Genomic DNA, 230686 nt, shown 5'->3' on the forward strand with positions numbered 1-230686 from the left:
TTATGAGCGGTTCTGGACCCATGAAGAAATGGTGTCCTCCCGGCCACTGGATACGCATATCTATCGGCTACGCAACAAGCTGGGGCTTACTGCTGACAGGGGTTGGCAGCTGTTGACGATCTATGGGTATGGGTATCGGTTGGAGAGTGTGGCGGCGGCTTCTTCTCATGGATAAAAACCACGATGTTCCACGTGGAGCATTTTGCAGAAGATGATTTCCACGCAATAAAAAAGGCCAACGCTATGCGTTGGCCTTTTTTATTTTGGGCGTCGTACCTGGATCAGAAATCCAGGTTAGACACTGCCAGGGCATTGCTCTCGATGAAGTCACGGCGAGGTTCGACCGCATCACCCATCAGGGTGTTGAAGATCTGGTCTGCGCCAATGGCGTCCTCGATGGTTACGCGCAGCATACGACGCTGGGCTGGGTCCATGGTGGTTTCCCACAGCTGATCCGGGTTCATTTCGCCCAGACCTTTGTATCGCTGGATCGTGTGGCGCTTGGTACTTTCCGCCATCAGCCAGTCCAGGGCTTCCTTGAACTCCTTGACCGCTTTCTTACGCTCGCCACGCTGAATATAAGCACCGTCGTCCAGCAGGGTGCTCAGTTGCGCGCCGAGGGTCACAACGGTCTTGTAGTCGTTGCTGCCGAAGAAGTCGCGGTTGAAGGTGACGTAGTTCGACAAGCCGTGGGAGATCAATTCGACCTCTGGCAGCCAGACGTTACGTTCACGGTCTTCACGCAGGCTGGCTTTGTACACCAGGCCGGATTTTTCGACAGTACGCAGGCGTACTTCATACTGGGCCAGCCATTCCTGCATGTGTGCGTGGTCGCCCAACTGCTCCAGGCTTACGGACGGCAGGTAGATGAAGTGCTCGGTTAATTCCTGTGGGTACAGGCGCGACAGGCGCTTGAGTGTCTTCATCACCATACGGAAGTCGTTAACCAGACGCTCCAGCGCCTCACCGGAGATCCCCGGGGCTTCGTCGTTCAAGTGCAGGCTGGCATCTTCCAGGGCCGACTGCGTCATGTACTCTTCCATGGCGTCGTCGTCTTTGATGTACTGTTCTTGCTTGCCTTTCTTCACTTTGTACAACGGCGGCTGGGCGATATAGATGTAGCCACGCTCGATCAGCTCCGGCAACTGACGGAAGAAGAATGTCAGCAGCAGGGTACGGATGTGCGAACCGTCGACGTCAGCATCGGTCATGATGATGATGTTGTGATAGCGCAGCTTGTCGATGTTGTACTCGTCTCGGCCAATACCGCAGCCCAGTGCCGTGATCAAGGTGCCGACTTCCTGGGAGGAAATCATCTTGTCGAAACGAGCCTTCTCCACGTTGAGGATCTTACCCTTCAACGGCAGGATGGCCTGGGTGCGACGGTTACGACCCTGCTTGGCGGAACCGCCAGCAGAGTCACCTTCCACCAGGTACAGTTCGGAGAGGGCAGGGTCCTTCTCCTGGCAGTCAGCCAGTTTGCCTGGCAAGCCGGCAATATCCAGCGCACCTTTACGGCGGGTCATCTCACGGGCTTTACGCGCCGCTTCACGGGCACGTGCGGCATCGATCATCTTGCCGACAACCAGCTTGGCTTCGTTCGGGTTTTCCAGCAGGAAGTCGGAGAAGTACTTACCCATCTCTTGTTCAACCGCAGTTTTCACTTCGGAAGACACCAGCTTGTCTTTGGTCTGGGAGCTGAACTTAGGGTCCGGCACTTTCACCGAGATGATTGCGGTTAGGCCTTCACGGGCATCGTCACCGGTGGTGGCGACCTTATGCTTCTTCGCCAGGCCTTCGGCTTCGATGTAGGTGTTCAGGTTACGCGTCAGCGCCGAACGGAAACCCACCAAGTGAGTACCACCGTCACGCTGTGGAATGTTGTTGGTGAAGCACAACAGGTTCTCGTTGAAGCTGTCGTTCCATTGCAGGGCGATTTCAACGCCGATGCCGTCTTCACGCTGGATGTTGAAGTGGAACACCTGGTTGACCGCAGTCTTGTTGGTGTTCAGGTATTCAACGAACGCACGCAAGCCGCCTTCGTATTTGAACAGCTCTTCCTTGCCGCTGCGCTCATCCTTGAGGACGATGCCGACACCGGAGTTGAGGAAGGACAATTCACGAATCCGCTTGGCCAGGATGTCCCAGCTGAAGTGGATGTTCTTGAAGGTATCAGCCGATGGCTTGAAATGGATCTGGGTACCGGTGCTTTCACTGTCACCAACGATTTTCATCGGCTCCTGTGGCACACCGTGGACGTAGGTCTGCTCCCAGATCTTGCCACTGCGGCGAACGGTCAGGATCAGCTCTTCGGACAGAGCATTCACCACCGACACGCCCACACCGTGCAAACCACCGGATACTTTGTAGGAGTTGTCGTCGAACTTACCGCCGGCGTGGAGCACGGTCATGATGACCTCTGCCGCCGAAACACCTTCTTCTTTGTGCACATCTACCGGGATGCCGCGACCGTTGTCGCGCACAGTAATGGATTCGTCCGGATGGATGATGATGCTGATGTCGTCGCAGTGACCGGCCAAAGCTTCGTCGATGGAGTTGTCGACCACCTCGAACACCATGTGGTGCAGACCGCTACCGTCATCAGTGTCGCCAATGTACATACCGGGACGTTTGCGTACGGCATCCAAACCTTTCAGCACTTTAATGCTGGTCGAGTCGTACGTGTTTTCTTCGCTCATGCCTTCACTCCCGATGGTCGTGGGTCTGGGTGATACGGCCTTGTTCCACGTGGAACAAAGCGACTGGCGTTTCCGTCTGCCAGCCTTCCCTCAATAATTCGTGGTCTACACAGGTGATAAACACCTGGCAGCGTAAGTCTTCCAACAAGCGGCATAACGCACGGCGGTGTTGCTCGTCGAGTTCAGACGGCAAGTCATCCACCAGATAAATACACTGACCACGTCGGGCTTGGCTAACCAGATGCCCCTGGGCGATCCGCAGTGCACACACCACCAACTTCTGCTGGCCGCGGGACAAGATATCCGCAGCATTATGTGCGCCTAATCTAAGACGCAAATCTGCCCGTTGGGGTCCGGCCTGGGTATGGCCAATTTGCTGATCCCGCTGCAGGGACGTTGCGAGCACTGCACTCAGCTCACGGTCTTTGTCCCAGCCACGGTAGTAACTCAGCGTCAGCCCCTCGAGATCCAACAACTCACTCAAGGTCTGCTCAAAGACTGGTTTCAAGGCTTTGATATAGGCGCGGCGGTATTCATCTATTTCATCGCTGGCCAGGCACAATTCCCGGTCCCAGGCCGCTTGCGAAGCGGCGTCAAGTGTACCATGCCGCAGCCATGAGTTCCGCTGCCGCAGGGCCTTCTGCAGGCGCTGCCACGTGGCCATGAATCGCGGTTCCACGTGGAACACTCCCCAGTCGAGAAACTGCCTGCGGATCTTTGGCGCGCCTTCCAACAAGCGGAAGCTGTCAGGATTGATCAGTTGCAACGGCAGGATCTCTGCCAGTTGCGCAGCACTGCGAGCGTTTTGCCCGTCGATGCGAATCTGGAACTCACCGCCGCGATCACGAGAAATCCCCAGGCTGCTGTGCCCACCTTCTGCCAGTTCGACTTGGCCAAATACCGTGCAGGCCAGTTGTTCGTACTGAATCACCGGCAACAAGCGGGCACTGCGAAAGGAACGGGCAAGCCCTAGCAAGTGGATGGCTTCCAGCACGCTGGTTTTGCCACTGCCGTTGGCGCCGTGGAGGATATTGATGCGGGGGGAGGGGGAGAAGGTCACCGGGTGCAAATTGCGCACCGCGGTGACCGAGACGCGACTAAGGGACATCTAGCTTCTGCTGGGCATGATTACAGGCGCATCGGCATAACAACGTAAGCCGAGTCGTCATTATCGGATTCCTGCACCAGGGCGCTGCTGTTGGAGTCGGACAGGATCAGGCGAACCTGTTCGGTGGTCATCACACCCAGCACGTCCAGCAAGTAGCTCACGTTGAAGCCGATTTCCAAAGTGCCGCCGTTGTAATCGACGCCCACTTCCTCTTCCGCTTCTTCCTGCTCCGGGTTATTGGCCTGGATTTTCAACTGACCGTTGGCCAGTTGCAGACGAATGCCCCGGTACTTCTCGTTGGACAGGATCGCAGTACGGCTGAACGCTTCACGCAGGGCCTGGCGATCACCGATCACCAGCTTGTCGCCGCCTTTAGGCAGAACGCGCTCGTAATCCGGGAACTTGCCGTCGACCAGCTTGGAGGTGAAGGTGAACTCGCCGGTGGTCGCGCGGATATGGTGCTGACCCAGCACGATGCTGACATTGCCATCCGGCTCGGTGAGCAGGCGCGCCAGTTCGAGAATACCCTTACGCGGCACGATCACCTGGTGACGGTCAGGTTGACCGATATCGGCGCGCATCGAGCACATCGCCAGACGGTGACCGTCAGTGGCCACGGCGCGAATGATGCCTTCCGACACCTCCAGCAGCATGCCGTTGAGGTAGTAACGTACGTCCTGCTGGGCCATGGCGAAGCTGGTGCGCTCAATCAGACGGCGCAGTTTGCTTTGCTCCAGGCTGCAGGTCAGTGAGCCTGGGCCTTCTTCCACAGTCGGGAAATCATTGGCCGGCAAAGTAGACAGCGTGAAACGACTGCGACCCGCCTTGACCACCAACTTCTGCTCATCAACCTTGATGTCGATCAGCGCGTCGTTCGGCAGGCTTTTGCAGATGTCCATCAGCTTGCGCGCGGGTACTGTAATCTCGCCAGGTTCAGCGGGTTCTTCCAGTTGCACGCGACCGACCAGCTCGACTTCCAGGTCGGTACCGGTCAGGGACAATTGCTGGCCTTCGACCACCAGCAATACGTTGGAGAGCACCGGCAAGGTCTGTCGGCGCTCGACGACGCCTGCGACCAGTTGCAGGGGTTTCAACAGGGCTTCGCGTTGAATGGTGAAATGCATGGTCTAGTCCCTTGCCTTAATAAGCTGCGCTGGTGTCATCAAGTAGTCAGTGTACGCAGCAGGTTCTTGTAGTCCTCGCGAATATCCGCGTCGGATTCCTTAAGTTCGTTGATCTTGCGGCACGCGTGCAAGACCGTGGTGTGGTCGCGGCCGCCAAACACGTCTCCGATTTCCGGCAGGCTATGGTTGGTCAACTCCTTGGAGAGTGCCATGGCCACCTGACGAGGACGAGCCACCGAGCGCGAACGGCGCTTGGACAGCAAGTCGGAAATCTTGATCTTGTAGTACTCGGCCACCGTGCGCTGGATGTTATCCACACTCACCAGTTTGTCCTGCAATGCCAGCAAGTCTTTCAGGGATTCGCGAATCAGCTCGATGGTGATGTCCCGGCCCATGAAGTGAGAGTGCGCGATGACACGCTTGAGCGCACCTTCCAGCTCACGCACGTTGGAACGGATGCGTTGGGCGATGAAAAACGCGGCGTCGTGGGGCAGATCGACTTTCGCCTGATCGGCCTTTTTCATCAGGATCGCTACGCGGGTTTCCAGCTCCGGCGGCTCTACCGCAACGGTAAGGCCCCAACCAAAGCGCGACTTCAAGCGTTCTTCCAGGCCTTCGATTTCCTTCGGGTAACGGTCACTGGTCAGGATGACCTGTTGGCCGCCTTCGAGCAGGGCGTTGAAGGTGTGGAAAAACTCTTCCTGGGAACGCTCCTTGCGCGCGAAGAATTGAATGTCATCGATCAGCAATGCATCAACGGAGCGGTAGAACCGCTTGAACTCGTTGATCGCATTGAGCTGCAGGGCCTTGACCATATCTGCCACGAAACGCTCCGAGTGCAGGTACACAACCTTGGCATTCGGGTTCTTCTTTAATAGGTGGTTACCCACAGCGTGCATCAAGTGGGTCTTACCCAAGCCAACGCCGCCATAAAGGAAGAGCGGGTTGTAACCATGCTTGGGGTTATCGGCGACCTGCCAGGCGGCCGCGCGGGCCAGCTGGTTGGATTTACCTTCGACGAAGTTCTCAAAGGTGAACGTGCGGTTCAGGTAGCTGGTGTGCTTGAGCGCACCTTCGACCTGCACCGTGCGCTGCTCGGCGCGGACCGGAGCCTGCTGGGAACTGGCACCCGCCATCGGATCGAAGCTGTCGCGGGACGGCTCTTCATTGATAGGCGCGTTGTTCTGCGACGAGGATTTCGAAGGCGTCTGGGCAACCGGCGCTGGCGAGTTATTAACAGGCGCCACAGGGGCTTGAGCCTGCGAGGCACTGGCTGCGAGCGGAGCATTCGGTGCAGCACGGGGCGCCGAGCTGCGTTTACTGCCTATTAATAAGGAGAGCACGGGCGCAAGGCCATTGCCGTGTTCATCGAGCAATTCGAGAACGCGGCTCAGGTACTTCTCGTTGACCCAGTCGAGAACAAAACGATTGGGCGCATAGATACGCAACTCGTCGCCTTCGGCTTCGACCTGTAGCGGGCGGATCCAGGTGTTGAATTGCTGGGCAGGCAGCTCATCGCGCAAAAGCTCCACGCACTGCTGCCAAAGTTCCACTGACACGGATATCCCCTAAGTTGAAAGCCGGTGAGGCAAAAACAGCCGCCATTGTAGCGGCCAGCAGCCCACTTATCCACATGTAGGTTGCTCACAGGCCAGCCAAAATCAATGCCTTAACTGCAAAAAATGCGACAGATGGTCTGTGCATAAGCTCTGTGGATAAGCGGGCCTGAGCTCGTTGTACAAGTGGGGTCGAAAGTCTGTGGGTAACTGACCTGTGGATAACATGCCATTCCACACACAGCTTATCCGACAGCGCAGCACAGGCAGAGCACCGCTTCTCCCCCATGTTGTCATTCTCTGTACAGCACGTGGAATATGGCCTTAAGGCAGTTATCCACAGAGGATGGCCTGCCTAGCTTTTATAAGCTTTACAGAAAAGCTTTAAATAACTTCCTTCTTTATTTTTATATCTATGGCATTGCTCATGGAAGCAGAACGGAAAGAAAAGGTCTGGAGGCCCGTAAAGATCTAATTGAAGGAAAAGCTGGTTGGAAATTGACCTAGAGGCTTGCTTTCTCTAGAATCGCCGGTCTCTTAAAACGGGGGCCATTCCGGCCCGTTGTGGACGAACCAGGTAACAACGCCATGAAACGTACTTTCCAACCAAGCACCATCAAACGCGCCCGTACCCACGGCTTCCGTGCTCGCATGGCTACCAAGAACGGCCGTGCTGTCCTGTCGCGTCGCCGCGCCAAAGGTCGTGCGCGTCTGGCAGTTTGATAATCCGGTACTGGTGGTGAGTCAGGACTTCAGTCGGGAAAAGCGTCTGCTAACTCCCCGGCACTTCAAGGCAGTCTTTGACTCCCCCACCGGCAAGGTTCCGGGGAAAAATCTCCTGCTCCTTGCGCGTAACAACGATCTTGATCACCCCCGTCTCGGGTTGGTGATCGGCAAGAAGAGCGTAAAGCTCTCCGTTGAGCGCAATCGCCTCAAGCGTCTGATGCGCGAATCGTTTCGCCTCCACCAGGACACTCTGGTTGGTTGGGATATTGTTATCGTCGCGCGCAAAGGCTTGGGGGATGTAGAAAACCCCGAATTGATTCAGCATTTCGGCAAGCTCTGGAAACGTCTGGCGCGTACCAACAAACCAGCACCAGCAGTCAGCACCGAAACTGTAGGGGTAGACAGCACCGATGCGTAAACTGGCACTCGTTCCGATCCAGTTTTATCGCTATGCCATTAGTCCTCTGATGGCCAGCCACTGTCGTTTCTACCCCAGTTGTTCCTGCTACGCGTTAGAGGCCATAGAAAATCATGGTCTTCTGCGCGGTGGCTGGCTGACCTTTCGTCGTTTAGGTCGCTGTCATCCGTGGAATCCCGGTGGTTATGACCCGGTTCCACCTATCCCTACCTCCCGTTCTTCTTCGATGGCCGAGTAATCATGGATATTAAACGCACGATCCTGATCGTCGCCCTGGCAATCGTGTCCTACGTCATGGTCCTTAAGTGGAACCAGGACTATGGCCAGGCTGCCCTGCCGACTCAGAATGTTGCTGCCAATGCTGTTCCAGCGGGGCTTCCCGATACAGTAAGTGGCACCAATACTGCCGCCAGTGATGACATTCCACGGGCAGCGGGCGAAACAAAAGCACCTGCCGAAGTTGCAGTTGCCGCAAGCACCGACCTCATCCAGATCAAGACGGATGTGTTGGACCTGGCTATCGACCCGCAAGGTGGCGATGTTGCCAAGCTGACACTTCCGCTGTATCCGCGTCGTCAGGATCACCCGGAAATCCCATTCCAGTTGTTCGATAACGGTGGCGAACGTGTTTACCAGGCACAAAGTGGCCTGATCGGCACCAACGGCCCTGATGCGAGTGCAACCGGTCGTCCGATTTTCTCTGCGGAGAAGAAGAGCTATCAACTGGCAGATGGCCAAGACCAACTGGTCGTGGACTTGAAGTTCAGCAAGGACGGCGTCAACTACATCAAGCGCTTCACACTCAAGCGCGGCCTGTACGACATCGTTGTCACCTATCTGATCGACAACCAGAGCGCCCAGCCTTGGACCGGCGCAATGTTTGCGCAGCTCAAGCGTGACGCCAGTTCCGATCCATCGTCCAGCACTGCGACGGGTACCGCGACTTACCTGGGCGCTGCCCTGTGGACAAGTTCGGAGCCGTACAAAAAAGTATCCATGAAAGACATGGATAAAGTGGCCGAAGACAAAACCAAGGCGCCGATCACCTATAACGTGAACGGTGGCTGGGTAGCCTGGCTGCAACACTACTTTGTGACCGCGTGGATTCCTCAGCCCGGCCAGAACAATGCAGTACTGGCGCGCAAGGACAGCAAAGGCAACTACATCATCGGCTACACCGGCCCGGCGTTGACCGTGGCTCCAGGTGCCAAGGCTGAAACCAGCGCTACCCTGTACGCCGGCCCGAAAAGCCAGGCGGTGCTGAAAGAGTTGTCCCCAGGTCTGGAACTGACTGTGGACTACGGCATCCTGTGGTTCATTGCCCAGCCGATCTTCTGGCTGCTGCAACATATCCACAGCATCGTCGGTAACTGGGGCTGGTCGATCATCTTCCTGACCATGCTGATCAAGGGGATCTTCTTCCCACTGTCGGCCGCCAGCTACAAGTCGATGGCGCGTATGCGTGCCGTGGCGCCTAAACTGGCCGCGCTGAAAGAACAACATGGCGATGACCGGCAGAAAATGTCGCAGGCCATGATGGAGCTGTACAAGAAAGAGAAGATCAACCCGCTGGGTGGATGCTTGCCGATTCTGGTACAGATGCCGGTATTCCTGTCGCTGTACTGGGTACTCCTGGAAAGCGTGGAAATGCGCCAGGCACCGTTCATGCTGTGGATAACTGACCTGTCGATCAAAGACCCGTTCTTTATCCTGCCGATCATCATGGGCGCGACCATGTTTATCCAGCAGCGCCTGAACCCGACGCCGCCGGATCCGATGCAGGCCAAGGTGATGAAAATGATGCCAATCATCTTCACCTTCTTCTTCCTGTGGTTCCCGGCTGGCCTGGTTCTGTACTGGGTGGTCAACAACGTGTTGTCGATCTCTCAACAGTGGTACATCACACGTAAAATCGAAGCGGCTACCAAAAAAGCCGAGGCGTAATTTACTCTGTGGATAACCACTCAAGACGCCCCCTAGTGGGGCGTTTTGCTTTCCGTCACTTTTATTCTGGAACCTGCTGATGAGCGCTCCTCGTGAAACCATCGCTGCTGTCGCTACCGCTCAAGGTCGCGGCGGTGTCGGTATCGTTCGTATTTCCGGACCGCTCGCCGGGATTGCCGCGAAGGCCATCAGCGGGCGTGAGTTGAAGCCGCGCTATGCCCATTACGGCCCCTTCCTCGGCTCTGGTGAGGAAGTATTGGACGAAGGCCTGGCCCTGTATTTCCCGGGACCCAACTCTTTCACGGGTGAAGACGTACTGGAATTGCAGGGGCACGGCGGCCCGATCGTTCTGGATATGTTGCTGCAACGCTGCCTGCAGTTGGGTTGCCGCCTGGCTCGCCCGGGTGAGTTCAGTGAGCGGGCATTCCTCAACGACAAGCTCGACCTGGCACAGGCCGAGGCGATTGCCGATTTGATCGAGGCCAGTTCTGCGCAAGCTGCACGCAATGCGCTGCGCTCTCTGCAGGGCGCTTTCTCCCTGCGTGTGCATAACTTGACCGAACAGTTGATCAGCCTGCGCATCTACGTCGAGGCGGCGATTGATTTTCCTGAAGAGGAAATCGACTTCCTTGCCGATGGCCATGTATTGGCGATGCTGGATAAGGTCCGTGATGAGTTATCCACAGTCCTGCGGGAAGCCGGGCAAGGCGCGTTGCTGCGAGACGGGATGACCGTCGTGATCGCTGGGCGTCCCAATGCCGGCAAATCCAGCCTGCTCAATGCGCTGGCGGGGCGTGAAGCAGCCATTGTCACCGAGATCGCCGGCACCACCCGGGATATCCTGCGCGAACATATCCACATCGATGGCATGCCGTTGCACGTCGTCGACACCGCCGGTTTACGCGATACCGATGACCAGGTGGAAAAGATCGGCGTGGAACGCGCGCTCAAAGCCATCGGCGAAGCGGACCGGGTACTGCTGGTGGTGGACGCCACCGCGCCGGAGGCTGTGGATCCTTTTGCATTGTGGCCGGAATTCCTCGAGCAACGGCCGGACCCGGCCAAAGTCACCTTGATTCGTAACAAAGCCGACCTGACGGGTGAAGCCATTGCGATGGAAACCAGCGCTGATGGCCACGTCACTATCAGCCTGAGCGCCAAGTCTGCGGGGGAGGGCCTGGAATTGCTGCGTGAGCATCTCAAGGCCTGCATGGGTTACGAGCAGACGTCGGAAAGCAGCTTCAGTGCGCGCCGCAGGCACCTGGAGGCGCTGCGCCATGCAAGCGCGGCATTGGAGCACGGCCGGGCGCAGTTGACCTTGGCGGGGGCGGGGGAGCTGCTGGCTGAGGATCTTCGCCAGGCGCAGCAGCTGTTGGGAGAAATCACCGGCGCATTCAGCTCCGATGATTTGTTGGGACGGATCTTCTCCAGCTTCTGTATCGGCAAGTAGCAGCAGGCTTGCCAGCGATAGCGGCCTGAAGAGCATTTTGATTCTTCAGGCCATCATCCATCACCAGTTGTACGAAACAGTCCCAAGCAGTGTACGACTGTCACCCCAGTAGCAGCGGCCCGCGTCGTTGCAGCCAGAAACATACTCCTTGTCGAACAGGTTCTTGGCGTTCACGTCCACTGACCAGTGCTTGTCGATCTGATAGCCGACGGCTGCGTCCACCAGAGTGACGCTCCCAGCATCCAGCTTTCCGTACAGGCTTGGCTGGGTGTAAGAAAACGTACTGTCGAAATAGCGCACACCGCCGCCCAGGGACAAGCCCTTGAGTTGGCCATCGAGGAAGCGGTACTTGCCCCACATCGAGGCCTGGTTGCGCGGAACCCCCGTCATCTGATGCCCCTCGACCAGCGAGGTAGCCGAGTCCTTGATAATACGAGCGTCAGTGTAGGTGTAGGCTGCGGTCACATTCAGGTTGGGCGTGATGTTGCTGTTCACCTCGACCTCAGCACCTTTAGCCCGGCTTTCGCCCACCTGGCGGTAGCTGTTGGTGGTGGCGTCGAGGTAGGTGTCATCTTCCTTGCGCAAGTCATACACCGACAAGGTCATCGCTGTATCCCAGCCGACCGGTTCGTACTTCACACCCACTTCGTACTGACTGCTGGTGATCGGCTTCAACGGTGAACCGGCGTTGGAGATCTGCTGTACAGGCACAAATGCGGTGGAGTAGCTGACGTACGGCGTCAGGCCGTTGTCGAACTGGTACATCACCCCGCCCTGGTAGGTAAACTTGCGGTCTTCGGAGCCGGTATTGCTGGCCTTGTTGACCTTGTCGCGGAAATCACTGTCGACCCAGTCCTGGCGGCCACCCAGCAGGAACAACCAGTGGTCATACTTGCTCTGGATTTGTGCATAAACACCCTTCATCTGCTGCTCGAGCAAGGTGTTTTGCACAGCCACCGGGGTAAGCGGCTCACGCAGGTACACGGGGTTATACACATTGATGGTGCCGGCGAAGCCTGCGTCCCAATCCTGGTTGAACGAGGTGCGGTCATAACTGGCGCCGAACAGCACCGTATTTTCCAGGTCCCCGACCTGGAATTTGCCTTCCAACTGGTTATCCAGGGAGTAGACCATCGATTTGTTGTAGCGGTCGTAGGCCGTCATGTTCAGTTGGGTGCCGAAACCGCCATTGTTCAATGTGCCCGGCCAGGTTTCATGACGGTTGATGCGCGATTGCATGTACCGCGAGTTCTGGCGGAACTGCCACTCATCATTGAAGCTGTGGCTGAATTCGTAGCCGCTGCTCCAGGCTTCACGTTCGAACGTATTCCAGTCCGGGTCGCCGAGCATGGTGTGCTTGGACAGCTTTCCGTTCGGATTTGTAAGCAAGGTCCCCGCGGCGGGTAGGCCGAGTTCGAGATTGGTGTGGTCCTTTTGGTAATTGGCCAACAGAGTGAGCGTGTTGAAGTCGTCGAAATTCAGGGTCAATGAAGGCGCGATGTACAGGCGATCATCAGGAACATGGTCAGTCTGCGTATCAGACTTGCGGCCGAGCATCACCACCCGGCCAAGGATATTGCCGCTATCGTTGAGTGGACCAGAGATATCCACACCCAACTGACGCCGATTATTCGAGCCATAACCGAGCTGCACTTCACCCTGCGGCGTGGCAGTCGGATGTTTGCTCACCAGGTTCACTAAGCCGCCAGGCGCGTTTTCACCGTATAGCAGGGAAGAGGGCCCACGGAAGATTTCGACCCGCTCCAGGCCATAAGGCTCACTGGTGGTGTCGTACCGATTGCCTTGTACGCGCAGGCCATCTCGCAGCAGGCCGTAGCCGTAATCCGTGGCATTGAAACCGCGGATGAAGAACAAGTCACCCGCGAGACCGTCGCCAGCAGCAAAGGGTGGCGCGAAAATACCTGGCACGTAGCCCAATACTTCAGTCAGGGTCTGCGACTTCTGGTCCTTGATGCGCTGGCCGGTGACGACCGATACCGAACGCGGTGTTTCCGACAGAGGTGTGCTGGTCTTGGTACCGATACGGCTGTTTTGCGCTTTGTAGCCCACATCCCCGGCAATCTCCTGATTGAACCCAGCCTGTTGATAAGTGCTGACCGTGGTGGGCGCGAGCGTGAGTTGCCCTGTAGGAATGGCCTGCAGGACATAGCTGCCAGGCGCCTGGACCAGCGCTTGTAACCCCGAGTTCTGCAGCAACAATGCAAAGCCTTGCTCAACCGAATAGTCACCTTCCAGCCCGGTTGTATTCAAGCGCGCGGTTTGCTGGGGCGAGAAAGACAGAATCACATTCGCCCTGGCGGCAAATTGGCTCAAGGCATTGTCCAGGGGACCGGCCGCAATGACGTAATGCTGCACCGCGCTGGCGGCCAGGGCGTCACTGGATAGCAAAACACCGGCTGTGACTGCCGTGCCGAGCAGCAGGCTGCACGTCATACCGTGGTAGGAAAGTCGCTGGCGGAGCTTGGTGCGAAGGCGCATAGGTGGGTAAGCCCTGAAGGTGGCGTCGTGATTACCTTTAGGGCCGTGCCAGGTAAAAAAAAGATAACCCCTTGTGAGGATATTTTTTCCGATCAGGCGATTCGCTCCACCGAAACCCAATAGCGAGTGAAGTATTTCACCTGAATGGGCAAGGTTGCCTGCAGATTCGCCAGTACCGCATCGGTGGAGTCGAGGCGGAAAGTCCCGGAAACACGTAGGTGTGCACTAGCCAAGTCGCATTTCAGGACGCCGGGACGGTAGCGGGCAAGGTCTTCGATCACATCTCCGAGGCGAGCATCCAATACGATCAGCTGGCCATCGACCCAGGCAGCCTGGGACCCGCTATACGTGTGGCCAAGCCCTATGTTTTGACGATCAAAGTCAGCGCTTTCACCGGTACCGAGCAGTCGAGCATGGTTGGGCCGGTCACCAGGGGACACACTCACGCGATCCTTCAGAACACCGACACGCGTGGAATCTGGCAGCTGGCGCACTGTAAACCGAGTACCCAGTGCCTGGACTCGGCCTTGGCGGGTTTCGACATAAAAGGGCGTGTGCCCGCCCAACTTGCCGGTGTGGATAAGTACTTCACCTTCACGCAGCCGGATCAAACGTTGGCGCCCGTCGAATATCACGTCAATCGCGGTGCTGGTATTCAGATCAATCCGCGTGCCGTCAGCCAATGCGATACGCCGGCGTTCACCCACAGACGTCCGGTAGTCGGCCCATACATTGCCCAGGGAGGTGTGTTGCTGGACATTCCAGCCCAGGCACCCGGTACCGCCCATTACCAGCATCCACTTCAATACCTGACGACGTTGTTGCGTGGCCGACAATGCCCGGCGGGTGAAATCCTGGGGCAGGGCGCCGAGACTGCGCTGCAATTGCTCCATCTGGTTCCACGCCGCCTGATGGGACGGATCGCCGCTGAGCCATTGTTGCCAGGCAAGGCGTTCAGCAGCCGTAGGCGTTTGGGATTGAAACTGTACATACCAGTGAGCAGCGGCCTCGAAGGTCTTGCGATCGGGGGCGGCCATTACAGGCTGGCCATGATCAGCGAGCATTCAGTCAATGCACGGATCATGTGCTTCTTCACCGTGGTCAGCGACACCTGCAGTTGATCGGCGATCTGTTGATAAGTCAGCCCCTCGATCTGCGACAACAGGAAGATCCGTCGCGCTCGCTCACCGAGTCCGGACAGGGCTTTATCCACAGCCACCAGCGTCTCGATGATGATGGCTTTGTCTTCTTCATTGATGGCCGTGGCTTCAGGCCGTTCGGCCAAGGTTTGCTTGTAGGCCTGTTCGATGGCATGCCGGCGATAACGGTCAATCACCAGGCCCCTGGCGATGGTCGCCAGGTAGTCACGCGGTTCAACGATCTGCGCCGCATGCCGCCCACCCAGAATGCGCACGAACGTATCGTGCGCCACATCGGCTGCATCGCAGGCGTTATGCAACTTACCTTTGAGCCACCCGTGCAACCAGGAGTGGTGCTGCTCGTAGATGTTCTGAACCGCAGCCGTGTGTGAAGAAGGGGACATAGGGCATGACAAGCTAAGTTAATGATAATCGCTATTATTAACTGCCTGGCTGTTTTCTCACAATAGATCTCTTTTTGACGTGCTCACCCCCGAATAGAAAGATTCGGTTGGCTTCGTCGTGGGCGAAATTCACACGATTGCACGGATTTCTGTGGATTAAGCCCTGTGAATAACCGCCCGTGGGCCCAGTTGATAACAGGGCTCGAAACCTGAGTAAAAACCCATCTGTGGATAACCACCTGTTTAATCCACAGGCTTAAAGCACTTATCCAAGGGCCTCATTGGCACATGGCCACAGACTTTTGAATCGCTGTACACATTGTAAATAAAGGCCTGTAGAGATCTATCCACAGAAACGGTGCCCAGTAGAAATAAACATAAAAACAAAGATTTAATAAATTTCTCTCTTTTAATTTCTATTGTCTGTGATTCATCCACAGCTGGTTAAATTTTGTGCAAAGGGTTCTTTAGGAAGGGCGAAGTCCCTATACTTGCCGCCAAAGCTCCAAAACCCTTTCAACAAACAATTCCTGATTACCTACATAAGCAGGCACGAGGTGCGTGGTGGATTTCCCTTCCCGTTTTGAAGTGATCGTCCTCGGCGGCGGTCATGCCGGTACCGAGGCAGCACTGGCGTCAGCACGCATGGGCGTAAAAACCCTGTTGCTGACGCATAACGTGGAAACCCTCGGCGCCATGAGTTGCAACCCCGCCATTGGTGGGATCGGCAAAAGCCATCTGGTCAAGGAAATCGACGCCCTTGGTGGCGTGATGGCCGAGGCTACCGACAAGGGTGGTATTCAATTTCGCGTGCTCAACAGCCGCAAAGGCCCGGCCGTGCGTGCCACTCGGGCCCAGGCAGACCGCATCCTGTACAAAGCCGCGGTCCGCGAAACCCTGGAAAACCAGCCCAACCTGTGGATATTTCAACAAGCCGCCGATGACTTGATCGTCGAACAGGACGTGGTTCGCGGTGTTGTCACCCAAATGGGCCTGCGTTTCTTCGCAGAATCCGTGGTGTTGACCACCGGTACGTTCCTCGGCGGACTTATCCACATCGGCATGCAGAACTATTCGGGTGGCCGCGCCGGTGATCCGCCGTCGATTGCCCTGGCAAAACGCCTGCGCGAATTGCAGCTGCGCGTCGGTCGCCTGAAAACCGGGACCCCACCGCGTATCGACGGGCGTTCCGTGGATTTCTCGGTGATGACTGAACAAGCTGGCGATACACCGATTCCGGTAATGTCGTTCATGGGTTCCAAGGAGCAACACCCCAAACAGGTGAGCTGCTGGATTACCCATACCAATGCGCGCACTCACGAAATCATTGCCGCGAACCTCGACCGTTCGCCGATGTACTCCGGGGTGATCGAAGGTATTGGCCCACGTTACTGCCCGTCGATCGAAGACAAGATCCACCGCTTTGCCGACAAGGAAAGCCATCAGGTGTTCATCGAGCCCGAAGGCCTGACTACCCATGAGCTGTACCCGAACGGGATTTCCACTTCCCTGCCGTTCGATGTGCAAATCCAGATCGTGCAATCGATTCGCGGCATGGAAAACGCACACATCGTGCGTCCGGGCTACGCCATCGAATACGACTACTTCGACCCGCGTGATTTGAAGTACAGCCTGGAAACCAAGGTTATCGGCGGTCTGTTCTTCGCTGGGCAAATCAACGGCACCACCGGCTACGAAGAAGCCGGCGCCCAGGGTTTGCTGGCCGGGACCAACGCCGCATTGCGTGCACAAGGCAAAGACAGCTGGTGCCCGCGTCGCGATGAAGCGTATATCGGCGTGTTGGTCGACGACCTGATTACCCTGGGAACCCAGGAACCGTATCGGATGTTCACTTCCCGAGCGGAATACCGCCTGATCCTGCGGGAAGACAACGCCGACCTGCGCCTGACCGAAAAAGGCCGTGAACTGGGGCTGGTCGACGATGCGCGCTGGGCGGCCTTCTGCAAAAAACGCGAAAGCATCGAGCTTGAAGAGCAGCGCCTGAAAAGTACCTGGGTTCGCCCCGGGACCGAGCAGGGCGACGCGATTGCGGAAAAATTCGGCACGCCGCTGACTCATGAATACAACCTGCTGAACCTGCTGTCCCGTCCGGAAATCGACTACGCCGGTCTGGTCGAAGTGACCGGCGGCGGCGCCGATGATCCACAGGTTGCCGAGCAGGTCGAAATCAAGACCAAGTACGCCGGTTACATTGACCGCCAGCAGGACGAGATCGCTCGTCTGCGCGCCAGTGAAGACACCAGGCTGCCTGTGGATATCGACTACACCGGTATTTCCGGATTGTCGAAAGAAATCCAAAGCAAGCTGGGGATAACTCGCCCCGAGACCCTCGGCCAGGCTTCACGTATCCCGGGCGTCACCCCTGCAGCTATTTCGCTGTTGATGATTCATTTGAAAAAACGCGGCGCGGGCCGTCAGTTGGAGCAAAGCGCTTGAGTTCGTTGGTCACCTCGCAACACGCCGAAGAGTTATCCACAGGTGCGCGCCAATTGGGCGTGGACTTGACCGAGGCCCAGCACGATTTGCTGCTGGGTTACCTGGCCCTGTTGATCAAATGGAACAAGGCTTACAACCTGACGGCTGTGCGTGATCCCGACGAAATGGTTTCCCGTCACTTGCTCGACAGTCTGAGCGTGATGCCGTTTATCGAAAACGGTCGTTGGCTCGATGTCGGCAGTGGTGGCGGTATGCCTGGCATCCCACTGGCTATCCTGTTTCCTGAATCGCAAGTGACCTGCCTGGACAGCAACGGCAAGAAAACCCGCTTCCTGACCCAGGTCAAGCTCGAACTCAAGCTGGATAACCTGCAAGTTATCCACAGTCGCGTCGAAGCCTTCACGCCTGAACTGCCGTTCAACGGAATTGTTTCCCGGGCGTTCAGCAGCATGGAGAACTTCAGCAACTGGACCCGTCACCTGGGCGACCGCGACACCCGCTGGCTGGCAATGAAGGGCGTCCATCCAAGCGATGAGCTGTTAGCATTGCCGGCAGACTTCCACCTCGATAGCGAACATGCCTTGGCCGTACCCGGTTGCCAAGGCCAACGCCATCTGCTGATACTGCGCCGCACGGCATGATTGGGAACACAAGCAAGAATGGCTAAGGTATTCGCGATAGCGAACCAGAAAGGTGGCGTGGGCAAAACCACCACCTGCATCAACCTCGCAGCATCCCTGGTCGCCACCAAGCGCCGGGTGCTGTTGATCGATCTCGATCCACAGGGCAACGCCACCATGGGTAGCGGTGTGGATAAACACGGCTTGGAAAACTCGGTCTACGACTTGCTGATTGGCGAGTGCGACCTGGCCCAGGCCATGCACTACTCCGAGCATGGCGGTTATCAACTGCTGCCGGCCAACCGCGATTTGACTGCGGCGGAAGTGGTGCTGCTGGAAATGCAGATGAAGGAAAGCCGTCTGCGCAGCGCGTTGGCACCGATCCGCGAGAACTACGACTACATTTTGATCGACTGCCCACCGTCGCTGTCGATGCTCACGCTTAACGCATTGGTGGCTGCCGATGGGGTGATTATCCCCATGCAGTGCGAGTACTACGCGCTGGAAGGGTTGAGCGACCTTGTGGATAACATCAAGCGTATCGCCGAGCTGCTCAACCCGAACCTGCAGATCGAAGGCCTGCTGCGGACCATGTTCGATCCGCGCCTGAGCCTGATGAACGATGTGTCGGCGCAGCTCAAGGAACACTTTGGCGACCAGCTGTACGACACCGTGATTCCACGCAACATCCGCCTGGCCGAAGCGCCAAGCTATGGCATGCCCGCGCTGGCGTACGACAAATCATCCCGTGGCGCCATTGCCTACCTGGCATTGGCCGGCGAGATGGTTCGTCGTCAACGCCGCAACTCACGCACCGCTGCAGCCCAGCCAACTTAAGGAATCCCCATGGCCGTCAAGAAACGAGGTCTCGGACGTGGACTGGATGCACTGCTGAGTGGTCCGACCGTCACATCGCTTGAAGAACAAGCGGTGCAGGCTGACGAACGCGAGCTGCAGCACTTGCCCCTGGACCTGATCCAGCGCGGCAAATACCAGCCACGCCGGGACATGGACCCCCAGGCCCTGGAAGAACTGGCCAATTCGATCAAGGCCCAGGGCGTGATGCAGCCGATTGTGGTGCGCCCGATCGGCGGCGGCCGCTTTGAAATCATCGCCGGTGAACGCCGCTGGCGCGCCAGCCAGCAGGCGGGCAAGGACACCATCCCGGCGATGGTGCGCGATGTACCGGATGAAACCGCCATCGCCATGGCGTTGATCGAGAATATCCAGCGTGAAGACCTCAATCCCATCGAGGAAGCGATCGCCTTGCAGCGTTTGCAGCAGGAATTCCAGCTGACCCAGCAACAGGTCGCCGAGGCCGTGGGTAAATCCCGTGTCACCGTGTCCAACTTGCTGCGCCTGATCGCGCTGCCGGAAGTCATCAAGACCATGTTGTCCCATGGCGACCTCGAGATGGGCCACGCCCGTGCTTTGCTCGGGTTGCCGGAAAATCAACAGGTTGAAGGGGCGCGACACGTTGTCGCACGAGGGCTCACCGTTCGTCAGACCGAGGCCCTGGTTCGCCAGTGGCTCAGCGGCAAACCTGCACCGGTCGAAACGGCCAAACCTGATCCGGATATCGCGCGTCTCGAGCAGCGCCTGGCCGAGCGCCTGGGCTCTGCGGTACAAATTCGCCACGGCAAGAAAGGCAAAGGGCAATTGGTCATCGGATATAACTCCCTTGATGAGCTTCAGGGCGTCCTTGCCCACATCCGCTGAAACATTTGCTTATGTAGCGCGTGATCGGAAATCACTACCCGGCAGTTGAATAGGGGCAGAACCGCCCCTATACTCTGCGCGCATTTTGTCGGCACAAATTATGCCAAGTTATTGATTTCCGGCAGCCGACTATTGAGGAGCAAGAGTGATGGAAACCCGCACGCCAAACACGTTGCCCTTCCATCGCTTGGCTGTTTTTCCGGTTTTATTGGCTCAATTTGTCATCTTGCTGATCGCCGCATTGGCGCTTTGGTACTGGCATGGAGTCGTAGCCGGATATTCAGGACTCTGCGGAGGCCTGATAGCCTTGCTGCCCAATATGTATTTTGCTCACAGGGCCTTTCGGTTTTCCGGCGCCCGAGCAGCCCAGGCTATCGTCCGGTCTTTTTATGCTGGCGAGGCGGGGAAACTGATTTTGACGGCAGTGCTGTTTGCACTGACCTTTGCAGGTGTGAAGCCATTGGCGCCGCTGGCTGTATTCGGCGTCTTCGTGTTGACCCAACTGGTCAGCTGGTTCGCTCCCCTGCTGATGAAAACAAGACTTTCGAAACCTTAGGGCGTTTGAGGCAACCATGGCAGAAACAACCGCTTCGGGCTATATCCAGCACCACTTGCAGAACCTGACCTTCGGTCAGCTTCCCAACGGCGGCTGGGGCTTTGCCCACTCCGCAGCAGAAGCCAAAGAAATGGGCTTCTGGGCTTTCCACCTGGATACTCTGGGCTGGTCGGTCGCTTTGGGTCTGATCTTCGTCCTGATTTTCCGCATGGCGGCAAAGAAGGCGACTTCCGGTCAGCCAGGTGCTTTGCAGAACTTCGTTGAAGTACTGGTCGAATTCGTCGATGGCAGCGTGAAAGACAGCTTCCATGGCCGTAGCCCGGTGATTGCACCGTTGGCACTGACCATCTTCGTCTGGGTGTTCCTGATGAACGCCGTCGACCTGATCCCGGTTGACTGGATCCCTCAGTTGGCCATGGCGATTTCCGGCGACCCGCACATTCCATTCCGTGCCGTATCGACCACTGACCCGAACGCTACCCTGGGCATGGCCCTGTCGGTATTTGCGTTGATCATTTTCTACAGCATCAAGATCAAGGGCATCGGCGGCTTCATCGGCGAACTGACCCTGCACCCGTTCGGCAGCAAGAACATCTTCGTTCAAGCCCTGCTGATCCCGGTGAACTTCCTGCTGGAATTCGTCACCCTGATCGCCAAGCCGATCTCCCTGGCCCTGCGACTGTTCGGCAACATGTATGCCGGCGAGCTGGTGTTCATTCTGATCGCTGTGATGTTCGGCAGCGGCCTGCTCTGGCTTAGCGGCCTGGGCATTGTTCTGCAGTGGGCGTGGGCTGTGTTCCACATCCTGATCATCACCCTGCAGGCCTTCATCTTCATGATGCTGACCATCGTCTACCTGTCGATGGCGCACGAAGAGAACCATTAAGGCCAGTCTCGACTAGTCTGATGTCCTTCCCGGTGAAACGGGAAGGTGGCCCACCAGGGCTATGAAACGATTTGTTTTACCGCTTTAAAATCTAAAAAACCTAAACCATACGACGTAAAAGTCGGGAGGAAAGATGGAAACTGTAGTTGGTCTAACCGCTATCGCTGTTGCACTGTTGATCGGCCTGGGCGCCCTGGGTACTGCCATTGGTTTCGGCCTGCTGGGCGGCAAGTTCCTGGAAGGCGCAGCGCGTCAGCCAGAAATGGTTCCAATGCTGCAAGTTAAAATGTTCATCGTTGCCGGCCTGCTCGACGCCGTGACCATGATCGGCGTTGGTATCGCTCTGTTCTTCACCTTCGCGAACCCCTTCGTTGGTCAACTCGCCGGTTAATCACTCGTTTTTCGAGTGATTGGTGTGTTGTGCAACGAATGAGCGAGGTATTGGCGTGAACATTAATGCAACCATTATTGGTCAGTCCTTAGCGTTCTTGATTTTTGTCGTTTTCTGCATGAAGTTCGTATGGCCTCCGGTCATCGCGGCTTTGCACGAACGTCAAAAGAAGATCGCGGATGGACTGGACGCTGCCGCACGAGCAGCTCGCGACCTGGAGTTGGCCCAAGATAAAGCGGGTCAGCAACTGCGCGAAGCGAAAGCTCAAGCAGCCGAAATCATTGAGCAAGCCAAGAAACGCGGTAACCAGATTGTTGAAGAGGCTGTTGAAAAAGCCCGTATCGACGCTGACCGTGTGAAGGTTCAGGCTCAAGCCGAGATCGAGCAGGAACTGAACGGTGTCAAAGATGCGCTGCGTGCCCAACTGGGTGCTCTGGCCGTCGGCGGTGCTGAGAAGATCCTGGGTGCCACAATCGATCAAAACGCGCACGCGGAGCTGGTTAACAAACTGGCTGCTGAAATTTAAGCGAGGGCGATCATGGCAGAATTGACCACGTTGGCCCGACCTTACGCTAAGGCAGCCTTCGAGCACGCCCAGGCCCACCAGCAGCTGGCCTCTTGGTCAGCCATGCTCGGCCTGGCTGCAGCAGTGTCGCAAGACGGCACCATGCAGCGCGTGCTCAAGGCCCCGCGACTGACGAGCGCAGACAAGGCCGCCACTTTTATTGAAGTGTGCGGCGACAAGTTTGATGTGAAAGTGCAGAACTTCATCAATGTCATCGCCGAAAACGACCGTCTCCTGCTTTTGCCGGAGATTGCCGCTCTGTTCGACCTGTACAAGGCCGAGCAAGAGAAATCGATAGACGTTGAAGTGACCAGTGCTTTTGCATTGAACCAAGAACAGCAAGACAAACTCGCCAAGGTTCTCAGTGCACGACTCGACCGGGAAGTGCGCCTGCAAGTTGCGGAAGACCCATCCCTTATTGGGGGTGTTGTCATTCGCGCCGGCGACCTGGTTATCGATGGCTCGATTCGCGGCAAACTCGCGAATCTTGCCGAAGCATTGAAATCTTGAGTTTGAAGGGGCAGCAGAGCAATGCAGCAACTCAATCCTTCCGAAATAAGTGAAATTATCAAGGGCCGCATCGACAAGCTCGATGTGACCTCCCAAGCCCGTAACGAAGGCACTGTCGTCAGCGTATCTGACGGCATCGTGCGGATTCACGGTCTGGCCGACGTTATGTACGGCGAGATGATCGAGTTTCCGGGCGGCGTCTACGGTATGGCCCTCAACCTGGAGCAAGACTCCGTAGGTGCCGTTGTATTGGGCGCGTACACCAGTCTGGCTGAAGGCATGAGCGCCAAGTGCACTGGCCGCATCCTGGAGGTTCCGGTTGGTAAGGAATTGCTGGGTCGCGTAGTCGACGCACTGGGTAACCCTGTTGACGGTAAAGGTCCACTGGGCAACACCGAGACCGACGCGGTCGAGAAAGTTGCTCCAGGCGTGATCTGGCGTAAGTCGGTAGACCAGCCTGTACAGACTGGCTACAAGGCTGTCGATGCCATGATCCCAGTCGGCCGTGGCCAGCGTGAGCTGATCATCGGTGACCGTCAGATCGGTAAAACCGCTCTGGCGATCGACGCGATCATCAACCAGAAGAACAGCGGCATTTTCTGCGTCTACGTAGCGATCGGTCAGAAGCAATCGACCATCGCCAACGTCGTTCGCAAGCTGGAAGAAAACGGCGCCCTGGCCAACACGATCATCGTGGCTGCCAGTGCTTCGGAATCTCCTGCGCTGCAATTCCTGGCACCGTACTCCGGTTGCACCATGGGTGAATTCTTCCGCGACCGCGGTGAAGACGCGCTGATCGTTTATGACGATCTGTCCAAGCAAGCAGTGGCTTACCGCCAGATTTCCCTGCTGCTGCGTCGTCCACCAGGCCGTGAAGCCTACCCAGGCGACGTGTTCTATCTCCACTCCCGTCTGCTGGAGCGCGCATCCCGCGTTTCGGAAGAGTACGTAGAGAAGTTCACCAACGGCGCAGTGACCGGCAAAACCGGTTCCCTGACCGCACTGCCGATCATCGAAACCCAGGCTGGCGACGTTTCCGCGTTCGTTCCGACCAACGTGATTTCCATCACCGACGGTCAGATCTTCCTGGAATCGGCCATGTTCAACTCGGGCATCCGCCCTGCAGTGAACGCCGGTGTTTCGGTATCCCGTGTGGGTGGTGCCGCTCAGACCAAGATCATCAAGAAGCTCTCCGGTGGTATCCGTACCGCTCTGGCTCAGTACCGTGAACTGGCCGCATTCGCCCAGTTCGCTTCTGACCTGGACGAAGCGACCCGTAAGCAACTTGAGCATGGTCAGCGCGTTACCGAGCTGATGAAGCAGAAGCAATACGCCCCAATGTCGATCGCTGACATGGCGTTGTCGCTGTATGCCGCTGAGCGTGGGTTCCTGACCGACGTTGAAATCGCCAAGGTCGGCAGCTTTGAACAAGCGCTGATTGCTTACTTCAACCGCGATCACGCCGAATTGATGGCGAAGATCAACGTGAAGGGTGACTTCAATGACGATATCGACGCTGGCATGAAAGCCGGTATCGAGAAGTTCAAGGCCACCCAAACCTGGTAAGCCGCAGCGGGAGCCGCAAGGCTCCCGCTTGCTAACCTGATAGGTGTTACATGGCAGGCGCAAAAGAGATTCGCAGTAAGATTGCGAGCATCAAAAGCACGCAAAAAATTACCAGCGCCATGGAAAAAGTGGCGGTCAGCAAAATGCGCAAGGCACAAATGCGCATGGCTGCTAGCCGTCCTTATGCGGAGCGTATCCGCCAGGTAATTGGGCATCTGGCCAACGCCAACCCGGAATACCGCCACCCTTTCATGATCGAACGCGCCGTCAAGCGTGTGGGTTATGTGGTAGTGAGCAGTGACCGTGGTTTGTGCGGTGGTTTGAATACCAACCTGTTCAAGGCCCTGGTCAAGGACATGGCGGTAAACCGCGAAAACGGCGTCGAGATCGATCTGTGTGTTGTTGGTAGCAAGGGTGCGGCCTTTTTCCGCAACTTCGGCGGTAACGTCGTTGCAGCTATCAGCCACCTGGGTGAAGAGCCGTCGATCAATGATTTGATCGGCAGTGTGAAGGTGATGCTGGATGCGTACCTGGAAGGCCGGATTGACCGCCTCTCCGTGGTATCCAACAAGTTCATCAACACCATGACCCAGCAGCCAACCGTGGAGCAATTGATTCCACTGGTGGCGACTCCGGATCAGGAACTCAAGCACCACTGGGACTACCTCTACGAACCAGACGCCAAAGAGCTGCTTGACGGCTTGATGGTGCGCTACGTGGAGTCGCAGGTGTACCAGGCGGTGGTCGAGAACAACGCAGCTGAACAAGCGGCGCGGATGATCGCGATGAAAAACGCTACCGATAACGCCGGTGATCTGATCAGCGATTTGCAGCTGATCTACAACAAGGCGCGTCAGGCTGCGATCACCCAAGAGATCTCGGAAATCGTCGGCGGCGCTGCCGCGGTTTAACGGTTCAAATATTCAGAGGATCCAGCTATGAGTAGCGGACGTATCGTTCAAATCATCGGCGCCGTTATCGACGTGGAATTTCCACGCGACAGCGTACCGAGCATCTACAACGCGCTGAAAGTACAAGGCGCGGAAACTACTCTGGAAGTTCAGCAGCAGCTGGGCGACGGCGTAGTTCGTACCATTGCGATGGGTTCCACCGAAGGCTTGAAGCGCGGTCTGGACGTTATCGACTCCGGCGCTGCCATCTCCGTACCGGTCGGTAAAGCGACCCTGGGCCGGATCATGGACGTACTGGGCAACCCGATTGACGAAGCTGGCCCGATCGACACTGAAGAGCGCTGGGGCATTCACCGTCCAGCACCTTCGTTCGCGGAACAAGCTGGCGGCAACGACCTGCTGGAAACCGGCATCAAGGTTATCGACCTGGTTTGCCCGTTCGCCAAGGGCGGTAAAGTCGGTCTGTTCGGTGGTGCCGGTGTAGGCAAGACCGTAAACATGATGGAACTGATCCGTAACATCGCCATCGAGCACAGCGGTTATTCCGTGTTCGCCGGTGTGGGTGAGCGTACTCGTGAGGGTAACGACTTCTACCACGAGATGAAGGACTCCAACGTTCTGGACAAAGTGGCACTGGTCTACGGTCAGATGAACGAGCCGCCGGGAAACCGTCTGCGCGTGGCACTGACTGGCCTGACCATGGCCGAGAAGTTCCGTGACGAAGGTAACGACGTTCTGCTGTTCGTCGACAACATCTACCGTTACACCCTGGCCGGTACTGAAGTATCCGCACTGCTGGGCCGTATGCCTTCCGCAGTAGGTTACCAGCCGACCCTGGCTGAAGAGATGGGCGTTCTGCAGGAACGTATCACTTCGACCAAGGAAGGTTCGATCACTTCGATCCAAGCGGTATACGTACCTGCGGATGACTTGACCGACCCATCGCCTGCGACCACCTTCGCCCACTTGGACGCCACCGTCGTTCTGTCCCGTGACATCGCTTCCCTGGGTATCTACCCAGCGGTCGATCCACTCGACTCGACTTCGCGCCAGCTGGACCCGAACGTGATCGGCCAGGAGCACTACGACACCGCTCGCGGCGTTCAGTACGTGCTGCAGCGTTACAAAGAACTGAAGGACATCATTGCGATCCTGGGTATGGACGAGCTGTCGGAAGCCGACAAGCAGTTGGTAAACCGTGCTCGTAAGATCCAGCGCTTCTTGTCGCAGCCGTTCTTCGTGGCTGAAGTCTTCACCGGTGCTTCGGGTAAATACGTTTCCCTGAAAGACACCATTGCTGGCTTCAAAGGCATCCTCAACGGTGACTACGACCACCTGCCAGAACAAGCGTTCTACATGGTCGGCGGCATCGAAGAAGCGATCGAGAAAGCCAAGAAACTGTAATCCAGGCGCCCGGAAACGGGCGCTCATCAGGTTGAGGCAATCAGATGGCTATGACAGTCCATTGCGATATCGTCAGCGCGGAAGGGGAAATCTTCTCCGGTCTGGTAGAAATGGTGATTGCACACGGCGAACTCGGTGACCTGGGTATTGCCATGGGCCACGCGCCATTGATCACCAGCTTGAAGCCAGGTCCGATCACTCTGACCAAGCAAGGCGGGGAAAAGGAGGTGTTTTACATCTCCGGTGGTTTCCTTGAGGTTCAGCCGAACATGGTCAAGGTACTTGCCGACACCGTGCAACGTGCTGGCGACCTGGATGAAGCCTCCGCTCAGGAAGCCGTCAAGGCTGCCGAGAAGGCCCTGAACGAAAAGGGTGCGGACTTCGACTACAGCGCTGCTGCTGTACGTCTGGCCGAGGCTGCAGCTCAGCTGCGCACGCTCCAGCAGATCCGCAAGAAGTAAGCGGCGAAGCCGTGACGCTTATGCGCGATTGATTAAAAAGGGTAGCCTCGGCTACCCTTTTTCTTTTTTAGCAAAACACATCTTTGGTCTGAAGCCGGACCGCCCAGGATTGGTAGCCATTCATGTCTCTTGAAATCGTCATTCTCGCCGCAGGCCAGGGCACCCGCATGCGTTCGGCCTTGCCCAAGGTGCTGCACCCGGTCGCGGGCAATTCCATGCTTGGGCATGTTATCCACAGCGCTCGTCAATTGGACCCACAACGTATCCACGTGGTGATCGGCCACGGTGCTGATGTGGTGCGCGAGCGCCTGGCGGCGGATGACCTGAATTTCGTATTACAGGACAAACAACTGGGCACCGGCCACGCCACCGCGCAAGCTGTGCCGTTCATTACCGCTGACACCGTGCTGATCCTCTACGGTGACGTGCCGCTGATCGAAGTGGAAACCCTGCAACGCCTGCTCAAGCATGTGGCGCCCGGCCAGATGGGCCTGCTCACCGTTGAGCTGGATGACCCCACCGGTTACGGGCGCATCGTGCGTGGTGCCGACGGCAAGGTCGCGGCGATCGTCGAGCACAAGGACGCCAGTGAAGCCCAGCGGGCTATCACCGAAGGCAACACCGGCATCCTTGCGGTGCCTGCCAATAAGCTCGCCGACTGGATGAGCCGCCTGTCCAACAACAACGCCCAGGGCGAGTACTACCTCACCGACGTGATCGAGATGGCCGTGAGTGATGGCCTGCTGGTCGCCACCGAACAGCCCCACGACCCGATGGAAGTGCAGGGCGCCAATGATCGCAAGCAGCTTGCAGAGCTCGAACGTCACTACCAACTGCGTGAAGGCCGCCGCCTGATGGCCCAGGGCGTGACCCTGCGCGACCCTGCGCGTTTTGACGTCCGCGGTGAGGTCACCGTGGGCCGCGATGTGCTGATCGACATCAACGTGATCCTTGAAGGCCGCGTGATCATCGAAGACGACGTGGTCATTGGCCCGAACTGCGTGATCAAGGACAGCACCCTGCGCAAGGGCGTGGTGATCAAGGCTAACAGCCATATCGACGGCGCCGTAATGGGCGAGGGCAGCGATGCCGGTCCGTTTGCGCGGTTGCGTCCGGGCACTGTGATGGGCGCCAGGGCGCACGTCGGCAATTTCGTCGAACTGAAAAACGCGCAAATGGGCGACGACGCAAAGGCCGGTCACCTGGCTTATCTGGGGGATGCGGTGATCGGTGCGCGCAGCAACATCGGCGCTGGCGCGATCACCTGCAACTACGACGGTGCCAACAAGTACCAGACCACCATTGGCGAGGACGTATTCATCGGCTCGAATAATTCGCTGATTGCACCTGTGACGATCGGCGATGGTTCGAACACTGCCGCGGGCTCAACCATCAACCAGGATGTGGATAAGTCCCAACTGGCCGTGGCCCGTGCACGCCAACGTAACATCGACGGCTGGAAACGCCCGGTCAAAATCAAAAAGACCTGAGTTATCCACAGCCTCATCAGCAGCGCTATCCAAATGTGGGAGGGGCTTGCCCCCGATGGCGGATTTTCAGTCAATGTTTCAGTCGACTGATCTACTGCAATCGGGGGCAAGCCCCCTCCCACATTTGTGTGTGTTGCTTGAAAAATCTGTTTCCGACGCTTGACGATATCTTCCCAATAGGTTTTGATTGCCTTCGTTATCTTTCGAAACGAAACTTATAATCACCATGTCGAAACGAAATACACCCCAACGACGCCACAACATCCTGACCTTGCTCAACGAACAGGGCGAAGTCAGCGTGGACGAACTGGCCAAGCGTTTCGAAACCTCGGAAGTCACTATCCGCAAGGACTTGGCCGCGCTCGAAAGTAACGGCCTGTTGCTGCGTCGTTATGGTGGCGCGATCACCATGCCTCAGGAACTGGTCGGCGACCCCGCCCAACCGGTCTCGGCCTACAAACGTGCGATCGCCCGTGCTGCGGTGATGCGTTTGCGTGAACACGCCCGCATCATCATCGACAGCGGCAGCACCACCGCCGCCATGATCCCGGAACTGGGCCACCAGCCCGGCCTGGTGGTCATGACCAACTCCCTGCACGTGGCCAGCGCCTTGAGCGAACTGGAACACGAACCGGTGCTGTTGATGACCGGCGGCACCTGGGACCCGCATTCGGACTCGTTCCAGGGCCAGGTCGCCGAGCAGGTGTTGCGTTCCTACGACTTTGATCAACTGTTCATCGGCGCCGACGGTATCGATCTGCAGCGTGGCACCACCACCTTCAACGAATTACTGGGCCTGAGCCGTGTGATGGCCGAGGTCGCCCGTGAAGTGGTGGTGATGGTCGAATCCGACAAGATCGGCCGCAAGATTCCCAACCTGGAACTGCCCTGGAGCAGCGTCCATACCCTTATTACCGATGATCGCCTGCCGCTTGAGGCCCGCGACCAGATCCAAGCCCGCGGCATTACGCTGATATGCGCGGCAATCATCTAGGAGAAGCACCATGTGTGGAATTGTTGGCGCAGTCGCCGAACGTAACGTAACGGCCATCCTGCTTGAAGGCCTCAAGCGCCTGGAATACCGCGGCTACGACAGCGCGGGCGTGGCCGTCTTCACCAACGCGGGCAAGCTTGAGCGCATGCGCCGCCCAGGCAAGGTCAGCGAGTTGGAGCAGGCGTTGGCCGGCGAGCCGCTGGTAGGTCGCCTGGGGATTGCCCACACCCGCTGGGCTACCCACGGCGCACCGTGCGAGCGTAATGCCCACCCGCACTTCTCCGGTGACTTGGCGGTGGTGCACAACGGCATCATCGAAAACCACGAAGTGCTGCGCGAACAACTCAAGAGCATGGGCTACGTGTTCACCTCGGACACCGACACCGAAGTCATCGCCCACCTGCTCAACCACAAGCTCAAGGACCACAGCGACCTGACCACCGCCCTCAAGGCCACGGTCAAGGAACTGCACGGCGCCTACGGTCTGGCCGTGGTCAGCGCCAGCCAACCGGACCGCGTGGTTGCCGCCCGCAGTGGCAGCCCGCTGGTGATCGGCCTGGGCCTGGGAGAGAACTTCCTCGCCTCCGACCAACTGGCCCTGCGCCAGGTGACCGACCGCTTCATGTACCTGGAGGAGGGCGATATTGCTGACATTCGCCGTGAAAGCGTGGCGATCTGGGACGTGAACGGTAATTCCGTCGAACGCGAAGCCGTGCAATATCGCGACGGTGCCGAGGCCGCCGACAAAGGCGAGTTCCGCCACTTCATGCTCAAGGAAATCCACGAACAGCCATCCGTGGTGCAACGCACCCTGGAAGGCCGCCTTGGCGACAAGCAAGTGCTGGTCAATGCCTTCGGCCCGCAAGCCGCCGAGCTGTTCGCCAAAGTGCGCAATGTGCAGATTGTCGCCTGTGGCACCAGCTACCACGCCGGCATGGTTGCCCGTTACTGGCTGGAAGAACTGGCCGGCATCCCGTGCCAGGTCGAAGTCGCCAGCGAGTTCCGCTACCGCAAGGTAGTGGTGCAGCCCGACACCCTGTTCGTGACCATTTCCCAGTCCGGCGAAACCGCCGACACCCTGGCCGCGCTGCGCAACGCCAAGGAACTGGGCTTCCTCGCCAGCCTGGCGATCTGCAACGTCAGCATCAGCTCCCTGGTACGTGAGTCCGACCTGACCCTGCTGACCCAGGCCGGTCGCGAAATCGGTGTGGCCTCCACCAAAGCGTTCACCACCCAGTTGGTTGGCCTGTTGCTGCTGACCCTGTCCCTGGGCCAGGTTCGCGGCACCTTGGCTGCTGGCGTCGAAGCCACCCTGGTGGAAGAACTGCGCCGCCTGCCGACCCGCCTGGGCGAAGCCTTGGCCATGGACAGCACCGTGGAAAAAGTCGCCGAGTTGTTTGCCGACAAGAACCATACTCTGTTCCTCGGCCGTGGCGCGCAGTACCCGGTGGCGATGGAAGGCTCGCTGAAACTCAAGGAAATTTCGTACATCCACGCCGAAGCCTACCCGGCCGGTGAGCTCAAGCACGGCCCGTTGGCCCTGGTGGACGACGACATGCCGGTGGTCACCGTAGCGCCGAACAACGAACTGCTGGAGAAGCTCAAGTCCAACCTGCAGGAAGTCCGCGCCCGTGGCGGCCAACTGATCGTGTTCGCCGACGAAAAAGCCGGCATGACCAACGGCGAAGGCACCCACGTCATCAACATGCCGCACATCCACGACACCCTGTCGCCGATCCTCTACACCATCCCCTTGCAGCTGCTGTCGTACTACGTCGCTGTGCTCAAAGGCACCGACGTCGACCAGCCGCGCAACCTGGCGAAGTCGGTGACGGTGGAGTAATTCGCTTCACCCTGGAGGCTCGCCCTGGTTTTTGACAAAATATTTTGACACTAGACAAAAAATTCTGACACCAGACAAGATATTTTGACACAATGCCTAAAGCCCCTGATTTCAGGGGCTTTTTCTTTTTATGTCCTCCACCGTATGTCCGATTTTGGGTTGTGATCTTGCTAGAGGCGTAGTCTGTTACAGGACTTAGACTTATTCACAGCGCTGATATTTTCCTAGGACTTTTTGTGCACATTCCATTTTTGAGGATATGTGGAGGCCGCAGAAGGCATGGGAGGTTGGCTTGCGTGGTCGTAGCTTCAAGACGCAGTCCGATATTGATCGGCATATCGAAAAAGGCTTTGGGCAAGGCAGTCACGAGCTTTATTTGCCGTGGTTGCGTGTGCAAGACGTTCCATCACATGGTCGGTCGCGCAAGGTTCATGGAGTAAAAGTTGATCGGCTTCATCACCTACTGTCTGATCTTGAATACGGGTATTTGCTCGTAGCCGAGTTTTCCTCTGAGGTGGTGGATATTCGGGAGCAATTTCCCATCCTTCCGCAATCGGCGGTTCAGTCGATTGCCCATGCTTTGAATATTCGCTATCCCGTTTATCCAGGCACCAAAGTGCCTTTCGTGATGACGACGGATTTTCTGCTGACCATCAAGCAGCCAGATGGAAGCACGCGCTTAGCGGCTCGTACGCTCAAATACACCGAGTCGCTTAAGGCAGACAAAGGACTTGAACGCACCCTGGAAAAGTTTGAGATCGAACGAGCCTATTGGTCCGGTCAAGGGGTGGACTGGAACATCGTTACCGAGAAAGACCTCCCTGCCACTCTGATCCAGAACCTTGACTGGTTACGTAAATCAGCGACCCTCCAACGACATCTTCAGCAACGTCCACTGATCGAGTCGTTTCTAGAGGAGATCACTCGTGTGCGTGAGTATCCATGGCCACTTGACCGTGTGTTGCGCCATATAGCGGGCGCATTGTTCATCCCCTACACCGACACCAAGGCCATGTTCATGCATCTGGTTTGGCACAAAAACATCCTCTTGGAGCTGGCAGCGGAACGGCTTTCAATGAAGAGCTCGTTGCCTCAAATCGAAGTCGTATGGCCCTCCAGCGATAATGGCCACGAACTGAAGGTCGGTTGATATGGCATATCTCGGTAAGAATGATGTCCTTGAGGCAGTAACCGAACCCAAGCTATTGAAGGGTTTAGTGAGGGTTCTATGGGTTGATAAGCGCAGCGATCAGACTGTGCTGATGACGATTGAACGCTCACCTAAGCGGCCATGGATCATGCAGCTATCTGAGCTGAAAAGCTGGTTAAGCTCAGGCGATATCAAGTTTTTATCGGTTACTCCTCCAACCTACATGTTGAAGGCGGAGGAAGACCTTTCTGATAAAGAGAAGGCATTCCGGGATAACAACTGGGCCCGTATTCAATCGCTTGTCGACACTGACCCTCCAGACGCTATTTTCCAGCCAGATGCTCTTGGTCAAATGGTCGCTGATCAGGCGCGCAAACTTGGGCTGCCGAACAAATCGTTGTATCGCTTGCTGTACCGATATTGGATGGGGGGGCAAGTACGTAACTCATTGCTTCCAGATAGGGTTAACGCGGGAGGGCCAGGCAAACCTAAAAACTACCCAAACGGCCTTAAACCGGGACGTTCGACGATGTTTCAGGGGGTCAAATCCCCTACTCAATCGAAGGTACTGAGTGATACGGATAAAAACTGTATCAAGACTGGGTTTGCATTATTTGCCAAGGGATCTGTAGGGACCATCGCAGATGCTTACGTCAAAATGCTTCGGCGTTTTTATACGATTAAACCGATGCTGGGTGACGCAGGGGACGATGCGCCTTTGCTTCCTGCCAGCGAGCTACCCACGGCCAGACAGTTTGCCTACTGGGGTAACAAAGCTTTCGATGACATTGCAGTTCTGAGAGGTCGCAGTGGTGAGCGCAATTGGCAAAAAGACCATCGCCCGCTGAGCGGTACTGTTCGGGAGAACCTGCGTGGGCCAGGCCATTTATTTGAAATCGACGCCACCATTGCAGATGTCTATCTCGTCAGTCGTTACAACAGAAATTGGATTATTGGCCGTCCAGTTGTTTACGTCGTTATCGATACTTTTTCGGGAATGATCGTAGGAGTATTTGTTGGCTTGGAGGGACCAAGCTGGAATGGTGCCCGACAAGCGCTTTACAACGCGTTTACCTCAAAAGTGGAGTTCTGTGCTGCCAACGGCGTTGAAATTGAAGATGCCGATTGGCCTTGTCATCACCTACCGCACGAAGTTTTCGCGGATCGTGGTGAGATGCTTGGACAAGCTGCTGAGGGGCTTGCCTCCGGCTTGCGTATTAATTTGGGTATCGCGCCTCCCTATCGTCCAGATTGGAAAGCGATCGTGGAAAGCTCATTCAAAGTGCTGAATACCACGACGCAAATTCACTGGATTCCAGGAGCTGTGCGCAAGCGAATTCTAGAGAGGGGTGAGCGTGACTACCGACTCGATGCCACGCTGAATCTAGCCGAATTTACGAAGATCGTCATTGAGGGAATCCTTCACTACAACAGCCAGAATCGACAGCCAGCTCGACTCGATAAAGAGATGATTGCTGATCAGGTCGAGCCAACCCCTATGGGAATATGGGACTGGGCGCTCAAGAATGATCGAATCGAGGCCAATACTCAGACGGAAGAGCTGATTTATCTGCACTTACTACCTCGAGATAATGGCTCAATTCAGAAAGGTGGGATTAAGTTCAAGGGGATGTTTTACGTCTGCGACTGGGCTATTGAACAGAACTGGTTTGCACGTGCTCGGCATCGTGGTGTCAGCAGGATTGTCTGTTGGTATGACCCAAATAGTACTCAACATATCTGGATTCAAGGCCCAGACAGGCACTTCATTCGTTGTGATCTCCGAAACTCTGAGGTGCGTTATCACGGCGTCCGGTTCGAGGAAGTAATCGACATGTTGGAGGTTCTCAAACAAGAGTCTCCTGAGAGCAAATACAGCAAACTGGCGAGTCGTGTCGCGCTGGACGCAACAATTTCGGACGTTGTGTCGAATGCTGTGAAGGAGAAAAAATTGACGATGGAGCCGGGCTCTAAATCGCAGAAGCTCGGTGATATTCGAACCAACAGGTCCCACGAACGCATGCAGGAGCGCTCGGAGTCAGTAACGCCTGAAGACTTGAGAGCCGCCAGTTCAAATCAGAATACCCAAGCCTCGAACACTGGGGTTGGCGTCGCTGAAAATTACGCAGGCACCCGTGGTGCTGAGGTAATTGATCTGCTCAGTCGGTTCCGCCCGGGAGGTAGCAAATGAATCGGAGTGTCCAGAATTTCGCGAAGTACCATGAGTCTCCTGTTCTGGAGTTTCAAGGTAATCCGTTGATTGAGGCGTTACCTCCAATCCTTTCCGAGAGTGACGCTGCATCGCTGATCTCGCATTTTCCTCCGGTGGTCGACGAAGAGCGACAGCACGACAAGTCGGTCAGGCTCCATTGCATTGATCGCCTGCGTACCGTTGTTCAGCCACTTCCGATCCATCTTGAGCTCGAATCAGCATTTTCTTCGCTGCTGCGAAGTGGATATGTAGGGCGCAACCCAATGTCTACAGCCACTGTTAGACACTTGCACTCGCTGTCAGCACCAGGCGGTTCAGACGGTTTTCGTTCAACGGCAACCACCTTCAGTCTTGTAGGGTTGAGCGGAATCGGGAAATCCACCGCTCTTGAGTCAATTCTTCGGCTGTATCCGCAAACGATCGTTCATCAGCGCTATGAAGGGCGTTTTTTTGTGCAGACGCAGATCACTTGGTTGAAGCTGGACTGCCCGTTTGATGGATCGCTTAGCGGTTTATGCCGTGCTTTTTTCCGCGCTGTTGACCAGGCGATAGGCCAAGATCGGTATGCGAACAGCTATCGTGCGCGGAATGGATTGCCTGACCTCATCCAGCGCATGGAGCAGGTTGCGAGTACCTACTTTGTCGGTGCCCTATTGATCGATGAAATTCAGCACCTACGTTCCGCGCGTACTGGCGGTAAAGACAACATGCTCAATTTCTTCGTAAACCTGATCAACTCCATTGGCATACCGGTCGTCTTCATCGGCACCAATTCGATGATTAGCCTCTTCTCTGATGTTCTGCGAAACGCGAGACGAGGATGTGGTCTCGGTGTAACCGAGTTTCAGCGATTCGAAAAAGATGATCCGGTTTGGAGAATGTTGATTGAGTCGCTATGGGAGTATCAGTGGTGTCGTGAGATCAGCCCACTGACCGATGAGTTGTTTGATGTGCTTTATGACTTGACTCAGGGGGTCACCGACTTTTTAGTGAAACTGCTGATTCTTGGGCAGCGCTTTGCGATCCAGAGCGGGGAGGAGCGCCTGACCTCCAGCACGTTCAGGCGCGTTTCTGACACCAAAATGCAAATACTCAAGCCGGCACTTTCGGCTTTGCGCAGCCGAGATCCCCGGCAGCTAGGCCGCTTTGAAGACTTGTTACCGATTGATGATCAGCTTCAAGGAATGATGACTCTCAACGCGAACGAGGTACTTGATCGGCTGGCATTATTGCGAAGTATTACGCCTGTTCCTCGCATGGATGCTCCCTCAGAAAAAGTTTCAAGCACACCGAAAACCAAACCAGCTGGGGTGGACTCTTCAAGGTCATCAACGAAATCAGCTGTGATCGCGCAGGCTGAAGACCCGTTGCAAAAGTTAAGAGAGGAAGGCTGGTTGAACACTGACGTGTTCGAATTCTCTGCTCTGCATCGAAAGGTGTAGTCCGTGAGGTTGAAATGGATCATGAGTTTCATTTCTTTCCTGCTGCCTGTCCCGATGAAACGCTGCATAGCCTTTTATCGAGGTACGTTCGCCTCTCTGGATTAGGATCTTGGGCTGCTGTGTTCAACGCAGCCCAAGGTGATGGGAGCTTCGCACGTGACCTTCCATTTCCGTGCCATTTGATTGACCTGGTGCAAGCGTTGCCATCGGGCGCAAGCTTCGGCATTGATTCAATCATTGCCAGGCATACGCTACTGCCATACTTCCAACCTTTCCTAACCGAGCACCAGTTCGCCCACGCTCAGTTTCAAATGGCCTATCGGGGAGGGAATGGTCTTAAGACCAAACTCGGAATCATCGCCAGCCGTATAGAAACAACGTCTAGAACGCGGTTTTGCCCAACCTGCTTGATAACAGATGTCTGTGACTACGGTACGGCGTATTGGCATCGCGTACACCAATTGCCTGGCGTGTGGATCTGTCCCCATTGCCAGACGCCTCTTTCGGTAGTCGATCATCGCTGGCTATCTAGAGGGCCTAGGAAACTTTACTTACCGCAGGATGAGGATATCCAAGCGCACGCACACTCTTTACTCCTCAACGGCAGTCAGAGAGGCAATCTACTTACCGTTGCCCGAAACTCTCTGCGTCTACTTGAAGCCAATGCCCCACCTCGGTCAGCCACGCTGATTCGACAAGCATTTTTGAAGGCGGTCATTGAACGAGGATTTGCTTTACCATCCGGTCGGCTATGCCTTGGTCAATTAGCGGATTATTTGCGTAGGTACTTTCAAACGCTCCCTACAAATGGAGAGTTCTTGGTTTTGAGAGGTGAGTTGGATGGCCGTCCCGCGAGTTGGGTAACCAAGATTTTGCGCAAGCCAAGGGGAACGCACCATCCCCTCAAATATTTGATGCTTGCGAGTGCTCTCGATTTTGACCTTTCCGGCATTCTACGTGCCAACGAAGTGCCGTCATGCATCCCTCCACGGGGTGTAGAAAATGCACCGCACATTGAGGAGCTGCACGCGAACATCACTACAGAATCGGCACAACAATCGGTTCCTAGCAAGCATGTTTCAAAGCAAGCTGAACAGGCTGTTTGGGAGGGAGCTATTACAGGCGCTGAAGCTAAGGAAATAGCGCGTACAGCAAGGTTATCAGCAGCAACAGTTTACCGGTCGATTAGAGCTGTTTCCGGAGGCCCCGAGAGGTGGAAACAGCTGAAGTTCTTGAAGATCCGCGCTAAGAGACGTGAACGTTTTTCGCGTCATTACCTGACCTTATTTGCGCACGAATGCCAAGATTACATTTGGTTGTACCGCAACGACCTGCGATGGCTCAAAGCTCATCTAGGTAAGACTGATGCTCACAAGGGAAACCGAAAACCAAGCAGTCCATTCGCAGAGTTGGATACGCTTCTAGCAGTAAAAATTATCGAGTGCGCACTTTCAATTCGAGCGCTACCAGGTAAACCAGTACGTGTCTGTAAAACCCGGATCGGCCGTGAGCTCGATGCTTTATCTCGTTTTGAGAAACAGCTGAATCGACTCCCGCTTTGTGCCGATGCATTGGCCTCAGTGTGTGAAAGTACTGAAGATTTTCGTCGCCGCCGTTTGGTCTGGGCAACTGAAAATCTAAAACGAACTGGTAGGCCAGTCACGCGCTCTGCGATATACCGATCAGCCTCTATCAGACCGCCAGGTAACTGTTAGCAACGGAGAACCGCTCAGGTTATATCTTGAGCCAAATATTGCTGTATGTCCTTTACGACATTGCGAGCGGTTCGAGTTACCCCAATCAATGTTGCGGAGGCCAAGCCAGTCCAGTCGCCGTAGCCAACTAGCCAAAGCCGAGGTTGGATTAATGAGCGATTGTCGTGAACGTCAACCTGCCCCTTTGAGTTGACGACGCCGAGCCCGCGCAGGTGGTTCAAGGAGGGAGCGAAACCGGTGCACCAGATAATGGCGTCAATCGCAGTCTCATCTCCATTTCTCCAGACAACACCGTTTGGCGTAAAGAACTCAAACGGTCGTACAGCGTTCAAAACGCCACGTTCACGTGCTTCTTTCACCGACGGCACCATGACGATGTCACCCAATCCGCCGGTTGGTTGGGGCACATCACGTCCGTCCTGAGAGGCTTTCAGGCGCTCAGTGGCACGCTCAAAAAGCACACGACCATCTACGTCATCAGGCAAAAACTTTGGAGCATCCAGGGTCACCCAAGTGGCATCCGCCACCTTGGATACTTCTGCATAGATCTGGGCACCTGAGTTACCACCGCCGATAACTAGTACCCGTTTACCTTGAAACGACTCTGCGCAACGGTAGTGTGCTGAGTGAATCTGTTGACCTTGATATAGCTCGTTTTTCGGGAAATGGGGAATGAGGGGGTTGCTCCAAGACCCGGTCGCGCTGATTACGACTTTGGCATCCCAATGCTGATTTTTTGAGTGGACCCGCAGACCGAAACTCATAGGCTCAACGTTCGTGACCTCTACGGGACGCACGATAGGAAACCCGTATCTGCTTTCGTACTGAGCCAAGTAATCAACAACATGATCTCGACCGGGATTGCCATCAGTCACTGGTGGCATCGGCCACCCTGCGATTGAACTCCAGGCAGACGGAGAGAACAGCTGCAATGAGTCCCATCCGTGACGCCACGCACCGCCGGCGCCTTGTTCTGCATCTAACAGAACGAACGATAGACCGGTGCGTTTGAGGAAGTAAGCCGTTGTCAGCGCAGCCTGACCTGCTCCGATGACCACCACATCCAGCAGTGTGTTTTGAGTGTCCATTAACTACTCCCTTCGGCTAAGACAAAGCTCTCAAAGTCGCTCGATGTAAGAGACGTGCGAAGGTTTTTGGATTGCTCGCGGTCGCAGCTGCTGTACTAACTCAACAGCTCGGGTACGCGAGATCCCTCTGTCGATCATGAGTTTTGCGGCGACCAGCCCTGTGCGTCCCGACCCACCTTTGCAATGAATCGCAATGGCTTGGTTTGCTTCCAGAAGCTCCGACAAAGCAGGGAGAGCCTTCTGCCACTTGGCCTCAAATTCAGCGTCGGGAGCCTCATCGTCCTCAATCGGTAACTGGAACCAAGCGAGTCCAGCTGCCTGGACTTGCTGACCTAACTCACCGACTCCGTTGTGAGTGAGTTCGGTGTCGGCCATCAGACTGACAATGGCTCTGGCGCCTGCGTTTTTCAGAGTGCCGAGCGCTCGCTGAAGCGGTTCATTCTGAGTACCCGGACACGGGGTAAAGATGAGAGTGCCCGTACCATCTGGCATTGCTAGGATCGAGAAAGGGTGAGACATGATGAGATCCTTAGATGGAGCGCTGATTCACTCGTTTCGACAGCTCTTCGGCCGACTCTTTGCGTTCCGAGTAACGGTCTACCAGGTAGTCCTGACGGTCACGCAATAGCAGGGTGAACTTCATCAGCTCCTCCATCACGTCGACCAGGCGATCGTAGTAAGACGAAGGCTTCATACGTCCATCCTCGTCAAACTCGGTGAACGCCTTGGGCACTGATGACTGATTGGGGATTGTCACCATGCGCATCCAACGTCCTAGAACCCGTAGTTGGTTCACTACATTGAAAGACTGAGACCCGCCACAAACCTGCATGACTGCTAAGGTTTTACCTTGGGTTGGACGTACTGCGCCCATCGCCAATGGTACCCAGTCGATCTGAGCTTTAAAGACGGCGCTCATCGACCCATGACGCTCAGGAGAACACCACACCTGTCCTTCCGACCACTGCATTAGCTTGCGGAGTTCTGCGACTTTGGGGTGGGTATCCGGAGCATCATCAGGTAGTGGTAATCCTGATGGGTTGAAGATTCGTGTTTCCGCACCGAAGTGCTCCAGCAATCGCGCGGCTTCCTGAGTAACCAAACGGCTGAACGAACGCTCGCGGGTTGAACCGTAGATTAGAAGAATTCGGGGTTTATGCGTGGACAGCTCACAAGGAGTGAGCCGTTCCATGCTTGGGACGTCGATGAGATCCGCTTCGATGTTTGGGAAATGGTCTTTCATAGTTACTCCTGGCCCCTGCGACGCTTAGCTCACAACGTGCCGATGCGAGTTAGCTCAGCTTTGAGATCTGCTTCGCTCAACGTAGCGATAGGCAACGAAATGAAGGCGTTTACCCGCTCCTGGATTTTGATCAGGGTTTGCTGGAATGCCGCCTCGATCTGCGCTTCCGATCCCGTAGCTTCGGATGGATCAGCCAACCCCCAGTGAGCCTTGAGCGCCGGGCCGAAGAAAATCGGGCAGGCTTCGCCGGCAGCCCGATCGCAGACGGTGATCACGATCTCTGGTGGCGCCCCTTCAAAGGCATCGGATGCTTTACTGCTAAGGCCTTCAGTAGGGATACCAGCAGCTTTGAGCGTTTGAATCGCTCGCTTGTTTACCCGGCCACTTGGGAAGCTCCCGGAACTGACGGCTTCCATTCCTTCAGGAGCAAGGTGATTGAACACCGCCTCGGACAAGATGCTCCTGCAGCTGTTGTGGGTGCACATGAATAGGACTTTCATTGTGATCTCCTGGAATTAAAAGCTGAGGCGCAAAGCCAAGGCGCTCAGGGTGGCAATGAGGATTGGATCAGCCGCATACGGTCTGATTGACTCGACGATCATCCATTTCACAGAGCTGCTTAGTTTCTGTGTCCAGCCACTGTCGGTTGGCATCGACGACACCTTTAAGCACTTCGGTGACCCAGCTAGGTAGGTCAGGGTGGAGTCGGTAGTAAACCCATTGGCCTTGGCGCCGATCCGCCAGTAACCCAGAGGATCTCAGCAACGCGAGGTGTCGAGATATTTTGGGTTGGCTCTGCCCAAGAGCCACGGTCAGTTCGCATACACAGAGTTCGCCCTCGCGGGCGATGAGTAGCGTTATTTTGGTTCGAGTGGCATCTGCCAAGCTTTTAAACAGGACGGTGGGGGTGATGAGCTCGCTCATGTTCACTTCTCCCGCATATGGAAAATCGAATATATGATAATTCGAATATGCGGTAAAGCGAATGTGCTGGGTGGTTAGGTGCGTCACCCTTCAGTGAAGAAGGGCAGGCTGAGGATCGCTTGTCGGAATCGCTAAATTTCCCCATGCAAGAGAAGGGAATGCAGGCCTAGAAAGGTGGCTAGTTAACTTTTTTGCTTGGTGTAGGATCGTCCTCCGAGAGACATTTGGTACCCAGGAGGGCCCTCCCATTGGCGAGTGACGTTTGCTTTGGCCAATTCTTTTTCAGCATCTATTCCTTCGCTCACCATTTTTTCCACATCCCATTCGAAGTAGCTAATGAGTGCGTTCCAAGCTTGATTAGGCAAAGACGACAGTTGAACCAAGCTCGTAATATTGGGAGTTAATTTCAGACGGTGCATTTCTGATAGCGCTGAAATAATTCTGCGCAAACGGAAGTGCCAAACTGATTCAAAATTAGTTTCGAGCTGCTCGGATACCAGTGGGAATAGGCTATTTCGTTGAGGGACGCAAGCTATTCTCTTCGGTAGCAATGCAAGCATGTTTCCAAGATTAACACGGATCTGCGTTTTGCTAATTTTATAAAGCTCATTAACACCACTTTTAATGATGTCTGCGTATTCGCTATCGAATTTGTGGGTTTTAGATTCTTCTGTTAGCGCAGCATTTGCTTTTTTTGAGAGCACCCCTAAAAGCCATTTTTTATCGTTTGCTGTAAGCCAAAGGGTTGTTTGGTACGTATGTTTCCATAAGTAATCTAAGGTTGCTCCCGGGCGTGCTTCTATGATGTTGTTAACTTTTAGGCGATGAAGTGCTTTGGTATTGTCAGGGCCTGTTTTGCTTTGTGGCTTTCTGGATTTTGTTCCAGTAAATAGTATTAGCTCTTCCGCAATTCTTTGTTCGAATGTCTTCACGTCCCCAAATAAATGGAGGGAAATGATGAGGTGTCGAGTGATTGGCATATCTAGCTGATCATTAACGGTGGTGGTCCTTATCCACTGATGGTACTTTCCTGACGCGTACGCATTATCAATTCTCGACAAAAAATCATGACCAAATTTTGATTGGATACTTTCGAACATTTTCGTCGTCGCCATCAGGTTTCCACGAGCAAACCCATTTTTCTTCGCTTGTCGACGATAGCATGCGGCTAATACTCCAGACGGAACAGCCGGCAAGTCACTATCCAGAAGGTCTTTTGCAAACTGTGCAAAATTTTGCTCGATTTTCAGAACTTTCGAAGGAGAGTGTGAGCCTAATGGTCTCCAGCCACATACGCAGGAGTTGGTTAACATAGGTAATAACTTGTTATCTCGGTAAAACGGATGAGTGCAAGTTGGACAGGCCTGCAATAAAGTCTCACCGTGTCTCCAGCAAGCTGTTACGCCCGGAATGTGATGAGATCGGTGCCAGTACGAATGCCCCGTCTCAATAAGGTCGGATTGGACGCAGGAAAGGCAAATTTTAGCCATGCTATGAAAACTGACCTCTCTACGAGGAAGTCTGGATACGAGCGAAGTGCTATTGCCCTCATGGTTGACTTTAGGAATTCCTAAAAATGGCTTGTAAGCAGAAAGAATTGTGTTGCATGCAAGCAACTCATTTAAATTGTCGCTCCTATCGCCAGGAAGCTTCTCTGCAAGGTCTTCGATTCGTTTAGGAATAATTTTTATGGAAAAGGGATCGGCACCAAAAAGGTCTTGAAAAGTCTCACGCTCAGTTCTATTTCCCGAAAGTAAATGATACCGGGTAACTCGTGAGTGAAGGGTCTCGTCGGGCATGGACATTGGGAAGAACAGAATTTTTTGAGACATTCGTAAGACTTTAGGTGATGGTCACTTTTTTCTCAGACTTTACAGGTCTAGAGACGGTGCGATTTTTCGGGAGAAGGACAGCTTTTGCTATTTCAGCAGCATTTGCTTGGCAGATATTCGTCACGGCTAAGGTCTTTCAGGCCGCAGCGTTGTTCGGTGGCATTCGCGAAGCGACGTAACATTTCGATCGCCCCATCACGTGCTTCTTTCGACAAATCAAATGCCAGGTTGCGAGCTTCACTCACCAAATCCGAGCGAATACTCTCATAGAGGGTCGCGCCTTCTGGCGTCACGGTGATCGCCAAGGCGCGGCCGTCAGTTGCGTCGGGTACACGGCGAACGAGCCCTTGTTTGGCAAGTGAATCAACCAGCCGGCTGGCGTTGCTCTTATCGAGAAAAAGCTCGCTGGCCAACGATTGAACGCGAACAGGCCCAGCCTTTATCACATGCTCAAGCGCGTAGCATTGAGTGACGGATAGACCTTCGCAGCAGCTCCGATCTCTGTCTCGAAACTGGTACACGCGAACCAAATGACTCAGCGCTTCATAGAGCTGTTCGGCATCTTGGTCGATCTGATCATTCTTTGGCATAGCACTCGGCTCGCAATTCCGGGAAAACGCTAATACCACCTTAGCAGTCATAGCGACACATATTTTTGGGCATAACGGTCCGAAAAATTGTTCCAAAATATTGGTTGCGGCTCGCAACGTATTTTGCGATTGTGAATTAGACACAAGGTTCACGGACCTTTCAAAGGCGGTTCCGGTAATGCTTGGAGGTACATGGATGTTGGTAGAAGCGCTTAGGACGAAAACTGGCTCCCGGTTACGGAACCTATGGAGCAGCGTTTCCATTCCTCTCCCTGTCGCGATGCTACTGGGTGCAATACTGATCCCCCTTCTTGCCGGCACAAGCAGCGGTGACGTATTCCAATCGCTGAGCAAAGGATTCGGAAACAATCTCGGCTATTTCGCTATCGTGATCCTGAGCGCGTTTTTCATTGCTGGCTGGATCTCGACGCAGGGAAGCGCTTCCTTCGGAAAATTCGGTATCTCTCTGTCACCCCTGCTGGGTGCTGGGATGGTATGCCCCGATACAGCTTATGCCTCTCTTGCTCCCATTGCGGGGCAACACAGGAAGTACATTGCGATCGGCTGCTACTCGGGGTTCAAGCTTCTGATGCCCGCTGGCCCGCTGATAATTGGGATTGGGTTAGGGGCTAACACTCATGATCCGCAGTTTCTGTATCTAGGGCTGTTGCTCACAGTCGTCACATGGGCTACCGGGACGATCTGGACCTACTGGACGACCCGCACGGACTTTCCATCCTCCCGTGGATCGACTGACCCAATAGCGCCTCAGGACTCGGTTCTTAAGGTAATGCTGCCTTTGGCTGTGTTTTTCGTGCTCCTGATTGCCGGGTATGCCATTCCCAAGAACCAGCATTCCGTAATTGAGTTCTTCACTACTCCCGCCGGGGCGCTGATCGCCACATCGCTGTTGATCGCGGTTAGCTGCAAACCTGGTGAGGTTCAAGATTTACTGTCCAAAGCGATGCGTAGAACCAGCTCGTTATTGTTCACCATTGGTTGTGCGTCTGCTCTGGGCCAAGCCCTCGGTATGGTGCTGCCTAAGGACCTGATTCAGCACGCATTTAGCGCGTCGGGCAGCACCACGCATATTTTGGTTGGGGTGTTTCTTCTGGCTGGGGTGTTCAAAACACTGAATGGTTCTTCACTAGCGACCTTTGCTGCCATTCCTCCTGTTCTCTCGCCGATCCTGGCGTCCAGCGGAGTGGATTTGATGAGCGTCACGTTCGCCGTGTGCCTGGGATCCTTCGTCGCCATTCTCCCTAACGACAGCTATTACTGGCTGGTCAAATCGGACGCTTTCCCCGAATACAGCACCGGCAGGTATATGCGCTTGGTGACTGCCGGTTCAGTTCTACAAGCATTGATAGGTCTGGCAGTTCTTCTGCTGATCTCGCTTTAACTTCGAATTCCTACAAAACCATCAGTGACTCCAGTCACCGAATCGTCGTGCCTGAGCTCAAGGAGAAAGAGAATGAAGTACCTGGTCGCCAGTACATTCGAAGGGGGGTATCAACCGCTCAACGCGATATCTGCAACCACAGCTCTACTCGATGCAGATATCGAAGCGCAGCTGATCGATATCTACGTTGAGGGGCTTTCCCTGGAGAGATTCAGCGACGCAGATTTGGTCTTCATCTGCGTACCGCTTTTTGACTCTCTGACTGCGGGAACGCAGCTGGCCAAGCAGCTTAAAGAGGCGAAGCCCTCCCAGAAAATTTGCTTCTTCGGTCAATACGCGACCATCAATGCAAAAAGCCTGGCCTCCAAATACGGTGACTATGCGATCGCCGGCGAGTGGGAAAAACCCATTGTCAGCTTGGCTAAACACCTGAGTGGCGAACAGGAACAAGATCTGCGCGGAGTGATCGATCGGGCTCGCGGCCTTTCCAGTGAGATTGTGGTGCCTCAGTTGATCCGTGACGGGTTCCGCCTGCCGCGCAGGGACTTGGCACCGCCTCTACACAAATACCCGCAACCTCAGCTGGAGAAGCTGCTCGGCGAAAAGAAAGTTGTGGGTGGAGTCGAAGGGTCACGCGGATGTCACCACAAGTGTTCCTACTGTTCCGTGTATGCAGCCTACGACGGCAAGGTGCTTTTGGTCTCCGACGATCTTGTAGAGCGCGACGTGGCGAACCTCGTCGCACAGGGAATGACTCACCTCACCTTCACGGATGCCGATTTTTTTAATGCCAAGAAGCACGGTTTGAAAATCATCCGGACTCTGCATTCGCAATTCCCCGACCTCACGTACGACTTCACCACTCGCGTGGATCATATTCTGGAGAACAAAGACGCCATCAAGGAAATGGGGCAGCTAGGGCTTGCTTTCATCACAACCGCGTTGGAGTTCCCCAAGCAGGAAGTTCTCGACCAGGTCTTTAAGGAAATGAACGTGCCAATGATCGAGGAGGCATTGGCGTTTCTGAAGGAGGCCGGCGTCAAGGTTAACCCGACCTTCATCACGTTCAACCCTTGGGTGAGCCTTGAGGACATGGCCGAGCTGCACGATTTCATTGCTCGCAACGAGCTGGAGAACATCGTCGACCCTATCCAGTTTGAGACTCGGCTGCATCTCTATAAAGGCTCACCGTTGCTTAACAACGACACGGTGAAGGAGTTGCAGTTGGAGGAGCACGAATTTCACTTCGACTGGCAGCATTCGGACTCTCGCCTGGACAAGCTCTTCATGGACTCGGTCACACCGCCGGAAGAGGGTGTGTTCAAACGCTGCTGCCTGAAATGCTAAGGAGATAAAAGATGTCGTCACTTACTTTGTTGCAGGCAGCTCTCAGGCTGGCCAACCAAACTGATGGTCTTCAGGTGCCGGGCCATATTGCTTGGCGTGCGCATAACGAGTTATTAAACAGAACGCTGAAGGATCGCAAGGACACACTTTTCATTTGCTCTGCGAACCGAAATGAAGAGCTCGCCACCCAGTTAGGACTGGGTCAGGGCAAAGCGTTCAGCCCGAACGTGCACGATGCCGACGCGACTTTGTTCGCGAACATTTATTGGGAAGGCTTCAACGCTGAGCCCGAGTTTGGCCGAATCGCGCAATCGCTCTATGAGCGACTGCAACGTCATGGCCGACTGTTATTCCCGGCGATTCTGTCTGATGAGGAAGCCGTTTCTCTCCGTGCCTTTACTGTGGAAGGTTTGGAGTGCAAGAACGCGCTAACTGAGTCTGCTATTGCCGAGCAGCTCTGCGAGGCGGGCTTCCATGGCATCACCTATGAGCTCGCATCCGAGGTGCCTGTCTCCATTCAGGACGGCATTGAGTTCCGACTGTTCACCTTGAGCGCGTACAAGGGTAAGGCCGGCGTGTGCCTCGACCAAGGACATGCCGTTATCTACAAAGGCCCCTGGAAACATACCGTCGACGACGACGGCCATACCTACCAGCGTGGCGTCCGTACAGCGGTGTGCGAGAAGACCTTTAATCTGCTGATGTCCGCGCCTTACCAAAGCCATTTCATCCCAGTGCGTTGCTATGTCGAGCCAGCCTTGGACAAGAGCGGCTTCTTCGACTGCAACACGCCTTCAGTTCGAGATCCCAAGGTCACCAAAGGGCTTGTACCCATCGCAGGCTCTGACGAGGAATCGTGCTGCGCTGATGGCACTTCGTGCTGCTAAACGGGAGATGTGAGTAATGACTTCTGCAATTGAAAACACAATCATCGCCGACTACACCGAGGCGTTGAGCAATGGCAACGTGGTCCTTGAATCGCAGCTGACTGAGAGCTGCTGCAGCGACGCTTATGGTGCCCAGTACCTGAAGAACATTCCAAAGCGAATCATCGAGGCCAACTTCGGGTGCGGTAACCCGACCAAGTATGTGCGTGAGGGTGATGTCGTCTTGGACTTAGGGTCAGGGGCTGGTCTGAATTGCTACGTAGCTGCCCAAATCGCCGGCAGTAAGGGTGCGGTCTTTGGTATCGACATCAACCCAAGCATGTTGCAGATCGCTCGTGAAGAAGCGAATGCGTTTCAGAAGGGAACAGATAGCGCACCTTTGCGTTTCTACAAGGCCTCCGCGAGCAACTTGAAAATCGATCAGGAACTGGCCGAGGAACGCCTGCGTACGGAGCCTTGTGCTGATTGGGCATCGTGGAAAAACTTCGAGCAGTTCATCAGCGATAGCTCCCAGTCCAAGCCTCTTATCGACAGCCAGTCTGTCGATCTGGTGATCTCGAACTGCGTGATCAATCTGGTTGGTGAGACCGAAAAGCAGAATGTTTTCGCCGAAATTTATCGGGTACTGAAACCAGGTGGCCGTTTTGCAATTTCTGACAACGTCTCAGATATCGCCATTCCTGACGAATTGAAACGAGACAGCAAGCTGTGGTCGGCCTGCTACTCAGGCGTACTTCAGGAGCAGGAGTTCTACAAGCAGCTTCAGGAAGTAGGTCTCGCGGGAATAAAGATTGAGGCCCGGAACGACGCCTCAACCAAGCGAATTGGCTCTGTCCGGTTCTACTCCGTCACTGTCACTGGTACTAAGCCTGAAGTTCAGACTGGGAAGTCCGTGACGGTGATCTACCGAGGGCCTGGGCTTGAACTAACCGGCGATAGCGGCAGGCTTTACAAGCGCGGTGTACCCACGGATTTGGCCTCTCAGGATGCCTACCTTTCCGCAGACGACGCATTGTATGTCGTGGAGGGAAGTCAGCCCGTCAAGCCCAAGTCCTGCTGCTCGTAACAGCAGCTGCGGCTACGAGCCAGCTCAGTAGCCGCTCCCCTCAAATCCCTTGTCATAGAGCCTATCTAATGAGTACTTCACGGAAGATCTTGGCTGAGTTTCTCGGTACAGCAGTTCTGCTGTGCACCGTAGTTGGTTCTGGAATCATGGGCCAGCGCCTGGCAAACGGTAACGATGCGCTAGCGCTTCTGGCCAATGCGCTGGCAACCGGCGCGAGCCTGTATGTGCTGATCGTGTGCTTCTCCACTTTCTCCGGTGCGCACTTCAACCCGGTGGTCTCTGTAGTCGACTATTTGCGCGGAGGACTGAGCAGTAAGCAACTGGGCCCCTACGTGGCGGCTCAAACAACGGGTGCAATCTTCGGAGTATTCGCTGCGCATTTCATGTTCGAGCTGCCTGTGGTCGAGTTCTCCCATCACGTTCGCACCGGGCCGTCACAGTGGTTCAGTGAGTACTTGGCAACGTCGGGGTTGGTGCTGACAATTCTGCTGTGCGATAAATATCACAAAGCAAAAGTGCCTCAGGTGGTTGCCGCGTATGTTGTCGCAGCCTACTGGTTCACGTCCTCCACGAGTTTTGCGAATCCAGCTGTGACCATTGCTCGTGGGTTCACCGATACATTCTCGGGAATACGCATTTCAGATGCAGCGCCATTCATTATTTCGCAGTTTTTTGGTGGGCTAACTGCGCTATTCCTGGCGAAGGTTCTTGGGGGGAAAGAAGTGGTCGTGGATATCCCGCAGCCAGGCCGGCAGGAGCAGAAGCTCCCTATACAGTGATCGAACCTCGCTTCGATTCGCGGATGTGATGAATCTTTTCAAGATGGTGCTATACGAATCTAACTCGTTATTCTTATCTCGGTTGATGCCTTGCATGGTTCAGCCCAGACCAGCCACGGTTCATTACGGGGAACAGCAAGGAAAAACATGAATTACAACGTGAGGGTTGCAACACCCGCCGATGCCTTTGCCATCCAGGCTATCTATGCGCCTATGGTTTTGGACTCCGTCATCTCGTTTGAGCTGGCACCACCGACAGTCGACGAGATGGCGGAGCGAATTGCAGTAACACTGCGGACGTACCCTTATCTGGTAGCAGAGATGGGCGGCAAGGTCGTTGGATACGCTTACGCAAGCCAGCATCGAGCCAGGGAAGCCTATCGCTGGTCAGTAGATGTCACCGTCTATATCGATCCAGCCTTACACCGAAAAGGGATTGGTCGTGCGCTTTATCAGAGGCTTTTACCACTCCTTGAGAAACAGGGTTTTCATGCGGCCTATGCCGGCATCGCCTTACCCAATGCGGGGAGCATAGGTATCCATGAGGCGCTCGGCTTTACCCATATCGGTACTTACCCTGAGGTTGGGTACAAACACGGCCAATGGCATAGCGTGGGTTACTGGCGCAAACCACTTGGTACGCTGACGCCGCCAACAGAAATCATCCCCTTCAGCGACTTAAAGGGAGAGTAGAGAAGCAAGGTGGGATATGACCCTGTTGCTATTCGTCGGCATCGGAACCAGGTAATCAGTTGCGAGCTATGCTGATACACGGTTCTCGCTCAAGTCGGATTACAGATCGGCCGGAGGAACGAATGAATTTGGCAGGGCTTACCTCACTGCTTTCCGCAGGCGAGAAGATAAACGGGTGCCCACTCGCTGACGCCGATGCCGTGGCGCTCGCCACCCTACATTTTCCTTCCCGTGCCTATTGTCTTGTTGCTGATTGGGCAATATTGGATATCGAAGTATCAACGCGTCAGCGAAAAGCCATTACTGACAGGGGGCTAACCCCTGCTCTGGTTTACGCTTTGACCGTTATCCAAGATAGTAAAGGTCGTTTTCCACCTGGTGATTGGGTAAGAACCACGTTGGCTGTTTCTTTCACTCATGGGTGCCTGTTTGAGACGAAGAATACGATTTATGTATTGATGGGGTCCGGTCGAAGGTTGCGCACAGATCTCGATATCGCACTTAGCATGTGTTGAGTCGTTGGAAATACGAGTGCTCATATTCAGCTGGCTTCTCTGCACATGTGCTCGTTTGGTAGGACGAGCTGGAGCGAGTAGGAATTTAAACCTGAATTCAAATTGGTCAAAAAACGGCCAAAAACCTCCGTCTTAGGCCTACCTCAGATTAACTAATAAATTTTCCTATATTTTTATATTTAACAGATAGTTACGTATATTTTGATGGGCGCCTATATCTAGATTGCAAGTCCTCTTGGCGATAACGTTTCCCCTGTAGCCATTTTTTTAGAGGTTCCAGGCAAATGAATCCCGTCCTGTTTGTAATTGACAAGGCACTCTCTGCTGATCCGTTGACGCTAGCGTTGTGCTGTATCTTGCTTCTGAGTGCTGGTCTGCTGGTGCATGCATGGAGGTCGAAATGAGCAAAATCGAAGTGCGACGTCCTGTATCTGAATGGGCCAAACTGCCTGTCGATTGGATACGTACAGGCGGACTCGTCAGCTTTGCGGATGAGTCCTATTCGGTAAAATCGATGTGGTTGAAGGAAGACAAGTCAGCAAGAAACGTATGCATTTCTTCGCTCAAGCTTTACCTGGCGCTGTGCTGCCGAGCTGATTTCATCACTGGGAACGCGAGCGTGACGTATGAGGAGCTGATTCGGCTCACGGGCTTGTCTCGGCCAACCATTGCGAAAGCGTTGACGCGACTAGAAACAGAAGGGCTTATTCAGCGAAAAGCGCAGGCCCTTAGAAAGGGGTCTAGCATTCTGATTTGCGGCTGGCTTGAAAGTAAAAGCTGGGCGAAGATCCCGAAACGCTGGCTTTATGATGGTTCGTTTGGCTCCAAGATTCTCATGCTCACTGAGTTCAACTTCAGCAGAGCGTCGTTGTCGGCATTAAAGGTGTACATCGCCTTGCTTGCGTACAGGGACTCAAATCGTGGTGGTATCGCTATGCTTTCCTACGATCGGTTAGCGCTGATTACCGGGGTCAAAAGGCACCACATCGCGGACGCAATCACTCGACTCTACGATCTGCGAATGATTTCTTTCAGGCAGGGTGATTTTTCGGAAGCATCAGATTTTTCTCGAACGAACCGCTATTTAGTTCGTGGATTAGGTGTCCGTTGGACTAAGGCAGACGAATTTGAGATGCCTCAAAGCTCGGCTCATAAAAATCGTCCTGGTGCCGCTGACATTGCGGCAGCTAATAGTTTTGTATCAACCTCACCCAAGGTTATGTAGTGCTAAGGGCTAGTTCTCGTTTAAAGCTAAGCCTCTCGAACGGCGAAAGGGGGAAGTGTCATTGCTTTCGGGAGTTGTACCAGTACCAAGCACTGGTGCTTTGCTCTGGTAACGGCATTGTAAAGTAGCCGTCTCTGTTGCTCGTCATTTCCACGAATTGCCGCAGGCCAGAGCACAATCACTAAATCAAATTCTCTGTTTTTTGCTCCATGAACGGTTAGCGCTCGAATGCCGGGCCCATCTCGTGAGCTTAGACGTCGTTGATTTGAAAATGAGTGCCGTATTGTGTCCTCCATTTCTTCTCGAAGGACATGAGTCCTTCCCTTAGTCCGCCGCTGTTTCTCTAGCCAACGCACGAAGTCTTGAGCAATAGGTGCAGGTTTTTCCGCCATCAAGGCGAACGCTTCCGCCAATGTGGCTTGGTCCGGCAAAGCCAGATCCTTAATGAATGCGTCGGCAAGCTTACTCTCTGACTCTTCCAGAATTATGTTGTAGGGCCCGTTTCCTCTGCCTGTTGTTCGGGTGGCGACCCACGTGAGGATGTCGTGGGCAAATTGCCCCATTGTTGGGGTGATAATTGCGACCCGTTTCCCCCCTCTATTCCAACCAATGCCATTAGAAACGTAAGAAGCGGCGAGAGCTGGTGTGGGGGTGTGGAAAATCTTAAAGAGCCCATTTGATGCTGGAGCCTGTGCTGATCGGATAGCACCGGCGGCGGCAAGGAGATTTTGATCTGAGGTGCGCCTTGGCTGCTGAAGAAGTGCGTCGTGGCCAACAGCAGTTAGCCAATCGCAGGCTGGGTTAGGACGTAGCTCCTCGATGAGGCATTGAAATTCATCTGCAGCAATTAGCAGGTCAACATGCGCAGCCATTGCCTGCACTATCCGCAGTCGATTTGGCGTGAGATCTTGTGCTTCATCCACGACTACAATGGGATATGTCGCGGCGATCCAGCTGACAACGATATCGTGAGACAGGAGGTCCGCGGCGACCTGGCAGACAGCCTCATAATCATTCACTCTTGGATGCCCCATTCCCAATTGTGTGATCAGTGCTTGCCATCTACTGACGATTCGCCAAGCGAATCCATCGATTGTTGTGCACTCGTACTGCCGACGTAGAAGGTCGACATCGCCCAATCGATCGTCCAAACGCCTCCGCGATCCATGCATAAACGTCAACGCCAAGACTTTTTGAAACGCCTGTAGAGGCTGTCTTTCCAATCTCGCGGCTAGGTTTGCCATTAACTGATGAGTCTTTCCACAACCTGCCGCGCCGGAAAAAGATTGAATTGTCATGGTTGGAATACCCAGACACCGTCTGGGTCGGCGGCGAAATGGGCGCTAGCAGTTCCCGCGCACGCCATAGCCAAACAGCTGAACAACTCTGCTGCTCTGGCGCGACAGAGAGGTGAGTTAACTATTGCGTCTGCCACCGACTCATAGCAGATCACGTCCACTTTCTTATTTTTTAAATGGGCGACGACGTCAGATACAGTCGAGGGAGCAACCTCCGTCAACTCCGTAAGCCTCCCGACAACTTGGTCTCCATCCGCAGCCAGAATCCAGCCGATGGCGTCTTCGATCATTTCGTCGTCTGCCCAGCGTATTATTGATGAGGGAGCAGTGGGCTCTGCCAGAAGGTTCGTGATGTAGCGTTTACCGTCTCTGTCACCGTCCACCAGACAGCAGACTTTGTGATGGGTAGCTGATAGCAACTGGAACGTCTCTACCACTTTGGCATCCTCAGTGGGAACGACTCCGACCTCCAGCCCAAACATAGATGGCATGCTCGTGGACCAACCCTCGGTCAACATCAACGGCCGCAGCACCGTTTTCAGTAATTGGAAATCAGCACGGCCTTCAGGCACCAATACACACGGGTGCATTAAAGCCGACAGGACATCCACACGACTTTGTTGAAAAAACTTCCTCTTCCAGTTCTGAGCATCTGGTAGCAACGGCTCCGCCAAAAAAGGAAGGGCCGAGAGATGGCCGTCAATATTTCGCAGAATCAATACAGAGGTAGGATCCGATACCGCTGCAATCAATGGCGAATGCGTAGTTATGAAGGTCTGGGTTGAAAGCGCTTGCACTCGTTGCACCAACTGCTGCTGTCCTGCTGGGGGCAAATGAAGCTCAGGCTCCTCCAGGGCCATTAGAAATCCCTCACCCGCTGCTGCACGTCCTCGACCTAGTTCCAGAAGTAGTAACAAACCTTGTAGAGACACCAAACCGCTTCCTTGTCTGGCGGCGGGCACGCCCAGTCCTCCGACGACAGCGAAATGTGCAGCGACAGAGTCGAGAAGCGATCGGCTATCAGTGCTCGTCACCCGCAGTTGAACAAGAGGCGCATTCGGTATGCATCTCGCTAATTCAGCGTTGACGTTCTGGATCAGTGGTGAAATTCGATCGTCGTTCTCGATCGGGGCTTCCGGGCTTCTGAGCCGATCACGCTCAGCTAAAATGGCCTCGGACGGTTGGGCTGCGGCTGCTTGTAGCGTGCGCCGGAACAGCTCACTCCCCCATGAAAAAACTTTGTCCCAGGTTCGGCTCGCTCGTACGAGATAAAACCCAATTTCTTTTATCAATCGTGGAGGAACGCCTACAGGCGAGTCCTCGGCAAAGGGATCCATCGGATTATCGTGATCGTAGAAGTAACGAACCACCTCGACGGACAGTGAGTCGCGGTCAAAATAAGCTTGAGCGCCAATTTGGGAGCATAGCTTCGATGCTTCTTCTGTGCGAACTGCGCTGATCGTACCGTTGGCTTCGTTCAGCCATTTAGGCACGCCTCTACCGTCTCTAAACCAATCGGTATTCTGATAAGGGTCTTCCGAAGGAAAATCTGTGATTGTGGCTACAAGCTTTATTCTGTCGGCAGGCTGGGGATCTGAACCGTAAAAGTCATGTTCGGTGAGCTCCCTGATCATCCGCTCCCTCCCTAGAAGAAGCGTCAACGCCTCTATCACCGTAGTTTTGCCGGTGTTGTTAGCTCCGATCAGCACAGGATGGTCTTTAAAGTGAACGCTTCCTTCACGGATACCGCGAAAATTTTGGATATCCAAGATCGCTACTCTCATCACATTTCCTTTGGACTGAACGAGCTAACAGAGAAAATTTCCTTTCCGGCAGTCGAGCCATGCCGACCCCCGGAGTAGTCAATATAGGAGAGATTCGGAATAGCCCTGCCCGCAGTTGGTGATCATTTTGGGGGAAGGTGTTTGAATCGATTTCACGGACGTAACGTTTGCCGGTCACCTCGGCTCTGAAATGAGCTTGTGGATGTTTGCTTATTCAGAGAGGACGAACGGACTGGATAATTTAACTGTATGAATGTACAGTTATATGGCAATCTCGACTACGCTCACTAGGTAGACAAGGACTCCCTTCAGCGCTTGAACCCGTCGAGATAAGCCCTGAAGTTTGTTGGGTAAGGTGTTATTTTCAGTGATTCCATATTGATGCTATCGGAACGGAATTCGACCCATGATTACACTGAAAACCGCCATCATTCACAGTTTCAAAAAACTGGCGAAGACGAGCTTTATCTCTGATGTGGTGAAAAAGGATGTGGTGCTCAACACCGAAAATCCGGCGTTACAATTTCTGGTGAATGGGATTCACGGTCTCATCGGGAAAGAAGGTAACAGTGTGGTCTACGGTCAGTTCGCCAATGATGAACGGCAAGGTCCATTTCCGAGACGTTTTACCGAATTCGTAGCCACCCAGGATGATGAGGATCAATTCATCGATCTGACCCACTTGGCTATGGATCAATTGGTCGAACAGGCCGGTCTTCAGGTGCTGTCGACTGGTGGGCATATCCTGTGTGCTCAGTACTCTTCTGGAGCTTCCAACTTTTTCCTTGTCGCTAGCATGAAGGAGCGTGGTGGAATTCAGTTGGACGAAAACTATGTGCCTAAAGAGATTCAGGAAGTAGACCTGAACAAAGTTCAGCAAGCCGCCAGGATCAATCTGGGTAGCTTTGTGGCCATTCAGGCTATGGCTACTGCAACGCCACAAACGGTGGAAAGTGAGGCAGTAGAGGAGGCCGACTCAACCTATCTATGCTTCATTAGCCGCGGCCGCGACAGTCAGGCATCTGACTACTTCATCTCCGCACTGGGTTGTGCAAAGGGAGTGGCTTCGGGCCGTGCTACAAAAAACGCCATCGATAACGTAGCCAAGTTCTTTCGCGACAAAAAGTCGTTAAAAAGCTTTGGCTACAGGGCTAAAGAGGCGGTCATCAAGTATCTTGAAACGCAGTTGGCAGCAGGCAAGTCAGCACGATTGGATTCCATTGTTCACGCCGCCGTCGCTCATGTTCCTGCTGACCTGGTTGATGAAATCGCAGGCTTGAAAGATTATTTGAACAGTGAAAAAAATAAGGTTCCTGACGACTTTACGGTCAACGCTAAAACACTGAAGGAGAAGACTCGGATCAAAGGAGATGCTTCCAATTGGTCATTGCAGTTCGAACGCGGAGCGCTTGGAAAGGATCCCGCCGCAGATGTCTATTACGATGAAGGTCGGAAGAAGTTGACCCTGTCCAACATGACGACCGAGCTGATTGATGTGATCGAGAAAGAACTGCTGGCAAGGAGCGGCTGAGAATGTTCTCTCATGTGGTAGCTCTCTACCGTGCCCTTGGAGCGCCCACCATTCACGACGGGGTCGTCAGTTACGAGGGAGCGCCAACGACCGGGATCATTAGCGCATTACGAATGTGTGATGAGTTACCGGCTGCCTATGGAAAGTTTGAGCATCTTTCTGAAGAGGCAGACTCTCTTGAAATTGAATTTCGCTTGCCATCGAATGAGTCGGGCCATTTTTACAGCAGTCTGGCCGAGTTTGTCGCGCGAAATGGTTCGTTGGGCAAGGGACAATTTCCGAGCAATGTTTACATTACTGAGCTTCGCTGGGCAGACAGCGATGATATTGAACCCCCGGAGATCAAGTCTCTCAGGCGCGTCTGTCGGTTAATTGAGTTGCTTGCGCTACTAGCGATCGGCGTTGACAGAGACAGTAGCCCGGACGGATATAACCTTTTTTTTGCCTTACCACCTGACGGGGCCAAGCCCCCGAGGACATTTCTGCTCCCTACTCAGGTCGATGTCAAAGTGCTCGATTATGAACTTAACCACTTGAGCTTGTTGGAAGAAATTCTTAATCGAAAAAATGAAAATAAAGCTCACCTCTCTGAACGCAAGCTGATGATTCGGATGGCCGTCGCGAGCGTCATCGAGAAGTTCGAAAGCGAGCCGAATTTGCTTCTGGTGATTGTGCGGGAGTGGCGAGAGGTCTTGGCCACTTACCGCGCCAACCTCCAAACGTATGTCTATAGCTTCTCGTTTGAGCGGGTTCGTCGTGAAGTGGCCCAGGCTGAAATCGACTATGGCACCAAGCTGAGTGGAGTGTTGGGTGACATTGCCGGCAAGATGCTCGCCCTCCCGATATCGTTAGCCGGTTTGGTAGCGCTGGAGAAAACCACCTCAAAGTTCGAAGGTTTTATCCTTGTCCTCGGCCTGGCTGTGGTCTCGGTGGTTCTGCTTGCGATCTTGCACAATCAAATGCTGCAAACGGAGCGCCTGCTTCATAGCTTCAATGTCATCTTCGATGATTTCAAAGACAAGATAAAAACCTACCCACCAAAGCTTCAACGCCTGCTTAGGATCACCATCGATCAGGTGGACAAGCAGGGCCTGACACTGACCAGAACCTTTCGGCTGCTGAAGGGGCTGTCCTTGATACCAATTCTTGGAGCTTTAGTGTTGGCAATGATCAAGTACTGGGACGGCATCGTTTGGCTTTTGAAGACTATTCGCGTTGTCTGAACCAGTAAGGTCTCGGATCCCGGAATGCCTCTGTATGGATCATCAAGGGGTCGCTAACGATTCGCCGGTTCACTCACGGTGAGAGCCGCTCGTCGCAATACTCGGCATAGGTTGACCCAATAATCGGTTATCCAATGACGTAATCTGCTGAGCGCGAGAGCATACAGATGCGTCTTCTCTATTCACGAAATGAGAGCCGGACCATCATGAATGAAAGCGAGCGCTGGACAGTCAAGTGCCAAGATGCCGGGGACGGTAGCGGTAATGTCATCGTCGATTTACCTCCAGAGCTGCTTGCCAAGCTCGGGTTGGAAGTCGGGGACGATCTGACAATCACAACAACGAAGTATGCAATCGTGTTAAGGCCTACCCGTGGCACAGCATCACTGTTCACCGTGTTTGCTGGAGTCCTGCGTGATGATGCTTATCATGCCTACCGTATCCGTCTTGAGGCGTCTCTTCATATCCCCTCGGATGCTTCAGATCAGGATATTCACGAGATTATCGAAGCGGGATTTCCAGCCAGCCTGATAAGCGCGCTTGGCGAGTCAGGAGCCATAAGTGCTGAAGAGCGCGACAGAATCATTCCGCTCAAAACACTGAAATCAAAATTGGCCAGTAATCAACGGTTAACTTTGAGCGAGAGCGATCGACTTTTTCGCGTCGCACACATTAACGCCATGGCAGAGGCGCTCTTCGGGGACGCTGAGAAAGCCAAACACTGGCTTTCAACACCAAAAGCCCGTTTTTCGGGCTCCAGTCCATATGCGATGCTATCTACGACTCAAGGTACACATCGGGTCGAGGAAATGCTGATTCAGGCAACTGAAGGCATGTCATTTTGAGGCGGTTGCAGCTTACCAAACACCATCACAATGTGATTACTCGTTGGGTGGGCCCACAGTGTCAAAATATATTGTTGAAAATCATGGTTGGTTTAGTCAGATTGACTGGTAACTGTCAAAATACTCAATCAGCCGGCGCACGCTGTTGAGCCGTTTGCCCCAGCGTTTACTCAGCTGTAGGTGTCAAAATATTTTGTTCAGCACCACGCCCGGGTCTCCAGGTCCCCGCGAAAGGACGCGCCTTCGATGAACCCCCCCTCGCAAATCCACGAGCGTTTGCACAACCGCCGATTCACCGTCGCCAATAACACCCACGGGCTATCCGGCGCGGGAACGGTGTTTCATTACCTTGTTGAGGGAGATGCCATTTCCAGTACCTACCAAGGCGGTCGCATCCGCCTGGGTACGCAGGTCGGCCGCGTCACAGGCCCGGACGCTATCGAGCTGCTGTATCAGTGCCTGACGCTGGAAGGTGAGCTGCTGGCCGGCTGGTCGCGGGGCATCATCGGTATCGATGCTGCCGGGCGTACCACGCTGAGTTTCGTGTGGGGTTGGTTGTCGGGGGCGACGGGAGGTGGGGAGTCGAATTACGTGGAGCTGGTTGTATAGGTCAAAAAGAATCAGAAAAAAAATCAGAAAAATGTTTAGCAGATAGTTGTATAAAAATTTGGATTTATCCCGCTACTATTGGACCTTAAAGGAAAAAAGATTCGAAAAAAAATCGGAAAATGGTGAGGAAAATGACGCAGAAGTTCATGTCCGGAAATCACTGGTTGGAACCTGTCTGGCCATCGCCGGGTTTCCCTGCCTCGATTTTACGTACGGCAGAGACGCTATCGTTTCGTGCCGGAAAACTCACGGGTTTGCTCCCCGAAAACACCGCTATTCGCATCGGCGGCCTGATGCGGATCACCAATAGTTACTACAGCAACCTGATTGAAGGCCAATTCACCGAGCCTGCTACGTTATCTACGCGAGTACCCAGGCGTGACTCCAAACAACTGCGTGAGCTGGCCGAAAGTCACATCGGCGTTCAGGCGTTACTGGAGCGAACAGTACGTCGGCCGAAATCATTTGACGCGCCTTGGAGCGTGTTCTTTGCGCCTGAATTCATTTCTGTCATTCATCGCCGCCTTTTTACAGGTGCCAGCGACGACGACTTGCGGCTGAGTGATGGGCGCTTAATGGTGCCGGGTCAATTGCGTGATAGTGCACAACGCAATGTCTTGGTGGGTGATCATGCAGCGCCTGCCTGGGAATCCGTCGCCCCCATGCTCACCCGCCTTCAACAGGTATATGGGGGGCAACCTGATCTGACGTCGCGAATTCTCAGCGCTCTTGCTTATCACCATCGTCTTGCGTTTATTCACCCATTTGAAGATGGCAATGGCCGAGTCGTGCGCATTATTACGCACTTGCAGTTGATGCGCCTTGGGCTAGCGTCCCCACTTTGGTCACTTTCTCGGGGGCTGGCACGAAAACAGGATGAGTACTATGGACGCTTGCGTGCAGCGGATCAGCCGCGTCGCGGTGATCTCGACGGTCGTGGTCAGCTGACTCAAGGTGGGTTGTTCGAATTTGTAGAGTTCATGCTGCAAGTCTGCATTGATCAGATGGAGTATGTAGAACAAGCGATGGGCCTGGTAAGTCTGCGTCAGCGGCTTGAGAGAGTGATTGGGCTTGAGGAGCGATTCATTGGGGCTGGAGTGAAGCCGGAAATGGCCAAGGCCATCCATATCCTGCTAACTCAAGGTGAGATTGCCCGAGCGGACTTCAAAATCTTTTCTGGGCTGCATGATCGCGTAGCAAGTGATCAGCTTAAAAAGTTAATTGATTTGGGCGTGGTTGAAGCGCCATCTGCCAAGTCACGCTCGATTTTTCCCGGCCTACCCGTATGGTTCGCGCAGATGATATTCCCTGATCTTCATCGGCGCTTTTACTGAGCCAGGGGTCAGAGGCGGCTTATCACGGTACAAACTCCACCCTCAACCCCCGACTCGCACTGCGTCCCTGATCATCACTGACCCGCAACCGATACTCCCCCGACTTGCCCGGCCGCCAGTTCAATGTGGCTTGCGGCGGGCCCTGGCCGATCAAGGTTTGATCAGCAAACCAGTACAGCGTCGCCGCATCGCTGGCCGCATTCGCGTTCAATGGGATGCTTTCCTGGGGTTGGGACAGGCGCAACTGATAACTCACTTGAGTCAGCGGTGAGCGGATCTGTGGGGCTTCGCTCTGGTCGCTGATGCGGTTGGGCTGGCAGTTTTTCATCACGTTGGGTGGCGTGCGGCGGGGCAGGCCGGCGGCGCGGTACAGGCGTTGGATGTCGCTGGGCCAGAATTCGAAGACTTCCTCGCGGGTGTATTGCGCTTCGAACGGCGGGCACGCGGCCTTGCCGGTGCGGGTGTCGATCAGTACCGGGCGGTGCAGGTTGGACACGCGAATCGGCGAGATACCGGGGATGTACCAGGTCTTGCGGGTTTGCGGGCACCAGCGGTTGGGCAACTCGCCCGAGGCGGCGCAGACGTCGATGCGCACCAGGCCGGCGGGTGGTTTGTCGGCCTTGATCACGACGTTGGGCAAGGCCAGGGGCAGGGCGTCGGCGATACGGAAGAACAGCGGCGCGGCGGTCTTGGCACCGATAAACGCCGGGTTGGGGCGACCATCGAAGTTGCCCACCCACACCACCAGCACGTAAGGGCCGACCAGGCCCGCGCTCCACGCATCATGGAACCCCCAGGACGTGCCGGTTTTCCAGGCGGTGCGCCAGTGCCGCGCGGGCAGGCCATCCGGTCGCGGGTTGCGGCGCAGCATGTCGCGCACCATGAAGGCCGCCTGCGGGGTGAGGAGTTGCGGGCCGGTAGCCTGGGGCTGCTCCTGCAGATAGCGCAACGGCCGCAGATGGCCGTCGCCCGCCAGCATCACGTACAGCCTCGCCAGTTCCTCGGGGGTCATCTCACCGCCACCGAGGGCCAGGGCCAAGCCGTAATGGCTTTCACCGCGCAGGCCCTTGACCCCGGCGCGTTGCAGCAACCCATACAACGACGGCGACTTCACCTGGCTGGCCAGCCACACCGCCGGGATATTCCGGCTACGGATCAATGCATCCCGTGCGGTCAGCGGCCCGACAAAACTGCCGTCGAAATTTTCCGGCTGGAAGTAGCCGAAGTTACTGGGCAAATCCTTGAGGATACTCATGGGGTGGATCACCCCTTGATCCAGCGCCAGCCCGTAGAGAAACGGCTTGAGGGTCGACCCCGGCGAGCGGCGTGATAACACGCCGTTGACCTGGCCGTGGATGCCTGTGGATAAGTAATCCGCCGAGCCCACCAGCGCCTTGACGCTCTGGTCGCGGCTGTCGATCAGGATGGCCGTGGCATTTTCCACACCGGTGCTGCGCCGCTCGGCGATAAAGCCGCTGATCAGGCGTTCGAGCAGTTGCTGCAAGGGCAGGTTGAGGGTGCTGTTGAGTTCGTTGCCGGGCTGGGATGCCAACAGCTGCTCGCTCAGATGCGGCGCCAGGAAGGGGATCTGCTGGCGATTGCGGGCTTCCAGGGGCAGCTCGAGCAAACTGGCGTTACGCGGGTCTTGTGGATATGTTTCGCGCCAGTCATTCATCAAGCGCAGTCGCGCGTTTTGCAGTGACGGCCCGAAGCGTGCGCGCCGCCCCGGCTGCTGGGGAATCACCGCCAGCGCCAAGGCTTCGGACAACGACAACTGCGCCGCTGCCTTGCCGAAGTAGATGCGACTGGCCGCTTCGGCGCCTTCGATATTGCCGCCCATGGGCGCCAGGTTCAGGTACGCCTCAAGAATGTCGTGCTTGCTGTAGCGCGCCTCCAGCCACAGGGCCAAGGCCATCTGCTGCAATTTGCCGGGTACCTGGCGGGTGTTGAGATCCCACAGGCGTCGTGCCAGTTGCATGCTCAAGGTCGAGCCGCCCTGGCGTTGGCCGCCGCTGTAGGTGGCCAGGGCCGCGCGCAGCAACGCCGGGGGATTGATCCCCGGGTGCCAATGGAAATTGCGGTCTTCCTTAAGCAGCAAGGCCTCCACCAGTGACGGCGAGATGCGCTCCAGCGGCAGCCATAAGCGGTATTGGCCGTCATCCGCCAGGGTCATGCGCAGCAGCGAACCGTCATCGGCCAGCACCACCCGTGACGACGTCACAGCCTGTTCCAGCGGAGCGTGGGGCCATAGCCGCAGCCCCGCCAGCACCAGCGCCGCTGCCAGCAGCGGCGCCAGGCGTTTAAGGCTTGGTAATTTCAAGCTGGCCTACTTTGCCGCGCCCTTGCAGGGTGGTTTCGTACATGCCTTCGGCGTAGGCCGGTGGTGTATTGAACGTGCCGGCGTTGGTGGCGCGCACGCGATAGACGAAGGTGCCTACGTCGCGCAGTGCCGTGCCGTACAACACCACCCGATCATCACGCACATCCACATAGTCCGGCTGCCAGTTGCTCAGCTCGGTTTCGCCGATGGGCGCTTGCCAGGCATCGGCTTCTTGTTCGCTTTCTTCTACGTATTCGGACGCTTCGCCTTCACTGTCCTCGCTGCTGGCGGCTTCCGGCTCCGGCGGCAAGTTATACACAGGCTCGACGCCACCGGGCAGCAGGTCGACCACGGCCACTTGCTGCACCTGGTCACGGTCGGTGGCACGCAGGCGCAAGCGCACCAGGAACTCATCGCCCACCGCCACTGTGCTCACCGGCTCGCCTTTGAGGTCGAGGTATTCGTGGATGATCTCCAGCCCGTTGTTGATCGGCTTGAGCTTGGCACCCTTGTCGAAACCGGCTTCGCTGAGCATGTAGAACGCCGCCGGGCCGTCGGATTTTTCCATCAGCAGTTTTTGCGTGGCGCCCGGTACCGCCGCGCGGGGTGGCTGGCCGGCCATTTCCAGCAGTTGTTGCTGCTTGTCGCCCAGCCAGGCAGTGGCCTTGAGGGTCATATCGCTTTGCGCGCGCTGGCCGTAGTTGTCCAAGGCACGCAGCAACAGCGCTGCCGACAGCGAGTTGTAGCGCTGTTCGTTGAGGCGCTTGCCGAGTTTATCCAGCAGGGCGGTAGGAACATCGTCCAGCAACTCGGGGAAATGGCGAGCGAGCAGATGCAGGTGCTCGGCATCGTGGACCAGCGGGTCGTAATACAGGCCGTCGCTGTCCCACTTATCCACAAGCGAACGCCAAGGGATCTTGCGGAACACGGTGTCGGCATGGCGATCCTGCTTGAGCAGTTTGTAGCTGGCCGCCAGGTACGCGGCGCCCAGGTCGTTCTGCCAGCTGTCCTTGAAGTAGCTCTCGTAACGCTCGCGGATATCGCTCAAGGCGCCGCTCACCAGAATGCCCTGACGACTCAGCAGGTAACTGGCGTAGGCGCGGTTGCGCAATTCCGACAGGCCTTCGCTCGGGCCGTTGGCCAGGTCCGTCAGATAGCTGTTGGCGCGCACCAGCAGGTCTTCCGGCACCGGCAGCCCGCGCTCCTTGGCTTCGATCAGGAAATCGGTGGCATACAGGCTGGCGTAGGGCGCCACATCCGGGTTGGCGGCCCACAAACCAAAGCCGCCGGCCTGGTTCTGGCGCTGGCGCAACATACGCACCGCGCTGCTGAAGGCCTGTTCTGCCTCGGGTGCGGTGCCGCCCCAGATCAACGCCGGCATGGCCTTGGACACCAGTTGCTCGGTGCAGGCATAGCCGTAGTCATCCAGGTAATGCTTGAGGCCGTTGGCCCATACCAGCGGCGAGGCCGCCACACCCAGTTGCACATCGCGCAACTGGCTGAACAGTTCGCGGGTGGGCTTGAGCTCTTTGCTGGCGCTGTCGAAACGACCCAGGCTCAGGGCCACGCGATGCTCGCTCAGAGGGCGAATCGAAGTGGTTTCCGCCACCTGGATCCGCTTGCCATCCGGCAACACGGCGACAAAGCGCAAATCCGCCGAACCGAGGGTTTCGCCGACCTTGATCTTGAACTCGGCGGTGCCCTCCTTGCGCGGTTGCAGGGACAAGGTGCTGGCTTTGTCGCCCTGCACCACCAGGCCGGCGCTGGTCTGCACTTCAAACTTCACGTTCGCCGCCGCCTCGAGGTTGCTGAATACCCCGGCGCTGACGTTGAACACATCACCCGGCGCCACGAAAGCCGGCACGTTCGGCGTGATGACAATCGGGCCACGGACCTCGGTATTGGCCTCGCTGACGCCCACGCTGTCGGCGTCCACAGCCACCGCGAACAGGTGCAGCTTGCCGTTGAAGCTGTCCGGCACCTGGTAATGCAGCACGGTTTCACCGGCGGGCAAGTCCACCAGCCCGGACCACCAGGCCACTGGCGGCTGATGTTTACGCTTGAACGGGTTGAGGTGGTTGGCCAGGGCGCCTTCCGTATCGCCACCGGGCGCCGCCCCACTGAGCAGGCGGCTGAATTCCGGCAGGATCAGGTCCAGGATCTGACTGGTGCCGACTTCCAGCGCCCGCTTCTGGAAGAAGAAACCCAGCGGGTCGGGCGTCTGGTAGCGCGCTACCTGCAAGATGCCTTCGTCCACTGCATACACCACCGCGCGGCCTGGGCGGTCGGCGTTGACCTTGATGTCGAGGGTTTGCCCCGGCTCTATTTTCGCCGGGCCCTCGACCTTCAACGCCATGCGCCGCGCATCCAGGTTGATGCTGAACGGCACCACCCCGTAGGACAGCGGGCTCATGTAGACCTCGGACGAGCCGATGTCGCGCACAAACTGCACGTTGACGTAGGCATTGCCCTCAAGCCCTGCAGGCACGCGGATATGTTGCACGCTGTTGGTACTGTCGGCCTTGAACCACTGCTGGGTGTAGACCTTGTCCCGCTCAATGGTGATCAGCCCCGCACCGGTGTAAGGCGCGCGGATGCTGATCGCGATCTCATCGCCGGTGGCGTAGCTGCGTTTATCCAGGCGCAGTTGCAGCTCGGCATTGCGCTCCAGGGAGCGCGAGGTGTTGCCGCGTCCGGCCACGCTGTAGTCGATCTGGTTGAGCAGGTTGCCGTTGGCGTCCTTCACTTGCAGGGTGAAATCGCCAGGGGTGGCGGTGTTCAGGGCCTGCCTGGCGCCGTCCTTGGTCATCACCAGCGGAGAGGCCGGTTGGCTGATGTTCTTGATGCGCGACTCGTACTTGTAGGTGCCGTTGGACTGTTTCACCAGTACCGACACGTAGCGGTGCTCGACCACTTCGCTGGTCAGGCCATCCACCGCCAGCGGGGTGAGGTCTGGCGCGACGGCCAGCCATTGCACCTGGCGCGGGGCGTCCTTGGCGACGTACGACAGCGAGTCCTGACTTTTCACACCCACTAGGTAGGGCGCGGACGACACCAGCAAGGCACTTTGCGCCGCCACGTTACGGCCCCCTTCGGCCTCGAAGACCTGGGTCATCACTTGCAAGCGATAGGTGCTGTTGGCGAAGCGTTGCAGGTTGAGGTCGAGTACGGCCTGGCCGTTGTCGTCGACGGTGGTTTCGGCCAGGTCTTCGGTGCTGGCCTCTTCCAGGGAATCGTTGAGGCGGAAACGGTAGTCGGGGTAACGCTCGAATGCCGCGAGCGTCGGGCTCAGGGACATCTTCGCAGTGACGCGACGGCCGGCCGCCGGGGCGCCGAACAGGTGCATCGCGGTGACCTTGGCCACCACCTGGTCCGGTGGAATCCAGCCCTGTACCGGGGTGTCGTGCAGGCTCAGGCTGACCTTCATGCGGTCCGGTTCGAAATCGCGGACCTTGAAGCTGACACTGCCGAGGTCGGTGCGGGTCTGTTTCTGGCCAATCAACTGCAAGGTCGCGGTGTAGTCACCGGCGGGGGCGACTTCGCTGCTGGGGAAATCAAAGGTTTCAAAACCGATGGCGGACAGCTTCAGCGGCTGGCGAATCACTTCAAGGCCGCGCGGGTCGGTGATCTGCAGCTCCACGGGCAGGCCTTGCAGGGCACCTTTCCAGTTGCCGCTGCGCACGATCATGCCCAGGTGCGCGGTCTCGCCAGGGCGGTAGAGGCCACGGTCGGTGAACAGGTAGGCGCTGAGGCGATCAATCGCACCGTCTTCTTCCAAACCGCCTACGTCGAAGCGCGACAAATCCAGCTGCTGGGACTGACGGGCGATCGGCAGGAACGACTGGTCATTGCCGCGGGTGACCACATACATCAGCGGCGTTTTCTCACGGCGCAGTTCATCCAGCTTGGCGAAATGCACGTGGCCTTCGCCGTCGGTGTGGCCGCTGCTCACGGGCAGACCGTTGCGGCCAATGATGTCGACCTGGGCGTCGGACACCGGCGAACCGTTGCCGATGGATTGCACATACACGTCATGGCTGCCATCGCTGGAGCGCTTGGCGATGATGCCGAGGTCGGTGACCACGATAAAGCGCAGGTCAGAGGTGGTGCTGCGCGAATAGTCGAACGTGCGCTCCGCCGGCTCATCCTGAGGGCTGAGCTTGAGCACGAAAATGCCGCGACGGCCTCCGTTGGCGGTGAGGTAGTGGCTCAGATCGACGTTGTCATACACGGTTTTCGCCGGGTCCGAGGACGACAGCGCAATATCCAGGGACTGGCGTTCAACCATGCGGTCGAAGTACTCATTGCCGAAATTGGGCCGGGCAAAGCTGCCGCTGCTCTGGTCCACCAGGTGCTGCAATTGGTTGGGCAGCAAGCGCGCGATTTCCACATGGGCGCCAGGTACACCACGGGCCATGAAACCCAGGCGTTTTTCGCCATTGAGGCTGAGCAACGCGCCGTCGGACAGGAACTGCAAGGTGCGCGGATAAGCCGGCATGCTGATCAGCGAGGCCGTCGGGTTTTTCGCCAGGTAGCCACCGATGGCTTCCAGGTTGGCGGGCACGCGCACATACAGCGCACGGCCGGCCGGGGCCTTGAACTTGAAGGCATGCAGGGTATTCAGTGGTTCGACGCTGGGCACGTGGGTCAGCGTGACCTTGGTACTGCGGGCCAGCAGGGCATCGTCGATGTCGTTGCTGTTATAGGGACGGGTGTCGTCCTGGGCCTTTTCCGGCAACAGCCAGGCCTGGACCTTACCGGCAATGGTCTCATCGGCCACGGCACTGGAGCTGCTGAACATCAGCACCGGCTCAGGCTCGCCGCGCTCGTTATCCACAAAGCTCACTTCGGCGCCGGTAAAGGTCAGGCGATAGCGGCCGGGCACGGTGACTTCCGCCACCAGCGGCGCGGTGCTGGCGTTGCCGCCGTCGCGGGCCTTGATGCCTTCATCCAGCTTGGCGCTGACCGGTGTGCTTTCCAGCGGTGTGGCCAGGGCGGCGGAGCGTACGTAGGCGTTCAGCCTGGTCTCGTCGAAGCTGATGTCCGGGCGGTTGGGCAACTGGGCGTCGCGGTAGGCCAGGCCTTTGCCGAGAGTGACCGAAACGCGCTTGCGCAGGCTGTCTTCATCGACCGGGTGGGAAAAATGGAAGGTCGCCACCAGTTGTTTCAGCGTCGGGTTCGACGGGTCTTGATACAACTCGTTGTGTGCCAGGGTGGCGCGGAACGGCTGGGTGGAGAACTGGCTGCTGTACTGGCTGAGCAGTACGCCATCGGCCAGCAAACCTTTCCTGGCCAGATCAAGGGTGTAACCCGCTTCGATGGGCCAGTCTTTCTCCGGTACGAACAGCAGCGTGCGGTCATCGGACCAACGCCAGGTACCGGCCACGCCAGGTTTGAGGGTGATGCCTTCGGTGACCGGCTTGCCAATGGCGGCCAGCGGGGCCACTGATTCGGCAAAACGCACCTGTAAGTTATCCACAACCGGCGGTTGCTGGGTGTAGTCCGTCAGGTTGGGTTTGTGCAGCGAATAGCCCACGGTGTGGGGCTGCGGCAGGTTGGAGTACCAGTGCCAGCCATAGAAGCCAGCGGCCGCCAGCAGCACCAGGCCCAATACGCCGGCACCGGCCTGGCGCGGATAAGCGCGGGCTTTGTTACCCAGGTTCGCCAGGCCACGGCCGATGGCGCGCAGCCACAGCGGCGGATGCCATTGGCCGAAAACGGCCCCCACCACAGTCAAAAACACACCGACAACACGACGGCTGATGGCTTTGAGCGAATCGAACATGGTGAGCATCCCTGGCTAAGTGCGGCGTATCTTACACGCGTCTTTGATACAAAAGATGACACCGATACGCCGCACGGCGGGGATGTTTACCGAGTCAGCTGCGCACGAATGCCAACAGCAGCGCGTAATCATTGGCGTCGGCAGCGCGAAGCGCCTGGATGTAGCGTTGGCGAACTTCGTTCACGATCACCAGGTTACCGCGCCCCCAGGAGAAGGGAGCAAGACCACATTGCCTCAGCAGGCAATCGGTCATGAGGCGAGCATGTCTACCGTTGCCATTGGGGAAAGCGTGTAGCCACACAAGTCGATGATGAAAGCGCACGGCAATCTCTTCTGGCGGGAATACGTTGTGCTCCAGCCAGTAAGCCACGTTGTCGAGCAATTGACGCAAGTTGACGACAATCTGTGTCCAGTCACAGCCAATGTTTTTATCTGATTTTCGGAAAGTACCGGCCCACTTCCAAGTGTCGTCGAACATTTTCACGTGGAGTTCGCGGCAGAAATGATCATTCAGCACATCCAGCTTTTTTTGCCGAGCTACCCAACGCGAGGCTTTGAGGATGTTTTGCGCCTCCCATTCATCCAATTCGCCTTGGGTGGCGATGTGTCTCGGTTTCAGCCCAGCGACTTCGTCCGGATCGAGCGGGGTTTGACCTGGTTTAAGTTCCAGTTCTATTGCCATAGGCGTGTCCATGGACCGTCGAGCAATTCTTTGCGACGTTCATCAATCTGACGTTCGATGAAGGCATCAGAAGGACGTTGATCTTCGAGGCTCATGGAATGAGCGACGCCTAGGATTTCTTGCTTGGCCATGAGTTCGGCGCGGTCTTGGATGACTTCATGCAGGGGCTTTTTGGGGACCAGGCCGTACACGAGTTCACAGTCCAGTGCTGCCGCGAGCTTTCTTAGCTGTGCAAGCGAAATGCGATCCTCAGCTTCGGAGCGCTCGGACTTGGTCAAGGTCACTGAAGACACGCCCGCCATTTCGGCCTGGGCTCTTAATGAGCGACCCAACGATTCTCTGATAGAACGCAACCATCCGCCTGGCGGAACGGGTGCGCCTTTAACGGTGTTAAAGGGTTCAATAGCGCGTTCTACTTGAGAAAGGCGCAGCTTGTAGAGGTTGGAAGTACCCATGGTGAATGACCTTTGTAAGCCTATAGGCTATCAATATTGAAATAAATATTAGCCTATAGGCATACAGTAATCACAAAAAATAAGCCTATAAGCTAACAAAATACAGGATTCTGTTTGCCTATAGGCTTACAAAGCAATTCAATTTGTTAGCTTTCAAGAAGTTCAGGTCCACCAGTAGCGCACGAGGTGGAAGAAAATCGGCGCCGCAAAACACACCGAATCCAGGCGATCCAGCATCCCGCCGTGCCCTTCGATCATATGCCCCCAATCCTTCACCCCCCGGTCGCGCTTGATTGCCGACATGACGATGCCGCCGGCGAAGCCGAGCAGGTTGATCAGCAAGGCGATCAGGAACGACTGCCACGGGTTGAACGGCGTGGTCCACCACAGCGCCGCACCGATCAGGGATGACAACAGAATCCCGCCGACAAAGCCTTCCACGGTCTTCGATGGCGACAGGTTGGGCGCGATCTTGTGTTTGCCGAACAGCTTGCCGCACACGTACTGCAGCACGTCCGAGAGTTGCACCACGATCACCAGGTAGGCGATCAGCAGCAGGTTGCGGCCTTCGTAGCCGGGGATGTCGAGGGTCAGCAGGGCGGGCACGAACGACACGCAGAATACCGCGATCATCAGGCCCCATTGCACCTTGGAGGCGCGTTCGAGGAAGTGCGTGCTGTCGCCGCCGAGGGAGGCGAGGATCGGCAGCAGCAGGAACACGTACACCGGGATAAAGATCGAGAACAACCCGTACCAGTCCGAGTAGATCAGCAGGTATTGCAGCGGCAATGCCAGGTAGAACGCGGCCACCAGGGCCGGGTAGTCGCTGCGCCGGGTGGGCGTGAGGGTCAGGAATTCGCGCAGGGCGTAGAACGACACTGCGTAGAACAGCAGGATCACCGCACCGGTACCGAGCCAGAAGGCGATACCGATGACCACCACCATCACCCACCAGGCGTTGATGCGGGCGTTGAGGTTGTCGATCACCGCATTGGGGGTGCCACGGGTGCGCAGTTTGAGGATCAGGCCGATCAGCGAGGCGAGCACCAGGATCGCACCGATACCGCCGAATAACATCAGGGTTTGGCTATCCATCTCAGGAATGCTCCGGGGCGAGGGCGAGCAGCGCGTCGCGGGTTCGGGCAAGGAACGCGGCTTTGTCTTCGCCTTCTTCCAATTGCAAGGGGGCGCCGAAGCTGGTTGTGCACAGCAAAGGCAACGGCAGCACGCGGCCCTTGGGCATGACCCGGTTGAGGTTGGCGATCCACACCGGGATCAATTCGGCCTGTGGGTAACTTTTGGCCAGATGGTAGATGCCGCTTTTGAACGGCAGCAAGCCGTCCTCCAGGTTGCGCGTGCCCTCGGGAAAGATGATCAGCGAGTCGCCGCCTTCCAGCGCCGCGAGCATGGGCTGCAGGGGGTTATCCACAGGGTCCTTGCGCTCGCGGTCGATCAGCACGCCATTGAACACGCGGTTGATAATGTAGCGGCGCAGGGCGCTTTTGTTCCAGTAATCGCTGCCGGCCACCGGGCGCGTGAATTTGCGCAGGTTCTGCGGCAGTGAGGCCCACAGCAGTACGAAGTCGCCGTGGCTGCTGTGGTTGGCGAAATAGATACGTTGCACCGGCACTGGCGCGCAACCCAGCCACAGGCTGCGGGCGCCGGTGACCGTGCGGGCCATGGAGGTAATCAGCGTGGCGACCACGGGTTCGAACATGGGAATTCCTTATGCGGCGAAAGGCAGCCAGGGGCTGGCGAGGATCACGGCGAGGGTCAGCAGCGCTTGCGCGCCCAGCAGCCAGGCTTGTTTGCGCAGCAATTTGAGGGCGCCGCGACGGCGCTCGGTCCAGGGCCGGCCGGCCCGCTTGGGCGATTGCAGGCCAAGGGTCTGCAGGGTTTGATCGAGGTCCGCCGTGCGCTCTATGTCGCGGGCCAGCAGGGCGAACAGGTCGGCATCAAAGGCCACCCGCAGCGCCCAGTACTTTTGCAGCAGCCCCAGGATAATCATCCACAGGCTGAGCAGCAGGCAGATGCTTGAAACACTCGCCATCAGCAACTGGGCCAGGCCGAATAACACCCCGGCCACGGTCAGGCCTGTGGATAACTGATCCAGTGAACGGCCACGGCGCAGCAGGCTGGCGACCACCTGGAGTTCCATATCAGCGGGCATGAGGCAAACCCTCCAACGCTTGACGATGAGCGGGATGCAGGACCACATGGGCCCGCGCTGTACGAATAATAGCCAGCGCTTGGTCCACCGTGGCAGCGCGCCCACTGTGCAGCAGCCAGGCGGCGATGGCGGTGGCGCTGCGTGAGTAGCCAAGGGCGCAGCACACCAGCACCGGGCCGCTTGCACGCAGGCGCTCGATGGCCTCGGCGGCTTGCTGGCAGTCGGCGGGTGTCGGGGCGATCAGGTCCAGCACCGGGATGCTTTGATACGCGCGGCCCTGTGGATTAATCGGCAATTCGGCACAGAGGTCGACGATGGCGCTGAATGAATTCTGCTCTTTCGCACTGGGAATCCGACCAAGCCACACGTTATCCACAATCAGGTCCGGCTGTGGATGTTTGCGTGTCCACAGGCGCGAATTTATCCACGCACCGGCCAGGTAGGGGGCATACAGCCAGCGCGCCGCGGGTGTGAGCCGGCCATCGCTGCGTTTCTGAAAGCCCGACGCGCCGAGCACCAGGTAATTCGCCTTGATCAAGCCCAGGGACACCGCCGGCCAGAGCAGCCATAACCAGGCGCCGCCCAGGGAAAACGCCAGAATCGCCAGTGCCAAGGCTCCCAGGCCGTAGCGCAGGCCCACGCGCCAGCGCTTCGAATCCCGGGTCAGCCGTGCATTCAGCAAGGGGCTGGGGTGTTCCACCGGCCACAGCCACACGCATATCCAGCCGGCGAGGGCGCCTGTGGGTAAGTCGATAAAGTGATGTTGATAAGTGGTCAGCACCGAAATACCGATCAAGGCGAACCAGCCATGCACCAGCCAGCGCCATAACCCTTGGGTGTGGCGCTGATACATGACCCACAGGATCACCAGCAGCGCGATATGCAGCGAGGGCGCCTGGTTGAACGGTTTGTCGAAACCCGCCAGCACGGCAAACAGCCAGCCGAACACACCATCCAGCTCCGGCCGCTCGAAGGTGAAGCGCAGCGGCCAGATCAGGAAGCAACTCACGGCGATGACCTGCGCGCTGAGCAGGCGCAGCGCGTGTTGCTTCAGCTCATGGCGGCTGTTGGGCAGCAGCAGGGAGAACCCGTAAAGCAGGTCGATGGACCAATAGGGCACGATGGTCCAGGCCCAGAACGGCATATGGGTTTCCCAGCCGAACACCAGGGTGCCGACATCGCTGCGCTGGCTGGTGACCCAGGTGGCGAAGCCGTAGGTGCTGAAAAACAGCGGCGCCAACAGCAGCAGCCACAGCACCGCTGGTTTCAATAGACCGGGTTCGCGCATGGTCAGATCTTCTGGGCCAGGGACACGGTAAAGATGCCCCACTCATCCACACGTTGGGTGATCTTGCGAAAGCCCGCGGCTTCTACCAGTTGGTCCATTTCCGCCTGGCTGCGACGGCGCATCACCCAGGCCTGGCCCTGGCGATGGCTGGTCAGTGCGCGGGCGATCAGTTCCAGTTGCGGGTGCCATGGCTGGCCGGTGTAGACCAGGTAACCGCCGGGCTCCACGGCTTCGGCCAGGCCGGCCAACGAACCGCCGACCATGGCGTTATCGGCAAACAATTCATACAGCCCGGACACCACCGCCAGCGTCGGCTTGGGTTGCAGTGCCGCCAAATCCAAGCGATCAAACGCATCGCCTTTGACGAACTGCGCGACGTCTCCCAGGCCCTTCTCACGAATCAGCGCGCCACCATCGCGCACGTTGATGTCGCTGTAGTCGCGCAGCAGGATCGATTCCGGCAGCGGCGACACGCCCTGCAAGGCTTCAAGAATGTAGCGCCCGTGGCCGGCGGCGATGTCGACGATGCGCACTTCGCGCTGTTCATCCCTCAGCTTGGCCATGGCCAGGCGCAGCAGTTCCTCGACGTTCAGCTTGCGCTGGCGAATACCGCGCCAGCCGATGGAGTTGAGGTAGTTGGTGTCGATCATGCGGCCCAGCCTGCCTTTGCCGGTGGGCGTGTTGCGGTACACGTAGTCCAGGGTGCTGCCGGAGTCGAAGCCGGTGTCGAAGCCCAGCTTGACGCCGTCCGACAGGTTCTTGCCCAGGCCCATGCTGGCGCGGGTCAGGCGCCAGTACAGGTCGCGCAGGGAATTGCGCGGCAAGGGCGCAGCGAGGGATTCGGATTCGGCGCAGGTGGCACCCAGTTTGTCGGCGTCCAGCAGGGACGCACGGTCCAGCGGGTGTGCGAAGTTCTGCAGGATAAAGCGCCTGGCGCTGCTCACGGCCACCGCGCGGTCACGCTCGCCGAGGGTGTCGTGGAAAAAACCGGGGAGGATATGCAGTTCTTTTTTCAGGCTGCCAAGGCGGTCGAAAAATTGCTGCTGGGGTTTGCGGTGCACCACAAAATCGGCGCCCGAGACCAGCAGTTGGGTCGGCACCTGGATCGCCTGGGCATCGGCGACAACCCGGTCGGCGGCTTCGTACAGGCCCAGCAGCACGTTCACCGAGATGGCCTTGGTGATCAACGGGTCGCTGTCGTAGGACGCCACGCGCTCCGGGTCATGGCTGAGGAACTTGGCCTTGACGTAGCTGTTGACGAAGAAGTTGCCGCGAAACCTGCGCATGAGCGCCAGGCCCGGCCGGGCAAAGGGCACGTACAGCTTGACCTTGAACGCCGGGGACGCCAGCACCAGGGCGCGGATTTTCGGCGCGTAGTCATGCACCCAGGTGGCTGCGATCACTGCGCCGACACTTTGGGCAATCACGGCACAGTCTTCTTCCTCGATGCCATAGGTGGCGCCGATATGGTCGCGGAAGGTCTGCACATCACGGGCGCTGGTGGCGAAGCTCGGGCTGTCGCCGCGTTCGCCGGGCGATTGGCCGTGACCGCGGGAGTCCCAGGCGAAGAAGTCGAACTGCGACAAGTCCAGTTCATCCACCAGGTGCGCGATACGCCCCGAGTGCTCATGGCCGCGATGGAACAGCAGGATCGCCTTGCGCGGCTCGCCGTCCGCCGGCGCGCTGGCCGGCCAGTGCCGGTAGAAAAGCTCGACGCCGTCATGGGTACTGAAGGTGTGCTCTTGCTGTTCGCGCATTGCAAAATCCTTATGCTGAAGGGGAGATAGATTGTTCTTCTTTCAAACCCTGGCGCACCCGGTTGACCAGGGTGTAGGCGAGCAGGGCGGCAACCAGCCACATCACCGTGTCGACCCAACCGGCGCCGAGCCAGCCGAGCGCCACACCCGTGGCCAGCACGCCGAGGACAAACGCGCGGTCACTCTTGCCCATCGGTCCGTCATAGCGTCGTGAGGCGCCGACCATCGGCCCCAGCACCCCGGCGTATTCGCTGAACACCGCCAGCAGCGCCACCAGCAGCACCGGCACCAGGCTCACGCCGGGGATCAGCGCGAAGGGCAGGATCAACGCACTGTCGGCAATCACGTCGCACAATTCATTGAGGTAGGCACCCAGGCGCGACTGCTGGCCGAACTCCCGGGCGAGCATGCCGTCGATGGCGTTGAGGGCCATGCGCAGGATCATCCACAGCGGGATCAGCGCAAACAGCCACAGGTGTTGGGCGAAGCTGGCGATCAACAGGCCGACCAGCAGGGAAATAACCCCGGCCAGCACGGTGATCTGGTTGGCCGTGGTGCCATTGTCATAGAGGCGCTGCACGAGTGGGCGCAGCAGGTTCTGAAACCGCGGTTTGAGCTGATAGATCGAAATCATGGGGGTGACGCTTCCTTGTCCGAGAGCCCGCGAAAAACTGCCTGGAGTGTGCCGATTATTCATGGCCTATACCAGTGATGGCGCGTGTTTATGGGGGTTTAGTCACGATCTGGAAAGCACTGAGGGACAAATGTGGGAGGGGGCTTGCCCCGATGGCGGTCTACCTGTTGATGCATATGCCGGCTGACCCACCGCCATCGGGAACAAGCCCCCTTCCACAGGAGATTTTTGCCATGTTCAAAAACCCTGTTTAACGAACAAAAATTTCACGCCACGTGTTATATCGTAACGAATTGTGTACAAGCGGGCGTGAGTGGATGCAAGTGGATCTAGAGGCGGACGGCGCTTCGGTTGAAGGCCTGCCGCGTTTTCAGCAAGGGCTGTTCCATGCCCGCCGATTGCGGCAAGCCGGTATCAGCCTGACAGTACTGGCCGTAGTCGGTTGGGTGCAGGCGTTGTTTGTCGCGCTGTTTGCACCGTTGTCGATCTGGCCGGTGGTGTTGATCAACTGCGCATCGGCCCTGCTGGTGCTGGTGGCAGGGCTGCAGTCGGCGTGGTGGGTGGCCGATTGGCGGGCCCAGGCGCTGGAAGGGCCGGCAATCGAATTACCCGTTGAAGAAACGGGCCGCTACGCACGCCTTGTGGAGCGCTTTGGCCGGCAGATCGGCGCCCCTGTCTTGTGGCTGGGCGGCTGGTCGCTGCTGGCGCTGGTCAGCATCATCGAATTCTGGAACCTGGGCCTGCCCTCGGCGCCTGTCGGCCAAGCGGCCAGCGTGGGGGCTGCGTTGGCCTTGGCCCTGGCGTTTGGCTTGTTGGTGTTCGAACGGCGCCTGGCTCAGGAAACCACGGCCCAGTGGCCGGAAGCCGCGCAACTGGCGCAGTTGAGTCGGGTGGCGATTATCTGCCTGGTGGTCAGTGCCATTTGCCTGCTGTTTGCCGGGGCCGAGTGGGTCTGGCCGTTGCGCCTGGCGGTGCTGGTCGGGCTGCTGCCGGCGCTGGTGGCGCTGGAGTTTCTATTAAGAGGCCTGCTGTCGCTGTTCAGCCCGCGTCAGCCGCGCCTTGAACCACGGTTGATGGCGCAAAGCTTCATCGCCGGGTTGCTGCGCTGGCCGCCACAACCGCTGCTGGCGTTGCAGCACGAATTACACAACCGTTTCGGCATCGACCTTCGCCAGATCTGGGCGTTTACCTACATGCGCCGGGCGTTTTTGCCGGTGCTGCTGGTGGTGCTGGCGGTCGGCTGGGCGCTGACCGGCGTGCATGAAGTGCCCCTGCAAGGCCGTGGGATTTATGAGCGCTTTGGCAAACCCGTCGAGGTGTTCGGACCAGGCCTGCATACTGGCTTGCCGTGGCCCCTGGGCCGCGTGATCAACGTGGAGAACGGCGTGGTGCATGAGTTGGCCACCAGCGTCAGCGAGGCCGCCGCACCGGAGTTGGCGCCTGCCGAAGGCCCGGCACCGCTGGTTGCCAATCGGCTGTGGGATGCCAGCCATGTGAATGACAAATCCCAGGTGATCGCCAGCAGCAGCGGCGACAAGCAGAGCTTCCAGATCGTCAATATGGATGTGCGCTTCGTTTACCGCATCGGCCTCACCGACCAGGCCGCACTCGCCGCCACCTATAACAGCGCGGATGTGCCGACCCTGATCCGCAGCACCGCCAGCCGCATCCTGGTGCACGATTTTGCCTCGCGTACCCTCGACGAATTGCTCGGCGAACAACGCACGCGCCTGGCCGACGAAATCGGCCGCGCCGTGCAGGCGGATTTGCAGACACTCGACAGCGGTGTGGAAATCCTCGCCACTGTCGTGGAAGCCATCCACCCACCGGCCGGCGCCGCCAATGCCTACCACGGCGTGCAAGCCGCGCAGATCGGCGCCCAGGCCCTGATCTCCCGCGAGCGCGGCGCCGCCAGCGAACACACCAACCAGGCCTTGCTGCAAGCCAGCACCGCCCGCGACCAGGCCTTGGCCACCGCCCGCGAAGTGAATGCCGGTGCCCAAGCGGCCGACCTGCGCTTTACCGCCGAACAAAAGGCCTACGCCGCGGCCGGTCGGGCCTTTGTGCTGGAACAGTACCTGGGCCAACTCAGCCTGGGTCTGGCCCACGCCAAGCTGCTTATTCTGGATCACCGCCTGGGCGCCGATGGCGCGCCGACGATTGATCTGCGTTCTTTTACTTTTCCGGCCGACCCTTCGCTGCCGCGTAAAGCCGTTCAATAAGGAGTCTGTCTGTTGAGCGCTCATTCTCACGATCATGGTCACCACCACGGCCACCATCACCATCATCACGGTGATGAACAGGCGGCGGGTCCTTTCCCTTGGCGGCGTATGGCCTGGGCGGTGTTGCTGGTGCTGTTCGCGGTGGCGGCGGCGAGCCTGGTGCAGGTGCGCTCCGGCGAGGCCACGGTGATTACCCGCTTCGGCAACCCGTCGCGGGTGTTGCTGGAACCGGGCCTGGGCTGGCGTTGGCCGGCGCCGTTCGAGGCGGCGATCCCGGTGGACTTGCGCCTGCGCACCACCTCCAGCGGCTTGCAGGATGTGGGCACGCGCGACGGCCTGCGGATTATCGTGCAGGCCTATGTGGCGTGGCAGGTGCAGGGCGATGCCGACAATGTGCAGCGCTTTATGCGCGCCGTGCAGAACCAGCCGGATGAGGCGGCGCGGCAGATCCGCACCTTCGTCGGCTCGGCGCTGGAAACCACGGCGGCCAGCTTTGACCTTTCGAGCTTGATCAACACTGAGGCCAGCCAGGTGCGCATTGCCGATTTCGAGGCGCAGCTGCGCCAGCAGATTGATCAACAATTGCTCACCACCTATGGCGTGCGCGTGGCGCAGGTGGGGATCGAGCGCCTGACGTTGCCGTCGGTCACACTCACCGCCACCGTCGACCGCATGCGTGCCGAGCGCGAAACCATCGCCACCGAACGCACGGCCGTGGGCAAGCGCGAGGCCGCGCAGATTCGCTCTGCGGCTGAGCGTGACGCGCGCATCGTGCAGGCCGATGCCACGGTGAAAGCCGCCGACATCGAAGCCCAGTCACGGGTCGAAGCCGCGCAGATTTATGGGCGTGCCTACGCCGGCAATCCGCAGCTGTATAACTTGCTGCGTTCCCTGGATACCTTGGGCACGGTCGTGACCCCCGGCACCAAAATCATCCTGCGCACCGACGCCGCGCCCTTTCGCGCGTTGGTGGACGGGCCCAAGGACGTTCAGCCATGACCGAGCGTGACAGCCCGGACAGCCCCTGGATCCAGGCCGGGCGCCTGACGTTCCTGGCGTTGTACGCGGTGACGGTGTTGGCCGCATTGGCATGGGCGTTTTCCAATGTGCGGCAGATCGACCCGCAGAACCGTGCGGTGGTGCTGCACTTCGGCGCCCTCGACCGCATCCAGAATGCCGGGCTGCTGCTGGCCTGGCCGCAGCCGTTCGAGCAGGTGGTGTTATTGCCGGCGGCCGACCGGGTGATCGAGCGTCGGGTGGAGAACCTGTTACGTTCCGATGCGGCGGTGCAGGCTGATCGTGTGGCCAGTTTCGCCACGCCCTTGAGCGATGCCCTGGCCGGCTCCGGCTACCTGCTGACCGGCGATGCCGGAGTGGTGCAGCTGGATGTGCGGGTGTTCTACAAGGTCACCGAACCCTACGCCTTTGTGTTGCAGGGCGCGCATGTGCTGCCCGCCCTGGATCGCCTGGTGACCCGCAGCGCCGTGGTCCTGACGGCGGCGCGCGATCTGGACACGATCCTGGTGGCGCGCCCCGAATTGATCGGTACCGACAACGGCGCCGCCGAGCGTCGCGAGCGGCTGCGGGGTGACTTGGTGCAAGGCGTCAACAAGCGCCTGGCCGAGTTGGCCGCCACCGGTCTGGGGCTGGGCATCGAGGTGACGCGGGTCGATGTGCAATCGAGCCTGCCGGGCCCGGCGGTGAACGCATTCAACGCCGTACTCACCGCCAGTCAACAAGCCGACAAAGCCGTGGCAAACGCCCGGACCGAAGCGGAAAAACTCACCCAGAGCGCCAACCAGCAGGCCGACCGCCTGGTGCAGGTCGCCCACGCCCAGGCCAGTGAACGCCTGGCCAATGCCCAGGCGCAAACGGCCACGGTCGCCAGCCTGGCCCAGGTCAAAGACCCGGGCTTGCTGTTGCGCCTGTACCGCGAGCGTATGCCGAAGATTCTCGGCCAGGCCGGTTCGGTGACCACGGTCGATCCTAAAGACGACTCCCGCTTGATCATCCAGGGAGCCGAACAATGAGCGCACCCATGCTGACCTCCGCCGAGCAGCGCAGCGCTGCCCGGCAATTGACCCTGGCCATGCTCGCCCTTGGCTTGCTGATGCTGGGGCTGGTATGGCGCTGGCTGGCGCCGGACCAGACGGGCGTCAGCCAGTTGCTGCTCGGTGTGGCCTCGTTGCTGGTGGCGGTGCCGGTGATGCGCTCGGCCTGGTACAGCCTGCGTTTTCCCAGCCTGCATGGCATTACCGACCAACTGATCGCCCTGGCGATGCTCGGCGCCTGGGCCACCGGCGATCTGCTGACCGCCGCGCTGCTGCCGATCATCATGATCTTCGGCCACGTATTGGAAGAGCGCAGCGTGATCGGCTCCCAGGAGGCGATTCATGCCCTGGGTAAACTGACCCGCAGCCATGCGCGGCGGGTGCAGGTCGACGGCAGCATCATCGAAGTGGATAACGGCACGCTGAGCACCGGCGATATCGTCGAGGTGCGTGCCGGTGATCGGGTGCCCGCCGATGGCGTGGTGCTGTCGGGCCAGGCGAGCCTGGACACGGCGCCGATCACCGGTGAGTCGGTGCCGTTGGAAGCCAGTGTGGGTGTGCAGGTGTTTGGCGGGGCGATCAACCTCGATGGCCTGTTGCGCCTGCAAGTGACGCGCACCGGCAACGAGTCGACCCTGGGCAAAGTCATCGCGCTGATGCAAAACGCCGAACGTTCCAAGCCGCCGATCACGCGGCTGCTGGAGCGTTACGCGGGCAGCTATATGGTGTTGGTGTTGCTGCTGGCGGCAGTGACCTGGTTTGTGACCAATGACGCCCAGGCGATGCTCGCGGTGCTGGTGGCGGCGTGCCCATGCGCCCTGGTGCTGTCGGCACCGGCGACGGCGATTGCCGGGATCGCCGTGGCGGCCCGGCATGGGATCCTGATTCGCAGCTCGGCGTTCCTCGAGGAGTTGGCGGACCTGACCTCGCTGGTGGTGGACAAGACCGGCACCCTGACTTTTGGCACCCTGCGTTTGCAGTCCATCGAGACCTCGTCGACCGACCGCCAGGCGCTGCTCAACCTTGCGGCCAGCCTCGGTTCGGCCAGTAGCCACCCGGTCAGCCGTGCGTTGGCGGGGTTGGCGACTCAGGCGCAAATGCTGGCGCTCACGGATATTCGCGAGCGCCAGGGCTTGGGCGTTGTGGCACAGACCGAGCAGGGCGAAGCGGCGTTGGGCCGTCCCGAGTTGTTCGAGCAATTGGGTATTGTCACGACGACGGTGCCGAACCATGACGGCCCGATTGCCGGGCTGGCCCTGAACGGGCAGTTCCTGGCCTGGCTGCTGCTGGCCGACAGCGTCAAGCCGGAGGCGCGCCAGGCCCTGCAAGAGTTGCGGGATTTGGGCCTGGGTCGTCAACTGCTGCTCACTGGCGACCGTCAAAGCGTGGCCGACAGCCTGGCGCTGGACGTGGGCATCAGCGATGTCGAAGCCCAGGCGTTGCCGGAAGACAAGCTCAACCGCGTGCTTGGGGAAATCGGCAGCGGCTTCCGGCCCATGGTGGTCGGTGATGGGATCAACGATTCCCTGGCGCTCAAGGCTGGCGTGGTTGGGGTGGCCATGGGCGCGGGTGGGGCGGACATTGCGCTGGCCTCGGCGGATGTGGTGTTGATCGGCAGCGACCTACGGCGCCTGGGCACCTGTGTGCGCTTGAGTCGCCAGTGCCGGCGTACGTTGCAGGTCAACGTGGTCATCGGCCTGGGCTGGACCTTGGCCATCGTGGTGTTTGCCGCCTTTGGCTGGTTGGGTGCTGCGGGGGCGATGATTGCGGCGGTGTTGCATAACCTCAGCACCTTGCTGGTACTGGGCAATGCCGGGCGTTTGCTGCGGTTTCAGGAGCCGCTGTCGAAGCTTGAGGATTAATTTCAGAAATATTTGCATACGGCTGTAACGCCGATAAGGGGCCTCACTCTAGTGCTGTGTCGAGACTGGGCAATCCGTTCAGACCGACGCCACTACCGATCACGAGGAATATGAGAATGAAGATTAAATCCGCTGCTGCTGGTGCTGCCCTGGCGATGGCCGCCGCCACCATGTTTGCTGGTGTTGCGACCCAGGTACAAGCCGCCGATGCGCAAGTGCATTGCTACGGCGTGACGTCCTGCAAAGGCATGAACGACTGCAAAACCGCTGAAAACGCCTGCAAAGGCCAGGCGGTGTGCAAGGGCCACGGCTTCAAGGCCATGACCAAGGCCGCCTGTGACGCAGCGGGCGGCAAAGTCGGCGAATAACCGGCAAACGAGTGCAACCGCAGTGGCAGTCCCCACCGCTGCGGACACTTTGCCCAGGAGCGAGTCATGTCCGCGTCCCTTCCAAGTCTGGGTTACGGCCTGGGTTTACGCAGTGAGTACTACCAGCAGATCCTTGAACAAGCGCCGGCCGTGGATTGGTTCGAAGTGATCTCCGAGAACTATCTGGTGCAGGGCGGTAAAGCCTTGTACTACCTGGATGCGATAGCCGAGCGTTACCCGTTGGTGATGCACGGTGTGTCCCTGTCCATCGGCGGCCCCCACCCCGTCGACATGGACTACCTGAAACACCTCAAGCAGCTCGCGGAGCGTATCCAGCCCGCGTGGATTTCCGATCATTTGTGCTGGAGCCGTGGCAGCGCGCACCAGTTGCATGACCTGCTGCCCCTGCCTTACACCGAAGAAAGCCTCTACTACGTAGCTGCTCGCGTTCGCCAAGTGCAGGATGTGTTGCAGCGCCCGCTGGTGCTGGAAAACGTATCCAGTTATGTGCGTGCCAAGGCGGATGAATTCACCGAATGGGAATTCCTCAATGCCCTGGCCCACCTGTCGGGCTGCCAGTTGCTGCTCGACGTTAACAATGTGTATGTCAGTGCGCGCAACCATGGCTTCGATGCCTGGACCTTTATCCGCAACCTGCCGCCCGACAGCATCCGCCAGCTGCATCTGGCCGGGCATATGGATTACGGCGACTACGTGGTCGATACCCACGACCATCCGGTGTGCGACCCGGTGTGGGCGTTGTATCAACAGACCCTGGAGCATTTGGGGCCGGTCTCGACGCTGTTGGAGCGCGATGACCATTTCCCGCCGTTCGAAGCGCTGCTCACCGAGCTGGAAAAGGCCCGGAAGCTGGGCGCCGCAGCCTTGGCCCGGAGGTCGTTATGCGCCTGACCGACTGGCAGTTGGCCTTTGAACAGCACTTGTCAGCGCAGACGCCTGATGCCAACAGTGGCTTTGCCGCCACGTTATTGGGCGGACCGACGCTGGATGTAGACACTGGCCTGGCGATCTATCACAACGCTTATCTGGCACGGCTGCAGGAGGTGTTGCGGCACGACTTCAGCGCCATCCGGTATTGGCTGGGGGATGATGAGTTTGCGCTGCTGACGCAAGCCTATGTGCGTCGTTATCCGTCGGCCCACTACAGCCTGCGCTGGTTGGGCGAGCGGTTTCCGGCGTTTATCCACGAGCACCTGGTAGCCGAGCAAAGTGCGCCGCTGGTTGAACTGGCCCAGTTGGAGTGGGCCTTCACCCTGGCGTTCGATGCGCCGCAGGGTGAGCCGCTGACCCAGGATGATATGGCGGTGCTGCCGCCCGAGGATTGGCCCGGTTTGCAGGTCTCCCTGACACCATCCGTACAGCAGCGGCTTTGCCACCTCAACACCGTGGCCATCTGGCGTGCCAGCAAGGATGGCGCGGATTTCCCCGACAGCCACACCTTGGACTTCGCACAGATCTGCCTGGTATGGCGCGATCAGAATGTGTGCCGTTATCGAAGCCTGGGACCGGCCGAGGCGTTTGCGCTGGCGGGGATGGTGACGACCGGTTGGCGCTTCGCAGAACTGTGTGCGCAACTGGCAGTCACTTATGGAGAGGGTGCACCACTGCAAGCGGTGACATGGCTGAAACAGTGGATCCAGGACGGTTTGCTCCAGCGCCGGGCCCCATAGAAGAACGCTATCAAATCGATAGCCTCCTACTTTTTCTCGGGATGGTCTACCCTCATTCCAGACGTCTGAAACAAGGGGGGACTACTCATGCTCGCGCAACTTCCACCGGCCTTACAGAATCTTCAGCTGCCGCTGCGTCTTCGACTCTGGGATGGCCATGAATTCAACTTGGGCCCCGAGCCCAGTGTGACCATCGTGGTGAAGGACCCCACGGTCGTGCCCAAACTGTCCCATCCAACGCTCGACTCATTGGGCGAAGCCTTCGTCGAGGGCAAACTGGAGCTGGAAGGTTCCATCAGCGAAGTGATCCGGGTCTGTGATGAGTTGAGTCATGCCTTGGTCGAGGACGACGGCGCGAGTCTGCCGGTGCGCTCGATCCACGACAAGGCCACCGACGCCGCGGCTATTTCCTACCATTACGACCTGTCCAACGCGTTCTACCAGCTATGGCTGGACCAGGACATGGCGTACTCCTGCGGTTATTTCGAAACCGGCAGCGAATCCATCGACCAGGCCCAGCAAGACAAATTCCGCCACCTGTGTCGCAAGTTGCGCTTGCAGCCAGGCGAGTACCTGCTCGACGTAGGCTGTGGCTGGGGCGGCCTGGCACGTTTCGCAGCGCGTGAGTTCGGGGTGAAAGTGTTTGGTATCACCCTGAGCAAGGAACAGCTGGCATTGGCCAAGGAGCGGGTGAAAGCCGAGGGCCTGGAAGACCAGATCGACCTGCAACTGCTCGACTACCGCGATCTGCCCCAGGATGGTCGTTTCGATAAAGTGGTGAGCGTAGGCATGTTCGAACACGTCGGCCACGCCAACCTGGCGCAATACTGCAAGACCCTGTTTGGTGCCGTGCGCGAAGGCGGCCTGGTGATGAACCACGGCATTACCGCCAAGCACACCGACGGCCGGCCTGTTGGCCGTGGCGCCGGGGAGTTTATCGAGCGTTATGTGTTCCCCAACGGCGAACTACCCCATTTGGCGATGATGACCGCCGAGATCAGCGAAGTCGGGCTGGAAGTGGTCGACGTCGAAAGCCTGCGCCTGCATTACGCGCGCACCCTGGACCATTGGAGCGAGCGCCTGGAAGACAACCTGGAAGCGGCGGCGAAGCTGGTGCCGGAGCAGGCGTTACGCATCTGGCGGCTGTACCTGGCCGGGTGTGCCTATGCGTTTGCGCGGGGCTGGATCAACCTGCACCAGATCCTCGCGGTGAAGCCTCACGCGGATGGCAGCCATGAACTGCCGTGGACGCGGGAAGACATCTATCGCTGAGCTGATGTTCCAGAAAAGTGGAGATCCAACTGTGGGAGGGGGCTTGCTCCCTCCCACATTTTTTACCGCATTGGCCGTTAGAGAATCGGTGAGATCAAGCGCGCCACCCGCATGCCCAGTTGCTGCAGGCGGCGGGTCTCGCGGCTTTCTTCCTGGCTCACTTCATGGGCCTGGGCGAAGTCGTCCAGCAGCATCTGTTCCACCTGCTTGGCGAAGGCTTCGTCGACCGTCAGCAACATCACTTCGAAATTCAGCCGGAATGAACGGTTGTCCATGTTCGCACTGCCGATGGCGCTGATCTCGTTGTCCACCAGCACCACCTTCTGATGCAAAAAACCCGGCGTATAGCGGAACACCCGGACACCGGCGCGCACCGCTTCGATCGCATACAGGCTGGACGCGGCGTACACGATGCGGTGGTCGGGCCGCGATGGCAGCAACAGGCGCACGTCCACGCCCCGCAGGACCGCCAGGCGCAGGGCGGCGAACACCGCTTCGTCGGGGATGAAATATGGGCTGGTGATCCACACCCGCTCGGTGGCCGCATGGATGGCCTCGACGAAAAACAGCGAACAGGTTTCATACGGATCGGCCGGGCCGCTGGCGAGCAATTGGCAGAGCACGCCGTCTTCGGGGTAGGCGTCCGGCAGAATCAGCGGCGGCAGCTCGCGCGCGGCCCAGAACCAGTCCTCGGCAAACGACTCCTGCAAACACGCCACCACCGGGCCGGTGACTTGCACATGGGTATCGCGCCATGGTGCCAATGGCGGTTTTTTGCCCAGGTATTCATCGCCCACATTGTGCCCACCGACAAACCCGGTGACACCGTCCACCACCACGATCTTGCGGTGGTTGCGGAAGTTGACCTGGAAACGATTGAGCCAACCGCTGCGGGTGGCGAATGCCTTGACCTGCACCCCGGCGTCGCGCAGCGATTGCACGTACTGATGGGGCAGGGCGTGGCTGCCGATGCGGTCGTACAGCACGTAGATGCCCACGCCTTGGGCGGCCTTTTCCTTCAACAGCGCCTGTAACTGACGGCCGAGTTCATCGTCATGAATGATGAAGAACTGAAACAGCACGGCGGTTTTGGCACTGCGAATGGCGTCGAAGATTGCACTGAACGTGGCCTCGCCGTTGATCAGCAAGCGCACTTCATTGTTTGCCAGGCACGGCATGCGCCCCAGCTTGGGCATGGCGCGTAACGAGGCGTAGGCGCTGGAGTTGCGCGCAGCGAGAGCCTCCTCGACCCAGGGGCGCCAGTTCAGCTCGGTGATCGCGGTGTGCATTTCCTGGTTGGCCTGGCGACGGGCCTGGATATACGCGTCGAAGGTGCTGCGGCCAAAGATCAGGTAGGGGATCAGGGTGAGATAGGGCATGAACATCAGTGACAGGGCCCAGGCGATCGAGCCTTGGGCGGTCCTGACGGTCAGCACCGCGTGGATCGCGGCGAGAGTCCCGAGAAAGTGCAGCGTGGCGATGAAGTAGGCGAGCAGGTGCGGGCCAAAGAAATCCATGGACGACGGTACTCCAGGCAATCCAATGCCTAACAGACCATGAACGGCTGCGAATGTCGCTATTTTATTTGGCGTGCAACACTGGCACTTTTGCGGCGTCTAACGCCCACAATTGCCCAGGAGTTACCCGATGAATGCTCGTCTGCTTGGTTTGGCCATGGTTATTGGTTTGTCGTTGCCGCTGGCAGCGCAGGCGCAGATGCTGGCGCCGGGCTTGTGGGAATTGACCACCAGCAACATGAAAGTCGATAACCAGGACCTGCCGGACCTGTCGCTGATCCTCGGTCAGCTCAAGCAACAGATGACCCCCGAACAGCGCGCCATGCTGGAAAAGCAAGGCATCACCATGGCCGGCAAAGGCGTGCAGGTGTGCCTCACCCCGGCACAAGTCGCCTCTGATTCAATCCCCCTGACCGACCCGCAATCGGGCTGCAAACAGGAAGTGACCGACAAGACCGGTAACCAGTGGAAATTCCGTTTCAGTTGCCCGAAAGCCCAGGGCACCGGCGTCGCTACCTTCCAGAGCCAGAAAGAATTCACCACCACCGTCAACGGCACCTTCAATGCCACCGGCGTTCAGCAGAAGGGCAGCCTGGACACCCACGCCCAATGGCTGGGCAACGATTGCGGTACGGTCAAGCCTCGCGCTTAACCTGTAGGAGCGAGCTTGCTCGCGAAAAACCGGAGAGCGCCACCGGGTGTCAGGTCCCCTGCGTTATCGTTAACGCTCTTCGCGAGCAAGCTCGCGCCTACCTTAGGAAATGCAGCGGTAAACCCTGGCAGCTGTCGACCACCTGGCCGTTGTGCCAGGCCAGGTGGCCGGAGACCAGGGTGGTACTCACGCTGTGGCGAAAGCTGCGTTCGGCGAACGGTGTCCAGCCGCAGCGGGCAAGAATCGGCTCATCCCTGACCGGCTTTCCCTCGGGCTCCGGTTTGATCAGCACCAGGTCGGCCCAATACCCTTCGCGCAGGTAACCCCGGTCGGGGATGGCAAACAGGTCGGCGACACGGTGGCTGGTCTTGGCCACCAGGGTGGCCAGGGGCAGCAGCCCATCGGCGACCAATTCCAACAACGCCGGCAGCGCGTGTTGCACCAGGGGCAGACCCGAAGGCGCTTCACGATACCCCAACTGTTTTTGCGCCCAGGTATGCGGCGCATGGTCAGTGCCAATCACATCCAGACGATCACTCAGCAAGGCCAGGCGCAGGGCGTCGCGGTCGGCGCGGGTCTTGATCGCCGGGTTACATTTGATCTGGTGGCCGAGGCGGTGATAGTCACGGTCATCGAACAGCAGGTGATGCACGCAGACCTCAGCAGTAATGCGTTTTTGTGCGAGGGGTTTGTCTTCGAACAATGCCAACTCGCGGGCGCTGGTCAGGTGCAGTACATGCAGGCGCGTGCCGTGACGCTTGGCCAGTTCCACCGCGAAGGAGGATGAGCGATAGCAGGCTTCGGCATCGCGGATCAGCGGGTGGGCGACGGCGGGGATCCTGTCACCAAAGCGTTCACGCATGCGCTGCTCGTTGGCTTGGATGCTCGGCGTGTGTTCGCAGTGGGCCAGCAGAATGGTCGGCACTTCGGCAAACAGCCGTTCCAGGATCCGTGGGTCGTCCACCAGCATATTGCCGGTGGAGGCACCCATGAATACTTTGACCCCGGCCACTTCGCGCGGGTCGAGGGCGGCGACGGTGTCGAGGTTGTCGTTGCTGACCCCGAAGTGAAAGCCGTAGTTGGCCACCGAGTGCAGGGCCGCGCGGCGCTTTTTATCGGCCAGGGCTTCCAGGTTCAGCGTGGCCGGGTTGGTGTTGGGCATGTCCATGACGCTGGTGATGCCGCCGGCTACCGCTGCACGGGACTCGCTGTAGAAGCTGCCCTTGTCCGGCGCGCCGGGGTCGCGAAAGTGCACCTGGTCGTCAATCATGCCCGGCAGCAACCACTGGCCTTGGGCGTCGATGGACACGGGCGCGGCGTTCCCGCCGATGCTGCTGGCGATCTTTTCGATACGGCCATTGGCGACCAGCACGTCGGCGTCGAATTCCTCGCCTTCGTTCACCAGGCGGGCGTTGCGGATCAGCAGGCGGCTCATGGCTTAGAACTCGTTTTGCAGGGCTTTGTAACCGCGCACCAGGTCGACGTTGGTACGTGCCACGTCTTCGGAAAACTCCGAGGCACTGACACTCACCGGCGGGAATTGCGACAGGTCGGTATTCGGCCCGATGCGGGTGGTGGAGGGCACGTAGAAGGCGGCGGGCAAATCACGGCCGTCGACCACCGAGTTATGGCGCACCACGCAGCCATCGCCGACGGCGCAGTTGAACAGCACGCTGTTGAAACCGATAAACACCCGGTCGCCGACGGTGCAGGGGCCGTGGACGATGGAGCGGTGGGCGATGGATGTAAATTCGCCTATCGTCACCGCCGCGCCGGACTTGGAGTGGATGACCACGCCGTCCTGGATGTTGGAATTCGCGCCGATGGTGATCGGGTCCATGGCGCCGCCGGCGTCGACTTCGTCGGCGCGGATCACGGCGTAGGGGCCGACAAACACGTTCTCGCCGATGATGACCTTGCCGCAGATGATCGCGGTCTTGTCGACGTAGGCCGATTCGGCAATCACCGGCAGATCGCCGGAAGGGTTCTTGCGGATCATGCAACTGGCTCCGTCATGATGTGAACGTAAGCGCCGTCGATGGCGTTGTAGAAACAGGTGTGGCGGCCGGTGTGGCAGGCCGGGCCTTGCTGGTCGACGATCAGCAGTACCGCGTCGCCGTCACAATCCAGGCGCGCTTCCACCAACTGTTGCCAGTGGCCGGAGCTTTCGCCTTTGCGCCACAGCTGTCGGCGCGAGCGCGACCAATAGCAGACCTGCCCGGTAGCCAGTGTTTCGTTGAGGGCCTGGCGATTCATCCAGGCCAGCATCAGCACTTCGCCGCTGCCGTGTTGCTGGGCGATGGCGGCGATCAGGCCATCGCTGTTCCACGGCAGGGCGTCGAGCACGGCGGCGAGTGGAAAGCGGCTGCCGACGGCAGCCCCTTCCAGTTCGAGCATGCTCAGGGTCACGGCCTGCTCAACGCTGCGCACAGGGTGTTGAGGTTGTACTCGAACAGCCCGGTGAAGGTGCTCGCCGGGCCTTCGGCAGCCAGGGCGTCGGAGTACAGCGTGCCGCCAATCTGCGCGCCGCTTTCATCGGCGATCTGCTTGAGCAGGCGCGAGTCCTTGATGTTTTCCATGAACACCGCCTTGACCTTGTCCTTGCGGATCTGGGTGATCAGCGCGGCAACTTCGGCGGCCGAAGGTTCACGTTCGGTGGACAGGCCTTGTGGCGCCAGGAACTGGATGCCATAGGCCTGGCCCAGGTAACCGAAGGCGTCATGGGAGGTGACGATGCGACGGTTACCCGGTGGCAGCGCGCCGAACTTGGTCTTGGCTTCGGCCAGCAGGCGGTAGATTTCTTTCAGGTAGGCCTGGCTGTTGCGCAGGTAGTCGGCCTTGTTGGCCGGGTCGGCGGCCACCAGTGCCTTGGTGATGTTGTTCACATAGATTTCGGCGTTGGCCAGGTTGTGCCAGGCGTGCGGGTCGGGGATGGTATCGCCGTCTTCCTCCATGGTGTGGGAGATCACACCTTTGCTGGCGGTGACCACCGTGGCCTTGGTTTCGGTGCTGGTCACCAGGCGGTCCAGCCACGGCTCGAAGCCCAGGCCGTTCTTGATGATCAGCTTGGCCTTGAGCAGCGCCTTGGCGTCGTCCGGGGTTGGCTCGTAGGTATGGGCATCGGCGTCGGGGCCGACCATGTTGCTGATCTGGATGTGATCGCCACCGATCTGGTGGGTGATGTCATCGAGAATACTGAAGCTGGTAACCACCTGGAGTTTGTCGGCGGCCTGGGCCATCGACAACGGCAGCAGCAGACTGAACAGCACGAGTAGAGCGCGCATCGGGAAACACCTCATTGGGATGTAAGCAAAGGCGGGCGGCGCAGCAAGCCGTGCACCGGACCGAAGACCACGGACAGCAGGTACCCGCCGCCAGCCACCAGCACAATCGCCGGGCCGCTGGGCAGCGAGAAGTAGAACGACAGCAACAAACCCAACCACACCGACAGGCATCCCAGCACCGCCGATACCGCGATCAACACCGGCAGGCGCCGGCTCCAGAAGCGTGAAGCGATGGCCGGCAACATCATCAAACCCACCACCATCAAGGCGCCGATGGCCTGGAAGCCAATCACCAGGTTCAGGACCACCAGGGTCAGGAACAAGCCGTGGGCCAGGGGGCCAAGGCGGCTGACGGTTTGCAGGAACAGCGGGTCGAGGGTGTCCAGCAGCAGCGGTTTGTAGATCAGCGCCATGGCGATCAGGCTGAACCCGGAGACCCAGAGCATGCCGGTCAGGGTGGTTTCGTCGACGGCCAGGGCAGAGCCGAACAGCAGGTGCAGCAAATCCAGGCGCTTGCCGGCAAGGCCCAGGATCAACACGCCGGCGGCGAGGGAGATGGGGTAGATGGCCGCCAGGCTGGCGTCTTCGCGCAGGCCGGTGCGGCGGGTGATCCACGCCGACAGGCCGGCCATGCCCAGGCCAGCGCCCAGGCCGCCGATGGTCAACGCGGGCAGGCTCAAGCCCGCGAACCAGAAGCCCAGTGCGGCGCCGGGCAATATGCCGTGGGCGACGGCGTCACCGATCAGGCTCATACGGCGCAGGATCAGAAATACGCCGAGCGGGGCGGTGCTGCAGGCGAGCACCAGCCCGCCGATCAGGGCGCGACGCATGAAGACGAAGTCGAGGAAGGGCGTCCACAGATGGGCGGCGAAGTGCATCAGGCCACCTGCATGTGCGGCTGCGGGCGGATCAACTCTTTGCTGGGGCCGAATACACAGCCACTGCTTTTGATTTGCACCACTTGTTGGGTGTGTTGGCGTACGGAGGCCAAGTCATGGCACACCACCACCAACGTTCGGCCTTCGGCGTGCCAGGCGTGGATATGGCTCCAGCACAGGGCCTGGCCTTCTTCGTCCAGAGCGGCATGGGGCTCGTCAAGCAGTAACACTGGCGACTCGGCAAGGCTCATGCGAGCGAGCAATGCGCGTTGTAGTTGGCCGCCTGACAACGCCATCAATGGGCGCTGTTCCAGGCCACTGAGGCACCATTCTTCCAGCACCTTCTGCAGGCGCTGGCTGCGTTGTTGCGGGGTGAGCCGCGTGCCCCAGAAACCGGCGGCGACCAGTTCTTGCAGGCTGATGGGGAACTGACGATCAAGGTGCTGTTGCTGGGGCAGGAACGACAGGCCACCTCGGCGTGGAACATCCACGGTCACTTTGCCCGCCAACGGTTTTTGCAGGCCGGCGATGACTTTGAGCAGGCTGCTTTTGCCGCAGCCATTGGGGCCGATCACGCCGGTGAGGCTGCCTTTTTCCAGGGTGAAATCCACGGCGGGTGTCAGCGGTTGGCCAGGGGCGCCCCAGCGCAAAGCAGTGCAGGTGATCATGCAGGGTTTCTCGTCCAGCGGCTTTCAGCCACGGCATCGTGCGCGTGCAGGCTTTCGGCGTGGATCACTTTGAGGTGGAAGGCTTTGACCGCATCCGAGCGTTTCAAGGCGAGGTTAAGGCGGCGGGCGGCGTCTTCGCAGAACATCAGGTTCTGCCCGTTGGCCAAGGCAAAGGCTTGTTCGTCCGCGCGTTTTACGGCGGTTTGTACGGCGGTGCCGAGGGCGGCTTCGGCAGCGTTGATCAGCTCCGTCAGCGCCAGATGCTCGCCTTGCAGGTGCACGTGCAGCTGCGCGCTGCTGCGCTGGCTGTGGGGCGTGGCGACGATACCGTTAGCGCTGCCGAGCCAGGTCAGCACGTCTTCATGCTGCAACGGCGTGTTGCCGAAGTCTTGGAGAAATTGCTGCTGAATCAACTGCCTGGCGAGGGCGGCGGAACAGGGGCAGGTTGAAGAATAGGTAACGTCAATTTTTAGTTCCACGTGGAACATCTGGTTTTCCAGGCGCGCTTCGATGCTCACCGGGTAGCCCTTCCAGCCGGCCAATGGGCTGACCAGCGCCGGGCGTTTCAGCAGCAAATTCGTGTGCAGACGCAGGTAGGCGTTCTTAGATAAATCTTCATGACTGTCGAGAAACCGCTGCAGTACATTGCGCAGAAGTGCAGGCGTAACGGGCTGCTGTTCGAGCATCTCCAGTGCCAGGTACAGGCGTGACATATGAATGCCACGAGCGGTGCCATCGTCCAGGCTGACGCCGGCATCGGCGCTGGCGCTCAGGCGTTGGCCGTCAATGAGGATCGGCAGGGCGATGCCGCACATGCCCACCCAGTCGAGTGGTAAGGCTTGGCGTGAAGCCTGCGCGGCAATATCCGGCAGAGTCAGCGCATTCATAAGCAGGTCCATCGTTGGAAATAATTCGACATGTTATAGTATAACAATAGAGTCGACGATGAATTTTCTGCCCCGGCCTTTTTTCACTCATGTGGAGTACGGACACTCCTCCATTTGCGGTATTTGTCATGTACAGACGTCAGCTCCTCAACCTGCTCCTGGCCAGCCCTTTGTTTGCTTTGCCGTTCGCCGCCCACGCGACCCAGATCCGCAATGCACGCCTATGGCGTTCGGACGACAAGCTGCGCCTGGTGTTCGACCTTAGCGGCCCAGTGCAATACAAGACCTTCTCCCTGACTGCTCCGGAACGCCTGATCATCGACCTGAGCGGCGCGGGTCTCAGTGGTGACTTTTCTCAACTTGAGCTGAAGAACAGCGGGATCACCTCGATTCGCTCGGGGCATTTCGGCAAGGCGGATACGCGCATCGTGCTCGACCTGGCCGCGCCGATGCAGCTCAACAGCTTTGTATTGCCGCCTCAGGACGGGCAGGGCCATCGCCTGGTGCTGGACCTGACCAGCGCCACCCGTGCACCGCGTCAAATCGCGGCTGAGGCGGTGCCCTTGGTGGCCGCGGTGAACAAGGCGCACCCCAAGCGCGACATTATCGTGGTGGTCGACCCCGGCCACGGCGGCAAAGACCCCGGCGCTGTCGGGTCCAAGGGCCAGCGCGAAAAAGACGTGGTGTTGTCTATCGCCCAACTGCTGGCCAAGCGTTTGAAGCGCGAAAAGGGTTTTGACGTGAAACTGGTGCGTAACGACGACTTCTTTGTGCCGCTGCGCAAGCGCGTGGACATCGCCCGTCAGCACAAGGCCGATATGTTCATCTCGGTGCATGCCGATGCCGCGCCACGGCTCACTGCCTCGGGCGCCTCGGTGTATGCGCTGTCGGAGGGCGGCGCGACCTCGGCCACGGCGCGCTTTATGGCCCAGCGTGAAAACGGCGCGGATTTGCTGGGCGCCACCACGTTGCTCAATCTCAAGGATAAGGACCCGATGCTGGCCGGGGTGATTCTTGATATGTCGATGAACGCCACCATCGCCTCCAGCCTGCAACTGGGCAGCTCGGTGCTGGGGAGCCTGCAAAGCATCACCAGCCTGCATCAGAAGCGTGTGGAACAGGCGGGGTTCGCGGTGCTCAAGTCACCGGATGTGCCGTCGATCCTGGTGGAGACCGGGTTTATCTCCAATGCCCAGGACGCCCAGCGCCTGGTGACGGCGCGCCATCAACAGGCGGTTGCGGATGGCTTGTTCGAAGGCCTGAAAAATTACTTCCAGAAGAACCCGCCGATGAACAGCTACATGGCCTGGGTTCAGGAACAGAAGAATGCCCAGGCCTAACAGCCGGTAATTCGGCTGCACGTGAATTTGGCAGTGGCGCCCCCGGAGCTGGAAAACCGGTTGATCGTGGTCCAACCCACCCGCCGCGTGTAGCCGACCCATGCCTCTCCATCCGACGCCAAACCGGTAAAGAACGTCAGTTGCCCGTAGCGGCTGTTGGTTTGTGCCCAATAACGTTTCCCGATCACCTCGAAACCGCGCAGATACGTGGTGGTGCCCACCGTCGCTACGCTGTAGGCATTGCCTAGCGGGTCCACACAGGCCAACAGATTGGCGCTGCGCGTGCACTTGGCCAGCAAGCTTGGCGCTTGGGCGCAGGCAGGCCCTGCGACTGCCAGTAACAGGGCGCACACCAGGTATTTCATAGGGTGTCTCGGGCTGGGAAGTGTTCAAGCATTGCGCCCTTCGTCGTAACGAGCAAGGGGGATTGGCTTATTTGCATTGTTATACTATAACATAAAGGCACAGCCTGGCCCGTGAACCGATCCCCATGACCGAACAAGACCTGCTGGCCCAACCGCCCGCCGACTACATGAATGAAGCCCAGCAGGGCTTTTTCCGCGAACTGTTGCTGACTCAGCGCCATGAACTGCAAGCGCGCATCGAGGGCGAATTCCTGGTGCTGCGCGAGCAGGAGCCCAACAGCGACCCGGCCGATGTGGGCAGCGCCGAAGAACAGCGCCAGTGGCAACTGCGCCTGCTGGAGCGGGAAAAGAAGCTCCTCGACAAAATCGACGACGCCCTCGAACTGCTGGCCCGCGGCGAATACGGCTGGTGCCGCGAAACGGGCGAGCCCATCGGCCTGCAACGCCTGCTGCTGCGCCCCACCGCCACCCTGTGTATCGAAGCCAAAGAACGTGAAGAGCTGCGGGAACGCCATAAACGGGCGATTTGACCGGCCAACCCTGATGAGGATTACCTGATGCCCAATCGTCTCCCCGTTACCGTGTTGTCCGGCTTTCTCGGCGCCGGTAAAAGCACGCTGCTCAACTACGTCCTGCGCAACCGCGAAAACCTGCGCGTGGCGGTGATCGTCAACGACATGAGCGAAATCAACATCGACGGCAGCGAGGTGCAGCGTGACGTCACCCTCAACCGTTCCGAAGAAAAACTGGTGGAGATGAGCAACGGCTGTATCTGCTGCACCTTGCGTGAAGACTTGCTCGAAGAAGTCGGAAAACTCGCCAAGGAAGGTCGCTTCAATTACCTGCTGATCGAATCCACCGGGATCTCCGAGCCGTTGCCGGTGGCTGAAACCTTCACCTTCCGTGATGAAAACGAGCAAAGCCTGGCCGATATCGCGCGCCTGGACACCATGGTCACCGTGGTCGACGGCATGAACTTCCTGCTCGACTACCAGGCTGCCGAAAGCCTCGCCTCACGGGGCGAAACCCTGGGAGAGGAGGACGAACGCTCGATCACCGACCTGTTGATCGAGCAGATCGAATTCGCCGACGTGATCCTGATCAGCAAGATCGACCTGATCAGCCGCTGTGAGCGCGAAGAGCTGATGGCGATCCTTGAACGTCTCAACGCCCAGGCGGAAATCATCCCGATGGTCATGGGCGAAGTGCCGCTGCACAAGATCCTCAACACCGGCCGCTTCGACTTCGAACGCGCCGCGCAGGCGCCGGGCTGGTTGCAGGAGTTGCGGGGTGAACACGTGCCGGAAACCGAAGAGTACGGCATCGCTTCCACGGCCTATCGCGCACGTCGCCCCTTCCACCCGCAACGCTTCTTCGACTTTATCGACCGGCCTTGGGTCAACGGCAAATTGCTGCGTTCCAAGGGCTTTTTCTGGCTGGCCAGCAAGCACCAGGATGCGGGTAGTTGGTCCCAGGCCGGTGGCTTGATGCGCCACGGGTTTGCCGGACGCTGGTGGCGCTTTGTGCCAAAAAGCCAATGGCCCCAGGACGAAGAAAGCGTCGCCGCCATCATGGGCAACTGGCAGCTCAGTACCGGCGACTGCCGTCAGGAACTGGTGTTTATCGGACAAAACATCGACTTCGCGCGGATGCGTGCCGAGTTGGACGCGTGCTTGCTCACCGATGAAGAACTGGCCCTGGGTGTCGAAGGTTGGCGCCTGCTGGCTGATCCGTTTGGTCCCTGGTATGAAGAGGCCGCCTGATGCTGGCACCGCTTATCCCCTTGCGCCCGGTGGTGCGCCAGACCTGTGGTGAAACCCCGCTGGCGCTGTCCGATATTCTCGAAGACGGCGTGAACCTGGCGCTGTGGCAGCGCCAATTGCCGTTGCATATCGCCGAGTTCGGCGCCTTGCTGGTGGCGCTCAATGAACCGTTGGCCGAGTCCTTGGTGATCGAACTCAACAACGAAGACGCCGAGCCGAACCTGTGCGGTCTGGCGTCCAGCTGCCGCGATCTTGAAGGCTACGAAGGTTTTATCGCCGATGTGTCGTGGCTGGTCAGCGCCTTTGCGTGCCTGCTCGGCGCCAAGCGCATCGGTGTGCGCCTGCGGCTGCTGGATAAAGCCATGTGCCCGCGTTTCCACGTTGACCATGTGCCGGTACGGCTGATCACCACCTATGCCGGCATCGGTAGCCAGTGGTTGCGCGAAGGGGTGATGGACCGACGCAAGCTCAGCCAACCGGACGCCGAACCGCGCCAGCGCATCGAACAGATCCAGTGCGGTGAAGTGGCCCTGCTCAAAGGCACCAAATGGCACGGCAACGAAAACCACGGCCTCATCCATCGCTCCCCGGCGTTGAAAGCGAATGAGCGCCGATTGATTCTGACGCTGGATTGGCTCGCGTAACCGCGTAGGATCAAACCCTCTACACGGTCCGAACGATGGCACCCATGCTGCAGAACATTCCCACCCACGTGATTGCCGGGCCCTTGGGCGCCGGCAAGACCAGCCTGATCAAGCACCTGCTTGCCCAACGTCCGGCCAACGAGCGCTGGGCGGTGTTGATCAACGAGTTCGGCCAGATCGGCCTGGACGCTGCATTGCTGACCCTGGATGACGATGGCATTGCCCTGGGTGAAGTCGCCGGTGGCTGCCTTTGTTGTGTGAATGGCGCACCGTTCCAAGTAGGCCTGGGCCGGTTGCTGCGTAAGGCCAAGCCGGATCGGTTGTTTATCGAACCCTCGGGCCTGGGGCATCCTGCGCAGTTGCTCAAGCAGTTGCGCGAAGCGCCGTGGCAGCAGGTGCTGGCGGTTCAGCCCTGTGTGTTGGTACTGGATGCCCAGGCGCTGGCAGCGGGCAAACCCTTGCCGCCAGCGCAGCAGGAAGCGTTGGCCAGTTCCGGGCTGTTGGTGTTGAACAAGGATGAGGGGTTGGATGCTGCGCAACGCGAGGCCGTCGAACGACAGCTACCCGATCGGAACATTTATTGGACGCAGCAGGCGTACGTGCCACTCGGCAAACTGCCAGGCTTGAATGCGCAGGCTGAAGCGGCTGTGGATAACTTCGTGGTGCCCAAGGGGCTGGCTCAATTGCCGGCTATCTGGAGTGATCCGAGCGTGCCGATTTGCCTGAGCCAGGCCCAGGAGGGCGGTTGGAGTATCGGTTGGCGCTGGCACCCGAGCCAGCAATTCGATTCCGAGCGTTTGCATCTGTGGCTGACATCCCTTGAGTGGCGCCGCGCCAAACTGGTTATCCACAGCCGTGATGGGTGGATCTCGGCCAACGCTGTGGATAACAGCCGGTTCGCCTGGCAACCCAGCGAATGGCGTCGCGACTCACGTATCGAACTGATCTTCAGCGCACCACAGGACGTGGCCGCGTTGCAGATCGCACTGGCCGCCTGCCGTTACTGACGGTTCTTGGTGGCGTGGTCCTGGCGCCATTGGCTCAGCTCGATCACATTGGCGCTGGGCAGTGCTTCCTTGACCTCGAACGGGTAGGGCGCCAGTTCGATCTGCGCACTGTGGGCGCCGAATTGCGTGATGGTCCCGCTGTGACGGGTCTCGCCCGTGACGGTGAACTCGAAATTGTAGATACGCGCCAGACGCCGCCGACCGTTGGCATCCTTCACAAAACCGATGCGCTTCAACGCCACGGCGCCGTCGAGCAATTCGATATCGAGCTTGGCGCAATGCTGCTTGACCCGCGCCAACGCCCGCTCTCGCAGGCCGTGGTTGTGCCATACCCAGGCGGCGCCGGTCGCCAGCAGCATCAACACGAAGATGTTTCCCAGGGTCAGCATGCGAAAAACTCCAACAAAGTGAGAGCAGCTTAACTGTGTCGTCGGTCTGTCGTACAGGCTGCGTTTAGTCGCATACTGCGCGGCCAGAATTTCAATGGCTTTACGGAAATCTCCTGCATGAAACGCACACCTCATCTGCTTGCTATCCAGTCTCATGTGGTCTTTGGCCACGCCGGAAACAGCGCCGCCGTGTTCCCCATGCAGCGGGTCGGGGTGAACGTCTGGCCGCTGAACACGGTGCAGTTCTCCAACCATACCCAGTATGGTCAGTGGGCGGGCGAAGTGCTGGCGCCGCAGCAGATTCCTGCGCTGGTGGAAGGCATTGCCGCCATCGGCGAGCTGGGCAACTGCGATGCGATCCTGTCTGGCTACCTGGGCAGCGCGGATCAGGGCCGCGCGATTCTTACCGGTGTGGCGCGCATCAAGGCCGTCAACCCCAAGGCCCTGTACCTGTGCGACCCGGTGATGGGCCATCCGGAAAAGGGCTGCATCGTGCCGCAGGACGTCAGCGATTTCCTGCTGGATGAAGCGGCGGCCATGGCCGACTTCCTGTGCCCCAACCAACTGGAACTGGACAGCTTTGCCGGGCGCAAGCCGCAATCGCTGTTCGACTGCCTGGGCATGGCCAAGGCATTGCTGGCCCGTGGCCCGAAGGCGGTGCTGGTCAAGCACCTGGATTACCCGGGCAAGTTGCCGGATGGTTTCGAGATGCTGCTGGTAACTGCCGAGGGCAGCTGGCACCTGCGTCGGCCGCTGCTGGCGTTCCCGCGCCAGCCGGTGGGCGTGGGCGACCTGACGTCGGGGCTGTTCCTGGCGCGGGTGTTGCTGGGCGACAGCCTGTTGGCGGCTTTTGAGTTCACGGCCGCGGCGGTGCACGAAGTGCTGCTGGAAACCCAGGCCTGCGCCAGTTACGAGCTGGAACTGGTCCGCGCCCAGGACCGCATTGCCCATCCTCGCGTACGTTTCGAGGCGACGCCGATCAGCCTGTAAGTACACAGAACCCAATGTGGGAGGGGGCAAACCTCCCACATTTTTTGGTTGGACTTACAGCGCGTCAGCCTTGATTTCCTGGTAGCGCTTCTCAAGCTCCTGGCGGATCTGCCGGCGCTGCTGGGCCTGCACGAACCGGCGCTTGTCTTCACTGTTATGGGGTTGCAGCGGTGGCACGGCAGCGGGTTTACGCTGGTCGTCCACGGCCACCATGGTGAAGAAGCAGCTGTTGGTATGACGCACCGAGCGCTCGCGGATGTTCTCGGTCACCACCTTGATGCCCACTTCCATCGACGTATTGCCGGTGTAGTTGACCGACGCAAGGAATGTCACCAGCTCGCCGACATGGATCGGTTCGCGAAAAATCACCTGATCCACCGACAGCGTCACCACATAGCGACCGGCATAACGGCTCGCGCAGGCGTAGGCCACTTCATCGAGGTACTTGAGCAAGGTGCCGCCGTGGACATTGCCTGAGAAGTTGGCCATGTCAGGGGTCATCAATACCGTCATCGACAGCTGGGCGTTTCCGGGTTCCATAGCACACTCACGGGTTGTAGGCATTGGTTGGGTGGCACCTCTGCGGGTGCTGGGATCTTTGCAGCGCCATCCCTTACGGGACGCCGGTGGGCGGCTTGCCGTCACGCGTTCACCGATCTGTTTCCATATATTGCACCGGCTTTCCGGCGGAAGTCGCGGTGTTAACCTTCAAAAGCCCATCTCAGGGCATTTCTTACGATAAAGGCAGACTTTTCCTTCCGCATTTTGCGATTTTTCAAAGGCGCGTGCGGAAGTGGGAAAAGCGCCAGTACCCTCAAGGAGCCCCTCGCCATGCACGCCATCAGCTTTATCCAGGACTTGGCTGTGATCATGCTGGTGGCAGGGGTGGTCACCGTCCTGTTTCACCGCCTCAAGCAACCCGTGGTGCTGGGGTACATCGTCGCCGGCTTCATCATTGGCCCGCACACCCCGCCGTTCGGACTGATCCACGACGAAGACACCATCAAGACCCTCGCCGAACTGGGGGTGATCTTCCTGATGTTCTGCCTGGGCCTGGAGTTCAGCCTGCGCAAGCTGTTCAAGGTGGGGGCCACGGCGTTTATCGCGGCCTTCCTGGAAATCATCCTGATGATCTGGATCGGCTACGAGATTGGCCGCTGGTTCGACTGGAACACCATGGACTCGCTGTTCCTCGGCGCGATCCTGGCGATTTCCTCCACTACCATCATCGTGAAGGCACTCAATGACCTGAAGATGAAAAACCAGCGCTTCGCCCAACTTATTTTTGGCGTGCTGATTGTGGAAGACATCCTCGGCATCGGCATCATCGCCTTGCTCTCGAGCATCGCCGTCAGCGGTACGGTGAGCTCCGGCGAGGTGTTCTCCACGGTCGGCAAGCTCTCGCTGTTCATGATTGTCGCGTTGGTCATCGGTATTTTGCTGGTGCCGCGCCTGTTGGCCTACGTGGCCAAATTCGAAAGCAACGAAATGCTGCTGATCACCGTACTGGGCCTGTGTTTCGGTTTCTGCCTGCTGGTGGTCAAGCTGGAGTACAGCATGGTGCTGGGGGCGTTTCTGATCGGCGCGATCATGGCCGAATCCCGGCAATTGGTTAAGATCGAGCGCCTGATCGAGCCGGTTCGCGACATGTTCAGCGCGATCTTCTTCGTGGCGATCGGCTTGATGATCGACCCGCAGATCCTCCTGCAATACGCCTGGCCGATCGCGGTGATCACCGTGGCCGTGGTGCTGGGCAAGATGCTGTCCTGCGGCCTGGGTGCCTTTATCGCCGGCAATGATGGTCGTACCTCACTGCGGGTAGGCATGGGGCTGTCACAAATTGGCGAGTTTTCCTTCATTATCGCCGCGCTGGGCATGACCTTGCAGGTGACCAGCGACTTCCTGTATCCGGTGGCGGTGGCCGTTTCGGCGATCACTACGCTGCTCACGCCGTACCTGATTCGCGGCGCCGACCCTTTGTCATTGAAGATCGCCGCCGTGATGCCCAAGCGTATGAGCCGGGTGTTTGGCATGTACGGCGAATGGTTACGCAGTATTCAGCCGCAAGGCGAGGGCGCCATGCTGGCGTCGATGATCCGCAAGATCATCCTGCAGGTGGGCGTGAACCTGGCGCTGGTGATCGCGATTTTCTTCGCCGGAAGCTTTTTCGCGGTGCGCATTGGTGGGTACCTGGAAGGTTGGATCAGTGATCCAAGCTGGCAGAAGGCGTTGATCTGGGGTGGGGCATTGCTGTTGTCGCTGCCGTTCCTGATTGCGGCGTACCGCAAGCTTAAGGCGCTGTCGATGTTGCTGGCGGAGATGAGCGTGAAGCCGGAAATGGCCGGGCGACATACCCAGCGTGTGCGACGGGTGATTGCGGAGCTGATCCCGATTTTGTCGCTGCTGGTGATCTTTGTGCTATTGGCAGCCTTGTCGGCCAGTATTCTGCCGACCAACAAGTTGCTGGTGCTGATTGCCGTGGTCACGGCGGCGGTGGCGGCCGTGCTCTGGCGATGGTTCATCCGTGTGCATACGCGGATGCAGGTCGCCTTGCTGGAGACGCTGGATAACCATAAGGATACGCCGGAGCACTAGTGGGGGCCGCTACGCGGCCCGGCGCGGGACAAGCCCGCTCACCACCGCAAGCCCGTTCGCCACGGGGGTCAGGTCTCAGCTTTCCAGCCAGACGTCCCGCGCCCAGTGCCACACCGATTCCCAGGTCTCTTCGGTGATGAGTTCTTCTTCGCCGGACCACAGCACCACGGTGCCGTCTTCTTCGACGCAGTAGTAATCGTCACCGTCTTGGCAGATCGGGATCATGCTGCGGTCAACACCGGCATCCCAGGCGTTGGCAGCCACGTCCGGCAGGTAGGTGTGGGATTGCGGGTCGGTGACGGTCACCGGCTCCAGGCTGCCGTACACCACATCGCTGACGGTCAGCAGGAATTCACGAAAGACAAACGGGATGTCGATGAACAGCTGTTCCTCGATTTCCACCAATTGATCTTCGTCAGGCAACTCCAGAGGAACCGGAACCGGTTCATTGGCTTCACGCAATTGTTCGATGATTTCTTCCACGGCCGGGATCCTCTTGCTGATGGCGCGGTTTATAGGGGCGTTTTATACAGTAGCTCGCCATAAGTGCAACCGTGAAATAGAAAACCCCGGACAGGTCCGGGGTTTTGTTACGGCTTGCTCAAGCGCGTGGGTATCAGCCGTTCTGGCGGATACCGGCGACCAGCCATGGCTGGTTGTCGCCTTGGGCACGTTCCATGTTCCAGCTTTCGCTGAACACTTCACCCTGGTCGAAACGCGAAGTCTTCGACACGCCACTGAAGGTCAACGTTGCGATGGTCTTGTCGGCGCGATCATCCACACCTTCCAGTTGCACGTGCAGGTCGTCGATATAGGTCGACTGGAAGCCGTCGCCCAGGTCGGCGCGTTCGCGCTTGAGGAACTCCAGCAGTTGCGGGGTCACGAACTCGGAGATCTTGTCCATTTCGTTGGCGTCCCAGTGCTGCTGCAGGGACTGGAAGTGGCTGCGGGCCGCTTCGACGAAACGCTCTTCGTTGAACCACGCCGGTGCGTTGATCACCGGGCGGGCTGCGGCAGGCGCTGCCGAACCACCGAAGATCGAACCCATGGCTGGCTTCTGCTCGAACACTTCACGCTGCATCGGCGCGCCGGCCGGAGCCATTTGCTCCTGCTGCTTGCGGCGACGGGCGGCGATGAAACGGAAGACCAGGAAGGCGATGACCGCCATGATCAGGATGTCGAAGATCTGCATGCCCTGGAAGCCGCCGCCCATGAACATGGAAGCGAGCAGGCCACCGGCCGCGATACCGGCCAGAGGGCCCAACCAGCGCGAAGCACCGCCGGCCTTGGCAGCGGCGCCGGCAGCCCCGGCTGCGCCTGCGGTAGCGGCAGCACCGCCGGCACCGGCGGATGGAGCCATTTGGCTGGTCTGGTGAGTCGGCGCCGCGCCCGAGCTTTTGCCGCCACCGAAGCGTTTGGCGTTGGCGTCGAGGCTCATCGTCAGGCCGATGCACAACGCCATGGCGATGCTAAGAAAACGTTTCATAAAGGGAATTCCCATTTGTGGATTGCACGCGCGCCATGTTGCACAGGTGTAGTGACAGTGGCTAGCGACATAATGTTTCGGGCTTTTGCGTAAGACCGAATCAGAATGGTCTGTAGGACGTATTACAGATATTGGCCCGCGCTCGTTAAAAACAAGGGCGGGCCAATAACCTTCATGTTGGCAAATGTTTCAGACCGCTTCGAGCTTCGCGTAGCCCATCATCAGCCATTTGCTGCCTTCGGCGAAGTTCACCTGCACCCGTGCCTGGGCTCCGGCGCCTTCGAAGTTGAGGATCACGCCTTCGCCGAAGATCGCATGCCTGACCTGCTGGCCCAGGCTGAATGGGGTTTCCGGAATCTCGGAACCGGCGAACATGTTGCTGGAGTTCTGCTGCTGGCCCCCGCCGAACGGGCGGCTGACGCTGTTGGACAGGCGCACTTCCTGGATCAGTCCCTTCGGCACTTCACGTACGAAGCGCGATACCTTGTTGTAGGTCTCGCTGCCGTACAGGCGTCGGGTCTCGGCGTAGGTCATCACCAGGTTCTGCATTGCGCGGGTGATGCCCACATAGGCCAGGCGGCGTTCCTCTTCAAGACGGCCGGGCTCTTCCAGGCTCATCTTGTGGGGGAACAGGCCTTCTTCCATGCCCACCAGGAACACATACGGAAACTCCAGGCCCTTGGCGCTGTGCAAGGTCATCAACTGGATGCTGTCTTCATGCTCATCGGCCTGAGTATCGCCGGCCTCCAGGGACGCATGGCCGAGGAAGGCGGCGAGCGGAGTCAGCTCTTCGTCTTCCTCGGTGTTTTCGAACGCGCGGGCGGCGCTGACCAGTTCCTCGAGGTTTTCTACCCGGGCCTGGCCTTTCTCGCCTTTTTCCGCTTCGTGATAGGCAATCAGCCCGGATTGCTCGATCACCGTCTGGGTCATCAGGTGCAGGGGCATTTCCGAACACTTGGCCGCGAGGTTCTCGATCAACTCGACAAACACCCCCAGCGCCCCGGCAGCACGCCCCGTCAGGCCTTTATTGGCAATGAGCAGGCGCATGGACTCCCACATCGACACATCGGCATGGCGCGCGTGGTCGCGAATCGCCTCGACGGTTTTCTCGCCGATGCCACGGGCCGGGATATTGATCACCCGCTCCAGTGCCGCGTCGTTGCCACGGCCTTCGAGCAAACGCAGGTATGCCATGGCGTTCTTGATTTCCGCACGCTCGAAGAAGCGCTGGCCGCCATAAATGCGGTACGGGATGCGCTCGCGCAGCAAGGCTTCTTCCAGCACCCGCGATTGGGCGTTGGAACGGTACAGAATCGCAATATCGCTACGGGCAAGGCCGGTTTTCAGCGCGCTTTCGATGGTTTCCACCACGTAGCGCGCTTCATCGTGCTCGTTGAACGCGGCATACAGGTTGATCGCCTCGCCTTCGCCGCCGTCGGTCCACAGCTCTTTGCCCAGGCGCCCGGTGTTGTTGGCGATCAAGGCGTTGGCGGCCTTGAGGATGCCGGCGGTGGAGCGGTAGTTCTGCTCCAGGCGGATGGTGACCGCGTCCGGGAAGTCCTCGGAATACTGGTAGATGTTCTCGATTTTCGCGCCACGCCAGCCGTAGATCGACTGGTCGTCGTCGCCCACCACCATCAGGCTGTCGCCGCCCTTGGCCAGCAGACGCAACCAGGCGTACTGCACGGCGTTGGTGTCCTGGAACTCGTCCACCAGAATGTGACGGAAGCGTTTCTGGTAATGGGCCAGCAAACCCGGATTGTCGCGCCACAGGTCGAGGGCGCGCAGCAGCAGCTCGGAGAAGTCGATAACGCCAGCGCGGGCGCAGGCCGCCTCGTAGGCTTCATAAATGCTGCGCATGGTGGCCAGGAACAAATCGCCGCTGGCCTGGATGTGCTGCGGGCGCAGGCCTTCGTCTTTCTGGCCGTTGATAAACCACTGGGCCTGGCGCGCCGGCCAGCGCTGCTCGTCGAGGCCCAGCTCACGGATCACGCGCTTGACCAGGCGTTGCTGGTCATCGCTGTCGAGGATCTGGAAGGTCTGGGCCAGGCCCGCTTCCTGCCAGTGTGCCCGCAACAGGCGGTGCGCCAGGCCGTGGAAGGTGCCCACCCACATACCGGCCGGGCTGATGCCCATCAACTGCTCGATGCGGTGGCGCATCTCGGCAGCGGCCTTGTTGGTGAAAGTCACCGACAGGATCGAATGCGGGGACGCGTTCTCGACCTGGATCAACCAGGCGATACGGTGCACCAGCACTCGGGTTTTACCGGAGCCAGCACCGGCCAGGACCAACTGACGGCCAACGGGGGCCGCTACGGCCTGGCGTTGGGCATCGTTGAGGGAGTTCAGCAAAAGAGAGAGATCATCGCGCATCGGCGCATTCTATGGGCCTAAGGGGGCTCGGGCAAATCCCAATGCCGGGTGGTCGACGCAAAACGTCTCGCGTGGTCCCGGCCGGGCAAACATTCTGGCAGGGCTGATGACCGGTAAGTCATGGGCCACAGCCCGCGCCGTGCCTCGCTCAAGGGGTCTGGCCCCAAGGTTTGCGGCTGTTCACAGGGTGACTTTTATGATCTGGAGCAGTTTGGCCCAAGCGCTTGCTTGTGTATGCTCCGTCGACGTTTCGGGCTCACCATTATAAGAACACTGCCTATGACTCTCAGCACCGACCTGCTCGGCCCCTCGGCGGCGCCCGCGCAGGTTATCCGCAAACATTACGCTACCGAGATGGCGGTCGAGCGCACACGCCTGCTCTATCAGGGCTCGTTGCTGCCCACCTTATTAATGCTGGTCAACGGCCTGGTCTGCGCCTGGCTGCTGTGGAACCCCAGGCAATACCTGCTGGACAGCGTCTGGCTGGTGTGGCTGCTGGCCCTGGTGGCGATGCGTGTGATCCAGGTGGCGGCCTTTGATTCGGCCATGCCCAGCCGTCAGGCCCAACCCATCTGGCGGCGCATGTTCATGCTGGGTTCGGCGGTCAGCGGACTGACCCTGGCCACCGCAGCCATCGCCCTGGTGCCGGTGGACAGCTTCATGCAGCAGGCCTGGGTGTTCGGCCTGATCGGTGCGGCGACGCTGTCGGCCAGCGTCGCCTATGCAGTGAGCTTTCCGGCGTTCCTGTCCTTTGCCTTGCCGTGCCTGGTGCCGGCGATTGTCTATCTGTTCTGGAATGGCGCCCCGCAGCAACAGGGCTGGGGTGTGCTCGGCCTGATCCTGCTGGCGTCCCTGAGCGTGGTGGCGTGGCAGGTCAACCGCCTGATCCAGCGCGGGCTGCTGCGGCGTTTCCAGAACCAGGCATTGATCGAGCATCTGCAGCAGGCGCAGCAGCGCAGCGAGCAGCTGAATCAGGATCTGGTGCGCGAAGTCGAGCAGCGGCGTCAGGTTGAGCAGGAACTACGTGAGGCGCAGATCGGCCTGCAGGACCGCGTGGCACAACGCAGCCAGGAACTGGACGCCGCCAGCCTGGCCCTGAATAAAAGCGAGGCGCGCCTGGCCATGGCCCTGCAAGCCAGTGAGCTGGGCCTGTGGGACTGGAACCTGCAAACCGATGAGGTTCATCACACCCAGCTCAAAGAGCTGTTCGGCCTCGAGCCCGAGTACGTCACGGCCATGCTCGGCCACCTCAAGCCGCGCCTGCACCCCGACGACCTGCCGCTGCTCAAGCGGGCGCTGGTGGAGCACCTTAAAGGGCGCACTGAGGATTACCAGGTGGAATACCGCGTGCGCCATGGCGATGGCCACTGGGTGTGGATCGAAGACCGCGGTCGCGCCGTGGAGCGTGCACTCAGCGGGCGAGTGATTCGAATGCTCGGCACACGCCGCGACGTCAGCGCCGGCAAAGCCCTGGAGGAGCAACAGCGACTGGCCTCGACCGTGTTCGAGGCGGCCAGCGAAGGCATTGTGATCCTTGATCCGGACTACAAATTAATCGCCGTCAATCAGGCTTTCAGCCGTGTCACTGGCTTTGAGATCGATGACATGCTCGGTCGCAACGTCGTCGAGCTGCCCAGCAGTCGTGATGCGCGGCGCCACTTCCCGGTGATCCGCCAAGCGCTGCTCACGCATGGGACCTGGCAGGGCGAGTTGGTAGAAACGCGTAAGAATGGCGAACTGTACCCGCAATGGCTGCAACTGAACGTGGTGCGCGATGTTCGCGGAAAAGTCAGTCATATCGTGGGCTTCTTCGCCGATCTATCGGCGCGGCGCGAATCCGAGGAGCGCATGCGCTACCTCACCCACTACGATGAGTTGACCGGCCTGGCCAACCGCTCGCTGTTCCGCGAACGGCTGCGCGAGGCCCATCAGCGTGTACGCCAGGGCGGGCGCAGCCTGGCGTTGCTGCATATCAACCTCGACCGCTTCAAGTTGCTCAATGACAGCCTGGGCCATGAAGTGGCCGACCAGTTGCTGCAAAAAATGGCCCGTCGGTTGATCAATGCCTTGCCCGAGGCTGACACCATCGCGCGTTTGTCCGGCGATGAGTTCGCCGTGTTGTTCGACGCCTACGGCAACCTGTCGAGCCTGGCGCGGGTGGCCACACGGCTACTGGCCAAACTGCGGGTGCCGGTGACGGTGGAAGGGCATGAGTTGGTGGTGAGTGCGTCGATGGGTATCAGCCTGTTGCCGGATAACGCGCGGGAAATTTCCGCGCTGGTCAGTCAATCGAACATGGCCATGCAGCACGCCAAGCACTTGGGCGGCAATAACTTCCAGTTCTACACCGACAGCCTGCAAGCCAGCACCCTGGAGCGTTTGCAGCTGGAAAACCATCTGCGCAAAGCCATCGATGAGCGCCAGCTCACGGTGTTCTACCAGCCGAAACTGTGTCTGGCCACCGGCAAGCTGAACGCTGCCGAAGCGTTGATCCGCTGGGAACATCCGCAATGGGGCATGGTGCCGCCAGGCGACTTTATCGGCCTGGCCGAAGAAACGGGCCTGATCGTACCGCTGGGCGAATTCGTGCTGCGCGAGGCCTGCTGGCAAGCCTGTGAGTGGCAGCGCCAGGGGCTGGCACCGATCCGCGTGTCGGTGAACCTCTCGGTGCACCAGTTGCGCCAGGGCAAGCTGGTCAGTCTGGTGCGCCAGGTACTGGAAGAAACCGGCCTGGACCCGCAATACCTCGAACTGGAACTGACCGAGAGCCAGTTGCTCGACAGTGTTGAACACATCATCGCGACCTTCCAGCAACTGCGCGACCTCGGCGTGAAGCTGGCCATCGACGACTTTGGCACCGGCTATTCATCCCTCAGTTACCTCAAGCGTATCCCTGTGGATTACGTAAAGATCGACCAGACCTTTATCCGCGGCCTCGGTCAGGGGCGGGAAGACGCCGCCATTACCCGAGCGATCATTGCGATGGCGCACGGACTGGCGCTCAAAGTGGTGGCCGAAGGCGTGGAAGATCAGCAGCAGCTGGATTTCCTGCGTACAGAACGATGCGATGAGGTGCAGGGCTACCTGATCAGTCGGCCGATGGAGGCCGAAGGGCTGGCAGATTTGTTACGCAACAATGCAGATTTTCCCTGAAGACAGTCCGCACGCCCCTATGGCTACAAGGCAGCTGCCCGCTGATTCAAAGGGCATCAGGGCGATTTAGTGATGCATCGGGCGGGCAAAACGGCAATTCTTGTAGTATAACTACAAGCTTGCTACATCCCTGGCCCTGCCAATAACAAGAGTCCTGCCCTTTGAACCTGTTGCAACATATCGCCCAGTCGCGCCACCTGTTACGCAAATCGGAACTCAAGGTTGCCGATCACGTGCTGCTTGACCCTGCGGCCGTGATGCACAGTTCCATGGCCGACCTTGCCCACAGCGTGGGCATCAGCGAGCCGACTATCGTGCGCTTCTGCCGCGCCATCGGTTGCTCCGGGTTCCAGGACTTGAAGCTCAAGCTGGCCCAGAGCCTGGCCGCCGGCGCGAGCTTCGGCCAGTTTGCGATTCACGAAGACGATTCCGTCGCCGACTACAGCCTGAAAATCTTCGACACCACCTTGCACACGCTCATGGAGGTGCGCGAGAAGCTTGACCCGGTAGAGCTGCAAAAGGCCGTGACCGCCATGTCCCAGGCCCAGCGTGTGGAGTTCTATGGTTTCGGCGCGTCCGGTGCGGTGGCGGCAGACGCCCAGCACAAATTTTTCCGCCTGCTGCTGACCGCAGCGGCCTACAGCGACCCGCACATGCAGGCGATGTCGGCGGTGACCTTGAAGCCGACCGACGTGGCGATCTGCATTTCCCAGTCGGGCCGCTCCAAAGACCTGCTGATCACCGCCAACCTGGTGCGTGAAAGCGGTGCGACATTGATTACCTTGTGCCCGAGCCAGACGCCGTTGGCGGAGCTGTCCACGGTCAACCTGGCGATCGATGTGCACGAAGACACCGAGATCTACACCCCGCTGACGTCGCGTATCGCTCACCTGGTGGTGATCGACGTGCTGGCGATGGGCGTTGCCATGGCGCGGGGCCCGAGCCTGGTCAACCACCTCAAGAGCGTCAAGCGCAGCTTGCGCAGCCTGCGGTTGTCGCCCAAGTCCGTCAAAGCCCTCGACGACTGATCCAAGGTTGCAGGGGTTCCAAATGTGGGAGGGGGCTTGCTCCCGATAGCGGTGGGTCAGTCACCAGATACATTGACTGTCTCACTGCCATCGGGGGCAAGCCCCCTCCCACATTTGCATCTTCTGTGTGCCCACAATCTTCATCAGGCTGTCATCGCCCCGTCATCCCCCAAGGCCATCCTGAACTCCCGTACTCGCATTGGGAGACTCCAAATGGCCCGGCCCTACGAAGACAGCAACAGCTCCGTCAAGACCCGTCGTCAACAGGAAGACCAGCGCCGCATGGCGTTCCGTCGCGCAATCGAAGACCGCTGCGACCAGCGCCAGCTGCAGCAGAGCATCAGTGACTACCCGGAACTCCACTGGCAGGCACCCGCGGCTGCCCAGCGAAACGTTCAGCCAACGCGCTGATCTGCACCCGTTCGCTGCGGATAAAGCCCAGGAACGCATGGGCCACCGGTGACAGGCGCTTGGCCTTGGCCTGCACCAGGCACCAGCTGCGGTACAGCGGCAGTTCTTCCACCGGCAGCTCCTTGAGCCCGCCGGTGGCCAGTTCCATATTGACCGCATGGCGCGTCAGCAAGGCCACGCCCAGGCCGGCGCATACGCATTCACGTTGCGCCTCGGCCGAGGCCACTTCCACCGTCTGGGTGAAGTGCACGCGTTTCTCCTTGAAATACTCCTCGCAGGCCAGTCGCGTGCCCGAGCCCGGTTCGCGCAGCAACAGCGTGTAGGGTTCCAGGTCCTGCAAACGCAACGGCCCTTGCAGGCTCAAGGGGTGATCAGGTGGCGCCACGGCCACGATCGGATTGTTGAGGAACGGCAGGAATTCCAGGCCCATGTCCTGGGGCACCATGGACATGATCACCAGGTCGTCGCGGTTGTCGGAGAGGCGGCGGATCACCTGGGCGCGGTTGACCACGGTCAGGTGCAGTTGCACCTCGGGATGCTGGCGTTTGAACGCGGCAAACAGGTGCGGCACGAAGTACTTGGCGCTGGATTCAATCGCGAGCTTTAGCTGGCCCTGCAACGAACCCTGCATGTCCGACAGCTGCATATCGAGGTTTTCCAGGCGCCCGAAAATATCCCGGCTGGCCCGTTGCAGGGCTTCGGCAGCCTCGGTCATGTAGAGCTTCTTGCCGACATAATCGAACAGCGGCTGGCCGACCAGCTCTTCGAGCTGGCGAATTTGCAGGCTCACGGCCGGTTGGGTGAGAGACATTTCCTCGGCCGCGCGGCTGTAAGAGCGCAAGTCGCACACTTCATTGAAGATCTGCAATTGACGCAATGTCATACGCATCAGTGACTTACGCATTATTTAAATCCTCTCGCCCCAGGTCGACCGGCCAACTATAAGTCTTTACTTATGAGCGACCCAATAATTATTGATTTTTGTTAATCCCTCCACGGGCTTAGTGTGTGGCTGCGACTGGCTTGAAACATTTAGTCACGCGCCGACCCGGCTCCAGCGGGTCGAAGAACGCAGCAATCGGCTCAAGGGAATTTCCAAGTGATAAAAAAGATCCTGATCGCCAACCGTGGTGAAATTGCCGTACGAATCGTGCGTGCCTGCGCCGAGATGGGCATTCGCTCGGTCGCGGTTTACTCGGACGCCGACCGCCATGCGTTGCACGTCAAGCGTGCCGACGAAGCCCACAGCATTGGCGCCGAGCCGCTGGCCGGCTACCTGAACCCGCGCAAGCTGGTGAACCTGGCGGTGGAAACCGGTTGCGATGCGCTGCACCCCGGCTACGGCTTCCTGTCGGAAAACGCCGAGTTGGCAGACATCTGCGCCGAACGGGGAATCAAATTCATCGGCCCTTCGGCTGAAGTGATTCGCCGCATGGGCGACAAGACCGAAGCCCGCCGCAGCATGATCAAGGCCGGTGTGCCGGTCACGCCCGGCACCGAAGGCAACGTCGCCGACATCACCGAGGCCCTCACCGAAGGCGACCGCATTGGTTACCCGGTGATGCTCAAGGCCACCTCCGGTGGTGGCGGTCGCGGTATCCGCCGTTGCAACAGCCGTGAAGAACTCGAACAAGCCTTCCCCCGCGTGATCTCCGAAGCTACCAAGGCGTTCGGTTCGGCGGAAGTGTTCCTGGAAAAATGCATCGTCAATCCCAAGCACATCGAGGCGCAGATCCTCGGTGACAGCTTCGGCAACGTGGTGCATCTGTTCGAGCGCGACTGTTCGATCCAGCGCCGTAACCAGAAGCTCATCGAAATCGCCCCGAGCCCGCAGCTCACCCCGGAACAGCGCGCCTACATCGGCGACCTGTCGGTGCGCGCGGCCAAGGCCGTGGGCTACGAGAACGCCGGCACCGTGGAGTTCCTGCTCGCCGAGGGCGAGGTGTACTTCATGGAGATGAACACCCGGGTGCAGGTGGAGCACACCATCACCGAAGAAATCACCGGGATCGACATTGTCCGCGAGCAGATCCGAATCGCCTCGGGCCTGCCGTTGTCGGTCAAACAGGAAGACATCCAGCACCGTGGCTTTGCGTTGCAGTTCCGCATCAACGCCGAAGACCCGAAGAACAACTTCCTCCCAAGCTTCGGCAAGATCACCCGTTACTACGCGCCCGGCGGCCCCGGCGTGCGTACCGACACGGCGATCTACACCGGCTACACCATCCCGCCGTTCTACGACTCCATGTGCCTGAAGCTGGTGGTCTGGGCGTTGACCTGGGAAGAAGCCATGGACCGCGGCCTGCGTGCCCTGGACGACATGCGCCTGCAAGGCGTGAAGACCACGGCCGCCTACTACCAGGAAATCCTGCGTAACCCGGAATTCCGCAGCGGCCAGTTCAACACCAGTTTTGTGGAAAGCCACCCTGAGCTGACCAACTACTCGATCAAGCGCAAACCCGAAGAGCTGGCCCTGGCCATCGCCGCCGCCATCGCCGCCCACGCAGGCCTGTGAGGAACATTCCAATGACTAAAAAAATCTTCGTAACCGACACCATCCTGCGCGACGCCCACCAATCGTTGCTGGCGACCCGCATGCGCACCGACGACATGCTGCCGATCTGCGACAAGCTCGATAAAGTCGGCTACTGGTCCCTGGAAGTCTGGGGCGGCGCGACCTTCGACGCCTGCGTACGCTTCCTCAAGGAAGACCCGTGGGAGCGCCTGCGCAAACTGCGTGCCGCGTTGCCTAACACGCGCCTGCAAATGCTCCTGCGCGGCCAGAACCTGCTGGGCTACCGCCATTACAGCGACGACGTGGTCAAGGCCTTCGTGGCCAAGGCTGCCGTCAACGGTATCGACGTATTCCGCATCTTCGACGCCATGAACGACGTGCGTAACCTGCGTGTGGCCATCGAAGCGGTCAAAGCCGCCGGCAAGCATGCCCAGGGCACCATCGCCTACACCACCAGCCCGGTGCACACCGTCGAGGCCTTCGTGGCCCAGGCCAAGCAGCTGGAATCCATGGGGTGCGACTCGATCGCGATCAAGGACATGGCCGGCCTGCTGACGCCGTACGCCACCGGTGAACTGGTCAAGGCGCTGAAAGCCGAGCAGAGCCTGCCGATCTTTATCCACTCCCACGACACCGCCGGTTTGGCCGCGATGTGCCAACTCAAGGCGATCGAAAACGGTGCCGATCATATCGACACCGCGATCTCCAGCTTCGCCTGGGGCACCAGCCACCCGGGCACCGAGTCTATGGTCGCCGCCCTTAAAGGCAGCGAATTCGATACCGGTCTCGACCTGGAGCTGCTGCAAGAGATCGGCCTGTACTTCTATGCCGTGCGCAAGAAGTACCACCAGTTCGAAAGCGAATTCACCGCCGTCGACACCCGTGTGCAAGTCAACCAGGTGCCGGGCGGGATGATTTCCAACCTGGCCAACCAGTTGAAAGAGCAGGGCGCTCTGAACCGCATGAGCGAAGTGCTGGCTGAAATTCCACGCGTGCGTGAAGACCTCGGCTTCCCGCCGCTGGTGACCCCGACTTCGCAGATCGTCGGCACCCAGGCGTTCTTCAACGTGCTGGCCGGTGAGCGCTACAAGACCATCACCAACGAAGTGAAGCTGTACCTGCAAGGCGGCTACGGCAAGGCGCCGGGCACGGTGAACGAGAAGTTGCGTCGCCAGGCCATCGGCAGCGAAGAAGTGATCGACGTGCGCCCGGCCGACCTGCTCAAGCCGGAGATGACCAAGCTGCGCGGCGAAATCGGCGCACTGGCCAAGTCCGAAGAAGACGTGCTGACCTACGCCATGTTCCCGGACATCGGGCGCAAGTTCCTCGAAGAACGCGACGCCGGCACCCTGACGCCTGAGGTGCTGCTGCCTATCCCTGAAGCCGGCGGCGTGGCCCGTGCCGGTGGTGAAGGCGTGCCGACCGAGTTCGTCATCGACGTGCACGGCGAAAGCTACCGTGTGGACATCACCGGTGTCGGTGTGAAAGCCGAAGGCAAGCGCCATTTCTACCTGTCCATCGATGGCATGCCGGAAGAAGTGGTGTTCGAACCGCTCAACGAATTCGTCGGCGGTGGCGGCAGCAAGCGCAAGCAGGCCAGCGAGCCGGGGCATGTCAGCACGGCGATGCCAGGCAATATCGTCGATGTGCTGGTCAAGGAAGGCGATGTGGTCAAGGCCGGCCAGGCCGTGCTGATCACCGAAGCGATGAAGATGGAAACCGAAGTGCAGGCTGCGATTGCCGGCAAGGTGACCGCCGTTCACGTGGCCAAAGGCGACCGGGTGAACCCTGGCGAAATCCTGATTGAAATCGAAGGCTGATCCAGCCTTCGACACTACCGTTTAATCCTCGGGGGGGCAGGTGCCCCCCTTTTTTTTGCCGATTTTTTAATGGTCAGCGGAGGGTGCGGCGCTCTGCTTGCGCTTGAAGCCGACAAAAATACCCTCAGGTTTGTAGAGCAGTTCAGGTTCCAGGGTGGTCAGGTTGCTGGTAACGGCGCTGAATGTTCCCTTGATGGATGCCGCATCCGCGATACGTAGCTGGCGCGTGAGCAGTGCTTCACTTTCCGGCTGTACATCAAGTTTCAGGGTGGCGTTATCCAGCGTTAACGTATTGCCGACTTTCAGCGTGGAGTGGGCTTGGTCCGCGCCCACTTTGAACGCCATGGTCGATCCTGGTTTGAGGTGCAGATCCTTCCTGATCCGGGTCCGTGGTGTATTTTCAGGATCGAGCAGCAGAGTACCCCCGACATTAAGGGAGTCGACGGTGCCGCCGGAATAGCTGCCGCCCGCATCAATATCCAGGGTCCCCTTGATAACGCTGCGGTTGGTCAAGGCAGCATCGCCGTACACCGTGCCGTGCCGACTGTCGTGCAGTGCACCGGTCAGTTCCCAGGCGCCCTTGCCGACCCACAGGTGTTGCATTCGGGTCGCACCTTCGAACGTGCCGCCTTTGGCGTCATCGAGAACCACCTGGTTGGTACCGCTGCCGCCATCGACTTCGCCTTTGAAGCGGCTGCCATTTTTGACAACCAACAGGTCGTCACCGCCGCCCATGTCCAGGGCGACTCCATTGCCACCTGCAATCAGGCCATGGTTGATCACCTCATCGGCCTTTTCTCCCTTCAGGGCCACACCCGTGCCGGATTGGGCCGTGATGCTTCCTCGATTCTCCAGCCAGACAGAGGTAAGCCCGGAGCTGCTCAGGCCATGACCCGGTGAATTGATGTGCACGTCCGGGCTGTTGACGATGTCGACGGCTTTGATGATGTGTGACTTCTCAAGGTTGGACGGGGTTTGGGTGAGGCCGGCGATCTCGTCGATATTCATCCCGTCGCGGCGCGGGGAGTTAGGCGTGGTGATGACTTTGACAATATTGGTGTCGAGCTGGCCATTTGAGGCCTGGCGGGCGGCGTGCCCGAACGAGCGCGGAGTGGTTGGAGGCGCGGTGTGTGGCTCGGGTGCTGCGGCGGGCGGAGTGGCAGCCTCGGCGAAGGCGTTGGCGCTTTGTGCGAAAAGTGCACCAAGGGGAGGGAAAAACGAAAGTGTCGATATCATGATTTCCGGCCTCTTTTGTATAGGAGACCGGAGTGTAGCCAGCAGAAAGTGGTGCTTAATGTCAGCCTTCAATACCCGCGTGAGTGTGAAGGTTCTTCCGTTTCTGTATTAAAACGCGCTTTGCCATTGGCCCATTAGTCCATGGTTGCGGCTGTTGTCGCCCACTTCGGCGGTGTACGCGATGCTCAGGGTCTGGTGCTCCGAAAGACGCATGTCCAGCCCCGTGCGCAAGGCCAGATTATCTCGGTCCAGCGAGGTACCGCCGATGCTGAACGCGCTGTTGAAGTCCTCGCGGGTTTCCCTGGCAAAGGATTGGCGTACGCGGCTGTTGGTGTCGCCATACAAGTGTTTCCAATGGGCGCTCAGGTGCGGCTTGAGGGTGATCCGGTCGGCCACTGCGATGTCGCGGCTCAAGCGCAGGCCGAAGGTGCTGCTGAGGTTTTGCTGGGTTTGGGTGCCCACGTTCAACGCGCTATGGCCACCTTTCTCGGAGAAGCGGTCACGGTGATACCGCTGGAAGCCGATTCCGGCAAACGGTTCGGCATGCAAGCCGTCGGTGACGAACCGATGGCCCAGTTCGGCGAATGCGTTCTGGCTCTGGGCCTTGTACTTGCCCGTGAGGCGTTCGCGGTAATCGATGAAGTCGAAGTCCACACTGCGCGTGTTCTGCCCGGAATGGCTGCTGTACAGCGCGCCCAGGCGTAAAGCCCATGGACCGTCCTGGCGCACCGCATAGGCGCCCAGGTGCCAGCTGTCCACTTCACCGTTGAAATGCCGGGCGCTCAGGTCGCTGCCAGACTTGCCGCCCACCACGCCGACCCGCCAGGCGTCATCGATTGCTCCATCTGCACCCAGCAACAGGCCCTGGCTGCTTTGTTTCAAGCCGGCGCTGCCGTGTTGGGCATCGAGGGCACCGCTGCTGGCCAGGCCTTGGAGCCAGACACGGCCGTCCTCACCGGTGTGGTTATCCAATTGGCGTATGGCTGTCAGCAGGCTGGCGTGCAAGCGTTTCATGCTGTTTTGAGTGGCCGTGCCCAGGTTGGCGTTCTGGCTGCCGGCCAATTGCTCCAGCAGCGTACCCAAGCGACCTGGCTCCAGGCTGCTCAAGTACCGCCCGTAGTTTTCAAGCTGGTACTTTTCCCAGTCACTCAACTCCTCCGATGCCAGCGCGGCATCCATTGCGGAGTCCAGCACGCGGGCAACGCTCAGGCCGTTACGACTGTTGGCTCGGTCGATGAAATAGAAATCTTCGGGGGTGGGAGTGGCCGGGTCGAAATGAGTTTTCTGGTGATGTTTCGCAATCTGTTCGAACCACTCGCTGTCGGGTTCCATGTCGTCACGGGCCTGTGCGTACTGAGCACAGGTGGCCCCCAGCGCGAGCGTGATGGCGAGTACGAGTTGTTTCTGAATGAGTGGCATGTAAACCCACCTCCTGATGTATGAGGCGGGGAATTTAGCGGGGCACCCGGGGGATAACTGTCAGGCCAAGCACCGCGTGTTTGCGGGAGATGTCTCTAGTCCGATGCGATAAAAGTTCAGCTCGATTGGCGCAGTAAGCCTGAGGGCGATAGTGACTTCAATGACCTCACTCTCGCCTCGCATATCCCTTGCCATAGTGCCGCTCCATGCGTGCCTGGATCAGTTCCAGGCCGAGGGACATCACCCAGTAAATGATCGCAGCGGTGGTGAGCATCTCGATATAACGGTAGCTGGAGCGCCCGTAGGATTGCGCCAGGAACATCACTTCCCACACGCCCATCACCGAGATCAGCGACGAGTCCTTGAGCATGGAGATGAACTGGTTGGTCGCCGGCGGGACGATGGTGCGCATGGCCTGGGGCAGGGTGACGTGCCAGAAGATCGCACTGTCGCGCATGCCCAGGGCCAATGCGGCTTCCCGTTGCCCCTGAGGGACGCCCAGGATGCCGGCGCGGAAGATCTCGCTCAGGTACGCGCCGTAGTTCAGCGACAGCGCGATGATCCCCGCGACGATGGCGCCCGGCACCAGGCCCAGCTGCGGCAGGCCCAGATAGATCAGCAGGATCTGGATCAGCAACGGCGTGCCACGGAAAAACGACGCGTAGAAGCTGGCGATACCAAAGGCCACGGCACTTTTGGACAAGCGCCCGAGCGCGGTGACGAAGCCTAGCACCGACGAGGCGGCAATCGAACACAGGCACAGGAACAGCGTCAGCGCTGCGCCTTGCAGGAAGCCATTGGGGGCCAGGTGCAGGCCGACCAGGTTGGGCAGCTTGTCGAGAATGATCGAGAACTTCAGGTCAAAGCTCAGGAAGAAACTGGCAAACAGGGCGAACAGCGCCGCCCAGGTCAGGTAAAGCCGCGTGCGAAAGCCCAGCAGGGCGCGCGCAGGTTTTGGGGGAACACTCATTGGCTGATATCGGCACCGATCCATTTTTGCGACAGTTTGCTCAGGGTGCCGTCCTGTTTCAACTGGGCAAACACCTCACGCACCTTGGCGTCCCACTGGGCGTCGCCTTTTTCGATGGCCACCGAGTTGGGTTCGGCATACAGCGCTGCGCCGGCGAGTTTGAAGCGTTTGTCCTGGTCCAGGCGCGGTTGGGCCGTGACCAGGTTGGTCAGGATCGCATCCAGGCGCACTCCTGCGCCCAGGCCGAGGTCCTGGAAGGCGACGTTATCGGTGTCGTACGGGGCGATCTGCACGTTCTCGAACGGGTACTGCAACTGGGTGTCCTCGGCGCCTTCGATCACCAGGTTCTTGTTCAGGTAGCTCTCGTAGCTGGAGGCGCTGGTGAGGCCGACTTTCTTGCCGCTCAGGTCCTTGGCGCCGTGGATGCTGTCATCCTTGGCATTGACCACGATCACGGCAGGGGAGGCGTAATACTCCACCGGGAAGTCGAAGACTTCGGCGCGGGCCTTGCTCGGGGTCATCGAGCAGATGCAGATGTCATAGCGCCCGCTCCAGCGGCCGGCGGCGATCACGTCCCACGACGGCGTTTCCAGGCGTAGTTTCACACCGAGCTTTTGCGCGACAGCCTTGGCCACATCGACATCGAAGCCGTCGAGCTGGTTTTGCTCGTTGAGGAACGAGAACGGCGGGTAGCTTTCCATCAGCACGCCCACCAGTTCTTTTTTCTTCTCAACCCGGTCCAGGGTCGCGCCGCCAAAGGCTTGGGTGGAGGCAGCAAGCATCGTCAGGCCCAAGGCCAATAGCGGTTTAAGTTTCAAGGAGGCACCTGAATAAAAAAGAGGTTGTTATGAACCGAACGGAACGTATTAAATAGTTATAAGAACGACTCTCATAGTGAGTTATTTTCATAAGCTTATGAGTAAAAAGCATATGGGCGCAGTAAGCACAGTAATTCTGGACGGCGGCATGGGCCGTGAACTGCAACGCCGCGGTGCGCCCTTCAGGCAGCCGGAGTGGTCGGCGCTGGCATTGAGCGAAGCACCGCAGGCGGTGGAGGCGGTGCATGCGGCCTATATCGACAGTGGCGCCAACGTGATTACCAGCAACAGCTATGCGGTGGTGCCGTTCCATATCGGCGAGGCGCGCTTTGCTGCCGAAGGCCAGGCCCTGGCGGCGCTGGCGGGTGAATTGGCCAGACGGGCGGTGCAGGCTTCGGGCAAGGCCGCGCGCGTGGCCGGCTCGTTGCCGCCGCTGTTTGGTTCGTATCGGCCTGATCTGTTCGAGCCGCAGCGCGTATCTGAGCTGTTGACGCCACTGGTGCAGGGCCTGGCACCCCATGTCGATCTGTGGCTGGCGGAGACCCAGAGCTCAATCGTCGAAGCGCGGGCGATTCATGCGGGCCTGCCGAAGGATGGCAAGCCGTTCTGGCTGTCGTTTACCTTGAAAGACGAAGACACCGACGAAGTACCGCGCCTGCGTTCCGGCGAACCGGTGGCGGACGCGGCCGAAGCGGCGGCGCAGTTGGGTGTGCAAGTGTTACTGTTCAATTGCAGCCAGCCGGAAGTAATCGGCGCGGCGATCGATGCCGCACGCCAAACCTTCGAACGGTTGGGCGTGGCGATTCAGATCGGTGCCTACGCCAACGCCTTCCCGCCACAGCCCAAGGAAGCCACGGCCAACGACGGCCTGGACCCCTTGCGCGAGGATCTCGACCCACCGGGCTACCTGCAGTGGGCGGCGGACTGGAAAAAGCGCGGTGCCAGCCACTTGGGCGGGTGCTGCGGGATCGGGCCGGAGCACATTGCGGTGCTGGCCCAGAAGCTGGGGTAAGCCTTAAAGCGCCTGGCGGCGACACTCCGCCAGGCCCTTCAACTGCCCGGAACCTGCCTGGTTCGCCTCCGACAACCACACCTCAAACCCCGCACCCACCGTCGGCCATTCCGAATCCAGGATCGAATACCACGCCGTATCGCGGTTCTGCCCCTTCACCACCATATGCTGGCGGAACACCCCTTCAAAACTGAACCCCAACCGCTCAGCCGCATACTTGGAGCGGGCATTGCCGTTGTTGCACTTCCACTCCAGGCGGCGGTAGCCCTGTTCGAACGCGTATTTGGCCAAGAGATACACCGCTTCGGTGCTTTTGGGTGAGCGCTGCATCGGCGCGCCGAAGGTGACATGGCCGATTTCGATACGGCCCTGGGCCGGGACGATGGACATCAGGCTGAGGATGCCCTGCACCTGGCCGGACGCACGGTCGACCACGCTGAAGAAATACGGGTCGCTGTTCGCCGCATGGTTGTTCAACCACGCATCAAACGCGGCGCGCTCGGCAAACGGGCCGTAAGGCAGGTAATCCCACAACTTGGGGTCGGCACCGGGGCCTTCGAGGGCTTGCCACAATTGAGCGGCGTGGCGGGCCGGGTCGAGTTTTTCCAGGCGGATAAAGCGCCCTTCAAGCAGTTGCGCGGTGGGCGCCGGGGCGCCCTTCCAGTCGGCGAGAGAAGTGGACATGCTGCGCTCCTTAAAGACCTTTGCGAAATTGAATGAAGCCAGGGCGTTCGGCGATGCGCTCGTAGAGCTGGATCGCGGTGGTGTTGGTCTCGTGGGTCAGCCAGTGCACCTTGCAACAGCCGTCGGCCTTGGCAGTGGCGTAGACGAACTCGATCAGTTTACGGCCGACACCGGTGCCGCGCTGGACCGGGTCCACCAGCAGGTCCTGCAGGTAGCAGGAGTTCTCGATGCTCCAGTTGGAACGATGGTAGATGAAGTTGACCATGCCCACCGCCTTGCCATCCTGCCAGGCCAGCGCGGAGTGGGTCGGCTCATGGGCATCGATCAGACGCTGCCAGGTGCTTTGGCTGACGGCGTCCGGCAGTTCGGTGTTGTAGAACGTCAAGTACGCCTGCCACAGCGGCAGCCAGGCGGCGTGGTCGGTTGCGGTGACCGGGCGGATCTCGATCTGGCTCATTCTGAAACTCCTTGGGGAATAAAGCGCGCGAGGGTCTGGTCGCGTATATCGGCGCTGGCGGCCAGGCCGTCGCGCACGCCGGCGATGTCCGCCGCGCTGCGGTTCTGGCTGAGTTTGCGTTTGCCGATCAGGCGTTCGATCGGCAGGCTGAAGCCGACGATGGCCTTGAGCATGCCGTCAATGTAATCAGCCGGGGCGTCGCTGACTTTCCAGGGCTGGGCGCGATTGCCCTCGTGGCGGTCAGTGAGGGCGCTGACCACGCCTAGCAGGCGCTCGGCATCGGTAAACACCTCGGCCTTGCCATAGGCATGCACCGCGATGTAATTCCAGGTGGGCACCACTTTGCCGTGCTCAGCCTTGGCCGGGTAAAACCCCGGGCTGACATAGGCCTCGGCGCCGGCAAAGATCACCAAAGCCTCGCTGCCGTCTTGCAGGTCTTGCCACTGCCGATTGGCCTTGGCCAGGTGCCCGTACAGCGTGCCGTTGGGGCCTTCGTCGGGATTGAGCAGCAGCGGCAAGTGGCTGGCCTGCAGGCCTTGCTTGCCAAAGGTGACCAACTGCGCCAGGCGTGTGTGCTGGATCAGTTGCTGTATTTCGGGCAAGTCGTCGAGGGCAAAAGCGCGTGGTGTGTACATGAATATTTTCCTTGGCGAATGCCTGCATCCTAGGCAGGCTAATGGTTCGTTGTAAGAGCCATCTTCGGCCAATTTCATAGGTCCAATATGATGTCGCCCATTTCGCCGCCGCTGTCCTTCAACCCTGCCGGTATCGAGCTGGATCGTCGCCAAGGCTTGACGCGCCAGCTTTATGCAGCCCTGCGTCAGCGCGTGCTGGATGGGCGCCTGGCCAGCGGTACGCGCCTGCCCGCCAGCCGTGACCTGGCCGCTGCGCTGTTGATTTCCCGCAACAGCGTCGTGCGCGCCTACGATCAGTTGTACGCCGAGGGGTTTGTCGAAGGCCGTGTGGGTGATGGCACCTATGTCGCCCAATTGCCCACGGCAAAAAAACTATCCACAAAAGTATCCACAGGCTTATCAACAAGGTTATCCCCAGCCTTATCCACAAAGTGGATGGATTTGCCGCAAGATCTCGACGGCGAAGTTATCCACAGGCCGGCCTTGGGGCGCGTGCAAAGTAACCATTTGCCACAGCCGCCGTCGGGGCCGCCCAAGGCATTTCGCGTGGGCGTGCCAGCCTTCGATCTGTTCCCTTTCGAGGTCTGGGCCAAGCTCAACGGGGCGTTCTGGCGCAAGCCGGACCTGGCGCAGCTGTGCTATGGCGACCCGGCGGGTGACAGCCGCCTGCGCGGCCTGATCGCCGCTTACCTGCGCAGCTCACGGGGCATGCAATGTACGGCTGAGCAAATAGTGATCACCAGCGGTGCACAACAGGCAATCAGCCTTTGTGCACAGCTGCTGGTAGAGCCAGGCGATGGGGTAGCGGTGGAAAACCCGGGCTATCGGGCCGCCGGGCATGCGTTCGCACTGGCCGGTGCCAACCTGCAGGGCGTGCCGGTGGACAGCGACGGCATCGATTGCCAGGTCCTGAATACCTTGGGTGATTGCCGCCTGGCCTATGTCACGCCCTCCCACCAATATCCGCTGGGCGTGGTGATGAGCCTGGCGCGGCGCCTGGAGTTGCTGGCCTGGGCCGAGCGCACCGGCGGTTGGATCGTGGAGGACGACTATGACGGCGAATACCGCTACAGCGGCGCCCCCCTGGCGCCGCTGGCCGCGCTGGACCGCAGCGGCCGCGTGCTGTACGTCGGTACCTTCGGCAAAGTCGCATTCCCGGCCTTGCGCCTGGGCTATCTGGTATTGCCGCCAGGCCTGGTTGATGCTTTCTCACGGCGCCGTGCGGTGGATATGCGCCACTCGGAAGTCAGTACCCAGGCGGTGATGGCCGAGTTTATGGCGGCCGGGCACTTCCAGCGGCATATCCGCCGGATGCGGCGCGCGGCATTGAGCCGGCGCAATGCCTTGCTCGCCGGGTGGCCGCGTGGTCTGCCGGGGGTGGGCGAGTTGCCCGTTATCGCCGCAGGGCTGCACATGACCGTGCGCGTGGACAGCCTGGCCCGCGAGCAACAGCTGCTTGAGCAGGCCCGTGCCGTGGGCGTCGAAGTCAATGGTTTAAGCAGTTACTGGCTGGCGCACTCCACCACTCCGGCAGACCAGCGCGCCGGCCTGGTGCTGGGGTTTGCCGCCGTACCCGAGACGGCCGTTGCCGAGGCCCTGGCAACGTTGCGCAGGGCCTGGCAGCACGATTGACGGTCAGGCCTGGAAAAACAACGAGCGGGCCAGGATCGGGCTGATTTCACTGCGATAAATCGCGATCTGGTCACGGTTGCTCAAGCCCGTGCGGTGCACAGCACCCCCCAGCTTCTGCTGGTCGCGGGTCTTGAGGTGGCCGGCGGTGTAGTGCTCCAGCGCCGCCTGGGGAGACTCATAGTGAAAGTGCGCATACCAGAGCACCGCATGGGTCTGGTGATCACGCACCTCGTATTCGTCCAGGTAGTTTTTGCCGGGGCCCTTGAGCCGCCGCCGCGTGACCACTTTGGCGATTTTCACCAGGCCTTGGCTGTGCAGCCACTCCACCCGTGCCGCCGTGGGTGGTTGTTGTTTGGTCATGCTGATGCGGGTGCTTGTGCCCAGTTCGTATAGCCGTTGTGCGGCGTCATTGAGCCGGCGGTTCAGGGCGGCGGCGGGCGGACGGTCGCTTTCCGTGAGGTTGAGCCGGGTGAGCGCCTCTTCGATCGTGGCCATTGCGTGTTCAAGGCGTGCGGCGTACTGGTGGAACATCTCTTCGATTTCCACCGGAATACGCCCGGCTTTCTTCGCGTGGTCCAGGGTGCGCACGGTGGCGGCGGGCTCTTCATCCAGCAGGCTCTGGGCGGCGTCGATGCTGCTACCCAGGTCGATCACCTGGGGCTCACGCGGGCTTGAGGGTGCGCTCTGGCGTTCGACCCAGACCCCAGGGGTTTTTTCGTGAAAGGTCGCGATGAGTTTGCCCGTCACTGGGGCCTTGACGTCCACCAGGCCGCTTTCGGCTTCACGGGGCTCGCCCACCACCACCCCGTTAAAGCGTGTCTTGATGACTTTGCGCTTGGGTGTCGGGGGGGCTTTTGATGGGCCAGGCTTGGGCTCCAGGGCTTTTCGTTGCCTGATCAAGAGCGCCAGTTCATGCACCGCCTGTTGGTTGAATTCATCGATGCGTTGGCGCAGGTGTTCCAGGGGTTCTCGCTGCACCTGTTCCGGGTGTTCGGCGTGCAGGTCCAGCAGGCGTTGGTCGACAATCGCGAACTGGTCGACCAGGCTGTTGAGCACGTCAATACGCTCGTGCAGGTCGCTGATGCTGGTTTCCACCAGGGTCTCGATCCACGTTTGCACCGTGAGATCGGCGGTATCCACGATGTCATTGAGTTGTACCCGGGCGTCGGTGAAGGCCTCCCCGCTGCCTTCGCCAATACACAGGTAGCGGCTGAGGGTGAGTTGCATGGCCTTGAGGTCGTGCAGCTTGAAGTCGGGCAGGGCCTGCACGCTGGTGTGGATGACCTTGGCACCCTCTATGCCCAGGCTTTCCAATTGGCGATAGCGCGATTGCGCATACTCCATGCGGTTGATCATATCCAGGTTCAGCTTCGCCATCGTCTGTGCGATCTCGTTACGCTGCTTGATGTCCAGGGCGGTGACGGCTTCCATGTCTTCCACCGACACCAGCAACTTGTCGCGAAAGACCGGCAAGCGTTCCGAGATGGCCGAGCGGGTCAGCAGCAGTTGTTTGTTCAGGTAGTCGATCATCGAACTCTGGTAGTTGGGTACCGAATCGATGACATTCAGCGAACGTAACTGGCGAATGGGCACGTCATAGTCGGCCAGGCGGCTGTCGACCTTGTCGAGGAACGCCTGGCGCTGGCGATCGGAGGAGGGCCCGGGCACCGGGTCTATCGCGGCGTGGGCCTGGGCGACTTCAGCTTGCCCGCGCCGTTCGTCAGCATCGAATTGGTTGAGTTTCTGCCGGAGGTCGGTGATCCGCGAAGGTGCCTTGCCGCGAGCCGATTGCCGGCGATTCCTGAAACCGGCACCGCGCAGGCGCAGGCGAGTGTCGACAAACCATTGCCCGGCCAGGTTGCTCACCAGCAGCGGGCCGACGTGAGTGGGGCGGCCCGGATCGACGATCATGACATTGTCGTTTTCATCCACCGCCACCTCGAACCAGCGTGCGCCCACCGGCGCGTACCATTTATCGGCAAGCGCACAGAGATGCAGGTGCGGCCCTGTTTCCTTGACGGCTTCCCCCAGCCCGTCGGGCCTGGCCACTTTGAAGCGATCCAACGTGGCCCCCAGGCTTGTCGGAGAGCGTTGGAGTGCGCCGCTGTTGTACAGCGGGCCTTGATGGCGAGCGGGCGGTTCGGCGTCGGGCAAGTCGGGGCGGCGCATCACGGGGATCCGGCGCTCCGGCGGCAGTCTGGTTTCAGGCGCTTGGGTCGGGGTGGCTTCATGTTTCGGCAACGTGGCCTTGGGCGTCTTTCGCAGCGGCGGATGGCGCAGGGCGACGTGCAGCACCAGGGCCATGCCCAGGTTGAGCAGCAGATCCACCTGGGCTGTCCAGGACACCTGCCCGTCAGGCTCCGGCTCCGCCTGGGCGGTCGCCTGCAGGTCGTCCATGATTTGCCAGATCCAGGCCGCGATGCCCACGGTGCGGCCCATGAATGGCAACGCCGCGCTGAAAATCAGCCAGCCGGCTTCTCGATAGCTTGCCCAGCGTTTCTGGGCGTTGGACACCGATTGCCGCGTCGCCAATTCAACCATCGCGTTGGCGTTGTCCCTGAACAGCGTCGCCAGGCTGTCGTTGCCCATCACTTCGTCGCTCAAGGCCAGGGGGCCGCTCATTTGCACCACCACTTGCGGCTCCACCAACCCGCGCACCACGGTCCACGGCGAAGGTAATGCGGCAGGGAAGACATACTGCTCGTAGTTGAAGCGCACATCTTCGGCCAGCCAGGCCAGTACCGAGTCGCGCAGGGTGCGGTGATGCTTGATGGCGTACAACAGGTTTTGCCGTGACGGGTACTGGATCAGCACCGGCTCCAGCAGTGGGCGGTACAACAGGCACGGGCCTTGGGTGTGGTCGCGGGGGCCGATCACAAACATATTCGCCACCCCATCCTGCGCCTGGCTGGTGCGCAGGGTTGGAATGAACGCCAGGCGCCGGATGACGATCTCTTGCCCCTCGACCTGCCGTTCATGGACGTGTGCCTGCACCGCGGCAGCGATATAGCGATAACCGCGATCATCGATGCCGTGCAGGCCCTGGATCTTCCACTGCAAGGCCAGCAATGGCAGTTGCACCCGCAAGTGCGAGGTGTAGAGGGTTTGCCGGCGCCTTGATTGAACGGGGTCGTCGAGCAAGGTGTGTTTGATCAGCGTCGGGTAGCGTTCACCGATGTCGAGGGTTTCGATCACGTCCTTGAGGTAGTTGTACGTCAGCCATTGCGGCCCCTCGCCGCCGTTGTAGTGCACGCTGGGCGTACCGGTGGGCAGCCCGGTGAGGTTTTCCAGGGCCAGGTCGATCAGGCTGCGCCGGGTGATGTCAGTGGTTCCGGGCAGCACGAAGGTGCCCCAGACCACCGGGCTCTCGATGCTGATCTCTATCTTGTCCAGGTTCAGGCTCGCGCCATTTGCATGGGCCTTGATCCGGTTTTGCAGTTGCTGCCTGGCGTAGTCGCGGATCGGCGGGATACCGTCCTGGAAAGACTGCCCGTGGTTGTGGGTATGCAGTTCGGCCAGCTCGATCACATAACGGCTGTAGGTCGATACGTCCAGGTCCGAGGCATTGGCAAGCCAGTCGGGAAGTTGCTCGTGGATCTGGCGGATGCTCGACAATGAGTGATCGCTCAAGTCTTCAATCACCGGCAGGATGCGCGCGACGGCCTGGCCGGTGACGGCAGCCGTGGCGGGGGCTTCAAGGTCGGCGGAGCCAATTGATCCGATGGCCTGCAATTGCAGGGCGATCAGGTTGCACGCCAGGCTGTCGAAAAAATCCCCGGCGGGTTCGTACAATCGCCATTGCACGGTTACCTCCCCCTCCGCTTGAGTCAGTGCCGCGGGCAAGGCTTCGCCGAGCTTTTGCAGTGACTCGAATTTCTCGTAGCCGTTGATCAGCGAATACGTCAGGACCCGCTGGCGTTGCTCATGTACCCCGATCAGCACCGCGATATCCGACAGGCCGACGTGAGTGGAGCGGTTGTTTTTAAGGCCATCTATATCGATCAGGTAAGCGTGTGTCTGGAATGTGTCGAAGTTCCGACGCTTGGCCCGGTCCGGAAAGTGGAACAACGTCCTGGCCATGGCGCAATCGTGTTCATCCCAGCCGTCCTGCGCGGTGACGTTCCACACGTTGCGCAGGGAATGGGAGAGTGTTTGCCAGCGTGGGCCCGCCAGGCCGTTGGAAGCGTTCCAGTAGTCAAGTTGCTGCTCCTGGAAGGCGGTAAAGATCAGCGCCGCCAGCTCATTGATCAGCCGCGCAATGGCATCGATCTGCACCGGCAGGTGCACGGCGGGCTTGGCCTCGGGCTCCAGGGTGAGGAAGTGTTCGCCGTCGATATAGATCACCGGCTCGGGCGCCAGGGCCTGGTTGGCCAGCACCGAGGTCAGCGATTGCGCGGTGGCGGGTGCGGATTGGATGACATCGCCAACGATGCGCCAGCGCGGCGTGATGACCATGGCCAGGTCAGGGTCGATAGCGAGTGTCGGGTATTGCTCCATGAGGGACGAACGCAACAGGTTGGCGGCAACGTCGCGGATCGACGGGCCGACGCTCAGTTGCGTCAGCAGCTCATAGCTGCTGGGCGGGCGATTGTTGCTAGGGGGTGAATCGTTGGGCATCTGCAGCTCCTTGGCCTGGGTCGGCATGAAGAGCTGCAAGGTAATTGGCGCTGCGGCCGGGCGGTCGGTAGATAAGTCATCATGGCCGGGAAGCGCACTTCCCGGCCACATTTGCTCAGGTCCCGGACTTGATCCTGGACCAGGCGCGGGTCCTGGCGCGTTCGGCGTCACGTCCCAGGGGTTTCAAGGTATAGAGCGTGGCCATCGCGGCTTCGGTGGGGTACAGGTTGGGATTGTTGCGGATCGCCGGGTCCACCTGCCCGGTAGCGTCTTTGTTGGGATTGGGGTAGCCGACAAAATCACTGATCGGCGCAATAACGTGCGGTTGCAGCAGGTAGTTGATGAAGGTGTAGGCGTCCTGGGGGTTCTTCGCGCCCTTGGGAATGGCGAGCATGTCGAACCAGATCGGCGCGCCTTCCTTGGGCAGGCGCATGTCTACGATCACGCCGTTCCTGGCCTCCTTGGCGCGGTTGGCGGCCTGGGAGAAGCTGCCGGAGTAGCCGACGGCGACGCAGATGTCGCCGTTGGCGATATCGGCCATGTACTTGGAGGAGTGGAAGTAGGTGATGTACGGGCGGATCTTCAGCAGCAAGGCTTCGGCTTTTTCATAGTCCTTGGGGTTGTTGCTGTTGGGGTCCAGGCCCAGGTGCTGCAAGGCCAGGGGCAGGATCTCCGAGGGTGAATCCAGCAGTGCCACGCCGCATTGCTTGAGCTTGCTGATGTTCTCCTCCTTGAAGATCAGGTCCCAGCTGTCCACCGGTGCATCTGCGCCCAGCGCGGCCTTGACCTTGTCGGGATTGAAACCAATCAGGATGGTGCCGTACATGTAGGGCACGGCGAATTTGTTGCCCGGGTCGTTGGCCTCGATCAGCTTCATCAACTTGGGATCGAGGTGGTTCCAGTTCGGCAACTGGCTGCGGTCCAGGGCCTGGAACACACCGGCCTCGATCTGTTTGGCCAGGAACACGTTGGACGGCACCACCACGTCATAGCCGGAATTACCGGTGAGTAGCTTGGCTTCCAGGGCTTCGTTGGTGTCGAAGATGTCGTAGACCAGTTTGATCGACGGGTTTTGGGCCTTGAAGTCTTCCAGGGCCTTGGGGGTGATGTAGTCGAACCAGTTGTAGACCCGCAGGTTTTTTTCTTCAGCGTGCGCGGCGGTGCTTAATACGGCGGCGCAGAGCACAAGCGACTTGAACAGATTCATTCGACTGCCCCTTCAAAACCTTCGAGAACGTTGACGGCATTGATGCCGATTTCTTCCACCGCGTAACCGCCTTCCATCACGAACAGCGTCGGCTTGCCCAGGCGGGCGATACGCTTGCCCATGGCCAGGTAGTCGGGGCTGTCGAGCTTGAACTGCGAGATGGGGTCGTCCTTGAACGTATCGACGCCCAGGGACACCACAATGACGTCGGCGCCGTAGCCCTCAATCGCCTGGCAAGCCTGTTCCAGTGCGGCGCTCCAGGTGTCCCAGCCCGAACCGGCCGGCAACGGATAGTTAAAGTTGAAACCCTCTCCGGCCCCGTCGCCCCGCTCATCGGCATAGCCGAGAAAAAACGGAAACTCGGCTTCCGGGTGCCCGTGGATCGAGGTAAAGAGCACGTCACTGCGCTCATAGAAAATCGATTGGGTGCCGTTACCGTGGTGGTAATCCACGTCGAGGATCGCAACCTTCCTGTGGCCGTGATCGAGAAATGCCTGGGCGGCGATGGCGGCGTTATTGAGGTAGCAATAACCGCCCATCAAGTCGCTGGCGGCGTGGTGTCCCGGTGGCCGGCACAGCGCGAAGGCACTGTGGGCGCCTTGCTGGATCGCCCGTTGCGCGGTCAGCGCCACCTGCGCCGCACTGTAGGCTGCCTGCCAGGTGCCGGCGGTAATCGGCGCGCCGCCGTCGAAGCTGTAGTAACCCAACTGGCCGTGCAGGCTGGTGGGCATGACGGCGCGCAGGGTGCGGGCGGGCCAAGTATAGGGCAGCAGGTCGCCGTCCTGGCCGAACTCGAGCCAACGGGCCCAGACACCTTTGAAAAAATCCAGGTACTCGCGGCTGTGGATGCGCTGCAAGGGGGCCAGGCCAAAGTCCTGCGGGGCTTGCACCGGGCCGAGCTGGCGGTCCTTGACCCGCTGCAGCACATGGTCGGCGCGGGCGGGCATTTCGAAGCAGGGCATCAATTGCCCGTCCATCAATTCACAACGGCCGTGGTGCAGATGATGATCGTCCGAATAGATCGTCAGCATTGTTGTTCTCCGCAGGCTGCTTGGGATGCCTTGCAGTGTTGCGGCGTGGGCAGGTTTGGAGAACGGCAGGAGCGGCCAAAAGGGGATAAATATGGCCAAAGCCTGTGTCCGTTATTCGCCCCATGTGGGGGCATGCGACTCAAGCGCGGAACTGACTCGGTGCCACGCCGCTCCAGCGTACGAAGGCGTGCCTGAAACTTGCGGTTTCACTGAAGCCCAACTGCTCGGCGATGCGATAGATCGGCAGTTGGTCCTCGCCCAGCAACTGCTTGGCCCGCTCGAAGCGTAACTCGTCCAGCAGTTCCTGATAGCTGCAACCCAGGTCATGCAGATGCCGGCGCAAGGTGCGCGGCGAACAGTTCATCTGCCCGGCCAGGCCATCGATGCCGGGGGCGGCGTTCAATTGGGCGGCCAGCAATTGGCGTACCCGGCCGAGCCAGGCCTGGCGCCCGGTGAATTCGGTGTTCTGTTTGCGGCAGCGCTCGGCCATGGCGCGGTGGGTGATGGGGTCGGCCAGCGGCAACGGCTGGTCGAGCCAGCGCCGGTCGAAAGCGAAGGCATTGGCGCTGGCAGCGAAGGCAAGAGGGCAATCGAAGTGCTCGGCATAGCGTGCGCGATAGTCGGGGGCGCGGTGTTCGAAACGCGCACCGAGCAACGGCAGGGCATGGCCCAGCAGATCGTCACAGATGACCTTCAACGACACCAGGCAGAACTCGACATTGAAGGTGGCCAGCGCCGGGTTTTCCCGATACCCGTCGGCGGTGAACCAGATGCGCTGGCCGTCGTCTTCCAGGCTCAGCTCGAAAAGTGTTCCCAACAGCGCCGGATAGCGCAGGGCCAGGCGCAAAGCGTCACCGAAGGTGGCACTGGTCAGCAGCGCGTAGCCGAGCATGCCGTAGGATGACACGTGCATGCGCCGGCCCAACTCCAGGCCGATATCGCGGCGCAGGGCCACGGCATTGGCACACACGCGCATCTCCTGGTTGGTGGTGATGCGCGTGTCGGCGCGGTTCAGGTCGGCGCCGCAGATACCGCTGCCGGCCAGCAGCACGTCGCGGCTCACGCCCTCGGCCCTGAAGGTGTCGAGTACCAGGGAGACGGCGTTGAGCGTAGTCAGGTGCGAGTGCAGCATGGGGGAGTCCTGCCAGGGTTTGACCAGAGGCAGCAAGGAGTGTGCCGTCTACTTGTGGTCAAAAAATAGCCGTTTGGCCGCCTCCAGGCTGATCTCGCTGCGGTAATAGTCGATTTGCTGCTGCTCGTTCAGGCCTTTGACCGAGTCGGCCGCCGAGCCTTGTCGATATTCATGGGTGGTTTTCAACCGTGCGCTGAGGTAGGCCTTGGCAGGCGTCCAGTCGGTCGAATAATGAAAGTGCGCGTACCAGAGCACTTGATGGGTCGCGCGCTCGGTGATGATGTATTCGTCCAGGTAATCCGGAGTGCTGCTTTTGAGCCGGCGACGCCTCACGGATTTCTTGATGACGATCTCGTCGCGCTGGCTCAGCCATTCGACGCCTTTGGTGGTTGGGGGCTGCTGCTTGATCATGCGTACCATGTTTTCGGACGCGCGCCGGTACAGGTCCTGCGCCGCGTCGTTGAGTTGCTTGCCAAGGGCGGTTGCCGATTGGGTTTGATCGGCTGTGATGGTGCTGTCGGCCAGGGCCTGCTCGATGTGCCGGCTGGTTTCTTCCAGCAGCAACGCGTGACGGTGGTACAGGTATTCGATGCCGACGGCGGTGCGCCCGGCTTGGCGGGTTTGCTCGATGGCCCGTTGCTTGAACGTGGGCAAACCGTCCAGCAGCGTGCGGCCCTGTCCGAGGCTGGACTGAAGCTCGGGCACCGCCTGCTCGGTGTGTGCAGGGCTCAGCCGTTGCACCCAGACGTTGGGGCTTTTTTCATGGAAGGTGGCAATGACCTGCCGGGTCAGCGGTGACTTGATATCCACCAGGTCGGTTTCAAGGCCGACCGCCGTCAGGCGTGGCTCGCCGATCATCACGCCGTTGTAACGGGTATGGATGAATTTCTTCAAGGGCTTGGGGGGCGTCGGTGGAGGGGTGGGCCGATTGCGCAGGATGTCCCGCTCAGCATGCAGCTGGGACAGATGGGTCAAGGCCTGCCTGGAGAAATCCTTGACCTGTTTGCGCAGGCGTTCCAGCGGGGAGAGGTGGGTCAGGCTGGAAAACTCCTGGGAGAAGTCCTCCAGGCGCTCGTCAAGGACCTTGAATTGTTCGATCAGGCTGCTCAGGGATTCAATGCGTTCGTCCAGCCGCGCCTCGCTGCGTTCGTTGAGGGTGTCGCGCAGGGCCTGGACCGACAGATCGGCGTTGTCGACAATCTCATTGAGGTTGGCCCAGGCCTGGGGTGCACGGGTCGCGCTGTCCTCCGGCAGGCACAACCTGCGCGCCAGGGTTATCTGCAGGGCCTTGAGGTCGATACTGGTGTAGGCCGGCAGTTTTTTCCTGGCGCTCTGGATCAACTGCACGCCCTCCTTGGCCAGGGCCTTGAGTTGAGTGAAGCGCGCATGGGTGTAGTCCAGGCGCGTGATCATGTCTTCACTCATCTCGGTCATTTGTCGCGCGTCTTCGACGTACCGCGCCGGGTGCCGGGTGTCGGGGTGTTCGAGCTGGTCAAGCACGACCCTGAGCTGGGGGGTGAAGGTGGTCTGGGCCTCCCTGATCGCGGCTTCGGTAAGCTCCAGTTGCGCTCTTATATAACCCAGGGCTTTTTGCTGATAGTCGGGGACCGGGGTGAACACACTCAGGGTCTTGAGGTGTTGCAGGGCCGCTTCGTAATCCGCGCTTTGCTGGTCGAGCGTGTCCATGTAGTGCTGGCGTTTGACTTCGGCAGCGTTACCGGCGACGTCGGCCATGGCCTGGCGGGCCTGTTGCAGTGCTCTTTGTGCGGTCTTCTTGGCGTTTTCGAAGGCCTCGAGCTTGGCCCGTACTTCGGCGGCCTTGAGGGTCGCTTCCGCTTCGGCTTTGTTGAGCATGCGCTTGGGGCCGCCGCCGCGCAGGCGCAGGCGGGTGTCGACGAACCATTGGCCGGCGGCGTTGTGAATCAGCGGCGGTCCGGTTCGATCCGGCTGCCGAGGGTCGATGATGACCACGTTGCCCTCGTCGTCCGCGCTCACTTCAAACCAGCGCTCGCCGACCTGTGCGTAGAGACGCTCGGCGACGCGGGTCAGGTGGCGGGTGGGCCCCGGGCGGGTGTCGACGCTGCTCGCTGCGCCAGGCTGGCTGACTTTGAAACGGTCCAGCACCCGCCCCAGGGTGGCGGGCGACCGATTGAGCGCGCCGCTGGTATGCAGCAGTGGAGTGTGGCCCGCTGGGCTTTCATTGCCGGCGATGGCGCCCAGCTGTTTGATCTCGACACGCTGCCCTGCCGAGGGCTCGGTCGGCCTGGATTCCCGCTCGGGCCGAGCGCCGCGGGGACGCAGGCGCGTGCTGATATGCAGGGTAATCGCCATCGACAGGTTCAGCAGCACGTCGGTGAAAGTGGTCCATTGGACCGCGGTGTCATCCTGCTCCGTGGCCCCGACAAACTGTTGCAACTGATCGACGACCTGCCAGATCCATAGGCCTGTCGCCACGCTGGGGCTGGTAAAGGGCAGCGCGGCATTGAGGAGCGTCCAGCCGGTTTGCTTGAGGGTCGCCCAGCGGTTTTCGGTATTGGAGGTCGACTGGCGGTCGGCCAGCTTGACCAGGGCCTGGGCGTTGGCTTCAAACAGCCCGGCGAGCAGGTCACCCTTGAGTGGGTCTTTGCCCAGGCCGATAGGGCCGCTCATGGTTTCCAGCGTCGAGGCGTCCACCAGAAAATCGGCGACGGCCCAGGGGGAAGGCAATGCTCCCGGGAACACATAGTTGGCGTAAGCATCGCGCGCGCTGTCCGGCAACCAGGCCAGCACCGAACGGCGCAGGTCGGGGGACTGGGCAATGGCGTACATCAGGTTGGCCGGGGACGGATATTGCACCAGGGCCGGGGTGAACAGAGGTCGATAGAGCAGGCAGGGGCCGGCGGCGGGATCTTGCGGGCCGATGACGTACATGTTTTCGACCTCATCGGCAGTGGCGTCGTCCCGCCGTTGCGGGATGAACGCCAGAGGCCGCATGACGATGGTCTGCCCGTCTACTGTGTGATCCGAGGCATCGGCTTGCATCAGGGTGGCGACGTATCGATAGCCGCGGTCATCGATGCCATCCTGTTGCTGAATCTTGCCTTGCAGGGCCAGTAACGGCAGCTGGATGCGCAGGTGCTGGATGTAGAGGTTCTTTCGCGATGAGGCCTCGCGGGGCATTTCCAGCAGCTTGCTTTTGATCAGCGCCGGGTAGTTCTGGCCGATGTCCACCCGGGAAACGAGGCTCTCGATGTACTCGACGGTCAGCCAGTCCGGCAGATTTTGGCCGTTATGCAGCTGCAAGGTCTTGTTGCCGACCGGGATGGCGATCAGGTTGTGCAGCGCCAGTTCGGCGAGGTTGAAGGTGGTGGTCTCGGTCATGCCGGGCACCGTGAAAGTCCCCCACACCACCGGCTGCTGGACTTTCAGGGTGAGCGTATCCAAGGCCAGGGCACCGGCTTGCGGGTGGTCCTTGAGGATTTCCGCCTTGAGATGATTGAGCGCGTACTGCTCGATGGGCGGGATATCGTCCTGATACGACTTGCCGCCGGTGCTGCTGTTCAGGGACGCGAGGTCCTTGAGATGCCGCGCATAGAAGTTCAGGTCGGACGTCGACGCCTCCTGCAGCCAGCCCGGCAGCGCCTGCTGATACCACTCGCGGCCGGGGCCGGGGCCGGTGGCCAACTCGGTGGCACCGGGTGGCGGAGCCGTGTCCGGGTGGCGCAGGTCGGAGAAGTCCAGGCTGCCGATAGCCTCGACCTGCAAGGCAATCAGGCTGCAGGCCTGGTGATCGAAAAAATTGCCGTCAGGTTCGAACAGGCGCCATTGCAACTGTGTGCGGGGCGCCGAGGTGTCCAGGCGAGCGGGCAGGCTCCGGCCCAGCTGTTCCAGGGACGCGAACTTCTCATAGCCCTTGAGCAGCGAGTGGGTGAGGATGACGTCTCGTCCGGCCTGCTTGCCGATCAGAACCGACAGCGCGAGCCGGTTGAGGTGGGTCACCTGCGCGCCGTCGACCTGATCGATGTCGAGCAGGTAGGCGTGGCTGGTGTATGGGTCGTCGAGCCGTCGCACATCGTAGGTGGGCGCGTGAAACAACTGGCGCGCCATGGCGCAGTCACTTTCGTTCCAGCCCGGTGCCTGCCGGACATTCCACACCCCGCGCAATGAGTTGGACAGCTGATGCCAATGGGGGCCGCTGCCGTTGCTTTTGTTCCAGAACGCCAGCTGTTGCTCCTGCCAGGCCGCCAGCATGACGGGGGCCAGGGTATTGAGCAGATGGGCGATGTCACCGATGCGCACCGGCAAATGGGTTGGCGGCTCGGTGAGCGGTTGCTGGGTCAGGAAGTGTTCGCCTTCGATGTACAGGGTCGGTTCGCCGAGCACGGCCTGATCGGTCAGGCTGTCGCTCAGTGTGCCGTAGGCGGTGGTAGTGGCGCAGGCCTGTTCGTCGATGATGTCCCAGCCGGGGGTGCCGATCAGGCAGATATCGGGGTCGATTGCCAGTGTGGGGTAGCGGGCCTGCAGCGCCTGGCGCAACAACACCGCCGCCACTTCCCTGAACGACGGGCCTGTTAACAGTTGGGTGAGCAATTCCAGTGGCTGTTGTGAAGCGATTGAGATGGGCGTGGTCATGGGGCATCCCTGTCTTGCCGGTTGATGGGAACGGCCCGAGGTGTTCGCTCGGGTGTTCCATGCTAGGGGCCGGCCAGCCAGGGAAGGGGGTGACTATCTACAGTGCGGCGGTGGGGTCAGCTCAGTTCGCCGCACAGGTCCAGCTCTACCAGTCGCCGGACTTCGGCGATGGACAGCCCGGCCCCGAGTAACGCGTTGAGCTTGCCGAATACCGCTTCACGGGTCATGCCGCCACCTGACAACACGCCCACGCCGCGCAGGCGGCTGCCGGCTTCGTACACATCCAGTTCCACGCCGCCTTCATGGCATTGGGTGATTGCCACGACCACGATGCCGTTTTCTTCGGCGCGCTGGAGGCTGGCAAGAAACTCAGGGTTATCGCTGGGCCCGGTGCCGCTGCCGAAGCATTCCAGCACCAGTGCCTGGATGCCACTGCCGAGCAGTGCGTCCAATTGTGCTGCGGCGATGCCCGGTACCAGCGGCAATACGCCGACATTGGCCAGGGCCTTCGGCTGGCGGTAATCCAGCGCGGCGGGCAGCGCTTCGGCTTGGGCCACACCGCCGTTGCGCTGCAGCGCGGCGAACGGATGGCGACCAAAGCTGCGGATCTTCGCGCAGCGGGTCGGGGCCATCAGCGCGCCGTGGAAGTACAGGTGCACGCCGGGCGCCAGGCCCTCGCCCAACGCCAGCAGGGCTCCGCTGACGTTTTCCCAGGCATCGCTGTCGGGGACGCCGGCAGGCAACATCGAACCGGTGAACACCGCCGGCGCCGGCAAGCCCAACAGCTGGAAGCTCATCGCCGCCGCGCTGTAGGCCAGGGTGTCGGTGCCGTGCAGGATCAGCACGGCATCGCAACCGTCATCCACGGCCTCGACCACGGCGGTGCGCAGGCGCTGCCAGTAGGCGGGGGTCATGTTGGCGCTGTCGATCAGCGGGGACATTTCCCGGAAGCGCCAGGCGGGTACTGACACGTTGGCGAGCTGTTCGCGCATGCGCGCTTCAAAACCGGATGCGGGCGCCAGGCCATTGGCGCTGGCCTGCATGCCGATGGTGCCACCGGTGTAGAGCACCATGAGGTTATTGGCTGGGGACATCGAAGATTCTCCTGAACGAAAAACGCCGCCGGGCCCAGAGCATGCCCAAGGCCGGGCGGCGTGTCATCTGTCTACGCTCAGCGTTGCACTTGAGCGTTCAGTTCCGCCGCTGGGGTCGCTTGCGGTTTTACCGGATTGGCCGGCCAGGCCTTGCGATCCAGGTCCAGGTCTGGGAACTGGCTGGAGTCGAACACCGGGGTCTTGATGCCTGCCGCGCGCTGGTTGTCGTAGTCGTTCAGGATGCGCATGGCGATCTTGAACAGGAACGCCAGGGCGAACAGGTTGACGAAGGCCAGCATGGTCATGGTGATGTCGGCGAAGGCGAACACGGTGCTCAGGTTCTCGATCGAACCCCAGAAAATCAGCACCAGCACCAGCGCGCGATAGCCCATCAGCACCTTGCGGTTGTTGCCCACCAGGAAGCGCAGGTTGCTCTCGCCCAGGTAGTAGTTGTACATGATCGAGGTAAACACGAACAACGCCAGGGCCACCGAGATAAACATGCGGCCCCAGTCACCCACCACAGCGGCCAGGGAGTTCTGGGTCAGGGCAATGCCGTCGCCTTCGAAGCCTGGGGTGTAGAAACCGGAGAGCAGGATCAGCAGCGCGGTGCAGGTGCAGATCACGAAGGTGTCGAGGAACACGCTGAACGCCTGGACCACGCCTTGGGCGATCGGGTGTTCTACCGAAGCGACGGCCGCTACGTTGGGCGCACTGCCCAGGCCGGCTTCGTTGGCGAACACGCCGCGTTTCACACCCATGATGATTGCGCTGCCCACCAGGCCACCGAAGGCTTGGTCGAGGCCGAAGGCGCTTTTGACGATGGTCGCGAGCATGGCCGGTACGTGGTCGAATTGCAGCACGATCACATACAGGGTCACGGCGATGTAGACCAGGGTCTTGACTGGCACCAGCAGGTCGGCGATCGAGGCGATGCGCTTGATCCCGCCGATGAATACCAGGCCCAGCAATGCCGCCAGGGCCAGGCCGGTGTAGGTGGTGTCCAGGCCAAACGCGTTGTTCAGCGAGTGGGTCACGGCGTGGGCTTGCAGGCCGTTGAAGGCAAAGCCGAAGGTCACCAGCAGCAGGAACGCCATGACCATCCCCAGCCAGCGCTTGTGCAGGCCGTGCTGGATGTAATAGGCCGGGCCGCCACGGTAGGTGCCTTCCGCGTCAGTGCGCTTGTACAACTGGCCGAGGGAACACTCGATAAAGCTCGAAGACATGCCCACCAGCGCGGTGACCCACATCCAGAACACGGCACCCGGGCCGCCCAGGGTCACGGCAATGCCGACACCCGCGATGTTACCGGCACCGACGCGGCCGGCCAGGCTGAGCATCAGCGCCTGGAACGAGCTGAGTTGGTCGGAGCTGTTTTTCAGGCTGTCGCGAAACACCGAAAACATGTGGAAAAAGTGACGCAATTGAACGAAACGCGAGCGGATCGTGAAATAACCGCCGAGCCCGACAATGAGCACGATCAGTACTTTCCCTGAGAGGAAGTCGTTGATGACCTCGAGCATGGAGTGTTCCTCGCTGATTTTTCTAATGGCAAACGCAGGACGGTCCTACCCCTCGCATAGCACCAGGCAGTGCGCGACGGTTCGACCCCAATCCTTTTGCGGGTGTTGTTATTCATGCGCTATCGCGTGTATCCGGGCTCGTTACCGACGGCCGCAGACGCGAAGAGGGGCGGCACTATACCTAGGCGAACGTGATCCGTCTGCCCGGGCCGATTAAAGGTTTGTAGGAGCGAGCTTGCTCGCGAAGGTCGTGAACGATGAAGTTGGCTGTCTGGACGGTTGCGGTCTCCTTGCGTTTTTCGCGAGCAAGCTCGCTCCTACAAGCAAAAAAAAGGGCCTGAAGAACGAGCCTTCAGGCCCTCAAAAGGTGAGAGGTGTCTAGTCCCTCAACCTGGTGAGCGGTGCAACAAACGCTTAGGCCTTCAACGGGACCAGGCGTGGGGCAATCATGTTTTCGGGGCGCAGGATGTCGTCGAGCATGGCGTCGTCGAGCAAGCCTTCTTCGCGCACCAGTTCCAGCACGCCGCGGCCGCTTTCGAGGGCGATACGCGCAATGCGGGTGGCGTTTTCATAGCCGATGTACGGGTTCAGCGCGGTGACCAGGCCGATGGAGTGTTCCACCAGTTCGCGGCAGCGGGCTTCGTTGGCGGTGATGCCGACGATGCAGTGCTCGCGCAGCATGTCCATGGCGCGTTGCAGCAGGCGGATCGAGTCGAAGATCTTGAAGGCGATCAGCGGCTCCATCACGTTCAGTTGCAGCTGGCCGCCTTCGGCCGCCATCGTCAGAGCCAGGTCGTTACCGATGACTTGGAACGCGACTTGGTTGACGGCTTCCGGGATCACCGGGTTGACCTTGCCGGGCATGATCGAGCTGCCTGGCTGGCGCGCCGGCAGGTTGATCTCGTTGATGCCGGTACGTGGGCCGCTGGACAGCAGGCGCAGGTCGTTGCAGATCTTCGACAGTTTCACCGCGGTACGCTTGAGCATGCCGGAGAACAGTACGAAGGCGCCCATGTCGGAGGTGGCTTCGATCAGGTCGGCAGCCGGGACCACTGGCTGGCCGCTGATAACGGCCAGGCGTTGTACGGCCAGGGCCTGGTAGCGCGGGTCGGCGTTGATGCCGGTACCGATGGCGGTGCCGCCCAGGTTCACTTCGGTCAGCAGTTCTGGCGCCAGGGTTTTCAGGCGGGCCAGGTCTTCACCGAGGGTGGTGGCGAAGGCGCGGAATTCCTGGCCGAGGGTCATCGGCACGGCGTCCTGCAATTGGGTGCGGCCCATTTTCAGCACGTGGCTGAATTCGACGCCCTTGGCGGCGAATGCCTGGATCAGACTGTCGAGGCTGGCCAGCAGCGCGTCGTGGCCCAACAGCAGGCCCAGGCGGATCGCGGTCGGGTAGGCGTCGTTGGTCGACTGCGCCATGTTCACGTCGTTGTTGGGGTGCAGGTACTGGTATTCGCCCTTGTTGTGGCCCATGGCCTCCAACGCGATGTTGGCGATGACTTCGTTGGCATTCATGTTGGTTGAAGTGCCGGCGCCGCCTTGAATCATGTCCACCACGAATTCTTCGTGGAAATCGCCGCGGATCAGGCGGGCACAGGCTTCGCTGATGGCCGCGTGCTTGGCTTCGCTGAGCTGGCCCAACTCGCGGTTGGCATCAGCCGCCGCTTGCTTGACCATTGCCAGGCCGACCACCAATTTCGGGTAATGCGAAATCGGAACGCCCGAGAGGCGGAAGTTATTCACCGCTCGCAGGGTCTGGATGCCGTAATACGCTTGGGCAGGTACTTCGAGTACGCCAAGCAGGTCTTTTTCTGTGCGGAATGATGCAGCGGAGGACATGACGGAAATCATCTCGATATGGACCCGGAACAGGCCGGAACGCTGCGAATGCTAGGCCTGTAGGAAATTTTGGGCCAATGCTGTTAAACACTGGCCTATGCATAAACGGCATAATGTGAGTGTGACCCGGCTATCATGGCGGGCGTGTGTGCCAAAATGGTGCGTATCCGTGGGAGGCAGTGATGAACCTTGAGAGCAAATGGCTGGAAGACTTCAGCGCCCTGGCGGCGACTCGCAGCTTTTCCCAGGCGGCGGAGCGGCGCTTTGTCACCCAGCCGGCGTTCAGCCGACGTATCCGCAGCCTTGAGGCCGCATTGGGCCTGACCCTGGTCAACCGCTCGCGCACGCCGGTTGAGCTGACGGCGGCGGGGCAGTTGTTCCTGGTCACCGCGCGTACCGTGGTCGAGCAGCTCGGCGAAGTGCTGCGCCATTTGCATCACCTGGAAGGCGGGCAGGGCGAAGTCATGCAAGTGGCCGCTGCCCACTCCCTGGCGTTGGGTTTCTTCCCGCGCTGGATCGCACAACTGCGCAACGACGGCCTGAACATCGCCACGCGGCTGGTTGCCACCAACGTCGGTGACGCCGTGCACGCCCTGCGCGAAGGCGGTTGCGATTTGATGCTGGCCTTCTACGACCCGGATGCGGCCATGCAGATGGACGCCGAAATCTTCCCCTCACTGCACCTGGGCAACACCGAAATGCTCCCGGTATGCGCGGCCGACGCCGACGGCAAGCCGCTGTTCGACCTCGAAGGAGAGGGCAGTGTGCCGCTGCTGGCCTACAGCGCCGGGGCGTTCCTCGGCCGTTCCGTGCACCTGTTGCTGCGCCAGCGCGCGCTGCGCTTTACCACGGTGTACGAAACCGCCATGGCCGACAGCCTCAAAAGCATGGCCCTGGAAGGCCTGGGCATCGCCTGGGTGCCGCAACTGAGCGTGCGTGCCGAACTGGCCCGCGGTGAGTTGGTGGTCTGCGGCGGGCCGCAATGGCATGTGCCGCTGGAAATTCGTCTGTATCGCTGCGCGCTGGTGCGCAAGGCGAATGTGCGGTTGTTGTGGCGCAAGTTGGAAGGTGGCGCGGCGCAAAGTACCTGAGCCTAATCTCGGGCCGAGTGCAGGGCAAATGTGGGAGGGGGCTTGTGGTGATTTGGCTGACTTGAAAGTCAATAAAACCGCCACTTTGCCCCGCTAGACAGATGGTCATCCCAGGGGCTGTTTATCTGGATTATTACGGTATACTGCGCGGCCTTCGGCCGGTCCAACCGGCCACATTTCGTACAACAAGCCACGCCGGATTTCCCGCGTGGCTTGTTGTTTTTTGACGCGCCTGCGGGCGCCCAGAGAGAAGAGGCACGACGATGAGTGCATTGGTTGGCGTGATCATGGGCTCCAAGTCCGATTGGTCCACCCTTAGCCACACCGCCGATATGCTGGAAAAACTCGGCATTCCGTATGAAGTGAAAGTGGTCTCTGCCCACCGCACCCCGGATTTGCTGTTCCAGTATGCCGATGAAGCAGAATCCCGTGGCATCGAGGTGATCATCGCCGGTGCCGGCGGTGCGGCACACCTGCCGGGCATGTGTGCGGCCAAGACCCACCTGCCGGTGCTTGGCGTACCCGTGCAGTCGGCAATGCTCTCGGGCGTGGATTCGCTGTTGTCCATCGTGCAGATGCCGGCCGGTATCCCGGTGGCCACCCTGGCGATCGGCAAGGCCGGCGCGATCAACGCAGCCCTGCTGTCCGCCAGCATCCTGGGCGCCAAGCACCCGCAGTTCCACGCGGTGCTGAAGAAATTCCGCGCCGAGCAGACAGACAGCGTGCTGGACAATCCAGACCCACGTATCGCCTGAGGGTGTTGACGATGAAAATCGGTGTAATCGGTGGCGGCCAACTGGGCCGTATGCTGGCCTTGGCGGGCACCCCGCTGGGGATGAACTTCGCTTTCCTGGATCCTGCGCCGGACGCCTGTGCGGCAGCCTTGGGTGAACACCTGCGCGCTGACTACAGCGACCCGGACCACCTGCGCCAACTGGCCGACGAAGTCGACCTGGTGACGTTCGAGTTTGAAAGCGTCCCGGCCGAAACCGTGGCCTTCCTGTCGCAGTTCGTACCGGTGTACCCGAGCGCCGAAGCCTTGCGCATTGCCCGTGACCGCTGGTTCGAGAAGAGCATGTTCAAGGACCTCGGCATTCCGACCCCAGCCTTCGCCGATATCCAGTCCCAGGCGGACCTGGACGCCGCCGTCGCCAGCATTGGCCTGCCAGCCGTGCTGAAAACCCGCACCCTGGGCTACGACGGCAAGGGCCAGAAAGTCCTGCGCACCGCCGCCGATGTGGTCGGCACCTTTGCCGAACTGGGCAGCGTGGCCTGCCTGCTGGAAGGCTTCGTGCCCTTCACCGGCGAAGTCTCGTTGATCGCCGTGCGTGCCCGTGATGGCGAGACCCGCTTCTACCCGTTGGTGCACAACACCCACGACAGCGGCATCCTCAAGCTGTCCGTGGCCAGCACCGATCACCCGTTGCAGGCCCTGGCCGAAGACTATTCCAGCCGCGTGCTCAAGCAGCTGGATTACGTCGGTGTGATGGCGTTCGAGTTCTTTGAAGTCGACGGCGGCCTCAAGGCCAACGAAATCGCCCCGCGTGTGCATAACTCCGGGCACTGGACCACCGAAGGCGCCGAGTGCAGCCAGTTCGAAAACCACCTGCGCGCTGTCGCGGGCTTGCCATTGGGCTCCACGGCCAAGGTCGGTGAGAGCGCGATGCTCAACTTTATCGGCGTGGTACCGCCGGTGGAGCGCGTGATCGCCATCCAAGACTGCCACCTGCATCACTACGGCAAGGCCTTCAAGGCCGGGCGCAAGGTCGGCCACGCCAACCTGCGCTGCAAGGACCGCGCAACGCTGCAAGCGCAGATCCTCAAGGTCGAAGCGCTGATCGCCGAGCAATAACCCGGGGATCGGCGGGAACCATTGGTTATCGCCGTCCTCTGATTGCAGGATGCCAAAGCCTGTCTAGGCTTTGGCATAGCTCACTTCATTCAGAGGGAAATGCCATGGGTATCATCGGAACCATCTTTATCGGCTTGATCGTCGGCCTGTTGGCGCGTTTCCTCAAGCCCGGCGACGACAGCATGGGCTGGATCATGACCATCCTGCTGGGTATCGCCGGTTCCCTGGCCGCGACCTACGGTGGCCAGGCACTGGGTATCTACCAGGCGGGTCAAGGCGCAGGCTTTATCGGCGCACTGGTCGGCGCCATTGTGCTGCTGGTGCTCTACGGCCTGATCAAAAAGAAGTAATCAGCCGACAAAGTCCTCTGCGCTGCGCAGGCGCAGAGGGCTAGAATGCTCGCCACTTGTACTTGCCGAGCCTCTCCATGCGCCGTCTCCTGTTGACTCTCCTTCTGCTGGGCTCTGGCCTGGCCCACGCCGGTGAATTGCCGGAAACCGACTGGCTCGACCTGATGCCGCTGTCGGACCAGAAGGCCCTCGAGGCCATGCCCGAGATCGACCACAACTCCCCCGAAGCCCAAGGCACGTTCACCGACAAAGGTGGCCTGAAGCAGAGCAAAGGCTTGCCGGCGGTGATGTATTCGACCAAGACCGTGGCTGCCATGAACGGCAGGAACATCCGCATCGGCGGCTACCCGGTGCCGTTGGAAACCGACGCCAAAGGCCGCAGCACCCTGTTCTTCCTGGTGCCATACCCGGGCGCCTGCATCCACGTGCCGCCACCGCCGCCTAACCAGTTGGTGCTGGTGCGTTATCCCAAGGGTTTGAAGCTGGATGATATCTACACGCCGCTGTGGGTGACCGGCACGTTGAAGGTGGAGACGGTGAATAACGATTTGGCCGACGCCGCCTATGCGCTGGATGCGGGCAAGGTGCGGGTCGTAAAGGAATCCGATCTATAAGCTTACGCTGAACCCAATGTGGGGGGCGGTGTGCCCCTCCCACATTTTCGATTGGGTTTACAGGGCGATAGCGGTGATGCTCACGCCCAGCGTGTGGCTTTCACCTGGGGCCAGGCTCACCACATCATCCAGCACATTCGCCGTCTCGATGCACAGCATGCCCTGCCAGCCATCATCGGCCATGTCGTCGAAGGCTTTGGCGCGTTCGGTCCAGGGGTTCCAGATCACGGTGGATTTCGAGCCTTGGCTGGTGAGCTGGATGCGACGCTGCCAGTCCTGATCGAGGATGCTCAGCGACGGGGGCGTATCGAGGTAGATGCGGTCGGTCTCGGCAGTGAAGTGCAGCAGGCCGGACTGGGTTTTCTCGCTCCAGCCATCGGCGGTATCGATGTATACCGAGCCGTCCAGGCCTTCGACCTGCACGTTGCGTACGTCGCTCACGGCGAAATAGGTGTGCAGCGCCTGGCTGAGCGTGACAGTGTCGTTGCCACGGTTGTGGCTGGTCAGGCGGATGTGCAGTTGGTTGTCCAGCAGCAGGCTCAGGCTCAGGTCGACCTGATGGGGCCAGCCGGGGAAGCCGCCTGCAGGAACCGGTAGTTGCAGGTCCACCCGCAGCGCTTCACCTTCAAGGGTGGTCCCGGCCAATGCCCAGGTCGCGGTACGCACGAAACCGTGAGCGCCCGCAGGCTGATCACTTTGGCGCATCGCCTTTACGCTGGGCGGGTTGCGGTCGAACACCCCAAACCAGGGCCAGCACACCGGGACGCCGGTACGAATGCCCTTGCCCTTCTTGAACACCGCCTCAGGGTTCGGCCAGATCAGCGGCTGCTCGCCTTCGCGGCCGTAACTGAAGATATGCGCGCCCTGCTGGGCGATCATCAGTTCGGCGCCGTTATGGCGGATGCGCCAGCAGTCCAGTTCGTCGACTTTCACGGTCTCAACGTGGGGCGTAGGCATAACAGGCACTCTCAATGGCAGGCAATGGGGCAATTGACCGTCAAAACCCCGCGAGGTTTAACGCGCGCGCGATGGCACCGAGCGTGTGCGGCCGCTGCCATCGATAGCGACGAACACAAACACCGCCTCGGTGACCTTGCGCCATTCGCTGGACAGCGGGTCGTCGCTCCACACTTCGACCATCATCTGGATCGAGCTGCGGCCGATTTCCAGGGCCTGGGTATAGAAGGACAATTGCGCGCCCACTGCCACCGGCACCAGGAACGCCATGCGGTCAATGGCCACGGTGGCCACACGCCCGCCCGCGACCTTGCTGGCCATGGCGGTACCGGCGAGGTCCATCTGCGCGACCAGCCAGCCGCCGAAAATATCGCCAAAACCGTTGGTTTCACGCGGGAGCGCGGTGATTTGCAGGGCGAGATCGCCTTGCGGGATAGGATCTTCTTGTTCGAGTTCGATCATGCCGGGGGGCCTCTGACCCGTGACGCTTTTATAGGTGGAGCAAGGTGGATAGCCGACTGTTAGAAAAACGTTTCAGCACAAACATACTCCGTTCGATACGTTTCTCGTAAGGCGTGCTAAAGGGAAACTCTGCCAAATCGGCTGGATGGCACCCAACGGCGTTTTGGCGCAGCAGCCCCTCAAGCCTGGGGTTCTTGCGCTTGCAAGGGCCGAGTATATCGAGACCCTGGCGCCACGACGACCTCCCGACGCTCATTTGGTCGGTAAATAGCCGCTGTATCGCGGCTTTTGCGCGCAACTGTTCTCCTGGCGCTGTGCTTTTACAAGCGATTTGCTATCTTGCCAGACCCGCCGCCAGTCCCGGGCGTGCCGTCCTTATCAAGCTGACTACTATAAGAGAAGCCTTGCCATGTCCTCCGTGCCCGCAAGCAGTGCGCAACCGTCGCGCCCGCTGACCCGCAACGACTACAAAACCCTGTCGCTGTCTGCCTTGGGCGGGGCGCTGGAGTTTTATGACTTCATCATTTTCGTGTTTTTCGCCACCGTGGTCGGAAAACTGTTCTTCCCTGTCGATATGCCCGAATGGCTGCGCATGATGCAGACCTTCGGGATCTTCGCCGCCGGTTACCTGGCACGCCCGCTGGGCGGCATCATCATGGCGCACTTCGGTGACCTGCTGGGCCGCAAGAAGATGTTCACCCTGAGCATCTTCATGATGGCGGTGCCGACCCTGATCATGGGCCTGCTGCCGACCTACGCGCAGATCGGCCTGTGGGCGCCGGTCCTGTTGCTGTTGATGCGCATCATCCAGGGCGCAGCGATTGGCGGTGAAGTCCCCGGCGCCTGGGTGTTCGTCTCCGAACACGTACCGCCGCGCCATATCGGCTACGCCTGCGGCACCCTGACCAGCGGCCTGACCGCCGGGATCCTGCTGGGCTCGCTGGTCGCTACCGCGATCAACACTATTTACAGCCCTGAGCAGGTCTCGGATTACGCCTGGCGCATTCCGTTCCTGCTCGGTGGCGTGTTCGGCCTGCTGTCGGTGTACCTGCGCCGCTGGTTGCATGAAACGCCGATCTTCGCCGAGATGCAGCAACGCAAGACCCTGGCCGCCGAGCTGCCATTGCGTGCCGTATTACGTGACCACCGCGGCGCCATCGTGTTGTCGATGCTGCTGACCTGGCTGCTGTCGGCCGGCGTCGTGGTGGTCATCCTGATGACCCCGACCGTGCTGCAGACCATCTACCACTTCAGCCCGACTGTTGCGCTGCAGGCCAATAGCCTGGCCATCGTGACTTTGAGCCTTGGCTGCATTGCCTCCGGCGCCCTGGCTGACCGTTTTGGTGCCGGGCGTGTACTGGTAAGCGGTTGCGCATTGCTGCTGGCGACTTCCTGGACGCTGTACCACAGCCTCATGACCCACCCGGACTGGCTGTTCCCGCTGTACGCCTTGACCGGCCTGTTCGTCGGCACCATTGGCGTGGTGCCTTACGTGATGGTGAAAGCCTTCCCGCCCGTGGTGCGCTTCAGTGGCCTGTCGTTTTCCTACAACGTCGCCTACGCCGTGTTCGGCGGGCTGACGCCGCTGGCGGTGTCGCTGCTGATGAAGGAAAGCCCGATGGGCCCGGCTTACTACGTGGCTGTCCTGTGTGTGATGGGGATGGTGGTGGGTGGATATCTGTGGAAGCGCGGGCGGTAACCCCGTTTAGCGCTTTTACCGGTAACCATGTGGCGAGGGAGCAAGTTCCCTCGCCACATGTCTTGCGTTTTATAACAATTACAGCTTGTTTCCAAGAAGTCGCTTAGTCGCTCTAACCTCCTCGTACGTCCCGACCTTCTCTCCTTTTGTTGTGTGATCTCCAATGCTGGCCTTTCATCCAATTGTCATATTTCAGACATAGAGTGTTCACACGGCCTCTCGATACTTGGCCCCGATCCAACTATCCCTATCTGCTAGGAGCAAGGCATGAAACTGAAACGTTTGATGGCGGCAATGACTTTTGTCGCTGCTGGCGTTGCGACCGCCAACGCGGTGGCCGCAGGTGTTGATCCGGCAATCCCGGCTTACGTCAAGACCACTGGTGTGTCGGGCAACTTGTCCAGCGTCGGTTCCGATACCCTGGCCAACCTGATGACCCTGTGGGCCGAGGGTTACAAAAAGGAATATCCGAACGTCAACATCCAGATTCAAGCTGCCGGCTCCGCCACCGCGCCACCTGCGTTGACTGAAGGCACCTCCAACCTGGGCCCGATGAGCCGCAAGATGAAGGACACCGAACTGGCGGCCTTCGAGCAGAAGTACGGCTACAAGCCAACCGCTATCCCGGTTGCCGTGGATGCCCTGGCCGTGTTCGTGCACAAGGACAACCCGATCCAGCACCTGACCATGGAACAAGTCGACGCGATCTTCTCCTCGACTCGCCTGTGTGGTGGCAAAGCCGATGTGAAAACCTGGGGTGACCTGGGTGTGACCGGCGACCTGGCCAACAAGCCAGTGCAACTGTTCGGCCGTAACTCGGTATCCGGCACCTACGGCTACTTCAAGGAAGAAGCCCTGTGTAAAGGCGACTACAAGCCTAACGTGAACGAACAACCCGGCTCGGCTTCGGTCGTGCAGTCGATCAGCTCTTCGCTGAACGGCATCGGTTACTCGGGCATCGGCTACAAGACCGCCAGTGTGAAGACCGTGGCCCTGGCCAAGAAAGGCAGCACTGACTTCATCGAAGACAGCGAAGAAAACGCCCTGAACGGCAAATACCCGCTGTCGCGTTTCCTCTACGTTTACGTCAACAAAGCCCCGAACAAGCCTCTGGCCCCGCTGGAAGCCGAGTTCGTGAAACTGGTTCTGTCCAAACAGGGCCAGGAAGTTGTCGTCAAGGACGGCTACATCCCACTGCCAGCCAAGGTTGCCGCCAAGGCCCTGGCTGACCTGGGTCTGAAAGAAGGCAACTGATTGCCTCTGCGGGGCCGGAATACCGGCCCCGCATCCGAATTTTCTAGTCCGCTGCCAGCCCTGCTTCGCGGCGGATTTGTTGCGTCACTGCACTGTCATCTTTCTGTCATACAGGATCGCTAGGGTGTGCGCATGAATGATCTGGCCAATTCCACCATGACGACAACTTCTCCCCCCAAGCGCATTGATTTCAATACGCCTGAGCTGCAACGCAAGCGCCGTATTCGCGCGCTCAAGGATCGCCTGACCCGTTGGTATGTGCTGGTGGGCGGCCTCGCCGTTCTGGGTGCGATCACCCTGATTTTCTTTTTCCTCGCCTACGTGGTCGCGCCACTGTTCCAAGGCGCCTCGCTGACCAAGGAAGACGCACTGACGCCCGCCTGGATGCAGGACGCCGGCAAGCCGTTGTTGATCTCCCTGGAAGAGCAGAACCAGGTCGCCATGCGGGTTTCCGACAAGGGCCAGGCGCTGTTCTTTGACGTCACGAGCGGTGCCGAACTCAAGCGTGTCGACCTGCCGCTTGCGCCCGGCGTGAGCGTGGCTTCCATCGGTGAAGACCAGCCGGGCAGCCCGCTGGTGATCCTCGGTTTGTCCAATGGCCAGTCTCTGGTGTTCCGTCACACCTATAAGGTGTCGTACCCGGACGGCAAGAAGACCATCACGCCTGCGATTGAATACCCCTACGGTGAAACGCCGATCGTGCTCGACGATGCCGGCCGCCCGTTGGAGCATGTCGCCCTCAACGCCACCGATTCGTCGCTGGTGGTGGCAGGCTCGGCCGGTTCGCACTTGAACGTGCTGACCCTGAGCCGCGAAGAAAACATGATGACCGGTGAAGTCACCAGCGAGCAGAAGCGTGTCGAGCTGCCGCAAATGACCGAGCCGGTGAAGGCGATCTTCATCGATCCGCGCCAGCAATGGCTGTACGTGATCAACGGCCGCGCCCTGGCGGATGTGTTCAGCCTGCGCGACAAGAGCCTCAACGGTCGCTACAAATTACTGGAAGATGGCACTGCCGAAGTCACCGCCAGCACCCAGTTGGTGGGCGGCATCTCGCTGATCGTCGGTAACTCCAAAGGCGGCCTGGCCCAGTGGTTCATGGCCCGTGACCCGGATGGCGAGCAGCGCTTCAAGCAGATCCGTACCTTCCAGATGGGCACCGCGCCCATCGTGGAAATCACCGCCGAAGAGCGGCGCAAAGGCTTTACCGCCCTCGACGCTTCCGGCAAGTTCGGCGTGTTCCACAGCACCGCCCACCGCACCCTGCTGGTGGATCCGGTGGTCGACGGCCAGGGCGTGTTTGGTATGTCGCCGCGCGCCAACCGCGTGATCGTCGAAGCCGGCGGCAAGCTGCAGCCGCTGCTGCTGGACAACCCGCACCCGGAAGTGTCCTGGAGCGCGTTGTGGAGCAAGGTCTGGTACGAAAACTACGACGAACCTAAGTACGTCTGGCAATCGACCGCCGCCAACACCGACTTCGAACCCAAGATGAGCCTGGCGCCATTGACCTTCGGTACGCTGAAGGCGGCGTTCTACGCCATGCTGCTGGCGGCGCCACTGGCCGTTGCCGCGGCGATCTACACCGCTTACTTCATGGCCCCGAGCCTGCGCCGCAAGGTCAAGCCGGTGATCGAACTGATGGAAGCCATGCCGACGGTGATCCTCGGCTTCTTCGCCGGCCTGTTCCTGGCGCCGTATGTCGAAGGGCATCTGCCGGGGATCTTCAGCCTGCTGATGCTGTTGCCGATTGGCATCCTGGTGGCCGGGTTTGTCTTCAGTCGCCTGCCCGAGTCGATTCGCCTGCGGGTTCCCGACGGTTGGGAAAGCGCAATCCTGATCCCGGTGATCCTGTTCGTGGGCTGGCTCTCGCTGTACATGAGTCCGTACCTGGAAACCTGGTTCTTCGGCGGCGACATGCGCATGTGGATCTCCCACGACCTGGGCATTACCTACGACCAGCGCAACGCCCTGGTGGTCGGCCTGGCCATGGGCTTTGCGGTGATCCCGAACATCTACTCCATCGCCGAAGACGCCGTGTTCAGCGTACCGCGCGGCCTGACCCTGGGTTCCCTGGCCCTGGGCGCCACGCCGTGGCAGACCATGACCCGCGTGGTGATCCTGACCGCCAGCCCGGGCATCTTCTCGGCGCTGATGATCGGCATGGGCCGCGCCGTGGGCGAGACCATGATCGTGCTGATGGCCACCGGCAACACGCCGGTGATGGAGATGAACCTGTTCGAAGGCCTGCGCACCCTGGCGGCCAACGTCGCGGTGGAAATGCCCGAGTCGGAAGTCGGCGGCAGTCACTACCGCGTGCTGTTCCTCTCGGCGCTGGTGCTGCTGCTGTTCACCTTCATCATGAACACCCTCGCCGAGCTGATTCGTCAGCGTCTGCGCAAGAAATACTCGTCGCTTTAAGAAAGGTAGAAGTCTGTGAAACAGAACTCCCTGAATGGATGGTTCAAGAGCGGCGCTCCCGGCGTCTGGATCAGCGGTGGCGCGGTGTCCATCGCGGTCATCATGACCATTGGTTTGCTGGCCGTGATTGCCGTGCGTGGCCTGGGCCACTTCTGGCCGGCCGACCTGATCCAGGCCAACTACAACGTGCCGGGCCAGGAAAACCATATCGTCATCGGCGAAGTGGTGCAGAAAGAAGAAGTGCCGCGCGAGCGCCTGAAAAGCGCGGGCCTGCCGGTGCCCGATGCGGGCCCTGAATTCATGACCCGCGAGCTGATCAAGGTCGGCAACCGCGATCTGAACGGCAACGACTTCACCTGGATTGTCGGCGAATGGTTGAAGGACCAGAGCACGCCGAAGAACCTGATGACCATCGAACGTCGTGAGTGGGGCAACTTCTACGGCACCCTGGTCAACGTCAAGCAGGATGGCAAGGTCATCGCTGAAGGCGAGGCCGCGTGGCCGGAGCTGCAAGCCCGCGTGGACCGCGTGAACAAGCTGGCGGCCCAGCTCAAGACCCTGGAGAAGTCCGACATCGGCGCGATCAACGCCGGCCTTGAGCGCATCCGCCTGCATGGCCGCAAACTGGAGCTGGAAGGCAAGCTCGACGCGGCCGCCCAGGCCGACATGGAGGCCGACCGCGCCGAGCTGAACGCTCGCTACCAGGACATCGAAGCGCGCCTGGCCGACCTGCACGCCCAGTTCAACCGTGACGCCTTGACCGCTCGCGATGGCAACGGCAAGGAAATTGAAATCGGCATCGGCAAGGTGGTGCACGCCTACCAGCCGAACGCCATGGGGACCGTGACCAAGATCGGTTTCTACGTCAGCAAGGTGTGGGAATTCCTCAGTGATGACCCGCGGGAGGCCAACACCGAAGGCGGGATCTTCCCGGCGATCTTCGGTACCGTGATGATGACCCTGATCATGGCGATGATCGTGACCCCGTTCGGCGTGCTGGCGGCGGTGTACCTGCGTGAATACGCCAAGCAGAACACCCTGACGCGCATCATCCGCATCGCCGTGAACAACCTGGCGGGTGTACCGGCCATCGTCTACGGCGTGTTCGGCCTGGGTTTCTTCGTGTATGTATTGGGTGGCTCGGTCGACCGTCTGTTCTTCGCCGAAGCGCTGCCGGCACCGACCTTCGGTACACCGGGCCTGCTCTGGGCCTCGCTGACCCTGGCGCTGCTGGCGGTACCGGTGGTGATCGTGGCCACCGAAGAAGGCCTGGCACGGATTCCGCGTACGGTGCGTGAAGGCTCCCTGGCGCTGGGCGCGACCAAGGCGGAAACGCTGTGGAAGATCGTGCTGCCGATGGCCAGCCCGGCGATGATGACCGGCATGATCCTCGCCGTGGCCCGCGCCGCCGGTGAAGTGGCGCCGCTGATGCTGGTCGGCGTGGTGAAACTCGCCCCGTCGCTGCCGCTGGACGGCAACTACCCGTACCTGCACCTGGACCAGAAGATCATGCACCTGGGCTTCCATATCTATGACGTCGGCTTTCAGAGCCCTAACGTCGAGGCCGCACGGCCGCTGGTGTACGCCACCGCCTTGCTGCTGGTGCTGGTGATCGCCACGCTCAACCTGTCGGCGGTGTGGATTCGTAACCACCTGCGCGAGAAGTACAAGGCGTTGGACAGCTGATCTGAATTGAACGCGGACTTATTTGTGGGAGGGGGCTTGCTCCCGATTGCGGTGTGCCAGCCAGCACACATGTTCCTGATGCACCGCTATCGGGGGCAAGCCCCCTCCCACACAACAGCACAGGGAGCATCCCATGCAACACGACACCCATTCCCACGGCATCAACATGTCTGCCCTGGGTCGCGACAAACAGAGCCTGAGCCTGGCCCAGGAAACCGTGGCCATCGAAGTACCGGGCCTGAGCCTGTATTACGGTGACAAGCAGGCACTGTTCGACGTTAGCATGAACATCCCCAAGCAGCGCGTGACCGCCTTTATCGGCCCGTCGGGCTGCGGCAAGTCCACGCTGCTGCGTACCTTCAACCGCATGAACGACCTGGTGGACGGTTGCCGCGTGGACGGGGCCATCAACCTCTACGGCACCAACATCTACCGCAAGGGCGAAGACGTGGCCGAACTGCGTCGCCGTGTGGGCATGGTGTTCCAGAAGCCTAACCCGTTCCCCAAGACCATCTACGAAAACGTGGTCTACGGCCTGCGCATCCAGGGCATCAACAAGAAGCGCATCCTCGACGAAGCCGTTGAGTGGGCCCTTAAAGGCGCGGCGCTGTGGGACGAGGTCAAGGACCGCCTGCACGAATCGGCACTCGGCCTGTCCGGCGGCCAGCAGCAACGTCTGGTGATCGCGCGCACCATCGCCGTGGAGCCGGAAGTGCTGCTGCTCGACGAACCGTGCTCGGCACTCGACCCGATCTCGACGCTGAAAGTCGAAGAACTGATCTACGAGCTCAAGTCCAAGTTCACCATCGTTATCGTGACCCACAACATGCAACAGGCGGCGCGGGTTTCCGACTACACCGCGTTCATGTACATGGGCAAGCTGGTGGAGTTCGGCGATACCGACACCCTGTTCACCAATCCGGCGAAGAAGCAGACCGAAGACTACATCACCGGTCGCTACGGCTAGGAAGCTGTGGTTCTGATTGCACTGACGCTGCGGTTCTCCGCACCTTACCGGACGCTCCAAGGACGCCAACATGATTAGCAAAGAAGGCCTTACCCACCACATCTCCGCGCAGTTCAACGCCGAGCTCGAGGAGGTGCGCAGCCACCTCCTGGCGATGGGCGGGCTGGTGGAGAAGCAAGTCAACGATGCCGTTACTGCGCTGATCGAGGCCGACTCGGGCCTGGCCCAGCAAGTGCGCGAGATCGACGACCAGATCAACCAGATGGAACGCAACATTGACGAAGAATGCCTGCGCATTCTCGCCCGTCGCCAGCCGGCAGCATCCGACCTGCGCCTGATCATCAGCATTTCCAAGTCGGTGATCGACCTCGAGCGGATCGGCGACGAAGCCACCAAGATTGCCCGCCGTGCCATCCAGCTGTGCGAAGAGGGTGAAGCGCCGCGCGGTTATGTCGAAGTGCGTCATATCGGCGACCAGGTGCGCAACATGGTACGGGATGCCCTGGATGCCTTTGCGCGCTTTGACGCCGAGCTGGCATTGTCGGTAGCGCAGTACGACAAGGTCATCGACCGAGAATACAAGACCGCCCTGCGTGAGCTGGCCACCTACATGATGGAAGACCCGCGCTCTATCTCGCGGGTCTTGAGCATCATCTGGGTGTTGCGCTCCCTGGAGCGGATCGGTGATCACGCGCGCAATATCTCGGAACTGGTGATCTATCTGGTGCGCGGTACCGACGTACGGCACATGGGTCTCAAGCGCATGAAGGCCGAAGTTGAGGGTTCAGCCGATCAAATCCCTAATGTTCCGGGCGAACCTGACGATAAGTAAGGTTGCCCGAGAAATTAACGCCCGGCCTCTGGTCGGGCGTTTTCGTTTGTGGCGCCTGAATTTTTTGCGAATCGGGTAAAAGAAAGTCCGAACGTGACTACAGAGTTTTGGCAAAATGCCATTAGTCAGGCGTTTTGCGTGCCGAAGTTTTTATAGGATGAAGGGTCGATGAGTAAAGTCAGTGTATTGGTGGTGGATGACGCCTCGTTTATCCGCGACCTGGTGAAGAAGTGCCTGCGCAACTACTTCCCCGGGATCAAGCTTGAAGATGCGGTAAACGGCAAGAAGGCCCAGACCATCCTGATGCGCGAGAGCTTCGACCTGGTGCTGTGCGACTGGGAAATGCCGGAGATGTCCGGCCTGGAGCTGTTGACCTGGTGCCGTGAGCAACCGCACCTCAAGGCCATGCCGTTTGTGATGGTGACCAGCCGTGGCGACAAAGAGAACGTGGTCCAGGCGATCCAGGCCGGGGTTTCCGGTTACGTCAGCAAACCGTTCACCAACGAGCAACTGCTGAACAAGGTCAAGCAAGCCCTGCACAAGGTCGGTCGCCTCGACGCCCTGGTCGCCAGCGCGCCGACCAAGATGAACTCGGCCTTCGGCAATGATTCCCTGAGTGCCCTGACCGGTGGCAAGCCTGAAGCCGTACGTGCAGCCCCCGTTGCGGCGGCTGCGTCTGCGCCAAGCAAAGGCCTGCTTAACAACGCCCCGCCGGTCCAAGCGCCAGGCGCTGCACCCACTGGCGGCCGTGGCCAGGGCCAGTTGCGCCTGTCCAGCGGCACCCAGCAATGCGTGATCAAGGCGCTGAGCATCAAGGAGGCGCTGCTGGTGGTGCGTCGCGGTGAGGTCCTGCCTCAGGTACTGGAAAGTGCCGTGCTCGACCTGGAACAGGGCGACAACGCCGAGGTGGCGCGTCTCAACGGCTACCTGCACGCCATCGTCGCCTTCGAACCCAAGCCGGACAGTGACTGGCTGCAACTGACCTTCCGCTTTATCGACCAGGATGCGCAGAAGCTCGACTACATCTCCCGCCTGATTGCGCGCGGTACGGCGCAGAAGCATTTTGTGCCGGGGGCCTGACTTTCAGTCCGAAGGGGCGTGCCCCGGGATTGTCATGATCCCTTGCTAGTTTGCTGTTCATTCACTCCGGCAGGTTCGCGCCATGCTCCTTCGCCTTTTGCTGTCCTGCATGTTGGCCTTGGTCGCCAATTCGACCCAGGCCATGACCCTGTACAAATCCACCGATGCCAACGGCATGGTGTTTTTCAGCGATCGGCAAACCCCCGGCGCCCAGGCGTTCGTGATCCAGGAACGTAGGGTCGAGCGCGTACAGCCGCCGGTACTCTACAGGCCAAAACCCGTTTACCCGCAACAAGCCTACCGTTACCCCTTGCCCTGGCGTGGCGGTCCGTTCCGCCTGACCCAAGGCCCCAACGGCAGTTTCAGCCACACCGACGCCAAAAGCCGCTACGCCATGGACATCGCCATGCCCGAAGGCACGCCGATCATCGCGGCACGCAGCGGTGTGGTGGTGAAAATCGAGAATAGCCAGATCGGACGCGGCAACGATGCGTCAGGCAATTTCGTGCGCGTGCAGCACGATGACGGCACCCAGGGTGTGTACCTGCACCTCAAGCAAGGCTCGGTGAGTGTCAGGCCGGGGCAGCGTGTGGCGGTGGGCAGCGCGCTGGGGTTGTCGGGCAATACCGGCAACAGCAGCGGGCCGCATCTGCACTTTGTGGTGCAACAGAGTACCGCGGCCGGGCTGGTGTCGATTCCTTACGAATTCAACCAGCCGGTCGGGACATTGCCCAATTTTGCATTGGGCAATTGAGGGTCAATCCAGCAGCAGGACCTTGGCCAGCACGATCTTCGGCCCTTTCATCTTCTTGATGATGATCCGCAAGCCTTCAACCTCCAGCACTTCTTCCTCTTCCGGCACGCGCTTGAGGGTGTCGTAGATCAGCCCTGCCAGGGTTTCGGCCTCGATGTGGTCCAGGTCGACGCCCAGCAGGCGTTCCACCTTGAACAGCGGCGTATCGCCCCGTACCAGCAGTTTGCCAGGCTGGTAGGCGAGGATGCCGCGCTCGGCCTTGCGGTGTTCGTCCTGGATATCGCCCACCAGCACTTCCAGCACGTCTTCCATGGTCAGGTAGCCGATGATCTTGCCGTCGGCTTCTTCCACCAGGGCAAAGTGCGCGCCGCCTTTGCGGAACTGCTCCAGCAACTGCGACAACGGCATGTGCCGCGACACACGTTCCAGCGGGCGGGTCAGCTCGGCCAGGTTGAACGATTCGGGGATGTGGTCCAGGGCCGCCAGTTCCAGCAGCAGGTCCTTGATGTGCAAAAGCCCGACAAACTCGTTGCGCACCGCGTCATACACCGGATAGCGGCTGAATTTATGGCGACGGAACAGCGCGAGGATTTCCTTGAGCGGGGCGTTGAAGTCCAGGGTCACCAGGTCTTCACGGGAGTTGGCCCAATCCACCACTTCCAGCTCGCCCATCTCCACGGCCGAGGCCAGTACGCGCATGCCTTGGTCGCTCGGGTCCTGGCCACGGCTGGAGTGCAGGATCAGCTTGAGCTCTTCGCGGCTGTAATGGTGCTCGTGGTGCGGGCCGGGCTCGCCTTGGCCGGCGATGCGCAGGATCGCGTTGGCGCTGGCGTTGAGCAGGTAGATCGCCGGGTACATGGCCCAGTAGAACAGGTACAGCGGCACCGCCGTCCACAGTGACAGCAGTTCGGGCTTGCGAATGGCCCAGGACTTGGGCGCCAGTTCACCGACCACGATGTGCAGGTAGGAAATCACGAAGAACGCGGCAAAGAACGACACGCCCTTGATCACTTCCGGCGATTCGACGCCTGCGGCGCCCAGCAGCGGTTCGAGGATGTGCGCGAATGCCGGCTCACCGACCCAGCCCAGGCCCAGGGAGGCCAGGGTGATACCCAGCTGGCAGGCCGACAGGTAGGCGTCGAGCTGGCTGTGCACGGTACGCAGGATCTGCCCGCGCCAGCCGTTGGTGTGGGCGATGGCCTCGACCCGGGTCGAGCGCAGCTTGACCATGGCAAATTCCGCCGCAACGAAAAAACCGTTGAGCAGTACCAGGATTAGAGCAAAAAGAATCATGCCGAAATCGGCGAAGAGTGTGGCGAGGGTGATACCAGGGGAAGGGTCCATGATTGGGTTTTGCAGGTTCCGTGTGTTCAATAAGGGGTGACAGAAGGGCCTGAAAGGCAGGCGCAAGTCGGCCAATGTAGCGGCTGACGGGGCGCTTGCCTAGTGGTTGCTGCCGGGTGGGGCCTGGAATGCCTTATTCGAAACAGCACAATTCCAATTGTGGGAGGGGCCTTGCTCCCGAGAGCAGTGTGTCAGTCAGCATATCTGATACTGATGCACCGCCATCGGGAGCAAGCCCCCTCCCACATTTAGTTTTGTGCTGTGTTTGAGTTATTCGTCATTTCCGACGAGCCGCGAACGGGTCATCTGCGCGGGTGGAAAATGGCAGGTGAATGTACTGCCATGTCCCAGCACGCTGCTGATTTCCAGGCGTGCACGGTGGCGCAGCAGCACATGCTTGACAATGGCCAGGCCCAGCCCCGTGCCGCCGGTGTTGGAGTTGCGGCTGGAATCGACGCGGTAGAAACGCTCGGTCAGGCGCGGCAGATGCTTGGCGTCGATGCCGATGCCAGAGTCCTGCACGCTCAGGTGTGCGCCTTGCTCGTCGGCCCACCAGCGAATGCGGATAGTGCCCTTGTCCTGGGTGTACTTCACCGCGTTGAACACCAGGTTGGAGAACGCGCTGCGCAATTCGCCCTCGCTGCCTTTGAGCAACACCTGCGGGTCGGCATCCAGGCTGATCTGCTGCCCGCGCTCGCCCGACAGGGCCTTGGCGTCATTCTTGATGGTCTGCAACAGGCTCTGGACGGCTACCGGTTGGTTGTCCGACGGATAATCCGTGGCCTCGAGCTTGGCCAGCAACAGCAAGTCGTTGAGCAGGGTCTGCATGCGTGAACCCTGCTGCTGCATTTGCTGCAGGGCACGGCTCCAGCGCGGGTTGATCTCCTCGACGTTGTCCAGCAGCGTCTCCAGGTAGCCGCAGATCACCGTCAAGGGCGTGCGCAGTTCGTGGGAGACGTTGGCAACGAAGTCTTTGCGCATCTGCTCCAGCTGATGGATGCGGGTTACGTCGCGCACCAGCATCAGGTGTTCGTTGTTGCCGTAGCGGGTCAGGTACAACTGGATACGCACACGGTCGTTGGTGGGCGAGGGGATTTCCAGGGCTTCTTCGTAGTTGTCCTGCTCGAAGTATTCCTTGAAGCGCGGGTGACGCACCAGGTTGGTTACCGGCTGGCCGCTGTCCTGGGGCGTCTTGAGGCCCAGCAGGGTCTCGGCGGCGCGGTTCCACCACTCCAGGTTGCCGTCGCTGTCGAGCATGATCACCGCGTCCTTGAGCGCAGCGGTGGACTCCTGCACCCGGTCGATCACGGCTTGCAGGCGCCCGCGTACCCGTTGGTCGCGGCGTTGCAGGTGGTAGATGCTGTCGAACACCTCACCCCACAGGCCGTAACCATCGGGCGGTGCTTCGTCGGGTTTGTGCTGGCGCAGCCATTCATGCAGGCGCAGCAATTGCTTGAGGGTCCAGCCCAGGTACAGGCCGATACCGATGGCCAGGCTCCAGCCGTAATAGCCGCTGACCAGGCCGACCAACAAGCAGGCGGTGATCAACAGGAGCATGTGGCGGATCAGGGTGCCATGCCAGTTTTGGTTCATGGAGCGTCCTTCGGAGCAGCTTTAAGTTTCAAGCTGCAAGCTTCAAGTCAGAGCGAGGCGGCTTTTTTCTTGCGGCTTGTAGCTGATCACTTGCAGCTAGGTTTCAACCTTTGGTTGAAAACCGGTAGCCAGTGCCGCGCACGGTTTGTACCAGATTCTCGTAGGCATCGCCCAAGGCTTTGCGCAGGCGACGGATATGCACGTCGACGGTGCGCTCCTCGACATACACGTTGCCGCCCCACACCTGGTCCAGCAACTGGCCACGGGTATAGGCACGCTCCTGGTGGGTCATGAAGAACTGCAGCAGGCGGTATTCGGTCGGGCCCATCTCGGCCGGCTTGCCGTCGATGGTTACGCGGTGGCTGATCGGGTCCAGCAGCAGGCCACCGACTTCGATAGGTGCTTCGCCATCGGTCGGGCCGGCACGGCGCAGCACGGCTTTCAGGCGCGCTACCAGTTCCCGTGGGGAAAACGGCTTGGTGATGTAGTCATCGGCGCCGACTTCCAGGCCCTGGATCTTATTGTCTTCTTCGCCCTTGGCGGTGAGCATGATGATCGGGATATCCCCGGTCAGCTCATCGCGCTTGAGGCGGCGGGCCAGTTCGATGCCGGAGGTGCCGGGCAGCATCCAGTCCAGCAGGATCAGGTCCGGCTTGCGGTCGACGATAATGGCATGGGCCTGCTGGGAGTTCTCCGCCTCCAGGCAGTCATAGCCGGCCATTTCCAACGCAACGGCGATCATCTCGCGGATGGGCGCTTCGTCGTCAACAATCAGAATGCTCCTGCCAACCATGCTCGAAAATCCTCTTGTCATTTAACTGTCTTGCGCCGCATTAGATAACGGAATTATTGCAGTCGTGTGACAGTAATTTAGTCGCTTGGGCAATTCGGGGCACTCTGGACTACGCTTTGGGTCCGAATCCTGACAACCACAAAAGGAAGGTTCCGATGACTCACAGTACTTTTTCTTGGAAGGCCCTGCTGGTCACGGCGGCGTTGACGCTCCCGACACTGGCATTCGCGGCGGAGCCGGCGATGACCCAGAACGGTCTGTTAGTGGATCACAGTGGGAAGACCCTTTACACCTTCGACAAGGACGCCGATGGCAAGTCAGTGTGCAAGGACCAGTGCGCGACCAACTGGCCGCCGCTGAAAGCAGAGTCTACCGACAAATCAATGGGCGATTGGACCGTGATCACCCGTGATGACCAGACCAGTCAATGGGCCTACAAGGGCAAACCTGTCTACACCTACAAGGATGACCACAAGGCCGGTGACAAGAGCGGTGATGGCAAGGGTGGGGCATGGCATGTGATCAAGCCCTGATTTCGCGGTGCTGCTGAAACCATCGGGGGCAAGCCCCCTCCCACCTTTTGATGTGTGAACACATTCAAATGTGGGAGGGGGCTTGCCCCCGATGAGGCCCGACCAGGCACTGCAAAAACCTCAGCGAAACGCGTAATCCGCCACAATCCCGACAAAAATCGCCAACCCGGCCCAGTGGTTGTGCAAAAACGCCTTGAAGCACTTCATCCGGTCCCTGTCGCGGGTGTACCAGAACTCCCAGGCAAAGCAGCCTGCCGCCGCCAGCAGCCCCAGGTGGAACCAACTCCCCAGCTCAAACCGTGCGCCGGCCAGCAACAGGCACAGCAGCGCCAGGCCTTGCAGGGTCAGGATGATCACCCGGTCGGCATCGCCGAACAGGATGGCAGTGGATTTGACGCCGATCTTCAAGTCGTCGTCGCGGTCGGTCATCGCGTAATAGGTGTCGTAGGCCACTGTCCACAACAGGTTGGCTATATAGAGCAGCCAGGCGGTAGCGGGCAGGTGGCCGGTTTCGGCGGTGAACGCCATCGGCATGCCCCAGGAAAACGCCGCGCCCAACACCACCTGGGGGTAATAGGTGTAGCGCTTCATGAACGGGTAGCTGACCGCCAGTGCCAGGCCGCCCAGCGATAACCAGATGGTGGTGGCGTTGGTCAGCAGTACCAGCAGGAAGCTGATCAGCATCAGTACCGCAAAGAACACCAGGGCCTCTTTCGAACGAATCCTGCCGCTGGCCAGCGGGCGTTGCGCGGTGCGCTTCACATGGCCGTCGACCTTGCGGTCCGCCCAGTCATTGATGACGCAACCGGCAGCGCGAGTCAGCGTAACGCCCAGCACAAAAATCACGATATTGGCCAGGGACGGCGAGCCCTTGCCGGCGATCCACAGCGCCCACAGCGTCGGCCACAGCAGCAGGTAGATGCCGATGGGCTTGTCCATGCGGGTCAACTGAATGAAATCCCAGGCCCGGGGGTGCAGGCGGTTCAAGGATTTGAGCAGACGTTGATACATCAGCAGTTCTCCGGATGGTCATGCAGCGCGTGCCAGAAAGCCGGCAGGAAGACTTCCGCCACCAGCACGCTCAGCGGCCCGCGATCGAAGCGTGAGCGGCGCGCCCACAGCCCGTCGGCCTGGTCCGTGGTGGGCAACCATTGGCGAGGGTAATGGCACACCTCGATGGCCTGGCGGGTGAACGCGCGGTCGCAAAACAGCAATTCGCCCAAGGAACGGCTGCCCAATTCATCCATATGCAAGCCGTCGCCCTGCAATGCACTGCGCGCGGCCACACTGCGGGCAAACACCCACGGTTGGCCATGCCCGCGCAAATACACTTCGCGCACCCAACCGATACTGGCCGGGGGCATGTGCAGCGCCGCGCATTCATCATCGCGTAGCGGCTGCCAGCCTTCGAACAGCGGCGTCACGCTGAAGCCATCGTGGGACAGCCACGTCAACCGGCGGGTCAGCGAGCCTTCGTCGAACAGCCAGTTCAGGGTCAAGGGCGCGGGCGCAGGGCTCAGGAGGCTCTGGGTCAACCATTGGCAAGCATCGGGAAGGGCGATTGAGTGCGGCACGGTGCGTCAGTATTGGCGGCAAAAGAGGCGGCGAGCTTACCATGGCGTCCTGATCTTTTGCCGGCCCGGCCCGGCGCCTTGTGTCGATCGAGCTTGCATCTGTCGGCCCTGATCAGTACAAAACGCCCTGAGCCGCGCGGCAACGCTGGATCCATCGACCGCCGGCCAACCTGCCTGGACCCTGAGGAAGCAAGTAAATGAAGAAGTGGCAATGTGTAGTCTGCGGCCTGATCTATGACGAAAAAGACGGCTGGCCGGATGATGGTATCGCTCCGGGCACCCTGTGGCAGGACGTACCGGAAGACTGGCTGTGCCCGGACTGCGGCGTCGGCAAAATGGATTTCGAAATGATCGAAATCGGCTAATTTTCAGTTTCAGAGACGTACTACAAGGAGAACGGAATGAACGCACCTGTCGTGATCATCGGCACAGGGCTGGCCGGTTACAACGTGGCCCGGGAGTTTCGCAAGCTCGACAGCGAGACCCCATTGCTGCTGATCACCGCGGATGACGGGCGCTCCTACTCCAAGCCCATGCTCTCCACCGGCTTTGGCAAGAACAAGGAAGCCGATGGCCTGAGCATGGCCGAACCCGGCGCCATGGCCGAGCAACTCAAGGCCGAAGTGCGCACCCACACCCGTGTCAGCGGCATCGACCCCGGCCACAAGCGCCTGTGGATCGGTGAAGAAGCGGTGGTCTATCGTGATCTGGTCCTGGCCTGGGGCGCGGAGACCGTGCGGGTACCGGTTGAAGGCGACGCCGCTGAGCTGGTTTTCCCGATCAATGACCTCGAAGATTACGCCCGCTTTCGCGCCGCCGCGGCCGGCAAGCGCCGCGTGCTGCTGCTCGGCGCCGGCCTGATCGGCTGTGAATTCGCCAACGACCTGATCCTCGGCGGTTATGAAATCGACCTGGTGGCGCCGTGCGAGCAAGTCATGCCGACCCTGCTGCACCCGGCGGCGGCCGCAGCGGTACAGGCTGGCCTGGAAGGGCTGGGGGCGCGTTTCCACCTGGGCCCGGTGCTCAACCGCCTGCAACGCAGCGCTGACGGCCTGGAAGCGCATCTGTCGGACGGTGAAGTGGTGCACTGCGACCTGGTGGTCTCGGCCATCGGCCTGCGCCCGCGTGTCGACCTGGCCGCCGCCGCCGGTCTGCAGACCAACCGCGGGATCATGGTGGACCGCCACCTCAAGACCTCCCACGCCAATATCTACGCCCTGGGCGACTGCGCCGAGGTCGATGGCCTCAACCTGCTGTACGTCATGCCGCTGATGAGCTGCGCCCGTGCCCTGGCCCAGACCCTGGCCGGTAACGCCACGGCCGTCAGCTACGGTCCGATGCCGGTCACCGTGAAAACCCCGGTCTGCCCGCTGGTGGTATCCCCGCCGCCACGGGGCACCGAAGGGGTGTGGAGCGTCGAAGGCCAGGGCGCCGACATCAAGGCCCTGTGCCGCGACGCCAACGGTCGTCTGCTGGGTTACGCGCTGACCGGCAACGCCGTGATGGAAAAACTTGCCCTCAACAAAGAACTTCCGCCGTTGCTGGCGTAAATACCGGTCGTTCTGTCGGAATAAGCACGTTTTTCCCCCGAGAAAGGTCGCCGCGAGACTGGCGGAGCGTGCGAGGGCATGCCATCCTCACTCCCGTCTGCCGCAGAGTAGAGCCTGCGGCGCTTTGGGCGCTGCTCCACAGACGAGCAGCACGGACATAACAACAAAAAACCGTCAAAGAGGCTTCACATATGCGTAAACCAGAACTCGCAGCCGCCATCGCTGAAAAAGCGGATCTCACCAAAGAACAGGCCAACCGTGTCCTCAACGCCGTTCTCGAAGAAATCACCGGCGCCCTGCACCGCAAGGACAGCGTCACCCTGGTGGGCTTCGGCACCTTCCTGCAACGCCACCGTGGCGCCCGCACCGGCAAAAACCCGCAAACCGGTGAGCCTGTGAAGATCAAGGCGAGCAACACCGTTGCGTTCAAGCCGGGCAAGTCGCTCAAAGACAGCGTCAACCCGTAATTGCGGTACCGTCTCGAAGGGAGGCGGGGCGGTAAGAAGAATGGGCACGCCGACTGGGTTGGGTGCCCATTTTTTAATGCTTCAAATCACCTAAACACTGCTTGTTTATCTCAACGGCAAAGGCAGTCGTCGGGTCAAAGGCCTGAGGCTTTCACGATCGTTCCAGAGTCCCGGAAAGACTTCAAATTTCAAATCATCCCGGTTAACACCGGTATCGAAGTAGCGACACAGTCTGTCGGTGAGGTCCTCATCTCCCCACATGTTGGTCAACTCATACTTTTCGATAATGTCGCGACTGTCAGAAAGTTGCAGATCTTCCTTTAGTGCAGGTACCAGGCTGTAGTCAGCATCGCAGCCGATGCCGAGGTCAACAAGATCAGCATCTCGAAACGGAAAGCCGCCCTCAAAGCTGACGTGGGGCCTGAGCCAATAACGCTCATGATCCGAAAGGCTAAATGGTGTGACGGAAATTAGTTTTTCCGTTGCCAATCTCTGGGTCACCACCTTGCCGACAAAACCACTGAACAGGATCATACTGTTGTCCAGCGCAAGCTCGGTCCAAGCGCCGTCCACACTTCTCACATCGTAGAAGCGCATGACGGAGTTTTTGATCATCTGGCCTACGGTGTATAAGTCATCTCGCAATTTGAGGCTGACTAGATCGCCTTCCTTCCAGAGGATGCGCTTGGCCATGGGCTCACTCCATTTTCAATAGTCATTGATGATATTCACGAGCAGCGGCCTGCTCGCGCACCCCTGCTTTTGCCGGCGACTTTGGCAGGGGCTTTGCCCTTGGTTTTATTCGCGGCTTTTATGCGTTTATCCAGTGCTTTGCCTGAGTCAGTCTGAGACAAATGTTTATCCGCCGCAGCTAGGTATTCTTTCCTTCGGCCATTTCCTTTGCCGACCGGATTTTGTGCGTTGGCGGTTCCATCTTTTCCTCCCAAACCTTCATACACTCGTTGTTCCAGCCCTCGTGTGGTGTCCTTGCCATCCTGTCCATAGGCGGTATGCAGGACTTGAGGTGCCTGGCCGCCAAAGCGATCGAAATTTGACCCGTAGCGATAGTTCAACACGTCTGAACCTACCTGCTTGCCTTGCATGCTGGCATAACCCACATAAGGTTTGCCGGTCGCTTTGTCGACGCCCAGGTAGGTGATATGAGTCGCTGTGGTTGGACTGCCTGCCAGCCCCCACGCATCACACCAGCCCATCGGATTAGGCCCGTACTGATAGAGGTTCAAGCCACCGGCGAGTCCTATGGGGTCCGGTGTGATAAACCGACCTATATCGGGGTCGTAAAACCTGAACGTGTTGTAGTGCAAACCGGTTTCCCGGTCCAAGTATTGCCCCTGAAACCTCAAGTTCTGCTCTTCGATGTAAGAAGATTCTCTGGTTTCCTCGGCGGTATTACCCCAAGCGTAATAACTGGCCTGCCATACACGGTGCCCATCGTGGTCCGTCAATTCGTGCGGCAGTCCGTTAGGGTCGTTGTGGTAGTACCTGATTCTTTGCAGTGGGCCCAGGCCATCAACACGTGCCAGCGCTTCATAGCTCCCATCTTCATAAAGATAAAGGCTGGTCTGGTTATTACGATGCTCTTGTATCAGTTGCAACCCGTCCCAGACAAAACGAGTGGTACCAAGCGTATTACCGTTGCTGTTTTGTTCGGTTTTTGTAATCCGACGACCTAAAGGGTCGTAGGTCATTGTGATGACGGTTTCATTGGCGGCGTGCTGATTTCGTATTTCGACCACTCTGCTTTCAGCGTCGTACTTGAATAGTTGAACGGCGCGACGAGCACTACGTTTTTCAACCAGCCGACCGAAACTGTCATACCGGTAACGCTTGTCTTGGTAGGTCATTAATTTGTTATGTACCACCAGGCCTACACCCGGCAGGGGACCATCCAGAAGGTTGGCCGCTGCGTCATAAGCAAAGCTTTCCTGCGTCCCATGTATTGGATTCTGGCTGGCAATGATGCGATCAGTGGCGTCGTAGTGAAACGACTGTTGGTGTGCAATTCCTGCTTTTTGTTCGTGGCGGGCGATCAGGTTGTCGCTGGGATCAAAGTCGAAGTATGTCGGGCTCATTCCCGTCAGTGGTCGCGGCAGGGTACTTGGATACCGTACACGAGCGCGCAACCGCCCGCCTCGATCATATTCAGTGCGGGTGCTGATCTGACCTTGTGTGCGAAGTACTTCACGATGCAGGCGGTCACGCTCGAAGTCACTGATGACTTGGCCATCGAGGTTGATCTGGTGCAAATGACCGCTGCCGTAGTACAGACGGTTGATCCAGCGACCATCGGGTAATTGGGTCTGGGTCAGATTGCCCAATTCGTCATAGCGATGTTTCAAACTGCCGGCCGAGCTTTGCTCTTCAAGTGGCTGGCCGAGGGCGTCATAGCGATAACTCAATTTTTGTTCGTTGCCCTGGGCGTCCTTGAATGTGATTGCGATCAATTGATCCAGGAGGTCGTATAAATAATCCGTGCGGCCATCGTCGGTGATTTTGACAACCAGGCGCCCGGCAGCATCACGCTCCAAATAGTGAACAATAGGCTGTTCAGGGATACCTGGCGCATTGCTGTCGTGAGCTGGTAAAGCAGTGACGCTGGTGATGCTGTTCAATGCATCGTAGTCATAGTGATGGGCGCTGCCATCTAGGTCGCGCTGCTCGACCAGGCGATCATTGGCATTCCACGTGAAACGATAACATTCGCCATTCTCATTGGTCAGTGCTTGCAGCCGTGCGTAGCTGTCATAGCTGAATTGCACTTTGCGGCCGTGCGCATCCGTGCGCTGGCGAATGCGCCCGCGAGGGTTGTACTGATAATGAGTCGAGTGGCCTGACGGGTCGGTATGGACCGTCAATTGTCCGCAGGCGTTGCGTTGAAAATACTCGATGCGACCATCTGGCAACTGCTGGCTGAGCATCCTGCCCGTCGTGTCGTATGTGAAGGTTGTTCGTTCCCCTAGCGGGTCGGTAATGACCTGCAAATAACCGCGCTCGTCGTAACTGAAACGCGTCGGGTAACCCGAACAATCGATATGCTCGACCAACTGCCCAAACGGATTCCAGCGCAGCTTCTTGCTTTTGCCGGTGGCGTCGATGATCTCCACGACCTGGCCGTGATCGTCATAACGGTAGCGGGTGACGTAGCCCAGCGGGTCGGTTTCGGCGATGCAGTTGCCGCGCTGATCGTAGCGATACGCCCAGCTATTGTCGGCGGCGTCGGTCTCCACCAGCGGCAGTGCCCAATGCTCAAGCCACAAGGTCGAGTCACTGCGGCCCAGCGGGTCGGTCTCGCCGATCAGGTTGCCGGCGTCGTCGTAGCTGTACGTATAGCGCCCGCCCAGTGGATCGGTGGCGCTGAGCAATTGGCGCTCGTCGTTCCACTCGAACAGCCAGGTTTGCCCGAGGTTGTCGCAGTAGCGAACGATCTGGTGCTGGGTGTTCCAGTGGCGAGTACTGACGCGTTGCAAGCCGTCGGTAATCCGCGTGATACCGGCCTGCAAGTCATAGTCGAACTGGTAGGCGTCGCCTTCGTCGGTCCAGTGCCGGACCACGCGCCATTCCACGTCTTCAACCAAGGCCCATTCGTAGAAACAGCGCAGACCGGTCGGCAACTGGTGCTCGACCATGCGCTGGCCGGCATCATAGCTGAAGCGTCGCTGTACCTGGCCAGTGGCATCGCGGACCTCAGCCAGGTTGCCGATAGCGTCGTAGCCATAGCTTACGAGTACTTCGCGACGCTGATCGGGGTACAGTCGTTCGAGCCGCACCACGTGGCCTTGATCGCGGATCAACTCCACTTGCACCAGGTCGAACGTATCGCGCAGCCGGATCAGCCGCCCGGCTTCGTCGTAATCAACATGGATGCGGTTGTCGTTGCGGTCGCCGAGCTGGCTGAGGCGCAGCAACGCCGGGTTGGCGGAAGGCTCAAATAAGCGATACAGCCCGTCATCGCTTTCGATCAGCAACTGCCCATTGAGGTGTCGGCGCACGGCCAGCCCTTCACCGGCGCTGAACACCGCGCCGCCCAGGGGAATACTGCCCATGTCGATAGGCCGGCCCTGTTCATCGGTGTAGACCAGCGTTTCGCCGCCGTCGGGGTGAGGCTGGATGTCGACGCACACTTCATACGGCAGGCTCCAGCCTGCGCCGAACAGGCTGCCCGAGCGTTCGTCGCGGCTGTTGTAGAAGCGTTGCCAATCAATCGGCAGGATGCCGGGCAGTACGAAATCCAGCTCATCATCGCCGCCCAGCACCTTGGCGCCGGTGGCCGCATGCACCGGGTTCGACGATCCCATGGCCGCATTGGCCATAGCCCCCATCGCGCTGCTCACGGCCATCGAGGTCGCGCCGCCGATCAACATGCACGGCAGCTTGCTGAAGAACTTGCCCTTGCCGCCCTTGAGCATCAACAACGCTGTCACCGCCAGCCCGACGCCCGGCGTCTTGCCGCTGCGGATCTCGCGCACCACCACCGAACCGCCGCCAATGGTCACGTTGGAGGAAATCAGCCCCGACGACACCACCGTTGCATCGCAGGTGCTGCGGTCACCGCTGCGCACTGCCGGCTGGCCATTGATGGTGACTTTTTCCGAACCCTCGGCCAGAAACTGCGGCGGCATCGGCGGATGCTTCATGCACGTGACCAGATCCAGCGGCTTGGGTTCGGCGCCGGGCGCAGGTGTGGCAACCGTGGGGCGCCACATTTGCGAGAAGAAACTCTCGGCCATGTCCAGGTAGCTGGCTTCCGGCTCGGGCGCGGGTTCTTCCAGTTCAGTGCCGGCGGGCGCAACGTGAGAACTGATCGCCCCGGCAGCGCGAGCGGCCGGAATACTGTTGGTGAGGGTATTGGTGGAACCGGTGAGGATGTTCGCCTGCACCGTAGGCGGGAACAGGGCGTTGCTGAAGCTCTCGCATAAATTCGATAAGCCTTTGTCCGCCCCGGTCTTGCTCATGGCCAGGCCGACAATCGTGCCCACCACGGCGCCCAGCAGGAAACAGCCGAGCCCGCCGGTGGCCACGGTAATCCCGGTGGCGGCAACCACCGCCGCAGTCGCCACGGCGGTGATCGCAATATTGGCCGCCACCTCCAGCACACCGCCGAGGATGTCGGCCATCATCGAGGTGTGGGAGAGCGCATCGCCCATGCGGGCGGCCCAGAGTGCGTCAGACATGCAGGCAACTCATCAGGAAATAGCGTCGAACGACAGCGAATTTTTAATCAACGCCCAATGCGCCGCCTCGGCATCCCCAAGCTTCTCCGCCTTCACATAACTCAAGGCGAGCATCTTGCGCGTGCCCGGTATCACCAAGGCCAGCTGGTACTGGAACACCTTGTCATTGCCCTTGTTGAATTGGCTGCGCAGCTCGATGCCTTCCACCTCCTGCGCGGCGCCCAAACGCACGTCCACACCCGGTTGATAGCGCAAATCCTGCACTTGTTTTTCCAGGCGCTGGAGTTGGTCGTTGAAGTTGCTGTGCAGGGTTTCGCCGTCGGCCAACAGGCTGCGGCTGACGATCAGGGATGTGCCCAACTCCGGGAACTTGAGGATATTGATCGTCGCGTCCTGCAACTCACTGGCGGGCAATTGAAACTGGAATTCGTTGATTCGGTACGTCATGGCAAACGGGTCTCGTCAGGAGCTTTTAGGCGCGGGGAAGGCGGCTTTGATATTGGCGTCGATGGCGCCTTTCTGGCCCTGGCCGTCGGGCGTGGCGCCAGGGCCGCCGCCGTTGTTCAGGTGCAGCACGCCGCCGGTATTGAACTCGGCATCGCCGCTGGCGTAGAAGCTGATTTGCACGCCGGTCAGGTTGATCTGCCCACTGGCGTTGAGCTCCAGGATGCTTTCACCGCAGACCAGGCGCAGGTTTTCGCCCACTTCGATGACGTAGCTCTGGCTGATGCTGTCGGTCTTTCTCTGGCCCACCGAGAGGATGTCTTCCTGCTTGACGATGCGCAGGCGGTTGTTGCCGATGGTCACCGTCTCGTTATGGCCGATACTTTTATTGCGGTCGTGCCCGACGGAATGACTCTCGTCCACCTCGACAACAATGTCCTGGTTACGCTCGGCATGGATATACAACTGCTCCAACCCCTTCTTGTCCTCCATGCGGATTTCATTGAAGTTGGCCGGCGTGCCGCCCTTGCTCGAGCGACTCTTCATGCCGCTCTGGGTCGCGTTCTCCGGCAGGTCGTAGGGCACCGTCTGCTCGGCGTTGTACACCCGCCCGGTGATGATCGGGCGGTCCGGATCACCTTCCAGAAAACTGACAATCACTTCCTGGCCGATCCGTGGAATCTGCATCGAGCCCCAGTTCTTGCCGGCCCAGGACTGCGACACGCGGATCCAGCACGAGCTGTTTTCGTTGGATTGGTCGTGGCGGTCCCAGTAGAAGTGCACCTTCACGCGGCCGTACTGGTCGGTCCAGATTTCCTCGCCTTTGGGGCCAACCACCAATGCCGTCTGCGGGCCTTTGACGATGGGGCGGTGGGTGGTGGCCAGCGGGCGGAAGCTTTGCTGGGCGTCGATGCAGGTCAGGCTGCTTTCGAACTGCGCCGAACCCGAACCGCCGCCGCTTTCCAGGCTTTCCTGGACGATGTAGTAGCGGCAGCCGACGATCAGGTATTCGCGGTTCTGGTCCTGGCGGCTGAAGCCGGTGAGGCTGAACAGGTGGCCGGAACCCAGGCCACGGGCATTGCCGGCGAACTCGACCTGTTCATGCAGGGTTTGCAGGGCTTCGATGCGGGTGCGCGCGTAGTGTTCGCCGTCGGCGCTTTGCACGTAGGTGCCGGGGTAGTCGTACAGCGGGTAGTCGCCGGCGGTATGCGGGCGCGGCATGGCCGAGCGCACGTCGATGCTGGCGCTGGGGCGCTGGAAGTCGTAGTCGTTGAGCTCCAGCGAGCCGGGCTGAACCTCCTGCGCCAGGTGCCAGTTGTGCATGTGGTCGCGTTCGCGCTGCTGCTCGTCCTTGGGGTAATACGGGATCGACGCATAGCCCGGCACCGTGGTGTGGGCGCCATAGGCGTCGGCCAGCACCAGCACATGGCGGTCCTGTTCATGGCGGAAGAAGTAGTAGATGCCTTCCTGTTCCATCAGGCGGCTGACGAAATCGAAGCTGGTCTCGCGGTACTGCACGCAGTATTCCCACTCGCGGTACGGCCGGCTCAGGGCGTCTTCGAAGTCGGAAAACCCCAGGTCGCGGAACACCTGCTTGATGATCTGCGGGATGCTCAGGTTCTGGAAAATCCGGCAGTCCGAGGTGCGAGTCAGCAGCCAGAACCACGGGCGCAGCGTCACCTGGTAACTGGCGAACTGGCCCTGGTCGATGTTCTGGCTGCACCGCGCGACGATGCCGTGGAAGTGCCGCTCACCGCCGTCCGCCAGTTGCACGCCCACGCTCATGGGCTTGCCGAGCAACTGGTTGAGGTCGATGTTGGCATCCAGGGACGTCAGTTGCAGTTCATAGTTGAACAGGCGGCCCAGCTCTTCGCCGCCGCCCATTTCATTGAGCAGCAGCACATCCGGCCCGAGAGGGCTGGTGATCTTGGCCAGGCGTGAGGCTTGGTTGAATAGCATCGGTTAACCTGTAAATGACTAAATAACTGACGGAACCGGTTCGAAATATGGGAGGGGGCAAGCCCCCTCCCACATTTGCATTGCATTCCAACAGTCGTTATTCGGCGTCGCTGAAGTCGTAATGCAGCTCGTTATCCCGGCTGCTGATGCGCACACCCGCCAATGCCTTGCCTTCGAGCATGCGCGTGAGGAATTCACGGCTCATGTCCGGCAGCAGGCTGTTGGTGAGGATGGTGTCGATCATGCGCCCGCCGCTTTCGGTCTCGGTGCAGCGCGAGACGATCAGGTCGACCACCGCGTCGTCGTAGTCGAAGGCGACCTTGTGGGTCGTCTCCACGCGCTTCTTGATGCGGTTGAGTTGCAGGCGGGTGATCGCCTTGAGCATCTCGTCGCTCAGCGGGTAGTACGGGATCGTCACCAGGCGGCCGAGCAAGGCGGGCGGGAAGATCTCCAGCAATGGCTGGCGCAGGGCCTTGGCGATTTCTTCCGGCTCGGGGATGTTCGCCGGGTCCTTGCAGACCTGGGAAATCAGCTCGGTACCGGCGTTGGTGGTCAGCAGGATCAGGGTGTTCTTGAAGTCGATCACCCGGCCTTCGCCGTCTTCCATCACGCCCTTGTCGAACACCTGGAAGAAGATCTCATGCACGTCCGGGTGGGCTTTTTCCACCTCGTCCAGCAGCACCACGCTGTAGGGCTTGCGCCGCACCGCTTCGGTCAGCACGCCGCCTTCGCCGTAGCCGATATAGCCCGGAGGCGCGCCCTTGAGGGTGGACACCGTGTGGGCTTCCTGGAACTCGCTCATGTTGATGGTGATTACATTCTGCTCACCGCCATACATGGCTTCGGCCAGGGCCAGGGCGGTTTCGGTCTTGCCCACGCCGGAGGTGCCGGCCAGCATGAACACGCCAATCGGCTTGCTCGGGTTGTCGAGGCCGGCGCGGGAGGTCTGGATGCGCTTGGCGATCATCTGCAGGGCGTGGTCCTGGCCGATGATGCGTTTTTTCAGGTGCTGGTCGAGGTTGAGCACGGTTTCCAGTTCGTTGCGGGCCATGCGGCCCACCGGGATACCGGTCCAGTCGGCGACCACCGAGGCCACGGCCTGGTAATCCACGGTCGGCAGAATCAACGGGGTTTCGCCTTGCAGCGCGGTGAGGCGCTGTTGCAGGTCGACCAGTTGCGCACGCAACTCATCGCTCTCGTTGTTACCTGCATCGCTGTCCACAACCCCGGCCTTTTCGCGCAGGGTTGCACGGGTGGCGAGCAGCTCATCCACCAGGGTTTTCTCTTCGGCCCAGCGGCTTTCCAGGGTCGCCAGGCGCTCACGCTCGGCGCTTAACAGGGCTTCGCTGTTGCTCTGGCGCGCACCAATGGCAATGCCGATGGCATGCTCGCGGGCGATGATTTGCAGCTCGGTTTCCAGGGCTTCGATGCGGCGGCGACTGTCGTCCACTTCGGCCGGCACCGCGTGCAGGCTGATGGCGACGCGGGCGCAGGCGGTGTCCAGCAGGCTCACGGATTTATCCGGCAACTGGCGCGCCGGGATATAGCGATGGGACAGCTTCACCGAGGCTTCCAGGGCTTCGTCGAGGATCTGCACCTGGTGGTGTTTCTCCATGGTCGAGGCCACGCCGCGCATCATCAGCAGCGCCTTGTCTTCCGATGGCTCGGCCACTTGTACCACCTGGAAGCGGCGGGTCAGGGCCGGGTCTTTCTCGATGTGCTTCTTGTACTCGGCCCAGGTAGTCGCGGCCACGGTGCGCAGGGTGCCACGGGCCAGGGCGGGTTTGAGCAGGTTGGCCGCATCACCGGTCCCGGCGGCGCCACCGGCACCTACCAGGGTGTGGGCTTCGTCGATAAACAGAATGATCGGTTTCGGCGAGGCCTGGACGTCTTCGATGACCTGGCGCAGACGCTGTTCGAACTCGCCTTTCATGCTCGCGCCGGCTTGCAGCAGGCCGACGTCGAGGCTGCGCAGTTCCACGTCTTTCAAGGCGGGCGGCACGTCACCGGCGACGATGCGCAGGGCAAAACCTTCGACCACAGCGGTCTTGCCGACGCCGGCTTCACCGGTGAGGATCGGGTTGTTCTGGCGGCGGCGCATGAGGATGTCCACCAGTTGGCGGATCTCTTCGTCACGGCCCACGATCGGATCGAGCTTGCCGCTGCGCGCTTGTTCGGTGAGGTCAACGGTGAAGCGCTTGAGGGCTTCCTGCTTGCCCATCGCACTCGGTGCCATGGCGCCGCTGGCCTCGCCCGGCACGGCGCCGGCATTGAAACCGTCGCTGGCAGTCAGGGCGTTTTCCGGCGAATCACCGACGTATTCGTCAAAACGCTCGCTCAGGGCTTCGGCCTTGATCTTGTCGAACTCCGAGGACAAGCCCAGCAGCGCATGGCGCAGGCTTGGCGTCTTGAGGATGCCCAGCACCAGGTAGCCGGTGCGCACCTGGCTTTCGCCGAACATCAGGCTGCCGTACACCCAGCCGCGCTCTACCGCCTCTTCAACGTGGGACGACAAGTCGGTGATCGACGTCGAGCCACGCGGCAGGCGGTCCAGGGCTTCGGTGAGGTCACGGGCCAGGCGCGCCGGCTCGAGGTTGAACTGGCGGATGATGCGGTGCAGGTCCGAATCCTGCAGTTGCAGCAACTGGTGGAACCAGTGGGCCAGTTCCACGTACGGGTTGCCCCGCAGCTTGCAGAACACGGTGGCGGCTTCGATGGCCTTGTAGGCCACGCTGTTGAGTTTGCCGAACAGTGCGGCGCGACTGATTTCACCCATGCTCTGGATTCCTTGAGGTGGTGGCTTGATCGGCGTAATGCCGGGCCAGGATTAGGTCGTTGGCATCAACCGCAGGGCAGCCGAGCCAGGTGTTGAAGCCCAGGCGGAACTGGCCATTGAGTTGCAGCGCCGGTACTTCGGGTTGTTGCAGAATCAGGTTCAAGTCCCAGTCCAATTCATGGCCCAGGTACTCGGCCACCCACGCCACCAGCTCGTTGAACGGCTGGCTGCCGGGCAGCATGCCCATGTAGTCGTCCAACTTGAGCGGGCCCAGGCGGATGCGGAATTTATGCTGGCGGTCCCACACGTGGCTGCCCAGGCAGAAGTCCACCCCCAGCTGGTTGGCGCTCACGCCTACGCGGCTGCGCTCGGGCAGTTCCAGCCATTGGCCGACGTATTCTTCGATCTCCACCGGCAGGCCGAAATACTCGCCGAGGATCGCCTTCAAACCGTCCGGGTAGCGGGTTTGTGCCGACAGGTGGCCGCTGTAGTGCAGCTTCGCCGTGTCGGGGATCAACCCCTGGTTAAGCAGGCTCGGCATGCCCCGGCCACTCAAGGCGGCGAGGCGTGCGGACCAGTAGTCATCGTCCGGGCGGTCGTGGCTGACCGTCGGCCGCGCCTCGGCCCAGGCTCGGTAAAACAGGCTCAGCAGGCGGTGGTGGAAGACGTCCAGGAACTGCTTGCTGGTGCTGTCGGCGTTGTTGCGCTGACGCTCGCGTACGTACTCGGTGATATGCAGCGGCAACGGGCCGTTGGGGCCACCCAGGCCGAAGAAGAACTGTTCCAGCCGTGCCGGTTTGCCGTCGCCGCCGGGATCGACCGAGGCCAGGGTGGCCGGGGCGAAGGTGCAATCGGCCTGTTGCCCCAGGCGCAACGGGTCATCCGCCAGGCGCAGGGAATGGCCCAGGCGCGGCAGCTCGGGCGATTCGCACTCGATACGCCGCAACGCCTGGAAGAAATCGTATTCCCAGGGCTCCTGATGCATCGCATCCAACGTACTCACAGGGTCGGACGACGCCCGGGCTTGGCTTTCCATCGCATGATCTCGCCGCGTTCGGTGGTACGGATCACCGTCTCGGTAAAACTGTTGATCGACACGTAGCGTGCCAGGAAGCGTTCCAGCACCGCACCGAGCAGGAACACGCCGGTGCCGCGAAACGCGTTTTCATCGAACTCCAAGGTAATTTCCAGGCCGCGACCAAACACAATCGGGCCGGGCATCGGCAGGCGCCGGGTGACGGCCTTGCTGCTGACGTCGCGCAAGCCTTCGATCTGCAATTGCAGCGCCGCGTCGTTGCTGTCGCCATACAGGCGCAGCAGTTCGCGCAACGCCGCCGCGCCCTGGCCTTGCTCGCTCAGGGACAAATAGTTGAGCGACAACTGGCTGATCAGGCGCCAGGCCTTGGCGTCATGGGCATGGCTGGCGCGTGGACGGCTTGGCCCGGCGACGCAACGCACGGATAACACCGGCGCGCTGTCGGCCAGGGTGAAGTCGGTCTTGCCGTTGCCCACGCTCATGAACAACGGCAGGTCGCGGTTGGTGCACAGCGCGGTCACGCCGAGTTGGCGCAGGTCGTGGCGATACGGCGCCTGGCGGCTGTCGACCAGGCTGACAAAGGTTTCGCTGCCCACATAGGTGGAGCGCGGGCCGTTGCGGCGCTGGTCGCTGGACAACACCCGTGGCTCGCGGCGCACGGTGTAGTACGCCTGGTCGCGGCCATAACGGGATGGATCGCGTACCGCATAGAACGGTAAAAAGGGCTGCTCTGGCCCGGTGCCGTGGCCGGTGATGCCGCTCAACGAATGAATTTCGAAATCCATCGGCCGCGTGCGGTCGGCGATCACGTGGTGCTCGTTGACCCGGTCGGACAAGTGGATGCGGTCCACGCGCTTCGGGAACAGGTTGATCGCCGGGGTGCAGAACGGCAGGAACTGCGCCGCGCCGACGCTGCCTTCCAGGCTTGGCTCGTGACGGTCGAACAGCACGATCAGTTCCAGCTCCTGGCCGTCGCAACGCTTGACCGCGCGGCTCAGCTCGGCGAATTCGACGAACAGGAAGCGGTGGGGCAGGGCGAAGTATTCCTGCAACAGGCGATAGCCCTGGAAGGCCCGCGCGACCACCGGCATGGCCGCATCGGCGTCGTCGAAACCCCGCGAGCGCAGCGCGTCCTGGGGCAGGCGCTCGACCCAATCGCCACCGGGCTTGCGTGCAAACACTGCGCAGGCATTGCCCAGCAGTTGTTCATAAAGGCGGAACGGTTGCTCGTCGGCCCCGCTGAGGTACAGCGGCAGGTTGTCCAGGTCGAGGCTGTTGAACGGCAATTCGGCGCCGGTGCGCAGGGTCAGGCGCAAGCCGGCCTTGGCTTTCGGCTCGCTGGCGGCCAGGCGCCCGAGTACGGCGGCGGGGTTGCCGAAGTACTCGGCGCTGCTGACCTGCAACGGCCACAACGTCACCGGATGCGCGGTGCGGTACTCGCAGCAGGTCTGGGTTTCGCGGCCCAGGGCGGCGCGCAACACGGTGTCGCGCGGCAGCGGGAAGCCGCTGGCCAGGGAGCCTTCATCGGGGTCGGTGTGCAATTGCACCACGGTCATCGATGGTGTCGGCGCCAGGTAGTGCGGGTAGGCGATTTCCAGCAGGTTGTGGGTGAAGGTCGGGTACTCGGCGTCGAGTTTGAGCTGTACGCGGGCAGTGAGGTAGGCAAAGCCCTCAAGCAGGCGTTCGACGTACGGGTCGGCGCAGTCCATACCGGACAAGGTCAGCCGACTGGCGATCTTCGGGTATTCCTTGGCGAACTCCGCCGCGCTTTCACGCACGTGGTGCAGTTCCTGGTTGTACAGCTCCAGCAGGCGCGGGTTCATGGGCGTCTCCGCTGGTCGGCATTCACTACGCGCACATGGCCGGATTCCAGGTCGAGGTCGGTTTGCAGCAACAGGCGCAAGGGCACCGGCTGCGCCCACAGGTCGCCTTCGATCTCGAAACTCAGGGCGTTGTGATTCATCTCGCCATGGCCGACGCGGGCCTTCACCCGCAGTGTATGGCGCAGGATGCGCGGTTCAAAGGTGGCAATCGCCTGGTAGATCAGGGCTTCCAGGGCCTTGATGTCGACGCTGGAAACGCTGTTGCCCGCCAGCGCCGGCAGGCCGTAATTGACCACCGAGGTGCCTGCCTGTGTGTGCAGCGTGGCATCGGCATCGAGCAACGACGTGGTATTGAGCAGCCACGCCAGGTCGCGCAGCACCGAGGCTTTCAGTTGGGTCAGGGACAGCACGCGTTTATCGGCGCTTTCCTTGGGATTGGTTGGGTCGTCGTCGGTCAACCGGTCCAGCAGGGACGGTTGCAGACGGTCGCGGGAAGCGATTTCAGTTACCACCAAAGCAGCTCCACGGACAATATCGAAAATGAAAGACCCGCCGTAGCAGCTGCCGAGCGAAGCGAGGCTGCGTCCGACTGCGAAGCAGTCGTAGAGCAGGCACTGAGTTTCATCAGGTAAACCTCAGTGCCTGGTGTGCGAGGACTTCGTCCTCGAACGCAGCCTCGCTTCGCTCGGCAGCTGCTACGGCGGAGCGAGGTAGGCGTATCAGCGCTTGGTGTTGGAACGGATGTTCCAGCCAAACTTGATCGCGCCGCCGTCTTTGGTGCCGTCGGCTTTCTGCGGCTGGTAGTCGACCATCACTTGGGCGAAGTTCAAGGTGACGTTTTCAGTCAGGCGGTCATCGCCGCCCGAGCCGCCGGTGCTCAGGGACGTTACCAGCACTTCTTCCAGGTTGATCACCATGTACTCGACCTGGCTTTCGCCACCGGCCTTGCGCACGGTCAGCTTGACCTTGTCGATGTGCTTGCCGCTGGCGCAGTGCATCATCAGGTTCGGCGAGGCCTTGTCGACGTACTTGGTCAGCGACAGGTCCTGGATGTTCACCTTGCCCGCACCGCCGCCACCGCCAACGTGCATGTTGCCGGACTGGGCCATGCCCCAGCTCCAGTTCAGCACGTCGATTTCGTCCTTGTGGGCCTTGTCCATGGACTCGCCCTTGATGTCGCCGATCTTGATGAAAATATCAACAGCCATGTTTTCTCCCTGTGTGGCCTCAGCCACTGTATTTGTTAACGCCGCCGACCCCTGTAGGAGCGAGCTTGCTCGCGAAGGTCGTCAACGGTGACGCGGGCATCCTGGATGAACGCAGCGCCTTCAAGTTTTTCGCGAGCAGGCTCGCTCCTACAGGGAGCGAGCCAGTCCCGATTTTTTACGCGCTTTTCGCCGAAGGCAGCTTCGATACCAGGCGCAACGACACGGTCAGCCCTTCGAGCTGGTAGTGCGGGCGCAGGTAGAACTTGGAGTTGTAGTACCCCGGGTTGCCCTCGACGTCTTCCACGATCACCTCGGCGGCGGCCAACGGGTGCTGGGCCTTGGTGGTCTCGGTGGAGTGCGCCGGGTCACCGTCGACGTAGTTGAGGATCCAGTCCTGCAACCAGCGTTGCATCTCGTCCTTCTCTTTGAAGGAACCGATCTTGTCGCGCACGATGCACTTCAAGTAGTGCGCGAAACGGCAAGTGGCGAACAGGTACGGCAGGCGCGCGGCCAGGTTGGCGTTGGCGGTGGCGTCCGGGTCGTCGTATTCGGCCGGCTTCTGCAACGACTGGGCGCCGATGAACGCGGCGAAGTCAGTGTTTTTCTTGTGCAGCAGCGGCATGAAACCGTTCTTCGCCAGTTCCGCTTCACGGCGGTCGCTGATGGCGATTTCGGTCGGGCACTTCATGTCCACGCCACCGTCATCGGTAGGGAACGTGTGGGCCGGCAGGTTTTCCACTTCACCGCCGGACTCCACGCCACGGATGCGCGAGCACCAGCCGTAGTGCTTGAACGAACGGTTGATGTTCACCGCCATCGCGTAGGCGGCGTTGGCCCAGGTGTACTTGGAGCTGTCGGCGCCGTCGGTGTTTTCTTCGAAGGCGAAGGCTTCCACCGGGTCGGTCTTGGCGCCATAGGGCAGGCGCGCCAGGAAGCGCGGCATGGTCAGGCCGATGTAGCGCGAGTCTTCCGATTCACGCAGCGAGCGCCAGCCGGCGTATTCCGGGGTGGTGAAGATCTTGGTCAGGTCGCGCGGGTTCGACAGTTCCTGCCATGAGCCCATGCCCATCACGGTCGGCGACGCCGCAGCGATGAACGGGGCGTGCATGGCGGCGCAGACTTTCGACAGCTCGCCCAGCAGTTCCACGTCCGGCGGCGACTGGTCGAAGTAGTAGTCGCCTACCAGGCAGCCGTACGGTTCGCCGCCGAACTGGCCGTACTCTTCTTCGTACATCTTCTTGAAGAGCGGGCTCTGGTCCCACGCGGTGCCCTTGAATTTCTTCAGGGTCTTGTGCAGGTCCGGCTTGGAGATGTTGAGCACGCGAATCTTCAGCTGCTCATCGCTCTCGGTGTTATTGACCAGGTAGTGCAGGCCACGCCAGGCGCTTTCCAGCTGCTGGAAATCCTGGTGGTGGATGATCTGGTTGACCTGGGCGGTGAGCTTGGCGTCGATGGCGGCGATGATCGATTCGATCGATTTGATCGCGTCGTTGGACACCAGGTCGGTTTGCGCCAGGGCCTGTTCGGCCAGGGTGCGCACGGCGGTTTCCACGGCTTCGCGGGCACGCTCGGTCTTGGGCTTGAATTCCTGCATCAGCAAGGATGCGAACTCGCTGGTTTCCTCGGTTGCACCCAGGCTCTGGGCGCCTTCGCGGGCGGTATTGTCAGTCATGATTACTGGTCCCCTGCAGGCTTAGGCGCACTGGCAAGTGCCTGGAGCAGTGCCGGGTCCTTGATCGCCTTCATGATGATTTCTTCAGCGCCAGTCTTGCCGTCCATGTAGGTCAGCAGGTTGGCCAGCTGGGTGCGGGCTTCGAGCAGTTGCTTGAGCGAGTCGACCTTGCGGGCCACGGCGGCCGGGCTGAAGTCGTCCATACTTTCGAAGGTGATGTCCAGGCTCAGGTTGCCTTCGCCGGTCAGCTCGTTGGGTACGTGGAACGCCACGCGCGGCTGCATGGCCTTGAGGCGCGAGTCGAAGTTGTCGACGTCCACTTCAAGGAACTTGCGGTCGGCCACAGGCAGAAGAGGCTCGGCAGGCTTGCCGGCGAGGTCGGCCATCACACCCATCACGAAGGGCAGCTGGACCTTTTTCTCGGCGCCGTAGAGCTCGACGTCGTACTCGATCTGCACTCGAGGCGCGCGGTTGCGCGCGATGAATTTCTGAGAACTTTGCTTCGCCACGTTGCTGCTCCTGGTCGCTTGAGCGACGGTGTTGTTACTGCGCAGTCGAGCGGCTTACTCGCCGTCCGGGCCGCGCAGGTTTTCAAATTGGGACATCCCATCGGGAATCAGATTGCGCACGATGGCCGCGAAGTCGGCGTGCACAAGGTGCTTGGCCCGGTTCAGCAACACAGGCAACGGGCTCGAAGGCTCGTGCCGGGTGTAATACGCAAGGATCTTGTCGAGGCTGCGCAGCACGTCATCACGGTTGCTGATGTCGCCGCTGGGGCGAGGTGCGGCGGGGGCAGCGGCGAAGTCCACCGAGGGGGCATTGTCGTCACTGACGGCCTCGGGCTCGCTGCTGGCAGCGCCGTTCGGAACAAACTGGTTAAGCACCTGCAGCGCCTGCTTGAGCGGTTGCTTCAACAGGCTGAGGTCCACGCCTTGGGCGGAACCCACCTGGTCGCTGACCTGCTGCTCGATGGCTTCGCAGGCGGCGCGTGCGGTGCTCAAGGCGTCACGGGTGGCTTGCAGGTGTTCGGGGTCGCTGTCGAGGAACGCGGCGTTGAGCTGCTGGGCGCCGAGCTGTTCGTCGGGGAAACTCATCAGGCCGCTGGCATTCAACGCGGCGCGCAGGCTCACCGGACCGAAGGTGCGCGAGCGCGTGAGAATGCTCTCGCGCAGCAGACGAATGGTTGCGTCGCTGGTCAGGCCGGAGAGGGCGTTGATGCGTACGGTGGGGTCGTTATCGTCGTCGGCATCCAGGCGCGGGTGCAGGTCGGCCCAGTATTCGCGCAGCAGCGCATTGATCAACGTGAGGACTTCAGCCAGCCCGGCCGCACCCTGGAGGGCGAGGGAGCTTTGCAACAGGAAATGGGTGATGCGCAGGTCTTTGCTGCGCTGCAGCAAGTCGAGGCTCTGCTGCTGGATGCTGCGCCATTCCGGCGGCTCGGCGGGCAGGATCGAATCGCCCATGCTGCGCTCGGGTTGGCCCTTGGCATCACGCTCCAGCTGGAGAAAATCCGCGTCATATTCCATGTCTTCGCCACAGGGCGAAGTCGCGGAAACGGCGGTGAGCAGCAACGGCACATCCACTGAAATTGATCTCCCTATCAGCCCGTTACATGGCGGGCAATGCATGCATTAGTTGCGCAAGGAACTTTGCATGTTTTCTTGGTCATATAAGAAGATGCCACTAATGTGCCATCACCGGTATTCAAGAAGTTGTGCATTTTTGGTGTAGTACTTATGCCTTGTCAAGGTAAGCTATTCGCCCTCTGTGACAGATGTGCGGTGCTTAACAACCTGCGCGACTGGTGGGTCGAACGACGCACCGGCATAGGATTTTTGTCATGGAGCCCAGTTAAGATCAGCGATCATGCTGGCATCAGCAGGTTTTGAACGGTCGATTGCACGACCTGATGGGGATCTCCCGGGCGTCGCTGTCCCTGGGGTCGACTGCGCGCGAAGTATCAGCAAGGAGGCAAGATGTCGCTGTGTTTGACTATCACTAGTTATCACAAGATTACCCCCGGGCAATGCTCGGAAAAGTCCATGAACCAGGGCTCGATGGCTATCGGCCGCAGCTCGGATAATGACTGGGTATTGCCTGATCCCGAGCGCCTGGTGTCTTCGCAGCACTGCGTTATTCAATACAAAGATGGTCGTTATTATTTAACCGATAACAGTACAAACGGTGTGGAGTTGGTTAACGCCGGCATCCGTTTGCGCAGGGGTAACAGCGAGCTGTTGCAGGATGGCGAGTTGATCCGCATCGGCGATTACGAGATCCAGGCGCGGATCGACTTCAACGTGCAGGCCATCGACAGCCAGCCATTCGCCGGTGATTCGCCGAACAGCTTTGAGGCCCTGATGGGCGCCGTGGCGAACAAGCCCGCGCCGACGCCGGTGATTGCCCCGCAATTCCAGGGCGCTTCGTCGATGGACACGCTGCCGGACCTGTTCGACTTCCTCAGCCCCACCGCCGTGCCGCCGCCCACCGTGGCCGACCATGTTCCCAGCGAACAACACGACTTCCGCCCGCCGACCCCGGTGGCGGTACCCGTGGTCGAGACGCCTGTGGTCTCGGGCTCGGTGATTCCCGAAGACTGGGACCTGTTTGGCGACACGCCGGCGCCGTCGGCCAGTGCGCCGCCACCTCCGCCACCGCCACCCACACCGATCATCCAGCCGCCACCCGTGGTCGAGCCAGTGCTCCCCGTGGCCGCCACCCAGCCGCCCGATCTCTTGCAAGCCTTCCTGCGCGGTGCCGGCCTGGACCAGTTGCGCCTGGACAAGGCCCAGGCGGAGGCGCAGATGGAAAACATCGGCCGCAGCTACCGCCTGATGGTCGAAGGCCTGATCGACGTATTGCGTGCCCGCGCCAGCCTCAAGGGCGAGTTCCGCATGCAGCAGACCATGATCCAGCCTGCCGAAAACAATCCGTTGAAATTCGCACCGAATGCCGACGAAGCTTTACTGCTTTTGCTTCGCCACGGCAACCAGGCGTTTATGGCGCCGGACATTGCCGTGCGCGACAGTTTTGATGACCTGCGCGCCCACCAACTGGCGGTGATGGCCGGGGTGGAAGCAGCGATCAAGCACTTGCTCACGCGCTTTGAACCGGCGCAACTGGAAGAGCGCATGGGCAAGCCCGGCGGGCTGTCGAACCTGTTCGCCGGCTCGCGCCAGGCCCAGTACTGGCAGCAGTTCACCGAGCTCTACAGCAATATTTCCCGCGAGGCCCAGGAAGATTTCCAGGACCTGTTCGGCCGTGAATTCAGCCGGGCCTACGAAGAACACAGCGCGCGACAGCGTCGGTAAAACCGCGCCGCAACCTACGGATTAACGGATAGCTAAGTACGTCATTGAGGACGCAGGATGATTCCCAGGTTTTTACTCGCAGTCGCCACCGCGCTGCTGCTGACCGCGTGTAGCAAGGATGCGGTCAAACCCGAAACGGCTGCTGAGGCTGAAGTGAACACCGCCGCCGTCGAGCTGCACTTCCACGCGATTGCCGGGCTTAACCCCGGCGCCAACGGCCAGGCCGCGCCGGTGCGGGTGCGCATTTTCGAACTGAAGAACGCCGCCACCTTCGCCCGCTCCGATTACTTCGCCCTGGCCGACCGTGCGCAATCGACCCTCGGCCTGGACCTGCTGGACCAGGACGAAGTCATGGTGCAACCCGGCCAGCAACTGAGTATCCAGCGCGACCTCGACCCCTCCACGCGCCAGATCGGCTTGCTGGTGGGTTATCGCGAGTTGGACCGCGCGCAATGGCGCACGGTGATCAACGTGCCGGCGCGCCAATACACCGAATACCAGATCAGCCTCGATGTGCGTGCCGTGCGCGCCGACGTCGTGGTCACCCCATCCAGCCCTGCCCAATAAGAAGCAATCGGAGCTCCCCATGTCCTGGAACAATCGCGTGGTCTGGTCGGAAGGCATGTTCATCGGAACGCAGCACTTCCAGCAGCATGACCGTTACCTGGAAAACCTGATCGACGCCCGCAGCCGCCCGTTGTCCGCCGGCGCCTGGGGGTTTTCCGAATTGCTGATCGACCAGGGCCTGCTGGCCCAGGGCAAGCTGGCCATCGTCTCGGCGCGCGGCCTGTTGCCCGACGGCACGCCGTTCAACATTCCCCAGGATGACCTGGCGCCCAGCCCGCTGAATATCGACGACAACCTGCGCGATGGCCTGGTCTACCTGGCCTTGCCACTCAAGCGTGCGGGTGCCCGCGACACCGTGGATGAAGGCGAAGCCCTGGAAGCCGCGCGCTACGTGAGCCAGGTGCGCGAAGTGCGCGATGACAACGCGCCGTTCGAAAACCGCGCGCCGGTGGCCGTGGGTTCCCGGGCCCTGCGCTTGCTGACCGCCCAGGACGGCATCAGTGACTACGCCGCCGTGGGCCTGGTGCGCATCAAGGAAAAACGCGCCGACCGTGCGCTGGTCCTCGACGACAGCTACATCCCGCCCGTGCTGGACGTGGCCGCGAGCAAGCCATTGAGCGCGTTTCGCAGCGAACTGCTGGGCCTGTTGCACCAGCGCGGCGAAGCCCTGGCGGGCCGCGTGGTTGCCTCGGGGGCAGGCGGTGCGTCGGAGATCGCCGACTTCATGCTGCTGCAACTGGTCAACCGCGCCCAGCCGCTGATCCAGCATTTCAGCCAGTTGAGCCCGCTGCACCCGGAGCGCTTTTTCAGCGCACTGGTCAGCCTGGCCGGTGAGTTCTCGACCTTTTCCACTTCAGGCCGTCGTCCCCAGGAATACCCGCAATACCAGCACGACGACCTGGCCCTGAGCTTCGCCCCAGTCATGGCGGCCCTGCGCGAAGCCCTGTCGATGCTGATCGACAGCAAGGCCACGCCGATCCCGATTGTCGAGAAAGCCTACGGCGTCCACGTGGCCATGCTGGCCGACAAAACCTTGCTCGACAGCGCCAGCTTCATCCTCGTGGTCCGTGCCGATGTGCCCGGCGAAACCCTGCGTGCGCGCTTCGGCCAGCAGAGCAAGGTCGGCTCGGTGGAGCACATCCGCGACCTGGTCAACCTGCAACTGCCGGGCATCACCTTGCTGCCGTTGCCGGTGGCGCCGCGCCAACTGCCGTACCACGCAGGCTCGACCTACTACGAGCTGGACCGTGGCAGCGAGCATTGGCAGCAACTGGGCAATTCCGGTGGTTTTGCCTTCCATATCGCCGGGCAGTTCCCGGGCTTGAACCTGGCCTTCTGGGCGATCCGAGGATAATCCGCGATGCATCCCAATGATGACGACCGCACCCAGTTCATGCCGCGCCCGGGTGGCCGCGCGCCGGAACCCGCGCGTGCCGAGCCGGCCCCGCTGTCGATGCCGGCCGCGCCGATCCTCACCGGCAAAAGCCAGGGCCTGAACCCGCTGGAAAGCGCCGCCGGCCCGCTGTTGGCGCTGTTGACGCGCCTGCGCAACACCATCGCGCACCCGGCGCCGGCCAGCCTGCGCGCGCAGTTGCTGGCGTACCTGCGCCAGTTCGAAGAACGCGCCGAAGCCGCTGGCGTGGCCCGCAACGAGGTGCTGCTGGCGCGCTACGCGCTGTGCACCGCCCTCGATGAAGCGGTGTTGAGCACGCCGTGGGGCAGCACCAGCGATTGGGGCAAGCAGAGCCTGTTGATCACGGTGCACAACGAAGCCTGGGGGGGCGAAAAAGTCTTCCAGTTGCTCGACCACTGCCTGCAAAGTCCACGGGAGCGCCTGTACCTGCTGGAGCTGTTGTACCTGTGCATGTGCCTGGGGTTCGAAGGCCGTTACCGCGTGATGAACGACGGTCGCAGCCAATTGGAAGCCTTGCGTGAGCGCACGGCGGCGGCGATTCGCAGTGCTCGCGGTGACCACGAGCGCGAGCTGTCGCCCCATTGGCGCGGCGTCACCGTCGCGCGTGATCGGCTGGCGCAGTTCATGCCGCCGTGGATCGCCGTGGCGATTGGCCTGGCGTTGTTGCTGGCCTTGCTGTTCACCTTGCGCCTGCTGCTCGCGGCGCAGGCTGAACCGGTGTTCAAGAACATCCATGCCCTGGGCGAGATCCCGGTGCAGGCCATCGACCGTCCCGTGGCGCAACCAAAAGTGATCGAGCGTCCGCGTCTGGCCGGCTTCCTGGCGGAAGACATCAAGGCCGGTCGCGTCGCGGTGGAAGACAAGGTCGACCGCTCCGTGGTCACCATTCGTGGCGATGAGCTGTTTGCGTCCGCCAGTTCCAGCATCGTCGATGACTACCAGCCGCTGATGCTGCGCATCGCCGACGCCATCCGCAAGGTCAAGGGCCAGGTGCGCGTCACCGGGCACAGCGACAACCGCCCGATTGCCACGCTGCGTTTCCCATCCAACTGGGCCTTGTCCGAAGCGCGGGCCAAGTCGGTATTGGAGATCCTCGCGGCCAAGACCGGCCAAGCTGATCGCTTCAGTGCCGAGGGCCGCAGCGACACCGAGCCGTTGGCGACCAACGCAACTGCCGAAGGCCGTGCCCGCAATCGTCGGGTTGAAATCACCGTATTGGCGGAGGGCGTCGAGTGAAGGCGTTTTTCAGTTTCATGATTCGCTGGGTGATCCCCGTGCTGGGCCTGATCGCCCTGAGCCTGATCATCTGGTTTGTGGGGCCGTTGCTCGACGTGCTGGTGCCGGAAGGGCGCCGTTGGGCGCTGATCATCCTGGTGTTTGCGGTGTGGATCGCCTACCGCGTGTTCCGCATCATCCAGGCGCGGCGCCAAGCGGCCGAAGTGATGCGCAGCCTGGCGGCCGAAACCCCGGCCGACCCCAACAGCGTGGCGACCGCCGAAGAGCTCACCACCCTGCGCCAGCGCATGGACGAAGCCCTGGCGCTGCTGAAAAAGGCCAAGCTCGGTGGCGACGAACGCCGCAACCTCTACGAGCTGCCGTGGTACGTGATTATCGGCCCGCCGGGTTCGGGCAAGACCACGGCGCTGGTCAACTCCGGGCTGCACTTTCCGCTGGCGGCCCAGTTGGGCGCCGGGGCGGTGCGCGGTGTTGGCGGTACGCGTCACTGTGACTGGTGGTTTACCGACCAGGCGGTATTGCTCGACACCGCTGGCCGCTACACCACCCAGGACAGCAATTCCACGGTGGACAAAGCCGCCTGGCTGGGCTTTCTCGACCTGCTGAAAAAGCAGCGCTCGCGCCGCCCGATCGATGGCGCCTTTATCGCCATCAGCCTGTCGGACCTGCTGCTGGGCACCGATGCCGAACGCGCGGCCCACGCGGCGGCGATCCGCCTGCGTATCCAGGAGCTGTACACCCAATTGGGCGTGCGTTTCCCGATCTACCTGATGCTGACCAAGCTCGACCTGGTGCCGGGCTTCATGGAGTTCTTCGACAACCTGAGCAAGGAAGAACGCGCCCAGGTCTGGGGCATGACCTTTGCCTTGGACGACGGCAAGAACAGCGACAGCCCCCTGGCGCACCTGCAAAGCGAATTCGCCGGCCTCGAGCAGCGCCTCAACGAACGCCTGGTGGAGCGCCTGCAACAGGAGCGCGACCCGGCGCGGCGCGACCTGATCTACGGTTTTCCGCAGCAGTTCGGCGCATTGAAGGACTGCCTGCAAAGCTTCCTCGAAGGCGTGTTCAAGCCCAATGCCTTTGAAGAGCGCGTGTTGCTGCGCGGCGTGTACTTCACCAGCGGCACCCAGGAAGGCAGCCCGATCGATCGCCTGATCGGCGCCATGGCCCAGAGCATGAACCTGGACCGCCAGCACCTGGCGCGCCAGAGCGGCACCGGGCGCAGTTACTTCATCGAAAAACTCTTCACCGCCGTGGCCTTTGCCGAACGAGGACTGGTGGGCGTTAACCCGAAAGTCGAGCGTCGGCGCACGTGGATCGCACGCGGTGTACTCGCGGCCACCGTGGCCTTGGTGATCGTGGTCAGCAGCCTGTGGTGGGTGAGTTATCGCGCCAACCAGGCGTATATCGCCCAGGTCGACCAAAGGGTCGCGCCACTGGGCCAGACCGTCCAGAACCTCAGCCCGGCGCAGCGTGAAGTGCTCGCGGTGCTGCCGCTGCTCAATGCGGTGAAGAACCTCGCGGGGGATTCGCCGAGCTGGTCCGAAGGCCTGGGGCTGTATCAGGGCGATATGCTCGAAGCCGAGTCCGCCAGCGTCTATCGCAAGCTGTTGATCGCCGTGTTCGCGCCGCGCCTGGTGACGCGCATCGAGGAGCAACTGCACGGCGGCGGCAACTCCGACTTCCTCTACGAAGGCCTCAAGGCCTACCTGATGCTCGCCGACAGCGAGCATTACGACCCGGACTTCATCAAGGCCTGGATCGCCCTCGACTGGGACCGCAACCTGCCGCGCGATCTGCCGGCCGATCAGCGCCAGGCGTTGACCGGGCACTTGCAGGCGCTGTTCGAGCGCCATCCGCCGAATGCGCGCCTTGACCCGCGCTTGATCGACGATCTGCGTCGCCAGTTGCAACAGCTGCCGGTGGCCCAGCGCGTCTACGACCGGGTCAAACGCCAGAAACTGCCTGAAGGTATCCCGGACTTCCGTATCAACGAAGCCGCTGGCCGCGATGCCGCGCTGGTGTTCAGCCGTAAAAGCGGCAAGCCGCTGGGCGAGCCGTTGAGTGGCTTTTTCACCGCCAAGGGCTATCGCCAGGCGTTTTTGCTCAGCAGCCTGAACCAGACCGGCACCCTGGCTGAAGAGCAATGGGTGCTGGGCCATGAGCAGGCCGATCAGCAGAACGTGGTCAGCCTGGCCGCCGATGTGCGTCGCCTGTATTTCCAGGACTATCAGCGCCAATGGGATGCGTTGCTCGCCGATATCGACTTTGTGCCGATCACCAGCGTGGCCCAGGCAGCCGATGTGCTGCGGGTGATTTCCGGCCCGAGTTCGCCGCTGAAAAAACTGCTGGTGGCCGTGGCCAAGGAAACCGATCTGCAAGCCGAAGAGCGCCAATTGGCCGCCAAAGGCGTGCCGGTGGAAGGTGGCGTCGACAAGCTCAAGGAGCGCCTCGGCAGCCTGCTCGGCCAGGAGCAACCGACGGCCAATGCACCGGCGGCGGCGGATGATCCGGTGACCGCGCACTTTGCCGAACTCAACAGTATCGTCAGCAAGAACGAAGGCGAACCGGCGGCCATCGACGGCCTGTTGTCGGACATGAACGCGCTGTATGTGCAGGTCAGCGCCATGGTCGGGGCCAGCGGCGATGCCTTGCTTGGCGAGGCGAAGAACCAGGCGGCGGCTGCGGCCACACGGGTCAGCCTGAACGCCGAGCGCCAACCTCCGCTGGTGCAGGGCATGGTCAAGTCGGTGGTCAACTCCACCACCAACAGCATGATGGGCGGGGTGCGTAACCAACTGAACGCGGCGTGGGTCAGCGAAGTGGTCAACGTGTACCGCCAGTCCCTGGCCGGTCGTTACCCGATGTCGCCGGGCAGTGCGCGGGATGCGACCCTGGATGACTTCGGCCAGTTCTTCGGCGTGGGCGGGGTGATGGACAACTACTTCCGCAAATACCTGCAGCCGTACGTGGACACCTCGGCACAGACCTGGCGCTGGCAGCCGGGCGCGGCACAGAAACTCGGGATTGCGCCGGGCGTGCTGCAAACCTTCCAGCGCGCGGCGACGATCCGCGATGCGTTTTTCCGCTCCGGTGGCACCCAACCGATCGTGCGTTTTGAACTCAAGCCGGTGTCGATGGACCCGACGATCACCCAGTTCCTGCTCGACCTCGACGGCCAGCAATTGAGCTACGACCACGGCCCCAGCCGCCCGGTGGCGATGCAATGGCCGAACCCCGGCAGCATTGGCGTGGTGCGTATCTCGATCATGCCGCCGTCGGCCAGTGGTCGCTCGGGCGTGACCCTCGACGGGCCGTGGGCCTGGTTCCGCCTGCTGGAGCAATCGGACCTCACCGCCGGCAACTCGCCGGACCGCTTCAACCTGCGCCTGCGGGTCGACGGTGCGAGCATCGCCTACGAGTTGCGTGCCAACAGCGCCTTCAACCCGTTCAAGAGCCGTGTGCTCAGTGGCTTCAGCCTGCCGGAGCGGCTATGACGACGCTGGGTTTCTACGGCAAGCTGGCCAGTCGCGGAGACTTCGTCAGCCGTGCCTTGCCCCAGAGCTTTATCGGCCCGTGGGACAGCTGGCTGGCGGCGGGGTTGCTCGCCAGCCAGAACAGCCTCGGCGCCGACTGGCTCAATGCGTACCTGGTCAGCCCTCTATGGCGCTTTGTGCTGGCGCCCGGCGTGTGCGGGCCGGACGCGGCGGCGGGCGTGGTGATGCCGAGCATTGACCGGGTCGGGCGCTATTTCCCGTTGGCGGTGGTCACCTTGCTCGATCACGACATCAACCCGGCGTCCCTGGTGGGCGGGCCGGACAGCTGGTTTGAGCAGGCCGAAGAGCTGTTGCTCAGCACCCTGGATGCCGGCGCCACGTTTGAACGCTTCAACACTGGCCTCGATGACCTGGGCTTACCGGCGACCGAGCCGCGTGCGGTGGACAGCCGTTTCGCCGGCCTGCAGCGCGTGGCGGCCAGCGTGCCGCACCAGCGCATGACCGCGCTCGCCGAACAGGCCTGCGACGGTGCGAGCCTGTGGTGGGGGCGTGGTTCGCAGACGATTTCCCCTGGTTTATTGCGGTGTCAGGGCCTGCCTGCCGCCGGCGATTTTGCGCAGTTTCTGCTCGGACAAGAAGGTGTGGTGTAGATGGGGTCGACGTACAAATCCGCGAGCAAAAGCCATGTGGGCATGGTTCGCCAGGTCAACGAAGACGCGTGCCTGGACCTGCCGGAAAACCGCCTGTGGGTGGTGGCCGACGGCATGGGCGGGCACGCGGCGGGGGATTATGTCAGCAGCCTGATCGTCGACAGCCTGCGCAGCGTGCCGATGGGCCGTTCCCTCGACGAGTACTCGGCAGCCCTGCGCAATGACCTGACCCGCATCAACGCCGCCGTGCGTGAAGAAACCGCCAACCGTGGCGTGACCATGATGGGCAGCACGGTGGTGGTGCTCGCCGCGCGCGGTTTGCGCGGTGTGTGCCTGTGGGCCGGCGACAGCCGCCTGTACCGCCTGCGCGACGGCGTGCTCGAAGGCATCTCCCGCGACCACAGCTACGTCCAGGACCTGCAGGACAGCGGCCTGCTCAGCGAAGCCGATGCCCGCGTGCACCCGCGCGCCAACATCGTCACCCGCGCCATTGGCGTGGAAGCCCAGCTGGAACTGGCGGTGGTCGACCTGCTGATCGCCCCCGGCGACAGCTACCTGCTGTGCAGCGATGGCCTGAACAAGACCGTCGACGACCATGAGATCCGCGAAGTGCTCAGCCACGACGCGCCGGATGAAATCGTGCGAAGCCTGGTGCACCTGGGGCTCAACCGTGGCGCGCCGGACAACATCACCGCCATCGTCGTGAAGGTATCGGCATGAACATTGTGATTCCGGGCTATGACATCGACGGCGAGATCGGCGAAGGCGCCATGGCCAGCGTGTACCTGGCGACCCAGCGCTCCCTGGAGCGCAAGGTGGCGCTGAAGGTGATGGCGGCGGCGCTGGCGGCCGACCCGAGCTTCTGCGAACGTTTCCTGCGCGAGGGCAAGACCCTGGCGCGGCTGTCCCACCCGCACACGGTGACCATCCATGACATCGGCAATGTCGGTGAGCTGTACTACATGGCCATGGAATACCTGCCCAACGGCACGCTCAAGGAGCGCATCGCCGCCGGCCTGACGCCGGAGCAGGGCATTACGCTGATCCGCCAGATCGCCTCGGCGCTGGGCTATGCCCATGCCCAGGGGCTGGTGCACCGCGACGTCAAGCCGGCAAACATCCTGTTCCGCGCCGATGGCACGGCGGTGCTGTCGGACTTTGGCATTGCCAAGTCCCTGGACGACCGCACCCAATTCACCCAGGCCGGCTTTGCCGTGGGCACGCCGAGCTACATGAGCCCGGAGCAGGCGCGGGGCCAGGAGATCGATGGCCGTGCCGACCTCTACGCGCTGGGCGTGGTGCTGTATGAAATCCTCGTCGGCAAGCTGCCGTACAACGGCAACGACGCGCTGTCCACCGCGCTGGCGCACCTGACCGAACCCTTGCCGGAATTGCCGGTGCACCACGGGCGTTATCAGGGCGTGCTGCGCAAGCTGTTGGCCAAGGACCCGGCGGAGCGTTTCCCGGATGCGGCGGCGTTGCTGCAGGCGCTGGATAACCTGCCTGCGGAGTCGCCGGAGGCCACGCTGGTGCGGCCGTTGCCGATCCCGCTGAGTTTTGATCTGGCGGGCATGACCCCGGTCACCATCGACATCCCGACCGACAGACCCCAGCCGCAACCGGTGCGCCAGCCGGTGGTGACGCCGACCCAGCATAACGCCGTGTCCGAGCAGCGTCGTGGGCCGGTGCTGGCACTGGCCGCCGTGGCGGTGGCCGTCGCATTGGCCATTGGTGGCGGCAGTTACTGGTGGTTGAGCGGCAGTGATGAGCCGGCCAAGCCGCCGGCTGCCGTCGTGCCTCAGGCCAAGTCACCGGCGGCGGTCGCCGACGTGCCCCCGGCAACGCCCACTGCGGCCGCCGAAGTGGACGGCGGCCAACGGCCGTTGTTGATGGCCGGTAAGAAGACTTTGTTCCAGCGCGTGCTCAGCAAGCCCGGCGCCAAGCTGGCGAATGACGCCGGCAGCGCGCCTGGCAAGGCCCTGCCGGCGTTCTCCGTGCTGTATGTGTACCAGCGCAAAGACGTCGACGGCAGCCCGTGGGTGCGCGTCGGTGCCGCCACCGATGGCCGCAGCGACGGCTGGTTGCCGGCCGCCCAGGTCAGCGACTGGAAGCAAAGCCTCGTGCTCAAGTTCACCGAACGCTCCGGCCGGGCGCCGGTGATGTTCCTGCGCCAATCCGGCGAAGTGGAAAAGTTGCTCGCCGATCCAGCCGCTGCCAAAGGCGTGCTGGCCAAGGCGCAGAAGAACAGCGACGACAACGGCCAGGTCCTGGCCCTGGAGCCGGCCGCCAGCGCGGTGCCGCAGAACCAGTTCTACCTGTTGCCGATCTTCGACGCCAAGGAGAGCTTCGACGAAAACGGCCAGCCGGTGCAGTTGCTTAACGTCGCCTCCATCGACCCGGGCAGCAACGCTGCGGCCAAACCATCGACCCCGGTGGTCAACGCCAATGCCGACGCCTTCCGCACTGCCGTGGTGCTGGTGGTGGACACCACGGTTTCCATGCAGCCTTACATCGACCAGATCCGCGATGTGGTGCACGAGCTGCAAACCCGTATCGCCGAGCGTGGCGAGCTGGACAGTGTCAGCTTCGGCATGGTCGGTTTCCGCAGCAGCATCAAGAAAACCCCAGGCCTGGAATACGTGGCCAAGACCCTGATCAGCCTCGACCAGGGCCGCGACCCGCAACGCTTCCTCGACATGGCGCGCCAGGTCAAGGCGTCCACCGTGTCCAGCCACTCCTTCAACGAGGACGCGTTTGCCGGGGTGATGCAGGCCGTGGACGGCATGGACTGGTCCGGCTACGGCGGTCGTATCATCCTGCTGGTCACCGATGCCGGGGCGTTGCGCAAGAACGACCCGTTTGCCGCCACCCAGATGAACGAAGCCGAAGTGCGCCAGGCCGCACTGGGCAAGCAGATCAAGATCTACGCGCTGCACCTGCGCACCGACGCCGGCAAGAAAACCCACGCCGGCGCCGAGAGCCAATACCGCACCCTCACCGCGGACGCCAACCCGCAGATCGGCGACCTGTACACGCCGGTGCCGGGTGGCGATGTGCGCAAGCTGGGCGAGCGTGTCGACGAGATCGGCAGCGTGTTCGCCAACCTCGTGCACCAGGTGCGCAGCAATACGCCGCAAGCGGTGCCGCTGCTGAGTGCCGCGCCGAGCCTGGCGGACAAATCCGCCGCGGTCGGCTATGCCATGCACATGGACTTCCTCGGGCGCCGCAACGCCAGCCAGGCGCCGCAACTGGTCAGTGCCTGGACCGCCGACCGCGACCTGACCAATCCCGCGCTGCCGGCGTTCCAGGTGTGCGTGATGCTGACCAAATTGCAGCTCAACGACCTGCAACAGTCGCTGAAACTGATCGTCGATGCGGCGCGCAAGACCCAGACCTCGCCCAAGGATTTCTTCCAGGAAATCGCCAGCGCCTCGGCCTATATGAGCCGCGACCCCCAAGCCCTGCGCAAGGGCGGCAACCTGGCCGACGGCGGCATTCTCGGCGAATACCTGGAAGGCCTGCCGTACCGCAGCAAGTCGCTGAACATGACCCAGGACCTGTGGTTGTCGTTGAGCGTGGCCGAGCAGGAAGACTTTATCGACGAGCTGGATTCGAAAATCCGCCTCTACGAAACCTTCCACAATGACCTGGCCAACTGGGTCCGTTTCGGCGATGCCGAACCGGGTGATGCGTTGTACCGCGTGCCGTTGTCGACACTGCCGTAATGCTGAACTTGAGCGCGGTGCACAAAAGCCGGGGTGTCGGCAGCCAGCGTTACAGCCTGGTGATCCCGGCGCTGCACCTGCGTGCCGGCGAGCAATTGGCAATTGTCGGGCCGAGCGGGTGCGGCAAGAGCACCTTGCTGGATCTGTTGGCGCTGGTACTGGCGCCGGATCAGGTGGGCCGGTTCGAATTCAACCGGCAGGACATTGGTGGACTGTGGCGCGCCGATCAGCAATCCACCCTGGCCGGGCTGCGCAGCCAGCATTTGGGCTATGTGCTGCAAACCGGCGGGCTGCTGGGCTTTCTGGATGTGCGCAGCAATATCGCGCTGTCCCGGCAACTGCTGGGGTTGAAAGACGATGGCAGCGTGACGCGCCTGGCGGAACAGCTGGAGATCAGCGACCAGTTGGCCAAGAAGCCGGCTGCGTTGTCGGTGGGCCAGCGCCAGCGTGTGAGCTGCGCCCGCGCCCTGGCCCATGCACCGCAACTGGTGCTGGCCGATGAACCGACGGCGTCCCTTGACCCGCTGAATGCCGAGCGCGTAATGCAGGCCCTGCTGGCCCAGGCCCGCGAGCACCGCGCCGCCTGTGTGATCGCCACCCATGACGAACCCTTGGCCCGTGCCAGTGGCTTGCAGGTGCGGCGCATCAGTTGCCGTCGCGATACCGATGGCGGCGTCACCGCGACCCTTGGGGAGGCGTGCTGATGCGCATCCCTTTGGTGGCGTCCCTGGCCTTTCAGGATTACCGCAACGATGCCTGGCTGTCGGCCTGTTCGGTGTTGGCGCTGGTGGCGGTGATTGCGCCGTTGCTGGTGTTGTTCGGCCTGAAATTTGGACTGGTTAGCAGTTTGACCGAACGTTTGGAGACCGATCCGGCCACCCGTGAAATTATTCCGCTGGGCGGTGGTCGATTCAGCAGCGCATTTGTCGAACAGCTCGGCCAGCGCAGCGATGTGGCGTTCGCCTTACCGCGCACGCGGCAGATTGCGGCGACGGCGCAGGTGGGCACGCTGACCCTGGAAATGCTGCCGACCGCTGCGGGTGATCCGCTGCTGAACGGCCTGCCGATGCCCAGGGGCCTGGACCGGATCGTGCTGAGCCACACCGCTGCCGAGAAGCTTGCGGCGCGGCCTGGGGATTGGCTGGAGACCAGCTTTGCGCGGCAAGTGGCGGGGCGTGTAGAAGCCCAGCGCACGCGCTTGCAGGTACTGGCGGTGCTGCCGCTGGAAGCCTTCGCCCGGGATGGGTTGTTTGCCGATTTGAGATTGCTGGAAGCGGCGGAAGATTACCGCGATGGCCGTGCGGTACCGGCGTTGGGTTGGGCCGGTGACGAGGTGGGTGTGAGCGAGCAGCGGGTGTATCCGGCGTTTCGCTTGTATGCGCGCAGCCTGGCCGATGTGGAGCCGCTGCGGGTATTTTTCGCCGGGCAGAATCTGTTGGTATCGACCCAGGCACAGACGATCGCCCAGGTGCAGTCGCTGAGCCGCAACCTGTCGATCGTCTTCTGGATCATCGCCGGGCTGGCCTTGGCGGGCGCGTTTGCGGCGATCTTCGCCGGGGCGTTGGCCGCTGTGGCACGCAAGCGCCGGGAATTGTCGGTGTTGCGCCTGTTGGGGTTTTCCACCGGCGCGCTGTTGCTGTTTGTGGTGCTGCAGGCGCTGTACAGCGCAGGGTTTGCCGCTTTACTCAGCGTTGGGCTGTATGGCCTGGCCGAGGCCGCGTTGAACAAGTTATTCGTGCAGGTGCCGGGCGAACACGCCAGCCACCTGCTGGCGCGTCACTATGGCCTGGCCCTGGTTGCAGTCCTTGGCGTCAGCGCCGTGGCGGCAGCCTGTGGTGGTTGGCGAGTGGCGCGTATCCAGGCTTCTGAAGGAATCAGAGATGTATAAGTTACTGGGCGCCGTTGTGGCGCTGAGCCTGGCCTCGCTGGCCATGGCCGATGAAGCGAGCGACAAGCTCGACAACCCCAAGCCGTTGCCCGACGACGTCAGCCTGCCGCTGCCGTGCGAAGGCACTATGGTGTTCCGCTACGCCTACGTGCTGGCCCAAGGGACCTTGGATGACCGCGAGATCAGTCTCGGCTACCCCTTCGCCGAAGGCGAGGCGGGTTACCAGCAGTCATTTATCTCCGGCTACCGCCGCGACTTTATCAACGGCCAGTTCACCCTCAAGGACTTGCCGAAAGACTGGAGCAAAGTCATCGCGCCGTTGATGCCGAAGACCGACGCCAAGACCCCGCTCAAGCCCATGCTGTACTTCATCGGCAAGTACGAAGTGACCGCCCGCCAGTACGCCCAGGTGATGGCCCAGGCGCAATCCCTGGCCAGTGGCGAACCGGCACCGGCGTGCGATGCGCCCACCGGCATGGCCGGGCGTTTGCCCAAGGTGAAGCTGTCGCGCTTTGAGGCTGAGCGCTTCTCGGCGGTGTACAGCGCCTGGCTGATGAAATACCACCGCGATTTGCTGCCGGTGAGCGGTCGTGGGTCGTCGGCGGAAGACGGCGGCCTGGGTTTCGTGCGCCTGCCCACTGAAGTGGAGTGGGAGTTCGCCGCACGCGGTGGCCAGGCGGTGAGTCGCCAGGACTTGGAAGGGCGCCTGTTTCCACGCCGCACCGAAGGCAGTGAAAGCGATGGCCCGCTGGGTGATTACGCGGTGTTCAACCAGGTCGCCGGCGGTACTGGCCAGGCCGCACGCTTGATGCCTATCGGTACCAAGCTGCCCAACCCCATCGGCATGTTCGACGTGATCGGCAACGCCGCGGAAATGGTCCAGGAGTCCTTCCAGCTGGTGCACGCCGGTCGTCGTCAGGGCACCTACGGCGGCTTTGTGGTCAAGGGCGGCAACTACCTCGAAGGCGAGGGCACGCTGTTTACCGGCATGCGCCGCGAATACCCGCTGTTCGCCGCCGACGGCACCGAGCAAAGCAACGAGACCACGGGATTCCGCGTGGCAATCGGGGCGTTGTCGGCGCCGCGCTCGCGTTACAAGGAGTTGTTTGCGCAGTGGCAGAAAGAAGGCCGCCTGGCCTCGCTGACCGACGCCATCGACGACGCCCAGGACCCGACCAAGCGCCTGGACAGCATCATCGCCGCCAGCGTCGACCCCAAGCTGCAGGCCGAGTTGGGGCTGGTCAATGAAGAACTCAAGCGCAATGTCTCGCTGATCGCCCAGCAACGCGAAGAAGCGGCGGGCAACCTGATTCAGTCGGCCGCGCTGGTGGCCGAGACCATCAGCAACTACAACATCCGCCTGGCCAACCTGCAGAAGAGTCGCCAGCAGGCCCTGGACAACAAGGAAGAGGCCAGCGCGGCACTGTTTGCCACGGCTATCGAGAACGGACGCAGCGCCCTCGATGGCGCGGTGGCGATCTATATCGACAACCTGGCCACCGGCACGCGTTACACCGATGCGGTGATCCAGGCGCAGTTTCAACGGATCAAGGAAGAGTTGGATCGCAAGCCCGTGCTCGGCAAGAGCCTGGTGACGCGCGCAACACTGTTCGTTCGCCATGTCGGCAACTACCGCAAGCAACAGCGGGCCGACCCGGCGACGATCTTGAAGGAATTGCTCGCAGCGAGCGGTCAGCGCTGATCGCTGGCTGTATGGCGAGCTTGGAAGGGACTCAGGCGGCAGTGGCCGCACTGGGCAAGTCAAACTTAGAAGAGAACACAACCTATGCTTTTTTCCCGTAAGGCGGTTTCCAAGCGTCACTTGCTGCTGATCGCGGCCGGTTTCAGCACTGTGCTGACCGGCTGCGCCACGTCGCCGGCCTCCAAGGTCGCGTCGAGCACCAAGGTCGAGTACTACCCTAACTGCTACGAGCCGGTGCAGCACTTGCGCGCCACCGATTCGAACATGACCAAGTCGGTGGTGACCGGTGCGGCCATCGGCGCGGCCGGCGGTGCCCTGCTCGGCGCCCTGACCGGCGACAAGGAAAAACGTGGCCGTAACGCCGCCATCGGCGCAGCGGGCGGGGCCCTGGCCGGCGGCGCAGCGGGTTACTACACCGAGCGTCAGAAGCAGATCGCCGACGACAACCAGCGCATTGCCTCGTATGCGGCTGACGTGAACAAAAGCGCCTCCGACATCGACCGCAGCACCGCGTACGCCAGGGCGTCCCAGCAGTGCTACCAGAGCGCATTCACCAAGTTGGTGGCTGATCGCAAAGCCAAGACCGTCAACGACACCGAAGGCCGCAAGCGCCTGGCGGAAATCGTTTCGGGCCTGAAGGAATCCAATGACCTGATCGTGGCGGTCAACGGCAAAGCCGCCGAAGACCTGAACAACTACACCCAGGCCTACGAGAAAGACCTACAGCAGGTCGGCGTACAGCGTGCCGACGTGGTCACCGTGGCCAAGGCCGATGTAACGCCCGTTGTGACGCCGGGCAAGAAGAAAGGTACCGGCACCAAGCCACCGAAGAAGCCACCGCTTCCAACCGTACCAACAGAAGCCGTGAGCACCGAGAAAACCTTCCAGACCGCCCAGACCAAGCAGGATGAAAGCAAGAAGGTCGCCAGCGCCGGTAAAGCGCAGATCGAAGGCACTTGCCGCGATCCTAACCTGGTCGACTGGGCACCGGTGCCTTGCCCTAACGTTTAAGTAACATGCTGCTATAAGCGTCAAACGCCAGCCGATCTTCCGCTAATGCGCAAGATCGGTAGCGTTCTTTTTGCAATTGGTTAAACTGCTGCGGCCACTCAATAATTACACCGAGGCCGTGTGCATGAAATTTCGTCTTCTCCTGTGGGTGCTGGGCCTGATGATGGGCAAAGCCAGCCGCACCAATCCTGCCTTCCAGCAACAGCTGGGTGACAAAGACCTCGCGTTCCAGTTGCAGACCCTCGACGGCAAGGTTGCCCGTCACTTCATCGTCAAAGACCAACGCATCACCAGCCGCTCGGGCGTTCACCCGGCGCCGGCGTTCGCCATCGCGTTCAAGGATGCCGCCTACGGCTTCGCCACGATGCAGGCGAAGAACAAGCAACTGGCGTTCATGACGGGGATTCAGGACAAGTCGATCCAGATCAAGGGCAACCCGGCGCTGGTGATCTGGTTCCAGGGGTTGACCAAGTATTTGGGGCGTAAGCGCCGCTCCAAGCGATGAGCCACAAGCTGCAAGCTTGAAGCTGACTACTTGAAGCTTGCAGCTGCTGTTAAGCCTGGCTGAACTGTGAGGCCAATTCGCGCAGCAGCACCTCGGCATCCAGCACCTTGGCCACGACGTCATCCGCTTTGTCACGGCTCAAGCCCAAACGCTCAAGCAGTTCGTCCGGGATGGTCTCGTCCGGCCCGGACCCAATCCCCCGGCTGCGCAGCAGGCGCACGGCCAGGCACACCAGGTTCGGGTATTCGGCGTATTGCCCATCGTAGGTCGGGTCGTGCTGGAAGCGCAGGGCAGTGGACAGCTCGTCCGGCATGTCCCAGTAGCGCATCAGCCAGGCGCCGATCTGCTCGCGGCTGATGCCCAGCAGGTGTTGCTCCACATAGCTGTGGCACAGGTGCGGGTTGACCTCCAGGTGGCGGCAGATCAGCGAGAAGTGCGGCGGGAACACATGGGCCAGCAACAGGTAGCCGAAGTTGTGCAGCAGGCCGGCGAGGTAGGTCAGGCCGGCTTCCGGGCGCTGAGCGCGGGGCATGGCGCGGGTCAGGCCTTCGATCACGGCGGCGGTGTAGATGGACTGGTGCCAGTACGGTGTGGCCTGGTGCGGGTGGTCCTTGGGCAGGCTCAAGGTCTTGCCCAGGGCCAGGCCCAAGGCGAGGTTGATCACCAGATCAAAACCCAGCACGCGCACGATAGCGTCTTCCACCGAGCGGATCTTGCCCGGCGATGCGTAGTAAGGCGACGCAGCCCAGCTCACCACTTGGGCGGCCAGGGCCGGGTCGGTTTCGACCACGCCGGTGATGTCGTCGATGGTGGCATTGGGGTCGACGCGCAGCTTGATGATCTTCTGGGCGGTGTCGGCCAGCGGTGGAATCTCGATGGTCGCTTCCAGGCGTTGCTGGATGCGACGGGCGGTAAACGCCTGCATCGCCTGGGTGATTTCCTCACGGTCATCATTGGGACGGTCGAGGTTCGGGCGGATGTTGCTCAGCGGTTCACCGAACTGGGCGGCGCTGGCCTTGGTGAGCATGGTCTTGAACGCGTCGCTGGCGATTTCCAGCAGCAGCCCGGCTTCGCCCGAATGCACCAGCAGGCTCGGCTCGTCGAGCAGGCTGCCTTCGTACAGGCACGGCGAACTGGTGAGTGCCGGCAGGCCCGGCAGCAGGCTCAGGTCGTGCTTGCCCAGCATGCGCGCGACGCGGTCCGGCGACACGGCCGTAAGGCGGCGACCCGTGAGTTCGGTAAGGCGGTTGAGGTCCAGCAGCTGGTTCTGCGGGAACAGCACCATCAGGGCGCCCACCGCGTCTTCCAGCAAGACGGCCTGGACTTTTTGCGCAGGATTCAGGCCCGGATGTTCGGTGACTTCCGTGTAGCTGATGGCGAGTTTTGCGAGCAAAGCCCGAATGACCGGTGGGGCGGTCAGTGGGGCTGTGGCGTGGGCAACTTCTGACATGGCCTGATCCAATTTCTTACAGTCACCGAAGTATAACCAGCTTGATACACCTGTAGGTCGGATAAGTGCGTCAGGCGTCACACTTGGCCGTATTGCTGCCCATGGCGCAGCCAGCGATCCAGCAGCGGGCTGACGTGATCCGGCCAGCGCTCCAGCAACGCCTGCGCTGCATCGCGCACGGCGGGCAACAGGTCGGCGTCGCGCATCAGGTCGGCGACCTTGAACTGCAGCAGGCCGGTCTGGCGGGTGCCGAGCATTTCGCCGGGGCCGCGCAGTTCGAGGTCTTTCTCGGCGATGACAAAACCGTCGTTGGTCTCGCGCATGATGCCCAGGCGCTGGCGGCCGATCTGCGACAACGGAGGGTGGTAGAGCAGCACGCAGTGACTGGCGGCGCTGCCTCGGCCCACACGGCCGCGCAATTGGTGCAGTTGCGCCAGGCCCAGGCGCTCGGGGTTTTCGATGATCATCAGGCTGGCGTTGGGCACGTCCACGCCCACTTCAATCACGGTGGTAGCGACCAGCAGCTGCAGGTTACCGGCCTTGAATTCAGCCATCACCGCGGCCTTTTCCGCGGGCTTCATGCGCCCATGGATCAGCCCGACCTTGAGTTCGCCCAGGGCGCTGGTGAGGTCTTCATAGGTGGTCTCGGCGGCCTGGCAGGTCAGCTCCTCGGACTCTTCGATCAGTGTGCACACCCAGTACGCCTGGCGGCCTTCGGCACAGGCGCCGCGCACACGTTCGATCACTTCGACGCGCCGGGTGTCGGTGACCAGCACGGTGTTGACCGGTGTGCGGCCGGGGGGCAGTTCGTCGAGGATCGAAGTGTCGAGGTCGGCGTAGGCGCTCATGGCCAGGGTGCGCGGGATCGGGGTGGCGGTCATGATCAACTGGTGCGGGTTCATGCGCCCGCCCACGCCTTTCTGGCGCAGGGCCAGGCGCTGTTGCACGCCGAAGCGGTGCTGTTCGTCGATGATCACCAGGGCCAGGTTCTTGAACTGCACTTCGTCCTGGAACAGCGCATGGGTACCCACCACCATCGGTGCGCCGCCGGCGATCTGCTCCAGCGCGGCCGCGCGCGTCTTGCCCTTGAGCTTGCCGGCCAGCCACGCGACTTCCAGGCCCAGGGGCTCGAGCCAGCGCTTGAACGTGATGAAGTGCTGCTCGGCGAGGATCTCGGTGGGCGCCATCAGCGCCACCTGGTAACCGGCTTCCAGGGCTTGCAGGGCGGCGAGGGCGGCGACCACGGTCTTGCCCGCGCCCACGTCGCCCTGGATCAGGCGCAGCATCGGCTCGTGCTGGCTGAGGTCGTAGGCGATTTCATTGCCCACGCGCTGCTGGGCGCCGGTCGGCGCAAAGCCGAGGTTGGCCAGGTATTGCGCAGGCAAGCGCGTGGCCTTGGGCATGGCCGGCGCACGCAGGGAGCGCATGCTTTCGCGCAGGCGTTGCTGGGACAGTTGGTGAGTCAGCAGTTCTTCGAAGGCCAGGCGGTGCTGGGCCCAGTGATGACCGAGGGCCAGTTCGTCGACATCGGCGTCCGCAGGGGGGTGATGCAGGTAGCGGATCGCATCGGCCAGTGGCGCCAGTTGGTAGTCGCGGGCCAGTTCCAGGGGCAGCCAGTCGGGCAGGCTCTGCGGGCCAAGCATGCTCAGGGTCTGCATGCACAATTGGCGCAGGCGCTGTTGGGTCAGGCCTTCGGTGAGCGGGTAGATCGGCGTGAGGGTGGTGTCCACCGGCGGCGGTTCGTCACCGGTAATGGCGCGGTATTCCGGGTGGTAGATCTCCAGGCCGGAGGCGCCGGGGCGCGCTTCGCCGTAGCAGCGCACGCGGGTGCCGCGCTTGAGGCCTTCTTTCTGTGCGTTACTGAAATGGTAGAAGCGCAGGCTCAGGCCGCCGGTGCCATCCTGCAGGCGCACCACCAGACTGCGGCGCTTGCCCATCACCACGTCGGCACCGCTGACGGTGCCTTCGACCACCGCATCCTGCCCAGGACGCAGTTGGCCGATGGGCACCACGCGAGTGCGATCCTGATAGCGCAGGGGCAGGTGGAACAGCACGTCCTGGAGGTTTTCCAGGCCGACCTTGGCCAGCTTCTCGGCCATGGCCTCGCCGACACCCTTGAGTGCCGTCACCGACACCTGCGACAGCTCAGTCATACGTTTACTTAGCTCGCAGCAGGCGGCTTGGCCACCGAACACAGGCGGATCGAGTCGGCGAGGATCTCAATGGCTTTGGGCCGTGGGAAGCTGGCGCGCCAGGCAATCGCCACGGTACGGAACGGCACCGGTGGCGTGAGTGGGCGCACTTCGATCACGCCGGGGGCGTAGTGATGGCTGTCCACTGCCGACAGCGGCAGGATCGAGATGCCCAGGCCGGACGCGACCATATGCCGGATGGTTTCCAGGGAGCTGGATTCCACAGTGGTGTGCTTGGCGCCGTCGTTGCCTTTGGTCAGGGTCGGGCAGGCTTCCAGCACCTGGTCGCGGAAGCAGTGGCCTTCGCCGAGCAGCAGCAGGCTCTTGTCGTTGAGCAGGCCGGCGTCGATGGTGTCTTTTTGCGTCCACGGATGGGAGGCGGGCATCAGCACGTAGAACGGCTCGTCGTAGAGCGGCAGGGTCAACACATCCGCTTCGTTGAACGGCAGCGCGATGATGATCGCGTCCAGCTCGCCGTTGCGCAGTTTGTCGCGCAGCACGTGGGTAAAGTTTTCTTCGATATACAGCGGCATCTGCGGCGCGACGCGGTGCAGTTGCGGGATCAGGTGCGGGAACAGGTACGGGCCGACGGTATAGATGGCGCCGACTTTCAGCGGTGCGGTCAGCTGGTTCTTGCCGGCCTGGGCCAGTTCGCGAATGCTTTGCGCCTGTTCCAGCACCTTCTGGGCCTGGGCCACGATGCCTTCGCCCACCGGGGTGAGGCGCACGGCGCTTTTGCTGCGCTCGAAAATCAGCACACCGAGTTCGTCTTCAAGCTTCTTCACGCCCACCGACAGCGTCGGCTGGCTGACGTGGCAACGCTCGGCCGCGTGGCCAAAGTGTTGCTCTTGGGCGAGGGTGACGATGTAGCGTAATTCTGTAAGAGTCATAGCGGGCGTCCATGAGGTTGCGGGCCAAGCATACCGGCTGCAATCGATAGACGCACGTTATCAGAACTTTGCTGGGGATTGAGGGGGGAATGCGCGAGATTTTGCTGAGAGTGGCGAGGGGTGTCCCTCGCCACCATCATTTTCAGCGACGACGTTTCTCGATGTTGTACACGAACGGTGCAACGATCTCGATGCTGCCGCCCTTGAGCATGTCGGCCGGCGGCTTGGGCAGCGGCTGGGCACGACGGATCATGTCCAGGGTGGCGCGGTCCAGGTCGGCGTTGCCGGAACGGCCCACCAACTCGTAGGACAGCACGTTACCGTCGCCATCCACCACGAACTTCAGGCGGTTCAGGCCTTCCTTGCCACGGGCCTGGGCACCTGGCGGGTACTTCTTGTACTTCTGCAAGTGTGCCAGCAGCGTGCCTTCCCAGGATGCTTTGGCGGCGATCTGTTGCGGTGACGGGCCAGGTACGGGCTGGGCCGATTTTTCAGCCGGTGCCTTGGTGGGCGGAGCGTCGCTCGGCGGGTCCTCGGAGGGTTTCTCCTTGGGCGGCTCGATCTTTTTCTCCACCGGCTTGGGCGGCTGCGGTTTAGGTTTTGGCTTGACCGGCTTGGGCACCTGGATCGTTGGCTTGGGAGCCTCGGCCAGTTTCGGCAGGGGCAGCTCTTCCACCGGTGCAGGCGGTTGCGGCGGCGTTACCACTTTCGGCGGCGCCGGCGGCGGCGGTGCTGGCATCGGGGCCAGGTCGATGACCATGGCTGCCGGCGGCAACTGCACCGTGCGCGGCGCTGACCAGTGGAGCGCGATGGCAATCGCGACGGCATGCACGCCCAGCACGACGGCGAGGCTGGTGCCATAACGCGTCAGTTTGTGGCGCGTCGTGATCATTTCTTGGCTGCCGTCTCAAGTCCGACCAGGCCTACCTTGAGGTAGCCGGCTGCCCGCAGGGCATCCATCACGCTCATCAGGTCGCCGTAGTCCACGCCCTTGTCGGCCTGGAAGAAGATCGTCGTGTCCTTCTTGCCTTGGGTCTTGGCATCGAGCACCGGCCCCAGGGTTTCGGTCTTGACCTCTTCTTCGCCCAGGAACAGGCGTTGGTCCGCCTTGACGCTGAGGAAGATCGGTTTCTCCGGCCGCGGCGCAGGCTTGGCGCTGGAGGCGGGCAGGTCAACCTTGATGTCCACGGTGGCCAATGGAGCGGCCACCATGAAGATGATCAGCAGCACGAGCATCACGTCGATAAACGGCGTGACGTTGATTTCGTGGTTCTCGACGAGTTCGTCGTCGCCTTGATTCAAATGCAGGCCCATGGCCGATTACCCCACTTTCACCATGTGCGGTTGCGAGCTGCGCTCGGTAGGCAGGTGATCGAGGTCGCGGCTGACCAGCAGCAGGACTTCTGCCGACGCGTCCGATACCTGGGCCTTGTAGCCGGCAATCGAACGGGCGAAGACGTTGTAGATCACTACCGCAGGAATCGCGGCGACCAGGCCCAGGGCGGTTGCCAGCAGGGCTTCGGCGATGCCGGGGGCGACGACGGCGAGGTTGGTGGTCTGGGTTTTGGCGATGCCGATGAAGCTGTTCATGATGCCCCAGACGGTACCGAACAGGCCGACGAACGGCGCGGTGGAGCCGATGGTCGCGAGCACGCCGGTGCCGCTGCTCATGTTACGGCCGCAGGCTGCAACCAAGCGTTCCAGGCGGAACGCCACGCGCTCCTTGATGCCTTCTTTTTCACGGGTGTTGGCCGACAGGCGCATTTCTTCCAGTGCGTCGTGCACCAGGGTGTTGGCCAGGGTGCCTTTCTTGGTCGCGCTTTCGCTGGCTTCCTTGAGGGTGGTGGCCTTCTTCAGGTGGACGATTTCAGTGCGCAGACGGCGCTTGGCACCCAGCAGCTCGAAGCCTTTGGCGATCCAGATGGTCCAGGTAATGATCGACGCGATGGCCAGGCCGATCATCACGGCTTTCACCACCACGTCAGCATTCTGGTACATGCCCCATGGCGACAGGTCGTGGGCCATGCCCAGGGTGTTGTCTTCTTCCAGCACGACACCGGTTTCGTCGGCGGCGGCTGGGACTGCAGCCTGGGCCGGGTCGGTGGCCGCAGCGGGTGCGGTTGGAGCCGCAGCATTGTGCTCGGCGGCGGCCGGGGTAGCCGGGGCGGTGGCATCAGCGAATGCGGCGGTCGGCGCCAGCAGTACGCTGAACAGCATCGCAGCAATCGCACGCCAGGCGCGGGATGGGCTGTGAAGCGTGGTTGGCGAAGCGGGGGTTGTATTACGTGTCATGCTGGCCGGACCTGAGAGAAGAAAATGAGTGATCGTCCTTCCAGACCCAAAGGGGGCGAGGACAAATGGGCGGTTATTATTGCAAGTAATTCTTGTTAACAGAAGTAATACAGTAACTTTATTTGCCCTTTTTCTGGCCGCCGGTCTGCTGCGAGGGCTAATCTAGACCTTTAAGAACGGAGTTTTATGATGTCTGTGCCTTCTGTTGTGATTGCCGGATGTGGCGATGTGGGTAGTCGGCTGGCTAGCCAATTGCTGGCCTCGGAATGGGAGGTTCATGGCCTGCGGCGCGATATTTCGCGCCTGCCCGACGGGGTGATCGGCATTGCCGGCGACCTCTTCAACAAAGATTGCCCTGACACCTGGCCGATCGGCGGGGTGGATTACCTGGTGTACTGCGCCGCCGCCACCGACCACGATGAGGCCGGTTATCGCGCCGCTTACGTGCAAGGGTTGCAGCATGTGCTGGAGTGGCTGAAGGATTATGGCCAGGAGCCCAAGCACCTGCTGTTTGTATCCAGCAGCAGTGTGTACGGGCAGCAAAATGGCGAATGGGTCGACGAAACGTCCGAGACCCAGGCGAAAGGTTATTCCGGGCAGGTGATGCTGGAAGCCGAGCGCGTGGCGCTCAATAGCGGTATCCCGGCGAGCATCGTGCGCCTCACCGGCATCTATGGCCCGGGCCGTGAGTGGCTGCTGACCCAAGTGCGCCAAGGCTACCGTGTAGCCGTCGACCCGCCTCTCTATGGCAACCGGATTCACGCGGACGATGCGGCGGGCCTGCTCGCGTTTCTGCTGCGGCATGTAGAGCAGGGCGGTTCGCTGGATCAGGTTTACATCGGCGTCGACGATGCACCGGCGCCGCTGGCCGAGGTGGTGGCTTGGTTGCGAGACTATTTGGGCGTGACGGAATGGTCCGAGGATGCCAGTGTGCGGCGAGCGGGCAGCAAGCAGTGCAGCAATGCGCGTATCAAGGCGTTGGGCTGGGTGCCGACCTACCCGAGTTACCGCGAGGGGTATGCTGCGATCCTTGAAGGTAAGCGCTGAATGAGTGAGAAGTCCGAGTCGGGCTCCTTTTGGCTCACTGTTTTTCCAGCAACCACTGGCGCGGACCTGGCGTGAGATGAGGGATCTGGTCTGGTCGGGATAGGTTGATCGCTTGGAAAATCTCCAGCTGTCTACCGGAACGGACAAAAATCCATCCGTCCGAGGTCTCGTCGTTGCCCAGATAAAGGGTGTCATTACCGGCGCCTTGAGTGGCGCAATCGCCTCCCAGGCAAAGCTTGTATCGGTTGTGCCTTCCCAGCCCTGACACAGCGCCGTCGGTCGCGAACGTGACGAAGTTGCCTGTGCCTTGGCCTTCGAGGATTTTCCATCGGCCGGCCATATAGGCTGAATTCAATGCGAACCTGAAGGTTGTGCCCCATCTGGCGCCAGTAGTGGCTGGTTGGGCGGGGCGTTTGAACACCTGGCCTGGGCGTTGTGACTGGGGCTGCTGGATCAGTTGATTATTCGTCAACCGCAGTTCGTCGTAGCCGTGCCCGTCGTAGTCGACGGTCCATGTGCCCGGTGCTTTTGGCACCAATTGACCTTCGCCTGATTCGAAAGCGTTGCTCAACTGCGCCTTGCCGGCACGGGTGTCGATGTTCCACTCAAGATTCAAACCGTGCGCTTCAATGGCGCGCAACAGGGGCCGGCCTTGGGTCGCGGAGTCGATGGCGGCCTGGTTGATCCACAGTCCGTTGATGTCGACGGGTGGCGGCATCTGTTGGCAGCCGCTCAGCAGGATAAGGCTGAGGGCAACGGGCTTGTGCATAGAACAACCTGCCAATGGGTGAAAAAACAGGTGGCAGGCTAAAGAAAAAGGAGCCTGTGGGCCCCTTCGTTCTGTATCACTATTTTTCCAACAGCCACTGTCGCGGCCCGGGAGTGAACTGAGGCACTTCATCCGCTTGAGCGGTGTTGACCGCCTGGAAGATCTCCAACTGCTTGCCTTTGCGCATGAAGATCCACGGGTTGCCCACGCCGTTGAGCTGCAGCCACATGCTGTCGTAGCCGCCGCTCATGGAGGCACAGTCACCGGCCAGGCACAGATAGTACCGATCAACATTGGGCAAACCGGCGACCTTGCCGTCAGGCTGGAACTGGACAGTGGCACCGTTGCCGAAGCCGTCGGTGATCTTCCAGTCGCCGCCCATATAGGCTGCGTACAGGGCGCGTTCGAAGTTGGCACCCAGCGGCGCACCTTCCGGTGCAGGTTCCTTGGCGCGGGCAAAGAGCTGCTCGGGCTCGTTGTCGTTGGCCACTTGCAGCAGTTGCCTGCCTTTGCGCTTGAGTTCAGTGGCGGAGCTGCCGTAGAAGTCGACGCTCCAGGCGCCGGACTGTTCGCCGAGCAACTTGCCTTCGGCGACTTCAAAACCGTTGTAGTAACGTGCCTGCGAAGCCTTGGGGTTGACCTCCCATTCGAGGTTCGGGCCATAGCTTTGCAGCGCTTCACGCAAAGGGCCGCCCTTGGCTGCCGCATCGATGGCGACCTGGTTGATCCAGGTGCCGCTCACATCCTGGTTGGCAGGGTTGCTGGCGCAGCCGCCGAGCAACAGGGCGAGCAACGAAGAGGCTACAAGCGCTTTGCGCATCATGAAATCCTTTTAAAACGAAGTCGGCGCAGCCTGTGGAGGCTGCGCCGGGTGTTTTACTCGATGACCAGAATTGCGTCCATCTCAACCTGTGCGCCCTTTGGCAGGGCGGCAACACCAATGGCGGCGCGGGCTGGGTAAGGTTGTTCGAAGTACTTGCCCATGATCTCGTTGACCTTGGCGAAGTGGCTCAGGTCGGTGAGGAAGATGTTCAGCTTGACGATGTCCTTGAACGAGCCGCCGGCAGCTTCGGCCACGGACTTTAGGTTTTCGAAGACCTGTACGGTCTGGGCTTCGAAGCCTTCCACCAGTTCCATGGTCTTTGGGTCCAGCGGGATCTGGCCGGACATGTAGACGGTGTTGCCCGCCTTGATGGCCTGGGAGTAAGTACCGATGGCGGCTGGGGCCTTGTCGCTGGTGATAACGGTCTTGGTCATGAATGACTCCTTGTAATGGATGGGCTACGCACGCATGCGGGTGATGCGGATCACACCGGTCAAGGCGCGCAGTTTCTTGATCACGCGGGCCAGGTGCACGCGGTCATGCACGCTGACCACCAGCTGGACCACGCTGATGCGACCATCGCGCTCGTCCATGCTGATTTTCTCGATATTGCCGTCGGCCGCGTTGACGCTGCTGGCCAGCAGGGCGATCAGGCCGCGCTGGTGTTCCAGCTCCACGCGCAGTTCGACGTTGAATTCGCCGGTGACATCCTTGGCCCACGAGAGCTGGATGCATTTTTCCGGGTTGTGACGGATCTCGGTGATGTTGCGGCAGTTGTCGAGGTGAACAACCATGCCCTTGCCAGCCGACAGGTGGCCGACAATCGGGTCGCCAGGGATCGGCGTGCAGCATTTGGCGTAGCTGAGCACCAGGCCCTCTGTGCCGCGAATCGCCAGCGGGCCTTCGGGGCTTGGCAACTGTTCGCCTTCGCCCAGCAGGCGGCGTGCGACCACGTAGGCCATACGGTTGCCCAGGCCGATATCTTCCAGCAGGTCTTCGATGGTTTCCTGGCGGTACTCGTGGAGCATCGCTTGCACGCGCTCCTGCGCAATCTTGTCCAAGGCGCTGTCGAAGCCGTTGAGCACTTTGTTCAGCAGGCGTTCGCCCAGGCTGATGGACTCGGAGCGGCGCTGCAGTTTCAGCGCGTGGCGGATGTGTGTGCGGGCCTTGCCGGTGACCACGAAGTTGAGCCACGCCGGATTCGGGCGGGCTCCGGGTGCACTGACGATCTCGACCGTGGAGCCGCTTTGCAGCGGTTCGGACAGCGGCGCGAGACGGCGGTTGATCCGGCAGGCAATGCAGCTGTTGCCGACGTCGGTGTGCACCGCGTAGGCAAAGTCGACCGCAGTGGAGCCTTTGGGCAGCTCCATGATGCGGCCTTTGGGCGTGAATACGTAGACCTCGTCCGGGAACAGGTCGATCTTCACGCTTTCGATAAATTCCAGGGAGTTGCCGGCACGTTGCTGCATTTCCAGCACGCCCTTGACCCACTGGCGGGCGCGGGCATGGGTGCCTTTGGGCTGCTCGTCGCCGCTGGATTTGTACAGCCAATGGGCGGCGATGCCGTTGTTGGCCATCTCTTCCATTTCGCGGGTACGGATCTGGATCTCGATCGGCACCCCGTGCATACCGAACAGTGTGGTATGCAGCGATTGATAGCCGTTGGCCTTGGGAATGGCGATGTAGTCCTTGAAGCGCCCCGGCAGGGGTTTGTACAAATTATGTACAGCACCGAGGACGCGGTAGCAGGTATCGACCTTGTCCACGATGATGCGGAACGCGTACACGTCCATGATCTCGTTGAAGGCCCGGCGCTTGCCGCGCATCTTCTTGTAGATGCCATAGATGTGCTTCTGCCGGCCGCTGACCTCGCCCTCGATCTCGTCGATCGCCAGGCAATGGCTCAGGGATTCTTCGATCTTGTTGACGATTTCCTTGCGGTTGCCCCGGGCGCGCTTGACGGCCTGGTAGATGCGCGCCGAACGCATCGGGTGCATGGCCTTGAAGCCGAGGTCTTCGAACTCGATACGAATGGCGTGCATACCCAGCCGGTTGGCAATGGGCGCGTAGATTTCCAGGGTTTCCTTGGCGATGCGCCGGCGTTTTTCGCCGGACAGCACTTCCAGCGTGCGCATGTTGTGCAGCCGGTCGGCCAGCTTGACCAGGATCACCCGGATGTCCCGGGCCATGGCCATGGCCATTTTCTGGAAGTTTTCCGCCTGGGCTTCGGCCTTGGTCTCGAAGTTCATCTGGGTCAGTTTGCTGACCCCGTCGACCAGTTCGGCCACGGTTTCGCCAAATTGCGCACTGAGCGCTTCCTTGGCAATGCCGGTGTCTTCGATCACGTCATGCAGCATCGCGGCCATCAGGCTCTGATGGTCCATGTGCATGTCGGCCAGGATATTCGCCACCGCAAGAGGATGGGTGACGTACGCCTCACCGCTTCGGCGGCGTTGCCCGTCGTGGGCCTGTTCGGCGTAGAAATACGCTCGGCGGACCAGGTTGACCTGGTCGGGGCCGAGGTAGGCCGATAAGCGATCGGCGAGGGCGTCTATGCTCGGCAAAGTGTGAACTCCTGCCGAAGGCTGTGACCCCGCGCCGTGCTACGTCGACCAGGCATAGGCTTAGACGGCCTCGTTGGACTCGTCCTCGAACGCTGCAAACAACGGTTCGTCTTCAACGATTTCAGCGTTGGCGATGAACTCGTAGCTCATCAGGCCTTCAGCGATTTCACGCAGGGCTACAACGGTAGGCTTGTCGTTTTCCCACTGGACCAGGGGCTCTTTGCCGCCAGTGGCCAGTTGACGGGCACGCTTGGTAGAGAGCATGACCAGCTCAAAGCGGTTTGCCACGTGGTCTAGGCAGTCTTCAACGGTTACGCGGGCCATGATATTCCTCGGAGCGAATGCAAGATGCGCGCTGCCCGGTTGGGCGAGCGGACTGAGCAGTTTAAAAAATCACCAGCGTTTAGGGAAGCGCTGATTTTTCGCAGGCTCTCGCAAAACCGCTGCAAGCGCCAATGTAAAGCCCTTGCAGCGGTTTTGGGAAGGGCCAATCAGCCGAGCAGTTCGGCGAGTAATTTGCCGAAACGCTGCTGTTGACGCTTTTGCTGGAGCTGATTGGCGCGGAAAATCGCCTTCAGGTCATCCAGCGCGTGGGAAAAATCGTCGTTAATGATCAGGTAGTCGTAGTCGACATAGTGGCTCATTTCGCTGACAGCTTCCCGCATGCGGCCTTCGATGATCTCGTCGCTGTCCTGGCCACGGTTGGTCAGGCGCTGGTGCAAGGCTTCGAGCGACGGCGGCAGGATAAAGATCGAGCGTGCCTTGGGCATCAGCTGGCGCACTTGCTCGGCGCCCTGCCAGTCGATTTCCAGGATCAGGTCGTGGCCTTCGTCCAGGGTCTGCTGCAGGTGGCTCTGCGAGGTGCCGTAGAGGTTGCCGAACACCTCGGCGCGCTCGAGGAAGTCGCCATGCTCGATCATCTTGACGAACTCGGTGCGCTCGACGAAGTGATAGTGCACGCCGTTCACCTCGCCCGGACGCATGGCGCGGGTGGTGTGGGAGATCGAGATGCGAATCTGCTCGTCAGCGTCGGTCAGGGCCTTGACCAGGCTGCTCTTGCCCGCGCCCGAAGGGGCGGAAATGATGTACAGGGTGCCGGTGCTATGGGTCATGGAGGTTGCCTTACTCAATATTCTGTACTTGTTCGCGCATCTGCTCGATCAACACCTTGAGGTTGACCGCCGCCGTGGTGCTGCGCGGATCGAAAGCCTTGGAGCCCAGTGTATTGGCTTCGCGGTTGAGTTCCTGCATCAGGAAGTCCAGGCGCCGACCAGCGGCGCCGCCGGACTTGAGCACGCGGCGCACTTCGAGGATGTGGGTGCTCAGGCGATCCAGTTCTTCGGCGACATCGCTCTTCTGCGCGAGCAGCACCATTTCCTGCTCCAGGCGCACGGGGTCGAGGTCGGCCTTCATGTCGGTGAAGCGGTCGAGGACCTTCTGGCGTTGGGTGGCGAGCATCTGCGGTACCAGCTCGCGCAAGGTGACCACGTCTGCTTCGATCGACGTCAGGCGCTCGTTGATCAGTCGGGCCAGTTCGGCGCCTTCACGCTCGCGGCCAGCCTTGAGTTCCTTCAATCCCTGGGTGAACAGGGCGAGGGCTTCGGCGTTGAGGGCTTGCGGATCGGAGGCGTCGGCCACCAGCACACCGGGCCAGGCCAGTACTTCCAGAGGGTTCAGCGCGGCGGGCTGCTTGATCAGGCCGGCGACGGTTTCGGCCGCGGCGACCAGTTGCGCAGCGCGCTCGCGGTCTACCTGCAGCGGCTTGCCGGTGGTTTCTTCGGTAAAGCGCAGGGTGCATTCCAGCTTGCCGCGGGAGATGCCCTGGCGCAGTGCCTCACGCACGGCGCCTTCGAGGTCGCGGAAGGATTCCGGCAGGCGCAGGTGCGGCTCCAGGTAGCGGCTGTTGACCGAGCGCAGTTCCCAGCTCAGGGTGCCTTGGGCGCCGGCTTTTTCGACGCGGGCAAAGGCGGTCATGCTGTGCACCATGGAGGTACCTCGCGATGCAGTCCCGCGAAAGCGGGCTGATGGGTAAATTGAAGCCGACAGGCTGCGAAGGCGCGGGATTGTAGCGCAGTGGGGCGGGCGCGCCCAAACCCTGGGCATTCGTAAGCAGATTTTTAGCAGTGCCCCGAATCGGCTCGCGGCTCTATAATGCTCGGCAGTTTTTCGTCCTCAGTACAGGTATCCCCTATGAAACGTCCAAGTGGTCGCGTTGCCGATCAGCTCCGCTCGATCCGCATCACCCGCAACTACACCAAACACGCCGAGGGATCCGTACTGGTCGAGTTTGGCGATACCAAGGTTATCTGCACCGTCAGCGTTGAAAATGGCGTGCCGCGCTTCCTCAAGGGCCAGGGCCAGGGTTGGCTGACCGCCGAATATGGCATGCTGCCACGCGCCACCGGCGAGCGTAACCAGCGTGAAGCCAGCCGTGGCAAGCAAGGCGGCCGTACCCTGGAAATCCAGCGCCTGATCGGGCGCTCCCTGCGCGCGGCCCTGGATATGACCAAGCTGGGCGACGTGACTCTCTACGTCGACTGCGACGTGATCCAGGCCGATGGCGGTACGCGCACCGCCTCCATCACCGGCGCCATGGTGGCGCTGGTCGACGCGCTTAAAGTCATCAAGAAGCGCGGCGGCCTGAAAGGCGGCGACCCACTGAAGCAGATGATCGCCGCCGTATCGGTGGGCATGTACCAGGGCGAGCCGGTGCTGGACCTGGATTACCTGGAAGACTCGGCTGCCGAGACCGATCTGAACGTAGTGATGACCAGCACCGGTGGTTTCATCGAAGTGCAGGGCACCGCCGAAGGTGCGCCATTCCAGCCGGCCGAGCTGAACGCCATGCTGGCCCTGGCCCAGAAAGGCATGACTGAGATCTTCGAACTGCAGAACGCCGCACTGGCTGACTGAGTACGCCTCAAGGAGAAGCGCCATGAATGACAGCCAAATGCCGGTGCCTACGCCTTCCTACGAGGTGCGTCAGGGGGCAATGTTGTGCCATCTTGCTGCGTTCCTGGGGTTTGTATTCCCCTTCGGCAGCGTCGTGGGGCCGCTGATCCTGTGGCAGATGAAAAAAGAAGTGGATCCGTTCATTGACGACCAGGGCAAGGAGGCACTGAATTTCCAGATCACCGTAGCCATCGCCTGGATCATTTGCATCGTGCTGGCCTTCGCGGTCATTGGGTTTTTCCTGATGACGGCCTTGGTCATCGCAAGCGTGGTGCTGACGATCATCGGCGCAATCAAAGCCAACAAAGGGATCGCCTATCGCTATCCCTTGACCTGGCGCCTGGTCAAATAATCGACACCCACAAAAAAACCGACAGCGATGTCGGTTTTTTTGTGCCTGGATAAAGACCCTAGATGGTCAGTGTCCAGTCGTAGTCCACGATCAGCGGCGCGTGCTGCGAGAAGCGCGGCTGGCGCGGCAGGCGTGCACTGCGAACGAACCGGCGCAGACCCGGGGTCAGCAACTGGTAGTCGAAGCGCCAGCCCAGGTTGAGCATCTCAGCCTGTTCATTGTCTGGCCACCAGCTGTACTGGTCACCTTCGCGGCTGACTTCGCGCAGCGCATCCACATAGCCCATGTTGCCGACAATCTCGTCCATCCAGGCCCGTTCCGGCGCCAGGAAGCCCGGGGATTGCTGGCTGTCACGCCAGTTCTTGATATCCAGCTTCTGTTGCGCCACGTACAGCGAGCCACAGTAAATGTACTCGCGACGTTTGCGTCGCTGTTTATCCAGGTAACGGGCGAAATCGTCCATTAGCTTGAACTTCTGGTTCAAGTCTTCATCGCCGTTCTGCCCCGAAGGAAGCAGCAAGGTCGCGATGCTGACCTTGTCGAAATCGGCTTGCAGGTAGCGCCCGTAGCGGTCGGCTGTCTCGAAGCCGAGGCCGCTGATGACCGCCTTGGGTTGCAACCGCGAGTACAAAGCCACGCCACCTTGGGTGGGCACTTCGGCATCGCAGGCATAAAGGAAGTAGCCATCCAGTTGGAAGGCTGGGTCGTCCAGTTCAAAGGCGGAGGCGCGGGTGTCCTGCAGGCAGATGACGTCGGCATTCTGAGCTTGCAGCCAACTGAGCAAACCACGCTCGACTGCAGCCTGAATACCATTAACGTTCACACTGATGATCCGCATAAATGGCCCCAAAAATCGCGTGCGTGTATGATACACGCCGTCTACCTAATTAGCTAAATCCGTGGTATCTGAGGCTTTTTTCATGCAGGCGTATCAACGCGATTTCATTCGTTTTGCCATCGATCGCGGGGTTTTGCGCTTCGGTGAGTTCACCCTCAAGTCCGGGCGCACCAGCCCGTATTTCTTCAATGCAGGCTTGTTCAACTCGGGCTCGGCCCTGGCTCAGTTGGGGCGTTTCTACGCGGCAGCCATCGTTGAAAGCGGTATTTCCTTCGACGTGCTGTTTGGCCCGGCCTACAAGGGCATCCCCCTGGCCGCTGCAACAGCCGTGGCCCTGGCGGAACATCATGGGCGCGATCTGCCATGGTGCTTCAACCGCAAGGAAGCCAAGGCCCATGGCGAAGGCGGCAGCCTGGTGGGCGCGCCGCTTACCGGCGATGTATTGATCATCGATGACGTGATCACGGCCGGTACGGCTATCCGTGAAGTGATGCAGATCATCGCTTCCCAGGACGGCGCCAAGGCCGCCGGTGTGCTGATCGCGCTGAACCGCCAGGAGCGTGGCAACGGTGAGTTGTCGGCGATCCAGGAAGTGGAGCGTGATTTCGGCATTCCAGTGGTCAGCATCGTGTCGTTGAACCAGGTGCTGCAGTTCCTGGAAGACGACCCGCAGCTCAAGCAGCACTTGCCGGCAGTTAAGGCGTATCGCGAGCAGTTCGGCGTTCAGTAATCGCCACAATAAAAAGGCCCCGTTCCATTCAATTGATCGGGGCCTTTTTTCGGCTCGGGTTTCGGGGTGTTGCTACTCCCGCAGTCTCGAGGCGCGCAATAAAGCGTCAACCTGCCCGAAAGCGTCTTGTTGCCATTGCTCCGGTGTGCGATCTCCGAGTATTTGGCTGTCTTCGACGAATCGCCTTACGGCAGTTGGGCCATAGCCTTCGGCGATATCAAACTTTTCGCCGATGAACTGAAATCCCTGTTCTCCACTCCCGGTTCCCAGTACTGATCGACATTCTCCTGCAAGCGCTTGGATGCCACCGGGGAAATTACGGACGCAGTAGTAGATGTCATATGCGTCCTTCTGTTTGTGCCTTCCGTTCAGGGCGTATCCCTTCATCGCCAGCAGGGCGGGGATCGAGCACACCGCGACCTCGACACGATTTTTGCCACCCGTAGGCATGGAGCCTTCAATGGCAACCATTTGATAGAAGCGCATCGCCAAGTCGGCACCATCAGCGCGTTGAACTGCAAAGTCGTTGAGAATGGGAGGTTTGTTCTGGATGATTTCGGCGTCGCGCGGCATCAAGAAGTCCACGATCACATCTATCGCCGATCCACCGTCTTGCACGGGAACCTGGCGAACGAGCTGGAATCGCCGCAGTTCTCCTCTTTGTTCATACCCATTACCCATCAGTGCTTCAATCAACGTCGCGTATTCGCCATCACCGAGAGCCTCTGCGTCCAAGCTCAAATCGACATCGAGGGTTCCAACGTGCTGCATATCGTCGTTCGCCAGCAGGAGCCAAGGCACCGCTCCACCGATCACTGCAAACTTGCCTTTGAAGGAACCAAGGATCTGACCGATCTCGACTAATACCGCCTTCACGGCAGCTGTCGTTCTGTCGTCATAATCTGAGGCCGATTGAGGTTCTTGAGGGATTAACGAGACCATGTCAGTTTTTCCTGCCGTAGATATTCGGCGGCTTCCTTTCCGCGCTCTCCCGCAACCGATAGATCCAAATATGTCTGAACTGGGCTGGTGCACAGGGCGCCCGGTGCGGGTTCAACGGTGTCCAGTAGGAGTCCTTCGTCGTTGGGTAAAGTGATGACAACGTTCTCTCCCTTTGATGCAGGAACCAACTGTAGTGCTTTAACCAGTCTCTCTAGCCCTTCAATGTCGGCATAAAAGTAATTCGTGCTGATGCGAGCATAGGGTGCGAGCCATTGAGCGGCAGAAAAGGAGGAAAAAAGTGCGTGTCCGTCGCTCCTTTCTCCAATAGCGATGCGCGCGGCATTTTCCAATGCGCTGCCATGTAAGGTGGTATAGAAGCCCTTACGCTCTCCTGATGGAGGCTCGTATGCTTCGGTCCATGCATCCAGGAGCGCTTGAGGATCGGATAGACATACGCCGTCGTTTGTCGCTCTTGCCCATTCTCGATTCAGTAGTGCTGTGCGGACATTACTGACCTGTCCCAGGCTCACCCCGGCGGCTTCGCACAGTTCTACCACCCGCCAGGCTCGGCCCGGATCCCGAAGCATCGTGCGTATGATCTGCGCTGATTTCGGTTTGAAGAAAGACTTAAGCTCCCTGTGCTCCGAGAGCGGCTTGTCAGCTACTTGGTGATCAATGAATACACCATCGAACGAGATCCAGGCATTACCTTCCAGGTCCAGATATCCCACACCCTTTTCCCGACACAGTTGTCTTGCTACGGGTGAAAGATAGGGGGCTACCACAATAGGCGTCGCCTCTGGCCTTTGCTCGCTCACATAGTCGCGAAGCTGAAGTATGGCCGCGTTTATGAATCGGGGCTGGCCGTTTGCTTTTACCTCGCATACCAGGGGGCGTGATTTGCCCGATGCGTTAATCTCGATAATGAAGTCGGGAGTCCAGCCTTTGGAAGGAGGCATAGTTTTGAGGCTTTTAATCTCGAGAATCGGTACCTTGCTCAGGAGGCTTCGCAGCGCGTCTCTGGAGTGAATTTCGAGTTCTTTCATTAATTTAGCCCTTTTCAGCGAATGTTGAAAATAGCTATTACGGTGAAAAAAGTCGAGGCATTTCACCCTTTGTGATGTTTTCAGTGAGTGTTGAAATACCCATTAATACTGAAAGACTTCAGCGGCGTTTTCGTGATCATCGTTGTAGGCTGTGTTTCCATTGTGCATAAAAAACCGCAGATTCTACTTTGCCTGACGAATATTCCGTACATGGGTACGTATTGTCGTAGGCGCCGTAAGAAACTGCGGTTTTTTGGTGCTTTGTAAATCAGGGACGCTTGCGGTTACTGATCAGCGTGCCCACACCCGTATCGGTGAAGATTTCCAGCAGGATTGCATTCGGTACACGACCATCCAGGATCAGCGAGCTGCCGACGCCGCCTTGCACCGCTTCCAGCGCGCAACGGATCTTCGGCAGCATGCCGCCGTAGATGGTGCCGTCGGCGATCAGTTCGTCCACTTGTTGAGTGGTCAAACCGGTCAGCACCTTGCCTTCCTTGTCCATCAGGCCGGCAATGTTGGTCAGCAGCATCAGCTTTTCAGCCTTCAATGCTTCGGCCACCTTGCCCGCCACCAGGTCGGCGTTGATGTTGTAGGACTCACCGTTGGCACCCACGCCGATCGGCGCGATCACCGGGATGAAGTCGCCCTTGACCAGCAGGTTCAGCAGGTCGGTGTTGATGCCGATCACTTCGCCTACCTGGCCGATATCGATGATTTCCGGCTGGGTCATTTCCGGCGTCTGACGGGTAACGGTCAGTTTTTTCGCGCGGATCAGCTCGGCGTCCTTGCCGGTCAGGCCAATGGCGCTGCCGCCGTGGCGGTTGATCAGGTTGACGATGTCTTTGTTCACCTGGCCGCCGAGGACCATCTCCACCACGTCCATGGTCTGCGCGTCAGTGACGCGCATGCCATCGATGAAGTGACTCTCGATCGACAAGCGCTTGAGCAGGTCGCCGATCTGCGGGCCGCCGCCGTGGACCACCACGGGGTTGATTCCCACGGCTTTCATCAACACGATGTCGCGGGCAAAGCCGGTTTTCAGCTCGTCGCTTTCCATGGCATTGCCGCCGTACTTGATCACCAGCGTCTTGCCGACGTAGCGTCGAATATAAGGCAACGCTTCGGACAGGACCTTGGCGGTGTTGGCAGCGGCTTCGCGTTCGAGGGTCATTCAGGGCTCCGGTAAAAATCAGAACGGTAATTGGAGATCAGGGGCAACACGTTTCAACTGGGCGTGGAAAACGTCCTTGATGCGCTGCAACTCAGCCTCGGTATCCGCCTCGAAACGCAGCACCAGCACCGGTGTGGTGTTGGACGCGCGAACCAGGCCCCAGCCCTTGGCGTAATCGACTCGCACACCATCAATGGTGGTCAGGTGGGCGCCTTCACCCCATTGCGCATCGTGCAGTGCGTCAATGATGCTGAATTTGCTCTCCTCGGTCACATGGATATTGATCTCTGGCGTAGAAATATCATTCGGGAAGGTCTGAAACAGCGAATCGCAGGTGGATTTTTCCTTGCTGAGGATCTCCAGCAGACGGGCGGCGCTGTAAATGCCGTCGTCAAACCCGAACCAGCGCTCCTTGAAGAACACGTGGCCGCTCATTTCGCCGGCCAACAGCGCGCCGGTTTCCTTCATTTTCTTTTTGATCAACGAGTGACCGGTCTTCCACATTAGCGGACGGCCACCATATTCCTTGATCAGCGGGGTGAGGCGGCGGGTGCACTTCACGTCGAAAATGATCTCGGCACCCGGGTTGCGCGCCACCACATCGCGGGCGAACAGCATCAGCAGGCGGTCCGGGAATACGATCTCGCCGGTTTCGGTCACTACGCCTACACGGTCGCCGTCGCCGTCAAAGGCCAGGCCGACGTCAGCACCGGTTTCCTTGACCTTGGCGATCAGGTCCACCAGGTTTTCCGGTTTGCCTGGGTCCGGGTGGTGGTTGGGGAAGTTGCCATCGACTTCGCAGAACAGCGGGATCACTTCGCAGTTCAAGGCTTCGAGCAGCTGCGGGGCGATCACGCCGGCCGCGCCGTTGCCGCAGTCCACCACCACTTTGAGGCGGCGTGCGAGTTTGACGTCGCCGGTGATTTCATCAGAGTAGCGCTGCAGGATGTCAACTTTGGTGATGCTGCCTTTGCCGCTGGTCAGGTCGTTGGTCTTCAGGCGGGTGTGCAGGGCCTGGATCTGTTCGTTGGCCAGGGTGTCGCCGGCGATGACGATCTTGAAGCCGTTGTAGTCCGACGGGTTATGGCTGCCGGTCAGCATTACCCCGGATTTGCCGGCCAGTACATTGGCGGCGTAGTACAGCGCGGGAGTGGGCACCAGGCCCACATCGCTGACATGGCAGCCGCTGTCGGCCAAGCCCTGGATCAGTTGTTCCACCAGTTCCGGACCGGACAGGCGACCGTCACGACCGACCGAGACGTTCGGCTCGTCCTGGGCCAGGCTCTGGGAACCAATGGCGCGGCCAATCCAGTAGGCGGTTTCGGCGGTCAGGGTCTTGGGGACTACGCCACGAATGTCATAGGCGCGAAAGATGCTGTCGGGGAATGTCGGGGCTACTCGGGCTGCGGTACTCATCGCGGGGGAAACTCCATCTCAAGGGGGGCAAGGCTGGCCTTAATGTGGCTGACCGGCAGGCTCAAACTGAAGGGTATGACGGTGTTTTCGGCAGAGAGTTCGTGGTGCAAAAGTGCCATCGGAGCTTGGCCCCTGTCTTTATTCCTGCGTAATGCATTGATTTCAAATGGGAAATCTCGCTGATAAAGTCCGCGCATTCTTCATCCTGAAAAGCCTTGCGGGGGCATCGAGCCGGGCAAAAGCGCCCGGCCAGGTTCAGCGTAGTCAGTGACTGCCGGAATGCCCAAAACCGCCTGCGCCGCGTTGGGTTTCGTCGAAATCCTGCACCAGTTCGAAGCGCGCCTGCACCACCGGCACCAATACAAGCTGGGCAATGCGCTCGCCGACAACGATGTTGAACGCCGTCTGGCCACGATTCCAGCACGACACCATCAACTCGCCTTGGTAGTCCGAGTCGATCAGGCCTACCAGGTTACCCAGCACGATGCCGTGTTTGTGGCCCAGGCCGGAGCGCGGCAGGATCAGCGCCGCCAGGCCCGGGTCGCCGACATAGATCGACAGGCCGGTGGGAATCAGGACGGTCTGGCCCGGTTCAAGGACGGTGTCTTGCTTGAGCATGGCGCGCAGGTCCAGGCCGGCGGAACCTGGGGTGGCGTAGGCCGGCAGCGGGAATTCGGTGCCGATGCGGGGGTCGAGGATCTTGGCTTGCAAAGCGTGCATGGAAATTAAACCTGGTTCAGCCGTTGGGCGATAAAAGAGATCAGTTGGCGGGCAATCTTGCCTTTGCTGGTCTGGGCGAAAAGAGTGGCGTGCAGCTCGCGGTCGATTACGCTGCAGGCGTTTTCCTCGCTGTTGAAGCCGATGCTCGGGTTGGCGACATCATTGGCAACGATCAGGTCGAGGTTTTTGTCTTTCAGTTTGCGTGCGGCGTAGTCCAGCAGGTGCTCGGTCTCGGCGGCAAAGCCGACACTGAACGGGCGGTCCGGACGCGTGGCGATTGTGGCCAGGATGTCCGGGTTGCGCACCATTTGCAGGAGCAGCCCGTCACCGCTCGTAGGGTCTTTCTTGAGCTTTTGCGGGGCGACGACTTCAGGGCGGTAGTCTGCAACCGCTGCCGAAGCGATAAACAGGTCACAGGGAATGGCGGCCTCACAGGCGGCCAGCATGTCCCGGGCGCTGACTACGTCGATTCGCGTGACGCGATCGGGGGTCGGCAAGTGCACCGGACCGGTGATCAGGGTAACGCGTGCGCCTGCCTCGACCGCGGCTTCCGCCAAGGCAAAGCCCATTTTTCCTGAGCTATGGTTGGTGATGTAGCGTACCGGGTCGATGTTTTCCTGGGTCGGGCCGGCCGTAATCAGCACGTGCCGGCCGGTCAGGGCCAGGTGCTGGAAGCATTCGGCGGCGCACAATGCCAGGTCGGTGGCTTCGAGCATGCGGCCCATGCCGACATCGCCGCAGGCCTGGCTGCCGGAGGCCGGGCCGAACACCTTGAGGCCACGACTTTGCAGGAGCTGGGTGTTGGCCTGGGTCGCCGGGTCGCGCCACATGGCCTGATTCATGGCCGGGGCGATGGCGACGGTGGCGTCGGTGGCCAGTACCAGGGTGGTCAGCAGGTCATCGGCAATGCCTTGCGCCAGGCGCGCGATCAGGTCGGCGGTGGCTGGGGCGATCAGTACCAGGTCGGCCCACTTGGCAAGTTCGATATGACCCATGGCGGCTTCGGCTGCCGGGTCCAGCAGGTCCAGGTGAACCGGGTGTCCGGACAAGGCCTGCATGGTCAGCGGAGTAATGAACTCACTGCCGCCGCGGGTCATGACCACGCGCACTTCAGCACCCTGGTCGAGAAGCCTGCGGACCAGCTCTGCGCTCTTGTAGGCGGCAATGCCGCCGCCGACGCCGAGAACGATGCGTTTCCGATACAGACGCTGCATTGGTTTGCCTTTCCAGTTCAGTGAAGCCAGTTCAGTGACGCCTGCGATGCCCCCTCCCCAGGTGAAATCGCACGCAAAAAAGAGGGCCTACGATAACACAGCGCCCGCCCCGCAACAGCGGCGCACATGCACAGGGAGGTGGAATGAGTATTCGTGATTGGCCGGCGGCAGAGCGGCCGCGAGAGAAGCTTTTGGAGTGGGGTGCTGCGAGTCTGTCCGATGCTGAATTGCTGGCGATCTTCCTGCGCACCGGGGTAACCGGCAGGAGCGCGGTGGACCTGGCGCGCCATCTGCTGGCGCAATTTGGCGGTTTGCGCCCGCTGCTGGAAGCCAGCCAGGCGGTGTTCAGCCAGCAATTGGGCTTGGGGCCGGCGAAGTTTGCGCAGTTGCAGGCGGTGCTGGAAATGTCCCGACGCCATCTGGCCGAACGCCTGCGCAGCGATTCGGTGCTGGAAAGCCCGGTGGCCGTGCGCAATTACCTCAAGTCGCTGTTGCGCCATGAGCCCCATGAAGTTTTCGGCTGCCTGTTTCTCGATTCAAAGCATCGGGTGCTGGGGTTCGAAGTGTTGTCCGAGGGGACCATCGACGCTGCCGTGGTCTACCCGCGGCAAGTGGTCAAGCGCGCCCTGGCCTATAACGCGGCGGCGTTGATTTTGTGTCACAACCATCCCTCCGGGATCGCGGAGCCCAGCGCGGCTGATCGAAAATTGACCAAGCTGCTGCAAAAGGCCCTGGAAGTGGTGGATGTGCGGGTACTGGATCACATCATCGTGGGAGACGGTGATCCGTTGTCGATGGCGGAATATGGCTGGATGTAAGCCCGCCCCCTGGGGGCGGGCCTGGTTCTCAGGGCTTGACGCTGACCTTCGAGAAGTCCTGGCGCCCGAACGGGCTCACCTGGTAGCCCTCGACGCTCTTGCGCGCCAGGGCGAACGCCGTCGGGTGCGCCAGCGGCAACCACAGCGCCTGTTGCTGGATCTGCGCCTGGGCCTGCTGATACAGCTTGCTGCGCACACCTTGTTCGCTGGTGGTCTTGCCGGCGCTGATCAGCTTGTCCAGCGCCGGATCGCAATAGCGGGCGAAGTTGGTGCCGGATTTAACCGCTGCACAGGAAAACTGCGGGGTCAGGAAGTTATCCGGGTCGCCGTTGTCACCGGCCCAGCCCATGAACAGCAGGTCGTGTTCACCCGCTTTGGCGCGGCGAATCAGCTCGCCCCATTCGATCACGCGGATCTCGGCCTGGATGCCCACCTTGGCCAGGTCCGCCTGCAGCAGTTGCGCGCCGAGGTTCGGGTTAGGGTTCAGCAGGCTGCCGGTGGGGCGCGTCCAGAGGGTGGTCTTGAAGCCGTCCTTGAGGCCGGCACGGTCCAGCAAGGCCTTGGCCTTGGCGAGATCCTGTGGATACCCCGGCAAGTCCTTGGCGTAGCTCCAGGTATTGGGTGGGTAAGGGCCGTTTGCGGCTTCGGCGGTGCCTTCAAACACCGCCTTGAGGTAGCTGCCCTTGTCGAAGGCCAGGTTGATGGCCTGGCGCACCTCGGGCTTGTCCAGGGGCGGGTGCTGGCTGTTGATGGCCACGAACGCGGTCATGAACGCTGCGGTTTTTTCTACCTTGAGTGCGGGGTCCTTTTCGGCCTCGCCCACATCCAGGGGCTTGGGCGACAGGGCGATCTGGCATTCGTTGCGGTGCAGTTTCTGCAGGCGCACGTTGGCGTCCGGGGTAATGGCGAAGATCAAGTTATCCACAGCCGGTTTGCCGGCGAAATAGTCCGGGTTGGCCTTGTAGCGCACTACGGCATCTTTCTGGAAACGGCTGAAGATGAACGGCCCGGTGCCGATCGGCTGGCTGTTGAGCTTCTCCGGCGTGCCGGCCTTGAGCAGTTTGTCGGCGTATTCCGCCGGGTAGATCGAGGCAAAGCCCATGCTCAGGGCCGCGAGGAAGGTGGAGTCGGCGTGATCGAGGGTAAAGCGTACGGTCAGTGGATCGAGGGCATCGATCTTCTTGACCAGCGTTGGCAATTGCAGGGACTGGGCGTGGGGGAAGCCGCTCTGGGCGATCTTGTGCCACGGGTTGGCCGGGTCGAGCATGCGTTCGAAGCTGAAGCGCACGTCTTCGGCGGTCAGGGTGCGGCTTGGGGTGAAATACTCGGTGCGATGGAATTTCACGTCCGGGTGCAGCTTGAAGGTATAGGTCAGGCCATCCGGCGAGACGTCCCAGCTGTCCGCCAGGCTTGGTACCAGTTTGCCGCTGGCCGCGTCGTAGTCCACCAGGCGGTTCATCAGCACATCGGCCGAGGCGTTGGTGGTGGTCAGCGAGTTGTATTGCACCACATCGAACCCTTCGGGGCTGGCCTCGGTGCAGACGCTCAAGTTGCTGGCGGCAGAGGCCAGCGGCGCGATAAATAGAGGGGCTAGCAATAGCGGTAGGGCAGCGAGGCGCATGTTCGGTTTCCTTTGCAGATCGAAGGCCCATCTGCGAGTGCAGTCTGGAAAAGCCCTACCGTAGTGGTCTGGTTGAAAAATGACTAGCCCATTTTTGCCTGTGCTTTTGCCTCAAATGCTGTTTTGATGGCACCCCAGCGCGTTTCGCTGTGCGCTTTGCTGCGCGCGCGAGCGCTGTAAATCATTCTGTGCGACGAGCGGTCGGCTGTTACAGCGGCCCCTCCTGGCAACGGTTCGGACGTCTGTCGCCGAGATTTACGCCGGTAAAAATACACGGGCTGTTGTTGCACATGGGTCTTTCTGGTATAAAGCAGCGCTCTTTTCTAGGGGCCCGGTTCCTTCGCTTGTAGGTGTAGCCGGTAAGACCCTAAAGAAACGCGGCGCCTGGCGCCAAATGACTGAGAGATTAAGCGGCCAACCCATGCCGGGTTGGGCATGTGGTTTTAGAGGGCTGAGGCATGTCGAGAGTCTGTCAAGTTACCGGTAAGGGTCCGGTGACTGGGAATAACATTTCCCACGCAAATAACAAAACCCGTCGTCGTTTCCTGCCGAACCTGCAGCATCACCGCTTCTGGGTTGAAGAAGAGAAACGTTTTGTTCGCCTGCGTGTATCTGCCAAAGGCATGCGTATTATCGACAAGCGTGGCATCACTGTCGTGCTGGCCGAAATCCGCGCCGCTGGCAAGATCTAAGGAGCTCTATCATGCGTGAATTGATTCGAATGATCTCTAGCGCCGGTACTGGTCACTTCTACACTACCGACAAGAACAAGCGTACTACCCCGGACAAGCTCGAAAAGAAAATGTTCGACCCGCGCGTTCGCAAGCACGTGATCTACAAAGAAGGCAAAATCAAGTAATTGATTTTCCTCCTTGTGAAAAAAGCCCGTATCTCACGATACGGGCTTTTTTTTGCGTCGGATTTACTGATCAGGCCTTCTGCTCGAACACCACATAGATCTTGCGGCACGGCTCCAGCACTTCCCAGGTGCCGCTGAAGCCGGCGGGGATCACGAAGCGGTCGCCGGCACGCAAGGTCTTCGCATTGCCCTCGGCGTCGCGCAATACAGAGACGCCCTGCACGATCTCGCAATACTCATGCTCGCTGTAGTTGACCTGCCACTGCCCGACCTCACCTTCCCAGACACCGGCGTTCATCTGGCCGCACGGGCTGTTGTAATGGTTGTACACCGTTTGTTCGGGATCGCCCTTGAGGATTTTTTCCGCGGCAGGGCGGTAGCGGTCTGGGGCGGTGTTGGCCTGGCTGAAGTCGACGATGTCCTGGATGCTCATGTGCGTGTCCCGTCTGGCCTGCGGTTGGAGAACCCAAAGTCTATGTTTATTAAAATGAACATCGCAAGGGCGTTTACCGCGGTTATGTCAAATATATTGAAACATCCCTGGCCGCTGGTTTAGGGTGGCAGCTGCCTTTGAGCCGAACAGCTGGCTGGCGGGCAAGCATTCTTTGAGGCTGCCGGGGGACATCGCCTGGCCCTTGTATTCAATAAGAGGAGGACACTCGCATGACCACCCTGACCCGTGCCGACTGGGAACAACGCGCCAAGGATCTGAAGATCGAAGGCCGCGCCTACATCAATGGCGAATACACCGCTGCTGTTTCCGGCGACACCTTCGAATGCATCAGCCCGGTCGATGGCCGCCTGCTCACCAGCGTAGCCAGTTGTGACGCCGCCGACGCCCAGCGTGCTGTGGAAAACGCCCGCGCCACCTTCAGTTCCGGTGTCTGGTCGCGCCTGGCGCCGGCCAAACGCAAAGCCACCATGATCCGTTTCGCCGCGCTGCTCAAGGCCAATGCCGAAGAACTGGCGCTGCTCGAAACCCTGGACATGGGCAAGCCGATCAGTGACTCCCTGAACATTGACGTACCCGGCGCGGCAAATGCCCTGAGCTGGAGCGGCGAGGCAATCGACAAGATCTACGACGAAGTCGCAGCCACCCCGCACGATCAGTTGGGTCTGGTGACCCGCGAGCCGGTCGGCGTGGTGGGTGCCATCGTGCCGTGGAACTTCCCGCTGATGATGGCCTGCTGGAAACTCGGCCCGGCGCTGTCCACCGGTAACTCGGTGATCCTCAAGCCGTCCGAAAAATCCCCACTCACCGCCATCCGCATCGCGGCCCTGGCCGTTGAAGCCGGTATTCCGAAAGGCGTGTTCAACGTGCTGCCGGGCTACGGCCACACCGTCGGCAATGCGCTGGCGCTGCACATGGACGTCGACACACTGGTGTTCACCGGTTCGACCAAGATCGCCAAGCAACTGTTGATCCGCTCCGGCGAATCGAACATGAAGCGTGTATGGCTGGAAGCCGGCGGCAAGAGCCCGAACATCGTTTTTGCCGATGCTCCGAACCTGCAAGCCGCCGCCGAATCCGCTGCCAGCGCCATCGCCTTCAACCAGGGTGAAGTCTGCACTGCCGGTTCGCGCCTGCTGGTGGAACGTTCGATCAAGGACACCTTCCTGCCGCTGGTGATCGAGGCCCTCAAGGGCTGGAAACCCGGCAACCCGCTGGACCCGGCGACCAACGTCGGTGCCCTGGTGGACACCCAGCAGATGAACACCGTGCTGTCGTACATCGAAGCCGGCCACACTGACGGCGCCAAGTTGGTGGCGGGTGGCAAGCGCATCCTGGAAGAGACGGGCGGCACCTACGTCGAGCCGACGATTTTCGACGGTGTAACCAACGCCATGAGAATCGCCCAGGAAGAGATCTTCGGCCCGGTGCTGTCGGTGATCACCTTTGACGGCGCCGAGGAAGCGATCAAGATCGCCAACGACACCCAATACGGCCTCGCCGCTGCGGTGTGGACGTCGGACATTTCCAAGGCGCACCTCACCGCCAAGGCTCTGCGTGCCGGTAGCGTGTGGGTCAACCAATACGACGGCGGCGACATGACCGCACCGTTTGGCGGCTTCAAGCAGTCGGGTAATGGTCGCGACAAGTCGCTGCATGCGTTCGACAAGTACACCGAGCTGAAGGCGACCTGGATCAAGCTGTAAGCAACACCGCAGGCAAATGTGGGAGGGGGCTTGCCCCCGATAGCAGTGTGTCAGGCACTAACAGTGCTCAATGATCCACCGCAATCGGGAGCAAGCCCCCTCCCACACTGTTTTGTGTGAACCCATGATTATCCACAGGAGCGTGGCAATGCGTTGGGCGACCTATTTCGCCGTCCTGGCCTCGGTGCTCAGTGTCGGCCTGGCCCTGGGCGTCAGCATGCCGCTGGTCTCCCTGCGCCTTGAGGGCTGGGGCTACGGCAGTTTCGCTATTGGCGTTATGGCCGCCATGCCGGCCTTTGGCGTATTGCTCGGCGCCAAGGTCTCCAGCCGTCTGGCCGCCTGGCTCGGCACCGCGAATCTCATGCGTCTGTGCCTGTGGGCTGGCGCGGTGTCCATCGGTTTGCTGGCCATTCTGCCCAGCTACCCGATATGGCTGGCGTTGCGCCTGATGATCGGGGTGATCCTGACCATCGTGTTTATCCTCGGTGAAAGCTGGATCAACCAGTTGGTGGTGGAGCAGTGGCGTGGCCGGCTGGTGGCGCTGTATGGCTGCAGTTATGCCTTGAGCCAGCTCTCGGGCCCGTTGCTGCTGGGCCTGATCGGTACCGACCATGACTATGGTTTCTGGGTCGGCGTTGGCCTGCTGGTGGTGGCTCCGTTGGCATTGCTGGGTCGCTCTGGTGCGCCCAGTGCCGAATCGTTCAGCGTGACCTTCGCGGACCTGTGGCGCTTCTGCCTGAGCCTGCCGGCGATTGCCTGGGCGGTGGCGCTGTTCGCCGCGTTTGAGGCGATGATCCTGACGCTGCTGCCGGTGTATTGCCTGCAACAGGGCTTCACTGCCGAAATTGCCCTGGCGATGGTCAGCACGGTAGTGGTCGGTGACGCGCTGCTGCAACTGCCCATCGGTGCGCTGGCGGATTATCTGCCACGACGCACGCTGTTTTTGAGTTGCGCACTGCTGTTGCTGGCATCGAGCCTGGCGGTTCCGTTGCTGATGCACACGCTGCTGATCTGGCCAATATGGGTGCTGTTCGGCGCCAGTGCCGGCGGGTTGTTCACGTTGTCGCTGATCCTGATCGGCGAGCGTTATCGTGACGATGCGCTGGTGCGTGCCAATGCCCACATCGCGCAGTTATGGGGTATCGGTTGCCTGATCGGCCCGCTGGTGGCCGGCGCCGGCAGCCAATGGATCAGCGGGCACGCGCTGCCGTGGCTGATGGCGGCCGGGGCATTGGGCTTGGTGGTGCTGTTGCTGCGCCAAGGCGCATTCGGTGCTGCTCAGCCGGCTTGATCCTCGCTGTTCCTAGAGCATGCGTTCCAGGCCGACCGAGGTGGCGAACCAGGCATTGAACCGTCGCCACCAACTGCCCGGTTCACGGGTCAGGGTGTGCAGTTGGCCGTTGTCCTCGGTCACCCATACCACGTTGCCGTCCTGCAGTTTCGCCTCGTAGCTCAGGGCCGGCGCCATGCCTTGCAGGGCGAGATTGCGCACGTGTTCCGCCAGTTCGGGGCTGTCCACCAGCACGCCGACCTCGGTGTTCCACAGCACGGAGCGCGGGTCGAAATTGAAAGAGCCGACAAACGATTTTTGCCGATCAAAGATCATCGCCTTGCTGTGCAGGCTCGAGTCCGAGCCGCGGAACGTGCCTCGACGAAACAGGTGCGGGCCGCTGCCGCCGCCGTCACCCGGTTGGCGGCGTAGCTCGTAGAGTTTTACCCCGTGCTCCAGCAGCGCCTTGCGGTACGGTGCATAGCCGCCATGTACGGCAGGCACGTCGGTGGCTTCAAGAGAGTTGGTCAACAAGCTCACCGATACGCCCGCGTCGGCGCGCCCCGTCAGGTACACCAGCCCGGGCTGTCCCGGCACGAAGTACGCCGAGATCATCATCAGTTCATGGTTGACGCCTTCCAGCTCCGGGGC

198 protein-coding genes and 1 pseudogene (2 of these 199 cut by a window edge) are annotated in these 230686 nt (G+C 60.3%); 101 read left to right on the forward strand and 98 right to left on the reverse strand.

Going from position 1 to position 230686, the window contains the following annotated elements; all coding sequences use genetic code 11:
• Positions 1-175, forward strand: the final stretch of a protein-coding gene (locus V3W40_RS16200) for a response regulator transcription factor (RefSeq protein WP_027608161.1). The gene continues 551 nt to the left of window position 1, outside the view; the window shows 175 of its 726 coding nt (coding positions 552-726); the start codon falls outside the window, past its left edge; its stop codon occupies positions 173-175.
• 106 nt (positions 176-281) lie between these two features.
• On the opposite strand, the gene gyrB is transcribed toward V3W40_RS16200, so the two are convergent.
• The 4 genes from gyrB to dnaA are packed head-to-tail and all read right to left on the reverse strand — an operon-like array spanning position 282 to position 6490.
• Entirely contained in the window at positions 282-2699 is a 2418-nt protein-coding gene (gyrB, locus tag V3W40_RS16205; RefSeq protein WP_065926811.1) for a DNA topoisomerase (ATP-hydrolyzing) subunit B, read from the reverse strand.
• A 4-nt stretch (positions 2700-2703) separates the two neighbouring features.
• Entirely contained in the window at positions 2704-3807 is a 1104-nt protein-coding gene (recF, locus tag V3W40_RS16210; RefSeq protein WP_027608164.1) for a DNA replication/repair protein RecF, read from the reverse strand.
• A 20-nt stretch (positions 3808-3827) separates the two neighbouring features.
• Entirely contained in the window at positions 3828-4931 is a 1104-nt protein-coding gene (gene dnaN / locus V3W40_RS16215) for a DNA polymerase III subunit beta (RefSeq protein ID WP_065926810.1), read from the reverse strand.
• 38 nt (positions 4932-4969) lie between these two features.
• Complete coding sequence (gene dnaA, locus V3W40_RS16220; RefSeq protein ID WP_065926809.1) at positions 4970-6490, reverse strand: chromosomal replication initiator protein DnaA; 1521 nt, start codon at positions 6488-6490, stop codon at positions 4970-4972.
• 585 nt (positions 6491-7075) lie between these two features.
• Between dnaA and rpmH the strand changes: the two genes are divergently transcribed.
• The 5 genes from rpmH (at position 7076) to mnmE (ending at position 11025) form a co-directional block, all read left to right on the forward strand.
• Positions 7076-7210, forward strand: coding sequence for a 50S ribosomal protein L34 (rpmH, locus tag V3W40_RS16225; RefSeq protein WP_003213577.1), 135 nt, complete (start codon positions 7076-7078; stop codon positions 7208-7210).
• A gap of 16 nt (positions 7211-7226) precedes the next feature.
• Positions 7227-7631 carry a ribonuclease P protein component gene (gene rnpA, locus V3W40_RS16230; RefSeq protein WP_053128141.1) on the forward strand — a complete coding sequence of 135 codons (405 nt, stop codon included), beginning with the start codon at positions 7227-7229 and terminating at the stop codon, positions 7629-7631.
• A complete protein-coding gene (yidD, locus tag V3W40_RS16235) occupies positions 7624-7869 on the forward strand; it encodes a membrane protein insertion efficiency factor YidD (protein ID WP_010207715.1) in 246 nt (81 codons plus the stop codon). The genes rnpA and yidD overlap by 8 nt, the downstream gene beginning before the upstream one ends.
• A 2-nt stretch (positions 7870-7871) precedes the next feature.
• A complete protein-coding gene (gene yidC / locus V3W40_RS16240; protein WP_065926808.1) occupies positions 7872-9575 on the forward strand; it encodes a membrane protein insertase YidC in 1704 nt (567 codons plus the stop codon).
• A 79-nt stretch (positions 9576-9654) separates the two neighbouring features.
• Positions 9655-11025, forward strand: a complete 1371-nt coding sequence (mnmE, locus tag V3W40_RS16245; protein WP_137211751.1) for a tRNA uridine-5-carboxymethylaminomethyl(34) synthesis GTPase MnmE — start codon at positions 9655-9657, stop codon at positions 11023-11025.
• Positions 11026-11085: 60 nt separating this feature from the next.
• On the opposite strand, the gene V3W40_RS16250 is transcribed toward mnmE, so the two are convergent.
• The 3 genes from V3W40_RS16250 to V3W40_RS16260 form a co-directional block, all read right to left on the reverse strand.
• Positions 11086-13524 carry a TonB-dependent siderophore receptor gene (locus tag V3W40_RS16250; protein ID WP_330215324.1) on the reverse strand — a complete coding sequence of 813 codons (2439 nt, stop codon included), beginning with the start codon at positions 13522-13524 and terminating at the stop codon, positions 11086-11088.
• A 92-nt stretch (positions 13525-13616) separates the two neighbouring features.
• Positions 13617-14561 (reverse strand): FecR domain-containing protein, encoded by a 945-nt coding sequence (locus V3W40_RS16255; protein WP_330215325.1) that lies wholly within the window; start codon positions 14559-14561, stop codon positions 13617-13619.
• Positions 14561-15067 carry a sigma-70 family RNA polymerase sigma factor gene (locus tag V3W40_RS16260; protein ID WP_137211748.1) on the reverse strand — a complete coding sequence of 169 codons (507 nt, stop codon included), beginning with the start codon at positions 15065-15067 and terminating at the stop codon, positions 14561-14563. Before V3W40_RS16260 ends, V3W40_RS16255 begins: the two co-directional genes overlap by 1 nt.
• A 564-nt stretch (positions 15068-15631) precedes the next feature.
• On the opposite strand from V3W40_RS16260, the gene mnmG reads away from it, so the two are divergent.
• The 20 genes from mnmG to V3W40_RS16360 all read left to right on the forward strand — a co-directional run bounded on the left by mnmG (position 15632) and on the right by V3W40_RS16360 (position 37959).
• The gene (gene mnmG / locus V3W40_RS16265) at positions 15632-17524 is read left to right on the forward strand and encodes a tRNA uridine-5-carboxymethylaminomethyl(34) synthesis enzyme MnmG (RefSeq protein WP_330215326.1); all 1893 of its coding nucleotides are present in this window, start codon (positions 15632-15634) and stop codon (positions 17522-17524) included.
• Positions 17521-18165 (forward strand): 16S rRNA (guanine(527)-N(7))-methyltransferase RsmG, encoded by a 645-nt coding sequence (gene rsmG, locus V3W40_RS16270; protein ID WP_065926803.1) that lies wholly within the window; start codon positions 17521-17523, stop codon positions 18163-18165. Before mnmG ends, rsmG begins: the two co-directional genes overlap by 4 nt.
• 18 nt (positions 18166-18183) lie before the next feature.
• Complete coding sequence (locus V3W40_RS16275) at positions 18184-18981, forward strand: ParA family protein (RefSeq protein ID WP_016978715.1); 798 nt, start codon at positions 18184-18186, stop codon at positions 18979-18981.
• Between the two features lie 9 nt (positions 18982-18990).
• Positions 18991-19863, forward strand: coding sequence for a ParB/RepB/Spo0J family partition protein (locus V3W40_RS16280; protein ID WP_015886650.1), 873 nt, complete (start codon positions 18991-18993; stop codon positions 19861-19863).
• 148 nt (positions 19864-20011) lie between these two features.
• Positions 20012-20419, forward strand: coding sequence for a F0F1 ATP synthase subunit I (locus tag V3W40_RS16285; protein WP_010565865.1), 408 nt, complete (start codon positions 20012-20014; stop codon positions 20417-20419).
• A 16-nt stretch (positions 20420-20435) separates the two neighbouring features.
• Positions 20436-21305, forward strand: a complete 870-nt coding sequence (atpB, locus tag V3W40_RS16290; protein WP_017736231.1) for a F0F1 ATP synthase subunit A — start codon at positions 20436-20438, stop codon at positions 21303-21305.
• A gap of 133 nt (positions 21306-21438) precedes the next feature.
• Entirely contained in the window at positions 21439-21696 is a 258-nt protein-coding gene (gene atpE / locus V3W40_RS16295) for a F0F1 ATP synthase subunit C (RefSeq protein WP_002555987.1), read from the forward strand.
• A gap of 55 nt (positions 21697-21751) precedes the next feature.
• Positions 21752-22222 carry a F0F1 ATP synthase subunit B gene (locus V3W40_RS16300; protein WP_008439543.1) on the forward strand — a complete coding sequence of 157 codons (471 nt, stop codon included), beginning with the start codon at positions 21752-21754 and terminating at the stop codon, positions 22220-22222.
• A 12-nt stretch (positions 22223-22234) separates the two neighbouring features.
• A complete protein-coding gene (locus V3W40_RS16305; protein ID WP_065926802.1) occupies positions 22235-22771 on the forward strand; it encodes a F0F1 ATP synthase subunit delta in 537 nt (178 codons plus the stop codon).
• 21 nt (positions 22772-22792) lie between these two features.
• Positions 22793-24337, forward strand: coding sequence for a F0F1 ATP synthase subunit alpha (atpA, locus tag V3W40_RS16310; protein ID WP_003177064.1), 1545 nt, complete (start codon positions 22793-22795; stop codon positions 24335-24337).
• Between the two features lie 50 nt (positions 24338-24387).
• Entirely contained in the window at positions 24388-25248 is an 861-nt protein-coding gene (gene atpG, locus V3W40_RS16315; protein ID WP_003195829.1) for a F0F1 ATP synthase subunit gamma, read from the forward strand.
• Between the two features lie 27 nt (positions 25249-25275).
• Positions 25276-26652 (forward strand): F0F1 ATP synthase subunit beta, encoded by a 1377-nt coding sequence (gene atpD / locus V3W40_RS16320; RefSeq protein WP_003177062.1) that lies wholly within the window; start codon positions 25276-25278, stop codon positions 26650-26652.
• Positions 26653-26696: 44 nt separating this feature from the next.
• Positions 26697-27113, forward strand: a complete 417-nt coding sequence (locus tag V3W40_RS16325) for a F0F1 ATP synthase subunit epsilon (RefSeq protein WP_003177061.1) — start codon at positions 26697-26699, stop codon at positions 27111-27113.
• Between the two features lie 122 nt (positions 27114-27235).
• Positions 27236-28603 carry a bifunctional UDP-N-acetylglucosamine diphosphorylase/glucosamine-1-phosphate N-acetyltransferase GlmU gene (glmU, locus tag V3W40_RS16330; protein WP_065926801.1) on the forward strand — a complete coding sequence of 456 codons (1368 nt, stop codon included), beginning with the start codon at positions 27236-27238 and terminating at the stop codon, positions 28601-28603.
• Between the two features lie 226 nt (positions 28604-28829).
• Positions 28830-29597 (forward strand): DeoR/GlpR family DNA-binding transcription regulator, encoded by a 768-nt coding sequence (locus V3W40_RS16335; RefSeq protein WP_027608178.1) that lies wholly within the window; start codon positions 28830-28832, stop codon positions 29595-29597.
• Between the two features lie 10 nt (positions 29598-29607).
• The gene (glmS, locus tag V3W40_RS16340) at positions 29608-31440 is read left to right on the forward strand and encodes a glutamine--fructose-6-phosphate transaminase (isomerizing) (protein WP_074848068.1); all 1833 of its coding nucleotides are present in this window, start codon (positions 29608-29610) and stop codon (positions 31438-31440) included.
• A gap of 292 nt (positions 31441-31732) precedes the next feature.
• Positions 31733-32590 (forward strand): TnsA endonuclease N-terminal domain-containing protein, encoded by an 858-nt coding sequence (locus tag V3W40_RS16345; protein ID WP_330215327.1) that lies wholly within the window; start codon positions 31733-31735, stop codon positions 32588-32590.
• A 1-nt stretch (position 32591) separates the two neighbouring features.
• Positions 32592-34781 (forward strand): Mu transposase C-terminal domain-containing protein, encoded by a 2190-nt coding sequence (locus V3W40_RS16350; RefSeq protein WP_330215328.1) that lies wholly within the window; start codon positions 32592-32594, stop codon positions 34779-34781.
• The gene (locus tag V3W40_RS16355) at positions 34778-36244 is read left to right on the forward strand and encodes an ATP-binding protein (protein ID WP_330215329.1); all 1467 of its coding nucleotides are present in this window, start codon (positions 34778-34780) and stop codon (positions 36242-36244) included. The genes V3W40_RS16350 and V3W40_RS16355 overlap by 4 nt, the downstream gene beginning before the upstream one ends.
• 14 nt (positions 36245-36258) lie before the next feature.
• A complete protein-coding gene (locus V3W40_RS16360) occupies positions 36259-37959 on the forward strand; it encodes a TnsD family Tn7-like transposition protein (protein ID WP_442962845.1) in 1701 nt (566 codons plus the stop codon).
• 14 nt (positions 37960-37973) lie between these two features.
• Here V3W40_RS16360 and V3W40_RS16365 read toward each other — a convergent pair whose 3' ends face one another.
• The 7 genes from V3W40_RS16365 to V3W40_RS16395 form a co-directional block, all read right to left on the reverse strand.
• Positions 37974-39047 (reverse strand): ArsO family NAD(P)H-dependent flavin-containing monooxygenase, encoded by a 1074-nt coding sequence (locus V3W40_RS16365; protein ID WP_330215330.1) that lies wholly within the window; start codon positions 39045-39047, stop codon positions 37974-37976.
• A 30-nt stretch (positions 39048-39077) separates the two neighbouring features.
• A complete protein-coding gene (locus V3W40_RS16370; protein WP_330215331.1) occupies positions 39078-39566 on the reverse strand; it encodes a cyclin-dependent kinase inhibitor 3 family protein in 489 nt (162 codons plus the stop codon).
• 10 nt (positions 39567-39576) lie between these two features.
• The gene (gene arsH, locus V3W40_RS16375; protein WP_330215332.1) at positions 39577-40290 is read right to left on the reverse strand and encodes an arsenical resistance protein ArsH; all 714 of its coding nucleotides are present in this window, start codon (positions 40288-40290) and stop codon (positions 39577-39579) included.
• Between the two features lie 29 nt (positions 40291-40319).
• Positions 40320-40790 (reverse strand): arsenate reductase ArsC, encoded by a 471-nt coding sequence (locus tag V3W40_RS16380; RefSeq protein WP_330215333.1) that lies wholly within the window; start codon positions 40788-40790, stop codon positions 40320-40322.
• A gap of 67 nt (positions 40791-40857) precedes the next feature.
• The gene (locus V3W40_RS16385; RefSeq protein WP_170036570.1) at positions 40858-41214 is read right to left on the reverse strand and encodes a metalloregulator ArsR/SmtB family transcription factor; all 357 of its coding nucleotides are present in this window, start codon (positions 41212-41214) and stop codon (positions 40858-40860) included.
• Positions 41215-41396: 182 nt separating this feature from the next.
• Complete coding sequence (locus tag V3W40_RS16390; protein WP_330215334.1) at positions 41397-43046, reverse strand: TniQ family protein; 1650 nt, start codon at positions 43044-43046, stop codon at positions 41397-41399.
• Between the two features lie 92 nt (positions 43047-43138).
• Positions 43139-43636, reverse strand: a complete 498-nt coding sequence (locus V3W40_RS16395) for a MarR family winged helix-turn-helix transcriptional regulator (RefSeq protein WP_330215335.1) — start codon at positions 43634-43636, stop codon at positions 43139-43141.
• A gap of 196 nt (positions 43637-43832) precedes the next feature.
• Here V3W40_RS16395 and arsQ point away from each other — a divergent pair, with 196 nt between their 5' ends.
• The 8 genes from arsQ (at position 43833) to V3W40_RS16435 (ending at position 51550) form a co-directional block, all read left to right on the forward strand.
• Positions 43833-45038: an arsinothricin export permease ArsQ gene (gene arsQ, locus V3W40_RS16400; RefSeq protein WP_330215336.1), complete on the forward strand. Its 1206-nt coding sequence runs from the start codon at positions 43833-43835 to the stop codon at positions 45036-45038.
• 72 nt (positions 45039-45110) lie between these two features.
• Positions 45111-46385, forward strand: a complete 1275-nt coding sequence (gene arsL / locus V3W40_RS16405; protein ID WP_330215337.1) for an arsinothricin biosynthesis radical SAM protein ArsL — start codon at positions 45111-45113, stop codon at positions 46383-46385.
• Between the two features lie 11 nt (positions 46386-46396).
• Positions 46397-47272 carry a methyltransferase type 11 gene (locus V3W40_RS16410; RefSeq protein WP_330215338.1) on the forward strand — a complete coding sequence of 292 codons (876 nt, stop codon included), beginning with the start codon at positions 46397-46399 and terminating at the stop codon, positions 47270-47272.
• Between the two features lie 16 nt (positions 47273-47288).
• Complete coding sequence (gene arsM / locus V3W40_RS16415; RefSeq protein ID WP_330215339.1) at positions 47289-48338, forward strand: arsinothricin biosynthesis methyltransferase ArsM; 1050 nt, start codon at positions 47289-47291, stop codon at positions 48336-48338.
• Between the two features lie 68 nt (positions 48339-48406).
• Positions 48407-49117: an MIP/aquaporin family protein gene (locus tag V3W40_RS16420; RefSeq protein ID WP_330215340.1), complete on the forward strand. Its 711-nt coding sequence runs from the start codon at positions 48407-48409 to the stop codon at positions 49115-49117.
• Between the two features lie 147 nt (positions 49118-49264).
• Positions 49265-49810, forward strand: coding sequence for an arsinothricin resistance N-acetyltransferase ArsN1 family B (locus tag V3W40_RS16425; protein WP_330215341.1), 546 nt, complete (start codon positions 49265-49267; stop codon positions 49808-49810).
• Between the two features lie 122 nt (positions 49811-49932).
• Positions 49933-50325, forward strand: a complete 393-nt coding sequence (locus V3W40_RS16430) for a DUF6957 family protein (RefSeq protein WP_330215342.1) — start codon at positions 49933-49935, stop codon at positions 50323-50325.
• A gap of 400 nt (positions 50326-50725) precedes the next feature.
• Entirely contained in the window at positions 50726-51550 is an 825-nt protein-coding gene (locus V3W40_RS16435; protein ID WP_330215343.1) for a MarR family transcriptional regulator, read from the forward strand.
• 26 nt (positions 51551-51576) lie between these two features.
• Here V3W40_RS16435 and V3W40_RS16440 read toward each other — a convergent pair whose 3' ends face one another.
• Together V3W40_RS16440 and V3W40_RS16445 are read right to left on the reverse strand one after the other, a co-directional pair.
• A complete protein-coding gene (locus tag V3W40_RS16440) occupies positions 51577-52848 on the reverse strand; it encodes an ATP-dependent helicase (RefSeq protein ID WP_330215344.1) in 1272 nt (423 codons plus the stop codon).
• On the reverse strand, positions 52845-54632 hold the full coding sequence (locus V3W40_RS16445; RefSeq protein WP_330215345.1) for an ATP-dependent nuclease: 1788 nt from the start codon (positions 54630-54632) through the stop codon (positions 52845-52847). Before V3W40_RS16445 ends, V3W40_RS16440 begins: the two co-directional genes overlap by 4 nt.
• Positions 54633-55038: 406 nt before the next feature.
• Between V3W40_RS16445 and V3W40_RS16450 the strand changes: the two genes are divergently transcribed.
• From V3W40_RS16450 to V3W40_RS16470, 5 genes are all read left to right on the forward strand, one after another.
• On the forward strand, positions 55039-56163 hold the full coding sequence (locus tag V3W40_RS16450; RefSeq protein WP_330215346.1) for a nucleoid-associated protein: 1125 nt from the start codon (positions 55039-55041) through the stop codon (positions 56161-56163).
• Between the two features lie 2 nt (positions 56164-56165).
• A complete protein-coding gene (locus V3W40_RS16455) occupies positions 56166-57386 on the forward strand; it encodes a hypothetical protein (protein WP_330215347.1) in 1221 nt (406 codons plus the stop codon).
• Positions 57387-57781: 395 nt separating this feature from the next.
• Positions 57782-58231 (forward strand): antitoxin Xre/MbcA/ParS toxin-binding domain-containing protein, encoded by a 450-nt coding sequence (locus V3W40_RS16460; protein ID WP_330215395.1) that lies wholly within the window; start codon positions 57782-57784, stop codon positions 58229-58231.
• A 246-nt stretch (positions 58232-58477) separates the two neighbouring features.
• Positions 58478-58840, forward strand: coding sequence for a hypothetical protein (locus V3W40_RS16465; RefSeq protein WP_330215348.1), 363 nt, complete (start codon positions 58478-58480; stop codon positions 58838-58840).
• A 131-nt stretch (positions 58841-58971) separates the two neighbouring features.
• Positions 58972-60174, forward strand: a complete 1203-nt coding sequence (locus V3W40_RS16470; protein WP_330215349.1) for a Fic family protein — start codon at positions 58972-58974, stop codon at positions 60172-60174.
• Between the two features lie 22 nt (positions 60175-60196).
• Here the strand turns inward: V3W40_RS16470 and pbpC are convergent, their stop codons facing one another.
• The 10 genes from pbpC to V3W40_RS16520 all read right to left on the reverse strand — a co-directional run bounded on the left by pbpC (position 60197) and on the right by V3W40_RS16520 (position 75265).
• On the reverse strand, positions 60197-62494 hold the full coding sequence (gene pbpC / locus V3W40_RS16475; RefSeq protein ID WP_330215350.1) for a penicillin-binding protein 1C: 2298 nt from the start codon (positions 62492-62494) through the stop codon (positions 60197-60199).
• Positions 62475-68279, reverse strand: coding sequence for an alpha-2-macroglobulin (locus tag V3W40_RS16480; RefSeq protein WP_330215351.1), 5805 nt, complete (start codon positions 68277-68279; stop codon positions 62475-62477). Before V3W40_RS16480 ends, pbpC begins: the two co-directional genes overlap by 20 nt.
• Positions 68280-68373: 94 nt before the next feature.
• A complete protein-coding gene (locus V3W40_RS16485; RefSeq protein WP_330215352.1) occupies positions 68374-68961 on the reverse strand; it encodes a mobile mystery protein B in 588 nt (195 codons plus the stop codon).
• Positions 68952-69416 carry a helix-turn-helix domain-containing protein gene (locus V3W40_RS16490; RefSeq protein WP_027608185.1) on the reverse strand — a complete coding sequence of 155 codons (465 nt, stop codon included), beginning with the start codon at positions 69414-69416 and terminating at the stop codon, positions 68952-68954. The genes V3W40_RS16485 and V3W40_RS16490 overlap by 10 nt, the downstream gene beginning before the upstream one ends.
• Before the next feature lie 162 nt (positions 69417-69578).
• Positions 69579-70511, reverse strand: a complete 933-nt coding sequence (locus V3W40_RS16495) for a phosphatidate cytidylyltransferase (RefSeq protein WP_017528659.1) — start codon at positions 70509-70511, stop codon at positions 69579-69581.
• 1 nt (position 70512) lies between these two features.
• Positions 70513-71133 (reverse strand): lysophospholipid acyltransferase family protein, encoded by a 621-nt coding sequence (locus V3W40_RS16500; protein ID WP_027608186.1) that lies wholly within the window; start codon positions 71131-71133, stop codon positions 70513-70515.
• Positions 71134-71142: 9 nt separating this feature from the next.
• A complete protein-coding gene (locus V3W40_RS16505) occupies positions 71143-71586 on the reverse strand; it encodes a hypothetical protein (RefSeq protein ID WP_330215353.1) in 444 nt (147 codons plus the stop codon).
• Positions 71576-72874 carry a phosphatase PAP2/dual specificity phosphatase family protein gene (locus V3W40_RS16510; RefSeq protein ID WP_330215354.1) on the reverse strand — a complete coding sequence of 433 codons (1299 nt, stop codon included), beginning with the start codon at positions 72872-72874 and terminating at the stop codon, positions 71576-71578. Before V3W40_RS16510 ends, V3W40_RS16505 begins: the two co-directional genes overlap by 11 nt.
• A gap of 2 nt (positions 72875-72876) precedes the next feature.
• Positions 72877-74631, reverse strand: coding sequence for a bifunctional alpha/beta hydrolase/class I SAM-dependent methyltransferase (locus tag V3W40_RS16515; RefSeq protein ID WP_330215355.1), 1755 nt, complete (start codon positions 74629-74631; stop codon positions 72877-72879).
• 10 nt (positions 74632-74641) lie between these two features.
• A complete protein-coding gene (locus V3W40_RS16520) occupies positions 74642-75265 on the reverse strand; it encodes a CDP-alcohol phosphatidyltransferase family protein (protein ID WP_098480678.1) in 624 nt (207 codons plus the stop codon).
• 317 nt (positions 75266-75582) lie between these two features.
• On the opposite strand from V3W40_RS16520, the gene hflK (V3W40_RS16525) reads away from it, so the two are divergent.
• The 8 genes from hflK (V3W40_RS16525) (at position 75583) to cfaB (ending at position 84731) form a co-directional block, all read left to right on the forward strand.
• On the forward strand, positions 75583-77487 hold the full coding sequence (hflK, locus tag V3W40_RS16525) for a protease modulator HflK (protein WP_330215356.1): 1905 nt from the start codon (positions 75583-75585) through the stop codon (positions 77485-77487).
• A gap of 9 nt (positions 77488-77496) precedes the next feature.
• Positions 77497-78486, forward strand: a complete 990-nt coding sequence (gene hflC, locus V3W40_RS16530) for a protease modulator HflC (protein ID WP_161985718.1) — start codon at positions 77497-77499, stop codon at positions 78484-78486.
• Positions 78483-79517, forward strand: a complete 1035-nt coding sequence (hflK, locus tag V3W40_RS16535) for a protease modulator HflK (RefSeq protein WP_330215357.1) — start codon at positions 78483-78485, stop codon at positions 79515-79517. The genes hflC and hflK (V3W40_RS16535) overlap by 4 nt, the downstream gene beginning before the upstream one ends.
• The gene (locus V3W40_RS16540; protein ID WP_065926787.1) at positions 79514-81400 is read left to right on the forward strand and encodes a cation-translocating P-type ATPase; all 1887 of its coding nucleotides are present in this window, start codon (positions 79514-79516) and stop codon (positions 81398-81400) included. The genes hflK (V3W40_RS16535) and V3W40_RS16540 overlap by 4 nt, the downstream gene beginning before the upstream one ends.
• A 116-nt stretch (positions 81401-81516) precedes the next feature.
• Positions 81517-81768 carry a BufA2 family periplasmic bufferin-type metallophore gene (gene bufA2, locus V3W40_RS16545; protein WP_027608195.1) on the forward strand — a complete coding sequence of 84 codons (252 nt, stop codon included), beginning with the start codon at positions 81517-81519 and terminating at the stop codon, positions 81766-81768.
• A gap of 66 nt (positions 81769-81834) precedes the next feature.
• Positions 81835-82680 (forward strand): MNIO family bufferin maturase, encoded by an 846-nt coding sequence (gene bufB, locus V3W40_RS16550; protein ID WP_065926786.1) that lies wholly within the window; start codon positions 81835-81837, stop codon positions 82678-82680.
• Complete coding sequence (locus tag V3W40_RS16555) at positions 82671-83459, forward strand: DNA-binding domain-containing protein (RefSeq protein WP_330215358.1); 789 nt, start codon at positions 82671-82673, stop codon at positions 83457-83459. The genes bufB and V3W40_RS16555 overlap by 10 nt, the downstream gene beginning before the upstream one ends.
• An 87-nt stretch (positions 83460-83546) precedes the next feature.
• The gene (cfaB, locus tag V3W40_RS16560; RefSeq protein ID WP_330215359.1) at positions 83547-84731 is read left to right on the forward strand and encodes a C17 cyclopropane fatty acid synthase CfaB; all 1185 of its coding nucleotides are present in this window, start codon (positions 83547-83549) and stop codon (positions 84729-84731) included.
• Positions 84732-84808: 77 nt separating this feature from the next.
• On the opposite strand, the gene cls is transcribed toward cfaB, so the two are convergent.
• The gene (cls, locus tag V3W40_RS16565) at positions 84809-86248 is read right to left on the reverse strand and encodes a cardiolipin synthase (RefSeq protein WP_065926783.1); all 1440 of its coding nucleotides are present in this window, start codon (positions 86246-86248) and stop codon (positions 84809-84811) included.
• A gap of 130 nt (positions 86249-86378) precedes the next feature.
• Between cls and V3W40_RS16570 the strand changes: the two genes are divergently transcribed.
• Positions 86379-86900 (forward strand): DUF3617 domain-containing protein, encoded by a 522-nt coding sequence (locus V3W40_RS16570; protein WP_330215360.1) that lies wholly within the window; start codon positions 86379-86381, stop codon positions 86898-86900.
• 97 nt (positions 86901-86997) lie between these two features.
• Here the strand turns inward: V3W40_RS16570 and V3W40_RS16580 are convergent, their stop codons facing one another.
• The 7 genes from V3W40_RS16580 to folE2 are packed head-to-tail and all read right to left on the reverse strand — an operon-like array spanning position 86998 to position 92617.
• Positions 86998-88335, reverse strand: a complete 1338-nt coding sequence (locus V3W40_RS16580; RefSeq protein WP_330215361.1) for a dihydroorotase — start codon at positions 88333-88335, stop codon at positions 86998-87000.
• A gap of 3 nt (positions 88336-88338) precedes the next feature.
• Positions 88339-88899: a gamma carbonic anhydrase family protein gene (locus V3W40_RS16585; protein WP_027608202.1), complete on the reverse strand. Its 561-nt coding sequence runs from the start codon at positions 88897-88899 to the stop codon at positions 88339-88341.
• Positions 88896-89309, reverse strand: coding sequence for a phosphoribosyl-AMP cyclohydrolase (hisI, locus tag V3W40_RS16590; protein WP_330215362.1), 414 nt, complete (start codon positions 89307-89309; stop codon positions 88896-88898). The genes V3W40_RS16585 and hisI overlap by 4 nt, the downstream gene beginning before the upstream one ends.
• The gene (locus V3W40_RS16595; RefSeq protein WP_330215363.1) at positions 89306-90184 is read right to left on the reverse strand and encodes a metal ABC transporter substrate-binding protein; all 879 of its coding nucleotides are present in this window, start codon (positions 90182-90184) and stop codon (positions 89306-89308) included. Before V3W40_RS16595 ends, hisI begins: the two co-directional genes overlap by 4 nt.
• A gap of 11 nt (positions 90185-90195) precedes the next feature.
• Positions 90196-91062 carry a metal ABC transporter permease gene (locus V3W40_RS16600; RefSeq protein WP_092488156.1) on the reverse strand — a complete coding sequence of 289 codons (867 nt, stop codon included), beginning with the start codon at positions 91060-91062 and terminating at the stop codon, positions 90196-90198.
• Positions 91062-91730, reverse strand: coding sequence for a metal ABC transporter ATP-binding protein (locus V3W40_RS16605; RefSeq protein ID WP_065926779.1), 669 nt, complete (start codon positions 91728-91730; stop codon positions 91062-91064). Before V3W40_RS16605 ends, V3W40_RS16600 begins: the two co-directional genes overlap by 1 nt.
• Complete coding sequence (gene folE2, locus V3W40_RS16610; protein ID WP_065926778.1) at positions 91727-92617, reverse strand: GTP cyclohydrolase FolE2; 891 nt, start codon at positions 92615-92617, stop codon at positions 91727-91729. The genes V3W40_RS16605 and folE2 overlap by 4 nt, the downstream gene beginning before the upstream one ends.
• Before the next feature lie 128 nt (positions 92618-92745).
• Here folE2 and V3W40_RS16615 point away from each other — a divergent pair, with 128 nt between their 5' ends.
• Entirely contained in the window at positions 92746-93957 is a 1212-nt protein-coding gene (locus V3W40_RS16615) for an N-acetylmuramoyl-L-alanine amidase (RefSeq protein ID WP_330215364.1), read from the forward strand.
• Here V3W40_RS16615 and V3W40_RS16620 read toward each other — a convergent pair.
• Entirely contained in the window at positions 93954-94322 is a 369-nt protein-coding gene (locus V3W40_RS16620; protein WP_092488160.1) for a glutamine synthetase, read from the reverse strand. The genes V3W40_RS16615 and V3W40_RS16620 overlap by 4 nt on opposite strands.
• Positions 94323-94447: 125 nt before the next feature.
• On the opposite strand from V3W40_RS16620, the gene dksA reads away from it, so the two are divergent.
• Genes dksA through V3W40_RS16640 form a run of 4 tightly spaced genes read left to right on the forward strand, consistent with a single transcriptional unit; the run spans position 94448 to position 97736 of the window.
• Positions 94448-94852 carry an RNA polymerase-binding protein DksA gene (dksA, locus tag V3W40_RS16625; protein ID WP_065926776.1) on the forward strand — a complete coding sequence of 135 codons (405 nt, stop codon included), beginning with the start codon at positions 94448-94450 and terminating at the stop codon, positions 94850-94852.
• A 27-nt stretch (positions 94853-94879) separates the two neighbouring features.
• On the forward strand, positions 94880-96085 hold the full coding sequence (gene zigA, locus V3W40_RS16630) for a zinc metallochaperone GTPase ZigA (protein ID WP_330215365.1): 1206 nt from the start codon (positions 94880-94882) through the stop codon (positions 96083-96085).
• On the forward strand, positions 96085-96729 hold the full coding sequence (locus V3W40_RS16635; protein WP_137211737.1) for a DUF1826 domain-containing protein: 645 nt from the start codon (positions 96085-96087) through the stop codon (positions 96727-96729). The genes zigA and V3W40_RS16635 overlap by 1 nt, the downstream gene beginning before the upstream one ends.
• Positions 96730-96773: 44 nt before the next feature.
• Positions 96774-97736 carry a CobW family GTP-binding protein gene (locus V3W40_RS16640; protein ID WP_065926773.1) on the forward strand — a complete coding sequence of 321 codons (963 nt, stop codon included), beginning with the start codon at positions 96774-96776 and terminating at the stop codon, positions 97734-97736.
• Here the strand turns inward: V3W40_RS16640 and V3W40_RS16645 are convergent.
• Positions 97730-98125 carry a DUF3301 domain-containing protein gene (locus V3W40_RS16645; RefSeq protein ID WP_065926772.1) on the reverse strand — a complete coding sequence of 132 codons (396 nt, stop codon included), beginning with the start codon at positions 98123-98125 and terminating at the stop codon, positions 97730-97732. The genes V3W40_RS16640 and V3W40_RS16645 overlap by 7 nt on opposite strands.
• A 117-nt stretch (positions 98126-98242) precedes the next feature.
• On the opposite strand from V3W40_RS16645, the gene pdxY reads away from it, so the two are divergent.
• The gene (gene pdxY, locus V3W40_RS16650) at positions 98243-99115 is read left to right on the forward strand and encodes a pyridoxal kinase PdxY (RefSeq protein WP_330215366.1); all 873 of its coding nucleotides are present in this window, start codon (positions 98243-98245) and stop codon (positions 99113-99115) included.
• Positions 99116-99169: 54 nt separating this feature from the next.
• On the opposite strand, the gene V3W40_RS16655 is transcribed toward pdxY, so the two are convergent.
• Entirely contained in the window at positions 99170-99655 is a 486-nt protein-coding gene (locus V3W40_RS16655) for an acyl-CoA thioesterase (RefSeq protein WP_003177014.1), read from the reverse strand.
• Positions 99656-99946: 291 nt separating this feature from the next.
• On the opposite strand from V3W40_RS16655, the gene V3W40_RS16660 reads away from it, so the two are divergent.
• Complete coding sequence (locus V3W40_RS16660) at positions 99947-101710, forward strand: cation:proton antiporter (protein WP_053127534.1); 1764 nt, start codon at positions 99947-99949, stop codon at positions 101708-101710.
• A gap of 75 nt (positions 101711-101785) precedes the next feature.
• Here the strand turns inward: V3W40_RS16660 and V3W40_RS16665 are convergent, their stop codons facing one another.
• The 3 genes from V3W40_RS16665 to uvrD form a co-directional block, all read right to left on the reverse strand.
• On the reverse strand, positions 101786-102193 hold the full coding sequence (locus tag V3W40_RS16665) for an SMI1/KNR4 family protein (RefSeq protein WP_092488164.1): 408 nt from the start codon (positions 102191-102193) through the stop codon (positions 101786-101788).
• Positions 102194-102326: 133 nt separating this feature from the next.
• Positions 102327-103196 carry a Tim44 domain-containing protein gene (locus V3W40_RS16670; protein ID WP_074848015.1) on the reverse strand — a complete coding sequence of 290 codons (870 nt, stop codon included), beginning with the start codon at positions 103194-103196 and terminating at the stop codon, positions 102327-102329.
• A 189-nt stretch (positions 103197-103385) separates the two neighbouring features.
• The gene (gene uvrD, locus V3W40_RS16675; RefSeq protein ID WP_065926768.1) at positions 103386-105569 is read right to left on the reverse strand and encodes a DNA helicase II; all 2184 of its coding nucleotides are present in this window, start codon (positions 105567-105569) and stop codon (positions 103386-103388) included.
• A gap of 279 nt (positions 105570-105848) precedes the next feature.
• Here uvrD and V3W40_RS16680 point away from each other — a divergent pair, with 279 nt between their 5' ends.
• The 3 genes from V3W40_RS16680 (at position 105849) to V3W40_RS16690 (ending at position 110161) form a co-directional block, all read left to right on the forward strand.
• Positions 105849-108722 (forward strand): EAL domain-containing protein, encoded by a 2874-nt coding sequence (locus V3W40_RS16680; protein ID WP_330215367.1) that lies wholly within the window; start codon positions 105849-105851, stop codon positions 108720-108722.
• Between the two features lie 161 nt (positions 108723-108883).
• Positions 108884-109750, forward strand: coding sequence for a transcriptional regulator HexR (hexR, locus tag V3W40_RS16685; RefSeq protein ID WP_010168370.1), 867 nt, complete (start codon positions 108884-108886; stop codon positions 109748-109750).
• Positions 109751-109963: 213 nt separating this feature from the next.
• A complete protein-coding gene (locus V3W40_RS16690; protein ID WP_074848013.1) occupies positions 109964-110161 on the forward strand; it encodes a PA3496 family putative envelope integrity protein in 198 nt (65 codons plus the stop codon).
• Here the strand turns inward: V3W40_RS16690 and V3W40_RS16695 are convergent.
• Positions 110091-111065 carry a LysR family transcriptional regulator gene (locus V3W40_RS16695; protein WP_027608220.1) on the reverse strand — a complete coding sequence of 325 codons (975 nt, stop codon included), beginning with the start codon at positions 111063-111065 and terminating at the stop codon, positions 110091-110093. The two genes, V3W40_RS16690 and V3W40_RS16695, sit on opposite strands and share 71 nt — an antisense overlap.
• A 195-nt stretch (positions 111066-111260) precedes the next feature.
• Here V3W40_RS16695 and V3W40_RS16700 point away from each other — a divergent pair, with 195 nt between their 5' ends.
• The gene (locus V3W40_RS16700; RefSeq protein ID WP_027608221.1) at positions 111261-112676 is read left to right on the forward strand and encodes an acetyl-CoA carboxylase biotin carboxylase subunit; all 1416 of its coding nucleotides are present in this window, start codon (positions 111261-111263) and stop codon (positions 112674-112676) included.
• A gap of 11 nt (positions 112677-112687) precedes the next feature.
• Positions 112688-114496, forward strand: coding sequence for a sodium-extruding oxaloacetate decarboxylase subunit alpha (gene oadA, locus V3W40_RS16705; RefSeq protein WP_330215368.1), 1809 nt, complete (start codon positions 112688-112690; stop codon positions 114494-114496).
• 66 nt (positions 114497-114562) lie between these two features.
• Here oadA and V3W40_RS16710 read toward each other — a convergent pair whose 3' ends face one another.
• The 4 genes from V3W40_RS16710 to V3W40_RS16725 all read right to left on the reverse strand — a co-directional run bounded on the left by V3W40_RS16710 (position 114563) and on the right by V3W40_RS16725 (position 118939).
• A complete protein-coding gene (locus V3W40_RS16710; RefSeq protein ID WP_330215369.1) occupies positions 114563-115732 on the reverse strand; it encodes a hypothetical protein in 1170 nt (389 codons plus the stop codon).
• A 108-nt stretch (positions 115733-115840) separates the two neighbouring features.
• On the reverse strand, positions 115841-117151 hold the full coding sequence (locus V3W40_RS16715) for an autotransporter outer membrane beta-barrel domain-containing protein (RefSeq protein WP_330215370.1): 1311 nt from the start codon (positions 117149-117151) through the stop codon (positions 115841-115843).
• A gap of 166 nt (positions 117152-117317) precedes the next feature.
• On the reverse strand, positions 117318-118088 hold the full coding sequence (locus V3W40_RS16720; RefSeq protein WP_074848264.1) for an amino acid ABC transporter permease: 771 nt from the start codon (positions 118086-118088) through the stop codon (positions 117318-117320).
• A gap of 29 nt (positions 118089-118117) precedes the next feature.
• On the reverse strand, positions 118118-118939 hold the full coding sequence (locus V3W40_RS16725; RefSeq protein ID WP_065926762.1) for an ABC transporter substrate-binding protein: 822 nt from the start codon (positions 118937-118939) through the stop codon (positions 118118-118120).
• 112 nt (positions 118940-119051) lie between these two features.
• On the opposite strand from V3W40_RS16725, the gene V3W40_RS16730 reads away from it, so the two are divergent.
• A complete protein-coding gene (locus tag V3W40_RS16730) occupies positions 119052-119951 on the forward strand; it encodes a homocysteine S-methyltransferase family protein (protein WP_330215371.1) in 900 nt (299 codons plus the stop codon).
• A 3-nt stretch (positions 119952-119954) separates the two neighbouring features.
• Here V3W40_RS16730 and V3W40_RS16735 read toward each other — a convergent pair whose 3' ends face one another.
• Genes V3W40_RS16735 through V3W40_RS16745 form a run of 3 tightly spaced genes read right to left on the reverse strand, consistent with a single transcriptional unit; the run spans position 119955 to position 121727 of the window.
• Positions 119955-120635 carry a GNAT family N-acetyltransferase gene (locus V3W40_RS16735; RefSeq protein ID WP_323146154.1) on the reverse strand — a complete coding sequence of 227 codons (681 nt, stop codon included), beginning with the start codon at positions 120633-120635 and terminating at the stop codon, positions 119955-119957.
• 10 nt (positions 120636-120645) lie between these two features.
• Entirely contained in the window at positions 120646-121092 is a 447-nt protein-coding gene (locus V3W40_RS16740) for a GNAT family N-acetyltransferase (RefSeq protein WP_065926760.1), read from the reverse strand.
• Positions 121089-121727 carry an FMN-binding negative transcriptional regulator gene (locus tag V3W40_RS16745; RefSeq protein WP_065926759.1) on the reverse strand — a complete coding sequence of 213 codons (639 nt, stop codon included), beginning with the start codon at positions 121725-121727 and terminating at the stop codon, positions 121089-121091. Before V3W40_RS16745 ends, V3W40_RS16740 begins: the two co-directional genes overlap by 4 nt.
• Before the next feature lie 90 nt (positions 121728-121817).
• Here V3W40_RS16745 and pdxR point away from each other — a divergent pair, with 90 nt between their 5' ends.
• Positions 121818-123359 carry a MocR-like pyridoxine biosynthesis transcription factor PdxR gene (gene pdxR, locus V3W40_RS16750; protein ID WP_330215372.1) on the forward strand — a complete coding sequence of 514 codons (1542 nt, stop codon included), beginning with the start codon at positions 121818-121820 and terminating at the stop codon, positions 123357-123359.
• Between the two features lie 3 nt (positions 123360-123362).
• Here pdxR and V3W40_RS16755 read toward each other — a convergent pair whose 3' ends face one another.
• The 8 genes from V3W40_RS16755 to aspA all read right to left on the reverse strand — a co-directional run bounded on the left by V3W40_RS16755 (position 123363) and on the right by aspA (position 140413).
• A complete protein-coding gene (locus tag V3W40_RS16755) occupies positions 123363-128087 on the reverse strand; it encodes a dermonecrotic toxin domain-containing protein (protein ID WP_330215373.1) in 4725 nt (1574 codons plus the stop codon).
• A 4-nt stretch (positions 128088-128091) separates the two neighbouring features.
• Positions 128092-129183, reverse strand: a complete 1092-nt coding sequence (locus tag V3W40_RS16760; RefSeq protein WP_065926758.1) for a polyamine ABC transporter substrate-binding protein — start codon at positions 129181-129183, stop codon at positions 128092-128094.
• A complete protein-coding gene (locus tag V3W40_RS16765) occupies positions 129180-130214 on the reverse strand; it encodes a histone deacetylase family protein (protein WP_330215374.1) in 1035 nt (344 codons plus the stop codon). Before V3W40_RS16765 ends, V3W40_RS16760 begins: the two co-directional genes overlap by 4 nt.
• Before the next feature lie 139 nt (positions 130215-130353).
• Complete coding sequence (locus tag V3W40_RS16770; RefSeq protein ID WP_065946485.1) at positions 130354-131346, reverse strand: AraC family transcriptional regulator; 993 nt, start codon at positions 131344-131346, stop codon at positions 130354-130356.
• A 48-nt stretch (positions 131347-131394) separates the two neighbouring features.
• Positions 131395-135957, reverse strand: a complete 4563-nt coding sequence (locus V3W40_RS16775) for a hypothetical protein (protein ID WP_330215375.1) — start codon at positions 135955-135957, stop codon at positions 131395-131397.
• Between the two features lie 116 nt (positions 135958-136073).
• A complete protein-coding gene (locus V3W40_RS16780) occupies positions 136074-137051 on the reverse strand; it encodes an asparaginase (RefSeq protein WP_330215376.1) in 978 nt (325 codons plus the stop codon).
• Between the two features lie 77 nt (positions 137052-137128).
• Entirely contained in the window at positions 137129-138574 is a 1446-nt protein-coding gene (locus V3W40_RS16785; RefSeq protein ID WP_330215377.1) for an alanine/glycine:cation symporter family protein, read from the reverse strand.
• Between the two features lie 414 nt (positions 138575-138988).
• On the reverse strand, positions 138989-140413 hold the full coding sequence (gene aspA / locus V3W40_RS16790) for an aspartate ammonia-lyase (RefSeq protein ID WP_025854459.1): 1425 nt from the start codon (positions 140411-140413) through the stop codon (positions 138989-138991).
• A 182-nt stretch (positions 140414-140595) separates the two neighbouring features.
• On the opposite strand from aspA, the gene V3W40_RS16795 reads away from it, so the two are divergent.
• The 5 genes from V3W40_RS16795 (at position 140596) to V3W40_RS16815 (ending at position 144320) form a co-directional block, all read left to right on the forward strand.
• Positions 140596-141504 (forward strand): LysR substrate-binding domain-containing protein, encoded by a 909-nt coding sequence (locus V3W40_RS16795; protein WP_065926753.1) that lies wholly within the window; start codon positions 140596-140598, stop codon positions 141502-141504.
• A gap of 263 nt (positions 141505-141767) precedes the next feature.
• Positions 141768-142259: a 5-(carboxyamino)imidazole ribonucleotide mutase gene (gene purE, locus V3W40_RS16800; RefSeq protein WP_003176980.1), complete on the forward strand. Its 492-nt coding sequence runs from the start codon at positions 141768-141770 to the stop codon at positions 142257-142259.
• A gap of 11 nt (positions 142260-142270) precedes the next feature.
• Entirely contained in the window at positions 142271-143356 is a 1086-nt protein-coding gene (locus tag V3W40_RS16805) for a 5-(carboxyamino)imidazole ribonucleotide synthase (RefSeq protein WP_065926752.1), read from the forward strand.
• A 104-nt stretch (positions 143357-143460) separates the two neighbouring features.
• Positions 143461-143706, forward strand: a complete 246-nt coding sequence (locus V3W40_RS16810; RefSeq protein ID WP_065926751.1) for a GlsB/YeaQ/YmgE family stress response membrane protein — start codon at positions 143461-143463, stop codon at positions 143704-143706.
• 77 nt (positions 143707-143783) lie between these two features.
• Entirely contained in the window at positions 143784-144320 is a 537-nt protein-coding gene (locus V3W40_RS16815; RefSeq protein WP_027608241.1) for a DUF3299 domain-containing protein, read from the forward strand.
• 57 nt (positions 144321-144377) lie between these two features.
• On the opposite strand, the gene V3W40_RS16820 is transcribed toward V3W40_RS16815, so the two are convergent.
• Together V3W40_RS16820 and V3W40_RS16825 are read right to left on the reverse strand one after the other, a co-directional pair.
• Positions 144378-145277: a D-hexose-6-phosphate mutarotase gene (locus V3W40_RS16820; protein WP_065926750.1), complete on the reverse strand. Its 900-nt coding sequence runs from the start codon at positions 145275-145277 to the stop codon at positions 144378-144380.
• A gap of 57 nt (positions 145278-145334) precedes the next feature.
• Positions 145335-145739, reverse strand: a complete 405-nt coding sequence (locus tag V3W40_RS16825) for an acyl-CoA thioesterase (RefSeq protein ID WP_003176975.1) — start codon at positions 145737-145739, stop codon at positions 145335-145337.
• Between the two features lie 409 nt (positions 145740-146148).
• Between V3W40_RS16825 and V3W40_RS16830 the strand changes: the two genes are divergently transcribed.
• From V3W40_RS16830 to V3W40_RS16865, 8 genes are all read left to right on the forward strand, one after another.
• Positions 146149-147438 carry an MFS transporter gene (locus tag V3W40_RS16830; RefSeq protein WP_027608244.1) on the forward strand — a complete coding sequence of 430 codons (1290 nt, stop codon included), beginning with the start codon at positions 146149-146151 and terminating at the stop codon, positions 147436-147438.
• 267 nt (positions 147439-147705) lie between these two features.
• Complete coding sequence (locus V3W40_RS16835) at positions 147706-148692, forward strand: phosphate ABC transporter substrate-binding protein PstS (RefSeq protein WP_016978637.1); 987 nt, start codon at positions 147706-147708, stop codon at positions 148690-148692.
• 384 nt (positions 148693-149076) lie between these two features.
• Entirely contained in the window at positions 149077-151110 is a 2034-nt protein-coding gene (locus V3W40_RS16840; protein WP_174562752.1) for an ABC transporter permease subunit, read from the forward strand.
• A 15-nt stretch (positions 151111-151125) separates the two neighbouring features.
• Positions 151126-152796: a phosphate ABC transporter permease PstA gene (pstA, locus tag V3W40_RS16845; protein ID WP_027608246.1), complete on the forward strand. Its 1671-nt coding sequence runs from the start codon at positions 151126-151128 to the stop codon at positions 152794-152796.
• A gap of 133 nt (positions 152797-152929) precedes the next feature.
• Complete coding sequence (pstB, locus tag V3W40_RS16850) at positions 152930-153763, forward strand: phosphate ABC transporter ATP-binding protein PstB (RefSeq protein ID WP_027608247.1); 834 nt, start codon at positions 152930-152932, stop codon at positions 153761-153763.
• 70 nt (positions 153764-153833) lie between these two features.
• On the forward strand, positions 153834-154595 hold the full coding sequence (gene phoU / locus V3W40_RS16855; RefSeq protein WP_027608248.1) for a phosphate signaling complex protein PhoU: 762 nt from the start codon (positions 153834-153836) through the stop codon (positions 154593-154595).
• Positions 154596-154763: 168 nt separating this feature from the next.
• Positions 154764-155675: a response regulator gene (locus V3W40_RS16860; protein WP_027608249.1), complete on the forward strand. Its 912-nt coding sequence runs from the start codon at positions 154764-154766 to the stop codon at positions 155673-155675.
• Positions 155676-155757: 82 nt separating this feature from the next.
• Positions 155758-156429 (forward strand): peptidoglycan DD-metalloendopeptidase family protein, encoded by a 672-nt coding sequence (locus V3W40_RS16865; RefSeq protein ID WP_065926746.1) that lies wholly within the window; start codon positions 155758-155760, stop codon positions 156427-156429.
• Between the two features lie 3 nt (positions 156430-156432).
• Here V3W40_RS16865 and V3W40_RS16870 read toward each other — a convergent pair whose 3' ends face one another.
• The 3 genes from V3W40_RS16870 to phoB form a co-directional block, all read right to left on the reverse strand.
• Positions 156433-157773: a hemolysin family protein gene (locus V3W40_RS16870; protein ID WP_027608251.1), complete on the reverse strand. Its 1341-nt coding sequence runs from the start codon at positions 157771-157773 to the stop codon at positions 156433-156435.
• A gap of 270 nt (positions 157774-158043) precedes the next feature.
• Entirely contained in the window at positions 158044-159366 is a 1323-nt protein-coding gene (gene phoR, locus V3W40_RS16875; protein ID WP_065946489.1) for a phosphate regulon sensor histidine kinase PhoR, read from the reverse strand.
• A 103-nt stretch (positions 159367-159469) separates the two neighbouring features.
• On the reverse strand, positions 159470-160159 hold the full coding sequence (phoB, locus tag V3W40_RS16880) for a phosphate regulon transcriptional regulator PhoB (protein WP_003176964.1): 690 nt from the start codon (positions 160157-160159) through the stop codon (positions 159470-159472).
• A gap of 155 nt (positions 160160-160314) precedes the next feature.
• Here phoB and V3W40_RS16885 point away from each other — a divergent pair, with 155 nt between their 5' ends.
• Positions 160315-160692, forward strand: a complete 378-nt coding sequence (locus V3W40_RS16885; RefSeq protein ID WP_027608253.1) for a COG4315 family predicted lipoprotein — start codon at positions 160315-160317, stop codon at positions 160690-160692.
• Positions 160693-160812: 120 nt separating this feature from the next.
• On the opposite strand, the gene ubiA is transcribed toward V3W40_RS16885, so the two are convergent.
• Both ubiA and V3W40_RS16895 read right to left on the reverse strand, forming a co-directional pair.
• Positions 160813-161703 (reverse strand): 4-hydroxybenzoate octaprenyltransferase, encoded by an 891-nt coding sequence (gene ubiA / locus V3W40_RS16890; RefSeq protein ID WP_065926743.1) that lies wholly within the window; start codon positions 161701-161703, stop codon positions 160813-160815.
• Positions 161703-162266: a chorismate--pyruvate lyase family protein gene (locus V3W40_RS16895; protein ID WP_330215378.1), complete on the reverse strand. Its 564-nt coding sequence runs from the start codon at positions 162264-162266 to the stop codon at positions 161703-161705. Before V3W40_RS16895 ends, ubiA begins: the two co-directional genes overlap by 1 nt.
• 197 nt (positions 162267-162463) lie before the next feature.
• Here V3W40_RS16895 and V3W40_RS16900 point away from each other — a divergent pair, with 197 nt between their 5' ends.
• The 3 genes from V3W40_RS16900 (at position 162464) to V3W40_RS16910 (ending at position 164283) form a co-directional block, all read left to right on the forward strand.
• Positions 162464-162631: a rubredoxin gene (locus V3W40_RS16900; RefSeq protein ID WP_003213373.1), complete on the forward strand. Its 168-nt coding sequence runs from the start codon at positions 162464-162466 to the stop codon at positions 162629-162631.
• Positions 162632-162667: 36 nt separating this feature from the next.
• Positions 162668-163816: an NAD(P)/FAD-dependent oxidoreductase gene (locus tag V3W40_RS16905; RefSeq protein ID WP_065946490.1), complete on the forward strand. Its 1149-nt coding sequence runs from the start codon at positions 162668-162670 to the stop codon at positions 163814-163816.
• A gap of 191 nt (positions 163817-164007) precedes the next feature.
• Positions 164008-164283 (forward strand): HU family DNA-binding protein, encoded by a 276-nt coding sequence (locus tag V3W40_RS16910; protein ID WP_003213368.1) that lies wholly within the window; start codon positions 164008-164010, stop codon positions 164281-164283.
• Between the two features lie 105 nt (positions 164284-164388).
• Here V3W40_RS16910 and V3W40_RS16915 read toward each other — a convergent pair whose 3' ends face one another.
• The 12 genes from V3W40_RS16915 to tssA all read right to left on the reverse strand — a co-directional run bounded on the left by V3W40_RS16915 (position 164389) and on the right by tssA (position 181976).
• On the reverse strand, positions 164389-164976 hold the full coding sequence (locus tag V3W40_RS16915; RefSeq protein ID WP_065926740.1) for a hypothetical protein: 588 nt from the start codon (positions 164974-164976) through the stop codon (positions 164389-164391).
• Positions 164977-165011: 35 nt separating this feature from the next.
• Entirely contained in the window at positions 165012-169475 is a 4464-nt protein-coding gene (locus tag V3W40_RS16920; RefSeq protein ID WP_065926739.1) for an RHS repeat-associated core domain-containing protein, read from the reverse strand.
• 12 nt (positions 169476-169487) lie between these two features.
• On the reverse strand, positions 169488-169922 hold the full coding sequence (locus V3W40_RS16925) for a DcrB-related protein (RefSeq protein WP_090401408.1): 435 nt from the start codon (positions 169920-169922) through the stop codon (positions 169488-169490).
• A 15-nt stretch (positions 169923-169937) separates the two neighbouring features.
• Entirely contained in the window at positions 169938-171878 is a 1941-nt protein-coding gene (locus tag V3W40_RS16930; protein ID WP_065946492.1) for a type VI secretion system Vgr family protein, read from the reverse strand.
• 97 nt (positions 171879-171975) lie between these two features.
• Positions 171976-174654, reverse strand: a complete 2679-nt coding sequence (gene tssH, locus V3W40_RS16935) for a type VI secretion system ATPase TssH (protein WP_330215379.1) — start codon at positions 174652-174654, stop codon at positions 171976-171978.
• The gene (tssG, locus tag V3W40_RS16940; protein ID WP_065926735.1) at positions 174647-175690 is read right to left on the reverse strand and encodes a type VI secretion system baseplate subunit TssG; all 1044 of its coding nucleotides are present in this window, start codon (positions 175688-175690) and stop codon (positions 174647-174649) included. Before tssG ends, tssH begins: the two co-directional genes overlap by 8 nt.
• A complete protein-coding gene (gene tssF / locus V3W40_RS16945) occupies positions 175654-177513 on the reverse strand; it encodes a type VI secretion system baseplate subunit TssF (protein ID WP_027608262.1) in 1860 nt (619 codons plus the stop codon). The genes tssG and tssF overlap by 37 nt, the downstream gene beginning before the upstream one ends.
• Positions 177510-178025, reverse strand: coding sequence for a type VI secretion system baseplate subunit TssE (gene tssE / locus V3W40_RS16950; protein WP_027608263.1), 516 nt, complete (start codon positions 178023-178025; stop codon positions 177510-177512). The genes tssF and tssE overlap by 4 nt, the downstream gene beginning before the upstream one ends.
• A 207-nt stretch (positions 178026-178232) precedes the next feature.
• Positions 178233-178721: an Hcp family type VI secretion system effector gene (locus tag V3W40_RS16955; RefSeq protein ID WP_015886558.1), complete on the reverse strand. Its 489-nt coding sequence runs from the start codon at positions 178719-178721 to the stop codon at positions 178233-178235.
• Positions 178722-178896: 175 nt separating this feature from the next.
• Positions 178897-180393, reverse strand: coding sequence for a type VI secretion system contractile sheath large subunit (gene tssC, locus V3W40_RS16960; RefSeq protein ID WP_065926733.1), 1497 nt, complete (start codon positions 180391-180393; stop codon positions 178897-178899).
• A gap of 2 nt (positions 180394-180395) precedes the next feature.
• Positions 180396-180902, reverse strand: a complete 507-nt coding sequence (gene tssB / locus V3W40_RS16965; protein WP_065926732.1) for a type VI secretion system contractile sheath small subunit — start codon at positions 180900-180902, stop codon at positions 180396-180398.
• Positions 180903-180956: 54 nt separating this feature from the next.
• Entirely contained in the window at positions 180957-181976 is a 1020-nt protein-coding gene (gene tssA, locus V3W40_RS16970; protein WP_065926731.1) for a type VI secretion system protein TssA, read from the reverse strand.
• 393 nt (positions 181977-182369) lie between these two features.
• Between tssA and tagH the strand changes: the two genes are divergently transcribed.
• From tagH to V3W40_RS17035, 13 genes are all read left to right on the forward strand, one after another.
• Entirely contained in the window at positions 182370-183704 is a 1335-nt protein-coding gene (gene tagH / locus V3W40_RS16975) for a type VI secretion system-associated FHA domain protein TagH (RefSeq protein WP_065926730.1), read from the forward strand.
• A gap of 57 nt (positions 183705-183761) precedes the next feature.
• Complete coding sequence (gene tssJ / locus V3W40_RS16980) at positions 183762-184271, forward strand: type VI secretion system lipoprotein TssJ (RefSeq protein ID WP_065926729.1); 510 nt, start codon at positions 183762-183764, stop codon at positions 184269-184271.
• Between the two features lie 19 nt (positions 184272-184290).
• On the forward strand, positions 184291-185625 hold the full coding sequence (gene tssK, locus V3W40_RS16985) for a type VI secretion system baseplate subunit TssK (protein ID WP_065926728.1): 1335 nt from the start codon (positions 184291-184293) through the stop codon (positions 185623-185625).
• A gap of 6 nt (positions 185626-185631) precedes the next feature.
• Positions 185632-186921, forward strand: a complete 1290-nt coding sequence (locus tag V3W40_RS16990) for a DotU family type VI secretion system protein (RefSeq protein WP_027608269.1) — start codon at positions 185632-185634, stop codon at positions 186919-186921.
• Positions 186918-190418 (forward strand): type VI secretion system membrane subunit TssM, encoded by a 3501-nt coding sequence (tssM, locus tag V3W40_RS16995; RefSeq protein WP_065926727.1) that lies wholly within the window; start codon positions 186918-186920, stop codon positions 190416-190418. Before V3W40_RS16990 ends, tssM begins: the two co-directional genes overlap by 4 nt.
• The gene (gene tagF, locus V3W40_RS17000) at positions 190415-191068 is read left to right on the forward strand and encodes a type VI secretion system-associated protein TagF (RefSeq protein ID WP_330215380.1); all 654 of its coding nucleotides are present in this window, start codon (positions 190415-190417) and stop codon (positions 191066-191068) included. Before tssM ends, tagF begins: the two co-directional genes overlap by 4 nt.
• Positions 191069-191788, forward strand: coding sequence for a PP2C family protein-serine/threonine phosphatase (locus V3W40_RS17005; protein ID WP_065926725.1), 720 nt, complete (start codon positions 191069-191071; stop codon positions 191786-191788).
• The gene (locus tag V3W40_RS17010) at positions 191785-194793 is read left to right on the forward strand and encodes a serine/threonine-protein kinase (protein WP_330215381.1); all 3009 of its coding nucleotides are present in this window, start codon (positions 191785-191787) and stop codon (positions 194791-194793) included. Before V3W40_RS17005 ends, V3W40_RS17010 begins: the two co-directional genes overlap by 4 nt.
• A complete protein-coding gene (locus V3W40_RS17015) occupies positions 194793-195497 on the forward strand; it encodes an ABC transporter ATP-binding protein (RefSeq protein WP_074847988.1) in 705 nt (234 codons plus the stop codon). The genes V3W40_RS17010 and V3W40_RS17015 overlap by 1 nt, the downstream gene beginning before the upstream one ends.
• Complete coding sequence (locus V3W40_RS17020) at positions 195497-196681, forward strand: FtsX-like permease family protein (RefSeq protein ID WP_065926722.1); 1185 nt, start codon at positions 195497-195499, stop codon at positions 196679-196681. The genes V3W40_RS17015 and V3W40_RS17020 overlap by 1 nt, the downstream gene beginning before the upstream one ends.
• Positions 196682-196724: 43 nt before the next feature.
• On the forward strand, positions 196725-198383 hold the full coding sequence (locus V3W40_RS17025; protein ID WP_242001056.1) for a formylglycine-generating enzyme family protein: 1659 nt from the start codon (positions 196725-196727) through the stop codon (positions 198381-198383).
• A gap of 84 nt (positions 198384-198467) precedes the next feature.
• On the forward strand, positions 198468-199394 hold the full coding sequence (tagQ, locus tag V3W40_RS17030) for a type VI secretion system-associated lipoprotein TagQ (protein ID WP_027608277.1): 927 nt from the start codon (positions 198468-198470) through the stop codon (positions 199392-199394).
• A gap of 124 nt (positions 199395-199518) precedes the next feature.
• Positions 199519-199899 carry a helicase gene (locus V3W40_RS17035; RefSeq protein WP_330215382.1) on the forward strand — a complete coding sequence of 127 codons (381 nt, stop codon included), beginning with the start codon at positions 199519-199521 and terminating at the stop codon, positions 199897-199899.
• 49 nt (positions 199900-199948) lie between these two features.
• Here V3W40_RS17035 and V3W40_RS17040 read toward each other — a convergent pair whose 3' ends face one another.
• The 6 genes from V3W40_RS17040 to exbB all read right to left on the reverse strand — a co-directional run bounded on the left by V3W40_RS17040 (position 199949) and on the right by exbB (position 206723).
• Positions 199949-201349, reverse strand: coding sequence for an aminoacyl-tRNA deacylase and HDOD domain-containing protein (locus V3W40_RS17040; protein ID WP_330215383.1), 1401 nt, complete (start codon positions 201347-201349; stop codon positions 199949-199951).
• A gap of 77 nt (positions 201350-201426) precedes the next feature.
• Entirely contained in the window at positions 201427-203502 is a 2076-nt protein-coding gene (gene recG, locus V3W40_RS17045) for an ATP-dependent DNA helicase RecG (RefSeq protein ID WP_065926719.1), read from the reverse strand.
• An 8-nt stretch (positions 203503-203510) separates the two neighbouring features.
• The gene (locus V3W40_RS17050) at positions 203511-204431 is read right to left on the reverse strand and encodes a hydrogen peroxide-inducible genes activator (RefSeq protein ID WP_015886540.1); all 921 of its coding nucleotides are present in this window, start codon (positions 204429-204431) and stop codon (positions 203511-203513) included.
• A 142-nt stretch (positions 204432-204573) separates the two neighbouring features.
• A complete protein-coding gene (locus V3W40_RS17055; protein WP_027608280.1) occupies positions 204574-205323 on the reverse strand; it encodes a TonB family protein in 750 nt (249 codons plus the stop codon).
• Positions 205320-205745 (reverse strand): TonB system transport protein ExbD, encoded by a 426-nt coding sequence (gene exbD / locus V3W40_RS17060; protein ID WP_017526806.1) that lies wholly within the window; start codon positions 205743-205745, stop codon positions 205320-205322. The genes V3W40_RS17055 and exbD overlap by 4 nt, the downstream gene beginning before the upstream one ends.
• A 6-nt stretch (positions 205746-205751) precedes the next feature.
• A complete protein-coding gene (exbB, locus tag V3W40_RS17065) occupies positions 205752-206723 on the reverse strand; it encodes a tonB-system energizer ExbB (RefSeq protein ID WP_330215384.1) in 972 nt (323 codons plus the stop codon).
• Between the two features lie 189 nt (positions 206724-206912).
• On the opposite strand from exbB, the gene V3W40_RS17070 reads away from it, so the two are divergent.
• Positions 206913-207770: an SDR family oxidoreductase gene (locus V3W40_RS17070; RefSeq protein WP_330215385.1), complete on the forward strand. Its 858-nt coding sequence runs from the start codon at positions 206913-206915 to the stop codon at positions 207768-207770.
• 34 nt (positions 207771-207804) lie between these two features.
• Here V3W40_RS17070 and V3W40_RS17075 read toward each other — a convergent pair whose 3' ends face one another.
• The 7 genes from V3W40_RS17075 to V3W40_RS17105 form a co-directional block, all read right to left on the reverse strand.
• Positions 207805-208539, reverse strand: a complete 735-nt coding sequence (locus tag V3W40_RS17075; RefSeq protein WP_330215386.1) for a hypothetical protein — start codon at positions 208537-208539, stop codon at positions 207805-207807.
• Positions 208540-208618: 79 nt separating this feature from the next.
• Positions 208619-209359, reverse strand: a complete 741-nt coding sequence (locus V3W40_RS17080; RefSeq protein ID WP_330215387.1) for a hypothetical protein — start codon at positions 209357-209359, stop codon at positions 208619-208621.
• Between the two features lie 56 nt (positions 209360-209415).
• Positions 209416-209796, reverse strand: a complete 381-nt coding sequence (locus V3W40_RS17085) for a RidA family protein (protein ID WP_003176922.1) — start codon at positions 209794-209796, stop codon at positions 209416-209418.
• Positions 209797-209820: 24 nt separating this feature from the next.
• On the reverse strand, positions 209821-211926 hold the full coding sequence (spoT, locus tag V3W40_RS17090; protein ID WP_005792489.1) for a bifunctional GTP diphosphokinase/guanosine-3',5'-bis pyrophosphate 3'-pyrophosphohydrolase: 2106 nt from the start codon (positions 211924-211926) through the stop codon (positions 209821-209823).
• A gap of 60 nt (positions 211927-211986) precedes the next feature.
• Positions 211987-212250: a DNA-directed RNA polymerase subunit omega gene (gene rpoZ, locus V3W40_RS17095; RefSeq protein ID WP_017735757.1), complete on the reverse strand. Its 264-nt coding sequence runs from the start codon at positions 212248-212250 to the stop codon at positions 211987-211989.
• Positions 212251-212417: 167 nt separating this feature from the next.
• On the reverse strand, positions 212418-213038 hold the full coding sequence (gene gmk / locus V3W40_RS17100; RefSeq protein WP_027608284.1) for a guanylate kinase: 621 nt from the start codon (positions 213036-213038) through the stop codon (positions 212418-212420).
• 10 nt (positions 213039-213048) lie between these two features.
• Positions 213049-213912 (reverse strand): YicC/YloC family endoribonuclease, encoded by an 864-nt coding sequence (locus V3W40_RS17105; RefSeq protein ID WP_065926714.1) that lies wholly within the window; start codon positions 213910-213912, stop codon positions 213049-213051.
• Positions 213913-214116: 204 nt separating this feature from the next.
• Between V3W40_RS17105 and rph the strand changes: the two genes are divergently transcribed.
• Positions 214117-214839: a ribonuclease PH gene (gene rph / locus V3W40_RS17110; RefSeq protein WP_027608286.1), complete on the forward strand. Its 723-nt coding sequence runs from the start codon at positions 214117-214119 to the stop codon at positions 214837-214839.
• 22 nt (positions 214840-214861) lie between these two features.
• The gene (locus V3W40_RS17115) at positions 214862-215230 is read left to right on the forward strand and encodes a DUF4870 domain-containing protein (protein WP_027608287.1); all 369 of its coding nucleotides are present in this window, start codon (positions 214862-214864) and stop codon (positions 215228-215230) included.
• Between the two features lie 58 nt (positions 215231-215288).
• On the opposite strand, the gene V3W40_RS17120 is transcribed toward V3W40_RS17115, so the two are convergent.
• On the reverse strand, positions 215289-216068 hold the full coding sequence (locus tag V3W40_RS17120) for an exodeoxyribonuclease III (protein ID WP_003195493.1): 780 nt from the start codon (positions 216066-216068) through the stop codon (positions 215289-215291).
• An 82-nt stretch (positions 216069-216150) separates the two neighbouring features.
• Here V3W40_RS17120 and pyrE point away from each other — a divergent pair, with 82 nt between their 5' ends.
• Positions 216151-216798, forward strand: a complete 648-nt coding sequence (gene pyrE / locus V3W40_RS17125) for an orotate phosphoribosyltransferase (protein ID WP_027608288.1) — start codon at positions 216151-216153, stop codon at positions 216796-216798.
• A gap of 72 nt (positions 216799-216870) precedes the next feature.
• Here pyrE and V3W40_RS17130 read toward each other — a convergent pair whose 3' ends face one another.
• The 6 genes and pseudogenes from V3W40_RS17130 to coaBC all read right to left on the reverse strand — a co-directional run bounded on the left by V3W40_RS17130 (position 216871) and on the right by coaBC (position 223310).
• Positions 216871-217740, reverse strand: coding sequence for a hypothetical protein (locus tag V3W40_RS17130; protein WP_330215388.1), 870 nt, complete (start codon positions 217738-217740; stop codon positions 216871-216873).
• Entirely contained in the window at positions 217728-218786 is a 1059-nt protein-coding gene (locus V3W40_RS17135) for a type IV toxin-antitoxin system AbiEi family antitoxin (protein WP_330215389.1), read from the reverse strand. Before V3W40_RS17135 ends, V3W40_RS17130 begins: the two co-directional genes overlap by 13 nt.
• 268 nt (positions 218787-219054) lie before the next feature.
• A complete protein-coding gene (argB, locus tag V3W40_RS17140) occupies positions 219055-219960 on the reverse strand; it encodes an acetylglutamate kinase (RefSeq protein WP_015886532.1) in 906 nt (301 codons plus the stop codon).
• An 18-nt stretch (positions 219961-219978) separates the two neighbouring features.
• Positions 219979-221385: pseudogene (locus V3W40_RS17145) on the reverse strand (phosphomannomutase/phosphoglucomutase); the annotation flags it as partial.
• A 255-nt stretch (positions 221386-221640) separates the two neighbouring features.
• Positions 221641-222096, reverse strand: coding sequence for a dUTP diphosphatase (dut, locus tag V3W40_RS17150; protein WP_065926712.1), 456 nt, complete (start codon positions 222094-222096; stop codon positions 221641-221643).
• Between the two features lie 5 nt (positions 222097-222101).
• Entirely contained in the window at positions 222102-223310 is a 1209-nt protein-coding gene (gene coaBC, locus V3W40_RS17155) for a bifunctional phosphopantothenoylcysteine decarboxylase/phosphopantothenate--cysteine ligase CoaBC (protein ID WP_027608291.1), read from the reverse strand.
• 143 nt (positions 223311-223453) lie between these two features.
• On the opposite strand from coaBC, the gene radC reads away from it, so the two are divergent.
• Positions 223454-224128 (forward strand): RadC family protein, encoded by a 675-nt coding sequence (gene radC / locus V3W40_RS17160; protein ID WP_092488210.1) that lies wholly within the window; start codon positions 223454-223456, stop codon positions 224126-224128.
• Between the two features lie 28 nt (positions 224129-224156).
• Here the strand turns inward: radC and V3W40_RS17165 are convergent, their stop codons facing one another.
• Positions 224157-225749: an ABC transporter substrate-binding protein gene (locus V3W40_RS17165; RefSeq protein ID WP_065937993.1), complete on the reverse strand. Its 1593-nt coding sequence runs from the start codon at positions 225747-225749 to the stop codon at positions 224157-224159.
• Between the two features lie 458 nt (positions 225750-226207).
• Between V3W40_RS17165 and rpmB the strand changes: the two genes are divergently transcribed.
• Positions 226208-226441 carry a 50S ribosomal protein L28 gene (gene rpmB, locus V3W40_RS17170; RefSeq protein ID WP_003176907.1) on the forward strand — a complete coding sequence of 78 codons (234 nt, stop codon included), beginning with the start codon at positions 226208-226210 and terminating at the stop codon, positions 226439-226441.
• Between the two features lie 11 nt (positions 226442-226452).
• Positions 226453-226608 carry a 50S ribosomal protein L33 gene (rpmG, locus tag V3W40_RS17175; RefSeq protein WP_003176906.1) on the forward strand — a complete coding sequence of 52 codons (156 nt, stop codon included), beginning with the start codon at positions 226453-226455 and terminating at the stop codon, positions 226606-226608.
• 70 nt (positions 226609-226678) lie between these two features.
• On the opposite strand, the gene V3W40_RS17180 is transcribed toward rpmG, so the two are convergent.
• Entirely contained in the window at positions 226679-227041 is a 363-nt protein-coding gene (locus V3W40_RS17180) for a cupin domain-containing protein (RefSeq protein ID WP_027608294.1), read from the reverse strand.
• A gap of 230 nt (positions 227042-227271) precedes the next feature.
• Between V3W40_RS17180 and V3W40_RS17185 the strand changes: the two genes are divergently transcribed.
• Both V3W40_RS17185 and V3W40_RS17190 read left to right on the forward strand, forming a co-directional pair.
• Positions 227272-228765: an aldehyde dehydrogenase gene (locus tag V3W40_RS17185; protein ID WP_065948734.1), complete on the forward strand. Its 1494-nt coding sequence runs from the start codon at positions 227272-227274 to the stop codon at positions 228763-228765.
• A 148-nt stretch (positions 228766-228913) separates the two neighbouring features.
• A complete protein-coding gene (locus V3W40_RS17190) occupies positions 228914-230056 on the forward strand; it encodes an MFS transporter (RefSeq protein ID WP_146476964.1) in 1143 nt (380 codons plus the stop codon).
• 12 nt (positions 230057-230068) lie between these two features.
• On the opposite strand, the gene V3W40_RS17195 is transcribed toward V3W40_RS17190, so the two are convergent.
• A protein-coding gene (locus V3W40_RS17195; RefSeq protein WP_065926708.1) for a phospholipase D family protein crosses the window boundary here: on the reverse strand, positions 230069-230686 show its 3' portion. Its footprint extends 948 nt past the window's final position; 618 of the gene's 1566 nt are visible here — the last part of the coding sequence; its start codon lies off the right edge, out of view; the stop codon is at positions 230069-230071.

Origin of the sequence: Pseudomonas sp. AM8, from assembly GCF_036346475.1 — a bacterium.
Classification (GTDB): domain Bacteria; phylum Pseudomonadota; class Gammaproteobacteria; order Pseudomonadales; family Pseudomonadaceae; genus Aquipseudomonas; species Aquipseudomonas marginalis.

Coding starts and splice junctions, on each gene's coding strand:
- V3W40_RS16635 (WP_137211737.1), top strand. CDS start 96,085: ATGCTGGCACCGCTTATCCCCTTGCGCCCGGTGGTGCGCCAGACCTGT.
- glmS (WP_074848068.1), top strand. CDS start 29,608: ATGTGTGGAATTGTTGGCGCAGTCGCCGAACGTAACGTAACGGCCATC.
- V3W40_RS16355 (WP_330215329.1), top strand. CDS start 34,778: ATGAATCGGAGTGTCCAGAATTTCGCGAAGTACCATGAGTCTCCTGTT.
- V3W40_RS16540 (WP_065926787.1), top strand. CDS start 79,514: ATGAGCGCACCCATGCTGACCTCCGCCGAGCAGCGCAGCGCTGCCCGG.
- tssF (WP_027608262.1), bottom strand. CDS start 177,513: ATGAACCCGCGCCTGCTGGAGCTGTACAACCAGGAACTGCACCACGTG.
- V3W40_RS16870 (WP_027608251.1), bottom strand. CDS start 157,773: ATGGACCCTTCCCCTGGTATCACCCTCGCCACACTCTTCGCCGATTTC.
- V3W40_RS16775 (WP_330215375.1), bottom strand. CDS start 135,957: ATGACCACGCCCATCTCAATCGCTTCACAACAGCCACTGGAATTGCTC.
- V3W40_RS16820 (WP_065926750.1), bottom strand. CDS start 145,277: ATGCCTACGCCCCACGTTGAGACCGTGAAAGTCGACGAACTGGACTGC.
- V3W40_RS17010 (WP_330215381.1), top strand. CDS start 191,785: ATGAACATTGTGATTCCGGGCTATGACATCGACGGCGAGATCGGCGAA.
- oadA (WP_330215368.1), top strand. CDS start 112,688: ATGACTAAAAAAATCTTCGTAACCGACACCATCCTGCGCGACGCCCAC.
- V3W40_RS16280 (WP_015886650.1), top strand. CDS start 18,991: ATGGCCGTCAAGAAACGAGGTCTCGGACGTGGACTGGATGCACTGCTG.
- tagF (WP_330215380.1), top strand. CDS start 190,415: ATGACGACGCTGGGTTTCTACGGCAAGCTGGCCAGTCGCGGAGACTTC.
- V3W40_RS16385 (WP_170036570.1), bottom strand. CDS start 41,214: ATGAGCGAGCTCATCACCCCCACCGTCCTGTTTAAAAGCTTGGCAGAT.
- V3W40_RS16410 (WP_330215338.1), top strand. CDS start 46,397: ATGTCGTCACTTACTTTGTTGCAGGCAGCTCTCAGGCTGGCCAACCAA.
- V3W40_RS16835 (WP_016978637.1), top strand. CDS start 147,706: ATGAAACTGAAACGTTTGATGGCGGCAATGACTTTTGTCGCTGCTGGC.
- aspA (WP_025854459.1), bottom strand. CDS start 140,413: ATGTCCTCCGCTGCATCATTCCGCACAGAAAAAGACCTGCTTGGCGTA.
- V3W40_RS16485 (WP_330215352.1), bottom strand. CDS start 68,961: ATGGCAATAGAACTGGAACTTAAACCAGGTCAAACCCCGCTCGATCCG.
- V3W40_RS16255 (WP_330215325.1), bottom strand. CDS start 14,561: ATGGCCGCCCCCGATCGCAAGACCTTCGAGGCCGCTGCTCACTGGTAT.
- rph (WP_027608286.1), top strand. CDS start 214,117: ATGAAACGTCCAAGTGGTCGCGTTGCCGATCAGCTCCGCTCGATCCGC.
- cfaB (WP_330215359.1), top strand. CDS start 83,547: ATGCTCGCGCAACTTCCACCGGCCTTACAGAATCTTCAGCTGCCGCTG.
- V3W40_RS16470 (WP_330215349.1), top strand. CDS start 58,972: ATGACGCAGAAGTTCATGTCCGGAAATCACTGGTTGGAACCTGTCTGG.
- dksA (WP_065926776.1), top strand. CDS start 94,448: ATGACCGAACAAGACCTGCTGGCCCAACCGCCCGCCGACTACATGAAT.
- V3W40_RS16305 (WP_065926802.1), top strand. CDS start 22,235: ATGGCAGAATTGACCACGTTGGCCCGACCTTACGCTAAGGCAGCCTTC.
- V3W40_RS16680 (WP_330215367.1), top strand. CDS start 105,849: ATGACTCTCAGCACCGACCTGCTCGGCCCCTCGGCGGCGCCCGCGCAG.
- phoR (WP_065946489.1), bottom strand. CDS start 159,366: ATGAACCAAAACTGGCATGGCACCCTGATCCGCCACATGCTCCTGTTG.
- V3W40_RS16495 (WP_017528659.1), bottom strand. CDS start 70,511: ATGGATAGCCAAACCCTGATGTTATTCGGCGGTATCGGTGCGATCCTG.
- V3W40_RS16425 (WP_330215341.1), top strand. CDS start 49,265: ATGAATTACAACGTGAGGGTTGCAACACCCGCCGATGCCTTTGCCATC.
- V3W40_RS16395 (WP_330215335.1), bottom strand. CDS start 43,636: ATGCCAAAGAATGATCAGATCGACCAAGATGCCGAACAGCTCTATGAA.
- V3W40_RS16765 (WP_330215374.1), bottom strand. CDS start 130,214: ATGCTGACGATCTATTCGGACGATCATCATCTGCACCACGGCCGTTGT.
- V3W40_RS17130 (WP_330215388.1), bottom strand. CDS start 217,740: ATGGTCTCGTTAATCCCTCAAGAACCTCAATCGGCCTCAGATTATGAC.
- atpB (WP_017736231.1), top strand. CDS start 20,436: ATGGCAGAAACAACCGCTTCGGGCTATATCCAGCACCACTTGCAGAAC.
- V3W40_RS16325 (WP_003177061.1), top strand. CDS start 26,697: ATGGCTATGACAGTCCATTGCGATATCGTCAGCGCGGAAGGGGAAATC.
- tagH (WP_065926730.1), top strand. CDS start 182,370: ATGTCGCTGTGTTTGACTATCACTAGTTATCACAAGATTACCCCCGGG.
- tssH (WP_330215379.1), bottom strand. CDS start 174,654: ATGGGTGAAATCAGTCGCGCCGCACTGTTCGGCAAACTCAACAGCGTG.
- V3W40_RS16930 (WP_065946492.1), bottom strand. CDS start 171,878: ATGCTATTCAACCAAGCCTCACGCCTGGCCAAGATCACCAGCCCTCTC.
- V3W40_RS16955 (WP_015886558.1), bottom strand. CDS start 178,721: ATGGCTGTTGATATTTTCATCAAGATCGGCGACATCAAGGGCGAGTCC.
- V3W40_RS16505 (WP_330215353.1), bottom strand. CDS start 71,586: ATGCCCGCTGATATGGAACTCCAGGTGGTCGCCAGCCTGCTGCGCCGT.
- V3W40_RS17120 (WP_003195493.1), bottom strand. CDS start 216,068: ATGCGGATCATCAGTGTGAACGTTAATGGTATTCAGGCTGCAGTCGAG.
- V3W40_RS16770 (WP_065946485.1), bottom strand. CDS start 131,346: ATGCTGCACTCGCACCTGACTACGCTCAACGCCGTCTCCCTGGTACTC.
- V3W40_RS16810 (WP_065926751.1), top strand. CDS start 143,461: ATGGGTATCATCGGAACCATCTTTATCGGCTTGATCGTCGGCCTGTTG.
- V3W40_RS17035 (WP_330215382.1), top strand. CDS start 199,519: ATGAAATTTCGTCTTCTCCTGTGGGTGCTGGGCCTGATGATGGGCAAA.
- phoU (WP_027608248.1), top strand. CDS start 153,834: ATGATTAGCAAAGAAGGCCTTACCCACCACATCTCCGCGCAGTTCAAC.
- V3W40_RS16285 (WP_010565865.1), top strand. CDS start 20,012: ATGGAAACCCGCACGCCAAACACGTTGCCCTTCCATCGCTTGGCTGTT.
- V3W40_RS17050 (WP_015886540.1), bottom strand. CDS start 204,431: ATGACTCTTACAGAATTACGCTACATCGTCACCCTCGCCCAAGAGCAA.
- V3W40_RS16350 (WP_330215328.1), top strand. CDS start 32,592: ATGGCATATCTCGGTAAGAATGATGTCCTTGAGGCAGTAACCGAACCC.
- V3W40_RS16390 (WP_330215334.1), bottom strand. CDS start 43,046: ATGTCTCAAAAAATTCTGTTCTTCCCAATGTCCATGCCCGACGAGACC.
- V3W40_RS16900 (WP_003213373.1), top strand. CDS start 162,464: ATGAAGAAGTGGCAATGTGTAGTCTGCGGCCTGATCTATGACGAAAAA.
- arsM (WP_330215339.1), top strand. CDS start 47,289: ATGACTTCTGCAATTGAAAACACAATCATCGCCGACTACACCGAGGCG.
- radC (WP_092488210.1), top strand. CDS start 223,454: ATGAGTATTCGTGATTGGCCGGCGGCAGAGCGGCCGCGAGAGAAGCTT.
- V3W40_RS16885 (WP_027608253.1), top strand. CDS start 160,315: ATGACTCACAGTACTTTTTCTTGGAAGGCCCTGCTGGTCACGGCGGCG.
- arsH (WP_330215332.1), bottom strand. CDS start 40,290: ATGAAAGACCATTTCCCAAACATCGAAGCGGATCTCATCGACGTCCCA.
- V3W40_RS16910 (WP_003213368.1), top strand. CDS start 164,008: ATGCGTAAACCAGAACTCGCAGCCGCCATCGCTGAAAAAGCGGATCTC.
- V3W40_RS16990 (WP_027608269.1), top strand. CDS start 185,632: ATGCATCCCAATGATGACGACCGCACCCAGTTCATGCCGCGCCCGGGT.
- V3W40_RS16260 (WP_137211748.1), bottom strand. CDS start 15,067: ATGTCCCCTTCTTCACACACGGCTGCGGTTCAGAACATCTACGAGCAG.
- bufB (WP_065926786.1), top strand. CDS start 81,835: ATGTCCGCGTCCCTTCCAAGTCTGGGTTACGGCCTGGGTTTACGCAGT.
- glmU (WP_065926801.1), top strand. CDS start 27,236: ATGTCTCTTGAAATCGTCATTCTCGCCGCAGGCCAGGGCACCCGCATG.
- V3W40_RS17025 (WP_242001056.1), top strand. CDS start 196,725: ATGGCCGATGAAGCGAGCGACAAGCTCGACAACCCCAAGCCGTTGCCC.
- V3W40_RS16760 (WP_065926758.1), bottom strand. CDS start 129,183: ATGAATCTGTTCAAGTCGCTTGTGCTCTGCGCCGCCGTATTAAGCACC.
- V3W40_RS16670 (WP_074848015.1), bottom strand. CDS start 103,196: ATGAAACGTTTTCTTAGCATCGCCATGGCGTTGTGCATCGGCCTGACG.
- V3W40_RS16905 (WP_065946490.1), top strand. CDS start 162,668: ATGAACGCACCTGTCGTGATCATCGGCACAGGGCTGGCCGGTTACAAC.
- rpoZ (WP_017735757.1), bottom strand. CDS start 212,250: ATGGCCCGCGTAACCGTTGAAGACTGCCTAGACCACGTGGCAAACCGC.
- V3W40_RS16370 (WP_330215331.1), bottom strand. CDS start 39,566: ATGTCTCACCCTTTCTCGATCCTAGCAATGCCAGATGGTACGGGCACT.
- V3W40_RS16825 (WP_003176975.1), bottom strand. CDS start 145,739: ATGATCGAACTCGAACAAGAAGATCCTATCCCGCAAGGCGATCTCGCC.
- V3W40_RS17070 (WP_330215385.1), top strand. CDS start 206,913: ATGTCTGTGCCTTCTGTTGTGATTGCCGGATGTGGCGATGTGGGTAGT.
- V3W40_RS16715 (WP_330215370.1), bottom strand. CDS start 117,151: ATGCCACTCATTCAGAAACAACTCGTACTCGCCATCACGCTCGCGCTG.
- V3W40_RS16435 (WP_330215343.1), top strand. CDS start 50,726: ATGAGCAAAATCGAAGTGCGACGTCCTGTATCTGAATGGGCCAAACTG.
- tssK (WP_065926728.1), top strand. CDS start 184,291: ATGTCCTGGAACAATCGCGTGGTCTGGTCGGAAGGCATGTTCATCGGA.
- dnaN (WP_065926810.1), bottom strand. CDS start 4,931: ATGCATTTCACCATTCAACGCGAAGCCCTGTTGAAACCCCTGCAACTG.
- V3W40_RS16745 (WP_065926759.1), bottom strand. CDS start 121,727: ATGTACACACCACGCGCTTTTGCCCTCGACGACTTGCCCGAAATACAG.
- V3W40_RS16580 (WP_330215361.1), bottom strand. CDS start 88,335: ATGAGCCGCCTGCTGATCCGCAACGCCCGCCTGGTGAACGAAGGCGAG.
- hflK (WP_330215356.1), top strand. CDS start 75,583: ATGCAAGTGGATCTAGAGGCGGACGGCGCTTCGGTTGAAGGCCTGCCG.
- V3W40_RS16250 (WP_330215324.1), bottom strand. CDS start 13,524: ATGCGCCTTCGCACCAAGCTCCGCCAGCGACTTTCCTACCACGGTATG.
- V3W40_RS16830 (WP_027608244.1), top strand. CDS start 146,149: ATGTCCTCCGTGCCCGCAAGCAGTGCGCAACCGTCGCGCCCGCTGACC.
- V3W40_RS16490 (WP_027608185.1), bottom strand. CDS start 69,416: ATGGGTACTTCCAACCTCTACAAGCTGCGCCTTTCTCAAGTAGAACGC.
- uvrD (WP_065926768.1), bottom strand. CDS start 105,569: ATGCGCGATGATCTCTCTCTTTTGCTGAACTCCCTCAACGATGCCCAA.
- atpE (WP_002555987.1), top strand. CDS start 21,439: ATGGAAACTGTAGTTGGTCTAACCGCTATCGCTGTTGCACTGTTGATC.
- phoB (WP_003176964.1), bottom strand. CDS start 160,159: ATGGTTGGCAGGAGCATTCTGATTGTTGACGACGAAGCGCCCATCCGC.
- exbD (WP_017526806.1), bottom strand. CDS start 205,745: ATGGGCCTGCATTTGAATCAAGGCGACGACGAACTCGTCGAGAACCAC.
- pdxY (WP_330215366.1), top strand. CDS start 98,243: ATGAAACGCACACCTCATCTGCTTGCTATCCAGTCTCATGTGGTCTTT.
- atpA (WP_003177064.1), top strand. CDS start 22,793: ATGCAGCAACTCAATCCTTCCGAAATAAGTGAAATTATCAAGGGCCGC.
- V3W40_RS16730 (WP_330215371.1), top strand. CDS start 119,052: ATGGGCGCAGTAAGCACAGTAATTCTGGACGGCGGCATGGGCCGTGAA.
- V3W40_RS16515 (WP_330215355.1), bottom strand. CDS start 74,631: ATGCGCGAACAGCAAGAGCACACCTTCAGTACCCATGACGGCGTCGAG.
- V3W40_RS16785 (WP_330215377.1), bottom strand. CDS start 138,574: ATGCTCGAGGTCATCAACGACTTCCTCTCAGGGAAAGTACTGATCGTG.
- V3W40_RS16465 (WP_330215348.1), top strand. CDS start 58,478: ATGAACCCCCCCTCGCAAATCCACGAGCGTTTGCACAACCGCCGATTC.
- V3W40_RS16865 (WP_065926746.1), top strand. CDS start 155,758: ATGCTCCTTCGCCTTTTGCTGTCCTGCATGTTGGCCTTGGTCGCCAAT.
- V3W40_RS16645 (WP_065926772.1), bottom strand. CDS start 98,125: ATGCTGACCCTGGGAAACATCTTCGTGTTGATGCTGCTGGCGACCGGC.
- mnmE (WP_137211751.1), top strand. CDS start 9,655: ATGAGCGCTCCTCGTGAAACCATCGCTGCTGTCGCTACCGCTCAAGGT.
- V3W40_RS16500 (WP_027608186.1), bottom strand. CDS start 71,133: ATGTTCGAACCCGTGGTCGCCACGCTGATTACCTCCATGGCCCGCACG.
- rpmH (WP_003213577.1), top strand. CDS start 7,076: ATGAAACGTACTTTCCAACCAAGCACCATCAAACGCGCCCGTACCCAC.
- V3W40_RS16655 (WP_003177014.1), bottom strand. CDS start 99,655: ATGGAACCCGGAAACGCCCAGCTGTCGATGACGGTATTGATGACCCCT.
- V3W40_RS16595 (WP_330215363.1), bottom strand. CDS start 90,184: ATGCGCGCTCTACTCGTGCTGTTCAGTCTGCTGCTGCCGTTGTCGATG.
- V3W40_RS16275 (WP_016978715.1), top strand. CDS start 18,184: ATGGCTAAGGTATTCGCGATAGCGAACCAGAAAGGTGGCGTGGGCAAA.
- V3W40_RS16695 (WP_027608220.1), bottom strand. CDS start 111,065: ATGCGTAAGTCACTGATGCGTATGACATTGCGTCAATTGCAGATCTTC.
- V3W40_RS16840 (WP_174562752.1), top strand. CDS start 149,077: ATGCAGGACGCCGGCAAGCCGTTGTTGATCTCCCTGGAAGAGCAGAAC.
- V3W40_RS17185 (WP_065948734.1), top strand. CDS start 227,272: ATGACCACCCTGACCCGTGCCGACTGGGAACAACGCGCCAAGGATCTG.
- V3W40_RS17105 (WP_065926714.1), bottom strand. CDS start 213,912: ATGGTGCACAGCATGACCGCCTTTGCCCGCGTCGAAAAAGCCGGCGCC.
- V3W40_RS16780 (WP_330215376.1), bottom strand. CDS start 137,051: ATGTCCCCAGCCAATAACCTCATGGTGCTCTACACCGGTGGCACCATC.
- V3W40_RS16455 (WP_330215347.1), top strand. CDS start 56,166: ATGTTCTCTCATGTGGTAGCTCTCTACCGTGCCCTTGGAGCGCCCACC.
- zigA (WP_330215365.1), top strand. CDS start 94,880: ATGCCCAATCGTCTCCCCGTTACCGTGTTGTCCGGCTTTCTCGGCGCC.
- recF (WP_027608164.1), bottom strand. CDS start 3,807: ATGTCCCTTAGTCGCGTCTCGGTCACCGCGGTGCGCAATTTGCACCCG.
- V3W40_RS17085 (WP_003176922.1), bottom strand. CDS start 209,796: ATGACCAAGACCGTTATCACCAGCGACAAGGCCCCAGCCGCCATCGGT.
- pdxR (WP_330215372.1), top strand. CDS start 121,818: ATGTCGCCCATTTCGCCGCCGCTGTCCTTCAACCCTGCCGGTATCGAG.
- V3W40_RS16420 (WP_330215340.1), top strand. CDS start 48,407: ATGAGTACTTCACGGAAGATCTTGGCTGAGTTTCTCGGTACAGCAGTT.
- V3W40_RS16735 (WP_323146154.1), bottom strand. CDS start 120,635: ATGTCCACTTCTCTCGCCGACTGGAAGGGCGCCCCGGCGCCCACCGCG.
- V3W40_RS16925 (WP_090401408.1), bottom strand. CDS start 169,922: ATGACGTACCGAATCAACGAATTCCAGTTTCAATTGCCCGCCAGTGAG.
- V3W40_RS16815 (WP_027608241.1), top strand. CDS start 143,784: ATGCGCCGTCTCCTGTTGACTCTCCTTCTGCTGGGCTCTGGCCTGGCC.
- V3W40_RS17005 (WP_065926725.1), top strand. CDS start 191,069: ATGGGGTCGACGTACAAATCCGCGAGCAAAAGCCATGTGGGCATGGTT.
- pstB (WP_027608247.1), top strand. CDS start 152,930: ATGCAACACGACACCCATTCCCACGGCATCAACATGTCTGCCCTGGGT.
- V3W40_RS16380 (WP_330215333.1), bottom strand. CDS start 40,790: ATGAAAGTCCTATTCATGTGCACCCACAACAGCTGCAGGAGCATCTTG.
- V3W40_RS16360 (WP_442962845.1), top strand. CDS start 36,259: ATGGATCATGAGTTTCATTTCTTTCCTGCTGCCTGTCCCGATGAAACG.
- coaBC (WP_027608291.1), bottom strand. CDS start 223,310: ATGCAGCGTCTGTATCGGAAACGCATCGTTCTCGGCGTCGGCGGCGGC.
- V3W40_RS17135 (WP_330215389.1), bottom strand. CDS start 218,786: ATGAAAGAACTCGAAATTCACTCCAGAGACGCGCTGCGAAGCCTCCTG.
- V3W40_RS16480 (WP_330215351.1), bottom strand. CDS start 68,279: ATGTTCGATTCGCTCAAAGCCATCAGCCGTCGTGTTGTCGGTGTGTTT.
- V3W40_RS17165 (WP_065937993.1), bottom strand. CDS start 225,749: ATGCGCCTCGCTGCCCTACCGCTATTGCTAGCCCCTCTATTTATCGCG.
- V3W40_RS17015 (WP_074847988.1), top strand. CDS start 194,793: ATGCTGAACTTGAGCGCGGTGCACAAAAGCCGGGGTGTCGGCAGCCAG.
- arsL (WP_330215337.1), top strand. CDS start 45,111: ATGAAGTACCTGGTCGCCAGTACATTCGAAGGGGGGTATCAACCGCTC.
- bufA2 (WP_027608195.1), top strand. CDS start 81,517: ATGAAGATTAAATCCGCTGCTGCTGGTGCTGCCCTGGCGATGGCCGCC.
- recG (WP_065926719.1), bottom strand. CDS start 203,502: ATGACTGAGCTGTCGCAGGTGTCGGTGACGGCACTCAAGGGTGTCGGC.
- pyrE (WP_027608288.1), top strand. CDS start 216,151: ATGCAGGCGTATCAACGCGATTTCATTCGTTTTGCCATCGATCGCGGG.
- V3W40_RS16365 (WP_330215330.1), bottom strand. CDS start 39,047: ATGGACACTCAAAACACACTGCTGGATGTGGTGGTCATCGGAGCAGGT.
- V3W40_RS17115 (WP_027608287.1), top strand. CDS start 214,862: ATGAATGACAGCCAAATGCCGGTGCCTACGCCTTCCTACGAGGTGCGT.
- V3W40_RS17075 (WP_330215386.1), bottom strand. CDS start 208,539: ATGCACAAGCCCGTTGCCCTCAGCCTTATCCTGCTGAGCGGCTGCCAA.
- V3W40_RS16605 (WP_065926779.1), bottom strand. CDS start 91,730: ATGATCACCTGCACTGCTTTGCGCTGGGGCGCCCCTGGCCAACCGCTG.
- V3W40_RS16620 (WP_092488160.1), bottom strand. CDS start 94,322: ATGAAATACCTGGTGTGCGCCCTGTTACTGGCAGTCGCAGGGCCTGCC.
- V3W40_RS16335 (WP_027608178.1), top strand. CDS start 28,830: ATGTCGAAACGAAATACACCCCAACGACGCCACAACATCCTGACCTTG.
- V3W40_RS16445 (WP_330215345.1), bottom strand. CDS start 54,632: ATGAGAGTAGCGATCTTGGATATCCAAAATTTTCGCGGTATCCGTGAA.
- dut (WP_065926712.1), bottom strand. CDS start 222,096: ATGCACGCTTTGCAAGCCAAGATCCTCGACCCCCGCATCGGCACCGAA.
- V3W40_RS16600 (WP_092488156.1), bottom strand. CDS start 91,062: ATGCACTTCGCCGCCCATCTGTGGACGCCCTTCCTCGACTTCGTCTTC.
- V3W40_RS16805 (WP_065926752.1), top strand. CDS start 142,271: ATGAAAATCGGTGTAATCGGTGGCGGCCAACTGGGCCGTATGCTGGCC.
- purE (WP_003176980.1), top strand. CDS start 141,768: ATGAGTGCATTGGTTGGCGTGATCATGGGCTCCAAGTCCGATTGGTCC.
- rpmG (WP_003176906.1), top strand. CDS start 226,453: ATGCGTGAATTGATTCGAATGATCTCTAGCGCCGGTACTGGTCACTTC.
- V3W40_RS16570 (WP_330215360.1), top strand. CDS start 86,379: ATGAATGCTCGTCTGCTTGGTTTGGCCATGGTTATTGGTTTGTCGTTG.
- tagQ (WP_027608277.1), top strand. CDS start 198,468: ATGCTTTTTTCCCGTAAGGCGGTTTCCAAGCGTCACTTGCTGCTGATC.
- V3W40_RS16640 (WP_065926773.1), top strand. CDS start 96,774: ATGCTGCAGAACATTCCCACCCACGTGATTGCCGGGCCCTTGGGCGCC.
- argB (WP_015886532.1), bottom strand. CDS start 219,960: ATGACCCTCGAACGCGAAGCCGCTGCCAACACCGCCAAGGTCCTGTCC.
- arsQ (WP_330215336.1), top strand. CDS start 43,833: ATGTTGGTAGAAGCGCTTAGGACGAAAACTGGCTCCCGGTTACGGAAC.
- tssC (WP_065926733.1), bottom strand. CDS start 180,393: ATGACTGACAATACCGCCCGCGAAGGCGCCCAGAGCCTGGGTGCAACC.
- V3W40_RS16915 (WP_065926740.1), bottom strand. CDS start 164,976: ATGGCCAAGCGCATCCTCTGGAAGGAAGGCGATCTAGTCAGCCTCAAA.
- gyrB (WP_065926811.1), bottom strand. CDS start 2,699: ATGAGCGAAGAAAACACGTACGACTCGACCAGCATTAAAGTGCTGAAA.
- atpD (WP_003177062.1), top strand. CDS start 25,276: ATGAGTAGCGGACGTATCGTTCAAATCATCGGCGCCGTTATCGACGTG.
- V3W40_RS17080 (WP_330215387.1), bottom strand. CDS start 209,359: ATGCGCAAAGCGCTTGTAGCCTCTTCGTTGCTCGCCCTGTTGCTCGGC.
- hflK (WP_330215357.1), top strand. CDS start 78,483: ATGACCGAGCGTGACAGCCCGGACAGCCCCTGGATCCAGGCCGGGCGC.
- ubiA (WP_065926743.1), bottom strand. CDS start 161,703: ATGTATCAACGTCTGCTCAAATCCTTGAACCGCCTGCACCCCCGGGCC.
- V3W40_RS17020 (WP_065926722.1), top strand. CDS start 195,497: ATGCGCATCCCTTTGGTGGCGTCCCTGGCCTTTCAGGATTACCGCAAC.
- V3W40_RS16690 (WP_074848013.1), top strand. CDS start 109,964: ATGGCCCGGCCCTACGAAGACAGCAACAGCTCCGTCAAGACCCGTCGT.
- V3W40_RS16440 (WP_330215344.1), bottom strand. CDS start 52,848: ATGACAATTCAATCTTTTTCCGGCGCGGCAGGTTGTGGAAAGACTCAT.
- V3W40_RS16430 (WP_330215342.1), top strand. CDS start 49,933: ATGAATTTGGCAGGGCTTACCTCACTGCTTTCCGCAGGCGAGAAGATA.
- rpmB (WP_003176907.1), top strand. CDS start 226,208: ATGTCGAGAGTCTGTCAAGTTACCGGTAAGGGTCCGGTGACTGGGAAT.
- atpG (WP_003195829.1), top strand. CDS start 24,388: ATGGCAGGCGCAAAAGAGATTCGCAGTAAGATTGCGAGCATCAAAAGC.
- V3W40_RS16555 (WP_330215358.1), top strand. CDS start 82,671: ATGCGCCTGACCGACTGGCAGTTGGCCTTTGAACAGCACTTGTCAGCG.
- folE2 (WP_065926778.1), bottom strand. CDS start 92,617: ATGAATGCGCTGACTCTGCCGGATATTGCCGCGCAGGCTTCACGCCAA.
- gmk (WP_027608284.1), bottom strand. CDS start 213,038: ATGACCCATAGCACCGGCACCCTGTACATCATTTCCGCCCCTTCGGGC.
- V3W40_RS17040 (WP_330215383.1), bottom strand. CDS start 201,349: ATGTCAGAAGTTGCCCACGCCACAGCCCCACTGACCGCCCCACCGGTC.
- V3W40_RS16740 (WP_065926760.1), bottom strand. CDS start 121,092: ATGAGCCAGATCGAGATCCGCCCGGTCACCGCAACCGACCACGCCGCC.
- V3W40_RS16795 (WP_065926753.1), top strand. CDS start 140,596: ATGAACCTTGAGAGCAAATGGCTGGAAGACTTCAGCGCCCTGGCGGCG.
- V3W40_RS16510 (WP_330215354.1), bottom strand. CDS start 72,874: ATGCGCGAACCCGGTCTATTGAAACCAGCGGTGCTGTGGCTGCTGCTG.
- V3W40_RS16520 (WP_098480678.1), bottom strand. CDS start 75,265: ATGATTTCGATCTATCAGCTCAAACCGCGGTTTCAGAACCTGCTGCGC.
- yidC (WP_065926808.1), top strand. CDS start 7,872: ATGGATATTAAACGCACGATCCTGATCGTCGCCCTGGCAATCGTGTCC.
- V3W40_RS16710 (WP_330215369.1), bottom strand. CDS start 115,732: ATGATATCGACACTTTCGTTTTTCCCTCCCCTTGGTGCACTTTTCGCA.
- V3W40_RS16920 (WP_065926739.1), bottom strand. CDS start 169,475: ATGTCTGACGCACTCTGGGCCGCCCGCATGGGCGATGCGCTCTCCCAC.
- V3W40_RS17055 (WP_027608280.1), bottom strand. CDS start 205,323: ATGATCACGACGCGCCACAAACTGACGCGTTATGGCACCAGCCTCGCC.
- tssG (WP_065926735.1), bottom strand. CDS start 175,690: ATGGAAAGCCAAGCCCGGGCGTCGTCCGACCCTGTGAGTACGTTGGAT.
- V3W40_RS16450 (WP_330215346.1), top strand. CDS start 55,039: ATGATTACACTGAAAACCGCCATCATTCACAGTTTCAAAAAACTGGCG.
- V3W40_RS16615 (WP_330215364.1), top strand. CDS start 92,746: ATGTACAGACGTCAGCTCCTCAACCTGCTCCTGGCCAGCCCTTTGTTT.
- V3W40_RS16660 (WP_053127534.1), top strand. CDS start 99,947: ATGCACGCCATCAGCTTTATCCAGGACTTGGCTGTGATCATGCTGGTG.
- V3W40_RS17190 (WP_146476964.1), top strand. CDS start 228,914: ATGCGTTGGGCGACCTATTTCGCCGTCCTGGCCTCGGTGCTCAGTGTC.
- tssJ (WP_065926729.1), top strand. CDS start 183,762: ATGATTCCCAGGTTTTTACTCGCAGTCGCCACCGCGCTGCTGCTGACC.
- V3W40_RS16860 (WP_027608249.1), top strand. CDS start 154,764: ATGAGTAAAGTCAGTGTATTGGTGGTGGATGACGCCTCGTTTATCCGC.
- V3W40_RS16585 (WP_027608202.1), bottom strand. CDS start 88,899: ATGATCCGCAAGAACCCTTCCGGCGATCTGCCGGTGATTGCCGAATCG.
- V3W40_RS17180 (WP_027608294.1), bottom strand. CDS start 227,041: ATGAGCATCCAGGACATCGTCGACTTCAGCCAGGCCAACACCGCCCCA.
- V3W40_RS16755 (WP_330215373.1), bottom strand. CDS start 128,087: ATGTGGCCGGGAAGTGCGCTTCCCGGCCATGATGACTTATCTACCGAC.
- cls (WP_065926783.1), bottom strand. CDS start 86,248: ATGGATTTCTTTGGCCCGCACCTGCTCGCCTACTTCATCGCCACGCTG.
- exbB (WP_330215384.1), bottom strand. CDS start 206,723: ATGACACGTAATACAACCCCCGCTTCGCCAACCACGCTTCACAGCCCA.
- yidD (WP_010207715.1), top strand. CDS start 7,624: ATGCGTAAACTGGCACTCGTTCCGATCCAGTTTTATCGCTATGCCATT.